Source organism: Streptomyces sp. NBC_01352 (assembly GCF_036237295.1).
Taxonomy (GTDB): domain Bacteria; phylum Actinomycetota; class Actinomycetes; order Streptomycetales; family Streptomycetaceae; genus Streptomyces; species Streptomyces plumbiresistens.
Genome location: NZ_CP108354.1, coordinates 11,078,478 through 11,274,169, shown reverse-complemented (window position 1 = coordinate 11,274,169; position 195,692 = coordinate 11,078,478). Strand labels below are relative to the sequence as shown.

The following is a 195,692-nucleotide window of genomic DNA, read 5'->3' as shown; positions in this document are numbered from 1 at the left end:
GAACCCGCAACACAGGTCAAGCCCGTAAACGCACCACTGGCTGCAGCATCCGTCCAAGAGGCCCATGAGGCGGCCGCAGCATCCGTCCAAGCGTCCCGTGAGGCGCTGTGGCGTGTGATCAACGGTCACGTGGACGCCCCGGACACTTCTTCCCCTGACGGCCTCAGCAGTCAGCCGGCGCCTGAGGCGGGGGCCCCCAGCCCGGATGTAGCCAGCACAGCAGCTGCGGTGCCTCAGGAGCCTTCCACGCCGAGGCCGACGTCGGGCGGGTCTTTTCTCTCAAAGCTGTCAGGTGCAGAACCGCGTCGTAGCGGCGGACATCGCCAGAAGCCACCAGGGCCTCCACAGAGCGGCCGCAAGGCCCCTCGACGTGAAGGGACGGGTCAGGGAAGCAGCGGCCCCGACCAGCAACACCACTCGCAGCCTCAAGGGGTCAGCCGGGCAGAAGCTCGACGTGCAGCTCAAGACTCTCGACGTGCTGAGCGAGGCGAAGGAAACCCTCAGCCCCGCCGACGACCTGCGCCCGACTCACGGCCTCTTCCGCCCTCCCTTGATCTACTAGCCCAGCTCACGGATACGCAGCCTCCACAGAAGAAGAGGAACTGGAAGTGGAAGCTCGGAAACGCCGCGCTCATCATGGCCTCGATTGCTCTTCTAACCTTCTTGTTCCTCCTGGCAAATGAACTCAGAACGGTTGAAGGATTCCCCTCATTCCGTGGCATCGCAGCCGTTGTTATCTTGATTTTTTCCACCGTGAGCGCGGCCCAGGTCGTGGACTTTTTCGTGCGGCGCGTCGACCACCCCCACCGGGCCTACAAGTGGGACTCTGAATCCCTGCTAGGCCTCACATTTTCTCTGAATGTCCTGACCGCAATCGCAGCCACTATTATCATTAATCAATTTGCACCGCCAGAGTCTCTTCGATTTATCGAATCCGTGGCTCGATTCATTGTCTAAGGTCGACAAGCAGTCTCCGAGTACTTACCGCTGCGCGGAGAGAACGCTCTTTCAGTCCCTTTCAGTTCAGTAGTCGATGTCGATGTAATCAATGTCGTTGATGGCTACATCAGACAGTCCCGTGGCGCGGACACCACCGTCCTGGAAATATATATCTTTGAAGCCTTCGGCGATGATCCCGCGCATCTCCTGGTCGCTGGCCCCGGCGTCGCGGGCGTCGAACAGGCGCTGCGCGTAGGTCGGGGGTAGGTGCACGGTCAGTCGCCTAAACCGTCCGTCGTCGGTCGTGCCGATCGGCGCGGTGTACCCGAAGCGGGCGCGGGTCTCCACGGTGATCCCGGTCGTGGTCGCGGCCTGGCGCTGCCGACGCCAGGTTCGAGGGCCTGGAGGCCGCTGTGGGCGAGCGCAGCAGGGCGGCGGGTGATCACGGAGCGACTGGAGACGGCGATCAGGGCGCGCTGGGACAGGCCGTAGTCGAGCGCAGCCGCGGCAGGTACGAGCCTCACAGCGGGACAAGCAGGGCAGCCGGGATGTCAGTGACGCGAAGTACCGTCGGTACGGGACCGTCGAAAGGGCCACCCATGAGCGTGAGTTTGTACCGAGGCCAGCTGGACCGGAAGAGGAAGGCGCGCACTGACGCTGAGAAGAAGGCGAGTGCGCTGCGGGTCAAGGAGGCCGGCAAGCGTTCGGAGGCGGCGAAGGCCCGGGCTGCTGCCGACAAGTCGAAGAACGCAACCACGATCAAGAGCAAGCTGAGCGCTGCCACCCGCTGCGAGGCTGCGGCCAACACGGCCGCGCGTGAGGCCAGTACCTGGGAGGGCAAAGCCGCCAAGTACGGCACCGAGGCGGCGGCCCTGGAGGCCAAGCTGGCCAAGGCGGAGAGGGCGGAGCGGGATGCCGCCGACAAGGCGCGCCAGCGTGAGCAACAGGCGACGGAGCGGCGTGCCGCGGCCGAGCAGGCGAGCATGGAGAACCGTTTGTCGACCGCCGAGGAGCAGGTGAGCACGGTGCTGAAAGAACTGCGTGCGCCAAAGCCCGAGAAGCTGCGGGTGCTGATGCTGGGCGCCGCTTCAGCCGGGGATTTGCGAGTCGGCCGCGAGCAGGAGCGGATCCGTGCGGCCGTGGAGAGGGCCACGCACCGGGACCTGGTGGAACTGGATGTCCATCCAGCGGCGACGGCAGACGTCCTCCTTGATGGGCTTACCCGGTTCCGGCCTCACGTCGTGCACTTCTCCGGCCACAGCGCGGAAGACTTGATCGTCTTCGAGAAGGACCTCGACCAGCGCCACGAGGGTGCCATCGTCACGGCCGCGGCCTTCGCCAGCGCCATTGCGGCCGTCGACGAGCCGCCGCTGTTGGTCCTTCTCAACTCCTGCAACTCCGCCGCGCAGACCAAGAACCTGGTCGACAATGTTCCCTTCGCCATCGGCATGTCGGACACGATCGGTGATCTTGACGCGATCGCGTACGCGGCCCGGTTCTATGCTGCCGTCGCTGACGGGCAGTCGATCCAAGGCGCGCATTTGACCGGCAAGGCTGCGGTCGCGCTCGCCGGCCTTCCCGATCACGACCTGCCCACTTTGGACTGCGCTGCGAACGTCGACCCGAAGGCGACGCGCCTGGTCACACCGCCCGAGTAGCAGCGCGCGTATGCCCTGTCTGCTTCTTGCGAGCAGATCTGAGAAGTCGTCACACGCGAAGCGCTCTGCCCCCGGCAGGTGTATGCCGGGGGCAGAGCGCTGTCACGTACGGCTACCCGAGCCAGACGATGTTCAGGACGGTCAGGCGGCGCAGCGGCCGGTTGATCCAGTAGGTGAGGGAGAGCTGGCCGACGGACGCGTAGCGCACGTCTTCGCCCTCGGGGTCCTCAGCGTTCCACTGCTGGAAGCCCCACGGGTCGCCGGCGGCGTCCAGGACGTCCCACACGGTGTCCTCGACGTCCTCGGGGAGGGCATCGAGGACCTTCGCGGCCGGCGGTGAGAAGCGGACCGCGTACGGCTGTGCGGTCACCGGCGCCTTCGCCTGCCCCGTAGCTCCGCCATGTCGATGGCGTCGCTGTCGTCGTGGCCGGAGGCGACGAACGCATCCACCGCCGGGGCGTGGGCGAGGCGGCCCTGCCAGTCCTGGACGACCTCGTACAGGGCGGCAAGGGAGAACGTCTGGCGCGACTCTTCCAGGGCCGCCGCCCACTCCCGCTCGAAGGCCGGCACCCACTGAGCGGCACGCCGGTCGGCACGCAACTGCGCGAGCAGTTCAGCCCGGAGCTGCCGGGGCGGGGGCGTACGGGGTGACGGGTGCGTGGTCGGGCTGCGCGCTCATCTGGTCCTCCCGGCAGTGGAGCCTGGAACGGATGGACGGGTCCTAGGCGAGAAGTGTGTCGCTCAGGATTTTTCCCCACTCGCCCATCCACGGCAGGACATCTGGATTGGCAGAGGCGATGGGCAAACTCACCAGCGTGAGGACTCCGGTGAGTCCGATCACGAGACAGGACGTTCCAGCCGGCTCGCGGATGGCCCCTTCTCGCGTGTGGGTGAAGTTGCTCATGGCGATGACCAGGCCGAAGATCACGGCGGAAGCCACAAGCATGAACGAGACCATTAGGTACGTGAGTACGCCGTCCCAGAAGAACTTGAGGTTGGCTTCCTGCCGGTATGTCAGTCCTGCTGCGAGGCTTCCGGTCCAGAGGAGCATGGTGAGGCACGCGACCGTGTCTTTCACCACCACCCAGCGCGGCGCGGACACCCTAGGCCGCCTTTTGCTGGCTACGTTGTCCGTGGACGCCGCGCGGACAGGGTTTTCCCTGGTAGTCGAGTTGTCCGCGTTGTCCGTGGACAACGTCGACTTGCGGCGCCCGCCGGTGGCGGGTACGGAAGGTTCGGCTGACTTGATCTTGTAGGTGAACGAGGATCGCCGGGGAGCTGGGTGTGAGGTTGGACGTTCCAGGACGTAGTGGCCCGCCTCCATCCGGCCGCTGGGGGCGATCACCGAGTCCTCGAGCACGGCGCGGAGCAAGCGGAACGTGCTTCGTTCCAGGGCTGACCCAATGAACTTCAGCGGCCTGAAACAGGTCAGCTGGAGGACCCAGCCGGGGCCATCGCAGCCTGTAACGATCACTTGATACTGCTGTTTGCTCCCTCTCACGGTGGAAGCAACGCTGTACTCCGTTGCGACTGCTGGCCCCCAGCCGGGCAGCAGTTGATCGCGGTCGATCCAGTTGGTCACCGGTCCACTCTCCGCGAGGTCATCGCGGGCGGTCGCAAAGTTGTGGCGGCTCCAGGTGCCCATGTTCCGCAAACCCAGGCGAAGCCGGATCTCGAACTGGTAGTCGTCGATCTCCGCGATCAGCCCGACAGGCTTCCCGTTCAGCAGGCCGAAGTGGAGACGGACTCCGCTGACCTCGGGGACGTACAGGGCGCCGAGGCACAGCCGTCCGGCTTCAGGATCATCAACCTCCGAGACGTCACGAGGAGCACCGGGGGGCCTGATGAAGGGATCCGCGGGCCATTTCCCCATGTGTAGCGCCGTTTCCTCAACGGCAGGGCTTGGCACGTTGTGGCTGACGCTGCCGTCTTCTGATGTGGCACGGTTGTCCGCGGCGTCCTCGTGGACAACGACTCCCTGCAGGATGTTCCCGCCCTCTTCGGCGGCGTCGATACCCATCTGGGAACGCAGGACGTCCAGGTCCGCCTGGTGGGCCTCCATTTGCTGGTCGGCCGCCTCCAGATCCGCGTCGTACTCCCACAGCGGACGAAGTCCATCCACCACCGAGCTTGCCTCCGCAGCGTCGGCGGGTGCCTCCTCGGCGGGATCCCCTGGCCCATCAGGAGCTTCCAGCGGGGCGGCTCGCACACACTCCAGTGCACGTTCGTGCCGTGCAGCGGTCACCTCCGCCGTGACGTTCAGTTCCTCCGCTTCCTCGCGTGTCTCGCGGGCACGCTTCAGCTTCTTCTTGGCCAGATCAACCTTCTGCTTGGTCGCGGCGAGCTCCTGCTGCACGCGATCCAGGGAGGCAGCCGGCGCGGTAGCGCGATCCCTTTCGGCTTCCAGCGCCTCACACCGGCCCTGCAACGACGTCACCAGCTGCAGCAGCATGTAGATGACCTGAGTCGTGCCCAGCAGCGTCTTCTGCGCCTCGATCGTCGCCTTCCGCGCCTCATCAAGGCGTACCTGCAGCTCCACCTCGGTGCCCATGGGGACGCTGCCGCTCTGCGCCTCCCGGGCCACCGCTGCCGCTTCGGCCGCCTTCTGCAAGCGGCGCCCAAGCTGTAACTGCACCTGCTGAGCCTGTGGTTTCACCAACGCCGGCACCAGGTCATCCACGAGCCAGCTCGGAAGGACCTTGCTCCCCTTGCGGAACTGCCCCCACTGCGTACGGCCGTACTTGAAGCGCTCCTCAAGCTCACGCAGTGAGAGAGCCTCCGTCACCGCGCAGACCCACTTCGCCAGCTCCGCCGCCTCCGGGGTATCCCCCGCCAGAGGCCCCGCCCGCCTCCCCGGCCTTCTTCTATCAGGCATCCCAGGGCCCCCTCGCTCCCACGCTGTCCGTACTTGTCCCGGCCTTTTCCCCCTCTGACCTGCCCCAAGCGGTATCGGCCAGACGGACAATCAGATCACCAACGCACCATGGCGGCCACCGCTTCGGACAGATGCCATACCCAGCCATATCGGCAGCAGGACGAGGTGGGGCCTCCGCACCCGCGAGAGGCCAAGCAGGGCCTGCCCGCGGTTGATGTGAGAGTCGAGGCGGGCAGGCCCCTGAGCCCGAAGGCCTAGAAATGAACGTACCCATCGACGTCGGAGCGGGCCTGATCTTCCTCGTCTCGACTGCCGTCGGATACGCCGTCCACCGGCACACGCGTGCCACCTCGACCACGGTCCCGCCGACCGGCGACATCGGCGTCGCCTTCACGGCCGGGTCGGTGACCCTGGTAGCCCTCGCCTTCCTGTTCGGAGTCTCCAGCCCGCCCACCGCACCGGAGCCCACGCCTACCCCGAGCCAGTCCCAGCCCCTCATGCCACCGGTTCACAGCGCGGTGCCCGAAGCGTCACCGACTCAGGATCCGAACGAACGGGCGAGCCAGACGACATCACCCGCAGCGGCCGGTTCAGGGCCGAAGTCACCGCAGGCTGTGGAGTAGCGCGACGACGGCCAGACCGACAAGGAGCGCGGCGCCTACAGCGGGGTGCAGCAAGGCGACATATTCTCCAAACCAACGCGAGCCCCGGACGGCAGACCGTCCGGGGCTCGCGAGGGCGGCTCCTCAGCGGTCGGTGACCGGTTCTGACAGCCTCACAGGGCGACACGTCTACCTGGGAAGACGGGTGTGAGGCTCACAATCTCCGCGTCGTCGGGGAGGTCCAGGTGCTGCTTGCGCGGTGCGGGGAACAGCGGGCGCGGGCCGCCGGGCATCAGTCCGCGGCGCCGGAGGACCTTGTCCCGGTCGCGGCACCAGGTGGTGCAGAACTTCCGGGGCCGGCGGGTGGACTCGGGCAGGGCCTGGGTGCACACCGGGCAGCAGCCGGGCCCGGCGACCGGCGCCAGGCGCTCCAGCAGCTGCCGGACACGCTCGGTCTCCTCCTCCGTGCCGGAATACCGGGCGTCGGCCTGGCCCCGGCATCCGGCGAGCAGTTCGCCGAACACGCCGCGCAGCTCGGTGAGGTCGCGGCGGCAGGCACCCAGCAGGGCGAGGAAGTCGTCGACGGGCCAGGAGGCGAGGACCCCGGAGCGGGACAGGTAGAGACCGACCGTGTCGACCCGGTACCGGTCGGCGGCATCGAGCAGCAGGTAGCCGGTCAGCTGCCAGGCAGTGCGCTGGGACATCTCCGCCAGCGGGCGGCGGGCGCTCTTGAAGTCGAGCAGCAGACCGTCGACAACGAGGTCGGCGTCGGCCGTGATCTGGGCGCCGGCGAACGTCGGCCCACCGACGCAGTCCTCGGGCCGGGTGCGGGCGCGCAAAGCCTCCAGGGGGCCGTGGGCGGCTGCGTGGAGCTGGGCGGTGATGTCGGCCACCAGGTCTCGGTCCGGGAGCTCCAGCAGCCGGGCGAAGGTGAAGGCGCCGGGGTCCTCAAGGGCGGCCTTGGCGAGCGGGGTGAAGGCGAAGCCGATCGGCGTACGGGCGAGGACCTGGTACCAGGCCGCGGCGATGAGCATGCGGGCCAGGTGCTCCTCTTCGTTCTGGCCGTGGTCGACCGGGAGGTCCCGGTTGTCGAGGTCCAGGCGGCGCACCGTCTCGGTCAGGCGCGCGGTGAGTTCGTTTCCGACCGAGCGCATCCGAAGGCCCGCGCCGCGGCCGCCGACCCCGCCCGACAACTCGATCCCGATCAGGGAGGCGTCGTCGACGGGCGCGGCCGCGGTGAAGGCCAGGCGCAGCCGCTGGTCGATCGCCGTGCCGACGGTGCCGGCCTCGGTGCCGACGCCGGGCGGCGGGAGCAGGACGTGCGCGGCACGGTGCTGGGCGCGGTAGGAGTCGCGCAACGGCTTGGCGCCGGCGGACAGTTCGCGGTCCAGGAACCGGAAGAGCCGCACGGCAGTGCTACGCACAACGCGACGGATTGAATTCGCCAACAGTGTCGGCAAAGTGCCGGGGGTCGCTTCGCGTTCCACGAAGGCCCGGGTCGATCGGCGGCGAGAGGACGTGACCTGGGAGAACGACTCTCGGAAAAAAATCTTGGTTCAGCGTGACGGGATCTGTCGGCTCTGCTCCGTCTCTTTGACAGGCCAGGGGTTTCCCGCCCCTGGTCCATCGGACTCGGTCCCCACTGGGCATCGGGGCCCGAGCCGGTCTTACCGGGAAGGGGGCCGTCGGTGCAGATCGACGACCGCTTTGAAGACTCGCAGGTAGGTGGGACGTTCACAGCGTCCCAAACCGCCGACGAGTCGACAGGCCTGGCAGCCACAACACCGGGTCTGACCTCCACTGAGTGTGAGAAAGCCACTCACGCAGCAGTGGAGATATCCCTGGATGACCTCGGCGCCGATTTCGGCAAGTACTGCGAAGAGAACTCGGCGCACCTTCTGCGGACCGCTTTCCGCATCACTGGCAACCCTTGGGATGCACAGGATGCACTCCAGAACGTTCTGGAGAAGTTTTGGAAGAAGTGGCCTGAGGAAAATTTCAGGAACATAGTATGGAGTAACCCTGCTTATTCGCGCAAGTGCGTTGTCTCTTCCGCGATAGATGCTATCCGAAGCGAGACAAGCCGGGCGCGGCGAGAAGAAAAAGATGCCAGGAAAGAAGTCGAGAACGGCGACGACTACTTGCGCGTCGATGACGAGGAGAGCTTTGGCAGGACGCTCGATGTCCTTCATAGCTTGAATCCGACTTGGCGTCTGGTCATCCACCTGCGCTATGCGCGGGAGTACAGCATCGTAGAGGTGGCTGCAATTCTCCGGATCTCGGAGGCAACTGCGCGCCGCTACGAGAAGAGAGCTCTCAAGGCTCTTGAGGAAGCCTACAAGGGGAACTAAGAAGGGAGGAAGCCATAGTGGATGTCGTTGATCGGCTCACCGTGGCGCACTACTCCCAACCTTCCTCAGGCGACCGACCCGACCCCGAGCAATTCCTTAATGAGTTTTTCTCAAAGATAGGGATTGCTCGGGGGCGGGCAGCCTGCGGTGTAGCCAGTTCGAGTGGCTACCCACAGTCGGCCGTAGCCGAGGAAGTCGTCCAGGAGGTCCTCCAGGATCTCTGGGACGAGCTGCGAGGAGTCCTCCTCGCGGTTACATCGGAGAAGGATCAGGAGAAGGGAGGCTTGTATAGGAGAATAGCGGAGATCGTAGAGCAGGTAGACGACGAAGAAGCAGCTTATGTGTGGTGGCTCCACGCGGCTCAAGCTGGCGACGAAGTGGCCGTCGCAATCGTCGATGACCTTGCGCTCGATCTCTCTGCGGAGCGGCCCAGCGTTCTGCGGAGCATCCACGAAATCCAGAGAATCGCTGAACAAAACTGTTCGGCGGGAACGAGATTAGAGCACGGATTGAGCGACACTCAGTAGTGCCGCATACCATCCCATCAACAACAACAATGGAATCAAAGACCGCTGCTAGTAGCAGCAAAAGCACCAAATCAACAGTCGCAACACCGTAGTTGAACAATAGAAGGTTCCCTTGTCGGTAAGCCGTCTGATTCGGGGGACCACACCCTTCGCTCGGTGTCGGAGAGCGGAGGGTGTGGTCAAGTCAGACACTCTTACCGACATAAGGAGGGCTCGGCCCCCGCGTGGCTCGACCACACAGGGGGGCCGGGCCCTTCGTCGTTTGTGGCCCACGTGAAAGTTTGGGGCTCGTGGCTCCGTCCTCATGTTGAGAGGCCAAGGAGGACCACATGGATTATTCGTTCATTAATTACCGTCGAGGACTGAGGTGGCATCGATGACGCTGCCCCTCATTGTTGCTCTGGCCCTTGGCGGGGTCGGCGTTTACATCGCTTACCGAAACCCGAGGCTGGGCGCGGCCATCCTGGTCGGCCTCGGCATCGTCACCGTCCTGTACCTCATCTGGGATAAGGACCCGTCGGTCTTCCAGACCACCGTGCCGTCGACGGTCTCCACGGCCCCGACGCAGTCCCCTCCCGCCGACCAGACCGGCGCTCCTTCGTCCGCGGCACCGTCGACTACGCCCCCGGCTTCTTCTCCGGTCGTCTCGCCGCCCGTCCGCCGGTGACGGAGCCGGGTAGTGCCCGACAGCTCCTTGGTGATGATCAAATAGAGGGGAAGGACAAAGGGGGTTCCCTCGCGGAGAACCCGGCAGGCCGGGTGAGAAGCACAAGCGCGCGGGGAGCGCAGTACGGGGAGGGGCGGCTGGTGGCCTGGGTCACGAAGATCACGGAGGACGCGCAGGTCGAGTACCGGCTCAAGGAGCAGGCCGGATGCGCCGTGGTCGCGTTCGACGGCGAACAGAGCGTCGTCCTGGACTGTGGCGAGGACCAAGCCGTTGACTACCGGTTGCGCTCCGAGGGCGGGACCGCCTTGCTCTGGATGGGCAGCGGTCTGGAGGCCGTTGGTATCGTCGAAGGCGCCGAGCTCGACGAGGAGGGCAAGCAGGTCGCCCGCTTCCTGATGGCCGGCTGCCACCCCGAGACCGGCGCCCGCCTGATCAAGTCCCGCACCTCCGCACCGATTCGGCGACATGCACCGCATGCAGGTGACCACCCTTCACAAACTCGCGCGTGCCGCCGGGATTTCGCTGGACGACGTCTATGGCGAAACGGAACTCGCCTCGCACCAAGGGGTTTCCTTGAATACGCTCCTCAACGTGACGCTCACGCCGGACCAGCGGAGCCTGCTCTCCGCCATCGCCCAGCCGTGGAACGAGACGGGCGAGTGGCCGCTGTGGGCCAACGTGCAGCACGTGTTCGACATGCGCGGCCAGGACGCCGACGCCGTCTTCCACTCGCTGCCGCGCGTAGGCAACGAGGCTCCGTTCGCCTCCGGCTACGGCTACACCGTCCCCATGCGCGCGCCCATCGACCCGGGCCACCGGGTACGGCTGACCGTCGCCGGCGCCTCCAGGCTGCCCAAGGGGCGGATGACAGTCGGTGAGCCGTTCATGCGCACCCTCCGCCACATGATCGACCGGTACATCAGCAGGCCGCTCGTCGCCGACGAGGTCCCCAGCGTCATCCTGCGCTCCGGCGAACTGACGACCACGCTCCCCGACCTGCGACCGTGGTTCGTCAAGGCGCTGCCCGACCTGCTCTCCTACGAGCCGGCCATCAGCACTGGGGGCGTCCATCTCGGCGACGGGTCCTGGGAGCGGGAGGTCACCCGCAGCGTCATGCAGTTCCGCGGCATGCACACCGTGGAGGAGTACATCGAGAAGACCTGCGAGATCGTCGCCGCGAACGCCGCCCAGTACGCCCCGACCGTCGTACAGGAGGAGGCCGTGGCTGCGGAGCCGAGCCGGGGCGCGTACGTCGACGTCGACCTCATGGCCGACCTGGAGACGGTGGCCGCGACGACCCGGTGGAAGGTGCACAAGCTCATCGCCCTGTGCCAGGGCCTGAACGACGCCTACGTCGCGGAGAACCCATATGCCTGCGCCGCCATGATTCGCTCGATCCTGGACCACATCCCGCCGGTCTTCGGGCACACCGACTTCAAGCGCGTGGCGGCCCAGCACGTGTTCAGCATGAAGCGCAACGACAAGAACCACGCGCAGAGGCTCGCGGCCTTCAAGGACATCGCCGACGACGTGATGCACCGGCCGATCAGCCACACCGTCCCTCGCATCAGCATGGACGACCTTCCCGAGCCCATCCGCCTCAACGCGGTCCTCAACGAGATGGTGGTCATGCTGCCGAAGACCGCGCCTGCGACGTGACATCGGCCCTCCCCAGCCGCTCGGGCGAGGGCCGCGGTGGGACACCGGCATCCACGCGCGCCCGCATTTGTTCGACCGGAGTACTCGAAACAACCCGTGGAACACAAAGGACCCAGCTCGGCCTGCGTCAGACGGGGTGTTTCGTGAGCGACCACCTTATGAAACGCCGCTCAGCTCGGACTTAGCTAACGGTGTTGTCCGGGGTGATCTCGGCGGCGGCCTCGCGGCCGGGTCCTCGGCCTCGGCAGCCGGCGGGTGGAAGCGTCGGGGCGAAGGGATGGACCTCGTCGGGATCCGACGTCTCAGACACGGCCGTCACCGCGCAGCTCATCCCAGACTTCTTCGGGATGGACGGTGACGCTGGGCCCCGGCAGGACACCGGCCCAGCGGGTCACCGCCTCCCATTCCTGCGTCTGGATGTCGATGATGCCGTCCGGCACGAGCTCCTGGCCGTTCCAGTACCAGCGGGGCAGGCCGTTTGCGGGTCGGGCAAAGCTCATGGTGGGGGCGTGCACGGGAATGCTCTGCCAGGGCAGGTCTCTGTTTTCCTCCATCGCCCGCCGCACGGCCTGCACCGAGATCTCCCACTGGGAGAGCATCTCCGAGGGGCTCAGACTGCGGGGCTGCGGCGTCCAGCCCTGGTTGCCCACGATGAGACCGACGACAAGTTGCGGCGTGACGGGCAGCACAGGGTCGTCCCCGCCCTCGAAGCAGAGCCGCCACTCCCGTTCGTGCAGCCAGTCGGAGCTGCCCGGGTCGTAGCGCACCCGGCGATTACGCAGGCGCGTGGGCAGCTGGCCCGTCTCGCCCATCTCCTCGGCGGAGAGGTAGAGGACGGGCCGGGCTCCTGCCTGGATGAGCTGCTGTCGGTCGAGCATGAGCCCCCACGGCTCGTACGGACCCCGCGGCCCGCAGCCGTCGCGGAGCATGACGCGGCGGGCGTCCTCCGTGAGCTCGCTGAAGCAGATCACCGGGGCGTCCGACCAGTAGTCCAGTGATCCGCGCAGCACGCCGCTGTGCAGGATGCGCAGCATGCGCTCCTCGGGAGTGCCCAGCGCGAATGCGGGCGGCAGGTCCTTCCGCCCGCGGGGCCGGCCGGTGAAGTGGACCAGCGTGTCAGGCAGGTCGGGGTGCTTGCTCACGTGGTCCCCTTCCCTTCGTCGCACCCGTTTCGACGCGTCCACTATGCCCGCTTCTGTCGCGACGGATAATGGAGGCGGAGTTATCCGACGTGATCACCTCCGCGGGCAGAGCGGTTGATCCCGCCCGGACGCCGTCTGATGCGTGACGCGGACCACACCTCGATTCGGTGAGAGTCACCTACCTCGGCGCCTTCGTCGTGGGAATCTGCCTTCAGCTCTCGTCGGGATCACGCCCGACAGGCGGCTCGTGACCGCCGGAGGGCACGCAACGTGCTGGCCCGCCCTAGCCAATCCGAGCGGGTGAACCGCCTGGTGATCGCAAGATCGCTGGAGCGGCCGATGCCCGTTGCGGAAAGCCGCCCCGTCAGTGCGGAAGTTCGCACACACTGATGGAGCGTCTTCGTGATCGGCCTGTTCTCCGCGGCTCTGCCCGAGTTCCTTGGCAGCCTCTGCGCCACTCTCGTTGTCACCATCGGCGCCTGGGCATTCCGCAAAGCCCGCAGCCGCGCTGCGACCAGGGACAACCAGACGACTCCTGGCGACGAGTAGCAGGTAAAGCTGTGGGCCCATCCCGTCACCGGCGTGGGCCCACAGTTCACGAACGCGGCTACTTGGGGCCGTACTCGGCTCGGAGCTGGTCGAGGAAAGCCCGAGTGTCCGCCGCGGAGAAGGCGGTCACCTGGTCCTCCTCCGTGGCCCCGGCGACAGCGATCTCCACCTCGCCGTTCCCTGTCGGCGACACCTGAATCGGCGGCTGCGCCATCCACATCACGTCGGTTCCTCGGCGGACCACCACCGCAACCAGACCGGGCAGCAGTACCGCTGCAATGCCGGGGACGGGGCGTTGTCGCACGTCAGTTACGTAGCCACCCGGACGAGATCACGTCTGGGGGGTGCTTTCCGTCAGCCCGAATTTACGCCGCCCGCTCCAGCTCCTTCTTCTCGCGGTACACAAGTAGCTCGTCGAGCTCTTCCTCGCGGGTGTCATCGAGCTCGGGGAGCAGGTTGTGGGCCCTGATCCACTGGTTGATGTTCGTCCGGCTGGGTGCGCTGTCGTGCTTGAGCGCTCGGCTCGCTGCAGCGAGCCAGGATTCGAGGTCGGCGCGCACGAGTACGTCGCACGCCTTCAGGAAGGCGATGGCCTGCTTGGGGTCGATGGGCAGGATGTCGCCCTTGATGATGCGGCGGGTGGTGCTGGCGGGCAGCTCGCCGGGCCCGGACATCCGCTCCATCTCGCCAGGAGTGGGGTAGCCGGCCCAGATGTGCTGGTGGCGAAGAGCCCGGCTGAGGTCCGCCGAGGTGGAGACGAGGCGGGGGTCGGGCGCCTTGTGGAGGTAGTACGGCGCCCGGGTGGCCCGGCGCGCGCAGATCCACAGTTTCCGGGCGCGGATCATGGGATCGCTGGTGCTCATGAGCCATCCATTGGCCGTCATGGTGGCCGTGACGAATACGACGACGGTGTCCCAGGTCGGGACGGAGGTGCCGGAGGCGGCACGCTCGAGCGTCGCCTTCGACGGCAGGCCGTTCGTCTTCTTGGCCATCTGCTCGTAGGTCATGCCGGCGTCGGCCTTGAGGCCGCGCAGGAAGTCCGCGAGCTTCGCGCGCGCCGGGACCGTACGGTCCACCGGCTTCTCAGGGCGTCCCATGACGGCCTCAGTTCCCCGAGGTGAAGTAGGCGCGCATGAAACGGCCGATCCGGCCGCCGGTGCCGCGGCCGCCGCTCACCACCGTCACGACGACCACGGCGCCGATGGCCCCGGCGCCCGACATGAGCAGCAGGATGTCGCTGACGCCCATGTCGGGCGGGGCGAGGATCGCCGCCGTGGCGATGCACACGATGATCACGAGCGCGTGCGGCATGCCGAAGCGCCCGCTCGTGGAGGTGGTCTCGCGCACGAAGGGCACCGTGTCGGTAGCCATCGCGGGCACGGATATGACGTCGAGGCCGGACGCCTTCGGCATGGCGGCCGCCGTCGCCGCGGTGGAGGGCTTGACGCCCATGAAGTCTCCCTAATCACCGTCCGGCGATCTTCTGGTCGCCGGACGGTGCTACTCGGCTCCAACCGTTGATCCCTCCGCACACACAGCGAGAGTTGGCGCTCCCACTCACACGAAAGGACTTGTTGCCCCAAAGCGTCTCAGCCCGTACGGCACAACCAACAGTCGGTCAAAGCGTTGATTCACGAGCGATCCAATGCGACGAAGTCGCCCTAGAACCACACCTTGTCGCGCATCGACCGGACTGCAGAGACCGAGAGCCCGATGAATCCGCAGGTCAACGCCCTGCACGAGGTCCTACCATGCCCCTCTGACAACCGTTCTGACGTGCACGAACGGGATGAAACCGCAGGTCAAAGCCGTGATCGTCGACCCGTACGAGGCGCGCAGAGCGTGTTCTAGGGTTGCTACTTCACTCCACTGTGTCGGTAGCGGGCCAAGCTCCTGAGCTGGGTTGATTCAATACCGCACCGCTTGATGCCGAATGATCTCGGATGGCCTGGGTCATGCTCTTAACCACGGAGCGCGATCTGCACTGCAGGTCCGGTCCGCCCTGATTGCTACTGGCTCCAACCGGCGCACACAGGGAAAAGATGCAGGTGTTGGCGCACCTGCCCAGGTGAAGCCGATCGCCCACGCCTTCAAGGCCTGGCATCGGCTTCACCTGCATTGCATGTGAGCGTCGTTCGAGGCTGGATCAGCCGAGCCAGACGATGTCGATGACGTACAGGCGTCCGGCGGGGCGGTTGATCCAGTACACGGCGGTGACCTGTCCGACCGAGGCGGAGCGCACGTCCTCGCCCTCGGGATCGCGGGCGTTGAAGGGCGGGAAGGACCACGGGTCGCGGCCGGCGATGTCCAGGACGTCGCGCACCATCTCCCGGGCATGCTCCGGCAGGTCGTCCAGGACGGCCAGGGCCTAGATCGACGACGCCGTACGGCAGCGGTGGCAGGTCCACAAGCGCCGGCAGCAGCAGGCCGCCGCCACGGGCGGCATCACCGTGGAGACCCGGGCCCGGTTCGTGTACACCGCGCCGATCGGCACGACCGACGACGGACGGTTCCCGCGACTCACTAACCTAGGAGCATCGTCGCATGCATCCCTTGGATTGCCCCCTTGGATTCCATCCTTGGACGCATTCCTTGACACTAACCCAAGGGTTGCTACCTTGGGTGCATGCCAGACAATGAGAAGCCCCGCCTCATCCCGACCGGCAAGTGTTGGTGCGGCTGCGGGAAGGATGTCGGCCTCGGCAAGTTCTTCGCCGCCGGCCACGACAAAATCGCCGAAGCAGCGCTCATGGCGCTCAAGTACGACGGGTCTGTAGCACAGTTGCTCCACGCCCATGGCTACGGATCGCACCACTCAGTCCGCCACGCCGCCGTCACCGACCCGAATTGCTCGTGGAAGAAGTGCACTGACTGCGATTACAGCGGCGCCCCCGCCAGCATCGCCAACCACCGTAAGAAGGACCACCCCGACAACCGGGCGGCCTAACCAGGCCTGCCACACAGCAGAAGGGGCTCACTCGGGCAGCCCCGCACCCTCGGCGGAAGGGCCAGCCAGGCGCCTGGCTGGCCTCGTCTGTCACGGGGGTTGGAACCCTCACATAGATGCTGCAGCGCTTCCCGACACCCCTAGAGGACTGGAAGCCCAAGGGAAGAGGCAAGGGCAATTGTGAAACTACGTGCCCATCAGGTCGAGGCCGTTGATGCCATCATGCGCGGCTTCGATGTTCCGACGGGCGGGATTCCCTTCCACGGCCTGCGCGGGCAGCTGCACGCGGCGTGTGGCACGGGGAAGACGATTATGGCGGCGGCTTCGGCGAAGCGGCTGGTGCCGAAGGGGCGCATTCTCGTGCTGGTGCCGACGTTGGATCTGCTGGCGCAGACGGTGAAGGCGTGGCACGAGGCCGGGCACAAGGGGCCGGCGGTGGCGGTGTGTTCGCTCCAGGACGACCCGGAGCTGTGGAGCATGAAGGTGCGCGCCACCACGAACCCGATCCAGCTGGCGCTGTGGCACGGCACGGGGCCCGTGACCATCTACGTCACCTACGCCTCCCTGGGCGTCCTCGCGGAGGCGTTCGAGGGCACCTACGGCCAGAAGTTGGCCCCGGTAGACCTCGCTGTAGTTGATGAGGCCCACCGAACAAGTGGCTCGATGGGTAAGGCGTGGGCGGACATCCATGACCAGACCGTCATCCCGGCGTACCGGCGGCTGTACCTGACGGCGACGCCGCGGATCTGGGAGGAGCGGCTGAACCGCGAGGTTGCCGAGGGGGTGCGGGACCCACTGCCGCGCGAGATGGCGGCGTCCATGGATGACGAGAAGGTCTTCGGGCCCGTCCTGTACAAGCTGTCGCTCGCATCTGCCGTCTCCCGGGGCTTGTTGGCGCGGTACCAGATCATCGTGCTGGAGCTGAAGGATCCGGTCGTCACCCCGAAGAAGCTGATGGGCGAGGAGCGGCACACCGAAGAGGTCCGCGGGCAGCGCCTCGGCGCCCTCCAGGCCGCGCTGCTGCACACCATGGCGCAGCACGACCTGCAGACGTGCATCGCCTTCCACCACCGGACCATCGAGGCACAGGCCTACGCGGAGGGCCTGGAGCGCGTCGCGGCGAAGCTGCACGCCGACCAGCCCGAGACCTACCCGAAGCGGATCTGGGCGGACTGGCTGTGCGGCGAGCACGTCCCCGAACGCCGGCGAGAGGTCCTGGGTTCGTTCGGGTCCACGGCGCAGCGCGCCGTGCTCTCCAACTGCCGGGTCCTGGGCGAGGGTGTCGATATTCGAAGCGTGGATTCAGTTGCCCTACTGGACCCGAAGGGAGCGCCGCACGACATCGTCCAGGCCATCGGCCGGGCACTTCGCCAAAAGCCTGGACAGGGCAAGCTCGCCTCTTTGATCGTGCCCGTCTTCCTCCAGCCCGGAGAGCAGCCCGAGGACATGTTCACTTCCGGCTCCTACCGGCCCCTGGTGAAAGTCCTGGAAGGGCTGCGGGCCCACGATGAAGAGGCCGTCGAATTGCTCGCCATCCCCCAGGAGCCTCAGAAGGACGTCGCGCAGCCGTCCGTGAACATCGGCGTCGCGCCAGAAGACGGCGAGGAAGAATCACGGCTGCTGCTCCGTTTCGCCGCCCCCAGGGATCCCGTGATGGTCGCGGACTGGGTCTCCTTCAACGTGATCGACACCGAACGCCAGGACTGGGCCCGTGGCTGGGCGAAGCTGAAGACGTACGTCGAACGGGTCGGGAACGCCCGCGTGCCCTACGGACACCGCGAGGGCGCCACACCACTTGGACAATGGGTCGCAGAACAACGACGCGCCTACGCAGCCGGGCAGATGACCGGCCAGCGCGCGCGGCGACTCGAACAGCTCGGCATGGTCTGGTCCCTGGCGGATGAACGGTTCCAGGAGAACCTGGAAGCCGCCAAGGCCTACTACGACCAGCACTGGACACTCTGCGCTCCCAGGTCCGCAGCGATGCTGGACAGGCCGTTGGGGATGTGGCTCGCGAATTTGCGGCGGCCCGGTGCGCTGGATGACCACCCCGAGTGGAAGACCGCGCTGGAAGCCGTCGACGCGGACTGGAACCCGTCCTGGCCGGCGGACTGGCAGCGGCACTACGCCGCACTGCGCGAGTTGGTGGCCGACGAAGAGGGCCAGGCCGACGTCCTTCCCGGCCTCACGGTCCACGGCATGGACATCGGGAAGTGGCTGGCCCGGCAGCGCAAGCCGGAGGTCTGGCAGGCCCTTCACGACGGGCAGCGCGAGCGCCTGGAGCAGCTCGGCATCACGCCTCCGGCCCCGGAGCTCCCGAAGCCGTCCACGACGCCCGTGGGGGCCTTTGAGCGGGGTGTTGCGGCCCTGGCGCAGTACAAGGCCCGCACGGGGTCGGTGGCCGTCCCCAGAGCTCACGTAGAGGCGGTCGAGGTCGACGGCCAAGAGCACCCCGTCAAGCTTGGAGTGTGGATCATGAATCAGAAGGGGCGCCGCGCCAAGCTCACCGCCGAGAAACTCGCCGCGCTCGCCGCGGTGGGATTGGAATGGGCACAGTAAGGCTAAGGAGTGGGATAAGTTTTTGGTTAAGTAAGTCCTGACGTGAAGGTGCAGGTAATGGCATCTGAGGAAGAGCTGTTCGCGTCCGTCGACGCTCTGTTGAACGAGGAGCCGCACCTCCCGCCTCCGGCGGAGCGGGCCCGGCTGCGTGAGGCTGCCGGCATCACCCAGGCCCGCCTCGCCACCGCGTTGAAGACGACGACCCAGTCGGTGAAGAACTGGGAGAACGGCCGAAGCGAGCCGAAGTCGCCGCGGCTGGATGCCTACCAGCGGCTGCTGAACGGGTGGGCGGCGAAGTATCCCGCCCCCGGTGCCGCCTCGGCAGCCGCGCCGGTGCCAGCGGCGTCCAGTGAGACGGCCGCGTCCGAGGTGGAGACGGCAGACGCCCCGCGGGCTCTCGCCGTTCCAGCCACGGGACCGGCACGTCCCGCCACCCCGCCGGCCGCGGCATCGCGCCGTCCGGCCGCGAAGAAAGCGGCTCAGCCCGCAGCCGATCCGCGCTTCCCGCACGGCCCCCTCGCGGTCCTGGACGGCGACGGCTGCGCGTACGGCACGGGCGGCATCCTGCTCGACTGCCCGGCGACCACCGTGGTGGAGCTGGTGGAGTGGACGCTGCGCGAGTCCGGCCTCGGTGCGCCGCGCCTGCACCGCAACGGCAAGGACAGCGACCCGCTGATCGTGCTCACGGCCGCGGCCGCCGTGAAGCTCGGGCTCCCCGAGCGCCTGGAAGGCCACGAGCAGCGCCGCTCCCTGCGCCTCCCGGAGGATCATCCGGTGGTCAAGCAGGTGGTGAAGGCGAAGTGGCGGCTCACCCAGCGCGGGTTCGGCCCCTGGGCAAGGATCTACCGCAAGGCGCAGGGGCGCGAGCGGCAATGCGTGCAGCTCGCTGTCCTGTCCTGGGACGCACTCGATGAGCGGTCCTGGCCCGGCGTGACTCAGATGGAGCCGGCCGACGTCGCCCGCGTCCTCGGTGTGTATGCGACTCGGGTCATCACCCCACGCGGCTCCACCGCCGTGTCCGGGCTGGAGCTGATGACCGCGCTGCGCCCGCCCACCCGCGCGGTGCGCGACGAAGCGAGCGGGAACTGGGTGCCTGGCCACAACCCGGGCTCGCTGGGGACGGAGCCGATGGACCCGGCGCCACCGGAGGCAACCCCCGAGCACCCCGTCGTCGTGAACTCCGGCTGGACCGGCGGTTTCCTCAACGAGGAGGCGTACCAGTGGGCGCGGCCGGTGGACCTGCTCACCGATGAGGAGTGCACGCTGCCCTTCGCGGTCGGCCTGGACCTCAACACCGCGTTCCTCGCCGCCGCGGCCCGCCTGGTCGTCGGGCTGTCCGCCCCGGACCACTTCCATGCCCCGGCCTTCAACCCGAAGATCCCCGGGAGCTGGCTGGTCGATCTGTCCCACGTCGAGGTGGACCCGCGCCTGCCCTCACCGTTCACGCCAGACGGCACCCGTCCGACAGGACCGGCCTGGTACCAGACGCACACCGTCGCCTACGCCCAGGAACTCGGCTACAACGTCCAGCCCCTGGAGGGGTACCTACGACGGGAGACCGGCGCCTACCTGGACCCGTGGCACGACCGGTTGAAGAACGCCTACGTCGACACCCTCGCCGACCTCGGCGTCACCAAAGACCTCGACGACCGCGCCTTCCTCACCGCGATGGAACAGCACAAGGACGCCGACCCCGCCATGGCCGCCGTCCTCGCCGCCATCAAGGCCACCGTCAAGGGCGGCATCGGCAAGCTCCGCGAACGCCCCCAGGGCAAGAAGTACAAGGAGGGCGAGCGGTGGCCGGCCCTCCAGCGGCCGACCTGGCGCCCCGACATCCGCGCCGCCGTCATCTCCAAGGCCCGCATCAACATGCACCGCAAGCTGCGCAACATGGCGGCGATGACGGGCCTGTACCCGCTCGCCGTACTCTCCGACTGCGTCGTCTACCCCTCGCCCGGGGAGAGCCCGCTGGACTTCCTGCCCTACGCCGCCTCCGGCAAGCCCCAGCCCGGCGGATTCCGCCTCGGACCCACACCCGGCCTGGCGAAGCTCGAGGGCGTCCAGTCGATGCTCTGGGCCGTCGACCTGATGGAACAGGGCTACAACCCCGCCCGCCACATCAAGGGCGGCGACGCCGTCCTGGACGAAGGCGAGTAGACGCTGTGGGAGAGATCGACGACGCCATCGAACGCGCCGACCGGGAAGCCTTCACCCGCCAGCCGCCCAAGACACTCCAGGCACGCATCAACTTCCTGATGAAGCAGCTCAAGACGACCAAAGCCGTTGCCCAGGAGATCGGGGTCAGCCAGCGGTCGGTGGAGCGCTACCGCAAGGGCGAACGCAAGCACCCGCCCCAAGCCATCGCCGAACGGATCGACGCCGCCGTACGGCAGCGGTGGCAGCCCCAGGTCCGCAAACGCCGACAGCAACAAGCCGCCACCACGACCGGGATCACCGTGGAGACCAGGGCCCGCTTCGGGTACACCGCACCCGTCGGCACCACCGACGACGGACGCTTCCGCCGCCTCACCGTCCACCTCCCCCCGGCCTACGCACAACGCCTGTTCAACGCTCGTGACGCCGGAGCCAGCGACCAGCAGATGCGCCAGATCATCGCCGAAGGACTCAAAGAGATCTATTTCCAGGACAGCGGAGCCCGCGCCATGGGACTCTCCGACGTCACCCTCAACGACATCGACTACCTCGACCTCGACTACTGACCCGACGCCTGCCGCAGGTCCGGCACCTGCTTGTTGAGCCGAAGCACGCCCGGACCGATCAACCCGTCCTGCGTTCCCTGACCGTCTTCGATCATTGGCCTTGGACTGCTGCGATCTAGTGGGGCTGGTAGGGGCCGGTGATGGTGTGGCGCCGGTGTGCGGTTTCCAGGACGTCGGGCGGGAAGGCGGGGCCGGCGATGTAGTAGCGGGCTTTGGTGTTGCCGACCGCGGTGAGCAGGCCGGTCCGGGTCAGGGCCTGGATGTCGCGGACGGCTTGCTGGTTGCTGAGAACTTCGGCCTTTTCGTAGCGGGAGCGGCGCACACGGCCCGTCATCGCGACTTCGTGCAGGGCGGTGATCTGGCGTTCGGCGAGGCTGAAGCGCTCGGTGTGCTCGGCCAGGGCGATCCAGCAGTCGGTGGAGCGCTTGACGCGGTGCTGCACGCGCTGGGACTGCTCGTGGTAGGCGCGCAGGTTGAAGCGCACCCAGGGCAGGGTGTCGCGTTCGGGGGAGTACATCGGCCCCCCTGCCTCCCGCAGCATCTTGTAGTACTCCCAGGTGTTGCCGGGCATGCCGAGCCATTCCTCGATCGAGGAGAACTCCGGGGCCAGCACGCCTTCCCGGGCGATCAGGAGGGTCTGCAGGCTGCGTGACATGCGGCCGTTGCCGTCGATCCACGGGTGGATCTTCACCAGATTCAGGTGGGCCATCGCGGCGCGCACCAGCGGATCGGCTTCGAGGTCGCCCTCGTTCAGCCAGGCCACCAGCTCGCCCATCAGATGTGGGACATACCGCTCGTGGGGGCCCTCGTACTCGGTCGCGTGCGGGTTGCCGGCCGCCGTGATGAAGATGGGTTTCTGCCGCCACCGGCCGGCGGGACGGTGCGGATGGTGATGGCCCTGGAGCATCCAGTGCAGGGCGTTGAGCAGCCCTTTGGAGTACGCGAAGTCCTCCACGTCCCACAGTGACTGGATGTACGTCAACGTCTGCTGGTAGGCGAGGGTTTCTGCCTTGTCTTCCTCGCTTGCATCCACCCCTTCCCGCTCACCGTCGAGGAGATCGGCCACGTCGACGGGGTCGACACGGTAGCCCTCGATGGTGTTGGACGCCGCGATCGCCGAGGCGGTCAGTGACCGCCGCAGATCAGCAGTCCACTTCGCGGGACTTTGCTGGACGACCTGGCGCAGGTCACGGCGCATGACAGTGACCTCGTGGAGCACGTGTCGGTCGACGGCGGCAAGCTGCGGAGTCCGATGCAACATGCCGCGCATGATGCCCTTACCTATCACTCAATCACTGCGGGTGTCCGATGAAGCCCAGCACCTGCGCGGGACATCGGCCGCCGCGCCCGGAATTCACCGCCCTCGAACACCTCGAGTTCCAGGGCCAGGGAACCGGGGTCGCGTCCTGGTCAGTGGCTGGCGGCGGGCAGAATCGTCGGTGACCATCGCCACGGACGCGGATGTGCGTCGGATCCATGCAGGCCGGTCACATCAGCGGCAGCCCCTGGACAGCCCGTCCTCACGACTCGTGCGGCATCTCGAAGTCGGCCTCGGTGCGCAGGGCGTGCTGGGCCTGTGTCGGTGTGGACCGTCCGGAAAGAGTCCGGCCTGTCCGATGTGGTCTGCGTGGAGCAGCGGCCAGTGCCCTGTGCCTGGAACAAGCGGTGGGACGTCATGGCAGCAGGGCAGCCTGGATCCCGACGAGAGCCGCGGCCTGCTGAGAGGGCTGCTGCAGCAGTTCTGGCTGTGCCGTCAGGGCCCCGGGCCGGGCAACTGCACCGGAAGGCGAGTGAGGGTGTGCGTGGAGTGTTGCGGGTGGTGCCGGTGTCCGGTGAGACGACGTGGTCGTTCCTGCACCGGGTCGCGGCCGCCTACGGGCTGCAGGCCGGCGACCTGACGGCGTGGTGGCGGTGGGCGAATCCCATGCATCCAGGGCGCGGTGTGCGCCCGGACGGCGAGGTGCTTCTCGACGAGGCGGCGCAGGAGCAGCTGGCCGGCTGGTGCCGGGTGCCGGGCGGGCATCTGGCGTGGGCGTTGCCGTCGTGGTCGGCGGGGCCTGCAGCGCTGGCCGGCCGTGGCGGTGGGGGGCAAGGGTGGGCGCGGTGGCGGGTGGGGTCCTCGGAGTGGGGGCCGGTGGTGTCCGGCTGCCGGCTGTGTGCGGCCAGACGCGGGGCGGGGGCGGGGGCGGGGCGGGTGTGGGTGTACCGGGCGCGGTGGCGGCGGTTGTGTGTGCGTCATGGGCGGTGGCTGCTGGATGCGGGTGAGGGGCATCCGTGGGAGTTCGCCGATGTCGGGGGCCTGGGGCGGGAGTTGGACGGTGCGCAGCGGCGTTTTGGCCGGCTGGTCCGGGCTCGGGCGGGCGCGGGTGTGGGTGTGGTGGGCGGGGAGGTGTTCGCGCTGGCGCGGGCGGTGGTGTGCGGGTGGTGGGAGCGGGAGGAGTTCTGGGCGCGGGAGAGGGTGTGGGGGCCGCGTCTGGAGCAGGTAGTGGCGGCCACCTGCCGGCGGGATCCGGGGCCGGCGGGCTGGGGCGAGCGGCAGTGGCGGCTGCTGGTGCGGGACGTGGTGGTCTTTCCCGAGGTGGTGACGGTGGCGGCGGCGTTGAGCGATCCGGCGGTGCGGGAGCTGGCTGCCCGGGGCGCGGCGCCGGCTCTGGTGCGCAGGCCGGGCGGTGAGGGGTTCGTGGCCGTGTTGGGTGCCCGGCTGGGGCGGGACTGGCTGGGGGATGTCGAACAGCCTGATCAGGCAGGGCCGTTGTCGATGTGGGTGCAGGCGGTGGCCCGCGAGCAGCGCCGGCCCGCGGGGATGCTGCCGCCGCCTGGGCGGGGGATGTGGTGGGTGCGCAGCGCGCACCGGCCCGTGGAGGTGGGCCCGGGCCTGCGTCTGCCGGCAGCCGCCTTCGATACCGGCGCGGGTGCAGGCGGTGCGGCAGTGCCGGACGCGGGGGCGGGGGCGGGAGGGTGGCGGGCGGAGCCGGCTGTGCCGCGGCGCAGCGGGCAGGGTCAGGGCCTTGCCCGGCAGCACGAGGAGCTGTTCGCCGAGGGGCTCGAGCACGCGCGGGCACACGCGGCACGCGTGGGACACCTGGCGCTCCCCCACACCGCGGCCGGTGCGGGCTTCGATCTGGGGCGGTGGCTGGCCAACCGGCGGGCCGACGCGGCGTCGCTGACCCGCCGGCAGGCGGCGCAGCTCGACGCGCTGGATGCGTGGTGGAATCCGCCGTGGCCGGTCGGCTGGCAGCGCGCCTGGTACCGCGCCCGCACCCACGTGGAAGAGCACGGGCCGGTGCACGGCGGGGACAACCTGCAGGGGCTGCCGCGCTGGCTGGAGCGGTGGCTGCGCCACCAGATCACCCACTACCCGCAGCTGCACGACGGCCAGCAGCAGCTGCTCGCCGAGCTCGGGCTGACCGCGGCCGAGGCCGAACGGTTCAACGCCTGGCCCGGCCGGCGGCGCCCGGCCGCCGACGGCCTGGCCCAGGCCCGCGCCTACGCCGCCCGCCACGGCCACCTCGCCGTCTCCAAGCCCACCCGCACCGACGACGGCTTCGCCCTGGGCAACTGGCTCAACTCCCAGCGCCACCGCCAGCACGCCACCGGCCGGCCCACCCGCCTGGGCCGGCAACTGACCGCTATCGACACCTGGTGGGATCCCCCGTGGCCGGTCGCCTGGCAGCGCATGTGGTGGGCCTGCCGCCACCACCTGGCCGGCCTCCCCGACGGCCTCGCCTGGTGGCCCGGCGCACCGGATACCGAGCAGGCCACCGCCTGGCTGGCCGAGCAGCAGGACCGGCAGCCACTGCCGCACCCACAACAGCAGGACCTGATCGGCCAACTGAACGCGCTGGCCGGCAAAGTACCGGTGTGGCAGCCGCGGATCAGCGACACCGCCTGGCACACCCTGTCCGCCCTACTGCCCCCGCCCCCACGAACCGGCAGCCGCCGCCGCAGCGAACGGCAGATCCTGGAAGCCATCATCCACATCACCTGCACCCGGCAGGCCTGGCCACGCCTCCCCCAGGCCCTGGGCCCCTTCCAGACCTGCCGGCTCCGCTACCTGAGCTGGCTGGCCGACGGCACCCTCACCCGTATCTGCCACGCTGCCCTCCCGGCCACCGACCAGGCATGGCAGCACACCCTCACCGGGCGGCTCGGCCGTCGCCAGAGGCCCCGATCCCATCCATGACGGGCCATCACGGCAGGAAGGGCGTGCCAGGCCTCTTCCGGCGCCATGTGAGTGATGCAGATCGTGTTGTGCTGCTGCGGGCCTACGGGCGGTACTCGGCGGTTGCCGGGCCGGGTGTGAAGCCCCCGTAGGCGAGCGCGCGAGAGGACAGCGGCTTCCCTGCAGCGGTGGAACAGCGGCCAACGGCGGGATTTTGGCGAACGGCGGTGGACGCGAGTAAGCCGGCGCCGTGTTGACGGGCGCCGGCTTGGTGCGGGCAGTTCACGCGCCAACGTAAGCCTGCCGGGTGTCCCTGTCAGCTTCGGTTGCAGCCAGTAGCAGTCAAGGACGTTCGCGGGCCGGAAGACCGGCCTCGTGGTGTTCTGCGGCCCACCATCACTGATAGAGGGGGGTTGCGGCAAGCCGAGCATGGACACGGATGAACCATCCCGGCACGGCACGCGACCGGCGAGCACGGCGTCGCGGCGGCAGCGCTGTTCAGGCGGTGCCACGGCGGTGAGGCGTGGTGAGGGAGTGAGAACCGCTCCCTTGGACACCAGGGAACCAAAAAACGGTCATTTCGCCAATACGGCGTATTGAGGTCGTCGATCTTCCTGCGGCAAACGGCCCGGGACTGGAATGATGGAGACATGCCCGGTGCAAGCGGTGACGCCAATCGCCCTTGCGCCAAAGGGATTTGCAGCCAGTAGCAGCTCACCCGCCCCGGAATCGCCGCGCCTTGGCCCCGGGGCTGCTGAAAGGACTTCGCATGTCGATCGACAGCACCCGTGCGCCTCGCACCGAGGCCAGCCAGACGGATCCCCTCCCCCGTTTCGGTGCGCCGCAAGCGTTCACCGCCGTCTCCTTCCCCGTCCTGGGAAGCATCCTGCACGTCACCGGGATGCCACTGCAGGACGTCTTCATCCTGCTGGGGGGCTGTGGCGCCCTGGGCGTCGCGGCGATCGCCGCCGGCGGCGGCCGCCGCCGCCTTGCCGGGCTGGCCAGCGCGGTCCTGCGCGCCACGGCCGGGAAGTAGGCGGCCGCCGTATGGGACGCAGAGACAAGCCCGTGGACCACAGCCGACCTGCCCGCGGACGGCTGGCCGAGCACCTGCGCCAGTGGCGGGAAACGGCCGGCATCACATACGAGACGCTGGCCCGCCGGACGGGGCTATCGCCGGCCACATTGAAGCGGGCTGCCTCCGGGACCGTGGTTCCCAAACGTGCGACGGCCGAGGCGTATGTGGAGGGCTGCGACGGCGGCCAGGAGGCGGTGCGGGCCGCGGGCGCCCTGTGGCGCGAGGCCCGCGTCGAAGAACGCGGCCGGCTGGCGCAACTGCGGGCTCCGAGGCCCGAACTCATCGCGGACGCTGCCGACTTGAGCCGGGCACTGGAGGTGGTGTGGGAGCAGGCGGGTGCCTTGAGTCTGCGTGAGATCAGGGAACGTTCGGGCAACCCGCTGGCTCTGCCAGTCAGCAGCGCCGCCCGCATCGTTAACCGCAACACCATCCCGGCCGACGTCCAGCAGCTGCAGGCCTTCCTGACCGGCTGCGGCGTCCCGCTCGAGCAGCACACCGCGTGGACGGCCGCCTTCACCAGGATCAGCAGCGCCTCCGCTGCGGCCACGGCCGCGCAGGAAGTGCCGGACGAGTGGAACGCCCTTCGCCGTCAGGCCGCCCTGCGCCGCCTGCAGCGCCTGACATCCGCCCGGCCGGCACCCGAGCAGAGTCCGGCTGTCCGCGAGCAGCAGTGGAAGCATTTCTTGTCGCTGCTGCCGTCCGCCACGGTCGAGGAGATCATCGCAGGCGGGGTGAAGGGCTACTTGGCATCCGAAGCGGCCCGCAACGGCAGGACACACCGGGAGCAGCCCCTGCTGCCGGCTCTGTCGCTCGCTCACGACGACATGCAGACCGTGTTCGCCGGGGAGTCCACGCCGATGAACACCGAAGGAGGCCGGTCGGGCGCCGGCGGGGCAGCGAAGACGAAGGGGCCGCGCCGACCGTCCGGCCGCGCAGGTCGCCCCGCAGCACGGGCGCAGGTCCCGACCGTCGTGCGGGTCGCGTCCTGACCGGCCGCAGCAGGCAGCCGGCCGCGGCCGCACCCTCATGTGCGTGGGCATGCCGATGCTCGCTCAGGGACGTCACGCGCCGAACGCATCAGCCCAGGAAGGGTGACGAAACGTGGGGAACGGCCCCGGCACAGCCCATGGCAGCGGCCATCGCTGCGGAGTGGTTCGCGTCGCCCCCTTGGCCACGGAGACGACCTCGTCGCTGATCTGCCGCATCGCGAGCCTCTACGGGATGGAAGCGAAGGCGTTGCGGTCGTGCTGGCACTGGCGCAACTACCCGCCGGGGCACGACGGCGGGGGCGCGCGGGCCGATGCCGAGGTGCTGCTGAACGCAGCCGGACGGCAGCTCCTGGCAGGCCTGTGCGGCGTCGAGGAAGACGTCCTGGCGCGGGCGCTGCCGTCCTGGGGGCAGGAGGACGCCAAACTGCCGGCCGGACAGGACGCCGGGCCCGCGGCTGCGTGGCGGATCGGCGGCGCACTCGCCGGGCCGGTGACGTTCGGCTGCCGCCTGTGCACCGCCCGGCGCACCGGGACGGCGGTGCGGGTGGTGCGGTATGCGCAGCGCTGGCAGCGGGTGTGTGTCCGGCACGGGTGGTGGCTCCTGGACGCGGACGCCGACCAGCCCCTGGAGCACCTCGATCTGCGCGGCGTGCCGGAAGTCGCCGCGGCGCAGCGGCGGTGGACCGGGGTGGCACGGCGGGCGCTGCGCGCCGGGGCCCAGCCGGAGCGGGTGTTCGCGCTGGCCCACGCGGTGGTGGCCCGGTGGTGGGAGCAGACCCTTGTCTGGCAACAGGAGACGATCTGGCCGCACCGGCTGCACCAGGTCGCCGGTGGCAACGCCGGGAAGGATCTGGAGCGGTGGCGGATCGTGGGGCGGGACGCGGCCATCTTCCCCGAGGTGATGGCCGTCGCTGACGCGCTGCTGGACCCGGCCATGGCTCAGCTCGCGTGGATCGACAGCGGCGCCCTCAAGCCGCGGCCGCTGCCCGCCGACGGGATGTTCTGCCGCCGGCTCGGCGAGCGCGTGGACCGCCCGTGGCTGGGACCGCTCGCCGCGACCGACTACGGCAGCCCGCTGACCAACTGGATGGGCGCCGTCATCCGCCTTCGCCGCGGCGAAGGCGGACCTCCCGGATACGACAACGACCCCTGGTGGCTGCGCCAGGAACACCAGCCCGCCACCATCGCCGGACAACTGCGCCTGCTGGGCAAGGAGAAGAAGACACCCGGCTCGGCACGAACGTGGCGGGCAGCGGTGCCCGCCGAACAGCGCGCCCTGATCACCCGAGCGATCGAGAGCGCCGAAGAACAGCTGATCCAGCTGCGCGGCGCTCAGTACGGCAAGACCGCCGACGCCGCACAGCAGTTGCTGCGCAACCTCGGCCACGCCGCCACACTGATCGACCAGGCCCTACGGGAGAGCGCAGCAGCAGCCCTCACGGCCGGGATGGCACTGGAGGATCTGGCGCAATGGGCCCGCCTGCCAGCCGACGTCCTGGCGGATGTGCTCGTGGCTGATCACAACGAATGGCCAGCCGTGGAGCGGTGGGTGTGATCAGGAGGCGACGGATGTGCGAACCGTCCTTGCACAGCAGCTCATTGCCCGTCGCTGCGTGATCAATATCCGTGAAGCAGCCCGCGCCCCAGGCAGGGCGGGCTTGGCTGGGGTACGTGGGCAGCAAGGACGCAGCGGCCGCAGCGGGCGGCCGCTCACAGCACGCGCAGACGGATACCGGGGCCGGGTGGGAGGCGGTCTTCGTCGACCCCATCGGGCAGGTGGTGCAGCAGCGGTGGGCGGACGCGGTCCTGGCGGTGGCCTTCGAGGAGCTGGAGCCGGTGTCGGCGTTCCCGGTGGTGCCGGGGCGGCGGTGGGGGCCCGGCCAGTGGTGGTCGGCCACGACCGGCCGGCATGTGTCCTGCGGGTCGGCCGCGATGCGGGCGCAGCTGACGGTGCTGGACCGCGACCCCGAGGTGGTCGGCCTGGCCGGGCGGCCGGTGCGTCTGCTGTGGCGGGACGGGAGCGGCCAGGTGCGTTCATGGGTGCCGCAGCTCTTCGCCCGCTACCGCGACGGCACCGCTGTGCTGGCCGACTGTCCCAGCCGCCCGGAGGCCGGCGGTGACCGGGCCCGGAAGGCCGCGAAGGTCCTTAAGGCCGCGTGCGCGCAGGCCGGCTGGAGCTACCAGCGCCTTGAGCCACTGGATGAGACGCGTTCGGCGAATCTGAAATGGCTGGCCGGCTACCGCCACCCCCGCAACGCCGGCCGTCCCCCTCTCGCGGCCGCCGTACGTGAGGCGTTCGCACAGCCGCGGCCGCTGCTCGAGGGCGCCGAAGCGGCCGGCGACCCGATCGAAGTCCTGCCCGCCGTCTTCCACGCCCTGTGGCACGGGCACCTCACCACGCCCCTGGACGTGCCGCTGCATGAGCGGGCCCTCGTCAGCCCCAGCCCCGGTGCCGGCACCGGCACCGGCAGTGAAGGATGTCCGCCCGGCACCGGGAGCCTCGCCTCCAGCAGCGCGTCGGCGGCAGGTGACCGCCACGCGGCAAACGGCGCCGGCGGCTCGGCGCCCAGAACCGGCGGCCGCCATCGCGGGGACGGGCGGTGAGCGGACGGCGCGGTGGCAGGCCGGTCCTCGAAGTCGGCGCGCACGTCCGCTTCCGTGACCGCGCCTGGCAGGTGGTCGCCCTGGCCGGGCAACAGGTCCACCTGGCCGGTGAGAGCGGAGACGAGGAGCGGGTGCTGGCCGGGCACCTGTTCGCCGATGCGTCCTTCTGCCTCGTGGGGGCCGAGATGCCCCAGGCGGTGACGCGGTGGGGGCTGTTCGAGACCGCGCCCGAGGACGCGCGCCGCAGGGCGCTGGCCTGGCAGCGGCACATCCGCGAGGTGGAGTCCGGTCTGCCCGGCGGGCCCGAGAGCGGTTCGGTGCCCCGGGCCGAGTACGACCCTGCCCGGTTCACGCTCGCCCAGCGCGAGAAGGCCAAAGCCGCGGAGCTGACCGCGATCGGCTTCGGGCCCGTTTCGCGCACCACGGTGCAGCGCATGCGCCTGGCCTACCGCAAACAGGGCCTGTGGGGTCTGGTCGACCACCGCACCACCCGCCGCCCCCTCCCCACCGGGCGCACCGACGAGAGGGTCATCGCCGCGATCGAGGAAGCACTGCGCCGCCAGCGCGGCCGCTCCAAGGGCACCGTCAAAGGCCTGAACCCCCTGGTCACGCAGATCCTGACCGACCGGCACGGCCGCGACACTGTGCCGATGCCCTCCCAGGCCACCTTCTACCGGCTCGTGAACCAGCTCGCCCATCCCGCCGAACACCCCCACCGCCCCGCCCGCGCCCTCAACACCCCGGCCGGCAGGCGGGCCTTCACCCCGACCGTGGCGCTGCGGCCGGGCGAGCAGGTACAGGCCGACACCACCCGCCTGGACGTGATGGCCGTCTTCGACGACGGCACCACCGGACGGCCCGAACTCACGATCGCCGTCGACGTCGCCACCCGAGCCATCCTCGCCGCCGTCCTGCGCCCGGCCGGCACCAAGGCCGTGGATGCCGCCCTGCTGCTCGCCGAGATGGCCGTCCCGCACCCGGCCCGCCCCACCTGGCCCGACGCCTTGCGCCTCGCCCACACTCCGCTCCCCCAGCTCCAGCGGCTGCTGAGCCTGGACGAACGCCTTCAGGGCGCGGCGGCCCGGCCGGTGGTGGTGCCCGAGACGATCGTCGTCGACCGGGGCAAGATCTACCTGTCCGCGGCGTTCACCGCCGCCTGCGAAACCCTCGGCATCAGCGTCCAGCCCACCCCGCCCCACGCCCCCGCCGCCAAAGGCATCGTCGAACGCACCTTCGGCACCATCAACGCCCTGCTGTGCCAGCACCTGCCCGGCTACACCGGCTACGACGTCACCCGCCGCGGACCCGACGCCGAAACCGAGGGATGCTTCAGCGTCCCCCAGCTGCAGGACCTGCTGGACGAATGGCTGATCCACTACCACCACCGCCCCCACGAAGGCCTGCGCCACCCCACCCTGCCCAAAAAAGCCCTGACCCCGAACCAGATGTGGGCCGCCCTCATCGCCGTCACCGGCCACGTGCCCCTCCCGTTGAGCGGCAGCGACTACCTCGAACTGCTGCCGGTGCGCTGGCAGGCCATCACCCAGCGCGGCATCCGCATCGACCACCGCACCTACGACGCGGACGTCCTGGCCCCCTACCGCGGCCAGCCCTCCCCCATCACCTCCCGCGGCGGCAAGTGGGAGATCCACACCAACCCCCACGACGCCCGCCAGGTCTTCATCCGCCTGCCCGACGGACACCTGACCGAGATCCCGTGGATCCACCGCGACCACATCCACCAGCCCTTCAACAGCGCCACCTGGCAGCACGTCAAAACCGTCACCGCCCGCCACGGCGACCGCGACACCCACGAAGCCGACCTCGCCGACGCCCTCGACCAGCTCATGCGCCGCGCCCACACCGGCACCGCCACCCCCGGCGAACAGCGCCTGATCACCCGCAGCGCACCGCTGAAAACACCCCCGACCGCAGCCACCCCCCACCCTCCCATCCCGCAGCAGGCCGACGGCCGGGACGACGACAGCCTCGACGAACTCGACGACCTGCCCGACGACGCAGAGCAAACCGACGGCGAGGACGAACCCGGCGATGCCCCCGTGCCGTACACCGGACTCGGCCTCTACGACGCAGCCCAGGAAGCCCTCAACTGGTGACCACCCGCCCGCACATCACCACCGCCGGCCCGGCAAACAAGCCTGCCCGCACACGCGCCGACGGCCCCTGGCCGGACGCCCATGACAACGAACCCGAGTGGCCGATCACCACCTGGCAGGGCTGGCAGGACTTCGCCACCACCCCTCCCCCCACCCCGCCCCAGCCCGGCGACACCCCGCGCAGCACGGAAGAACGCCTCGCCTACCACTCCGCGTTCGTCACCGTCCGCACCCCCGCCATCAACACCCTCGCCACCCAGGTCCGCACCCTGATGCTGCTCGGCCGCCACCAGCAGACCACCGCCCGGCCTTCACTGATCGTCACCGGCCCCGCCGCGGCCGGGAAAACAACCGCCCTCCTCGAAGTCGGGCGCACCTGCCACCTCGCCCACACCCGCAACCACCCCGCCCCGCCCGGACGCGCCCACCAGCAGGTGCCGGTCGCGTACCTGCTGGTGCCGCCCGGCGCCACCGCCAAGACCCTCGCCACCGAATTCGCCCGCTACCTCGGCATCCCCGTCACCACCCGCATGACCCAGACCCAGATCACCGAGGCCGTCTGCCACACCTACACCCAAGCCGGCGTCCGTCTGATCCTCATCGACGAGATCCACCGCCTCAACCCCCGCACCACCACCGGCGCCGAAGCCGCCGACCTCCTCAAAGACCTCACCGAACGCATCAGAGCGACCTTCGTCTACACCGGCATCGACGTCGCCTCAACCCCACTGTTCACCGGAGTCCGCGGCGCCCAACTCGCCGGCCGCGCCAGCCTCATCACCTGCGGCCCCCTCCCCGCCCGCCACGGAAACACCCGACCCTTCACCGACCTCATCACCGACATGGAGAACGCCCTCGACCTCCAGCAGCACACACCCGGCACACTCCCCCGCCACGCCACCTACCTCCACCAACGCACCGCCGGCCGCATCGGAAGCCTCGCCCGCCTCCTCCGCCAAGCAGCCATCACCGCCATCTGCGACGGCACCGAACGCATCACCAAAAAAACACTCGAAGCCATCCAGCTCGACCACCTCGCCGAAGAAGCAAGCCGCCCCCGCACCCGCACGCCAGCCACACCGGCATGATGCGGACGTGACGAAGAGCGCTGAGACGCCCCATGACGAAGACTTCACCGCCCTCTACGGCCGGGTGTGGGACGTCCTGATTCCCGCCCGCGCCGGCTACCTCGCCGCCGTCTCACCCCACTACGACGAGGTCTTCCACGAGGTCGCGCAGCGCACCGAACACAGCGGCAGCCTCGGCAAGACAGACATCGCAGCCCTCGTCGTCTGGAAACGGCTGACCGCACAGACCCGCTGGGCAACAGACCTCATGTCCCTGCCCGACACTCACGTACGAGCCGTCACCGAGCGGGCCGTCACCGCCGTCCGCGACACCGCCCTCACCCCTGGCGAAGCCGCCCGCACAGGACGCGGCATCATCTGGGAACTGCCCGGCTTCCGCACCGGCGACGCCCTCGCCTCAGCCATCCTCACCGCAGCAGCACCCCAGCGGATGGCCGTCTACGACCGCCGCGTCCAACACGCCCTGGACACCCTCGGCCTCACCCTCACCCCCACGCCGGGACGCTACGGCCGCTACCTCCAACTCCTCGACGACCTCCTCAAGCACGGCGCAGCACCCGCCGACGGCTGGAGTGCACGCGACATCGACACCGCCCTGTACCAGACGGGCGCCAACCCCCACCCACCAACAAGGGCATAGACCCGCCCAATCAGCAGCGACGCACACCCAACAACCCGATGACCAGCACAAACCCGCACCAGCCCTTTAAATGCCAGACACCATCACCAACACCACACCACCGTTATCAACAACGCCAACAACCCCAGACCAGACGCCCCCTCACCACCGCCAAAGCATCCCGAACAAAGTCCCTTCCCTTCTCATAAAACCCACAACACCCCAGCTCACAGCCCACACGCCACACCAACTGTGAACCTCTCAATCACAGCTCGACTACGCAACTTTCGGTCCCGGCAGACTCCTTGACCGCCGAGATCCGCACCGTGTAGACATCACGCCTACTGGATGTTTACGTAAACATACCGCCTCCCCGACCCCCACCACGCAGGCCCCGATCTCTGTGTCCCGCCGGGACGCGCGGCGCACAGAAGAGCTGGAGTACTCGAGATGGCACACCCCACCCGTAGGAGAAGGCTCCTGGGCATCGGCATCACAGCCCTCGCCACCGGGACCGTCCTGGCCGCCACCTCGGTGCCGGCCGCGCCCGCGGAGCCGACCGCCACCGCCTCGGTCACCGTCCGGCCCGACCCCTCCTACCAGCAGGAGAGGTTCGAGGGCTGGGGCACGAGCCTGGTCTGGTTCGCCAACGCCACCGGCGACTACCCGCCCGCGGTACGCGAGAAGCTGGCCCAGCTCCTCTTCGGGGACGACGGCCTGGCCCTCAACATCGCCCGCTACAACATCGGCGGCGGCAACGCCCCGGACGTCAAGGACTACCTGCGCGCCGGCGGCGCGGTCGAGGGCTGGTGGAAGGCTCCGGCCGGCACCACCCGCGAGGACGTCGACTGGTGGGACGCCGACGACCCCGCCGACTGGAACAACAAGGCCGACAAGACGCAGCGGTGGTGGATCGACCGCATCAAGAAGGACATCACCCACTGGGAGACGTTCAGCAACTCGCCGCCGTGGTTCATGACCGAGAGCGGGTACGTCTCCGGCAACTTCGACGCGGGCAAGGACCAGCTGAAGACCGAGTCCGTGGAGGACTTCGCCAAGTACCTGGTGGGGGCTACCGAGCGCCTGGAGAAGGCGCACGGCATCAAGGTCGACACGCTCGACCCGTTCAACGAGCCGAACACCAGCTACTGGGGCACCAAGCTCGGTGCGGACGGCGAGCCCGTCGGCGGCCGGCAGGAGGGCGCCCACATCGGCCCCGAGCTCCAGCAGAAGGTGATCCGCGCACTGGCCCCGACCCTGGAGGCGTCCAGGACGAACGCGGAGACCTCCGCGATGGACGAGACCAACCCGGGCCTGTTCGCCACCAACTGGAACTCCTACCCCCAGGAGGTCCGCGACCTCGTCGGCCAGATGAACGTTCACACCTACGGCACCGGCCAGCGCACCACCGTGCGTGACCTGGCCAAGGCCGCGGACAAGCCGCTGTGGATGAGCGAGGTCGAGGGCGACTGGGGCGACGGCCAGAGCTTCACGGACATGCGGCCCGGCCTGGGCCTGGCCCAGCGCATGGTCGACGACCTGCGTGAACTGGAGCCCAGCGCCTGGGTGTTCTGGCAGCCCGTCGAGGACTACGACAACATGAAGCCCGGCGGTGAGTCCGCGAAGGGCGGCAACTGGGGCGAGATCCAGCTCCCGTTCAGCTGCACGTCCGCGGACACCCTCAAGACCTGCCCGATCTACACGAACACGAAGTTCGACACGGCCCGCAACTTCACCCACTACATCAAGCCCGGCGACCGGCTGATCAAGACGGACGACACCTCCAGCACCGCGGCCATCTCCAAGAAGGGCAACGCGGCGACGGTCGTCCACGTCAACAGCACCACCGAGGCGCGCGATGTCACGCTCGACCTGTCGAAGTTCGGCCGGATCTCCTCCCACGCCACCGTCACCCCGGTGGTGACCAGCGCCGACGGCAAGCTGGAGAAGCAGAGGCCCGTCCGGGTCACCGGCCAGCAGGCGACCCTCACCGTGCCCGCCCAGTCGGTGACGTCCTTCCTCGTCAAGGGAGTCTCCGGCGTCGCCAAGGACGCGGCCGAGCTGCGCAAGGGCCACACCTACCGGCTGACCGGCGTCCAGAGCGGCAAGGACCTCACCATCGCCGACAACGGCACCGGCCTCGTCATCAAGAGCGCCGACTCCACCGACCCCAGCGGTCAGCAGTGGCGCCTGGAGCGGATCACCGGCACCGACAACCGCAAGCGGTACACCTTCAGCGAGGCCGCCGAGGACAAGCGGCTCGCCGTCCGGGACGGCGCCCTGGTGGCAGAGCCCTCCGAAGGCCGCCCCGACAGCGCCGCCCAGTGGATCATGTCCACCACCGGCGACGGCACCTGGACCCTCGTCAACGCCGCCACCGGCCGACTCGCGGACGTCAACGGCCAGTCCACGAACGAGGGAGCCGGCGTGGGCGTATGGCTGGCGAACTCCGGCACCAACCAGCGCTGGAAGGTGACGGACGTGACGACCGCCGCCGCGCAGACCGAGTAACACACCCGCCCACCGGCACCCACCCGCCACTCTCCACCCCTCACCTACGACGCCCCCGCCCCTCACCGCCGTGTCCCGGCGGCGAGGTCTCGGGGGCGTCGTCCCATCTGGGGGAGGCTGCCACGAGAGGTTCAGCCGTGCTGGAACTTAAGGGGCTGGGTGAGGGGTGCGAGCGTTCGATGTCCGTGGGCGCAGCTGAGCAGGTACAGCCCGGCCTGGAGGATGAGCGCGACGCGGTGCCTGAGTGGTGTGCCGATCAAGCCGTAGCAGATGTCGTTGCGCAGGTTCAGGCCGCGGTCGGGGTCGACGAGGAGAAGCTCCAGGGCCCGGCTCCAATCCGTGGGATACCTGGCGGCCGGCATGCTGCGGATGAGTCCGCCCAGCTGGTCGACGGTGCCGGGTGTCTACCCCTTGGCCACGGCGATGGCGCGCACTGCCTGGCCGTCGATGTGGTCGAGCACGGCCCGGGTCGCGGCGTCGTAGTCCCCGGGCCGGGCCGGCGGCGCCGGGGGGACGACCGGTACGACCGCTACCTGATCCTCTGTCATGACCCGTCCTGTTCGCCGGAGATGAGTCCGCTTCTGGACTCCGGATATGGGGAGCGTGAGCAGCAGCCGGAGAAGCGCCGGTATCCGGAGGTGGCGTGCACGCTGGAACGGGTCCACTACTACGACCAGGAGGCCGTGGAGGCGTTCTGGGCGGCCTGGCAGGAGGACGTCGGGACAGGTCGTCTGCAGGCGGCTGGACGGCGTAAAGGAGACGGCCGGGGCAACCAGGGAGGCGGACCCAGCCGCGCCCATCGCGACGAGGCCGTCGCCCATCGCCCTCGAGGAACTCCGGCAGGCCGGCGGAGACCGGCGCGGCATCGCCGCACAGCTGGCACGCCAGCACGGCGGCAGTGACCGCAGCTGGCAGCGGGCCGTGACTGAGGCCCGCGCCCTCTACGAGCCCGACACGCGTCAGGGGACCGGCGAGTCTGCCGCGCGCTGACCCCACGGCAGCCGCACTTGCCCCGCTCCCTTGCGGTGCGCCGGCCCCGCCGGTGCGAAGCCCGGAGGCCCCGCCGACGCGCAACAGGACGAGCAGACGCCCCGATCCCCCGGCCGCACGCCCCTTCCGCCGCCCGTCCCTCCCCTTCCCTTCTTTCTGTTCTGGGGTGACGCGGGGGTGTGCAGAGGGGGATGTCGGGCTCCCGACCACAGCCTGAAGGGTGTGGTGAGCTGCGGATACGTCGTCAGAAGCTGTTGCTCTATCGATCTTGGTGGGCGTGAGTTCGAGGTCGGCGCCTCGGTCGGGTGATCTCGTGGCCGGCCGGGCATGAAAGCGGGCCTCCCGCACAGCTCGTGGGTGTCGAATCCAACCGAGCAGCAGGAGGCCTCTGGTGCTGCAGTCTTCCGTGCCGGCGTCGATGTCGTCCAACTCGGCGTCCCTGTCGTGTGATTGTCTCGCTCACCGGTTCGGGAACGCCAGGGACCGGCCGTACAGGCGACCGAAGTATCCGTCCGACAGGAGCGACGCGGAGTGGGCCGTCATACGTGACGCGATGCCGGTTCCCGGCTGGCTCGAGGGCCGCGGCGGGCAACCGGGACCTTCACCCTCGACAGTTCGGCGTGGGACAGGTCGACCAACCCGGAGCCGGGCAGCTTCGCATCGAACACCGGCGCCTTGACGTGCCTCGGCGCACCGACGCCGACGATCAGGCCGTTGGCGCCGGCGGCGAAGGCCATGTTCACGTCGATGCCGACCAGATGCCGCAGCGTGCATTCGGCATCCGTCATCGGCCGCGCCCAGTCGTACGCCTCCTCGAACAGCTTCTCCCCGGGACCGCGGACATGGAAGCGCGGCAGATCCTTGAGGAGCGGGTGCCCGTCGGGGGCCTCGCACGGCGCGCAGTCGACCGGGTCCTTGCCCAGCGAGCCGGGGTTGTGCTCGGAGTGCCGCTTGCCGTCGGTGTCCGGCTCGGAGGCGCGGGTCGGCGGGTGCAGAGCGGTCATCAGCTCCAGACCGGTCACCGCGGTCGAACCACGCGGCGTCATCACCCGCGACGCGTACACGCCCAGCACGCGGGCGAGGTCCGCCGGCGGGAGCTTCCCGGCCTCGCCCCAGTGCCGGGCGTCCAGCGCGTTCCACGACGGGATGCACGCTGGCCTTCGTCACCGGTGCGGTGCATTCTTCCAATCTCTCCCTCGAAGCCGCTCACCTGCGTAAATGATCAAAGGACTGCGGTCGCTGGGTGTGGCCGAGTGACCCATCCGTCCGTATGCCGTGTTGCAGCCCTGACGGTCTGTCGGTTTTCTCATGAGCGGAGCACAACAACGGTGCCGCGCATTCCGGCCGGCCACTGCTTCCCCGGAGGAACTTCATGCGTATCAAGTGTGCAGGCGCCGGCATCGGTCTGGTTCTCGGTGCCGTCGGTCTGTCGAGCCCAGCCGCAGCAGCCGCGAGCGGCCCCACCAGTGATTCAGATGTCCACATCAGCACGAGACACGCCGCCCCAGGCTCCACCGTCCGCGTCAGCACCACAGCCTGTGGCTCGGAGACCTATGGGAAGGGCGAGGCCGAGGCAGGAGGCACGTTCCACCTCTTCCCAGGCGACCGCACGGGCGTACTGACCGGCGAATTCCAGGTGCCGAGTGGAACCGAGCCCGGTGCTTACACCGTCACTCTGAAGTGCCCGCCGCGAGTCAAAGTCACGGGCACGTACATGGTCGGCACCGGCAACCCCAGCGGTGCAGTCGATGCTGGTTTCGGGGCGGGCAACGACAAGGGCACACAGCTTGCCCTGGGGGCGGTGCTGCTCGCCGGAGCAGCCGCCGGAGGCGCGATCAAGATGCGCCGCCGCCCGGCCGGTGCCCGCACCTGACACTCTGCTCCATCGGCCCAGCCCCCGGGCCTGTGTCGGTCCGGGGGCTCGAGTCGCTCCCGTCACTCATTTCGGCCGCGAAGCAAAGGCGCTAGAGCAATGGCACCCGGCGACGAGCCCGTGGATCCTTCCTCCCCGTTCACCCCCTCCACCAAGTTCCTCGTCTGCACCCTGCTGACGGGCTTGATGCTGATGACCACGGCGCTCCGGGGCGGACAGCCTCCGCAACCTTCGACCGCGCAGTCCTTCTCCCCCTCCCTGCGGCCCGGTCCCAGCAGTACCGCACCGGCCCACCACCCCTCCGTGTCGGCGCTGCCTCCGTCTGATCCGGTGCGGCTGCGGGTCCCCGCCATCAGCGTGAATGCCCCCATGACGGAACTGACCCTCGACGAGACAGGAGCACTGCGCCCACCATCAGCAGATATGCCGGCCCTTGCCGGGTGGTACGGCGACGGCACGACTCCCGGCTCAGTGGGGACAGCCATCACGACGGGACATGTCGACACGCCGGAAGGACCCGGGGTTTTCTACCGGCTCGGAGCACTGGCCAAGGGCGACACCATCGAGATCACCCGGGCAGACCGGCGAACAGCGGTCTTCACGGTCGACGCCGTCGAGCTCTACGACAAGGAGGCGTTTCCGGACGAGAAGGTCTACGGCAGTTCCCCCTGGCCCGCATTACGCGTGATCACCTGTGGGGGTGAATACGCCGAAGAAACTGGCTACCAAGGCAATGTCGTCGTATTCGCAACGCTGACCGCGGTGACGTGACCACACCGAACCAGCCTGTTCGTCATGCCCCGCAGACGGAGGGCTGTAAGACGTTCGGCTCTGTTCCGTAGTCGGTGGTGACGGCTGGTGACGGGCGTCGTTGACGTTGTAAGCGATGGTCGGTCATCTGCCGCGAGATGAACGGTCCGAGCCGAGCTCGGGTGCACTGCGTGATGACCGGCTCTCCCGGCGGGCCGCGCCTGACCGGCGATGAAGGGCGCAGCGCCACGCGCACGGCTGCGGCGCGCCCGGCCGTCAAGGGGCCGGGCGCGCCGCCGTCTTGCAAGCGGGCCGGTGGCGTGTTCGGTCGTCACCGGCACGCGCGCGTGTGCGGGTCAGCCGTGGAAGCGGTCACCGTGGTGATGGCCGCGGTCACCGTGGTGCCCGCTGCGGTCACCGTGGTGCCCGCTGCGGTCGCCGTGGTGCCCGCTGCGGTCTCCGTGGTGCTCGCTGCGGTCGCCGTGTTCGCTGCGGTCGCTGCGGTCGCTGCGGCCGTGGTCGTGGTGGTCGCCGTGGTGGTGGCGGTCGCTGCCCCAGGAGGCGTCGTCGATGAAGCGGCCGCGGTGGTTGCGCAGGGTGGCGGTGTCGGAGTCGTTGTCCCACACGTAGTGGCGGCGGTCCTGGAAGAGGTCCGTGCGGGTGTCGCGGCCTTCGCCGGTGTGGATACGCACCGTGGCACGCCCGTCCAGGCGGTAGCCGTCGAAGGTGTAGGTGCGGCCGTCCTCGTCCGTGAGCGTCCACCCGTCCAGGTTCACGCTGTAGCGAGTGGTGTTGGACAGCTCCACCCACTCCTTGTTCAGAGAGCGGTTGGAGCGGTTGTCACGGCCCGGGGAGTCGTACTGCACGCTGCTGATCTCCACCCGCGTGCGGTCCGCACGCGGGTGGTCGGCGGCGGACGCCGGCAGCGCCACCGCCCCGATCACGGCAGCGGCCGCCAGCGGGACGGCAGCCAGACGACGGACAGTAACAGTCGAAACGGACACAAGGTCCTCCTGCAGGGTGCGGGCACCACCCCGCACGCGGCCCAGCAACGAGCCACGCGCGAGGACAGTGCGAGGGCGGGGAGCGGCCGGTCAGCCGCACACCCACACCCTGACCCCCGGCACACACCCGACCCACGACACACGAACCCTGTTACCAATTGCCCACATTCCTGTGACTCTCGACTGCAACATCCATCTACACACTGAATGCACCAATTTGACGGCCCGCCAGGCCGAGAAAGACGCACAGACCACGGCAGAGGCACCCGCCCCGCCACAGCCCGCCACCCCGCCAAAACCCCGCCCATCACCTGAAAGTGAGCAACAACCACACACATCCCACACCGACAGCCGCAGCATGACCGACCGTGTCGGCCTCACGCCGGGAGCCGTCCGGCAGCGAGCCTCATGACCGATGTCAGCGACTTTGATGTCACTCAAGTACTGCGGGGGCACCCGGCGGGACTTCTTCCTCAGGCCGAAGTCGAGGTAGACGCGCTCGGGGCGGGTCGGTGTCGGTGCCCCGGACCACCGGCGAGCCGCGGAGTGGAAGTCCTGCGGCACTGCCAGACAATCGATCTGGTCGCGGCCGGCAGCGATGAGCTGGGGCGCGGCGTCCGCCGCCCCGCCGGGGCTCGCCGACTGCTGGCCGCGGCGTCCGCCGTTGCTTGGTTCTCTGTCGCGCGATGCACGCCGTAGGCTCCCAGGGTGATTGAGACAGTGGTGCTGGATGTCGGAGAGACGATCACGCGGGACGACCGCTACTGGGCGTCGTGGGCTGACTGGTTGGGGGTCCCCCGTCACACTGTCTCGGCCCTCGTTGAAGCCGTCGTGGCGCAGGGCCGCGACAACGCCGATGCCCTCCGTCTCATCCGCCCCGGCATCGATGTCGCAGCCGAGTACCGCGCACGTGAAGTAGCCGGTCATGGCGAATATTTCGACGAGAGCGATCTGTACGACGACGTCCGACCGGCGCTGTCCGCGCTGCGCGGTCTGGGCGTGCGCGTGGTCATCGCCGGCAATCAGACCGCCCGGGCGGGTGAGCTGCTGCGTGGTCTGGATCTTCCGGCGGATGTGATCGCGACCTCCGGAGAGTGGGGGGTTGCCAAGCCGGAGCCGGAGTTCTTCCTCCGGGTGATGGAGGTGGCGCATGCTGGCCCCGGCGCGACGGTCTATGTCGGTGATCATCCGGTCAACGACATCTTCCCGGCAAAGGCTGCGGGGCTGCGTACGGCGCATCTGCGGCGTGGACCGTGGGGGTATTTGTCACCGAACGCCTCCCCGCCACGTTCGTCTACGCCGGCATCAACGTCACCGACACACCCCTGTTCACCGGCACCCGAGGCGCCCAACTCGCCGGCCGCGCCACCCTCATCAACTGCGGCCCCCTCCCCGCCCGCCACGGCCAACACCAACCCTTCCGCGACGTCATCACCGACATCGAAAACAACCTCGCCCTCCAACACCACAAACCCGGCACCCTCCCCCACCACGCCCCCTACCTCCACCAGCGCACCGCCGGCCGCATCGGATCCCTCACCCGACTCATCCGCCAAGCCGCCATCACCGCCATCCACGACGGAACCGAACGCATCACCAAGCAATCACTCGACGCCATCCGCCTCGACCACCTCGCCGAGCAACACAGCCGCCCCACCCAACGCCGCTAACCACACCCACCCAGCAAAACAGCCCTGACCAGCACAAACACCCGCCGGGCCTTTTCGCGCTACCGATACCTACAACGAGCCCAACCCCGCTCCACACAGAACACATAACCCCAGCTCACACACCCCGGCCTCCCCACCAAAGCCACCCACCTCGCCTCTCAGCGAACCAGCAACACACCAGGCCAGCCGCCGCTCCGTACACCAACAAGCCCCCCTCCAAGCGTCACCCGGATTGCTGTCCAGGCTGAGGGGTGGTCCGGTCTCTTGTTGTTGGCGTCCGCGCACGGGTGACGCGAGACGAGACGGGCCTTCGGGATCAGGTCAGGGCTTTGCCCACCTCATAGATGGTGGGCCGATCCTCCGGAGCATGGCTGAGCATCGCGTCGACCAGTTCGCCCAGCTCACCGGGCACCTTCACGGGGCGACGCAGACCGTTGGCCACTGCTTCTCGCTGCACGGGGCGGGGAGCGTCGTCCGGGTACTCGACCGCCCGCAAGCCGGTGGCGGAGATGAGCAGCGAGGCCCCGAGTGCGTAGATGTCGGCTTCCTGCGTCGGCTCCGCTTCCCCAGTGTCGAGCACGCTGCGCGCGATCTCCGGTGCTTCGTAGTGGACGAGGCAGCCGCGGAACGGGAAGTCGTACCCCTTGGGTACCTGTCCGCCCCGGGCCAGAGCGAGGTCGATGAGGTGCGTTCGTTCCGGCCCGATGATGAAGTGGGCGGGCTGCACATCACCATGGGCCCAGCCCCGTACGTGGAGATCAGCCAGGGCTTCGACACATCCCAGCGCCACGCTGGTGTGGGGTTCGATGGACGAGCCCTGTTTGCGGCATGGCTCCCACAGCCTGTAGAGGTCTGGCCCTTCGTGCCACGGCTGGAAGTTCCAAGTACCGCGCTCCCATTCGCCGTAGGCGATCTCATTGAGGCCGAGGCGATGCAGGACGGCGCCTTCGCGTGCGGGCGCGAAAGCAGTCCAAGGCTGAGCAGGCCACTGGGCCGTGGCCTCGATCGGATACCCGAGCTTCACGGCGTAGTGGCCCCGGTGGCTCTCCACCTCCCAGACCGTGGAGCCCCGGCGGTTGATGACCACACGCTGCGACGTGGGCATGAGCGCGTCGAGCACCACGATCGGCAGTTCAGGGGTTGGGCCGGACAAGGTCTCTTCTCCCTCCGGGCGGATGCGGCCGACCACGAGTCGAAGCCGGCCGCATCGCTGTTGTCGTGAGCTACGCCTGACCGTACGGTCGGCCGCAGTCCGAGTCGCACTGCGCGAGGTTCGTGCCGTCCACGGTCCACAGGTCGTCGAAGACCACGAACCCGGCCGCCTTCATTGCGCGAGCCGAGGCGGCGACCTTCTCCGGTTCGCGGCCTCCTCCACCGGGCATCGGGTTGTGGTGCAGGAAGCGGCCCGCGTACTGCTCGCACAGCAGGGCGTATTCCTTCGTGTGCAGGATGAGCGCGTGCAAGCCGAGGTCGACGTCGTCGGACGGAACCATGGGGACGGTGGCGGTGGCCGCCGTGGCCAGGAACGCGACCGCCTGGTCCGCGATCCGCTCAGCGCGCTCGGGGAACTTCCCGTGGTGGATGACCACGAAGCGGGCCAGGCTCTCGAACAGCTCTTCACCAGCCACCGCGCGACCGGTCTTGTGATCGTTCGCTGTTGCCGTCATGTGCAATCTCCTCAGGTGAGGTGGTGCGTGGCACGTACCACCCGTCCTGATCGCCGAGCTCGGCTCGTAGACGATCGGGAATCGGGCTTGGAGGCCGGCCCCGGACGGGAATGGGGAGACAGGCGATCGGCACCCGTCCGGGGCGGCCGGTCTACTGGCTGGTCCCGAGGGCCATCCCGATCACCAGACCGCACGAACCGCTGATGCAGATGATGAACAGGACCCCGGCATACCGGCCGATGGCGCGGATCACAGCGGGACCTGACTGTTGCCGTTCCGCACGGCCAGGCGTGCGCTCAGTTCCTCCCGCGCACTGGGTGCCACCACGTTGCCCGGCATGGCATCCCACTCCCTGCCGCCACGGACCGGCCGCATCTGCACGCGGCCACCGATCTCACCCATGACGACGCCGATACGTCCGGTGGCACTGTCCTTTGCCAGTTCACCGATGGCTGGTCTGGTCTGCTGATTGCTCGCCATGCACACGAGCATCGCGATTCGGGTACCCCCGCCAAAAGGTCCGGCTGATTACCCAACTTGGGTAACATCGCGGCAAGTAGAGAATCCGCGACGTTGCGTAGCCCTCGCAGTTTGGGAGCTTGCCCAATGCCCGACCCCGACCGGCCGCAGGAGCTGCCTGCCCGGCTGCTCACCGATCCCGAGATGATCAATGCGTGCCGGGTACGGGACTTCGGCAGAGTCTTCCGGCTGGTGAAGACCAGAGCGGGCATCTACCCGTCGATGATCGCAAGGCGCTGCGAGCTGACGCCGAGCCGCGTCGGCGAAGTGATCGCGGGACGCCGCCAGTTGCTGCACATGGACGTCGTCGAGCGCATCGCCGACGGCTTGCGCATTCCAGGGCACATGCTCGGGCTTGCCCGGCGCCCATGGGAGACGCCCCAGGCCCTCGTCGTCACCGAGCAGGAGGCTCCCCAAGTGGCGGAGCAGGAACAACTCGCCCCTGCGTCCCTACCGGGACCCGATGTGGACAGCATCCTTGCGCTGACCACGCGTACCAACCTCAGCGCAGCAACACTTGAGGCATTCCGGTCCTCCATCGAGGACTACTGGCGACGAGACGACCAGCACGGAGGCGAGGCACTCCGGCCAGCCGTCGTCGGTCAGCTTCGGTATGTGGTCGGACTCCTGAAGGAGAGCCGACCCCCAGCCATCCAGAACGGCCTGTACGGGATCGCTGCCGAACTCGCTCGCCTCACCGGCTGGACGTACTTCGACGCCCGCCAGTACAACCAGGCCCGCGCCTACTTCACCGAGGCCCTGCAACTCGCCAAGACCATCGACGACCGCCAGTTCATGGCCAACGTCCTCGCCTGCATGAGCTTGCAGGCCACCTACCAGGACAAGCCCGCGGACTCCCTCGCACTCGTAACCGCCGCCCAGGACCAGGCCCGCTCAGCCGCCGACACCACCCCACGGGTCCTGTCGATGCTGTCCATGCGGGAAGCCTTCGCCCATGCCACCCTCGGAAGCCAGGCCTCCACTCACCGGGCGATCACGGAAGCGCACAGCCAGTTCGAGCAGATCCAGGCGAGCGACCCGGACCCGTCGTGGGTGGCCTACTTCGACGAGCCGAAGCTCATCGTCGATACCGGCATTGCCCACGGCCGACTGGGCGAGGCAGCGACCGCTGAACCGTTGATCGCGGATGCTTTGCGCCGGGAAGCCCGCAACAATCAGCGAGGCCGCGCGTTTCACGCCTTCTGGCTGGCTCGCACGCAGCTGGACCAAGGCAAACTTGACCAGGCGTGCCACACCGCCACTCAAGCTCTGGAGCCCGCATCGGCGGTGGCTTCGGAGCGAGTGTCAGGCCACCTCAGGGAGTTCTACGACCAGTTGGCCCCACACAGGCAGAAGCCCGTAGCCCTGGCCTTCGAGGCCCGGCTACGGGAACTCCTCCCACCGGTCAGCGGATCGCTTCATCCATGAGCAGGTACAGGAGGCCGACAAGGGATCCGCTGCTCACGATCTCCCGACGGTCGATCATCCCTCGCACCTCGCTGAGGGGTATCCACTCGATGCGGTCGGACTCGTTCTTCTCCGTGGGCGGACCGTCGTAACTCGCGCCGTCCGCACGGAAGACGTGGTGCTGCGAGTCCGTGATCCCGTTGGCCGGCTCGGCGTAGATCAGGGGCTTGATGGGCCCAGGCCGCCAGCCGGTCTCCTCCAGGACTTCACGGGCCGCCGCCTCCTCAGGAGACTCGCCCTCCTCGACCAGGCCCATGGGCAACTCCCAGGCCCAGGAGTCCGTGATGAAGCGGTGCCGCCACATCATCAGCACCTCCTGGCGGTCGTTGACCACGGCGGCCACGGACAGGTGCCGCAGGCGAACGACGTGGTACTCCCACCTGCGCCCGTCAGGCTGCTGGACGTCGACCAGACACAGATTCACCCAAGGGTTGGTGTAGATCTGTCGCTCACCGTGGGTCTTCCACTCCATACCTGCGGCCCCTCTCGATCGGACTCCAGGATCTCAGACCGATCCGGAGGAGACCGCAAGTCCGACGCTTTTCGCGTCATCCTGACGAGATGGCCTGGATGACCCGCACTCATTCGGGCTGGAGCGGCCACGCCCCAGGCGGCGGCAAGGGTGATCTTCCTGGGCTGGGCGGCTCGTACACTGACGAAAATGGAGGACCACACGGCCACCGGGATCGGTGCACGTCCGGCGCCCGTCTTGCGGGAGTACGTCGACTCGTATGTCGGCTTCGACCTCCGCGGGCTCCCGACGGGGGTGCACTGCGGCCCGCCGAGCCGCGCGCTCACTGCGGTGATCAGCCTGTCAGATCCTTTGGAGGTGGCGGCGGGCGTTGACGACGGGTCACCGGTCACCCGATTCGGCAGCGTGGCCGGCGGTCTGATGTGCCGGTCCGTCGCGATTCACCACGACGGACGCCAGCAAGGTGTTACCAGCACGCCCAGGGCGTTCCGGAACTCCTCCAACTCACTGCCGCCTAGCAGGAAAAGGCGGATCAGGTGACCACCGATCCTGGGCTCCCCTCGGTCAGAGAGTCCCTGACCCGGCCCCGGCGCACGGATCCACCTGGGCACCGCCGTGTCGTACGCGACCCGGTGCGGTGATACGGCGCTGGCGGCCTCGGCGTACGCGGCGCAGAGCATGGTGGCTCGCCACACTGGCAACCTGACCGCCGCGTACATGTACGCCGAGCGCGGCGCGGCCGCGGCCCCCGCCGGCCTGGTCCGTGCGCAGATCCACGCCTGGGTGCTGCTGCTCACCCTCGCCCAGCAGGGCCGCGACCGGGATGCGGGCTCCCACCAGACAACGAGGACGACGGGTGCCGCCGCAACTGCCCCGAGGGCTAGTGCTTCTGCCCGATCCCCGGCGAAGTCCCGATCAACCCGGCCTGCGGCGACCTCCAGTCGTCGATGCGCGACTACGGGTGCGGCTCCTGCACCGTGTGCATCGGATGCCACTGCTGGGAGTAGCCCGCCCGCGGCCCGCCGCATCGTGTATGACGGACGGGCCATGCACGCGGCTGAAACAGGAAAGGGGCGGCACACCAGGTGACAATGCTGGATCTGGGGATCACCGGTCCCGCGCAGAGCGACTATCTGTACCACTTCACGGGGCGCGAGGGGCGGCGGCCCGATTTGGTACCGGACGTGATCCAGGGCATGAGCGCGCAGGAACGCCTGGACAGCATCCTCCGGGAGGGGCAGTTCCGTGCATTTCCGCCGTTCGGCGCGACCACCCCATGTGTTTGCTTCTCGGAGAGCCCGCCTGATCACCTCAAGTACCTCATCGGCACGCGCCGGTTCTCTCCCTGGGGCATCGTCACCCATCGATCCACACTTCTCACCTTCGGCGGAGGATCCGTCGCGTACGTCCCGGACTCCGTGTACGCCGAGTTCCAGCAGGCTGGGCTCGGGCACTGGAGCGTGCGTACGGCCGAGGGCTCGACCTGGATGCATGAACGCGAATGGCGACTGCCCCGGGCAAAGGGCTTCGCCGGGATCTCCAGCGTGCAGGCCATCCTCGTCGGCGACATCAGCTGGCGGCCCTCGCTCGTCGAGGTCGGCTGGGTGGACCGGTCGACAGGGGAGCCGGTGACCGGGGAAGAAACCAGTCCGTACGCCGAGCAGGTCTACGAGCTGCCCCGTCTGTGGCGTGAGTCGGCGATATGGGTCTGGGACGCCCGGGCGGAGGCTGTCGTACGGTACGGGCCCGGCACGCTGTCGCCAGCGGGCGAGTGTTCGGCGGCCTGCTCCCTTCTTCGGGTTCATGTACTGCCTTGCCAGCGCGGGCTTCGCGGCGGTCCCCCTACTGACATGGCACCGGAGAAACGGCCAGCACTCAGTCGGGCGCCGAAACCGGCCGCCCGGTCGAGGTGAACAGCAGGACCAGAGCCGGTCGTTCGACTTCGGATCCTTCCAGAGCGACAAGGCCCTGACCTGGCCAAGCCGGGGGTGGCACAGGAGCCGCTGCGTGTGCAGGCGCGCCACTGGATCACCAGCGTGGGCACGGCCGAGGCGCCTACTCGGTGTCGGGGGCGACCGTGCTGTCGTCGCCTGGCGTTTCGGAGCCGCTGGGCAGTGGGTCCGGTTCGGTGGATGCGTCGTTACGGGCGACAACCTGCTGCCACCGGGAGTCGGGGTCACCGACGATCTCGACACCGTCCACGGGCTTGGCCGAGGACAGGGTCTGACTGACCGTGGCGGCCGTGCCGCCCAGCGCCTTCACCGCGACGCTCCCCGCTTCCAGGTCCGAGGGGCTGAGCGTGCGGGATGCGGAACCCTCCCACTCGCCTGTGCCGACCGTGCCGTCGTCATAGGGCAGCACGGCCGTGCTGTTGATGATCTCCCAAGTGCCGCTCGAGGCGAATTTCCCGATGGGCATGATGTACGTGTGGTCAATTGCTAGGCGCGGGGACTCCTCGATCGCAGCCGGGGTTGCCTGCCCGTCTTCGACGAGGGCGCCGGACGCCTGCAGCGTCAGTGTCGGCGGGATGGGGGTCGTTGCGTTGGGGAGGAGCTCGTTCTTCCAGATGACGCTGACCACCGAGAGAGTGACCTCTCGCGGCTGATAACCGCCGTTCTCGTCTGACTCTGCTTCGGAGACGCTGATGGTGTCGCGTTCGGCCGTGACGCGGGCGACGACGACGGCGTCTGCGTAGGTGACCCATTCTGCGGGGGTGTCGGCAGGCACCCTGGGCTCGCCCTCCATCAGGGCTATGCCTGCCCCTTGGTCGGCCGAGGCTACGCCCCAGGCCACACCCCCCGCGATGGCCAGGGCCACGACTGCCGAAGCGGCCTTCATCCTGTTGGACAACCGCATGACTCCCCCTGGTCAGTAAGTAGCGTTGATGTTGCCGACGTTGGTCGGGCCCAGCGTGCTGAACTCAGACGGCCTAGTCATGCACCGCAACCTGTCGTCTCCGTTGCTGAGAGCGGGCGACGCTCGATTGCCGTGGGTGAGGCCAACAGCATGGCCGGTCTCGTGACACGCTGTCGACTGGGTCGGGCCGGCCGTCGACCACCGTGCGTAGTGCTGATCGCACCGGCGCGCGCTGACCGCGTCGTTGCACCAGGTCATGCCGATGTTCCCGGACGGAACCGGTTTATTCCCCTGATAGATGATGTCGGTTTCCGCGCTGCCGCTGGTGACGGCGCTGCTGGAAAAACTCACCGTCAGGTCGGTGCCGGCATAGCTGCCGTTCAGGGTTGCCGCAATGCTTGCTTTGCCGTAAGTGTTGAGGCTGCTTTCCCGGAACACGGTCAGTGTTGAGTTGTCGGTCTGGCAGAAGAACCCTTCGCTCACGGCGGAGTCGTGGCAGGCGACATCGTATGCGCCCGTCGGATACATGTTGTCCGTGACAATGACGGCAGACGCCGTTCCAGTCGTAGCTGCTAGCGCTCCTACGGCACATACAAACGCTGTACGCGACATGCGTCTAAGACGCGAAGAAGCCATCTCAACCCCCACATAGAATGGAACGCAATTACTGCACTGCTTTACGCAAACAGATGCGCGGAATCTTCAATCTTCGACTGAGCTCAGCCGTCCACTCGCGACGCCGTTCTGGGGCATGCTCAGCCAGGGCGGCTTCAGTAGGCACTCCTCAGTGGCTGATCACCCCGGTGCCTGGCGTGCATAGATCCCCTCCAATGCCCCCGTATGCACCAGCCACTGGCCACCCTTCCGCGGCACCGGCCGCTTCCACGCGGTGGAGATTCTAAGAGAATCAAAGGGAATTTAGATAGCCCCATAAGGCGCGCCAATCCGGACACACTAGTGCTTTACACGCCGCTTTTTCATTGCGTCAACTATTGCGGGCGACGAAAACGCGCCACCTCCGCGCAATTGGAATGGCCAGTTCCGTGCACTAGAGCTTATCGGCCAGCTGAATGGCCATTTCTCCCTCTCCTGCTTTGTTCCGGCTTGGCTGGCTGCGCGATCCGCCCGGGCCCTGCCCCATCCCGGCCCACGGACCGGCGTGATGGTGTGATTTAACCGCCCATCGGGTGAGCCGGCCACGGAACGCCGAGCGGCGCGGAGTCGGGCCGTCTACGAAGATCACAACCAGTTCGCGATCTTCGGAAGGAAGCCCTGTGCGCCCCACCCGCGCTGCCACCGCGGCCGCCGTGCTCTGTGCCCTCGCCGCGTTGTTCAACCCCACTACTGCGCACGCCGCCGACCCGGGCGACATGATCGCCCTGCCGGTCCGCGACGCCCTGGCGGCACTGCCCATCCAGGAGGAGAGCCGCGCCGGCTACAGCCGCGACAAGTACCGGCACTGGATCGACGCCGACCGCGACGGCTGCAGTACCAGGAACGAGGTCCTCCTCGAGGAAGCCGTCACCGCTCCTGAACAGGGCGCCAACTGCACCCTGCGCGGCGGCTCCTGGTACTCCCCCTACGATGACGCCACCTTCACCCAGGCCCGCGCCCTCGCCATCGACCACCTGGTCCCGCTCGCCGAGTCCTGGGACTCTGGCGCCTCCGCCTGGACCACGCAGGAACGCACCGCCTACGCCAACGACCTCGACGACGCCCGCGCACTGATCGCGGTCTCCGCCACCTCTAGTGGAGTGCGCGTGGGTTCCCACAGTTCTTCGTGAGGGTACGACGTCCGATTGCAGCACGTGGACGGCCTGGTTGTTGGCTTCACTCGTTGGTGTGAACTCTCAGCAATAACTCGCGGATTCTGCGAGTGGTTGCCGTAATTTGCGGTTCCGTGGCCGATTCCGAAAGTCGTGTGCTGACCCTGGTGGGTTCGCCTGCGGGCTCACCGGCGATGACGGACGAAGACGTGCTGCCGGTCGAGACCGGGCTGGCGGACGTCGTCACGCTCCAGCGCCGCGGCTCAGTCACCGTTCCGGTTGATCTCGATCCGCCGAAGCGAGACCACCACCAACGGCAGGAGCATCGCCACCGCCGCCACCCCGCCGCCGGTGACGGCGACCGTCGCCGTTCCGAACGCCGCAGCGAGGAAGGGGGTGGACAACTGGCCGACGGGAACGGGCACGAAGGACCAGAACTCGTCGTGGGCGCCGACCCGGGACAGCAGCCGTTCCGGGATGTGGGTGTTGTTGACGGTCTCCCACACGACGGTGAAGAACTCGGCGACCACGCCCGCCACGAAGGCCGCAGCCGCCAGCCAGAGGGTGTTCGCGCCGACGCCGAGCAGGATCAGCGGCAGCGCGCCCAGCGACATCGAGGCCAGCGCCGGCCCCATCGGCCGTCGCACCGTCACCTTCACCATCACCACGCCGGCCGTCAGCGCCCCGACACCGCGGGCGCTCAGCACGAGTCCCCAACCCTCGGCACCGATGGTGCCGTTGGCGATCACCGGGCCAAGGATCTGCCAGACACCCCTGTTGAGGGCGTTGAAGACAGCGAACGCCAGCGTCACCGACCAAATCCACGACTGTGAGCTGAAGTAGCTCCAGCCCTCCCGTAGTTCACCGAGCATCGTCGGGCCGCCCTCGGTACGCGGCAGCAGGTCCGGCAACGACACCCGGGCGAAGCACGCGGCCGCCAGGAGGAAGGAGACCGCGTCCGCCGCGATCGCCCAGCCTCCGCCCACGGAGGCGGTCAACAGGCCGGCCGCTGTCGGACCGAGGATCTGCGCAGCGTTCCTGACGGACGCCAGCAGCGAGCTGGCTCGCTGGATGCCGCGTCCTGCCGTCAGGTTCGCGACGATGCCGCGCAGCGCGGGCCTGGTCAGTCCCTGGAAGATGCCGTTGAGGCCCGACAGCGGCAGCAACAACGCCGGGTGCTGGTGCGTCAGGAGGACGAGCGCTACTCCGGCCTGGGTGAGGCCGGCGCCCAGGCTGGTGAGGCGCAGGACGGTGTCGCGCCGGTAGCGGTCGGCGATACCGCCGCCGAGGAGGAGCGTCGCGAGCATCGGGACCAGGGCCGCGGTGGTGACCGCGGACAGCCAGCCCGCACTGCCGGTGGCCTCCAGGACGCCGAAGGCCAGGGCGACCGGCGCCATGGCGCTGCCGGCCATGGAGATCGACTGACCGGCCAGGAACCATCGAAAGGCGGGTGAGCGGAGCGGCTGCCCGGGCGCGGGGCCAGTACGAGATGCCGGCAGTGCGTCCCCCGACGGTTCACGATCTGGGCTCTCTGACGCATCTGTTGCAGGCACAACGGGCCACCGTGCCAGCGCATGCTGGACGTCTCAAGTGGTTTTCGCACAGCGGTCGCGCCGCTCGGAGGAGCGGCTCCCAGAAACCGAACGGTTCTAGAGCCTGTCTGACGGATTCTGGGCTCGGCGCTCCTGGCATAGCTGCGTGACTGGGCGGCACCATGTTGGCCGGACAGTCACGCGAGCGATGGCCACCGGTCAGCGGCCCACTCCAGCCATCCTGACCATCCAGGAGGCGGACCTCCTACCTCGTGTCCGTCAAGTTCCGTGGCATCGGGCTCCTCGAACAGCGTCCTCCAGTGCGAGAGGTCCATCTCGCTCATCATGAAGGTCTGATCAGGGGTGGTCGACTGGCGATGGGTGATCCGAGCAAGTTGGGTCTCGTGGTCCACCGGCACGTATACGAGTTGGCAGGACGCGCCCGCAGACTTCACCAACCAGCGGATCGCGGACCTCTCGTCACGAGACCAGCATCCGAAATCCAGGATCACGTTCGTTCCCAGTTTCAGCGCCTCCAGCCCCAGCCAGAGCAGCCGTCCTTCCAGCACATCGCGCTTCCCGGCCGGCTGCGGATCGCCGAACAGCGGGAGCATCCACTCATCAGGTGTCAGCCGCAGCGCGCTGTGCTCCTTGGCCAGTTGTCGCGCTCTCGTGGTCTTTCCGGCCCCGGGCAGGCCGACCGTCAGGAACAACGTCGTCACGCCCGGATCTTGTCACGACGGCCAAGTGATCACGGCCTGAGGCAAAGGCGGATCGAGGCCGCGGTAGGCAGACCGAATTGGCCACAAGATCCGCCGGACAGGCTCTGGCTGGAACCCGCACGTCAGCCTCTCCAGATACGGAGCCAGCGTGCGGGTTCTTGGCGGCACAGCTCCGGGATTCTGCGAACTCACGCGCTTCCAACCGGTCCAAGTCCGATCAGGACCCCGCCACCTGGCAGTCCCCGGCCCACGGGTACCGCTGCACGTACGCCACCGACTGGATCACCGTCAAGACCCGCTGGGGCCTCACCATCGATCCTGCCGAACAGGCCGCCCTCACCGACACCCTGGACGGCTGCCCGAACACACCCATCGACGTCACCCTCGCCCGCTGAGACGACAGCGGCCGGGCCCGCCGCTACGGGGGGAAGCGACGGGCCCGACCAGCCCCCACACTCCCACACTCACCGACCCGGCAAGCACGCTGCCCTCGATGTAGGCGCAGCCACCTCGGGTGGAGGTCATCCGGATCTACATCGGCTGAGCGGGAAGGCTTCGCCAGCGCAGCCGTCGGCTGAGTCGGGAGACTCGGTGGGCAAGCTCCCGCCTTGCCTGGGCAAGCCCTGCTGCTTCGGGGTGGCAAGCCGGTCCCACCGGTCTCGGCCGTGGTGCCAGCCCGGGGTGGTCAGGTGCGGGTGACGGTGAAGCCGGTGTTGTTCAGGGCGCGGGTCCACACGTCGCGGTCGAACCACTTGGTGATGTCCGGCTGCATCTCGGTGAGGGTGCGCATGCGGGCCTGCCAGTCGTGGCCGGTGGGGCCGCGGTTGCCGTCGCATCCCTCGCAGCCGTCTTCTCCGTGGAGGTGGCTGGCCATCCATGCGCTGACGGCGACGTTGAGGATGACGGCGTACAGGTCTCCGCCGGTCCGGGCCAGGGCGTCTGGCACGCCGGCGAGGATCAGAGCCAGCTCGGGGTTGTCCCGCGGCGGCAGGGGCGCTTGTCCGACCGCTTCGTCGGGGCTGCTGTCTTCGAACTCCCGCATGCTCTGGGCGAGGCTGTCGGCGAGCGCGGAGGCGTCGAAGTACCGCCAGGCGGATCGCACCTGGATGCCGAGCTGGGGAACCGACGAAATGCGGGCTCCTGAGGTGACGGAATGCGCGGAGGGTTAACCTCGCGCTTTCATAGGCGTGCTCGTCCACGTCTTGATCAAATAAGCGGAGAGTGCTCCTGACCTGCAACGATGGGACTTGCCTAGCCCGCATTCCGCATCTCGAAGGCCAGACAACAACCAGATCAGCACCGGGCGGCGGCCCGGCGCTGTAGCGGCGCGTCTCAACTCGAACACGTGCGTCATCCGCAACAGGATCGCGAGCGGGTCGACTCGATCTCGGTAGCCGCGGGTGCGGCGACGGCCGTCAAAGTTTCGTGCGGTGCGCGGTTGTCCAGTGCTGGCGGCTATGCATCGCTGCCTGGAGACGCCGGTTCAGCGCCGGATCACCGTCGAACGGGTCCACCCCCGCACCCACCACCACGGCCCTGGCAGCCATGTGCTGTGCCACTGACGGCGTGGTCAGTCGCTGCTCCAGCTCGGTCAGTTCATCGCGGCTGAGGTAGACCCCCGGCGAGATTTCCAGCCTCATCCGGTCGTCGGGGGACTGGTGCGCCGCCATCCACCAGCGCAGGCCGTCCTCCTGGCCCAACCGGGCGTAGTTCGCTGGGCCGGCCACCATCTCCCAGTAAGTGGGCTGGAACTCGGGTGGCACCAGCGACGACATCGCGTCGTTCAGCTCCGGCTTGTGTTTCCAGACGAACAGCAACTCCGTGTACGGCCGGTAGCCCACGCCTATTCCAGCCAACACCGGATCCTCTCATCGCTGTCCACCGATAGAGACGCCAACGTAACGCGACGCGTCAAAAGGATCAATCCCGGTCGCCGGCGGTCCGCCGACTCCGTCGGCGGACCGTCAAGAAAGATCGAGGTTAACGGCTGCCCGTACGACCGCCGCATGTTCGTCGGCGCTCTTGCCTTGCTGGTTCCCAGATTGGGAACGCGGAACATACTCGGGCATCTTGGCCGTTCGTCGTTGCGGTGGATATGAGAGTCGACGAGCACCTGGGCCGGCAGGAAGTTCTCGGCCCCGCGTGCCCGGCAAGCATCCCAGTGCGCCCTACATTTTCTCCATGAACGCGCTCACCTGGATTTCGGCAGCCGTCGCGTTGGCCAGTGCCGCAACGACAGCGTTCTTGGGCTACTGGCTTCAGCGGCGCATTGTCGCCGTCGAGCGGCTCAACTACATGGACCAGTACGGGGCATCGCTTGCCTGGGCAGCGTTCGACCTGCAAAGCCGCCTCTTCAACATCCTCGGCCGCACATACTTCGCCTTGTTCCTCGCGGAGGGAACAAAGGACGATACAGAACTCGCCCGGCGAAGCACCGTCTTTGTGATCGCCGAGTACCTGGGGTGGGTCGAAATCCTCCGGCGCGACGTGCAGTTTCTGGACCTCGGGCGCAGCGGCCCCAACCGCCGGGTCATAACACAGCTGTCCCAGATCGGTCAGACTTTCCATAAATCCTTTGCTCAGCATGACGAGCTACGGCTGTTCCGCATTCAGCAGCGCGCCATCGGCAGTGTCATGATCCACCCGGACAGCGAGCCAGGCCGCCGACGCTGCTTGGACTATCCCGAGTTCTGCAGACGCCTCGACAGCGACGACCGCTTCGGGGTGTGGTTCTCTAAGTTGCTGCAGGATGTGGACGTGATCGCCGCAGATATCACCGCCTGCGAACCGCGCCTGCAATCATTGCAGCGGCAGCTGGTGGAGCTGATCGACCTGCTCGACCCGGACGCCGTACGGTTTCCGCAGTTCCACCGGAAGGTGTACGGCGATCGATGACCTAAGGGCAAACCCCCGGGCCCTAAGAACCCAGTTCGCTGGGAGACTCCACGCCCCTTCACGGGAGGCCCATCGTCTCGACTGCCGCGTTTCAGCAGGTCAGTGAATTCCGTCGATTGGCCGAGCTGGTTGGCCATCGCCTGGACGTTGCGCTCGATGGTGTCCTCCACCGTTGCGGGGGTGAAGGTGACGCCCCGGCGGGCCAGTTCGGCGAGGGTCTCGGCGACGGCTTCTTGGTTGATGGTCGTCAGCCGTACAGCCACTTTTCCCAGGCTTTGCGGCCGGTCAAGGCAGTGGCGGGGATGCCCAGTTCGGTCAGCGCGCCGGGGTACACGCGCTCGTAGGCCGTGTTGTAGGCGCTGGCGAGGGCGGCGTCGCCGAGCAGCCACGGCGCGGGGGCGTGGTCGAGGTCGAGCACGGCGAAGGCGCCTTCGTAGCGGATGTGGCCGTGGAGGAGGCCGCGCTCGAGGAGGGTGTGCCAGCCGCGCCCGACGTGCTCGATCTCGGTCATGCCCTTGGCGGTGTCGATGACGGAAGCGACGTCGAACCGGCGGGGCGGGATGCGGGAATAGAGCTTCGCGATCATCCAGGGCAGGCCCAAGATCCGAAAGAGGTGTGTGCGATGGGCGCCGCCCGTGGAGACGTTGTAGAGCGGTCCGGCCGGTCCGTTGATGACGCTGAGGGAGATTTCTGGTTCCTCGGCAAGGTGGTGGCGGAGGAACGCGGCGAGCTGCTCGGGCTTGGCGGTGAGCAGTTCGCGGGTGGCGCGGGGTATCCAGCTGGGGCCGCGCGACGCCTCGGACCGGTCGAAGTCGCCCCAGACCTTATCGACGGCGTGCACGATGGCGTCGGTACGCACCCAGGCGGCGCTCTCGCTGGCGGCCCAGTGGTGCTCTTGCTGGCGGTTGTAGAGGTTGAAATGCGGCGACTGCGGCGCACGGGCCTGGAGCTGGGTGGTGGCCGCGCGCACCCGATCGCTGATCTCGTGCTCGGGCCAGGCCCGCTGGAGTTGGGTGATGGCGGCGACGGTGGCGTCGAGCGCGGCGCGGTCGGCATCGAAGGCGCGCAGGACATCCACCCGATCGATGCCGGGTGCGTCACTGCCCGCTGCGGGGGCTTCTGGCCGTTCGCCGTGCAAGGTCAGGGTGATCTGTGGGCGGTGGCGGCTGGTGGCCTCGAACGGCTGCAGGGCTTGCTCGACGGCGTCGGGGGTGGCGCTCCAGCCGCGCGCACAAAGACCGTCGTCGCGGTGCGCGGTCAGGATGCCGTCGCTTTGCCACGTCGCTGCCCAGGTGCCGCCCGGCCGGTCGAGGTGGACGGGCCGGCGCGCGAGGTCGGCTTCAAGTCGCTGAAGGTCGCCGCGGCGCCGGGCCCGGGCGAGCAGGCTCGGCGCGGGGCGCAGCACACCCGCCAGGAGCTCTTCGTCGAGCGGATACTCTGCGCGCTCCCTGTGCCATTCGTGCAGGAGGTCTCGTGCCTGGGTGATGCGGTGTGCGGCCTGTTGGGCTGCGTCGCGAAGTTCGTCGCCGTCGAGGTGGTCCTCGACGGCGGCCGCCGCGTGCTGGCCGGCTGCGGCTACCACCTGGTCCCATTGGTACAGCTCCTCGGTGGCCTGGTGCCACAGGTAGCCCTCGCGGGCGGACGTGTCCGACTCCTGGGCGGTGGTGAGGGACCGTACGATCTGGGCGCGTTCGGCGGGCGGCTGGCCGCGGCCGCGGCGTACGGCGAACTGCAGCAGGATCGAGGTGAGGCGGCGGGCGAGGTGCGTGGGCCGGGGGCGGCCGTCCTTATTGCCGACATCCAGGTCGGCCATCCCGACCACCCAGCCCTGTTGATGGCGCTTCTTGAAATCGGCTCTGGCCGCAGTTTCGTGAGCGACCCGATCTTGGTGGGTTGCCTGCGAGGCCAGCACGAGCTGCCTGGATACTTGCCTGATGGAGGTTTCTAGGGGTTCCTGGGTCAACACCACGCACGGTTGGTCCAGCGTCGTCGATCTGGACCATCTGGCATCTATCCGACAAGCTCCAGAGAAGTTCGCACCAGGTGGCCCGTGGCATCTTCTCCTTGAGGTGCTTGCATACGCCGCTGACGAAGCATCAAGCAGGGGCGGCGGACGCTGTCTCGTCACCCTCTATCCGGATGGCTCCTTGTCCGTGGCGGATGACGGGCGGGGCACTGATACCCGTACAGACGAGCACGGCCAGATCGTCAAGAAGCCGGTCATGGCATCAAAGGATCTTCGGTTCTTCGACTTTCCGGAAGCGGAGCTGCTTCAGGACGGTCATCCGCGCCGGGGTATGTCTGTGGTTGCCGCGCTCAGCGAATGGCTCGTTCATACCAACCGCCGGCTCAATGGGGCCTGGACCCAGCGCTACGAGCACGGCATCCCGGCTACTGACCTGGAGCCTGTCGAGCCCGACGGCAGCACCGGAACACTCGTCCACTTCAGACCGAACGACCCCCTGCGTTCGCTGCGAGTGTCGGTAAAGGGCCAGTTGAAGCGTCTGGCCATGATGTGGCCGCATCTGGAGGTTCAGGTGGATGACCGAAGCAATACCGGAAGCTCATTGCTGGGTGAGGATGCGGGTCCGTAGGAGTTCGAACGAGGCCCAGCCATACATCGCTCGCTTGAGTGTTTTCACCCGGTTCACGTGTCCTTCGACGACGCCAGAACTCCACGGGAGGTGAGGCCGGCGGTGATGGCGTCGAGGTCCTGGCGGAGGAAGCCGGCGAAGCCCTGCATCGGCTTCCGTGCGTCCTCTTCGGCCTGGCGAATCCACTCCAGTAGCAGGTATCTGCGCCGGTGACGCAGAGATCGGCGAAGGCTCGGGCCAGGTCACAGGCGCAGGTGATGTCCGGGCAGGCGAGCCGGACCCCCAGCAGCCGCTTGCCTTGGCTCTCGGTGAGGATCTCACGGGGCCGCATGAATCCAGGAGGTGATCTTCCGCGGGCTGGGGATGTCGGCCCGGACCGGTTCGGCGGTGCCCGCCCGCAGTGCGGCGAGGTGTTTGCGGACGACCTGGCGGCTGCCCCGGTAGCCACGTACGGAGGCTGCATAAGTGGCTTGTTTTCGTTCGCCCTCGCCTTCACCACGCCGTCCGCGGCGCCCACGATCAGGCGGCCGCGACGATCGCCCGGCTGCGCGAGAACAGCCATAGCGGCGACTGCGCCTGCTACAGAGGCATCGTCAGGATCGGCCTGCCGGTTACGGCGGCATCAAGCGCGCCGTGGGTCGACGGCGAAACCCGCCACTCGCCAGCGATGGAACGCTCTCGTCACGGCCCGCAGGGGCAGGCACCTCGGGGTGAGGTCAGATCCGCCAGGAGCGGATGCGGTCGGCTGTGTCGTACCCGTCGGCGTGGCCGGCGTCGATGTCGCGGGCGAGGTCGATCAGCGCGCCGTACGGCGGGTCCAGGGCCTCGCCCGCTGCATTCATGTACGCCGTGACGATCGCGGCGCCGTACAGGGCGTTGCGGGCCGGGAGGGGGCGCAGCCGGATGACGGCGTGCATCAGGGCCGCCGCACGCCAGACGTTGTCGACGGCGACGCCGACCTGGGGGGTGTTGACGCGGTGGCGGGCGACTGCGGCCACCAGGTTGGAGAAGTCATGGACCGAGGGGTGCTTGGGCAGCACTTCCGCCTGGCGCTCCAGCAGCCAGCGGATGTCGATGTGGAGGTCCATGGTCAGGCAGCAGCCCGTCCGGGGGCATCCAGTCGGGCCGGGGCATCGTCGGGGAAGGCCTCGTCGAACGCGGCCGCGTTGTCGGCGACGAACGAGCGGAAGACGTCGGCGGCGCTGTCCAGGCGGGGGTCGCGGACCGCGTTATGCGCGGCCTCGGTGATGAGCGCGGTGACCGTGGTGCCCTCAGCTTCCGCACGTTCCTGCAGCTGCGCGTGGAGCTCTTCGGGGACCCGGATCGTCACTGACTTCGACATGATTCGACCGTACAGCAAGGCGTACAGCAGGTGGGTCGGTATGGCGGAACCGAACTCGGAGGAGGTGTCTTTCCACTCGGTCCCGGCGCCCTCACCAGACAGGAGCGGCGCTCGCTGCCCGAGCTGGCTCCTGTCGCTCTTTCCACGCGTCCGCGCTCGTGATCTGCCGAGTGCAGTGGATCAAGGGGGTCGGAGGCCGGTGGACAAGGCACGCCTGAACCAGAACGGCCCAAGCAGCGCTTCGGCGAGGTCCGGGCGCCCGGCCGACAGCGCCCGCACTGCGCGTAGGCAGGCCCGAGCATCACCACCAGGTCCTCGTCCGCGTACTCGTGCAGCACCGGCCCGGACACGACCGGCACCGAGGCCGCCGGCTTGGGCGTGCGCGACGGACACCAGACGGCAAGCCTCGCCCACCCGCCCGCGTTCTGCGCGAGCAGCGTGAATGCGCAGCGGCGCCTGCGCCACGTGCGCGCCGCCGCGCACCGGCGTCCGGGTCCGGGCACGCCGCGGCGTGGGCGGCTCAAGCGGAGCGACCCCGATGTCCACTCCGAAGCCGGGCCGTATCCCGGCGGCCGCGGCGGGATGGGCGAAACGGACCGTGTCGGCGACCGTGTCCCGGTCGGTCAGCGCCAGCGTCGTCATGCCCCGCTCGGCTGCGCGCTGTGCCAGGGCGCCGGGCAGGGATGCGCCGTGCCGGGCCGAGTAGCCGGACGCGGTGTGCAGATGCTGACGGGCTTTCCTCAGCAGACTCACTGGGCACCCTTGCCACTTACCCGGCCCCCGGCACGTGGGCGGGCTGGGGTGTCCGTAAGCCGAACCCATGCGCCGGCTAGGCCAGTCGGCCGGGGCGAGGCTACCGATCCAGATGCCCAAGCAACGCATGTCTCGAATCCCACAGTTGTCGCCGACGAGCTGCATGGCGGCCGCCGAGGCCCGCCAGCCCCCAGCCGCCCGGCGACGCCCGCCCCGCCAGCGCACCCTGCCCGCCCCCGTTCCCCGCGCGGACCGCCCCCGGCGCCGACCGCGCCTGGGGGGAGCCAATGTGACGCGCAACACTATTGACCAGCATGATCAACCAACACATGATCCTCACAGCTTCATGTAAAGAAAATCTAAGGGGAGGACCGGTGGGGGCGTGTTTACGCAAACACGGCACGGTTGGCGTCATGCGATGGGGAGTTGGGCGGTAGTCGTCACGCTCCTGGGGGGTGCGGTGGTGGGGGCTGGATCGACTCCAGCCCTCGCTGATGACGGGGTGGCCGCAGTAGCGGCTGACAGCACGCCGGAGTCGGAGTCGAGTGTTCTCGCATCGGAGACCGGTGAGCGAGTGGCCGTGGACGCTTCGACCACCGAGTCGTCCCAGGTGTTCGCCAACCCGGACGGCACCTTCACTCAGGAGATGAACGCGGCTCCGGTCCGTGCCCGGAAGGACGACGGCACTTGGGCCTCTATCGACACCACTCTCGTGCGCGAGGCCGACGGCTCAGTGCGGGCGAAGAATACGACGGCCGATCTCGTCTTCTCAGGTGGCGGCAGCGGGGACGGACTGGTCACGCTGGAGGACGAGGGGCGCGAGCTGCAGCTCGGCTGGCCGACCGCGCTTCCCGAGCCCCGGCTCGACGGCGACACCGCCACCTACCCTGGAGTTCTTCCGGACGTCGATCTGAAACTGACCGCGCTGAGCTCCGGTTACACCTCGGTGCTCGTGGTCAAGACCGCGGAGGCGGCCCAGAATCCGGCGCTCGCAACGATCAGGATGACCCTCTCCGCCGGCGGCCTGGATATCGCCCCGACGGCCGACGGCGGCTTCGTCGCGCGCGACGGCGACGGCACCCCGGTCTTCGACAGTCCCGCGGGACGGATGTGGGACTCGGCCGGTGACACACCGGACACTGGCACCTCCACGACCGGCGTCACCACGCAACTCGCCCGCACTGCCTCTTCGGCAGAGGCCGAGGATGTGCCGGAGGCGGACCCGCTTCCCGCTGCTGGGGGCGAGCTGGCCCCTTCGGAGGGTCCCGGCAGCGGTGACGCGGCGGCCGAGCTTCCGCTCAAGGTCACCGGCACCACCCTGGAGATCACGCCCGATCCGGCGCTGCTGCGCGGCGAGGACACCGTCTTCCCGCTCTACATCGACCCGCCGACCAAGGGCATCGCGCTGGGCGACTGGACGGCGCTGGCCTCCAACGGCACCAAGTACTGGGAGTTCGACGGCGACAAGGGCGTGGGGCGCTGCTCCAACTACGCCGGCTACCTCTGCGCCAACACCCCGTACACCCAGCGCATGTACTTCGAGTACCCGCTCTCGTCGATCCACGGCAAGAAGGTCCTGGACGCGACGATGGAGGTGTACCAGCTGTGGACGTTCACCTGCGATCCGCACTGGTATGACCTCAGCCACGTCAACAAGGGCATCTCCTCCAGCACCACCTGGTCGACCCGCCCCACCGCGGACGACCTGATGGGCGACCGGAACGTGGCCTACGGGCGGGGCACCCTGTGCAGCCCGTCGCAGCCGGCGAACTGGGTGCGCTTCAGTGACAACGTGGGCGAGGAGACGAACGAGAACCTGACCACGACCCTCGCCTCCCATGCCGCGAACAAGTCGGCGCAGATCACCTTCTCGCTGACCGCGCACGATGAGTCCGACGCAGCCGCCTGGGCGCGGTTCCGCAACGACGCGAAGCTGTCGGTGACCTACGTCTCCTACCCGGACAAGCCGACGTCGTACGGCGTACGGCAGGGCACCACCGGGCGGGCCTGCAACGCCTCCACGCTGCCCTTCGCCACCAGCGACACTTCGCCGAAGATGCTGGCCACGGTGCAGTCGGCCGACGGCTCCAACTCCCAGCTGCGCGCCATGTTCGAGGTGTGGAAGGCGGACGGCTCCAGCCGCGCCTGGTACGCGGCCTCTCCGGACGGTGCCTGGGTGGCCGACAACGCCAGCCGCGACGCGTCCACCAGCACGCTGCCGGCGCAGACGGACTACCGGATGCGGGTCAAAACGCAGGCGTACTACATGACGGACCGTGGCGCCAGTGGTGTCCTGGACTCGTCCTGGTCTTCCTGGTGCTACTTCCGGGTCGACACCGACTCGCCGCCGCCTCCTGTGGTGTCCAGCGCGGACGGCGTCTACGAGCCGGCCGAGACCGCCCCGGCCGCGGGCGGCGTGGGCACGCCGGGCAGGTTCACCTTCACCCCCGCAGACACCAACACCACCACGGCCGGCATCCAGTCCGACGTCGTCAGCTTCAGGTGGAAGCTGAACAGCGGAGCGCTCTCCCCTCCGATCACCGTCGCCAAGGGCACGGCCACCACCCAGACGATCACGCCCAACCAGGCCGGTGAGAACACCATCCAGGTCTTCGCCTACGACGCGGCCAGCCACAGCTCGCTCACCGGCTACTACAGCTTCCTGGTCAAGGGTGCCGAGCAGCCCTCGGGGATCTGGCACCTGGACAATGCCCTCACCGACTCCACCACCGCCACCCAGCACCCGCTGACCTCCTCCGGGGCCACCTGGGACACCCTGGCCCGCAACGGTTCCGGCGCGGCGAAGCTCAACGGCACGAGCGCCTACCTCTCCACCTCCGGTGCGGTCCTGGACACCACCAAGTCCTTCACCGTCTCGGCCTGGGCGCGTCTGGCCAAGAAAGACGTCAACTACACCGTCCTGTCCCAGGCGGGCACGAACGCCTCCGGGTTCCAGCTGTACTACTCCACGGCCTACAACGCCTGGATCTTCAACCGCCACGAGACGGACGTCACCAGTCCCGCGATCGTCCGCTCGATCGGCACCAAGCCGCCGGTCCTGAACGCCTGGACTCACCTGGCGGGCGTCTATGACGCAGCGGCGCAGACCCTTCAGCTCTACGTCAACGGCGTCCCGCAGGGTGCTCCGGTACCGTTCACCGTCACCCCGTGGAAGGCGTCCGGAGGGCTGCAGGTCGGACGGCTGTGGCACGCCGCGGCGGGCAAGGAGAACTTCGCCGGAACCATCGACGAGGTGCAGGTCTGGTCCCGAGCGCTCGCGGACACCGAAGTCGCCCACGAGGCCTGGCTGGAGGACGAGGACCTCAGCGACGGCACGGCCGGCGACCCGGTCCCGGCGCTCGTCGCCAAGTGGGACGCCACGGACATGGCCAACGCGACCGGCACCACGGTGAAGGACACCAGCGGCTTCGGCCGGAACCTCACCCTCAACGGGGCCGCTCTCACCCAGTTCACCACCGGCGACCCGGACATCGGCGAAGAGGTCACCACCACCCAGGCGATGACCCTGAACGGCACCAGCGCGTATGCCACCGCCACCGGTCCGGTAGTCGACGACTCCGGCTCGTTCACCGCGACCGCCTGGGTGACACTGGACCCCGCCAAGCTCGCCGACACCAGCAAGTCGTACGCGGTGCAGGTCTTCGGACAGTCCGGGGCCAGCCAGTCTGCCTGGGGTGTCTGGTATGAGCAGCCGGCCGGCAGCACCCAGGGGCGGTGGACGTTCGGCCGCCCCGACAAGGACGGGACCGGAGCGGCCTGGACCACGAGCGTGTCCGACGCCCTCACGACGGCCCAGCTGGGGGTCCCGGTCATGCTGACGGTTGTCTACGACGCCCAGGCGGAAGTCGATGACCAGGACACTTCCAAGCTCGGCGGCCTCAAGCTGTACGTCGACAGCGCCCGGATGGGCGACGAGTACGGCGTGCCCTACACCGCCCCCTGGCAGGGCAGCGGAGCGTTTGAGGTCGGCCGCGCGAAGATCAACGGCGCTCCCGCGCGCTACTTCCCCGGCAAGATCGACAGCGTCCGCGTCTGGGCCGGAGCCACCTCCACCGACACGATCGCCAACCGGCGCAACACCGAGCAGCAGTAGAAGCGGGGCGGGACAGGGCGGGCCCTGTTGCCCGTCCTGTCCCGCTCTTCCTCTCCTCTGCTCGAAACCACTCGTCGGCGTCTCCGCGGACCCGCCGATGACATCCAGCGTTCTCGGGCGCCGACGCCGCCCGAGCGCCTCCTGCCCACATCCGAGAACCGGGAAATCACCGTGTCTTCATCCCCCTTCCGCTCACGCCTGCCAGGGGCGGTCATACGCCGCTGGCTCGGCCGTGGCGCGCTCGTCGTCTCCCTCTCCGTCCTACCCCAAGTCGTGGTGCCCTCGGGCTACGACTTCGCCGCCGAGGCCCAGACCCCGGCAGCCCGCAAGCCGCTGGAGGACCGGCCCGACGCGAAGATCGACAAGGTAGGCGTGCTCAAGCCCGGCACGTCCAAGGCCCCGAAGGACAAGGCCGCCACCGCCGCCCGCAAGACCCGCGACCGGCTGAAGAAGGCCGCGTGGCCCACGTCCGGGAAAGCCACCACCGAAGTCCCGGCGACCGGCGGGGCCGCAGTCACCGTCGGCGGGCTCGGCGTGAAGCTGGCCCAGCAGCCCGCCGCCCCGGCGCCCAAGCCGGCGAGGAGCAAGAAAGCGGCCAAGGCCACCGGTCCGGCTGAAAAGGTGGCGATCAGCGTCCATCCCCAGTCGGCTGCGAAGAAGGCTGGCGTCAACGGCGTCCTGCTGACCGTCGACCCGGCGAAGTCCGCATCCAAAAACGCCGCGGGTGACACCGACAAGCTCCGCGTCTCCCTGGACTACTCCTCGTTCAACGACGTCTACGGCGGCAACTTCGGCCCCCGCCTGAGCCTGGTGACCCTCCCGGCGTGTGCGCTGACCACACCGCAGAAGAAGTCCTGCCGCACCCAGCGCCCCGTGGCGGGCGCGGACAACGACGCGGAGTCCCAGACCCTGACGGGCACCGTCTCCGCCCGCACCCTGACAGCCGGCACCCCGATGCTGCTCGCGGCGGCGGCCGACAGTTCGGGCGGCGGCAGCGACTACAGCGCCACCCCACTGTCCCCGACCGCCACCTGGGAGGCCGGCGGCAGCACGGGTGACTTCACCTGGAACTACCCGCTGCGGGTTCCCCCGGCGACGGCAGGCCCGTCCCCGAACCTGTCGATCTCCTACAACTCCGCCTCGGTCGACGGCCGCACGGCCGGGGAGAACAACCAGACCTCGGTGATCGGTGAAGGTTTCTCGATCACCGAGTCCTACGTCGAGCGCAAGTACGGCGCCTGCAAGGACGACGGCCAGTCCGGCAAGGGCGACCTGTGCTGGAAGTACGCCAACGCCACCCTGGTCCTCAATGGCAAGGCGGTGGAGCTGGTCAACACCTGCGCCGACAAGGCGGCCTGCGACACCGCCGCCCTGTCCGAGGCCTCCGGCGGTTCGTGGAAGGTGAAGAACGAGGACGGCTCCCGCGTCGAGCACCTGACCGGCGCCACCGGCAACGGGGACAACAATGGCGAGTACTGGAAGGTGACGGACGCGTCCGGTATCCAGTATGTCTTCGGCAAGCACCGGATGCCCGGCTGGAGTGACAAGGGAACGACCGACACCGCCGACGACGACCCGTCAACCAACTCCGGGTGGACCGTCCCGGTCTTCGGTGACGACTCCGGCGAACCCTGCTACAAGTCCACCGGCTTCGCCGACTCCTCCTGCTACCAGGCCTGGCGCTGGAACCTGGACTACGTCGTGGACCCCCACGGCAACGCCGCCACCTACTGGTACGGCCGGGAGACGAACTACTACTCCAAGAACGCCGACACCACGGTAAACGGCACCGCCTACACCCGCGGCGGCTACCTCAACCGCATCGACTACGGCCTGCGCAGCGACCTGATCTACTCCAAGCCGGCCGCCCAGCAGGTCCGCTTCACCTACGCCGAGCGCTGCGTCGTCTCCGGCGGCTGCTCCAGCCTGACCGCGGACACCAAGGCCAACTGGCCCGACGTGCCCTTCGACATGATCTGCGCGTCCGGCACCAAGTGCACCACCCAGATCGGCCCGGCCTTCTTCACCCGCAAGCGCCTCACCGACGTCACCACTTCGGTGTGGACCGGCACCGGCACCACCCAGCGGGATGTGGACGCCTGGCACCTGGAGCAGAACTTCCCCGACACCGGTGACGCCTCCTCGGCGAGCCTGTGGCTGAAGTCCATCCAGAACACCGGCAAGGCCAACACCACCGCGGCCGCCATGCCGCCGATCGTCTTCGGCGGCATCCAGCTGTCCAACCACGTCGAGGGCAGCGGCCCGGACACCCTGCGCTACATCAAGTGGCGCGTGCGCACCATCAAGTCCGAAACCGGCTCGACCCTCACCGTCAACTACTCCGACCCAGACTGCATCTGGGGCACCAGCATGCCGGCGGACATCGACAAGAACACCCGCCGCTGCTACCCGGTCAAGTGGTCCCAGTCCGGGGCGGCCCCCGTCACCGACTGGTTCCACAAGTACGTGGTCACCTCCGTCTTCCAGGACGACCCCTACGGCCACGGCGACACCGGCGAGAAGTACTACGACTACCAGGACGGCGGCGGCTGGGCCTACGCCGACGACGAGGGCATCACCAAAGCCTCCAACCGCACCTGGTCGCAGTGGCGCGGCTACGGCAAGGTCGTGGAAACCTCCGGCGACTCCGAGGGCCCGCGCTCCAAGAAGTCCACGCTCTACATGCGCGGCCTGAACGGCGAGAAGGAACTCGACGGCACCGCCCGCGTGGAGAAGGTCACCGACTCCACCGGCACTGCCATCGACGACTCCCGCCAGTACGCGGGCTTCGTCCGCGAGACCATCGTCTACAACGGCACCGCAGAAGTTAGCGGCACCATCAACACCCCCTGGTCCCACAAAACCGGCAGCCACACCTACAGCTGGGGCACCACCGACTCCTGGATCGTCCAGGCCGGCCAGACCGCCACCCGCACCAAGACGTCCACCGGTACCCGTACAGTCGCTCAGAAGATCACGTATGACACCACGTACGGCATGCCGATCACCGTGGAGGACAGCGGCGACGCCGCCAAGACCGGCGACGAGTCGTGCGTCAAAACCAGCTACGCCCGCAACACCTCAGCCTGGCTGGTCAACACAATCTCCCGCACCGAGACCTACGCGGTCCCCTGCGCGACTGCACCGGTGATCCCCGACGACGTCATTTCCGACGTTACCGCCGCCTACGACAACCAGGCGGTCGGCGCGGCACCCAGCAAGGGCGAGATCACTGCCTCCTACCGGGTCTCAAGCTACAGCCCGCTCGACAAGTCGCCCGTCTACCAGAAGGTACTCGGAGCCACGTTCGACAAGCTGGGCCGCCCGCTCTCCGAGACCGACGCCGTGGGCCGCACGAGCTCAACCACCTATGTCCCCGATGACACCGGCTACGGCCCGATGACGTCCAAGACCTCGACCGACGCCAAGCTGTACACGTCCACCACCGAGGTGGACCCGGCCTGGGGTGCGGCGACTAAGACCACCGATGCCAACGGCAATTTCACCGAGTGGTCCTTCGACGCGCTCGGCCGCCTGGTCTCGGTCTGGAAGCCGGACCGCGCCCGTGGTCTCGGTGACGCTGCCAGCATCGTCTACGCCTACAGCGTCAACAACGATAAGGAGACCTGGGTCCGCACCGACGCCCTCAAGGCCGACGGACAGACCTACAACAGCTCCTACGAGATCCTCGACAGCCTGCTGCGGTCCCGCCAGAAGCAGACTCCCGCCCCGGGCGGCGGCCGGGTGATCTCGGAGACCCTGTACGACGACCGCGGCCTGGCCTACATCTCCAACGCCCAGGTCCACGACAACAACGCGCCCTCGGGCACGCTTGCCAACACCTTCCCCGGCTCCGTCCCCGCCTCCACGGAGACGGTCTACGACGCCGCCGGCCGAGCCACCGACTCGATCTTCCGGGTCTACAACCAGGAGAAGTGGCGCACCAAAACTGATGATCAGGGCGACCGCACCGCCGTCACAGCCGCTGCTGGCGGCACCGGCACTCTGACGATCAAGGACGCACGCGGCCGGATCACCGAGCGCCGCGAGTACGGCGGTCCCGCCCCGACCGGCAGCGACTACACCCGCACTCAGTATGAGTACAGCGGTGACGGTCAACTCAAGAAGATGACCGGCCCGGACGGGGCGGTGTGGACGTACGACTACGACCTGCGCGGCCGCAAGATCGCGTCAACCGACCCCGACAAGGGCAGGGTCGACACCACCTACGATGACGCCGACCAGCCGCTGACCGTCACCTCAACTCTCAATGGCGCCTCTCGGACCTTGATCACCGAGTACGACGTGCTCGGCCGAAAGATCGGCACCTGGGACGGGACCAAGGACAACGCCCACCAACTGAGCAAGTTCACCTACGACTCCCTAGCCAAGGGACAGCCGACTGCGGCAATCCGCTACGTAGGCGGGACTACCGGGAAGATCTACTCCCAGGTCGTCACCGGCTACGACATGCTCGGCCGCCGCAAGGGCACCAAGACCGTCATAGCCGCCGCCGATCCCCTGGCCCAGGCCCTCACGGCCGTTGGCGCCCCTCTGACGTTCACCACGTCAACCACCTACAACATCGACGGCACCGTCCAGTCCACTTCGATGCCCGCGGTGGCCGGCTTGCCGGCCGAGACCGTCACGAACAGCTACAACGACCTCGGCATGCTCACCGGTACCGACGGCATGACCGACTACGTCCAGAACATCGGCTACTCCCCGTACGGCGAGATCGAGGAGACCCGCCTTGGCACTTCCACCGGCGCCAAGCAACTCCAGATCCTCAACCGATACGAGGACGGCACCCGCCGCCTGACCAACACTCACAGCGTTGACCAGACCAACACCGGCTACACCAGCGACGTCGACTACGTCTACGACGCCACCGGCAACGTCAAATCGGTCACCGACAAGGCCAACGGCACGGACACCCAGTGCTTCGCCTACGACGGCTACCGACGTCTGACCGAGGCATGGACGCCGTCCTCCAATGACTGTGGCACCGCCCGCTCGGCGACGGCGCTCGGCGGTCCGGCCCCGTACTGGACCAGCTGGACCTACAAGGTCGGCGGCCTGCGCGACACCCAGACCGAGCACAAGGCCACCGCTAACACCACCACCGCGTACGGCTACCCGGCTGTCAACGCCAACGGCGCCGGCCAGCCCCACGCTCTGACCTCGGTCACGGTCGACGGCGGCACGGCCAAGGACTACAAGTACGACGAGCAGGGCAACACCACCAAGCGCTACGGCACCACCGGCAGCGCGCAGAGCCTCGTCTGGGACATCGAAGGGGAACTGAGCAGCCTCACCGAAGGCACCAAGACCACCGACTACCTCTACGACGCCAGCGGCGAACTGCTGATCCGCCGCGGCCCCGTCAAGACCGTCCTCTACCTGGCCGGTCAGGAACTCCACTACGACACGGCCGCCAAGAAGTTCACCGCCCAGCGCTACTACCCGGCCGGCGACGCCACCGCAGTCCGCACCGAGACCGGTCTGTCCTGGATGGTCGACGACCACCACGGCACCGCCTCGATGACGGTGGATGCCACCACCCAGGCCATCACCCGCCGCTACACCAAGCCCTTCGGCGAGGCGCGAGGTGCGACACCGTCGATCTGGCCCGACGACAAGGGGTTCCTCGGCAAACCGGCCGACGCCGAGACCGGGCTCACCCACATCGGTGCCCGCGAGTACGACCCGGCCACCGGACGCTTCCTCTCCGTCGACCCCGCCCTCGCCCCCGAGGACCACGAGTCCCTCAACGGCTACGCCTATGCCAACAACACGCCCGTCACCAAGTCAGACCCCACCGGACTGCGGCCGATCACGGACTGCGACCGCGGGTGCAGCGACGGCAACGGCGGCACCTACCACGACTACATGACGATGGGCCCCAACGGGACCTGGGTGTACCACTCCACCCAGACCTACAGCGTCAACGTCCAGTACCAGAAGACGGGCGGCGGCACCGGAACCGGCACCATAACCGTCGCCGTCCGTACTGACGGAGGACATGTCTCCACTAGAGTCGCGTTCAAAAAGGGGCCAGACCCGGCCCCGAGAAAAAAGGGCAGCAACAACCGCGATAACCTCCTAGGTCATTTGGGTGGCATAGCCTACGGTCTTAACAAGGTAAGCGACCTTGCCAACCCATTCTGTTGGGTCGATTCCGGTTCCTGCAGTGCCACTGAGGACACATCGGAGACCTACGACGGATGGGCGAGTGCTGCTGGAGCGGATCCTGAGTCCCTCACCTACCAGGCGGCGTGGAATAACGGCTCACTGGCCCCCATGCTGGCCCTCGGTGGAAGGTTTGGCGAACAAAACCCCGAACTCCTTGTTCTGAACGCGAGCATCGCTGAGAGCCGAGGGACACTAACCGCGGCCCAACGGCTGCTCGTCACCCTCCAAAAGGACGGCAAAACAGCCGGGGTCCTTGAGATCGACGGCGCGCTGATACCCCTGATATCGAAGCAGGGAAAGCTGAAAAACTACATTTCGAGCTCACACGTTGAAGGGCAAGCAGCTCTACTCATGCGCGAAATGGACGCAACCAGCGGCAGACTCCTGATCGACAACCCGAACGGAATTTGCAACTGGTGCAAGACTCAGGTAAACACTCTGCTTCCAGAGAACGCCACCCTTCAGGTCGGCACCCCACTGGGGACCGTGCCCAAGACGGCAAAGTGGCATAATTCCACCACGTTCACTGGGAACGCTCAGGATCCCAAGACATGGCCTCGGCCATAAAAGCTTCGGAGGTAAAAGATGGATGTTGTATGGTCCATGACATCGGTGCAATCGGCACACTTCGATTCCACCGAGAGGCGCTCGGAACTGCGTGACCTTGCGAGCGCCTTTAGGGAACTGCGCGCTAGCGGTCGGGGCCATCTGGAAGTCAATTTGCCGGATAGCCTGTACCCCTATTTGACCCTCAGTTTCCTAGGTGACCATGCCGTCATTCATCTCTTCACCTCCGAGGACAGTGTGTCCCTTCTTGTTGGGGACGGCTCTGTTCCCCCGGAGGGAGAAGTCGACGTTCCGGTCATGGATGATCTAGGAACCTTTACAGGTGACTTCGTGATGGGAGTCGATCGCGCATGGGATGTCATGGAGAATTTCGTCCGAGCGGGAACGGTCGAAGGGCTCGGAGAGTGGTGTGAGCTGTAGCGAAAGCTAGGACGTGCCACCTCCGGCGATAGTCGGACAGTAAAATCGCCGGCAAAGCGTGATCCTGCTACACCGTCAGACGCACACTGCATTGCTCGCAACGCCCCGGCGCCCACCGTGTGTGGGCCCCGGGGCGTTTGCTTTATGGTCACCACGAGGCCACTGAAGTTGAACTCGCGTGCGTTGACGTTACTTTCGCCCCAGCCGCGGGCGATTAGACACCGTTTCTTTTGGCCTGGGGTGGTCGTTGGTCAGTGCATGGCAGACCTAGTCCAGCGGCTGGTACCGGACGAGTTGTGGGAGCTGTTTCGCCGGGTGGTACCTCCTACGGAGGTCATACGTCCCCAGGGCGGGGGCCGACGACGGGCGGGCGACCGCGAGACGTTGGCGGCGATCATCTTCGTGGCCACGTCGGGCTGCACCTGGCGGCAACTCCCGCCGGTCTTCGGCCCGGCGTGGCCCACGGTCTACCGGCGCTTCGCGCACTGGAGCCGTGCCCGCGTCTGGGCCAGACTGCACCGCGTCATCCTCGACGAACTCGGTGAGCTGGACTGGTCCCGATGTGCAATCGACTCGGTAAGCGTCAGGGCCGCAAAAGGGGGCTACTGACGGGACCGAATCCGACCGATCGCGGCAAGCCTGGATCGAAGATCCACCTGATCACCGACCGAAAAGGACTGCCCCTGTCCCTGGGCATCTCCGCAGCCAACCTGCACGACAGTCAGGGCCTGGTGCCGCTCGTACGAGGCATACCGCCGATCCGGTCCCGCCGGGGCCCGCGTCGCAGGCGACCTGGGAAACTCCATGGCGACAAGGGATACGACTACGACCACCTGCGCCGATGGCTCCGCAGCCGCGGCATACGCCACCGCATCGCCCGCAAAGGCATCGAATCCTCACAACGACTCGGCCGCCACCGATGGGTGGTCGAGCGAACGGTGTCCTGGCTGGCAGGCTGCCGCCGTCTCCACCGCCGCTACGAGCGCAAGCCCGAGCACTTCCTGGCCTTCGTGGGCATAGCTGCCCTCCTCATCGGCCATCGGCGCCTCACACGGATCCGATAACTCACTGGTCAGAGGTGTTCCCCTCGGTCAGGATTCGCTCATGGACGAGCCAGCCACCATCGCCTGGAAGTACGCGGCGAACCTCATCTGCGAGGAAGACCTGCCCATGTTGGCGGCCCACCTACTGGCTGCCGGCCACGACTCTCCTTCACTGCGCGACCTGGCCGGCCGTTCCCGGCGCGAGCACCCAGCAGAGATCCGCCAGCTCTTCGGACACACCATGGAGGAGTTCGGGATCCAGATCCCGGACTACGAGACCGCTGAACGCTGCCTCCTGCATCACATGGCGACAGAGCTGACCGCCGGTGCCCTGCCACCGAAGATGGTCGCAGATCGAGTCTGGCAGGGGATCGAGGCGTTGACAGATCCTGAGCGGGAGTTCGTGGCGGCCGTGGGCCTGGAGTACCACCTCGGCTTCATGTCCCCCGAAGAGGTCCGGGCCTGGGAGAACGCTGTACGCCTCGCCGCAAAGACTCTGGCTGGAACAGCCTTCCCACACACGCAGTGACACCAGCCACGGCCACGCCCACCACTCACCAGCAGCCAGCCCTCACGCACACCAAAAGAAACGACCTCTAATCGTCGACCGCCACGGCACCCCGCTCGCCGTCACGCTCACCGGCGGGAACCGACATGACGTCACCCAGTTGCTGCCGCTGCTGGACGCCGTCCCAGCGATTCGGGGCCTACGAGGACGCCCCCGCCGCAAGCCCCGACGCCTGTACGCCGACCGGGGCTACGACTTCGACAAGTACCGCCGTCTGCTGTGGAAGCGCGGCATCAAGCCGGTGATCGCCCGACGCGGCGTCGCGCACGGCTCCGGACTGGGCAAGGTGCGCTGGGTGGTCGAGCGCGCCTTCGCCTGGCTGCACCAGTTCAAGCGGCTCCGCATCCGCTACGAACGACGCGCAGATCTCCACCAGGGCCTGCTCGAACTGGCCTGCTGCCTCATATGTCTTCGCCGCCTCCGAACTTCATTCTGAAAGATCAGTAGTCGGGTTCCTGCCCTTCCGAGCTGAACTCAGGTGAGGTCGAAGGTGACGCTCACCGAGCCGTCCCAGTCCGGTGCCTCCATAAGCGTGAGGGTTCCATCCTCGGCCTCGACGACTCGCACCGTGATCCCGCCGCGGTCCTCACCGGGAAACACAATGGAGAAGTGGGGGTCCATCTCCATGAGGAAGTCCCAGCCCTCGCGTTGGGTCGTGTCAAGGGCGCCGGCATGCCGCCCGGTTGCCTGCCACTTGCCGACCGCGTCGACAGTGACGGTGATGTCGATGTCGTACATCTCAAGGCAAGTCGAGTGATTGGCCCACCATTCGAGGCGGCCCTGACCCACGAATCGATCCATGAGCACACTATGCACAGTGGCTAGGCCGACCGGGTGAGCCTGCACGGCTGCGGGCCGTCGTGGGTCAGGCCGTGAGACAGAACTGCATGGGGCAGACCGGACAGGCCCTCGCCTCATCCGGCGGCGCCCCATACGCTCGCGACCTCATTCCGAAACCATCAGTTAGAACCCCTAACGAAATGATCTTCCTGGTGGTTGGATCGCTCCAGAAGCGAGGATCTGGAGGTGTGGAGTGGCTCGGCGGAAGCCGTGGGCTGTCGACGACGGCTTGTGGGCGGTGATCGAGCCGCTACGCCCAAGGTCGAGCGGCGGGCCCGCCATCCCGGACGAAGGCGGCATCCGGACCGGCTGGTGTTCCAGGGCATTCTGTTCGTGCTGCATACCGGCATTGCGTGGGAGCACTTGCCGCAGGAACTCGGTTTCGGCTCGGGGATGACCTGCTGGCGTCGCCTGGCCGAGTGGACTGAGGCCGGCGTCTGGCCCCGGCTGCACGAGGTCCTCCTCGCGAAGCTGCGCGGCGCGAACGTCTTGGACTTCTCCCGGGCGGTGGTCGACGGCTCGCATGTCCGGGCATTAAAAGGGGATCCAAGACGGGACGAAGACCTGTCGACCGGGGCAAAACCGGCAGCAAGCATCACCTGCTCACGGACGCCTCTGGCATCCCTCTCGCCGCCACCGTGACCGGGGGCAACCGCAACGACGTCACTCAGTTCATCCCGCTGCTGGAGGCGGTTCCGCTGGTCCGCGGCAAGCGCGGCCGACCTCGACGCCGCCCGGACGCAGTGCTCGCCGACCGCGGCTACGACCACGACAAGTACCGCCGCCTCGCCTGGGACCTAGGCGTCAAGCCGGTCATCGCCCGACGCGGCACCGAGCACGGCTCCGGACTCGGGGCCGAACGCTGGGTGGTGGAGCGGGCCTTTGCCCACCTGCATTGGTTCCGCCGCCTGCGGATCCGCTGGGAGGTCCTCGACGACATCCACGAAGCCTTCCTCATTCTGGCCTGCGCACTCATCTGCTGGCGCCGGTTCTCGGCGGCTCAGCGCCGCCACTCGTAGGCGCCGGGAGAGGTCTCCACAACCTCCTGGGGCCAAGCAGCAAGGACACGCTGCAGCCGCTCGTGGTGCTCATCGGCCCATCCGTCGGCCAGGCGCACTGGGACACGGACGGATGTCCCCGATGCAGCCACGTCTTCCACCACGAACACGGCAACCCCGTCCTGACCGGACGGCTCGAACCGGATCTCGGGGTTGCGCCCGTCATCCATCCAGACAGCATCCCGCCCGGCTGCGAGCTCTCCCAGGACCTGCGACCAGCTGTCCAGGTCGTCCGGAGCCAGACACGCATCCATGCGTCCTTGGGCGAACCCGCTCGTGACGATGATCTCCGCATCGAGGTAATCGTGCAGGGTCAACACCCCGGGCATCGTCCGGCCCAGAACGCGAACCTCAAGACTGCTCTCCCCGTCGGCCAGACGGATGAGATCCACAGTGCTGCCCTCGGCCACGCCCGCTCCCCGCTCTCGCATCGACTCTCGTCATCATGCACGTGCGTCAGCACTCGGCCGTACGGGGGCATTGCGTCAGGAGTTCTTAGCAGGGCGGGCAGCCCGGCTCATTCCGACTGCTGGAGACGCTGGGACGTCTCTTGGGCCGGTCCGCAGACGGTTGGTCATCGACCGGGTGCGGCCTCCGCCCTGATGCCGGCCAGCAGCAGTCGCAGCCCGAATTGGAACTGTTCGGCTGACCCGACGACAAGTAGTTCCTCGCCCGGAGCGGCGGCTCCGGGCAGCTCGTTCACCATGTCGCGTACCTGCTCCCAGCGCCGGTCCCGCGCGCCCGCCTGGACCGCCATGGCCAGCGATGAGGCCAGGTAGGCCATAAGTGTCTGGAAGCTTCGTACCGCCGTGGCCTGCGGCAGCCCGGCCGCCCCGAGCGCCCCCAGCACGCCTGCGGCGATCCGCCGCCCGTTCTCTCCCATGGGCGGACGCGCGGCCAGATGCGCTGTAATCCCCGGATGCCTCAGCGCGGCCTCGCGGATTGCGTCTGCGGTCACTGAGATGCGCTCATCCCACGGCATCCGGAGGTCGGCGTCCCTCACCTCGGCGACGGCGAGGTCGGCAATGGCGTCGAGCAGGGCCTCACGGTTTGCGAAGTGCCGGTAGAGCGCCATGGGGTCGCATCCCAGCTCCGCTGCGATCCGGCGCATCGTCATCGCCTCTGCACCGCCGCGGTCGCCCACCTCCAGGGCTGTGCGGACGATCAGTTCGGGGGTGAGGAAGCGAGTCCTGGCCATGCCTCCAGTCTCGCACCTTGTCTACGTTGTAGACATCTCGCGCCCGCCCTGTCTACGCTGTAGACACCATGGTGGTCGCTGTGGCGATGAGCGCCGCCGAACCGAAGGAGGCGGAAAATGCCCACCACCCTTACTGTCGGCCGATGCGTAGCTGTCTTCATCGGCCTGGGAACGTTCGTCAATCTGCTCCTGAGCGATGTGGAGAGCGCCTTCGTCGCCCCCGACGCGCTGGTGAGTGCCGCACTGGCCGCCGGTGCGGGACTGCCGGCGGAACGCGCGGTGCCGATGCTCGCATCCGCATTCGGACTGGCGTCCGGCGTGTTCACGGTGGCCGCGTTCTCCAATTTCGTCCGGGACGAGGTTGGAGTCGGAGTCCTCGTACCCGCACTGATCAGCATGGTCATGACCGTGATCTTCTCCTGGCGCATCGGCCTGCCTGCTCAGAGCAAAGCCCTCGCCCAACGACCCGCCACCCACTCCCACCCCTGAGTGCTTCCCGGCGAACTGACGGGTGGTGGTGCACAGTGATCACCTTGGAAGCCGCCACGCTGGCCGCCCAAGAATTCGGGTCCCGCAATCTTCCCGAAAATCATGGATTGCAATGGGCGGCAACTCGGCTCCGCGCTGCCCCGCATGACACTCGCAGACCGCATCCAGGTTCTGACGCTGGTCGACCGGGCCACGCCGGCCGACCAGGCGCTGCTGTCCTGTCTGGTCGCTGCGGGAGACCCGGATATGACCACGTCGTACCGCGAGGTCGCCGGTGCGCTGGGCCTGAACCTGCCCGACAACGATCTGCGTGACGTGCTCAAGGCAGACGTGCAGCAGGTCCATGACCGCTGGCGCCACCAATAGCGGTGCTGAGCCGGGCATTTGGCCAAACCCGGGCCAGTGGGCAGCCGCCACGGCGTACGGTCACACCAGGGAAGCGGTGACCGTCTGGTCACGCCCCGTCAACGCGCCGGGGAGGGCCGAAGAGCATGGTGAACGCCGGGACGTACTGGCTGTGGCAGCAGCTCGCCGTGAGCGACGCACTGCCGGACGAGGCACTGCCCACGGTGATCGAGGCGCTCTGCTCGACCTCCCTTGCCCCCTACGGCGTCGACGGCCGCGGCGAGGAACGCCGCAGCAAGGCGGCACGGGGCCGGTGGTGGCGTGGCGACGGGCCCAGATGGTGCTGTCCGCGCAGGGCATGCCCGTGTCGAAGATCGCCGAAGTGACGTACCGGAGTCGTCTGCGACTCAGGAACCACGGTGGGGGTTCCGAGAGATTGCGGACCGCAGGCTGCTTGAGCGCTGCGGTAATGCGCCCACCAGACCCGCCTTTTTCAGGCACTATGGGGTCATTCCAGTGGTGTGTTGCAGAAGGCCGCGCTGACACTCGACGGGGGTTCCGTCGCGGTTACGGCTTGGTGTGAAGGGGGCGGGGGATGCTGGCAGAGTCCTTGGTGGCGTTGGCTGCGGCCGGTGGTGCGGCGGTGGTGCAAGCCGCGGGTACTGACGCGTGGGCGGAGCTGCGGCAGCGGGTGGCGCGGCTGCTGGGCCGTGGGAGCCCCGAGCGTGAGCGGGCGGAGCTGGAGCGCGTCGACCGGACCGCGGCGGCCTTGGACGCGGCTGGGGAAAATGAGGCCGAGCGGGTGTTGGTGAGTCAGGAGGCGTCCTGGCAAACGCGGTTTGAGACGCTGCTGGAGGATGCGGACGAAGCCGAGCGCCAGGAGATCGCCGCAGCGCTGCGCGAGCTGGTCGAACAAGCCCGGCCGGGGTACGGCGCGGGCAGCGCGGTATCGGGGAACACCTTCCACGGGCCGACTGCCTTCCAAGCGGGCGACCACAACCGCCAGGACAACCGCTTTGGATCGAGAGGTGAGTGAGCCCGCCGGCACCGAACGCGCGCCCGCCGAGGTCGCCGGGAACACCTTTCACGGACCCACCGCGTTCCAGCAGGGCGATGGCAACATCCAGTACAACTACTACGGGCCGGATCTGGGCGCCTTGCGTGCACGCTGGCTTCAGAGCTATCTGCCAGCTGCCCGACGGGCCGCGCGGGATTATCACTATCCCGGCGTGTCTGGTGCGACGCCGCCGCTGGCCGCCGTCTACGTGCGTCAGCAAGTAACGTCGGCCGAAGTGGACCGCCGTCCGGGTGCACAAGACCTCCCACTGTTGGCAACACTGAGGGGAGGTCTACCTGCGAATGAGGTTCTGGCGTCGGGTGATTCCTGTGTGGTCGTTGCCGGGCCGGGGGGTGGCAAGTCCATCCTGCTGCGCACCCGCCTCACGGACGGGGTGGAGCACTGGCTGGCAGACCGCGTGGACGGCGCGGTGCCGGTGCTTCTCCAGGCTGATGCCCTGGCCGTTGCCCCGCTGGCCAACGCTCTCGCAGGGTTCGTCAGCGATGAACTGACCGGGCTGGCGGAGGCGCTGCCCCCTGCCTTTTTCAGCGCTCCGCCCTCGCCCGGGACCCGGTGGCTGGTGCTGGTCGATGGCCTAGACGAGATCGCCGCTCCCGCCGTCCGACGCAAGGTCCTGAACCGTCTTAAGGCGGCCAGCGACGAGCACCCTGACCTATACCGCTTCGTCGTAGCCACCCGCCCCCTGCCTGAGCAGGAACTCAAAGCGCTGGGCTCCCGACTGCCTCGCTACGAGCTGCAGCCGTTCACGCCCGAGGACCTGCCGCGGGTCGCCCGCGGCTGGTTCGCCAACCTGCCCGACCCAGACCACGTCACGCAACGCTTTCTCCGGGAATTGGATCGCACCCGGCTGACCGAGTCGGCCCGTATCCCGCTGATGGCCTCCCTTCTCTGCCAGCTCCACGCCGCAGCTCCCAACCAGCCGCTGCCCGCCAGCCGCGGACAGGTCTACAGCGATTTCATCGCCGCGCAGTACAAGCGCCAGCATGCCCCTCACTCCCCGGGCAACCCCCAGCGGCTCAGCGCCGGCCTAGCAGGCTACGGATCCGACGCCCTCCGTGGCGCCAAGCGCTTCCTGAAGAATCTGCCCGACCTGATCGCCCGCCTCGCGGCCGAACGGCACACGGGAAACGATCAGCCCACACTCGACATCGTGGACTCGTTCGTCCAGCGACCCGAGCGTGTCCCGCCTGACGAATGGCGGGCCTTTCTCAGCACTGGTCTGAACCAAAGTGGACTGCTGACGGTGCGGGCGGGCGAGTACGTCTTTCTCCACCAGACATTCCTCGAGTATCTGGCCGCCCGGCACGCCAGCAGCAACCCGCACGCCCTGCGGAAAGCCTTTGATGACCGACCCCATTTCAGCGACATCCGCATCTCACCAGAGGGTCTCAGGTGGTGGCAGTGGCATCGGTCACCACCGCGTTCAGATCCCTCCTACATCGGCTTCCTCCTGGACATCACGCATCAACGCAACGCAAAGGTCGGCGTCCGGGGCCTGAAGCGCCTGGTCACACGCGGGGGTTTGGATGGCTGGCAGTTCATTGCCGACTTGGTCCGGCTCGGCACACCGCTGCCCGACAGCATCATCCGCACAACCGCTCAGGCGCTATACGGCCTTGCCCGCGGCACCACCCCTTACGAAACTAGCCGTCTGAAGGCGGCTCAGGCACTGGCCAGGCTGGGGGACCCCCGCGCCGCCGAGCTACTGCATGACATAGCCCGCAACACCATCCCGATGGGCCCCTACCAAACCCTGACCTACTCTTCCCGCGCGGAAGCTGCCAGGGCGCTGGCTGAGCTGGGTGGTGCGCCCCACACCACCGAGCTGCTGTACGGCCTTGCCCGCGACACCGCCCTGTTCGTCGACATCCGCATGGCGGCGGCCGTGTCTCTGGTCGAGCTGGGGGACGCCCGCGGCGCCGAACTGCTGCACGGCGTGGTTCTCGACACGACCCTCCCCGAAGGCCGCGAGGCGGCGGCCAAGTTCCTAGCCGACCGGGGCGACCCCCGCGCCGCCGAACTGCTGCACGGCCTCGCCCGCGACACCACCCTCAGCGACAGCGGTCGCACGTGCGCGGCCAAGTTCCTGGCCGAGTTTGGTGACCCCCGCGGCCTTGATCTGCTGCATGACTTCGCCCGCGACACCAACCTTGACTACAGCGATCGCGGATCCGCGGCCAAGAGCCTTGCCTTGCGGGGCGACCCGCGCAGCGCCGACGTGCTGTACCACCTCACATGTCACCCCAGCATCTCCGGTAACGACGATTTCACCATCGTGCATCCGGCCCGGGATCTGGCCCAGTTGGGCGACCCCCGCGGCACCGAGGTGCTCTACCACCTCGCGCGGTCTCTCACCCGCTACGGGTTCGACCACGACGGCGTCCATGCGGCCGAGAGCCTTGCCGAGGTGGGCGATCCCCGCGGCGCCGAAGTCCTGTACGACCTCGCCCGGTCCCTCACCCGCAACGACCCTTGCCTTTGGTGGGTGGCCGCTTCCCTTGTCGACGTAGGCGATCCCCGCGGCGCCGAAGTGCTGTACGACGTCGTACGTGACACCACCCTGAACGACTACGATCGCGTGGAAGCGATCAAGACCCTTGCCAGGGTGGGCGATCCCCGCGCCGCAGAGCTTCTTCACTGCCTCGCCCGCGACACCACCTTCATCGAATACAGCCGCTTGACGGCAGCCTGGGAACTCAGGGAGCTCATCGACTCCCACCCCCATATCCTTCCTTCCTCAGTCCATCGATTTCTCAAGATCCTCCGCCCAAGATCAAGGTGAACGGCCGTCACGCCGTACGACCGTGCCGGTGCGCCGCATCGCTTTTTCGTGGCGGGTGGCGCCGCTCTCCTTCGCCACCTCCCGATCGCGTACCAGGGCCTGGCGCGCGAGGTCGACCCCGCTCCGCTCGCCACTCACGCCATCAGCACCCCGGCCGCATCGCCGTCCCGCGAACGCGCGGCGAGCCCAGTGAGCCTGATGAGCCTGTCCGAGGCAGCGTCGGCGGCCTTCGTCGCGACGGCGACAGCGTCCACGCCACCCGGGTTCGCACGGAACCACCTGCGGTTCTGCTCGGTCTTGTACGCCCGCCGGGCCTCCGCCTCCGCTTCCTCGGTCCGCCCCAGCCGTCCGAGGGCGCTGCTGCGGTACTCCGGCAGGGCCTGCTCCACGGCCTGGAGAGCGGCGAAGGCGAGCACGGACGCCCGCCAGGGACGGGTCCCGCGTCCAGTTCGCCGGACTCCACCAGCTCAAGGAACTCACGCCGGGCCCACTCGATGTCGCCCTCCAGCGATGCCTGGTCGTCCGGCCCAATCCGCTGATCCCAGCTCCCGAGTCGGTCTATGCAGCCAAGGTCGAACGCTGGAGGGCTCAATGGCCGGAGGTCACCGTCGAGTCCTGAGCGGCCAGAGCGGCACGATCTTCCAGGACCTGGGCCGATCTGCCGGCTGGGCGTCGGCCTGGTCAGGCGTCGAGGAACTCCGCGGCTGATGTCCCGTAGGGCTTTCCGTGTGCGGCCGTTGACTCGTGACCTGTGCCGCATCAGGCAACGTTGATGGGGATTCTTGAAAATGGCTCTGGCCGCAGTTCCGTGAATACCCAGGTCAGCAGCAGGAACGCGGGATCGTTTCGGCAGCGTACTTCCTGCCGTGGCGAGCAAGACGGTTGAGGATGTGCTGTTTCCTGGGATCGATGTGCGGGTGGAGGGGGTGAGCGACACCTCCGGCATCCTGGTGGTGGAGGCGGTGTCGACGGCCCGCCCAGGCCGGTGCCCGAACTGCCGCAAGCAGGCCCGCCGCGTGCACAGCACGTATCAACGCACCCTGGATGAGCGGCCGTTGGGATCACGCCGGGTAATCGTCCGGCTGCGAGTGCGCCGGTACTTCTGCGACCGGAAGAGTTGTTCCCGCACGACGTTCGTCGAGCAGGTGCTGGGTCTGTCCACACGCTACCGCCGGTCCAGTACCGGGCTGGCGGGCTGGCTGCGGTCGATCGCGATCGAGCTCGGAGGCCGTCCCGCCGCACGGCTGTGCCGCCGATTGCGGCTGACCGCGGGCCGGACCCGGCTGCTCAGGCTGCTGACGGCGCCGACGGTGCCGGACCGTGCCCCGCGGGTGCTGGGGGTGGACGAGTTCGCCTTCCGCAAGGGCTGCACCTACGGCACCGTGCTGGTCGACGTCGAGGCCGGCCAGGTCGTGGACGTGCTGCCCGACCGCACCTCCGAAACGTTCGCGGCCTGGCTCACCGAGCATCCCGGAGCCGAGATCATCTGCCGGGACCGGGCCACGGCCTACACCAAGGCTGTCAAGGAAGCCGCCCCCAACGCCCTCGAAGTCGCAGATCGCTGGCACCTGCTGCAGAACCTGTCCGCCGCGTGGAGAAGACCTGCCACCAGCACCGCGACTGCCTGCGCAAACACGCCAAGGAGGTGACCGCGACCGAGGTGCCCGAGCCCCCCGATGCCGCTACCGCCCGCAGAACTGCCCCGTGGCTTCGAACGAGTCTGCTGGCCCCACGGGAACGAGTTCTCTGGCCCCAGACAGCGATCTTCGGGCCATGATCTGAACGAGTATTTTGGCCCCACCCTCGCAGCGGATCGTGGATCCGATCCACAAGGGCGATGCCACGGGGCGCCCGAACATCATCCGCACTGAGCGACCCGCGGCCTGGCATGCATGTGCCGGGCCGTCGGGTCCGGGAAGTCTTCGCTTGGACCCTGGTGGTTCCCCGGCGATCAGCAAGGCAATGGTCGCGCGTCCGTGTCGCTATCCGGAGCTACCGGATCGTCCGGGGTAAGGGAGTGGATGCGTGGTATCGGCGAGGGCAGCAGCCAGAGCAGGGACAGCGCTCCGCCGACGGCCCCGATGAGGAGGGTCGCCCGGAGGCCGATGAGGGTAGCGAGGAGGCCGCCGAAGACGGCGCCCACAGGGCGTAAGCCGTAATTGATCGTGCTGTACGCACCGGCGACTCGACTGCGCATGCCATCGGGGATCACGTCCGCCTGAAGGGAGTTGAGGTTGACGTCGAACAGCATGACGCCGACTCCGGAGAGGAACTCGGCCATGGCCAGGGCTCCGGCGCGAGCCCAGAGGGGGCCGCCCGCAGCAGCGGCGATGGCGATCGGTGCCGGGAACAACACAGCGCCCACGACGATGCTGCGGCCCACGCCGATTCTTCGCGAGATCTTCGGGGCGATCACCGCGCCAAGGAGCGAGCCGGTGGCGCCGATCCCGAACGCCATGCCGATGACTCCCGCGGTCAGTCCGAGGTTTCGGCTGGCAAACAGCATGATCAGCCCACTGCCCGCGACAAAGGTGAAGAAGTTGACGGTCGCCGCGCATCCGAGGCTCGCCCGCAGCACCGGGTGACGGACGACGAACACCAGTCCCTCCCTGGCACGCCGCAGCAGCGAGGATGCCGCTTGGCCATGGGCGGCTGGGGGTTCGTCGATCGAAACCCGACCGACCAGAACCGCCGACGCCAGGAACGTCAGGGCGTCGAGGACGAGGGCGACGGGAGCGGTCAACGCCTGGACCAGAACACCACCGATCGCCGGTCCGGCGACGTATGAGGCGGACCGGCTGGCACTGAGCTTGCTGTTCGCGTCGACGTAGGACGAGCGAGGCACCAGGTGGGCGAAGAACGGCGGATAGGCGGTGTTGAACAGCACCCCGGCCGCGCCTGTCAGCAAGGCCACGACATACAACTGGCCGAGCGTCACTGCTCCCAAGAGATAGGCAGCCGGGACAGAGAGCAGCACTGCCGCCCGCACCAGGTCGGCGAGCACCATCAGGCGCCGCTTGTGCACGCGGTGGTCGACCCAGGCACCGAGAACGATCGCGAGCAGGTTCGGGCTCCAGATGAGCGCGGTCAGCCATGCCACCTGATTGGCCGAAGCGTGCAGCGCCCCCACCGCGATCAGTGGCAGGGCCAGTTCGGTGATCCGGTCGCCGAACTGCGAGATCGACTGGCCGGCCCAGAAACGACGGAACCGCCGATCACGCCACAGCGATACGGGTAAGGAAGGGTCTGCCGCGCTCATGGCGTCCCGCCGGTCTGATCCTCGGCACTCTCCGGCAGGGCGTAACGCAGCAGCCTGACGCCACGGGCGTCGGCTGGCCGCGCGGCCTTCTCGCGCATCACGTAGGGGGCGAGAACGCGCTCGATCGCGTCCTCGATGGCGGCGAGTTCGTCTGCGGAGACGACGACGCGGGTGTTGGCCAGACCTGCAAGCCGTCGCCATACCGGTTCGAGATTGGGTTCGACCTCGGCAGCCCACCGGTTCGCAAGGTCCCCCGAGCGCAGGAACATCTCCCGGGACAGGACCCGTGCAGCCGACTGGCCCTCCTCATCGTCCGGATCCTCCGGCGCCTCGAACCGAAAGCCGCGTGCCACCGCCTCCCACCGCCGCTGGCGACGGTCCGGGCCGGGCTCGGCATCGCGGACCAGACCGAAGCCCGCCAGATGTCGCAGATGCCAGCTGGTTACTGTCGGAGTTGCTCCCACATCGGGGGCGAGTTGCGTCGCCGTGGCCGGCCCGTGCCGCTGCAGGCGTTCGAGGATCGCCAGCCGCACCGGATGTGCCAGAGCCCGCATGGCCTGCGGATCAGTGATCTCGATATCGCCCAGACGATTACCCGAATCCATAACGTGAGAGTTTCCTCTCACATATTGTGAGAGTCAAGTCTCACGTCTGTCGGCACCGGACAGCCACCTGATGCGCGTGCCAGCGGAGCAGGTGCGATCAAGCGCTGGCGGCGCCTTGCTGGCGGGCTCTGGTGTGGGCAAGGCGGTAGGAGTCGCTGCCGGTCTCGATGATGTTGCCGCCGAAGGTGAGGCGGTCCACGATGGCCGCGCAGAGCCGGGGGTCGGTGAACGTCTTCGTCCACGAGGAGAACGACTCGTTGGAAGCGATCGCCATACTGTTCTTCTCCTCGCGCTCGGTCAGAACCTTGAACAGCAGTTCGGCGCCGCGCCGGTCCAGCTCCATGTAGCCGAGTTCGTCAATGCAGAGGAGATCGACCCGTCCGTAGCGGGCGATGGTCTTCGTCAGCAGCTTCTCGTCGGCGGCTTCGACCAGTTCGTTGACCAGCTTGGTGGCCAGGACGTACTTGACCCGGAAGCCGGCCATCGCGGCCTCGGTGCCCAGCGAGATCAGCAGGTGGGACTTGCCGGTGCCGCTGTCGCCGATCAGACACAGCGGCAGGCCTTTGCGGACCCAGTCGCACGAGGCCAGGGTATGGATGGCCGCCGGGTCGATGGCGGGGTTCGCGTCGAAGTCGAACGTGCGCAGTGCCTTCTCGCGGGGGAAGCCCGCGGCCTTGATCCTGCGCTCGGAGCGGCGGCGGTTGCGGTCGTCGCACTCCGCCATCAGCAGTTCGGCCAGAAACCCACGGTAGGTCATCTGGTCGCGAGCCGCGGCGTCGGCGAGCTCGGAGAACTGGCCACGCATCGTGGGCAGTCGCAGATTGCGGCAGGCCGCGTCGATGGCCGCGTCAGCAGCCGGCTCGGTCAGACCGCGGGGTCGGGTAGCGCTCATGGCGGGACTCCCTTAACTGGTGGGGCGCTCGGCCGGAGGCCGGGTGTGACGCAGGAGCTGGTCGTAGGCGGCCACCGAGGGCAGCGGCCTGGGGTCTGGGGGCAGCGCCGCCAGCCTGCGCGCGGTGAGCGACGCGACAGGAGAGGCGATACGGCCCAGTGCTGTGTCCGAGTCCGGCTCGCCGGGGGTATCTCGTTCGGCGGTCAGGCGGGCTTCAAGGGCCACCGCGTCCGCGGTGAGGGCCCCGGCCCGCAGGGCGGCGGCGATCCCGGCGACGACGTGGTCGTGGCTCATGTGCCGGTGCAGCAGCAGGACTTCGATCAGCGCACGGGTGCCGGCCGCGTCGCCGTGTGCGCGACTGGCGGCCTCCCACCAGGCGTCGTGCACAGGGGTGAACTTCCCGGCCGCGCGGGCTTGGTCCAGCGCGGTCGCCCCGGGCAGTGCACCAGGTTTGCGCAGTAGTCCTTCCAGGTAGTGGTCCAGGTCCAGGCGGCTCCTGCCACGTGTGACAAGACGCTCGTGACGGGCGATTTCGGTGCGGCCTTCGTAGACCACTACCTCGGAGGCGTGCAGCAGGACCCGGACCTGGCGACCGATCAGCCGTACCGGTACCGAGTAGTGGTTCTGCCGCACGGTGATCTGCGCGTAGCGGTCCACTCGTGGTGTCAGGAGCCGCCCGGTCTCGAAGTGGTCCTCGGGCAGTGGCTGAAGCAGGGGTTTTTCGATGGCGAAGAACTCACCGACGGTGCGCGGTCGCTCGCCGATCCGGCGCTGGTCGTCCTGCCGGTCCCATTCATCGATCCGGGCGTTGAGCTCGGCCAAGGTGGTGACGTCCGGGACGGGCACCAGGTGGTTGCGGCGGAATCGGCCGACTTCGCCTTCGACGCCACCCTTCTCATGGGCGCCATCGATGCCCGGCCTGCAGTAGAAGGCGTCCAGGCCGGCCCAGGAGCGGAACGCGGTCCATCGGTCGGTCTCCACCCGGGCTCGGGTGAAGCCGAGCACCCGGGCCACCGCAGAGGTGAGGTTGTCGTAGCGGACCTTGCCCCTGGGGACTCCGCCCAGGACCTGGAATGCGTGGATATGGCCCTCGAAGAAGGCTTCCTGTCCTTGCGAAGCCGATATGTGATGCACGGCCTTTCCGGAGAAGGAGAGCCGGAAGACGAAGAGGTAACACAGGGTGCGCACGCCATCGAGGGTGATGTAGACGTCCCCGAAGTCGACCTCGGCCTCCTCGCCGGGGCGGTGCGTCTGGGGGATGAACACGGTGGGTGGTCCACGGCCCTCCTCGACCCAGATCTCGGGCTTGCGGCGCTTGATGTAGTCGCGGACCCGGCCATAGGAGACGTTGTCCATACCGTGTTCGTCCACCAGTCGGTCGAAGACCCGCTTGGCGGTGTGCCGCTGCTTGCGCGGAGCGTCCAGATCAGCACGCAGAATCGCGTCGATCAGATACTTGTAGGGGTCGATCACCGAAGGCCGCGGAGGCATCGTCTTGCGCGGGGTCGGCCACGGGGAGGTCAGGGCTTCGCGGACCAGCCGCCGGTGCACGCCGTAGCGGCGTGAGAGTTCATGGATCGACAGCTTCTCGGTACGGGAGTCGCGGCGGATCGCCGCGAAGAGCTCCACCTTGGTTCTCGGGCCATCCATGCGGGCCACCTGACTGTCGGAGGCACACCGATGCTCCCACCGCAAGACAGCCCCTGGGGCCACTTCTCACGAACACTCAATTCCCGATCAATCCCGTGGGGCCAGAGAACTCGTTCCCGTGGGGCCAAAGATGTCGTTCACAGCCACCCAGTGTTCCTGGGCGGTTTCTTCGTCTACCGGCGGATCCACAGTTTGATCCGTCGGCGTTGAAGGGACCGGCGTAGCCGTCTGAGGGCTCGCTCGGCGAAGGCCAGTCGCTGGGCATCGCCTACCTCACGGATGACCTCGACGGCTTCGGTGAGCGCTGTGTGTGCCGCCCGGAGTCTCCCGAGTTCCTTGAGCACGAGGCCACGACAGACGAGGACAGCTCCCAAGTAATCCTGGTGATGCTCGAACATGCGCGCCAGTTGTTCCGCGTTCCGGAGTTTCGTGAGGGCGGCCTGTGGTTGTCCGGCGCGGTGGAGTGCCAGGCCGAGGTCGTGCAGGCCGATGATGTTGCACGTTATGTTTTGTGTGTGGACTGCGTACTCGTTCGCGATGTCCAGGGACTCGATCGCCTCTTGGTGGTGTCCCAGCAGGGACTGTGCGTTGCCGAGCGAACCTAGCGCTTCTACCTCGCCGGGTACGTCGCCGGCCATGCGGTAGTAGGCCAGCGAGGCCTGGAAGGCAGCCTCGGCGTCCTCGTACTGGCCGCAGCGGGCCAAGGTGTCGCCGATCAGGCGCCGGGCAGCCGCCAGACCTGCCGGGTCGCCGGCCTGCTGGAAGAAGGCGGCCGACGTCTCGTGGGACCGCATCGCATCCTCGGGCCGGTCCGCCTCCGTCAGGACCACACCGCGCTGTTGGGCGACCAAGGCGCGGGCCCGGTCGTCGAGAAGCGCGGCAGCCTCGTCCGCATCGTCCAGCGCGGCCAGTGCCTCGTCGAAGCGGCCCAGTCCGGTCAGTGCCTCCGAGAGGTCGCCGAGAGCCCGGAACTCCTTGCGCCGGTCGCCGTGCCCCCGCTGGCACGCGTCGATCGCGGATGCTGCAAGGCGCGCCCACTCCGCGTAGTAGCGGCGTTTGCTGAAGAACTCCTCCAAGGCCAGGGCGAGATCCACCCGCCACGCGGAGGCGGGTGCGGAGATGGCCGCCTCGACCACGTTGACCCGCTCCGCCTCCAGCCAGACCATTTTCCGGCGATGGGCCCGGAGCACGAGCAACGTCTCCTCCATGCCCCTGCCGCGGGGGATGGCGGCGGCTGACCGGGCGGCGTCGCGGTAGTGGTGCAGCAGCCGGCCTACCGCGTCCTCGCGGCCGTCCTCCCACGCGTGGGCGCGCCCACGCTCCTCGGCGTACACGCGGATGAGGTCGTGCATCGACCAGTGCTCACGCTCGGCCTCCGACAGTTCGTGGCTTCCCCGCCAGGACCGTTCCAGCAGGTGCATGCGGGCGAGGCCGCGCAGGGCCAGACGGGCCTCGTCCGCCGGGGCGCCGAGCAGAACCGCGGCCGAGGTGGTGGAGACGTCCTGGCCGGGAGCCGACGCCAGCAGCCGGAACACCCGCGCGCGAGACGCCGGCAGATGCTCGTAGCAGAACGAGAAACACGCGCGGACTGTCAGAGGGCGCCCCTCGACGTCGGTCTCATCCTCGTCCTCCATGCCGTCCAGGAGGTTGCGCGCCAGCTCGTCCACCCGCTCGCGCAGGGAGCGGTCGGGTTCTGTCCGCAGCAGGGCGACAACAATGCCCAGCGCAAGCGGTAGCTGACCGCACAACTCGGCGATACGGCGCACCTGTTCGTCGGGGACGGACAGGGTTACGCCGTCCGGCGTGGTGACTGGGGTATCGCCAGGTTCCCGGAGTCGGAGGCTGACGAAGAGTTCGGCTTCCACTGGCGGGAACGGGGCCAGGGCAAGCCGGTGCCGGATCGCGGGGTGTGTATGCCGGGAGGTGAGCAGCGCACGGTGTGGAAGCACGGGCAACAGCTGGGTGATACGCCCGGCCTGCCGCACATTGTCCAGGATGATCAGTAACGGGCGCTGCTGCGCGGCCAGTTCGTCCAGCAGCTGTTGCCAGCGGCGGAGCTTGTCCGCCAGTACGGGCAGTGGCTCTTCCCTCGGCCGCAATGTCCGCAGGAACGCGTCGAGCGTCTCGTCCGGCGCGGCGTCGTGGCTCGGGCTGTGACCGCGCAGATCGGCGAAGAGGACGCCTCCGGGGTACCAGCCGTGCGCTGCCGCGAGTCGCGCCGCCTCGACCACCAGCGCCGTCTTCCCGACCCCGCCCATGCCGGTGACCTCCATAGCGGCCGCCGACGCCAGCGTGCGTATGACCGTCGTCGAGCCGTCCTGCGCTCCCAGCCCCAGCCCTCCCGGCGCCTCCGCCTGTTGCGTCCCCGGCTCCAGCCAGGCCAGGAGCGTGCGCAGTGGCTCCTCCCGACCCACGAACAGGTCGTCAGGGGTGGGGAGCTGCACCGGACCGGTGGGTCCAACGTCCTCGGGCGCCTGCGCCCGCCCGACGCGCGCCTGTTGCAGCAGCTGCTCCCACCAGCTTCGCTCCCGCTTCGTCCAGGAACCGCCCGCCTTCCGTGCCCGCTGCACGGCACGCGCCTCCAGACACCCCACCATGAACAGGAAGAACTCGGAGCTCTGCCTGCCCGGAACGGTCTTGCGCGACAACCAGTCACTGATCGTGGCATCCGACGAGCGCAACGGCGGCCGCCGACGCTCGCCAAGGGCGACCAACCGCGCCAGGACGGGCGACCCCGCCGCCTGGTAGGTCCGCGACAACTCATCCCAGAACCGTTCGGCATCCCCCACCACGCTGCCTCCCCCGCCGGCCTCCGAGCGCGCACTTCCGGCTTCCGACCGTAGACATCCCCGGAAAACCCGGCACAGACGCCTCCAGCAGGCATAAAGCCGTCCGGAACCATTCGGCGGTGCCCGCAAGAAGCCCCGGAAGTGCAGCGATGGAGGCACCCCGGCCCCACCGAGCGGCCGGCCACACCCACGGAGGTCCCCATGCCCCACCACCCGTCCACCACCGCGCGTCGTTCCAGCAGCGACCACCTCCTCCCGGCCCTCAGCCGCATCGCCGCCGCAGCTGTCGCAGGTGCCGTACGCGCCTGGGTGAGCTGGCTCCTCAACCACCACGTGTGATGACTCAGCAGGCCGGTTTCACGATGTCCTCCATCGGGCCGGCCGAGTGATCGCGGGCGCGGAACCAATCTCGTGCGGCACCACACACTGCTCCTCGTCTACAGCCCGGCCACTGGACCGCACACCCGCACGACGCCAATGCCGGTGCCGGCCGACACAAACTTGCGGCAGTCAGCAACTTTCCGGCGCGTAACATGCGGCTGCCCGCAAGTTTTGCCGTACAGTGCCGATCACCTGTATGCGAAAGGATCATCACCATGGGAGAAGCGGCACGGCCGCTGCGCGGGCGCCGCGCAGGACCACCCGGCCAACAGCCCAAGGCCTTCAGAGCTGTTGGGGCCGACGACGGCACAGACCTTGCCCGGCGGATCGCCGAACAGTTCGGCAAGGGCCCGGTCCACGAGGTCAAGACCGTCGTCTACCGCCGGCCCCCGCACGACATGCTCGGCTCCAACGGGTACTCCCTCGTCAGCAACTACTTCCTGCGCCGCGTCCTGCCCTACTGCCTGATGCACAACATCATCAGCAAGCTGCAGGCCGCCGTGCTGTCGAACATGATCGGCAGGCAGAAGAAGGGCAAGATCGAGGCCACCCACGCCGAACTCGCCGAAGAGATCGGCGTCAAGCGCACCAGCATCGGCCACGCCCTGGACGCGCTGTGCGAGAAGAACCTCGTCCGCAAGGTCAAGAGGTCCTCCTACCAGCTCAACCCCCGCGTCGCGTATAACGGGAACGGCCAGGAGCAGCACGACTTCCTGGCCGAGCTGCGGGCACTCGCACTGGACTCCAAGTTCCCCGACGAACTCGCACCCGAGCTCAGCCTGTTCCCCAGGTCTGAGGTCGGCTGACCGAAGGGATCCTCGCCATGCTGTTCAACACCACCGGACTGCTGGGCATGCTGCACCAGCTGCAGCTCACCCCCACGGCGATCGACGTCCTCTCGGTGATGGTCGAGCACCAGGACCCGGGCGGGAACGTCGGGATGAAGCAGTCCGAGATCGACGAGATCCTCGGCGTCGGCCAGGCCTCCATGAGCCGCGCCATGGGCCTCCTCGTCGAACGCGGCATCGTCCTGCGCTCCGGAGGCGGCCGCGGCCACCGCTACGCCCTCAACCCCGCCGTCGCCGGCTACGAGTCACAGACCGAGCTGGAGAAGTCCATGACCCAGCAGCTCGCCATCGGCGGCCCCCCACCGATCAAGGTCCCCGGCTACGCCAAACGCCCGCCCAAGCCCGGCAAGGGCGGCCTCCACGCAGTCGCCTGAACCAGCTCCGAACGCAGCGAGGCCCCGGCGGGATTGCCGGGGCCTTCCGCACCTGTACGCAAAAGCGTCCACCACCAGTATGCCCGCCCTCCTGGCCGCCAGCCACAGGAGCTCGGGCGCGGCAACGAGAGGGCGCGCAGGTCCGGCCGAGGAGAATAGCCAGAGTGACGTACAGTCCAAGAGTTGTCTGCGATTTTTCCTCAGTTGCCGCCCCAGGCGCCTGCGCTGGTACCGCTGTTCCCTCGTACAGCAGATGCCTTGCCCATCTGGAAAACAACCGGCGCGCTGAATACCTGGACAGTTTGTCTCCCGGCGCGGACATCGACTGCAGAGGCGTGAAATTCAGCGACCCACTCTTGCGTGAACTCCTTGATGCGCTGTCTGACTCAATGGGTCATGCCGTCCTGGGCGACGCAGTGTTCGAGGAGGCGCACTTTCAGGGAGCTGCACCTTTCGCCGAAGCATCATTCGCGGGAAAGGCATGGTTCAGCAAGGCGAAATTCAGTGGCGCGGCACAGTTCAAATTTGTGAAATTCGGCGGACCTACCCGATTCCGCGGAGCCCATTTCGCCGGAAAAGCCCATTTCGATCAAGTGAGCTTCGAGCACGGGGTGCACTTCGAGGACGCCCAGTTCGACGCAGAAGCCTCTTTCACGGATGCTCGCTTCGCCGGAGATGCGTGGTTCGACAAGGCGGACTTCGGCGCTGCCGTCTGGTTCGAGAGAGCGGAATTTAGCCAGCAAGTTCGCTTTCCAGACACCCAGTTCCACGAGCCTGCCCTGTTCGACGAGGCGAAGATCGACGGCGAGGCTCGTTTCGATCAGGGGCTTTTTCACCACAAGGCCAGTTTTGATCAGGTTCTCTTCGGTGGCGCAGCCAGCTTCAAGGGAGCCCGGTTCGACGGCATGGCCCGGTTCGACCAAACCCGATTCGCCGACCACGCCTCCTTCGCCGGCGCTCGGTTCAACGATGCCTCCCAGATCGGGGCCCTCGTGTGTGCGCGCACGCTCGATCTGTCCGGAGCGATCTTCACGCTCCCTATGACACTGCAGATCGCGTGTGGCGAGCTGAAGTGCGCGCGCACGCAGTGGGAATCCACGGCGACGCTCCAGGTGCGATACGCCCGCGTAGATCTCACGGGTGCGGTGCTGTCTGCCCCTCTCGACGTGACCGCTCACCCCGTGCCCTTCACGACGCACAGCGGACGCGCAGTGGACGAAAGCCTGCTGAGCAGCCGGGATGAGGCCGTCCAAGTGGTCTCGGTACGCGGCGTGGACGCCGCCCACCTGGTCCTCACCGACACGGATCTCAGCAACTGCCAGTTCAGGGGCGCCTTCCACCTCGACCAGATCCGGATCGAGGGCCGGATCACCTTCGCGAAGGTACCCAAAGGCGTCCGCCCACGCTTCCTTATCTGTCCGGTGCGCTGGTCACAGAGACGCACCGTGGCCGAGGAACATCATTGGCGCGCCCTGGACCCAAAACAGGCACCCAACCCTGACGGCGCCGCAAAAACCATGTGGCGCACCGGGCCCAACCACGACGATCCCGCACGCACACCGGGTCCTGACGACGTAACTGCGGTGTACCGGCAGTTGCGCAAGGCATTCGAGGACGGCAAGAACGAACCCGGAGCCGCGGACTTCTACTACGGCGAGATGGAGATGCGGCGACACGACCGTGACACCACATCCCGCTCCGAACGCGGCCTGCTGCACGTCTACTGGCTCCTTTCCGGCTATGGCCTGCGCGCCTCCCGTGCTGCGGGGTGGCTGACCGCCGCGATGATCACGACCGTTCTGCTGCTCATGGGACTCGGTCTTCCGCAGAACTCCCCCAGGCAAGAAGCGAGCGGTAACGTGCCGGCCGGTGGCGGCCATGTCACCTTCACCATCGACAAGGACGACCCGCAAAACCCCACGCACGACCGGTTCACCGGCAAGCGGTTCGAGAAGGCACTCAACGTCACCCTCAACTCCGTGATCTTCCGCTCCAGCGGCCAGGACCTCACCACCACCGGTACCTACATCGAGATGGGCTCCCGCCTCCTGGAGCCGGTCCTTCTCGCACTCGCTGTCCTCGCCGTCCGAGGACGAATCAAACGCTGACGATCATGTCTCGCGGCGACAGTGTTTCTGGCACGCCCACCGCCGCATCGTCCGCCAGTCACTTGCGGGAGTAGGCAGAGGGCGTCACCCGATTGCCTGCGACGATGCCGACGACCACCGCCCGGTCGGTGGTCGTTCCCTTGGGCCGGTGGAGGGTGGTCCACACAGCCTCGTCGACGCGCATGTTGCCTTGAGTGTCGCTCTTCGGCGTGAGATCGAGGACGAGGAGCTGCCCGAAAGGGGCGTTGGTGTTGCTGTACTCGGCGGCTTGGGCGAGGTAGCGGCCTTCGAGGTACATGCGGTCGTTGTCGGAGCCGTCCTGTTTGATCTCAGTCAGGTAGCGAAGGGCACCGAAATGCGCCATGACGTCTGCGCGGCCCATGCCAACATCGACAGGCTCGACGAGGACGACGTTGTGCAGAGGACCTGCATGGAGCCACTGGTGGAAGTCGCGTTGCAGGTCGGCCTCGACCGCTTTCCGCGCGCCCTTCCCCTCAGGTTTGCGCCGGTAGTCGAAGGGCGGCGGTTCGTCCTTCTTGGTTGTGCCGAGGAGGTTGCTGCGTGTGAGATCGGAGCGGCTCTTGAGGAAAAGGAGTGTCTGCTCGACCAGCGCTGAAAACGTTCTGCGCACCTCCCCCGTGAACGTGGAGTGAGCGGACAGTTCGGTCATGAGCTCATCCAGCTTGGGCACAATGAGGGGATCAGTGGCCTTGAGGCGGGAGACGTCGCTGTCGAAAGCGAGGCCTTCGAGGAGGAGCAGCTGCTGGTCGTCCAGTGCGATACCGATGCTGATGGCCCGATCTCCCAACAGAAGCAGCAGAGTCGGTGCCAGTCGCTGCAAGCGGGTCATCGCCGCTCCGCCAGGGTCGTCGTCATCGCTCCCACCACCGCCCGGCGAAGGGGCCGCGGCCTCAGGTTCGCGCTGGGCGGCGGCTTCGACAGCCTGAAGCAGGGCGCTGGCGGTGGCGGCGTCGAAGCCTCGTACGGCGTGCTGATCTGATTCTTGAGCGGCTCGGCGCAGCTGGGCCAGGAAGGCCTGCTGTCGCAGGAAGCGGTCTTCAATCGCCGGCTGGACCAGATGGACCATGCCCTGGCTGGTGTCGCCGGCCAAGGGGCAGACGGTGCGGGCAGCGCTGTAGGCGCTGAGTACGGTGTCCAGTGCTTGCCAGGCGTCCATCCAGGCGTCCTCCTGGAGAGCCGTTGCGGCGGCACGCAGCTGCAGGATGAGGCGTTGCCAGGCGATCTCTGCCGAGCGGCGTGGCTGCAGCCAGGAGGCCTGGTATGTGCGGTGGAGCCAGGCTTCGCGCTGGTCCAGGGCGTCGGCGATCTCATCGGCTGCACGCGTGATGGTCTCTGCGTCGTGCCGGCTGAAGGCCAGGATGGCGTCACAGACGGCGGCGTAGGTGCGGGCGTCGTCACGGGCCTCTTCAGCCTGCGCAGCGGTCTCGAACTGTTTGCGGGCCAGCACGAGGTGACTGGTGATGGCACCCAAGTCCTGGGAGGTCAGGGCACGTCGCAGCAGGTCGCAGCCGAGTTCGAACATGGCGTCCACGTCGGCGGCTTCGTCGTGGGTGAGCTGCTGCAGCAGATTGCGCACTGTGTCGGCGATCGTGTCCTCATCTGACCATCGGTCGAGGGTCAGGCCGAGTAGGCGCGGGAGACGTTCGAGGAAGTCTTCGGGTCCGTCGCTCGGCACGTCTTCGAGGGCTTGCCACACCTTGAAGGGGGTGACCGCATCGGCCACGGCCAGGCGGACGGCGCCCTCAAGACGGGCTGCGGCCAGAAGCGGGGCGCGTTCGATCTGTTCGAGCAGGTCGTTCAGCAGGGCAGTAGTCAGGGGCTTGCCCAGTGCCTTGGCGGCCGTGGGGCTGTGCAGCAGGGCGTCCATGGATGCAGAGAGGTGCAGGACACTGGGCTGCGAGGCCAGCCCTTTGGGGAATGCGGTGGCTGCGGGCTGCCACTGGGTGTCGCTGCGGTCGTATGCGTCGGCGACAGCCTCGGCGAGGTAGGGGGCGAAGGGGCCGGCGGCGACATCGCCGGCCTCGCTGGCGACCGTGTCGGGGCTGAGTCCGATGGCAAGGAAAGTTATGGCCTGGCCGTCTGCGGCCAGTTCGGTGAGCCGGTCGGCGAGTTGCGGCATGGCAGCCGTCCCTTCTTGCCTGGTATCGGGCGTGGCATCACCACAAGGAGGCACCGGCCTCGGCCTGCCGGATGGTGTCCGCAGGGAGCGTGGCGACGGCGAGATCGAAGTCTGCAGTGGTGATGACCACCTGCAGGTCGCTCTCGGCGGCAACGGTGGCCAGTTCCGTGAAGAGCTTACGGGCGTCGGCGGATTGCATCTCCTCGGACTTGGGGCTGTCAATCAACAGCAGTCCGGGATGCGTGGATACGCCGTAGCGGCGGCCGACGCGCAGCAGGGCGATGACGACCGCGATGCGTAGCCGCAGACGCGCGCCAGCCGTCTGGTCCTTGAACCACTCCTGCTTGCTGCCCAAGGGGTAGATCCTCAAGCGGGCGCCGCGGTCGATCGACACCGACTGCAGCGAGGGGACACCAAATGAGGTCGCCAGATCGGCGATTTCCTTGTTGACTTCGCGGAACAGCGCATCGGCAGCAGCCTTGCTGTCCTGCTCCAGCAGATCGGCGGCAGCTGCCAGAATGTTGATGGTCTTCGCCTCAGCCGCATCCGTGGCCGGCGTCTCCGGCTCACGGAATACGCTGAGCGCGCCTTCCAGCCGCAGCACGTTCTCCTGCGCGGCAAGACGCGCAGGCAAGTCGGCAGCGGACTGAGCGCGCCGAAGCTGTCCCTGAGCGGCCTCCAGTTGCTGGGTCAAGCGGTCGACGTCAGCCTCGGCTCGTTCCAGATTGTCTTTGGCTGCTGCCTCGACGGTGGCGCTCGTCTCCAGCCGATCCTGCGCCTCTGCGGTGATTTCCTGCGGCTCTTCATCGTCGCCGCTGACCTCCCGCGCACACACTGCGCAGGTGCCGGCGTGCTGTTCCTGGTTTCGGCGCGCGTCGTCGATGTCCTTGTCGCAGCGCGGGCAGTTGGCCGGGTTCAGCCCGTGGAAGAGCCGACGTGCGGTGGCGCTCTCGGTGACGTCGTTGAGGAGCTTGGCAGCCTGCTGACGCTCGGTGCGGGCCCGGCGGAAAACCCGGGAGGCCTCGTCCCACTCGTCTTGTGCGTCGGCCAAGGCACGGGCCAGTTGTACGGCGTCTTTGGCGAGGTCGACCAGCGACGCATCCTCACCGTCATCGGGCAGCAGGCGCGCCAGTTGCTCGTGGGCACGCGCGAGGTCCGCTTCGAGGCGTTCGCGCTCCGAGGTCCGTTCCGCCGCTTCGGCGGCCGCCGCCGTACGGCGTGCCTTGTCCTCGGCGGCCCGCACGTCGTGAACGGTCTTCACGCGGGTGAGCGCAGCCGCAGCGGGTAGGTCGAGGAACACCTGCATCAGACGTCCCGGCAGGCCGTTGGAGGTGACCTCTCCCAGCAAGGCCTTGTCCCCGCCGGCCGGAAGGTAGACGGCTCCGAAGTAGGCGGGCCAGCCATGGGTCTGGGTGCTGGTCTCCTTGAAGCTGTTGACCAGCGGCTGCAGGTCCATCCGGCGCAGCATCAGTCCGGCGATCTGCTCTGCGTAGCTGTCGGTGCTGGACGCCCGCAGCAGCGCCGTGATGCCTCGGCCCGGGTCGGGGGCGCGCACACCGGGCAGCGAGGCGATGTCGCTGCCCGTCAAGACCACGGCTGAGGTGATCTCTCCGTCGGTGAGATCGATCCGAAATCCCATGGGTTCGCCCGCGACGGTCGCGTCGAGATCCACGTGGTGCAGCCATCCGCGGACACGGTTTTGCATCTCGTTTCGCGGCGTGCCGCGAAGGCACCACGTCAGCAGTTCCAGCACGGACGTCTTACCCCGGAAGTTGGAGGCGACGAGAGCTGTCAAACCGGGACCGAACGACAGGGGGGTATCGAATGGGCCCGGTTGGACGTCGCCCGTGCGCTCCCCTGCCACTCGCAGCCGGTGCACGTGCAGCGACCGCGGCCGCGCCGGGGAGATGACCAACGGCAGCCCGTACTCGGTGAACACGTCGCGGATGTGGTCGACCTCCACGCCGGCCTTTTGCGCGATTCGCGCCTCGAGCAGAACCTCTGACTGCACCGTGCTCATGCTGCCCCCGGTCCCTGTTCTTGCAGTTCCTGCCGGAAGGCCGCCAGTCGTCGACGCGCCTGCTCACTGATTGCTCCGATCCGGCTCCCCCGCGGCGTCTCGGCATACTCACGCGTCAGGTACTGCTGCTTCTTCAGCTCAGTGCCGCTCTTCTCCCCTGCGAGCCGCATGACCTGCTCAACCCGCTGCACGTAATAGTCGAATGCTGGCTCCTGGCGGATGATCTCGCGGGCCACATGACGGCCGTGTTCCAGCAGGAAGTAATCGTGCTGCCGCACCCGGTTGACGGTTCCTCGCCGCTTGCGGATCAGCAGCCCGGCGCTACGCAGTACGGACAGCGCATCGTCCAGCCACTCGTAGGCGCCGAAGTGATGCCGCAGCATCGGATAGCGCCGCACCTCCGGCTCCTCGGAATCCAAGATGCGGCCGGCGATGTCCAGCAGTGCCTCTTCGTGGTCGCCCTCATACGCGGTCAGCAATTCGTTGGCCAGGTAGTCCGGGTTGCGTAGCCAGAAGTCCAGCTTCTGTAGCTTGACCTGCGTCCGCATGACACCCACGGATTGCTCCAGAGCTGGCATGGCCTTTTCCGCTGCCGTCAGCGGCTCGCACGCCCCGTCGATCAGCAGCAGCAGACGCACCGCGTCTTGCTCCCGGCTGGTCACCGAATCCCCCGGCCCCCGGGCCGCCCCCTCGTGATCCATTACGACAGCGTAACCATGCGCACACGAGCCTGACCATGGTGTGACTGCGGCGAACGTGCCCCAGGCAGGTGATCCGAGACTCTGGTGCACCGCCGCCGGGGCACGGACCCTCTGCGTACGGACGCAATTGGCAGCGGTCGGGCGAGCGTTTGCCGGTCAGGCCGCACCACTTCCTCGCTTGCCGCGGCCTATGACAATGCAGGTGGCCCTGCCCCTGCGCACCCTCCAGTGTCGAGCCGCAAGCACTGGGAGCGTCGGCACCACGGTGAGCGGCGAGAATGAGGCTATGGCGGACTACTCCTGGGTCATGGTGGGCGAACACAGGTTCCTGCCTGCGGGCTACGGCTACTTCCCCGACGTCGCGGCGCTGTTCGCCGAATCGGAGCGTCAGCCCTGCCTGGACGGTACCGACGGCGAGTCAGCCATTCGCTGCGGCTACCTCGCGAGCGCCCACGTCCTCCTTGAGCGACTCCATGCTCTGGGCATTACACCCGATCGCGTACGCGCCGACCTCGATACCGCGCTCGGCGCGCTCGCCGAGCAGCTCCCCCACCCCATCCCAAGCCGCGCCGCCTTCCTGGACGAGCTTCGCGCCCTACTCGCCTCCGACGGCGCCTCCTGGGACGACAAGGAGCTCTTCGACCGCTATCTCGACCTGAGCACCATCATCGATGGACTCCGTGGACACATGGAGATCCGCAACCTCGTGAGGGTGCTGCTGGAGTGCAGCCCCACGCAGGCGCTGGTTGGTCTGGACTTGTCCGAACTTGACCGCGAGGGCATCAGCGTGGACCCGCACCAGCCGCTCGCCAGCCAAGCCCGCAGCGAGCAACTGGCCGAGGTCGCCCAGAACGCCTCCCTGCTCGTCCTGACCGAAGGGAGCAGTGATGCGGACCTGCTTGAGCTGGGAATGCGCGTCACCCACCCGCATCTGGTCGGCTTCGTCAACTTCATGAACTTCCGTCTTGCCCCGGCCGAACGAAACGTCGCTGCCCTGGTGAAGACGGTGAACGCCTTCATCGTCGCTGGCGTCGCCAACCGCTTCGTCGCCATCGCCGACAACGACACAGCCGGTCACGACGGGCTTGCCAAACTAACGGCTCGTCAGCATCCCCCGTCCTGCCGCGTGCTGCACTACCCCCCACTGGGACTTCTAGCCGCCTACCCTGCCGTAGACGCTGACACCGGCCTGCTCACGAGGACCGACGTGAACGGGGCGGCTGGGGCGCTGGAGATGTACTTCGGCCGGGACGTGTTGACCCGCGGCGACGGCACACTGATGCCCGTCCACTGGGGCGGCCTGGTCTCCCAACTCGGGCGCCGCCAGGGTGCGCTGTCTCCCGCTGACAAGAAGGCCACACAGAAGCAGTTCCGCCGGAAAGCAGCGGCAGCACAGGCCGGCAACAGTGCCGGCGACGAAGACTGGGAAGGGATCCGCGCGATCATCGACGCCATCGTCCACGCGTTCGACTGACGTCCGACCGATCGTGACGCTCACCGGAAGCAGTCCTGGTTTTCGCCTCGGCTGACCGGGACGAACCGCTCGGAGGTCTCGCAGTCGCTGCGAGGCCACCACGCTTTCACCAAGGTCGCCGCCGACACGCCACGCTCACGACCGGGCAGGGGGCGCTGACGAAGCACGGAGCCGCTGCCTCACGTGGACGGCGGCTTCGGATCGCCGCGAGCCAGTCCTACGGCTCGCGGTGGCGGAACTCGTAGGAGCTGACCGAGAGCCGCCGCAGTCCGGTACCGGGGGCTCAGTGGAGGAACTCGTTGCGGCGTGGAGGGACTTGGCCCCGATTGCGGTTGGCGAAGGGGAGCGCCCCGTGAAGCGCGGTGAACTCCGCGATCAGCTCCGCCTCGGCCTGCCCGGCGGGCGGCTCGGCCACGGTGCGCCAGGCGACCATCAGCGTGTCGGAGTCGGCAAGCTGCCAGATGTACTCGCCGCCGCTGTGGCCGGCGTTGCGCCCCTGGCCCTGGCGGCGGTAGGCGTTAAGCCGTTCGCTCAGCCCTTTTCGGCCAGCAGCTTTGCCGACGTACACCACTGTGGCGCCGGGCACCCAGGCGCTGTTCAGGGTGGCGGTCGTCGTGGAGGGGTCGTGGCCCTTGCGGTGGCCGGCGGGACTGCGTGCGAGGAAGACCGGGGGTGAGGCGGCGGGGCGCAGCACGACGTAGATGCCCTCCCCGGCGGGGACGTTGCTGTGCGGGAGATCGGCGAACGGCACGAAGCCGACGAAGCCGCGCTCCGTCAGCGTCGCGCGTGTCAGGGGCACGGGGCGGCCCGTTGAGGCCGCGCCGGGGCGGTTCTCGGCTGTTTCGGGCCCGGTCGTCATCGTGTGTCTACCTCCAGGGTGGAGCGGCCGTCCCGCAGCTCGCGGAGGTCGGGGGATGTGGTTGTGGAGCGTGCCAGGGCTGACCCGGCCGCGTGCATCGGCTTGTGCGTGCCCTCAACTTGACCGCTCAGCTCGGGATAGTGTTCTTGAGCTGGGCGTGCGGCAAGTCTATGGAGGCCCCGTGTTCATCGACGTCGTCCAGGTCTCTAAAGAGCCGCCCGCTCCTGGATCAGCCGGGCTCGTGCTCGTGCCCGTCAACACCCACGATCAGGGCTACCGCACCACCTACCGGCTCTACATCCGTGCAGAGGACCACGGGCGGGCCCTGCTTCTCGGCACGGTCAAGATCGGCAGCACTGAGCAGCAGCCCGGCGGGCGCGCCCTGCGCGCCGGACGGTACTCCTCGCTGAACGCGAACGGCCGCCGTCTGTGGTTCTCCCTCGGTCAGGACGACGAGTACTACGTCAACATCGCCGCGCTGGGCAACGAGATCCGGATCTCTATCCTGACCGCTCTGGGTGACATCGCTTACGACCCCGACCCCTTCGCCGTGGCGATGGAGCATGCGGTAACCCACGTGTCCCTGCTCCGCACCGTCACCTCGGTCACCGTAGAGCAGCAGTTCAGACGCATCGCCAGAGGAGGCGCCCGTCTCGGGAGGGGCTACGACTACCAGTACGTCGGCCCCCGAAGCCCGGACGGACACAGCAGAACGACCCTCGACTTCGTCGTCGACCCGCTTTCCATACCCCCCAGCAACATCCACGTCCTGATCGGGCGCAACGGCGTGGGCAAGACGACCCTCCTCAGGGAGATCGCGCGGGCCGCTGTCCGGGTCGACCAGGCCGACGACGGCAGCGGTTTCTGGCCCAGGGGCGCCGCGCCGTCAATGCCGATGCTGGCCAACGTAGTGTCCATCAGCTTCAGCGCCTTCGACCCGTTCGCGAACCTCGTAGACCAACGACCGGACGGGCTCGTCTCCTTCGAGTATGTGGGCCTGCACATCCGAGCCGGCGCTCACGACGAACGCAAATCACACACGGACCTGGCCGCCGAGTTCTCCGGCAGCCTCGCCGCCATCCACTCCTCCGGCAGGACACAGCGCTGGGCCCGCGCCGTCAGCGGCCTCATGACGGACCCCGCCTTCGCGGCAAGCAGCGTTCCGGGCCTCGTTGACGACATGGCCGGCACCGGCCCCGACACCTTCACCCACGAGGGCCCGCAAAGGGTGTTCGCCGAGCTGAGCTCCGGCCACGCCTGCGTGATACTCATCCTCACCCGGCTTGTCGAGCTCGTGGCCGAACAGACCCTGGTGCTCCTCGACGAGCCCGAGAGCCACCTGCACCCGCCGCTGCTCTCCGCCTTCATCAGAACCCTCTCCCAGCTCCTGGCCGCCCGCAACGGCGTCGCCATCATCGCCACCCACTCTCCTGTCGTCCTCCAGGAAGTCCCACGGTCATCCGTGTGGAAGCTCATCCGGCACGGCCGCCTCCGGGCCGAGCGCCCCAGCATCGAAACGTTCGGCGAGAACGTGGGGGTCCTCACCCACGAGGTCTTCGGCCTGGAGGTTCGGCAATCCGGCTTCCTCGCGACCCTCCAGGCGGCTGTCGACCAGCTGGACACCTACGAGCAGGTGCTGCAGCATTTCGGCGGCCAGCTCGGCAGCGAGGCCAAAGGGATCGTCCGGATCCTGCTGGCGGACAAGTCCGCGGGTGAGGACAGCTGATGTGGCCCCTGCGCCCACCCCGTTACGACGCCCGCACCTCCTACGAGACCTGCATCTCCCGCACCAGGGAGATGGGCGAGCAGAAACGGCGCACCCGCCTGGCCGCAGCCGCGGACGCCGTCGAAGCATCCGGCGACCAACTCCGGGCCGCAGCCGTCGAGCAGACGCTGCACGCCCTCGAACCCGAGGACTTCCAGATCCCCGGGATCCGCACAGGCGAGAAAGCCGTCACCTGGATCTACCAGAACGGCATGGTCAGCGGTCCCGGCCGCGCCATCTACGACGAGCTGATGAGCGCCCCAGAGAACGAGCGATGCCCGCTGTGCGGGCACGGGACGGTCAGCCAACTCGACCACTTCATGCCCAAGAACAGCTACCCCGCCCTGTGCGTGGACCCCCTCAACCTCATACCGGCATGCTCCGACTGCAATTGGGCCAAGGGCGACACAAGAGCCGGCACCCCTGACGAACTACCCCTCCACCCGTACATCGACGACATCGACGGCGAACCGTGGCTCGACGCCAGGGTGATCCACGAGGACGGATTGGTACGGCTGGAGTTCTTCGTCGCTCCTCCCTCGGCCTGGGACCACACCCTGGCCGCTCGTTGCCGCAGCCACTTCCGGCTTTTCGGTCTTCGGAAGGCTTACGCCCTTAAGGCCAACGGCCATATCAGCGAGATTCGCGGCTACCTGAGATCACTGCTGGCCACAGGCGGAGCCGACGCTGTGCAGCGCCACCTACTGGACGTAGCCTCCAGCTCCCTCACCCAGCGCCCCAACAGCTGGATGGGCGTGACCTACCGGAGTCTGGCCCGCGACATGGACTTTTGCCAGGGAGCGTTCGGCGGTTTTTAGCTGTCGGCGGGCGCGTCCGGGGTGCCGGAGGCGACGAGGTGGAGGCACACAGCCGTCAAGAGCTCGCAGGATTTGGGGTGCGGTCGTCACGGCGGTGCGGGTCGGACATCGGCCAGCAGGCTGCGGGCCCACCGCGTGGCGCGGGCGCGTTCGTGGGGTCAGGTGGGCGGGTGCCGGAGGGTACGGACGGCGTCGGCGAATGAGGCGTGGCGCTCTCCCGGTGGCCTGGACGTGCCACCTCCTGGCGAGGCTGCGTGATAGGGCTGGTGACCGGTCGGCGGCAGCTGCGGCCTATCGCGAGGCGGCGGCCCTGGGCGTCGGCGCGGCCTGGCGCGACCTGGCCCTGCTCGCCGAGTCGGACGGCGACAGCATGGCCGCAGAGGAGGCCGCCGCCCAGGCGGCTCGCACCGGCGATCCGGAGGCGTGGACCGCGCTGGCCGAAGCGCGGGAGGAGATCGGTGACGACGCGGGCGCCGCGCACGCCGCTGCGGAGGCGGCACGCGCGGGTGACCTGGACGCCTGGATCATGCTGGCGCGAGCCCGGGAGAATGCCGGGGACAGGAGCGGCGCAGAGCTCGCCGCCAACCTGGCGGCCGAGCGCGGTGCAACGGACGCCTGGTCCGCGCTTGCCCGGATGCGGGAACGCGCCAGGGACCGGGAGGGATCTCGGCGCGCGGTGCTGCGGGCGGCCGACTTGGGCGCCTCCGACGCCTGGACGGCATTGGGTCGTGTGCGCGAGCAGCTTGGCGACATCGCCGCAGCTGAGCGCGCCTACGTCCGCGGCTGTGAAGCCGGTGACACGGAGGGGTACACCGCGCTCGGCGCCCTGTACCTGGGCCAGGGACGGACCCCCGAGGCATGCGCCGCGTACCGGTCGGCCGTGGACGCGGGACTCCCCGACGCCTGGGAAGGTCTGCTGGCGACGATGCCGGCCCAAGCGCCCCGCGCGACCTCGGCGCAGATGGTGGCTCGGCTGCGCACGACGGGCCTTCCGGCGCAAGGGTGAGCGGCGCTCCAGCTCGGTCGGTGTGGATCATCGTCAGCTGATACCCGTGCGATGCCTCGGGGGTGACCCCGGTGCTGACGACCAGCCGTGCTGACGACCCACGACTGGCCGGGCAGCCGCGCTGCTTCTGCGGGTCGACCGCGCGGGACATACCGTGAGCAGATGGACGACGTGGAGATCACTGTCTGACACTACTTTTCGCTCGACCAGGCGCTGACCGCATGCATCCTCTCGCAGCAATGCGGACGCTTCGAAGCCAAAGAGAAGACCGACGCCGCTGGTGAAGGAAGTCCTAGCGAGCACATGGCCTATGCCATCGGCTCGGTGATCGCCTCCTTCTCCTTCCTTAAAGCAACGATCAACGAGTTTTACGCCACCGTCAGCCGGGACAACCTGGAGATGGCTGGCGGACGCGGTGGGCTGGATCCCGTCGACCGACAGGGCATCGCCGCCATCGCCAAAGATGCGGAGAGACTGCCTACGCTCACGCAATTCCGGCTCGCGCTGGCCGTCCTCCGCAAGCCCCCGCTCGATCCCCGCACCCAGACGTACGCCGACGCGGACCTCCTGCGCAAGCTGCGCAACGAATTGGTCCACTACACGCCGCGAATGCGCCCTGCGGACAGGGGAGAACCGGACAGCAGCTCCGACTCCCACGCACTCGTGACAGGGCTGCTCCAGCGGCACTTCGAGCCGAATGCCTTCTTCGCCGACTCCGCCAACCCCTACTTCCCGCAGAAGTGCCTGGGCCACGGGTGCACCGCCTGGGCGTGGAATGCGGCGCTGGCCTTCGCCGACACCTTCCACCAGCGGATCGGAATCAGGCCGGTCTACGAGGACGCCCGCGCCCAGGGGCGGCTGAAGCCGTAGAGCGCGGATGGGCTACGGGGACTGCGCCGTGCGCCCGGCCAATGCACGGCGCTCCACACTTCGCGTCCCCTCTCACGCTGGGGTATGCCGACGCTGATTTTCTGCCATGCACGGACAGTGTGACTGGTCGTCTAATACTCCAGCCGTAGATCGTGATCTTCATGTCTGATTCGCGGCTTGTCGGCGGTAATGGCTGGCCTGGGCTCGGGCCTGGTGGCGGCGGCGCCAGGCGGACCAGCGGAGCCGGTGGGCTGCATCGTGCACGGGCCGGACGATCAGCGTCGTGAACAGTCGCTGGATCTCGTTGCAGGTGAGCGGGATCAGCTCGTCCGGGGCGGGATGGCGGGCGTGTTCGTCGGCGCGGACGACGGCGAGGAAGGCGTGAGCGAGCATGGCGAGGGTGACCCAGCGGGACCAGGAGGTATGGCGGCGAACCTGGTGCTCGTCGAGTGCGGCCAGGCCCTTTCCGGATTGGAAGAACTCCTCCACCCGCCATCTTGATCCAGCGACTCTGACCAGCACGGCCAACGGCACGGACGCGGGCGAGTAGCAGCGGTAGTAGGCGAGTTCACCGGTGCTGCGGTTACGGCGGATCAGCAGCTGACGACTCCCGGGGCGAGGGTCGGCGAGGTCGATGACTGCCCAGTTGTAGAAGCGGTGACCCTTGGCCCCGGCCCCCGCCGATAGCTTCTGCCAGGCCCACTTGGGCACCTTCTTGGACAAGATGTCCGCACGGAACTTCCCCGCACCGGTGGTGACTTCGTGCGAGCAGGCCACCGCGAGGACGTAGCCGGTGCCGCGTTCCTCCAGTGCGGTTCGCAGCTTCGGGTTGCCGCCGTAGACCTCGTCCCCCGCCACCCAGGCAGCCTGATGGCCGGCGTCCAGGAACCGGGCGACCATACGAGTGGCCAGCTCCGGTTTGGTCGCGAAGACGGTGTCCTCGTCCAGGCCCGCAGCCCGGCAGCGGTCGGGGTCCAAAGTCCAGGAGCGCGGAACGTAGAGTTCCCGGTCCACGGCGGTGTGGCCGCGCTGACCTGCGTAGACCAGATAGACAGCGACTTGGGAGTTCTCAATCCTGCCAGGGGCCTGTACTTCAATAAGTGCTCGGTAGAGGAGCGTTGGTGGGAGTCTGGGATATGGCCCCGTGTCCGTCAGACCGCGTCGCCGCCCGTGCCCTACGGGCCAAGTTCGATCAGATCCTGCCGCACTTCGACGAGCGCCGCCGTCGGCTGTACCTGGCCAGCGAGGCCACCTCCATCGGCCACGGCGGGATCGCCCGGGTCGCCACCGCCTCCGGCACCAGTACTGGCACTATCGCGCGTGGTATCGCCGAGTTGGCCGGCTGCTGCGTGCCGACCCTGCGGATCCGGGCTCCAGGTGCCGGCCGCAAGCGGCTGACAGATACCGATGCCGGTCTGCTGCCCACGCTGGAGTCGCTGATCGAACCGCACACCCGAGGCGACCCCGTCTCCCCTTTACGCTGGACCACCTTGTCGCTGCGAGCCCTGGCCACGACCCTCACCGCACAGGGCCATCCGGTCAGCGCTTCAACCGTCGGACACCTCCTGCACAGCCTGGGCTACAGCCTGCAGGGAACCGCGAAGACGACGGAAGGCATCAGCCACCCGGACCGCGATGCCCAGTTCGCCCACCTCAATGCCACCGCCACCGCCTTCCTCAACGACACCCAGCCGGTGATCAGCGTCGACACCAAGGCCAAAGAATGGCTCGGGAACCGTGACCGGCCCGGCCGCACCTGGAGGCCGGGCAAAGACGCGATCAAGGTGGACTGCCATACATTCACCACCAACGACCAGCCGATGGCGATCCCCTACGGGATCTACGACATCGCCAACAACACCGGATGGGTCAACGTCGGTACCGACCACGACACCGCCGAGTTCGCGGTGGAGTCCATCCGCCGCTGGTGGCAGCACCGCGGACAGGCGGACCACCCGCATGCCACCCGGCTCCTGATCACGGCCGACTCCGGCGGCTCCAACGACCCCCGCCGCTGGACCTGGAAGAACAACCTGGCCGTCTTCGCACGGGAAAGCGGGCTGGAGATATCGGTCTGCCACCTACCGCCCGGAACTTCGAAGTGGAACAAGATCGAGCATCGGATGTTCTGCCATATCACCGCGAACTGGCGAGGGCGGCCGCTGACCAGCTACCAGGTCGTCATCGAGACCATCGCCGCCACAACCACCAAGACGGGCCTGGCCATTGGGGCCGAGCTCGACACTGGGAGCTACGACCTGGGCATCAGCGTCACGCCCGCCGAGTTCCACGCCCTGCCGATCACACCGAACGTCTTCCACGGGGACTGGAACTACACACTGGCTCCCCTCCCACCTCGAACGCCAGACACGCCGGCAAACACTCGCCGGATCGACCCGGACCTGACCAAGATGCTCACCGATCCGGCCCTGACCGGCATGTCACGGACCGCCTTCGAGCATTTGGTGGCGGTCTCGGAACCCTACTGGGACGCCATGGCTGAGGCGGCATTCCAGCGCCGCTTCCACCGCCCTCGAAGCTACATCCACCCGCAGACCAGCAGCGTGGACCACCTCCACCGGCTCCTGGCAGCCATCTTGCGCCGCCGCAGAGCGGTGACCATTACGTTCCTGGCCCAATTACTGGGCGTCAACCGCACCAATCTATCCATCCAGTACCAGGACGGACACCGGCTCCTGGACCTGCACCGGATCCTCGTCACGCCTCTACCCGGATCGGCCGCCCGCACAATGGACCAGCTACACGCCCGAGCGACTCCCACGGAAGCCCATCACTGACAGTTATTCAAATACAGCTCCCAGCGGTGCCGGTGTACTGGCGCTGCACCCCGACCGTGCTGGTGCCCTTCTTCACGTCCCCGGTCTCGTCGACCACCAGTACCGCCCGGTCGTCGTGCAGATGCTCCACCACGTACTCCCGTACGTCATCGCGTACCGCATCGGCATCCCACTTGGCCCGGCCCAACAGGTGCTGCATACCGTCCGGAGTGGTCTCGCCGGCCCACTCCGCGATTGTCCAGCAGTTCTTGCGTGGCAGGTCGGCCAATAGACCGAGCACCAACCGCGCCGCCCTGCGCCGGGGTTCGACCCGCGCGAAGCGCCCCGCGATCCGGCCCATCAGACCCTCGAACGCGTCCCGCCAACGGGCGGGTTCTATGCTGTGACCTGCGGCCACCGTCTCTTCGTCAGTCCACACAACTCACGATGATCAACGGTGGCCGCAGCCGTCTTATCGTCGGCCCTGACCAGCCAACATTACGATCTGTGCCTGGAGTAGGCGGCGGTCGAAGGGGCGACGCAGGCGCACCGTCCCGTATCAGGAGGACATATGCGACGTGGCGAAGTCTGGTGGGCAGATTTCAACGAGCAGCGGGCAGTCGTACTACTGTCCGGAGAAGAGGCGTCCGGTTTCTTGGCGATGCAGGTCGTCGCTCCCGCGGGCACCGATCTCAGCGGCGTGGCCGTTGAGGTGGCAGTAGGTGCCCCCGAAGGACTGCCTCTCGAAGGCGTCCTGAGAGTCGCACTTCCACGTCCCGACCTCATCCCTTGCACTTGGCTGGTCACCCTGGCCAGGGAAGACCTGACCGGGCAGGCGGGCGTCCTGCCGTCCGCGAAGCTCAGCGAGATCGAGGATGCCCTTCGTCTCGGTGGACTCAAGTAGGCAGAGAGGGATGGACGCCGCCGATGGCGCGGCCGGTCTCGTCGAGATGGTCAATGGTGGCCGCGCCATATCAGCGGCGCCCCCACTGACAAGATCACGATCTACGGCTGGAGTACTAGACCCGTACGCGCAACAATCCAAGATTTAATTCCATCTCGATATGGGGCGACTTCAAGGATGCTGAAGTTTAATGGAGTGGCAAACGGTAGGGATGTGCGGCGAGTTCACAATTGGACAAACGCAGGCTCAAGGAGGCGGGCAATCTCAGCTACGTTGCAGAGAAAACACTGATCCCTTTCCAAGCTGGTGGTGCTGAACGCGAGTTGATCGAGATCTGCATCCGGCCTGCTCGGCGAGCCCTCCCCACGCAGTGAGCTCTTTCAGCGTTGCCGCTCCAGGGTGAGGACGGCTTTGGCGATTGACGACCTTCGATTCGGGCTGCACCGGGACCTGCGGAAGATGCGCCAGGACTTGAGCCGTGCGACGCCGCGCTCGACCGGTGCCCGGGCTGCGGACAGCGCCCGGTTGACGGTTTGCTGTGTTGGCGTGAGGTCGCGGCCCGGCGGGCGTCTGAAGGGCGTCGTCACCCACGGGCCGGCTCCCATGTAGGCGCGGTCGGCGAGGACGGGTACACCTTGCCGATCGCAGATCCGGATGATCCGGTGGGTGCGGGCTGCGGTGAGGTCGTGGGCACGGCCGGGCAGTGCGGGCGAGAGCCACAGCAGCTGGCCGCATGGGTCGGTCACCACCTGGACGTTCACGCCGTGCCGGCGGTGCTTGTGCGAGTAGTCGGCCCGGCTGTCGCCCACCCGGTCACACTCCGCCAGGGTGCCGTCGAGCAGGACGTAGTCCGGGTCGGCTTCGCGCAGAGCACGCAGCAGGCCAGGCGCTCGGTCGGCGAGCAGGTCAACGACGGCTGCCGCGTATGCGTGGGCGGTGCCCACCGAGATACCGAAGCCGACGGCGATCTGCGCGAGGGTGTCGTGTCTGCGCAGGTACACCAGACCGACGAGCGCACGCAGGTGCGGCGGGAGCTTGCAGCGGCGGTCACCCTCGCGGGTGACCATGAGCATCGTGACCCCTTAAGAATGGTGGTGGTCCGGGAGGGCTGGGTGTAGCTGATGGTGACCTGCCGTTTGTGGCTCCGAGTGAGTGGCTGCCCAGTTCTCTGGGAGGCTCCGGCCGCTGATTGAGAACTGCGGTCATCGCTGGTTAAGGGCTTGGCGGTGGAGTGTCCCCGGACGCTGAAGGTGCTGCTTGCTGGGGAACGGAGCGACGACGGTGACGGAACGTCATGAGCAGGTCTGGGTCGGCATCGACGCTGGTAAGGCGCATCACTGGGCTGTCGGAGTCAACGCCACCGGAGAAAGGGTGCTCTCGAGGAAGGTCGTCAACGGTGAGGACGAGATCCTGGACCTGATCGTCGCAGCGTGCGAGATGGCTGACGAGGTTCGATGGGCGGTCGACATCTCCGGCCGGGCCTCGACGCTGCTGCTTGCACTGTTAATCGCCAACGGTCAGAGCGTGGTGTATGTGCCTGGACGAACGGTCAACCGAATGTCCGGCGCCTACCGCGGCGAAGGGAAGACTGACGCCAAGGACGCCCTGGTCATCGCCGACACCGCGCGTATGCGCCGGGACTTCACACCCCTGAACTTGCCGAACGAGACCGTGGCTGATCTGCAGTTGCTCACCGCGCATCGAGCCGATCTGATCGCCGACCGGGTGCGACTGATCAACCGCCTGCGCGATGCCCTGGTCGGCATCTGCCCCGCTCTGGAGCGGGCCTTCGACTACTCAGCGGCCAAGGGACCGGTCGTCCTGCTGACCGAATACCAGACCCCGGCCGCCTTGCAGCGCGCCGGCGTCAAGCAGCTCGCGGACCGGCTGGCACGACGTGCGGTCCGCAGTGCAGATGAGGTCGCCGCCCGTGCGCTCGAAGCTGCCCGATCCCAGGTGACAGCTCTGCCGGGCGAAAAGCGAGCCGCCAGACTCGTGTGCGACCTCGCCCACCAGCTCCTCATGCTCGACGAATGGATCAAAGACACCGACCGGGAGATCCGCGAGGCGTTCCGCCTCGACGAGCGCGCCGAAGTCATCGAGTCCCTGCCGGGTATGGGGCCCGTCCTCGGGGCCGAGCTTCTCGCCATTGTCGGAGATCTGTCCAGCTACGCAGACACCGGCCGCCTGGCCGCCCACGCGGGACTGGCCCCGGTACCGCGCGACTCCGGCCGCCGAACCGGCAACCACCACCGGCCCAAGCGCTACCACCGCCGCCTGCGACACGTCTTCTACACGGCCGCCCAAACCGCCATGATGCGCCCCGGCCCGTCCCGGGACTACTACCTCAAGAAACGCGCCGAGGGACTGATCCATACCCAGGCACTGCTCGCCCTCGCACGCCGCCGTGTCGACGTCCTCTGGGCCATGCTCCGTGACAAGAGGCACTTCACGCCTACCCCACCAGCCACTCAATCGGCTTGACACCATCATTGAGACTCACTCCACGAGCGCATGCGGCAGGTCGAGTGCGGCAGGATGGATGACCAACGAGGCCCCCGAGCAGCGTGGTTGAGACGTCAGACATCTCGATCAACAGCCCGGGGGCCTCGCTCGTTGCGCTTCACGGCCCATCACCCGATCGGTAGCCAACTCGAAGAAGCTCAGTGACGCGCCCCCTTGACGACACAGCCTTGATCGTTAACTTCCCGGCATTGGCCCATAGGTAGAACTCGATCTGGTCGACGTCGAACCGCCCGGCCGCAACCGCTATGAGCACCACTTGATCAAGCTGGCGCCCGTGGCCGCCGCTGTCGTTCTCAACGACCGCGACGAGGTACTGCTCATGTGGCGCCATCGCTTCGCCACCGACACGTGGAACTGGGAGATCCCGTCCGGCATTGTCGAGGACGGCGAGAGCCTCACCGCCGCCGCCCGCGAGGTGCTGGAGGAGACCGGATACCAGGTCAAGGCGGCTGCCTTGCGTCCGCTGGCGTACAACCAGCTCATCGGAGGCATGTGCAACGCCGAGCACACCGTCTTCCTCGCCCGCGACGCCGTACGGATCGCTGAGCCGACCGACACTCACGAGGCCGACCGCATCGGGTGGTTCCCGCTCGACGGCGTCCAGCAGATGATCGACGACCGCCAGATCGTCGCGGGAGTGGCTGTCACCGGCCTGCTGCAACTGCTCGCCCGCCATTGACCTTGACGAGGAACCGAGCGCTCGTGCTGGTCACCCTAGCAGCAGGTCCACCACGCCCGACGTGTCGGTGAGGTCGGGCAGCGTCGCCTCAGCTCCGGTGTCCGTATTCTCCGAACCTCGAATCCCAGCGCAGTTTCAAGCTGGCCGAACGCGTCAGCGAAGGCCGTGGCCGCGTCTTCGTGACACCGGGTGAAACCCCCGCCGCCGACCGCCGACCGTTTCCTGAGAGGTCACGATGACGCCTCCCGCCTCGCCCTGGAACAGTGACTGCCACCAACCGGCGGGCCCGCCCTCCCATTGCACCTGCAGGATCCAACAAGGCAAGTGGCAAACAATGGTGGTGTAGGCAATTTCCCCCGAACTCCCACGCCTCGCCGCAGATGATTAATGTCGTGCAGCAGTCCGCGCTTGTACAGCCAGCGCAGAACCCATGGGGCATCACACCACCAGGTCCCACACACGCAGAACGTTCCGAATACACCTCCGACGCCACAGACATGACGCACATCCGGATACAGGCTCCATCACGGCAGCCTTCAACCCAACAAGGGGGGCGAATGATTTCACAGTACGACTCCGGTATCGAGGAAATATGCGAGTCTCTTTCTGCGAAAAGCTATGTCCAGGCATCCGGTGAAAAGGTGAGAGAGCTTCTCCGTCGACGCGACGAAAACGCGCTCAAGGATCTGGACACCTTCCGGAGCAGCTGGGACAGGATGCCGCTTGATCGTTACATGGCCGACGGCGGCCGCTACCGGCGCCGACGGCACGCCACCCTGAGCACGCCCCGCGCAAGCAACGATTACTGCGTCGAGGCCCACCAGCCGCACTACCAGGGACTGGATTACAACAGCCTCAACGGTGGGGTTGCGCGGCACTATGAACCGTTCGAGGACCACGTCCTGAGCGGCGACAGCATGAAGAGCCTGATCACACTCGGCTGCGACATCTTCGGCCGGCTGGCTCCCTACTCCGGCTGGCACATCGAGGCCCACCAGTTCCGCATAGAGGTCAACGGCGAGGAAGTGGGCAAGCCCACGCCCGAAGGCGTCCACCGCGACGGTGTCACCTTCGTCCTCATGGCCATGATGGGCCGCTCCAACGCCGTCGGCGGAGAGAGCACCGTCTTCAATCTGGAGAAGGAGGAGGTCGAGAAGTTCACCATGACCGATCCGCTGGATCTCGCACTCGTCAACGACGAGCGGGTCTACCACGGGGTCTCCCCCATCGGGCAACTGCACTCCGGGCAGCCGGCGTCGCGTGATGTACTGGTGATCACCTACCGCCACAAGCCGTGATGGTCCGTGTGGGGGCGCTCACGTCGGCGCCCCCACACGGACCATATCGCTGAAGCGAGAAAAGGAAACAATGGGTCAGGTAATCGCCGTCGCTATTATTACCGTTCTGGCGGTCGTAAGCCCTGGAGCAGATTTCGCGATGACGGTACGCAACAGCTATTTGTACGGCCGGACCGCAGGAACACTCGCGGCGGTCGGCATTTCGCTCGGCGTACTTGTCCATGTCACCTATACGATGTTGGGCGTGGGGCTGCTGGTCACCCGGACCCCGTCGCTCTTTACAGCAATGAAGCTGGTCGGCGCCGCTTACCTCGTATTCATCGGCTACAAAACGTTCATCGCCAAGGCCCGGGTGCAGATCGATCTGTCGGAGGGCAACGGCCTGTCGAAGGCAGGAGCGCTGCGCACCGGGTTCCTGACGAACGCGCTCAACCCAAAGACGATGCTTTTCGTCCTCAGCACCTACACCCAGGTGGTCCGTGCCGATACCCCGGTCGTCCAGCAGATCGGTTACGGCCTGTTCATGTCGTTCACTCACTTGGCCTGGTTCGCTCTCGCCGCCCTCTTCTTCTCCAACCGGAGCTTGCGCACTCGGCTGCTGCGCCGCCAGGCCGTTCTCAACAAGGTGATCGGCACTGTACTCGTCGGGCTTGGCGTGGCCCTGGCACTAACTCCGTCAGTCCAGTGACGCCGACTCGACACGGGGTTCGGCGACTCCGCTCGTCGAACGAGAAAGGCAGGATGCTTCCGCTCGCGGATCCCACACGGTAGGAGGCGCCGCGCGCTCGTTGAGCAGGGCAATCAGCATCCCGTAGGTGTCAGCCCGATCGATCAAGACCTCCATATCAACCGCTCGCGTCTCAGGAGGCTCTGCCTCGACCTCCCCTCGGCATGCGTGAGTCAGGGGTTGTCCGGCTGCGGCCGGGCGAGGTCCCAAGCGCCGGCACGTATGCGCGCGACGGCGGCGCTCAGCATGCGTATCCCGCGCACCGTCGCGGGGTCCACCCCCGTCAGAGACCGCACCCGTTGAAGGCGGTAGTCCAGCGTGCGGGGATGGATGTGGAGCGCTGCGGCGGTGCGCAGCCTGCTCATGTCCGCGCGGTAGAAGGCATCCAGTGTCGTGACCAGGTCGGGACCGCCCAGCAGTGTCCGGGTCAGTCCATACAGCCAAGTGTCAACAGGCGGCAGTTGCGCCAGCCCCAGTTCGACGAAGACGTCGGCCATCGTGTACACGTGATCCGGCTCGTGTTCCGCGGGCGCCACCTGGCTGATCCGCCGGGCAAGTGCGGCGGCGGCGGCCAGGTCCCCGACGCGTCCCGGAACCGTCCCGGCCGCACAGGGCCGCTCAGTGATCGCCGCCAGGTCCCGCACGAGGGGCAGCGCGCGCTCAGCCGCTCGGTCCTGATCGGTGCCGCTCGCCGGGACGAGGGCGGCGAACTCGTCCGGCTGCCGCCACAGAACCGGTACCCGGTGGCGTCGCAACAGGGGCTCGATCAGGGCTCCCGGGTTCGGCTTCGGCCGGGGAGGTAGCGGCGACTCGATTCTCACCACCGTGACCGCGTAGTCGTCGGACTGGGTCACTCCCAGGCTCCGGGCGAGCCCGGACGCGGCGGGCTCGTCGGCCAGCAGTTTGCGCGCGAGCGACTGAAGGACGTCGGCGACCGACAGCAGGCGGGCCCGTTCCTCCTGGTAGCCCAGGACGTAGGCACTGCGGGCCGCACCAGCCTGGGAGGACAACCAACCGACCATGCTTAGCAGGCCGTCCATGTCGCCCGCACCCGGCACCTCGGTGATCTCGCGCAGCATGAGACTGGTGTGCATCGTCAGGGCATTGCTCTGCGACGCCGCCGTGAACCCCGCGGTGCCACGCTGCCGTCCCGCAGCGGTGATGGCAGCCAGGTCGTCGGCCAAAAGCGGCTGCCCGGCCTCAGCGAGATCGACGCTGCGGCGCCGTATGAACACGGCGAAATCCATCACCGCCCCGTACAGGCGCCTGTCGTCCTTCACCCTGTGGTATTCGGAGAGTTCCCGGACGTAGCGATCAACAGCGCTGCGTGCGTTGGTTTCGACCTGATTTCTGAGTAACTCGAAGATCCCTTTCACTGCACTCCCCCAAGGCCGGTCGTGCCGAGGAACGGTCGTTGCGCCGACACGGCTACGTGCGCCTGGTCACACACGAGCCCAGCGCGCCTACGTGGTTGGCGGTGAAGTTGCGTGGGTAGTCGCGGAGGACCTTCTCGGCGTGACCGCAGTCGAGCATGAGCAGCCGGTCGGTGCGCTCCTCGCGGACTGAGCGTATGAAGCGTTCTGCGTGCAGGGTATCGTGGGGCCTGCGGTGGGGGGGATCTTGGTGAGGCAGATGCCCGCGCTGGAGAACCTGCCAGCGCGCCGGAGTTGCCCGGGACCACGGGGCGTGTCCGGAGCGGGCACGATGGCGGCGACCTTGTACCGGCCCAGCCAGGCCACGTTGTCGCCGGTCTCGGGGACCCGGGTGGATCGGCAGCCGTCGAACGCGACGTACGCAGACCTCGCACAACTGGCCCAGCACTACGGCGTGGGCACCAACGTGATGCAGAAGGCGCAGAAGAGACTGATCGTCGAGGGACTCCTCGAAGGCCGCGCGGGGTCCGGCACCTACGTGTCCCAGCCGCGCGAGCGGCGCCGGATGATCCGTTCCCGGCACCGTGAACGCCGCGGCGGCAGCCCATTCCAGGCCGACATGCACGAGAGCGGCCGCAGCGGCACCTGGGAGGCGTCCTCCGAGGCTCGCACTCCCGCCCCGGAGAACATCGCCCGGCGCCTAAGCATCGAGCCCGGCGACCCCACGGTGCGCACCACCTACAAGTTCCTCGCCGACGGCAAACCCGCCCAGCTCTCCGTCAGTTGGGAGCCCTTGGCCATCACCGGCGGTACACCGACCCTGCTGCCCGAGATAGGCCCGCTCCGCGGCAAGGGCGTGGTCGAGCGGATGCTCTCCATCGGCGTCGACATCGCAACCTGGTCGGAGATCCCGCGGCCGGCCCGCACCACCCAAGAACAGGCCGCCCTGCTCGGTATCGCCCTCGGCGACCTGGTCCTGGCCATCGAGCGCACGTACCACGACGGAGACGGCCGCGCGGTCGAGACCGCCGACATCGTCATCCCCGACCGCACCTGGGAAGTGGTCTACGAGTTCGCCCTCGACCCGCCTGATTTTCAGACGAGCCGCCGGACCGCCGGACCCATTCGTCGGCCTCGGCCTGCAGCCCTACGCTCTGGACAGAGCCAGCGCTATACCAAGAGCGGCGGACAGCGCCGCCAGATTTCCCCAGACCTGCTCAGGGTCCCTCGTGTCGTGCACCATGCCGTCCAGGAGCTACTGGCGACGCGGTGGGCGACCGCGACAGCGGACCGTACGACCCGGGTAGCGGGTGAGCCCGGCGTCAGGCTGCGCTGCTATCTGGACGTGCGCCAGGAGCTGCTCTCGTAGCCGGACCGAGCACGTGTCCCCGTGCGCTGACCTGCCGTGGTCGGGGCCATGGTCGGCGACGCCCAGCCCATGGTCGGGCTTGTGGTCGCGCCTGCACCAGGTGCTCTCGGATTGCGGACGGGCGGTCTGGGTGGAAGGCATGGAGGTGTGACGTGGACGCTGCCGGAACCGATGCTCGCTGCCTCTGTCCCCGATCCGGTGCTGCTGCCGGGGTGGGCGGGCGAGCCGAAGTTATGGGCAGGGTTCTGTAATGTCCGTTGTCCAGACCTGGGCCAGCACGCCCAGTGCGCAACTGAGTTACTGGGCACGCCTTGAGCGAGGCACGCGCCGCATACTCGCCCTCGGAACCGACGGCCTCGTCGAGGCGTCGTCCAAGCATGACACTGCCCGACCCGCCCCCACTGCTATCCGACGAGCAACGTTTCCCTCCTCAATGGCCGCACTGCGGCGTGGACTCCGACCAGCGCATGAATCGTGTCGGCTGTCGAGGTCGCGTTGTGGAACCACACGGGCGATGCCTAGCCCACCTTGAGACAGTGGACCAGGACACTTATATCTCCGGCTTGGCCCCAGGTGACGACGTCGACCTGAGGGGCACCACATTGACGGATGCGATGCTCAGTGCGCTGCTAGACGCTCTGCGGGATCCGGACACTGGATATCCCAGACTCGGTACTGCGCACTTCACGGAGGCCAAGTTCACCGGCCCGGCCCTGTTTGAAGCGGCAACGTTCACTGGTGACGCCGATTTCAGCAAATCCAGGTTCTCTCGTGGCTGCAATTTCGATGGAACATCTTTTAGCGGCTCGGTTCTGCTAGAAGGGGCGATCTTCTCCGCCAGCGCCTCCTTTAGAGGGGTATTTTTCGAAACGGCTGAGAAGTTGGGGCCGTTGGTCTGCGACCGTGTCCTTCACCTATCCGGCGCGGTCTTCAGTAGCCCTGTCGTCATAGAGGCCGCAGCGTATGGCGTTCAGTGTTCTCGGACCCGGTGGTCCGCAACAACCACCCTTCGGCTGCGCTATGCGCTCGTAGACCTGGAGGATGCAGTCACGGAATATCCATTGATCATCATTTCCCGATCTTCTCCTTTTGAAGTCGGACTGCTACAGCTCAACGAGGAAGGACTAGCAGGCGAGGATGAAAGCGTTAAATTGGGCCTGATCCGCGGCTTCGACGCTGCTCAGTTAGCTTTGATCAACGTCGGTATTCATGAGAGTCGATTCATAGGTGCGGCCAATCTGGATCAGCTCCAGTTGTCTGGTGACTTCACGTTTGCGTCCACTCCGCGTGGCCTTTACCGGCGTGGTTTGTTGCCCGTCCACTGGACGCGGCGTCACGCCATCGCCGAGGAACGACGGTGGCGCGCCGAAGTTGCGACGAACGAAAGAGCTCGTGACGCATGGGGGGCAGGGGGATATGGCCCACTTGGAGTGGCTAGCGCGAGCGCGCCCCGACCTGCCGCCCTTGCCTCTGTCTATCGACAACTTCGCAAGGCACTCGAAGATGGTAAGAACGAGCCGGACGCAGCCGATTTCTATTACGGCGAGATGGAGATGCGTCGTCATGACAAAGCACGTCCGCGCGCGGAGCGGGCGCTAATCACGGTGTACTGGGCCGTCTCCGGTTATGGCCTACGCGCTTCTCGAGCTATTTTGTGGCTGATGGGCGCTATGGCGGCAACTGTCTTGCTGATTATGTTGTGGGGTTTACCCATACACGACCCGAAGCCTGCCACGACAGGGCGATTGGAGGGACAGAGAATCACTCTTTCCACCGACATTCCTGCCCCGGTCAACCCTGAAGTCCCACTAACCGAGCGGCTCACCTCGGATCGGTGGGAGAAGTCTCTGCGAACAGTTCTGAATTCGGTCATATTTCGCTCTTCAGGCCAGGAGCTGACTACGGCTGGCACTTACATCGAAATGGGCTCTCGACTCACCGAACCGGTGCTGGTCGGTCTCGCCGCTCTTGCTATCCGCGGCCGGGTCAAGCGATAGCTAATAGTTTTCATGGCCTCCGCTATCGATCTTTGGACAGCCCGACAGCGCATAACTGAAATGGGACGGATGGCGGGCCCTGGTCTCGGTAGAGGCTGGGCGCACCGTCTTGCGCTCGCGTCAGGACACGGAGAGGTTCCTCCTCCCCGGGCAGATCCCTGGTCGGCCCCGCAATCCTGTGGGCCTCGGAGACACGATGAAGCGCCACAGCCTGCCGGCCCGGGCAGCGCGCAAATCCGCCATGATGGAAGCGCTCACCGACCTTCCACCCATCGTTATCTCAGATCTCGTCGGCATCAGCCCCGTCACTGCTGCCCGCTGGGCCAGGCTCGCGGGCGACAACTGGTCCGACTACCTCGCCACCCGACAGCCAGCCCAAAGAAGGTGAACTGCGCATCACGTCGCTCCGTGAAGCAACCGGCATGGCAGCGCTTCCTCGGTCACCTCGTGAACTTCATCTGCCTGCACCCAGTACAAGCGGGCCTCCGGAGTCCGGGTGACGGCTTCCTCAAGACGTCCGTCCGTGAAGAGGGCCCCCACTCCGTCCTCAAGCGCCCAGCCAGCGGACAGCATGCCGTTGGCTACAGTCTCGCGGAAGGAGGTGCGACGCCCTGGTTCACTGTCGTAGTGTGGACACACCGAACCCGGCAGGAGGCCCAGTCCGTCCTGCAGAAACGTCAGCGGACCGAAAGAGTCCGTATGCGAGCCCTCCGCCCAGCAGTTGGCGCCAGCACTGATTCCGCACAGCAGCGTCCCGCGGCTGCAAGCCTCGAGCAGTAGCCGGTCGACTCCATGTGCACGCCAGACCGCCAGCAGGTTCGCAGTATTGCCGCCGCCGACGTACACGACCTCCTGGCTGAGCAGGAACGTCCGCAGAGCCTCCTCGTCCAGCTCTCGCCGGAACAACGACAAGACAGACGGCTCACAGTTGCGTGACTTGAACGCGCTCAAGAACTGATCAATGTATGCAGGCGCGTCGCCACTGGCAGTTGGAACGAAGCACACTTTGGGTCGAGGGCTCCTTACCTGGTTAAGCAGCCAGTCGTCGAGCAGCCCGTCCTCATCTGTTGAGAAGCCTCCCCCGAGAAGTGCGACACGACGAGCCGAAACGGCCACCACAAGTGCCTCCTGAGCTGCGGAACCAAGCTTGCGCGCACACTGCCGTGCCGCGGGACCCATCTGCAACCAAATAGACGGCAGTCCACCATGGGTGCGGCTCGTTTCGAGTGAGGTGGTGATCAGGCTCTGACGGCGTATTCGCCCTGGCCGTCTTCAGTGAGCCGAAGGACGGCCGCTACCAGCAGGCCCCCCTCCTACCCCTGGGGCACGACTGTCGAGCTCCCTGCCCCTGTCAACATCACCCTCAAGACCAAGAAACTCAAGGACTACCCACGCCCCACGGTGCACCGTGGGGCGTGACTTCATAGCAACGGCTTCACTCTCAGTGGATCTTGATCCACTCGACTTTGTCCACGTTAATGTAGTCGACATCCGGGTCGTAGTGGTGCGGAGAGTAACTACTCCACCTACCGACGCCCACTTCCTTCACCGGAGTGTCCGGACGGGCCTTGTAGCGGAATCTCACGACGTTGTTGCCGGTGGAGATATGGGACACCTGGTAGATGGCCACGTTCATTTCACCGGCGTTCGCGAAGCAGATCACTCCGCCCGGAGCCTGCGCACTGTGAACTTCGAAGAAGTCGGTACTGTGTCCGCAGTCCGTCCTGTTGAGGGCATGCGCGGGAAGAGCGGTCGCGACCGTGGTCAGCAATGCCACGGCCGCTACACCGGCCCCGCGTACCACGCCTCGACTCATCGAACGTGTCATCTCAAGGTCCTCACGATGGGGGTGACTCGGTCGGCTAGAGAGACGCGCCAGCAACCAACGGGTTGTAAAGAAACGGCAAAGTAAAACGCTACTTCTTCAGCTCACTTGAACGGAACGTTCACGCAGGCCAGCCGCGCCCCGGCCATCCCCGCATGCTCCTCGTGCGTGGACGTGACCGCCTCGTGCAGCACCCCGGAACGGGCCCCTCCGGCACGGAACCGCCAGTCGACAATCGTGTGGCTCTCCTGAAGTGACTTGTTGACCTGCGTAGTTGTGGGTTGCTCTGCCGTGATGGCTCGGTGGCTTCTACCGTTTCGGGTGGGAGCGAGGTGGCTGTCGGATGAGTTCGCTGATCGAAGAGCTGCATCGCCGAGAAGCGGCCGCGCGCGAGGAGGCGGACGGGCTCCGGCGTGAGATCGACGCGTTGAACGAGCGTCTGGCGGAGGCCGAGGAGCGTCTGGCCCGGTTGGAGATCACCCGGGAGACGGTCGCGGAGATCCTCGGCGAGGCGGGCGGGGATCGCGTGGAGGCCGGTGCGGCCACGGTCCCGGTGAGGGTCAAGGTCGCGGGGCCGGTGGCTGTGGAGTCCGCTCCCGCCGCGCCGGTCGGGGTGCTGACGGTGCCACCGTGGCGCCCGGGTATCGCGGTGGCGGTGCTGCCGAAGACGTATCAGGACCTTGTCGAGGTCCTGGTCGATGCCGGGCATCCGCTGCGGGCCGGGCAGGTGGCTGCCGCGGCCGGGTTGAGCACCGACAAGTCGAAGGTCGAGGGGCTGCGTGCGAAGTTGAAACGGCTCGTGGACCGCGGCTGGCTGGCCGAGGACGGGCCGGGCCGCTTCACGACGGCCGACCGGCAGGACGGAGCACAATCGTCAAGACAGTAACGGGAACAGGGCTCTCCTCCCTAGATTCGAAGGTGCCAACCAATCGTCCCCGGAGAGAAGAGCCCCGTGGAACGGTACGACACACCCTCGACAGCTGACCCCTTTGACCGTTCAACTCATCTGTTCACCACGCTCGTTGCCGACCTCACCGGCCCGGCGGGTGCCGGCCTGCACCACGACGAGCTGGAAGAACTCCTTGACCTGCGGGGCCGCGAGATCCTGCGGCAACTCCTGTCGGACCACCTGGAACTGCGGGCCCGGCGGGAGGAGGACGCCGCCCGAACCCGCCCTCACCCGCCGAGGAGCCCGGACGGTGTGGTGCGCACACGCATCGAGTACGGACACCGGCGGCTGCTGGCCACGCTGTTCGGCACGGTCATCGTCCGCCGGTGCGCGTGGCGGGCACCCGGTGCGGGCAACCTTCACCCCGCCGATGTGGCGTTGTCGCTGCCCCGGCTGCGGCACAGCCACCAACTCATGCGGCTGGCCGCGATCGAGGCAACCCGCGGCTCGTTCGACGCCGCCACCGCGGCGATCGGCCGCCGGTGCGGACCGGTGATCGGAAAACGGCAGGTCGAGCAGGCACAAGGTGACTTCACCGGTGCGGCAGCCGGCCAGCTCCGCATCCAGGACCAGGTGGGTGCCCACCTCGATCAGACAGGCCATCCGCACCTGAGGAAAGGAGGACTTGTCGTGGCCGCGGCTGTTCCCGGGACGGCCGAAGGCGGCCTCATTCGCCACACTGTCGGCCACGTCCCAGCAGGTGCCGTCCACTGCCAGCAGCCGCAGCCCGTGCCAGAAGCAACCCGGCGTGGCCTCGGTGCCCATCGGCTTCGCGGTCGTGGCAAACAGCACCCGCAGCGGCTCCGATCCCAGCCGCTGGCGGGCCCGGAACAGCGACGACTTCGCAGGGATGTGCCACTCGCCCAGCAGCCCCTGGCCCCGCAAACCCCCGATCAGATGCCGCATCACCTCCAGATACGGCGCCGGCGAGAACAGGGCAAGGGCGAGAACGAAATACACCACCAGCCGGGCCGGCAGCAGACGTCTACGCTGCTCGCCACGACCACAAGCAGCCACCACACGATCCACCAACCCAGGCCGATACACCCAGGTCAGCAGCCCCAACCCCGATAACTCGCCGACATCCGCAGACACCCGCACCACCCCCGGGAAGCACTACGAAGCAGCGTACGCCCGCGACTAAAACAACGGCATTGTGCCTAGGGCGCGTATCGAGTTGTGATCGTCGGTGGTCCGGTGTGAGGTCTTCGATCCAGATCATCGAGGAACACAGCGATGCCAGCCAGGCATTGAGCTTGTTGATCAGGCGCTCGACGGTGTTCCTCTCTTTGCAGAGGTCGGTGTCGTGATTCGGCGCTCGCCACGCACATGCGGCCGGTCGATCGACACGTAGGTTCGGATCAGTTGCGTGTGGCGGCCGGTGGGCCGGCGATGGCGGTGAGCCGAAGCTTGGTCTCGTCCTCGCTGCCGGGTACGGCGGTCATGATGACGATCTTGAGCTCGGAGTCGCCGTCGGTCAGGACGTCGCAGTCCACCGTGACCGGGCCCACCGACGGGTGGTCGATGGTCTTGTGGTCCTCACGGTGCGCGGCCACTTCTCCGGTCGTCCACAGCTCGGCGAAACTCCTGTTGTCCGCGTTCAGATCGCGGATCAGCGCGGCCAGGCGGCTGTCCTGGGGGAAGCGGCCGGTGGCGCGGCGCAGGTCGGAGACGACGGCGGCATCTGTGGCATCGGGGTCCGTCTCGGCCACTGGCCACAGCGCGAGGCGGGCGGGCCCGGCGTCCACAGGGAACCTGTCGCGGGCGAAGTTGCGCAGCCGTGGCGGCGAGGCGGATGGGTCGCCCAGCAGGGCGGCCCATCCACGGTTCCACCACACCAGTTGCCAGTCCGCCGCAAACACAGCAACCGCCACGTCCCCGAGGCGGGCGAGCACTCGTTGCACGCCGGGCGGGAGATGGTCAGTGATCGTGCCGTCCACCGGCGGTACGAGCTGGGCCAGTCGGTAAAGGTGGTCCCGCTCGACGGTGGACAGCTGCAGGGCGCGGGCCAGGGACGCCACCACCGACGCTGAGGGTGTGGTGGCCCGCCCCTGTTCCAGGCGCACGACGTAGTCGACCGATATCCCGGCCAGGTCAGCCAGTTCCTCGCGGCGCAGCCCGGCCACCCTGCGCCCGCGGGCCACCGGCAGCCCGGCGGCCGACGGGGGCAGCCGCTCCCGCCACGTGCGGATCATCACGCCCAGTCCGGTTCCGGGTATCGCCGACATGACCTCCATCCTCCTGCATCCCCGGTCGTGCATGTGGGCGCGAGGGTGGTACTGGTCTTCCTACCGTCGAAGCGTCCCTGGTCCGCCTCCCTCGTCGGGATCAGTATCGAGCGCATGACGATTACCTTCATCACTGGAGCCAACAAGGGGCTCGGCCGCGAGACCGCCCGTCGCCTGATCGAGTGTGGCCACACCGTGCTCGTCGGAGCGCGCAACCGCGAGCAGGGCGAGGAGGCCGCCGCTGCGCTCGGCGCACGCTACGTCCCCATCGACGTGACCGACGACGCGTCCGTGGCCGCCGCGGCCGCGAACGTCGCCGAACACGAGGGCAGCATCGACGTCCTGATCAACAACGCCGGTGTCCACGGCCCCGTCGGCGATCCCAGCGACCTCACCGCCGCCGACGCCCGCGACGTCCTCGACGTCAACGTCATCGGCGTCGTCCGCACCACCACTGCATTCTTGCCGCTGCTGCGCCGCTCGGACGACCCTGTGATCGTCAACGTCAGCAGCGGCATGGGCTCCCTCGCCCTCACCCACGACCCCGGCCGACCCGAGTCGCACGTCGTCGCGCCGCTGTACACCTCCTCCAAGGCAGCGCTGACGATGTTGACCACGCAGTACGCCAAGGGACTCAAGGGCATCCGCGTCAACGCCGCCGACCCCGGCTACACCGCGACCGACCTCAACGGTCACGGCGGCCCCCAAACCGTCACCGAAGGCACGGACGCGATCGTCCACCTCGCCACCGAGGCGCCCGGCGCCGGCAGCGGACGCTTCGTCTCCCGCCATGGCGAAATCGCCTGGTCCTGACACCGGCTGTGCCGGATCAGCTAGGGCCTGTCCGGCCGATCATGCGGCTGACCGGAGGACCGGTCCGATCCGGGAGGTCAGGAAACGAGGGAGCGCCGGGTGTGGCTGGCGACGTGCGCGGTCCGGCCGCAGATGACGCACGGGTTCGCAGCCGCAGACTGTTTCATTTGGCAGTAGGCGCAGATCCGCTGGTCGCCGTCGAGGTTGGGCAGGCGGTGCTGTTTGCCGCAGTGGGCGCATCGGGGCAGCACGACACGTGTGGCACTGACTGTCTGCAGGGCCCGTACGAGTTTCTGCATGGTGACGGGTCCCTCGGGGCGGCCGGACGTGAGCAGTTCGGGGTCCCGTCCCGGCTGAGGGCTTCGGCGAGCTTGCGGTGACGGGACTTCATCTTGGCCGTCGAGGCGATGGCCTCGGCGACCACGGCCGGGGAGAGCTCGGGTTCGATAGCCAGGACGATCTCGGCGATCAACGCGGTCGGCTCGGTGAGGAACCGGGGAGGCTGGTCGTGCTGCTGGGGCACGCGGGGCCTGCTCCTTCACGATGCGGGCCCGCCTCGGCCTGAGGCCGCCGAGTCCGCCGTGGGTCTCGGAGGCGCCGCCGGCCGCCTTGCGGCGGTGGGCGGCGACGGCGACCGGCTCGATCAGCTCTTCCATCGAGCAGCCGAGGATGTCGAGCAGGGCCATGAGTGCCTTCAGGCTCAGCCGCTCGGGCCTCTCCACCACGGGCCGGTAAGTCTGACTGGGCGACAGGTCGATGCCCCGCTCGGCCAGCAGTGGCCGTAGGTCGGTGGTGGAGAACATGCCGCGGGTCGCCATGACCGCGCAGGTGCCAGCGGTAGTCCAGCTTTGCCGTCATGTCATATCCCGACTGGTCAGCGGTGAGCGCACGGTCCAGGCGTTTCACGGTCTCAAGGGAGCGTCCGCACTCCACCGGCGTGGAATCCACGATTCACACGTCGTCGCCCCACACGGAGGTGTCTGTGGCCAGTAGCCGGTTGACTTGACGCAGCGGCTCGGCGGCCTTGCGCAGCCGCCTGTTGCAGCCGCGCTGTTTGGGAGGGTACGGAAAGAGATGCCGCAGGTGGGAGCGGGCGTGGCGGAGCCACCTGGCCCTGGAAGGTGACACCGAACATGGCCTGCATCATCGCGAGCGTGACCAGCTCGGCGTCGCTCAGCAGCGGGGTGATCCCCACCGTCGGCCGCCACGGAGCGAGATGCGGCGAGTCCTTCAGCAGGCGTCGGTCTTCACATGGAGTGCGGTCGTGCGGGACTCCAACTCTGTCTTCCCACACTGACGTTGGACTCCCTCACCTCATGCGTGCAGCCGATCCCTGCGCGCCGAGGTGTTCGGCGAGCTTGAACGACGTGTATGAGGTAACGGCGCCGCGAGGGCGAGGGCCGCGAAGGCGAGAACCGCAACCACCGTCCGAACGGCGTGGGCGATCTGCCAACGGTCCCGTACCTCGGTCCAGTTGGAGGGCGGGGACTGGGCGTCCCAGTGGAGCTGGTCGGAGTTGATGGGCAGGTTGACGATGAGCGTGAGGCCGAAAACCAAGACCAGGAGGGCGAGTGCGGCCACGGTCAACCATCGGGTGCCTGTTCGGTAGGTCTGGTAGACCAGTACCGCTGTGGCGATCAGCGCCGGCAGGAGTGTGGCGACGGCGAGTTTGTCGAGGGAGTCGAGTTCGACCAGCCGGACCTGGGTGTAGACGGTGCTGTCGAAGCTGCGCAGCGAGAGTTCCAGGACGAGGACTGCCGTGAGGAATCCGGCGAACAGCCCCGCGCATACGAGGCTGGCGAAACGGGCGTACTTCGTCATGATCACGTTCTTTCGTGATGGGTGACCCGGGCGGCGAAGGGGCGGGCGGGACGGCCGAGGCGTCTTCTTGACCTTGTTGGTGACCGTCGCGGGTCGTCGCCCGCTTTTTCTCCCGCAGCCCGGGTCGTGCGCGTGGCTGGTATTGGTCAGTGCGCGATTCCGACGACCTGCTCGATGGTGTCCGGCTGGTTCACCATGGCGAGCATGTGGTGGGCGACGTCGGCGCGTGGCACGGAGAACCCGCCCCGGATGTTGCGGTTCCACGCGGTCCGGTACGTGCCGGTCAGTGGCTTGTCGGTGAGTTTGGGCGGGCGCGACACCGTCCATTGCAGTCCGCTGTCGCGCAGGGTCTGCTCGGTGTCGGCGAGGTCGGCGTAGTGCCGGCCGAACATCGCACGGGTCAACGGGACTCCCAGGTGGCGCATGAAGAAGCCGTCGCCGGGATCGTGCCTGGGCGGCGTCGGCCGGCCAGGCAGCGGCACCGGTCCGACGGGTGCGGCGCTGACGATGATGATCCGCCGGACGTGCTCGGCATGCATCGCCTCGACGATCGCGCGGGTGCCACGGGAGGTGATGCCCGCGTCCGCGCGCGGGTTTCGCGGGCCGAGCGCGGACAGTACGGCGTCGGCGTCCCGTACCGCCGCGGCGAGCGTGCGCATGTCGGGGCGGGTGAGGTCGACGGCGACCGTCCGGACACCGCCCGGCAGTTCACGTGGGCGGCGGGCCACGGCCGTGACGTCATGCCCGCCGGATACCGCCTGCTCGACCAGGTGCCGTCCGATACCGCCTGTGGCGGCGACGATCGTGAGTTTCATCGGGGTCCTCCTGCGGTGAAGGCGGCACGGTGGTCTTGCGCCCAGGTGGCGTACGTGCGTGCCGGGCGGCCCAGCAGCCGCCGCACGGTGTCGGTGGTGGGCCCGGCCTCGCGGGCGTAGTCGGCCAGCGAGCCGAGCAGCCGGTCGGGTACCTCGCCAGGCAGGCCGGCGGCGAGCATGCCGCGGCGGATCTCGTCCGGTGCGGCCTCGCTGAAGGACAGCGTCCGGTCGAGCGCCGCACCGAGCGCGGCGACCTTCTCCGGCTGACTCAGCGACCGTTCCCCGGTGAGCAGGTACGTCTGACCGTGGTGCCGCGGGTGGGTCAGGGCGAGGGCGGCCACCGCAGCGAGGTCACGCTCGTCGACGGTCGAGGTCCTCGCGTGCGGGTATGCCCCCCGCACGGTCCCGGTCGCCTGGATCTGCCCAGCCCAGGCCAGGGTGTTGGCGGCGAAATCGGCGCAGCGCAGGATCGTCCAGTCCAGGCCGCTCCCCCGGGCGATGTCCTCGACCGCGTGGAACTGCTGCCGGAAGCGTGCGTGCCCGGCCGGGTACTGGACGGTCACGGCGGACAGCACGACCACCCTTGCCGCGCCCGTCTCGCGGGCGCGGGCCAACAGGTCGACAGCGGTGGATCCGGCGGCACGCGGGCTGAGCAGGATGGCCTCCACGCCGTCGAGGGTGGGAACCTTCGCAGGGTGGACGAGCTGTGTCCCCGCGGGGAATTCGGCGTGCGGGTCGCGGGTGACAGCGGCGACTTTCGCTCCCCCCTCGACCAGGAGGCGGACGGTTTCCCGGCCGACGACGCCGGTGGCCCCGGTAATCAGGATCATGACTGAACCCCCAGTGGGTGTGTCGATAATCGATCTTGCGCGGTGGATGAGCGCGGTTGGTAGCGCGGTTCAAATCGTGGGAGAACGTCACGGACGAGCCGTGCGCCAGGACCATCGGCATGCGGCACTGAAACCTCCGGTTCTGCCCTGTCAGGCTGGTCGGGAGATCACTGGGTTCTACGGGCCTGCTTCACTTCCTGGTCCACGGCCCAGGCGTCGGCGACCGGGCCGAGGTGGCCGAGCTTGTCGGGGTTGATGACCGCGCGGATCGTCTGGATCTGCCCGTCGAGTGTGTCGAGGGCGAGGATGTGGAGGATCTTGCCGTCGCGGTCGCGGAAGAGCGCGCCCGGCTGGCCGTTGACCTCGTGCGGTTCGCACGTGATGTCGATCCGGGCCATGAGCGGGTAGACGGCGGCGAGCAGCCTGGCCACGTTCTCGGCGCCGGTGACGGCCCTGGCCAGCTGCGGTGCCTTGCCACCACCGTCCCCGACGAGCTGGACATCGGCCGACAGCAGACTCTGCAGTCCGTCCACGTCACCCTGCGTCAGTGCCTCGAAGAACCGCCTCGCCAGCTCCTGCCGATCCTGGCGGTCCGCTTCGAACCGGGGCCGTCCCTCGTGCATGTGACGGCGTGCCCGAACGAGCAGCTGCCGGCACGCCGCCTCCGAGCGCCCCACCGCGGCGGCGATCTCGTCGAAACCGAAGGCGAAGACCTCCCGCAGCACGAACACCGACCGCTCCAGCGGACTGAGCCGCTCCAGGAGCAGCAGCGCCGCCATCGACACCGAGTCGGCCAGCTCCGCCGCGCGGGCCGGGTCCTCGTACGGATCGTCCAGCAGCGGCTCGGGGAGCCACGGTCCGACGTACTCCTCCCGCCGCACCCGGGCGGAGCGCAGCACGTCGATCGCGATCCGGGTCACCGTGGCTGACAAGAACGCCTTGGCCGACACGGGCCGGGTGGTCGAGGCGTCGTAGCGGAGCCAGGTCTCCTGCACCGCGTCCTCCGCCTCGCCCACACTGCCCAGGATCCGGTACGCGATCGAGAACAGCAGCGGCCGCAGCTCCTCGAACTCCTCGACCTTGCCCACGCCGACTCCCCCTTTGCGGTCTGAGTGCCCGGCCGGACCCGTGCCGACGAGACACATTTCGAAGATCATCCGACGTGTGAGCGGAGCAGACAACGCTCGTGCCGCGACCGCCCTGCCCGCCTTGACCACAGCGTCCTGGCCCCGGCGGGCCTGACCTGGGCCAGGGTGCGATGGCGGTTCAGTGGAACTGGCCGACCTGGTAGTCGCCGGCAGGCTGCTGGGTGATGATGTTCAGCCGGTTCACCGTGTTCATGAACGAGACCAGCAGCACGAGAGCCGTGAGCTGCTCCTCGTCATAGTGCTGGGCGGCACGCGCCCACACCTCGTCGCTGACCCCGGTGGCCGCGTCCGCGACCCTGGTCCCCTGCTCCGCCAGCTCCAGCGCGACGCGCTCGGCCGCGGTGAAGACCGTCGCTTCCCGCCAGGCCGCGATCAGGTTCAGCCGCACCGGGCTCTCGCCGGCCGCGGCGGCTTCCTTGGTGTGCATGTCGATGCAGACCGCGCAGCCGTTGATCTGGCTCACCCGCAGCGCCACCAACTCCTGCGTCGTGGCCGGCAGCGGCGATTCCTTCAACTCCCGGCCGACCGACATGAAGTATTTGAGCGCCTTGCCGGCGGTCGGGTTGGCGAAGTAGTTCAATCGCGCGTCCATCGTGTGCTCCTCCACGTTCGTCGATGCCTTCACCCCCTGAGACGAGGCGGCCCTCACTCCTGTGACACGGCACGGTGTGACCCACATCTCTCCACTGTCTGGGTTCGGGCATGTCACAGGCCGAGTCGCTGCCTCGTCTCGGGTGCGGAAGTCCTCGATCAGGGAGTTGATGATGAACGTCGCACTGTGGATCATCGCTGGAGTGCTCGCCACTGTCTGCCTGGTGGGCAGCTCCAAGATGTTCGTGCCGCAGGAGAAGCTGGCCGCGATGGGCTCCTCTGCGCAGTGGGTCCTGGAGTTCAGCCCCGGCGCTCTCAAGGCCATCGGCGCCGTCGAGCTGCTGGCTGCGGTCGGCCTGATTCTGCCCGCGGTGCTCGACATCGCGCCGGTGCTGGTGCCGCTGGCCGCCACCGGACTTGTTCTGCTGTTTGCCTGCGCGCTCACCATGCGTCTGCGCCGTGGCGAGAAGGCCACGATCGCCGGCGACCTGATCTACCTCGCCCTGGCTGCCTTCGTCGCATGGGGCCGTTTCGGCCCCGAGTCCTTCACCGGCTGACCCCCGGCGCATATCAGTCGAGCGCCGAAGTGCCAGGCACACTCCAGGGCGTACCGATACACCTACCAGCCAACGGAGTTGGCTACGACGTCACTCTCTTCAGCAATGAACACCCGCCTACTACAACAGCTTCGTCGCTATTGAACCTGCGCCGCGCCGCACAAAGAACACAGCCGGGTACCGGGACCCACGTCGGCTGCCGGTGCGCGGTTCAGACAGACTGTTCGGCGGTGGCTGCCGTCTCGCGGCGCTGGGCCCGCAGCAGTCGGCGGCCCTGCTCGCCCTTGGCCCAGGTGTGGGAGCCGGGCTTGCGTGCCTCGTTCACCAGTTGCTTGACGGTGAGCTTGCACACGAGTTCCTTCACCTTCGCGCCTGTTCGGCCGCCGAGATGGAGCCACTTGGCGGTGTCGTCCTTGTGGGCGAACTGGAACATGCCCGCGCGGCGCCCCAGGCTGAGGCACTGGCCGGCGAACCCCAGGTCGATCGGTGCGGGCCGCTTGCTCGTGATGCGGCTGAGCACCGTGTCGGCGGCATGTGCGCCCAGCGGGCCCGCGGCTTGGCAGCTCATCCGGAACGGCATGTCCGACGGTGCCGCCGAGTCCCCGGCGGCGACGATCCGTTCGTCGTCGATGCTCGTCAGGGTCTCGTCGGTGAGCAGGCGGCCCAGGGCGTCGGTGCTGAGCCCGCTGCGGGCGGCCAGGTCCGGCACGCCGAACCCGGCGGTCCAGATGGTGACCTCGCTCGGCAGCTCACGGCCGTCGCCGAGCCGCACGGTGTCGCCGGTCACCTCCGTGACCTTCGTGTCGGGGCCCTGCAGCACGGTCACACCGAGGCCGGCCAGCCGATTGGCGACCGAGCGGCGGCCGTTCGGGTGCAGGTAGGGCCCGAGCGGCCCGCCGCAGACCAGGGTCACGGTGCGGCCCGCCTCCGCCAGTTCGGCGGCGGTCTCGATGCCGGTCGGACCGGCTCCGACCACCGTCACAGAGGCCGTGGCGGGGGCGGCGTCGAGGACCGACCGCAGCCGCTGTGCTTCCTCGAACGTGGCGATCGGGTGGGCGAACTCGGCAGCTCCGGGCACGCCCGGGTCGGCGCTGCCGCTGCCCACCGCGTAGATCAGGTAGTCGTAGCCGACCGTGTCGCCGCTCGCCAGCTCCACCCGGCGCCCCGTCGCGTCGATCCGGGTCACAGTGTCGACCACCAGCCGGATGCGCTCGCCCAGGACCTTCCGGTAGTCGTTGACGGCCTCGTGCGTTCCGCCCGCCAGTTGGTGCAGCCGGATCCGCTCGACGAAGTCCGGGCGGGCGTTGATCAGCGTCACGGTCACATCGTCGCGCTGTGTCAGCCGGTTGGCCGCCATGACCCCGGCGTAACCGCCGCCGATCACGACGACTTCGGTGTTCTCAGCCATGGTTTCTTTCCTCCGTTTTCAGGGATTCGCATGCAAGATGTCGACTTGGCACGCCGTGGCGGCGTGCGGGACGGATCAGTCGAGGCGCTGCGGCGCCGAGCCTTGGAGCGGGGTGGAGTCCAGGTACCGGACCTCGTAGACGCGTTCGCTGAACTTCCAGCCGTCGGCGGTTCGCTCGTAACGGTCGTGGTACAAGGCGTAGTTCAGGTGCGAGCTGCCGTCGCGCATCCGTCCGAACTCCTGGATGTGCGCCCGTCCGGCCGCGGTGTCGCCGTCCAGCCGGATGACGCCCGGGTGGACGTTCTGCACGAAGAACTCCCAGAGCGACTGGCCCCACTCGATCCCCGCGCGGAGCTCCTCGCGGCCGACGAACTCCTTGTCGATGTGCGGCCAGCGCATGACGCCCTCGGGCGTGAACAGCGAGACGGCGCGGTCGAAGTCACGCATCATCACCGCGTCCGTTAGCTCGGCTCGCAGCGCCTCTATCTCGACGCGATCGGCGATGGCCCGCATGTCGCCCATCGCTTTCCCTCCCCATCCATGTGTGCGTCAGGCGAGTGCCGCCTGTCCGGTGGTGATGGATCCAGCATCGGTGCGGACGGGACAGCGGAACAATGTAAGGTTCCTCGGGCTATTCATAATGTGGCGGTTATGCATGGGTGGCGGTTATGCATGGGTGGGGGTAGTGCATGGGTGGGGGTTGTGCATGGAGCTGCGTGACATCGAGATCTTCCTGACCTTGGCCGAGGAGCTGCACTTCGGCCGCACCGCGGAGCGGCTTCATGTGTCCCAGGCCCGTGTCAGTCAGGCCATCGCCAAGCAGGAACGGCGCCTCGGCGTCGTCCTGTTCGACCGCACCAACCGACGCGTCGCCCTGACCCCGGTCGGCCGGCGTCTGCGCGAGGACCTCCAGCAAGCCGTCGACCTCTTGCGGGAGGGGCTCGCCCGCGCCGAAGCGGCCGGAGCGGGGACGGGGCAGACCCTGCGCCTGGGTGTGTTCGGCCATGCCGGCCATGAACTGCGCCCGCTCATCGAGGCCTTCCGCTCCCGCCACCCCGGCAGCGATGTCCAGTTCGGCGAGATCAACGGCAGCGACCCGTTCACCGCGCTGCGCACCGGGGAGCACGACGCGCACGTGCTCTGGCTTCCGGTGGCCGAACCGGACCTCACGGTCGGCCCGACCGTGCTGACCGGAGGCCGCGTGCTCGCCGTGGCCGCAGACCATCCACTGGCCGAGCGCGGCACCGCGTCGCTGGAAGACCTCGGCGACAACCATGTCGTCGACTTCGGCCCCGCCGCCCCCGAGTATTGGATCGCGGCCATGGTCCCCACGCGTACGCCGCTCGGCCGCCGTATCCCGCGCGGGCCCGCCGCGCGGACTTTCCACGAGGTTCTCTCTCTGGTCGCCTCCGGACAGTGTGTCCACCCGCTGGGCGAGATCGCCGCCCGCTACAACCGTCCCCCCGGCATCGTCTTCCTCCCCGTTCACGACGCCCCCACCATGCACTGGGCCCTCACGTGGCGATCCACCGCCGACGGCCCCACCCTCCGCGCGCTGGCCCAGACCGCCGCCGACTTCGGTCCCATCTCCCTTTGAATCCTCCCCTCCCTGACGGGAGGGGATTCCTGGCTCAGGCTGCCTCCTGGAGCAGCGCACCAGGAGGTCTTGTGCCATCGGCACCAGCCGGGTTGAGACCAGCCCGGACGAGCATCACACGAGCGGAGTTCTTGTCCCGTGGGGACGCGGTTCCGCATGCGGTGCAGGTGTAGGTGCGCTCACCCAGCGGCAGGCGGTGCTTGGCTCTCGCTCCGCACTGCGCGCAGTCCATCGTGGTGTGCGCGGGGTGGACCAGGCGGATGTCCCGCCCGTGCTTGCGGCCCATCTCGATCAGGGCCTGCTTGGTGGCGCCGATGGCGGCGTCCGCGGCCTTCTTGGCCATGGTGGTCCTGGCCAGGAACTTCGGCTTGAAGTCCTCCACCGCGATGGCGTCGTGGTCGCGGACCACCTTCTTGGCCCACTTGCGGCCGGTGTCCTCACGCTGCCCGGCGACCTTCTTGTGCGCCTTCGCCCGCAGTGTCTTCGCCTCGCGGTACCCCTTCGACCCACTCTTGCCCTGCTGCGGTTTGCGGCGGGCCATCATCCGGTCGTACCGGGTCAGCTTCGTCTGGGCCTTCCTGCCGTGCCCGGCGTGCGGCAGGTCGTACGCGTCGGAGGTGGTGGTCGCGGTCTCCTTCACACCCCAGTCGACACCGATCACACGGCCGGTCCTAGACAGCGGCTGCACCTCGGCGGGGACGACGAACGAGCCGTACCAGTGCCCCAGGCTGTCCTGGTAGACGCGGACACTGGAAGGGGCGGCGGGCAGTTCCCGCGACCACACCACCGTCACGACGATGCCGCCCGCCAAGTGCAGCCTGCCCTCCGACAGCCGGAACCCGCGCCGGGTGTAGTTGAGGGTGGGCAGTGCCTCGCGTTTGGTCTTCCATGTCGGCATCCCCGCCCGACGGCGCTGCGCAACCCCTTCGCGGATGTCCTTGTGCGCCTTGGCCCGGGACTTGCCGAAGTCGCGGATGATCTGCTGCTGGGGAACCGACGAGCCCTCCCGCAGCCACGGCGTGCGCGCCCGGGCGTCGGTCAGCATCTTGTCGAGCTGCGCCGGGCCGCAGGTTTGCTTGTCGGTGTCCTTGGGACGGTTCTGGTTCCAGGCATGGACCTGCTTCGACTTGGCGACACATTCGTTCCACACCCAGCGGCACCGGTCCCACTCGGCCGTCAGCAGCGTGCGGGCGGTGGAGGACACGCGCAGCCGGTAGGTGTAGCGGGCCTGCCCGGCCTCGGCAGCCGCCGTCACCTGCGCCATCTCGCCCCCTTCCGGCCCCTGGCCGGGACACGATGCTGTCCCGGACCCCGCGAAGGACCATATGTACGACAGCCGCACAAACGCACCCCGATCCCCGGCCACCACCCCGACCAGCGATCACAGGCACGCGTGTTCGTATCACTCTCGGCAAGGCAGGCAGCAGTACGGGCGCTCCGCGCCCTGAACCGGATGCGGCGACGCTCCGCGTCGTGACACCCGGGCGCGATTCCTCCCCGGCGTGAACGCCGGGGCCTCCTCGCAAGAAACAGGTGACAGCGGATGACGGGCAGTTGATCGGGCGCCGGCCGGGCCCCGGCGATGGAGTGGAGTCCGCGCCACGTCAGCGCCTACCTGACGGTGTTCACCCGAGGCACCCCCGGGCCGCGCAACGGGAGCGTCCGGCTGAGGACGAGGTTGGTGGTGGTGCTCCCGAACTCGGCCAGCTCGTCGACGATCTCCTCCAGGTGGGCCATCGACGTCGCCGCCACCTTCATGACGTAGCAGTCGTCTCCGGTGGTGCGCAGGCACTCCAGGATCTCCGGGCGCTCCTCCAGCAGCCGGCGCAGCGGGTGGTGCCGGGTTCCCGGCCCCGGGTACTTGAGCCGGACCACCGCCATCACCGGGTAACCGGTCCGCTCCGGGTTCACCTCCGCACGGTACCCCGTGATCACCTCGGCCTCCTCGAGCCGGCGCACCCGCTCCTTGGTCGCCGACGCGCTCAGGTTCACCCGCCGTGCCAGCTCGGTGAACGGGATCCGGCCGTCCCGTTGGACTTCTGCCAGGATCGCCCAGTCCGTCACGTCGAGACTCTCGGTCATACGCCCATTCTACCGGCGGATCCACGGCTGAACCGCCTCTGAACAGGCGGGAATCCCTTCTGGCGATCTATACGTCCTGCCTAGGGTTGGGCCCTATGAAGATCGGAGTGAACGTCCCCAATTTCGGCCCGGGCACTGACCCCGGAGTGTTGCGAAGCTGGGCCCAGACCGTGGAGGGCCTGGGCTTCGACCTACTGATGATCTCGGACCACATCGCCATTACGCCGGATGTCGCCGAGCGCTATCCGGCACCCTTCTACGAGCCGTTCACCACCTTGTCCTGGCTGGCCGGCCTCACCACCCGTATCCAGCTCGGCACGACGGTCCTCATCGCTCCCTACCGGCACCCGCTGCTCACCGCCCGCATGGCGGCCAATCTGAATGAGCTGAGCGGCGGCCGGCTGGTCCTCGGCGTGGGAGTGGGCTGGGCGCGGCAGGAGTTCACCGCCCTCGACATCCCGTTCTCACAGCGCGGACAGCTGACCGACGGCCACCTGCGGGACATCCGGGCCGCCTGGAAGGACACCGCCTCATACGGAGACCGCCGGATCCCGGTGTGGGTCGGCGGCAGCAGCGACGCGGGCCTGCGCCGGGCCGTACGACTCGCAGACGCATGGCACCCGCTGCACCCCACCGTGCCGTGGCTGCGCGAAGCCGCAGGCAGGCTGCACACGTACGCGGACGAGCAAGACTTGCCCGTGCCCGCCCTGGCTCCCCGCATCGCCCTGCGACTCGCCAAGGAACCCGTCGACGGAGCGGGACGGCTCGCCGGTGAGGGCACCATCGACCAGATCATGGACGACCTCGACCAACTGCGGCTGCTGGGCGCCAAGTCCGTCGTCCTCGACACCTACCCGGGCGACCCCCACGCGACATGTCACCCGCAGGCGGCCTGGCAGGCCCTCGCCACCGTGGCCGCGCACCTGCTCCCGCCCAGCACCCCACCCCGCACCACGATGGAGCAGTCATGACCACACCCGACGACCACACCCTCCTCCGACAGGCCATCTCTCTCGCGGCCAAGGCACGCACGAGCGGCAACCCGCCCTTTGGATCTCTGTTGGCAGGACCGGACGGGACGATCCTGGCCGAGGAGCACAACACCACCCTCACCGACAACGACGTCACTGCACACCCGGAACTCAAATTGGCGAGGTGGGCCGCAAGAGAACTCGACGCGCAGACCGCGGCAGGCACCACGATGTACACCAGCTGCCAGCCGTGCGGGATGTGCGAGGCCGTCATCCAATGGGCAGGGCTGCGGCGAGTGGTGTTCGCCCTGTCCAACGAACAGCTCCTGGACATCAGGCCGGGCGGCAGCCGACCGCCCGTGCCGCAGGACGGCCCCGCGCTGCTCGACGAGGTACGGGCCGCGGTCGAGCCCTACTACCGCTGACCGCCGGGCCCAGGCAGAGCCCGCCACCAGCGGAACGCACCCGGGTACGCTCCCCCCTCCAAAGGAGCCACACCCATTTGACTTAGGGGTGCTTTCAGAGGGCGGTTCGTAAATATTTGAGTGGTTCTGTCATCGCCTGATGGTGTGGGCGGGGGCGGATTCTGCTGTTCCACGGCCGGTGGTCTGTTGGGGTGGCGGGGTGAGTGAACGCAAGCCGTATCCGAGTGACTTGTCGGACGGGCAGTGGTCGTTGATCGAGCCGGTGATCACGGCGTGGAAGGACCGGCACCGCTCGGTGAGCGGCCACCAGGGGGCCTACGAGATGCGGGAGATCGTGAACTCGATCCTTTACCAGGGCCGGACCGGCTGCCAGTGGGCATACCTCCCGCACGACCTGCCGCCGAAGAGCGCGACGTACTACTACTTTGCCGCTTGGCGGGACGACGGAACCGACCAGGTCATCCACGAGCTCCTGCGCTGCCAGGTCCGTGAGAAGGCCCGCCGATTAGAGGACCCGACCCTGGTGGTGCTGGACACGCAGAGTGTCCATCTGGCCGCCGGGGTCCCCGCCTCCACGACCGGCCGGGATCCGGCGAAACGGGTGCCGGGCCGCAAGCGGGGCCTGGCGGTCGACGTGCTGGGCCTGGTCATCGCCGTCGCCGTCCTCGCCGCGAACACGCATGACAACGCCGCGGGCATCGCCCTGCTGGACCAGGTCAGCGAGCACGCCGGCGGAACCGTCGAGAAGGCCCTGGTCGACCAGGGCTTCAAGAACCAGGTCGTCGTCCACGGCACCCGCCTGGACATCGACGTCGAGATCGTACAACGCAACCCGCAGGACAAGGAGTTCGTCCCGCAGCCGAAGCGGTGGAGGGTCGAGCAGACCTACGGGATCCTGATACTGCACCGGCGCCTGGTCCGTGATTACGAGCACCGCCCGTCATCCTCCGCCTCCCGCGTCTACTGGGCGATGACTCATGTGATGGTCCGTCGCCTCACCGGCGCGAATACCCTCAGCTGGCGCGACCCGCAGGCGGTGCCCGGGTGAACGTCCAGCCCCTGCTCGACGCGCTCGACATCCAGGAGGATGCCGCCCGGTCCCTGGCCGACGACCTCCGCACCCAGATCGACGAGCTTCAAGCCCGGCTGGGGGAGGCCGAGACCCACCTCGAACACCTGGCGATCACCAGGAAGACCGTCACGGCCCTCGCCGACCGGATCCCCGCCCGGGCCGACTCGCCGGACCTGCCCGAGCACCCGGACTACCCCCGCATCCTCGCCGTCTTCAACGAGGCCACCAGCCCTCTCCGGGCCCGCGACGTCTGCGAAGCCCTCGACCACGAACCGCTGCCGAAGAAGATCGAAGGCACCCGCGCCAAGCTGAAACGCCTGGTCAAGCTCGGCATCATCACCGAAGACGAGGCCGGCAGCTTCGCCAGGAAGCAGTAACCGACGAGCGCCGCGACCAGCGGCCCTGCCTTTGTCTCACCCACGAACGAGACACTCCACGAACGGCCTCCTGACAGGTCGGACAAGGCGGGTGTCGAGCGTTACTGCGCACCGCTTGACGGCGATCGAAAGCGGGCCACGATCTGGTGTGCGTACTGATCCTCCGGGCCGAGGTCCTGGACCGCTCGATGGGCCTCCTGGGCCCGTTCTGTCTCGCACAGCAGCCGAACAAAAACGTACAGAGCGTCGCGGTCACCACCTTGCGCGCGGCCGCGAAGCGCCGCCTCCATCCCCTGCTCGCGAAGCGATCTGTTGAGCCTCCGACGCGCATGGACATCCGTGAGAGCGAGTTCCGTGAGCTCCGAGAACCGCCCCGCACGGACGAGCAAATCCATGTGCCACAAGTGGTTGTCGTGCATGTAGTGATCGGTGGAGTAGCACGCGGCGCGGGCGCTTACCAGCGCGATGGCCGCATCCCAATCCCGGAGATTTTCCGCTGCCCAGGCCCGCTCGAACCACTCCACAGGACGAGTATCGCGTAACGCTCTCTCGTGCAACGTGGCGGGAGTTATAGCCGATGAAGGTCCGCGAGACTCAAGCGCCTACCGCCTCCCCGTCAAATGCTCTCAAAACGACCTCTCAGAGGTCCGTCCCGTGCCGCGGGCGCCAACACCGTCTGAACGGTGATAGGTGCATGGGTGCCGGTGCCGCCGATCTATCCTTGGGCGTTGAGGCCGGGGAACCAATAGGCGGAGCAATGCTCAGGACTTGTGGATCGGCTCTCGGAGAGTGCGCGAAGGGCGTACCTTCCCGAATGGTTTACAAATCACCGAGTAGAGGCCCGCGTTCCCAGCGCGGGTCGGGAAGGCACGCCCGTGCTCAGCGTAGTGACTGCCGACGGCACCACCGAGACTGGTTCCCTGATTGACGAGATCGTCCGCGAGGGCGCCTGGCGGATGCTTGCCGCCGCGCCGGAGGCCGAAGTCGATCAGTGCATAGCCGAGTTGGCCGGCGAGACAGATGAGGCCGGGCGCCGCCTGGTCGTCCGCAACGGCCACCACCGGCCCCGCACCGTGACCACCACCGCCGGACCGGTCGAGGTCACGGCCCCGCGCGTGAACGACAAGCGGTTGGACGCGGCCACCGGCGAGCGGATGCGGTTCTCCTCGAAGATCCTTCCGCCGTGGTGCCGCAAGTCGCCCACGGTCAGCGAGGTGCTGCCGCTGCTCTACCTGCACGGACTACCCTCGGGGCACTTCGTGCCCGCGCTGGAGCAGTTCCTCGGCTCGGCGGCCGGGCTGTCGAAGCAGTGGCAGGACGACCACGCCGCCTTCCAGCAGCGCGACCTCGCCGACAGCGACTACGTCTACGTGTGGGCGGACGGCGTGCACCCCAAGGTCCGGCTCGGACAGGCGCACTCCTGCGTCCTGGTGCTGATGGGAGTGCGCCTGGACGGCACCAAGGAGCTGATCGCGCCGGCCGAGGAGCTGCGTGAGTCCACCGAGTCGTGGGCCGACCTGCTGCCGCCGCCGGGGCATGCGCGATCCCGAGCTGGTCGTCGGCGATGGCGCGATGGGGCTGTGGAAGGGCCTGGCCGAAGTGTTCCCGGCCGCCCGCCACCAACGGTGCTGGATGCACAAGGCCCGCAATGTCACGAACGCCCTGCCTAAGTCCGCACAGCCGGGCGCGACGAAGGCGATGTAGGAGGTCTACAACGCCGAGGACCGCACCCACGCCGAGATGGCGATCGAGGTGTTCGCGAAGACCTACGGCGCCAAGTTCCCCAAGGCCGTCGCGAAGATCACCGACGACGCCGAGGAACTGCTGGCGTTCTACGACTTCCCGGCCGAGCACTGGATCCACCTGCGGAGCACGAACCCCATCGAATCGATGTTCTCCACCGTCAAGCTCCGCACCAAGGTCACCCGCGGCGCCGGCAGCCCGGGCGCGGCCCTCGCGATGGTGTTCAAGCTTGTCGAGTCCGCCCAGGCCCGGTGGCGCGCGGTCACCGGTGCCCACCTCGTCGCCCTGGTCCGCGCGGGCGCCACGTTCGAAAACGGCGTCCTCGTCGAGCGAGAGCAGGCCACGGCTGCCTCACAGCCCCTGTCACGTGTCGCGCCCCGCAAGGGAGAAGAGGACTTGCCGATGCCCGAACCCACCGCCCCGCTCACCGAGTTCATCCGCGCCTACGAGCAGGCCACCAACAGCCACGACATCACCCAGCTCGTCCCGCTGATCGCTCCCGAGGCCGTCTACTGGTTCTCCGACGGATCGCACCGCGGCCGCGAAGCCATCCTCACCGCCATCGCCGAGACCTTCGCCACCATCCGCGACGAGGTCTATCAGATCAACGACGTGGAGTGGATCGCCCGAAGCGATGACCACGCGGTATGCCGCTACCGGTTCGCCTGGACCGGAACCATCGACGGCCAGCCGCGATCAGGAAGCGGCCGCGGCACCAACGTGCTCGTCAACAACGCCGGAACCTGGCAGATGCTTCACGAACACCTCAGCGCATAACCATGCGACAGCACCGATCCACAGGAATTGACAATTGCTCTACGAGGCGGGCGAGCGGTTCGCCCGCGGCGAGAGGACCGCGGTGATCGCGAGGGATCTGCGGGTGAGCGAGCGGTCGGTGGAACCCTGGCGGCGTGCCTGCCTGGCGGGAGGGCGGGATGGACGCCCTCGCCACCACGGGGCCGCCGAAACTGCCTGCGAACAAGGGCGATGAGGTGGGGAGCGTCCACGGCTCGTCTGCTCAGCGTGGCACAGGCGCTTGATCGGACAGTCCCCGGAGCAGTTGGAGGACGGGGTCAAGGGACGTCACGGTCAGTTCTGCGCCCGCTGCGTTCAGCGCCTGCAGGCGGCTCTCGTTGCGTACGTATCCGAGGAATGGGACTCCCGCCTGTCGGCTGGCCATCACGTCGGACGGAGTGTCCCCGATCATCAGGGCCCTGTCCGGAGGCATGCCCAGGGCGTTGAGGGCTCGGTTCACGACATGTGGGTGGGGCTTGAGCAGACTGAGATCGACGGTGCGTCCGTAGATGTGAGGGTCAAAGACCTCGCTGAGTCCACGGCTGTTCAGGTAGGCCTGCACGGTGCGCGGCGAGTTGTTCGTGGCGATGGCGAGCCGCGCTCCCATCGCCGCCCAGGTTCGGATCAGGGGCTCCGCGTAGGGAGTGGGGAAGGCGGTCTGTACGGCGCGCAGCTCCTGCTGCGTCATCCGCTCCTCCAGCTCCGCAACCAGGTCAGAATGTGGATGCCGTCGGTCCACCGCCCGGAGGATGACAAGAGGGTCGGGGAACTGGCGCTCTTCCTCCGTCAGCAGGCCGTGCAAGCCGCGCGACTCGAGCCAGTTGACGAGATCAGCAGCCATTGTCGGCACGCTGTGCCCTGAGAAGAGCCTGCAGATGGGGCCGTCAAAATCGAACAGAACCCCCTGAGCTCCGGCGATCACGGCCCGCAGGTCGTTGAGCAGCGGCTGGGACGCAGCTCCGCCGGCCTCGACGGAACGTGGTGGGGATTCCTCCCGCACCGATGGCGCCGTCGCCTCCGGAACCAGCGTCGACTCGGCCGAGCGAGCCGTTTCGCCCACACCGAGGGCCATGAGGACGTAGGCCGCCGCCTCGGCGAGCGGGCGATGGCCGCTCGGAGCGTCGGGATGGTCCGGCGGATCCGCGACGAGAGCACAGGGCCGGTGCGGCTCGTCCTCGTCATACTCCTGGGAGGAGGCGATCGCGTCGTGAAGGCGCCAGGCGTCCCTGACTCCCAGCATGTCCGCGAGCTCGGCACGCGCGTCAGGGCGGAACCTGATCCACACGGTGGAGCCCCAGACATCGTCCGCGCGCGAGAGCCTGACCGGCCCGGCGCCGACGAATTCGGCGATGTCGGCGGTCGTGGCCTCCGGTACCAGCATCTCCGCGACGAACTGGATCAGTTCGACCGTGAAGGCCGGGAAGGGTGAGCAGAGTACCGCGAGCCGTACCGCGATCGGTGAAGCGAGGTAGCGGAAGCCCTCCACCGCCGATACCTCGTGCGCATGGCCGCCAGGCAGGGCCGCCTCCTCGCGCGGCTCGTTGCGCGGGGCTACGAGCAAGGCGTCGCACCGCTCCGGGCTGCCACGCATGAGAACGCGGGCCCACTGGCCCAGCGACCGGGGAGAGAGAGACAGCGCCGGTATCGCGACCGGCTCGGCGGAAGGGCCCGCGAGGGTTGCGGGGACACGGAGTTCGACGTTGGCCGCTCCGGGAGCGGCGGGTGCTCCGGCCCGTACCGCCGGGAGGTCGATGCCCAGGTGGCGCCAGAGCTTGGTGGGCAGCGGATTGACCAGGACTGTCGGTGCGGTGCGGGCACATAGGCGCAGATGTTCCCACATTTGGCCGTCGCGCCACGCGTCTCCGGTGCAGTCCGACACCACGACCGTGAGGTTGCGGGGCCGGGACGAGCGCAGTGCCGAGACCGGGAGCCGTTCCGCGGCAAGGCTGCCCTGCCGGCGTACGAGGGGCTCGGGCAGATCCGCGTCCAGATCCCACACCTTGCGCACGCGGAACGCGCCGAGGTTGCCGAGGACACGGGTGAACTCGTCAATCACGCTCCGCCAGACGGCCATGGACGCCGAGCGGTCGACCACCAGTGTCAGGTCGAACCATCGCTCAGCGCCGGCGCTGAAGACCGGAACGAGGTCAGCGGTACGCCCGTACTCCGCGACGGTGCCGCTGACATCGAGTTCACTCTCGTTCCCGCACGGCCAGGACCGCTTCAAAGGCTGGAGTGCGCGCGCGAGTTCACGCGCACGAGGAAGGGCCCGGCCGCCGGGAAGGCTGAGGGCACGGGTGAGCGAGCCCTCGCCGTCGTCCACGTGAGCTGGCGCCGCAGCGCGCCTCCGTCTGGCGCGGGCGTCGACATCGCGGACCGGTACTGGTGGGTTCGCTGCCCGGACAAAATCCCCGGCCGGCCGGCCTTCGTCGGCACGACGCCCCGGGTGCAGGGCCGCCAGCCACAGCGCCTCGGCGATGGCCACCTGGTCCAGAGCGGGGTCCACGCGTGTCAGCGCCCGGACGACGGCGGTGAGCCCGTCGTCGGAGACATCCCCAGACGCGCTGTCAGGCACTGCCGAGGGCCTTCATCAGCAGTTTCTCCAACCGCTTCCGCTCGCCCACATTCGCTTCCGGGACGCCGCGGAGAATGTGCAGGGTGCCCAGCAGTTGGTCGACGGCGACCCTCTCACCCGCGCCCACCCGGGTAACGAAACTGTCGATGAGGGTCTTTGCCGGCTCCGACTCCCCGTCCATGCCCAAGTGCGCGCGGACGACCTCACCGAGAAGCTCCACCGTGGGCGGCGGCATCTCATAGCGGACACAGCGGCGCAGGAACGGGGAGGGCAGCTCCTGTTCCTCGTTGCTGGTCATCACGATGAAGGGGAACTCGGTGCACTGCACCCTGCCCTTCTCGACGCGATACCCGCCCTCGCCGTCCCAGCCGCTGATCTCGGCAATGTCCCGCCCCTCCCTCTGGAGTTCGGCGATGCGGTACTCGCCCCGTTCCAGCACGTCCAGGAGGTCACCCGGCAGATCGAGGTCGGCTTTGTCAATCTCGTCGATAAGCAGAGCCCGGGGGCGTGAGGACGGCAGGAGCGCCGTCCCCAGCGGGCCGAGGCGCAGGAACTCGGCGACGTCGTCGACAACCTGCACGGCCTCCGGGCGCGCCCTCGCCAACTCATGCTGGAGGCGCTGAGCGTGGATGCGGCCGAGCGCATCGTACCGGTACAGCGCGTCCGCGAGCGTGCTGCGGGACGTGATGTGCCAGCGCAGCACCTGGCCGAGGCCGAGTTCTGCTGCGACCTGCTCGATCACAGTCGACTTCCCCGAACCGGGCGGACCGGTGATCAGCAGGGGACGACGCAGGCACAGCGCGGCGTTGACCGCGTCGACGAGGCCCTCAGGCGGGTGGAACACCTCCGCCGCCGAGGCTCTGGGGAACGTGCGCCAGGGCGGCGGCGGGGGAAGCCGGACGTCGCCCGCCGCCGTCCCAGTGCCGCGGTAATAGGTGTTCCAGTTCATGCGGTCTCCTCCGGACGGTTCCGGGCGCTCGGTTCCGGCAGTGCGAGGCGTCGGCAGAAGTCAAGCCAGTCCACGCTGTCCCATACGACCCGCAACTCCGTGACCACGTCGGGATCACCTCCGCTGCGGACGTGTCGATAGGCCTGCAACATCCCGCCCGGCATCGACTTCCAGTGGCGGTCCAGGGCCTGCTGCCACTCTGTCGCACGGCCGGTGTCGTCGTGCGGCCAGACGAACACGGGCGTGTAGCTGAGGAGCAGCTCCATCAGTTGCGCCCCGTCGGCAGGGTGATGGGTCAGCCCGATACCTCGTGCGTAGCGGCCGTCGCGCAGTGCGCTCCGCAGCGTCTGCGTCTTGAGTACGTCCTGCGCCTCGAGCCAGTCCACGGGTGCCCCGGGCATACGGTCGGAGAGCACTTCCCAGCGGTCGCGTACGGCGCCTTGCAGGCGTTTCTGCATGCGTGTGGGAGCGAGTCTGCCGCTCCAGTGCAGGACCACGTCGTGTCGGACGACGAGCGCCTCGAACACTCCCGCGTCCTCTGGCCGCCACCTCTTCAACATCAGTCCCACGGGGAGCGCGATGTCCACCCGGCGCAGCCGGAGTTCGGGCTCCTCGTCTACCGGACGCGGCCGGTGTTCGGGGTCGCTCCGCGCTCCATCCGCGGAGATCAGCTCGTTCGCCCAGATGATGGCGTCGTCGAGTGCCTCCTCCACGGCGGGCTCTCCAGGCGAGGGGCAGTGGAACTCCGTATGGTGGATCATGCTCCCGTCCTGGAGGAGCCAGCACTCGACCGTGGGAGGCCAGTCGCCGGCCACCGAGGAGTGAAGGCTGACTACCAGGCTCAGCCGGTGCTCACCCCGAGTGCGCCGGGCGAAGGCCACGGCGTCGTTCAGATGCAGCCGCGCGTCGATGCTGTCAGCCCACCGGCCGAGGGACGCCGCGTCCAGGTCCCTGCCGGCCTCCTGACCCAGCAGAAGCACGAACCGCGTCACCCATCTGCGGCAGTCCCGGTCCGCGGCCGGGTGGTCAAAGGCCAGGTAGTCGAGGACGTCGACGTCGGTGAGCACCGGGGTCGTCAGCGGCATATGGGGCTCTGTACCAAGAAACAGGTTGAGGACCCGCCGCAGGAGGGCGGTCGTCAGATCCTCACCGATCCAGGAGCGGATGAACTCCACCGTCCGTACGGCCGTGACCAACGCGTCGACCGCCGCGAGGGAGCGGCTCTTCGGCACACCGTCCGGCACGCTCGCCGACAGATCACGCCTCAGAGCCAGCGCCTGTGACAGGTGCGTCGGCACGACCCAGCCGTGCCCCTGATTGTCCTCGCGGGACAGCGCGGCCAGTGCCGCCTCCACCGCCTCCCGAGCCCGGGGACCGACCAGGACGGGCATGTCCGGTCTCACCGATAGGCGTGCCGCGGCCCGCGCGAACGCATTTCCGGAGCGCGTCTGGCTGGAGGGCAGGAGCAGTGCCTGGAGCAGTGCTGCCTTGAGCTCGTACGGGTCATGCACCGGCCGCACCGTGACCCCACAGGCACCCAGACGCTGCCGGAAGGCTTCCTGACGCTCCGCGAACACATCCTGGACCGCCACCGGCGGCAACTCCCGCACCGCCACCTTGTCCAGGAGGAACACCAGCCGCTCCAGACCCGCCGCGGTAGCCTCCTCGAACTCCAGCTCCGTGTAGGAGAGGCCGGGTAGATCACGGACCGGCGAACCGTAACGGAACCCGATGATGCCGACATAGAGGTCAGCACCCCGTACGCGCTCACGACAGTAGTCGGCAGGCGGGGTGTCCCGGGCGGTGAAGTACGTCATGTCCACAGGCAGGTGGTCGGCGGCCAGAACGGCCTCTTCCGCCGCTACCACGAACGGCAGCCGTTCCGGGTAGCGCCGCAACTCGGAGGTATGACTGAGGAACACCCGCCGCGGAACAGTCACGCACCACCCCGTATGCAATACGCCATCTGAGCAACCTGGATGACCAGCGTAGGCATTCACCGTACCTAGTGACTGCCGGATGACCGCACTCCGGAGCGAATGGTCGAGGGGTGCACTGAGATGCGAGAACCTAGACCGCTCGCTCGCAGCGCCTCGGAGAATAGTTGGCGACTACGACGCGAGTGGTGAATCGATACGGGTGTAGCTCTCCTGCAGTGAGTTCGTTCAGGCTGTCAAGCGGTAATCGGCCTGGTCGGGGCGGGGATACAGACGTGTGTGTTCCTGACGCACGTGATAGCGCCAGTAGGCGGCGAAGTCGCCGTTACTGATGATCGCGCGGAGTGGGAGGAGGGCTTCGGCTCCCGGGGACGCTCCAGCGGCTGCCGGTGATCGCGAGGCGGTCGGCGACGAGATGCCTGGCCGCGCCTTCGATCGCGCCGCTGCCGATCGGCCAGCCTCAGCGCGGCCTGGTGCAGGGCTTCGAAGACTCCTGCGGCGATCCACTCGTCCCGCCGGGACCGCAGCGTGGTCGCGGAGACCTGGTAGTCGGCGTGCTGCTGGTAGGTGCCGCCCAGCAGGAGCCGGGCCAGAAGCTTGTCGAACACCACCCTGTCCGGGACGCGGGGCCGATGACAGCCCAGCGGATGAACGACCTGGCGGCGCGGGATCAGCGCATGGAACTGCTCCCATAGAGGGCCGGTGATGGAAGAAGGCAGGACGGGCATGTGGCCTTCTGCTTGGCCGGTGGTGATCGTGGACCTGTTGTTTCCGGGGCTGCGCCCGTCCGGACCACCGGACGGGCGCAGCCCTGCCCAAGATCACCCGAGCGTTTCCTCCGTCACCGTGGCTGGCATGGAGATCCGCCAGGTGACGAACCCGGCGAGCCAACGCCCTGTGGCCCACCCCGCCGGGCGCACTGAGCGTGAGGCCGCTGCCCCGCGAGGCCACCGCCTCCTACCTCACCCGCCTCGCAGCCGCCTACCACCTGAGTGCCGCCCAGCTCCTCGACGGCCTGCACATCACCGCCACTGGCACCCCAATGGGCCCGCCCGCCGCCGAAATCCACCTCAGCAACGAAGCCGCCCGCCGCCTGTCCGGCTTCACCCGCATCCCGCCCGCACACCTCTCCCGCGCACTGGCCCGCCGGCCCCCGCCCGCCGCCATCGGCACAGCCGACACGGCAATCGCCCGCTGGCAGCCCGTCCAGCCCGCAATGCAGCCGCTGCCTGCGTGCACCGCCTGCACCGCTCACCGCTGCCGGCACAAAACCGTCCCCGCATGGATCCACCCGGCACCCAACCTGCCCCGGGCCCTCATCTGCACCCGCCACCAGCAAGCCTCAAGCGACCCCAGACAGCGCACCCCCCCTCGACATCCGCTCCCTGCCCGAACTCACTCATGCCCGCCTCATCACCCGCCGTCCACCCACGGCGGCCTCCCTGAGCTGGGCATCGACGATCACCACGCGCTGGTACGACCACCACCAGCACCTCCACCAGCGCTGGCACACCCGCCTGCGCCGGCTCACCACCGCCAACCCCCACCTCCCAGAAGGCCCGGCCTCCCCCGCCCTGACCTGCCGGAACCTGATCACCTACCCCGAGACCCTCACCCTCGCCACAGCCCTCGACCGCCTGCCGCCGTACCCCCTGACCCGCACCCAGCAGACCGCCTTCCTCCACGACCTGGCCGACCTCCTCCACCTGCCCCGCCTCGCACCCGCCGACCACGACCTGCTCTGGCAACGCCTTACCACCCGCTGAACCACGTGCCCTTGCCGCCCTGACCTCAGCAGACCGGCCGACAAGTCCCCCTACCTAGAGGCGCGTCAACCACACTGAGCAAAAAACACTGCCCCACCCAGCTCACTGCGCAACACCAAACAACCAGCTCAACCCACGAATCCCCCGGCGCCGGACACTCGGTTTCACGTAAACCCCACCCACGGAACAGACCCACCGCTCAGCACAACTGAACAACACCAGGCCACAACCAAGATCATTAAGCAACCACGTCAGCTACGCCACACCTCATTTCTACATCGCCTACTGCCCGGCCGACACCACGCTCCTGATGCTCACCGTCACCGAACCCGTGGAGGCGGGCCGAGCGGGGCCGGGCCTTCGGCGTGTACGGCGCCGTCTCCGGCGTTGGCCTCGTCCTCACTCAGTACACGTCCTGGCGCTGGTGCATGTTCATCACCCCGCCCCTCGCCCTGACCTCGATGGCCGGACCAGTGGTCCGGAGGAGCTGCAGAGACTGCTGGACTGCTCACGCCGCACACGGACGGAGGTAGCCGTCCAATGCAGCAGGATGTTCTCTCAGCGAAGCTCCGCGGCGAGCGTCGCGATCAGTTCGCGGGTCCGGTACTTGGAGGCAATCAGTTCCTCGCGGTTGTCCCCGATCGGAAGCAGGCGCACCGAGAGGTCGGTGGCGCCCGCGTCGGCGAAGCGGCGCAGACGGGACAGGATCGCCTTCTCGTCGCCCACCGCGCACAGGTCGCCGATGTCGCGGGCTTCGCCCTGCTCGAGAAGGCGCTGGTAGTTGGGTGAAATTTCGGCCTCGCCGAGAATGCGGTTGGCGCGCTCGCGGGCTTCGTCGACCCGCGAGGGCTCGCACAGACAGACGGGGACACCGGCCACGATACGCGGGGCGGGGCGGCCGGCGGCTTCGGCGGCCTTTGTGATGCGGGGAACCACGTGGTCGGCGATGGCGCGCTCGTCGGCCATCCAGAGGACTGTGCCGTCCGCGCGTTCGCCGGCGAGACGCAGCATGACCGGCCCCAGTGCGGCGACGAGGACGGGCAGCGCGGTCATCGGCCCGATGTCGAGCGGGTTGTGGACGTTGAAGGTGGGGTTCTCGACGTCGACCGGACCGGGGGCTGCGCGTGCCGCGTCGAGGACGTCGAGATAGTCGCGGGTAAGGCCGGCAGGCTTCTCGTACGGCAGGCCGAGCATGTCGCGGATCACCCAGTGGTGTGAGGGGCCGACACCGAGGGCGAGCCGGCCGCCGGTGGCCGCGTGGGCGGAAAGAGCCTGGCGGGCGAGGGCGATCGGGTGCTGTGCCTGCAACGGAACCACGGCGGTGCCCAATTCGATACGGGTGGTGCGCGTTCCCATGAGGGTCACGGCGGTCAGCGCGTCAAAGTCGGTGGGGATCTGCGGGACCCACACCGTGTCGAGTCCCGCCGCTTCGGCCCACGCGACATCGTCGAGCATCCGGGCGGCTTTGCGGGCGCTGTCACCGCGCTCGGGGCCGATCATCACGCCTGTGCGCACGGTATGTCCTCCTGCTGGCTCGGGGCTGTCGCCGCGGACCTGTGCGGCGCGCAGGGGGCGGCTCACACGGCCCGGTCGGATGGGGCGGGTGACGCGGCGCCCCCGAGGCCCAGGGCCGCCGCGTCCGCCTGGGCTGCCAACTTGCGCATCTTGTGGACGAGTTCGTCCAGTGGCACGCCCGTCGGGAAGACCGCGGCCGCCCCCGCGTCGAGGAGCCGGGGTACGTCGCCCGCCGGGACGGTGCCGCCCACGACGACCGCGATGTCCTCGGCGCCCGCGGCACGTAGTGCTTCCACCGTGCGGCGGGTCAGCGCCAGATGGGCGCCGGACAGGATACTCAGTCCGACCACCGCGACGTCCTCCTGGACCGCGGTGGCGACGATGTCGTCGATGCGCTGGCGGATGCCGGTGAAGATGACCTCGAAGCCTGCGTCGCGCAGCGCACGCGCGACGATCTTCGCTCCTCGGTCGTGTCCGTCGAGTCCGGGTTTGGCGACGAGGATGCGTGCGCCGGCCATCAGTACACCACCGGCTGCCGGAACTCGCCCCACACGTCCTTCAGCGCGGTCACCATCTCTCCGACCGTGCAGTACGCGAGGGCGCAGTCGACGAGCAGGGGCATGAGGTTGTCCGTCCCTTCGGCAGCGCGGGCCAGTGCGGTGAGCGAGGTCCGTACGGCCGAGGGGTCGCGTTCCGCCTTGACCCGGGCGAGCCGGTCGAGCTGCAACTGGCGCCCCTTGGCATCGAGTTCGTAGGTGGCGATTTCCGGCGCGGGTTCGTCGGAGACGAAACGGTTGACGCCCACGACCGGCCGTTCGCCCGACTCGGTCGCCTGATGGATGCGGTACGCCTCGTCGGCGATGAGGCCTTGCAAATAGCCGTCCTCGATGGCGCGGACCATGCCGCCGTGGGCGTCGAGGTCGTCCATGATCTCGACGATGCGGGCCTCGGTGGCGTCGGTGAGGGCTTCGACGAAGTATGAGCCGCCGAGCGGGTCAGCGACGCGCGTGACTCCGGTCTCGTGGGCGAGGATCTGCTGGGTGCGCAGGGCGAGGGTGGCCGACTCCTCGCTGGGCAGCGCGAATGGCTCGTCCCAGGCTGCGGTGAACATCGACTGCACGCCGCCAAGCACGGAAGCGAGCGCCTCGTAGGCGACGCGCACGGTGTTGTTGCGGGCCTGCGGGGCGTACAGGGAGGCTCCGCCCGCCACGCAGCCGAAGCGGAACATCGCGGCCTTGTCGCTGCCCGCTCCGTAACGCTCGCGCACGATCGTGGCCCACCGCCTGCGTCCGGCACGGTACTTGGCGATCTCCTCGAAGAAGTCGCCGTGCGTGTAGAAGAAGAAGGAGACCTGCGGCGCGAACTGGTCGATGGTCATCCGGCCGCGCGCGAGGACCGTGTCGCAGTACGTGACTCCGTCGGCCAGCGTGAACGCCATCTCCTGCACAGCGTTGGCTCCCGCGTCGCGGAAGTGCGCTCCGGCGACCGAGATCGCGTTGAATCTCGGCACCTCGGCGGCGCAGAACTCGATGGTGTCCGCGATCAGGCGCAGGGACGGATCTGCGGGCCAGATCCAGGTGCCGCGCGAGGCGTACTCCTTGAGAATGTCGTTCTGGATGGTGCCGGTGAGCTTCTCCCGCAACACACCCTTGCGTTCTGCCGCCGCCACGTAGAAGGCGAGGAGGATCGCGGCGGTGCCGTTGATCGTGAAGCTGGTGCTGATCCGGTCGAGCGGTATCCCGTCGAAGAGCACCTCGGCGTCCGCGAGGGTGTCGACGGCGACACCGACCCGGCCCACTTCCTCGGCCACCTCGGGGTCGTCGGAGTCGTATCCGCACTGGGTGGGCAGGTCCAGGGCCACGGACAGACCAGTGCCTCCCTGGTCGAGGAGGTAGCGATAACGCCGGTTGGATTCTTCGGCGGTGCCGAAGCCCGAGTACTGGCGCAGGGTCCACAGGCGGCCCCGGTAACCGGTCGCGTAATTGCCGCGGGTGAAGGGATAGCTGCCCGGCGGGGGCGGCTCGGCACCACGGTCCTGCGGTCCGTAGACCGGCTTGAGCGGGATGCCCGACAAGGTGTGCGAGGAGGCGTCCATCGATGGATACGTTACTTGCGAGATGCGAGAATGCCAATACCGTTATCGAGAATACGGGCATGGATCCGTGACTGGGTGCTTCACACAGAGGGCTGTCGGCGGCCTCAACTCTCGCTCTACCCTTGCAGGATGAACTGGGAGAACGCGGGTTTCCCGGAGTGGGAGGGCACGACCGTGTCAGCGGCACGGGTCGCCGCCGCCGACACCGGCCTGCTGCCGGGCCCGGAGGGAGTGCCGGGCCGGGTGCTGCACTTTCTGGATCTCGATCGGGCACGCCGCCGGCGACTCGGAGGTCGTCCGGTGCGCCACGGCTGTACGGGGGATGCTGCCGATGGTTGTCGGCATGGCCCGGCACACGCCGCCGCAGCGCCTCGCCCCGCTGCTCGACGCCCTGACCCTGACCCTGGCCTGGCCCGATGTCGCCGCCGAACGACCGGAGCTGATGCCGGTGCCGCACGTCGGGGAGGCGCACGACCAGCTCGAGGAGGCTGTCGCGCACCGGCTCGGGGCGGGCCTGGCCCTCGGGCAGCTGCTGCGCCAGACGGCCTGCCTCGACACGGTGCGGGGTCTCGCGGCGAAGGCCGCCGTGTACTCCATGCTGCTCGGCGGACCTGAGTTCGCGCGATGGCTCGCCGAGCGCCCGGCTCCGCGCCCCGCTGCTCCGGTGGGGCCGCTCGTACGGGCGACGCGCGACGGCGGAGTGCTCACGATCGAGCTGGACCATGCGGAGCGGCGCAACGCGCTGTCGGCCCTGATGGGCGAGGAGTTGTACGCGGCGTTGGAAGCGGCGGTGTGGGATGCCGGCATCGAGCGGGTCGAACTCCAGGGCGCGGGGTTGGCGTTCTGCAGCGGCGGCGATCTGGCCGAGTTCGGCTCCGCTCGCGATCCCGTGGCGTCGTACGTCGTCCGGCTCGATCGTGCGCCGTGGCGCCTCCTGGACGCGGTCCGCGACCGGGTCCAGGTGCGGGTGCACGGGCCCGTGATCGGTGCGGGCCTCGAACTCGCCGCGTTCGCGGGCCTGGTGACCGCGGCGGCCGATACGCGCTTCCGCCTCCCCGAGCTGTCGATGGGGCTGATTCCGGGAGCCGAAGGCAGGTCAGCGTCACCCGCCGGGTGGGCCGGTGGCGGGCGGCGTGGCTGATGCTGACCGGGGAGGAAATCGGCGCGGGGACGGCATTGCGGTGGGGGTTGGTGGACGAGGCAGAGGGGCTCGACGCGGCCACGGTACAAGGGAGCCGGATGGTCGACGGCGTGCCGCATGGCTGAACTCCCGGGCGGCTCCGTCTTGTTCAGATCCGTGGAAGTGGCGCCCGGTCACGAGGGCGACTGCCGCGTACGGGGCGGGCGCATCGTCGCCCTCGCGCCCCGCCTGCGGGCCGCACCGGGTGAAAACGTGGTGGACGGCGGCGGTGGCGCCCTGCTCCCGGGCCTTGCCGATCACCATCTGCATCTGACCGCGATGGCCGCGCGGGCCGCGTCCGTCGATCTGTCGGGCCGCACGGCCCCCACACTCGGCCGGACCATCCGCGGCGCGGCCCCCGGTCCGGACGGCTGGATCCGAGCGACTGGCTACGACGACGGCGCGCACGGCCCACTGGACAGGGAGATTCTCGACACCTGGGCCGGCGGGCGGCCAGTGTGCGGCCAGTGCGGGCGCACCGTTCGGGTGCCCTGTGGGTGGTCAACTCCGCAGCCCTGCAACGCCTCGGCGCCGACTCGACCGCCGCGCCACCCGGGGTGAAGCGGGACGGCTCCGGCCGTGCGACGGCACGGCTCTGGCGTGTGGACGGCTGGCTGCGCGAGCGCATCGGCGCCCGTCCGCCCTCCCTCACCGCCATCGGCGCCCGGCTGGCCGCCTTCGGGATCACTCACGTCACGGACGCGACCCCCGATTCAGCCGCCGTGCCCGTACTGGCCGGTGCACTGCACCGGGGCGAGCTGCCCCAGTACGTCACCTCTTTGGCCACGCACCGACCTGCACCTGTCAGCCACCCACGGCTGCGACTCGGCGCCCGCAAGCTGGTGGTCGCCGACCATGAGCTGCCGGAACTCGCCGCCCTCGTAAGGAAGATATCCGCATCCCATGCCGCGCGCCGCCCCGTCGCCGTGCACTGCGTGACGCCCGCCGCGCTCGCCCTCACACTCGCCGCACTCGACGAAGCCGGACATCACGCCGGCGACCGCATCGAGCACTGCGCCCTCGCGGATACCGCGGCCGTCCGCGAACTCGCCGCACACCGGCTGCGCGTGATCACCCAACCGACGTTCATCACCCGGCGGGGCGACGCCTACCTGGAACGCACCCCGCCCGCGGAACACGCCGACCTTTGGCGATACGGAAGCCTGCTGCGCGCCGGCGTCACCACGGCCCCGGCAGCGACGCCCCGTACGGCGATCCGGATCCGTGGGCCTGTCTGCGAGCGGCCAGGGACCGGACGACACCCTCGGGACGAGTCCTGGCACCGGGCGAACGCACTTCGACGGCACGGGTGCTGCGCGGCATGCTGTCCCGTCCGTGCGACCCCGGCGGCCCGCCTCGCCGTCTCACCACCGGGGCGCGCGCCGATCTCGTCCTGCTGCACGTACCCCTCGATGAGGCCCTGTGTCACCTGGACTCGGCTCTGGTGCGGGCCACATATGTCGGAGGTCGGGCGGTGTACGGCCCCGTGCCCCCGCGTTGACGTGGTCCTACGCTCACCGTTCACCGGCGTGACGCCGCCACCTCGCCGAGGACTCTCACGGTGTCCACCCCCAACTCCGGTGCGGTACCCCGTGGTTGAGGTGGCCGGGGTGACAGTACGGCGTGTGTCTGCCGCAGCCGTGGGCAGTGGACGCTCCAGGCACCGTTGTCGCCGTGCAGTGTGTGAGCCGCCGGCGGTGGGCCGCCGATGAAGGCCGCGACGACGTCCCTCATCGCCACGTCGATCAGATGACCGCCACCGGTCGCGAGGGAGGCGAGTGCTCCGAGCCCGGCCACAAGACCGGTGAGCGGGTCGGCGACGGCGTCGGCGCAGAAGACCGGCTCGCCGCCCGTCCAGCCGACGAGGCCGCCCGCGACTGCGGCGTCGTCCCCGAAAGCCACCCGGTCGGGGTGTGCACGGCCGTATCCGGTGATGGCAAGCCAGACCTTGCCCGGGCGGTGTGTCCGTTGTTCCGGGGCCACCCCCAGTTGCTGCAGTGCGCGTGGCCGGGAGGCCTCGATGACCACGTCGGCGGCGTCGATCAGGGCCGCCAGGCCGGTGCGGCCCTCGCGGGTGGTGAAGTCGACAGCGACGCTTTCGTGGCCGGCGTGCAGCCAGTCGTAGAAGAGGCGCTTGCCGTTTCGCGTGCCCCCGGGGCGACGGGTGCTCTCCACCTTGATCACGCGCGCGCCCGCCTGGTGCAGCAGGTCGGCACACAAGGGTCCGGCCCAGAGCAAGGAGAGGTCGACGACCAGTGGGCGGCGGCCGGGCACCGGGCGTGCCGGGGGCGCAATACGTTTGACCCGCCAGGGAGTTGGAGGGACCGATGTTGCGGGCGGGAGCCCCGCGGCCGGGATACCGAGCATCTGGGCGCGCTCCGCGAGGTCCCCCGCCGGCATGCGACGCACGGCCCGGGTGAGTACTCGCCAGGGGTCGTCCACGTCGGTGCGCCCCAGAAGTACCGGGAGCAGTTCGAGGTCGTCGGCGCGGCTGAGGGAGACAGCGCACCATCCGTCCGCCGCCCGCAGCAGCCGGGTCGCCCCACCCGCGGAAAGGCGACCGTGCCGGGTCAGCCCCAGTGCGCCCGCGCGCCCGGTGAGCAGGGCCAGGGGGTCCACACGGACCGGGTGGGCGAGGGCAGCTCCAAGAGGCTGGAGTGCGCAGGCGGCGGCCCGCAGCAACGGGACGGCGCTCGCCGGGGAGAGCACGGGCGGGCCGGAGGCGTGACCGGTCAGGGACATGGCGCCGGAGGTGGCCCAGTCCCGGCACGGGCAGTCGGCCGTCCCGGTCGGGGTCGGCGGACCGGCCAGGGTCGACGGACGGGGCGAGATCGTCGGCCCGGTCGGGGCCGACGGCCCGGGTGCGTCGTCGATCGTGTTCAGCCAGCGCCGTACGGTCGACGGCCCGTCGCCGCCGGCCCGCGTGTGGTCGTTCACAGCCCCAGCGACTTCGCGACGATCACCTTCATGACCTCGCTGGTGCCGCCGTAGATCCGCGTGATCCGGGCGTCGGTGTACAGCCGGGCGATCGCGTGCTCCTGCATGTAGCCGTATCCGCCGAAGAGTTGGAGGCACCGGTCGACCGCCCGCGCCTGCACCTCGGTGCAGAACAGCTTCGTCTTCGCCGCGTCCGGGCCGGACAGGTCACCCGCGACCAGGGCGAGGACGGCCCGGTCGAGCATCGCCTGGGCGGCCTCGATCTCCGTTGCCACGGCGGCGAGTTCGAACTTCGTGTTCTGGAAGGACGCGACCGGCTTCCCGAAGGCCTTGCGTTCCTTGACGTAGGCGATGGTCGCCTCCAGGGCGGCGGCGGCTTGTGCGACGGAACCGACGGCGACGGTGAGGCGCTCCTGAGGCAGGTTGTGGCCGAGGTAGCCGAATGCGGCGCCTTCTTCGCCGAGCCGGTTCGCCACGGGCACGCGGACGTCGTCGAAGGCCAGCTCGACGGTGTCCTGCGCTTTGATGCCGATCTTCTCCAGGGTGCGGCCGCGGGCGAAGCCGGGCATGCCGTCCTCGACGACGAGCAGGGTGAGGCCGGCCCGCCGGTCGTCCGGGTCGGTCGACGTACGTGCCACGACGATCACCAGGTCGGCGAGGAGACCGCCCGTGATGAAGGTCTTCGCGCCGTTGACGAGGTAATGGTCTCCGTCGCGTACGGCGGTGGTGCGGATGCCGGCGAGGTCGGAGCCGGTGCCGGGTTCGGTCATGGCGATGGCGGTGAGGAGACTTCCGGTGGCCAGGCCCGGGAACCAGCGCTCGCGCTGTTCGTGGTTCGCGTACGCGAGGAAGTACGGGAGGATCACGTCGAGTTGGGTGCGTACGGTGCCCAGCGTCACCAGGGCGCGGGCGGCCTCCTCCTGGAGGACCACGTTGTAGCGGTAGTCGGCGACGCCCCCTCCCCCGTATTCCTCGGGGATCGCGAAGCCGAGCAGCCCCAGTGAGCCGAGCTTGTGGAACACCTCGCGCGGCAGCTGCCCGGCCTTCTCCCAGTCGGAGTAGTGCGGGACGACCTCCTTGGCGATGAAGTCGCGGGCGAGTTCGCGGAACGCTTCGTGGTCGGGGGTGAAGAGGTCGCGGCGCATGGTTCCGGTCCCCTTCAGTGGGCGGCGAGTTCGACGACGGTGGCATTGGCGGTGCCGCCGCCTTCGCACATGGTCTGCAGGCCGTAGCGGATGCCGTTCTCGCGCATGTGGTGGATCATCCGGGTCATCAACACGGCGCCGGATGCGCCGAGCGGATGGCCAAGGGCGATGGCGCCGCCGAGCGGGTTGAGCAGGCGGGGGTCGGCGCCGGTCTCGGCGAGCCAGGCGAGAGGTACGGGCGCGAAGGCCTCGTTCACCTCGTACACCCCGATGTCGGCGAGGGCGAGGCCCGCCTTGCGGAGCACCTTCTCCGTGGCGGGGATCGGACCGGTGAGCATCAGTACGGGGTCGGCGCCGACGACCGCGCCCGCCCAGTACCGGACCAACGGGGTCAGGCCCAGCTCACGGGCCTTGTCCGGTGTCGTCACCAGGAGTGCGGCCGCGCCGTCCGAGATCTGGGAGGCGTTGCCCGCGTGGATCAGGCCGTCCTCGCTGAAGGACGGCCTGAGAGAGGCGAGCTTTTCGACGCTGGTGGTGCGGCGTACGCCTTCGTCTGCGCTCACCGTCGCGCCCTGCGCGGTCACCGGGACGATCTGGCGGTCGAACGCGCCGGCGTCCTGCGCGGCCGCGGCACGCGCATGCGACAGGGCGGCGAACTCATCGGCCTGGGCACGCGTGATGCCCCACTTCTGCGCGATCTTCTCCGCGGATATGCCTTGGTTGAAGTCGAATCCGTCGTAGCGGGCCAGGACTTGAGGACCGTACGGCTGCCCACCCGCCCTCGCGGCGCCCAGCGGCACCCGGCTCATGACCTCCACGCCGCCGGCGACGACCACGTCCATCTGCCCGGACAGGACGGCCTGCACGGCGAAGTCCAGAGCCTGCTGACTGGAGCCGCACGCGCGGTTGACCGTGGTGCCGGGCACGGACTCGGGCCAACCCGCCGCAAGGACCGAATAGCGGGCGATGTTGGCGGACTGGTCGCCGATCTGTCCCACGCAGCCCCACACCACGTCGTCCACCACGGCCGGATCGATTCCGGTGCGGTCGACGAGTGCGCCCAGGACCACGGCGGAGAGGTCGGCGGCGTGGACGGCGGACAGGCCTCCGCCCCGTTTGCCCGCGGGGGTGCGGACCGCCTCGACGATCACTGCTTCAGGCATCGCGGGGTTCCTCCGTTGACTTGGTGACGGGCGCGACGGCGGACGCGGGTACGGCCCAGGTCCCCGTGAAGACAGGTGCGCGTTGCTCGGCGAAGGCCGCGTAGGCCTCGGGGGCGTCCGCCGTCGCGAAGTTGACCGCCTGCGCGCGTGCCTCCGCGGAGAGGGCCTCGCGCAAGGTGTGGCCCATGCCCTCGTTGAGCAAGGCCTTGCTCTGGGCGAGTGCGATCGCGGGTCCCTGGGCGAGGCGGACGGCGAGCTCCTCGACGTAGCCGTCGATCTCCTCCTCGGGCACCACCCACGTCACGAGCCCCAGGGCGTGGGCCTCTTCCGCGTCGATCGTCTCCGCGAGCAGCGACAGCCGCTTGGCCTGCTGCAATCCGACGTGCCGGGGCAGCAGCCAGGAGCCGCCGAGGTCGAGGGAGAGGCCGCGGCGCGCGAAGATCTGCGAGAACCGGGCGCCTGGAGAGGCCGCGACGAGGTCGCAGCCGAGAGCGAGGTTCCAGCCCGCTCCGACGGCGACCCCGGTGACCTTGGCGATGGTGGGCACGGGCAACTCGTGCAGCAGCAGCGCCACATCGGTCAGGGTCCGCATCCGGTGCAGGGGGTGGGTGTCGGGACGGGGGCTGCTGAGATCGGCGCCCGAACAGAACGCTCCCCCGGCACCCGTGAGCACCAGGGCCCGTACGGACCGGTCCTCGCCGACCGCCACGAGCGCGTCGTGCAGCGCGGACCACAGGACGGTGTCCAGGGCGTTCTTGCGGTGCGGGCGGTTGAGGGTGAGGGTGCGGATGCCCTCGGGGGTGTCGTGGGTCAACAGAACGGGGGTCGTTCCGTTCCGGGCCTCGTACGCCGTCACGCCGGCCCCCTGGCCTCGGGAGCTTCTCCGATCATCCCGCCCTCCCGCAGCGCGGCGATCTCCCCCGCACTCAGGCCGAGTTCGCCGAGCACCGACTCCGTGTGCTCGCCGAGCCCCGGTACCGCGCCCATCCGCGCCTCGTAACCGGAGATCACCGGTGGTGGCAGCAACGCGGGGATCTCGCCCGCCGGGGTGGCCACGCCGCGCCAGCGGTCGCGGGCGGTGAGATGCGGGTGGGTGTTGACGTCACTCGGGGTGTTGTACCGGGAGTTGCCTATGCCGGCCCGGTCGGCGCGGTCCTGGACCGTGCTCAGGTCGTGGCGGGCGCACCAGACGGCGATCTCCTTGTCGAGGAGTTCACGGTGGGCGCACCGGCCGGTGTTGGTGCGGAAGCGGTCGTCGGCGGCGAGGTCGGGCCGCTGGATCAGCTCCGTGGCCAGACGCTGCCACTCGCGGTCGTTGGTCGTGCCGAGGACGACGGTCTGGCCGTCGGCGGTGCGGTACGCCCCGTAGGGCGCGACGGCCGGGGAGCTCATGCCGAGCGGGTCGGGTTCCAGGCCCGAATGTCGGGTGTACGTGAGCGCGTAGCCCATGAGCTCGGTCATCGTGTCGAAGAGGCTGACGGCCACCGAAGGCGCGGGGTCACAGCCGGATCCGCGTGCCCCGTCGAGCCTGGACCCACGTGCCCCGTCGAGCCCGGATCCGCGCCCCTCGTACAGCAGCGCCACGATGCTCAGCGCCGCGTACAGACCGGTCGTGGTGTCGGCGACCGGCGGTCCCGGTTTCGCGGGGGCGCCGGGATGCCCGGTGATCGAGCAGGCGCCTGACTCGGCCTGGACGAGCAGGTCATAAGCGCGTTTGTGGGAAAGCGGGCCGCCGGGGCCGTAGCCGTCGATCTCCACACCGATGACGCCGGGATGGCGGGCGGCGAGGTCGCCGGGCGCCACACCGAGACGGTCCGTGGTGCCCGGCGTGAGGTTGGAGACCAGGACGTCGGCCCGGTCGAGCAGCCGGTGCAACAGACCCAGGCCCGGTTCGGTCTTCAGGTCGAGGGTGACCGACTCCTTGCCTCGGTTGGCCCACACGAAATGCGCGCCGAGTCCACCCACCACGTCGTCGTAGTGACGGGCGAAGTCACCCCCGCGCGGGTTCTCGACCTTGATGACGCGGGCCCCGAGGTCGGCGAGCGTGCGGGTGCACATGGGGGCGGAGACCGCCTGTTCCAGAGCGACGACGGTGACGTCGGCAAGCGGTCCCCGCACTCGATGTCCCCGCCCTCCTTGTCCCCGCCCCCCGGTTCCGGGCATCAGATCACCAGGCCGCCGTCGACGGGCAGGACCTGCCCGGTGACGAACGACGCGGCGTCGGAGGCGAGGAAGACGAAGGCCGGGGCGACTTCCTCCGGCTCGGCCCACCGGCCCATGGGGATACGGGCGAGCATGGGCCCGGCGAACTTCTCGTGCGTACGGATGGTTTCCGTCATCGGCGTGGCGGCCAGCGGTGCCACGGCGTTGACCGTGATCTGCTTCCGCGCCAGCTCGCGGGCGAGCGACTTGGTCATCCCGATGATCCCGGCCTTCGCGGCCGAGTAGTTGACCTGGCCGAGCGTGCCGGTGAGCCCGGCCGACGAGGTCACGTTGATGACGCGTCCCCTACCGCCCACGGGCAGGAACGGCAGCGCGGCCTGCGCGCACCGGAACGCGCCCATCACATGGATGTCGACAAGCCGCGTGACGCTCTCCTCGGTGAGGTCCGCGAACATGGCCGGCGCGGTGACACCGGCGTTGTTCACGAGGATGTGGAGGCGACCGTCCGCGAGTTGGGCGGCCCGCGCACAGGCGGCGTCGGCGGCGGCCCGGTCCCGTACGTCGAGAACCGCGCTCTCCGCCTTGCCGCCTTCGGCGCGGATCCTCTCGGCCCGTGCCTCGGCCGCCACGCCGTCGAGGTCCGTGACCAGCACGGTGGCGCCGGCCCGGGCGAGCGCCTGCGCCACGGCCGCACCGATGCCCGCCGCGGCGCCGGTGACGAGGGCCGAACGGCCGGTGAGCGCAAAGGGGTTGGCGGCGTCCGCCACGGTGCGACCTCCTGGGTCCGGCGATGAAAGGGCTACGACGGGCTGCCTCGACGGTCCGGGGACCGGGCCGATCGGGCCGGTCGACGGCGCGTGAGCCGATCGGGCTACTTCGACGCGGCGGCCACCGCCCGCTGCGCCCGCTCCCGGTACCCGGCGAGCTTCTCGGCGGGCGCGACGAGCTGGTGGCTGCGCGACTGGACGCTCACGTCGTGCCCGGCCGCCGCCGCCCGCAGCGCACCCACCGTCGCCTGCTCACGCGGCACATGCGAGAAGGGGTCGAAGGAGAACCAGCGCATGGCGTTCGCGTACGTCATCTTGTTGATCTCGTCGTCCGGCACCTGGCAGGCGTCCATGACCCCGCCCAGCTCCTCGGGCGCACCGGGCCACATGGAGTCGCTGTGCGGGTAGTCGGCCTCCCAGCAAATGTTGTCGATGCCGATGTCGTGCCGCAGCCGCACGCCCAGCGGGTCGCTGATGAAGCAGGTCAGGAAGTGCTCGCGGAAGACCTCGCTCGGCAGCTTTCCGCCGAAGTCCTGCAACGTCCAGGTGGAGTGCATCTCGAAGGTCCGGTCGACACGCTCGAGGAAGTACGGGATCCATCCGGTGCCGCCCTCGGACAGCGCGATCTTCAGGTCCGGGTAGTCCTTGACGGGCTTGGACCAGAGCAGGTCGGCCGCGGCGGCGACGATGTTCATCGGCTGCAGCGTGATCATCACGTCCGGCGGCGAGTCGGCGGCCGGGATGGTGAGCCGACCCGAGGAGCCGATGTGCACGGACATCACGGTGTCGGTGTCGACGAGGGCCTTCCACAATGGGTTCCAGTACGGGTCGTGGAAACTGGGATAGCCGAGGGCGGCCGGGTTCTCGGTGAAGGTGAGCGAATGGCAGCCCTTGGCGGCGACCCGCCGCACCTCGGCCGCGCACAGCTCCGCGTCCCAGATCGCCGGCAGCGCCATCGGGATGAATCGGCCAGGGTAGGCGCCGCACCACTCGTCGATGTGCCAGTCGTTGTACGCGCGCACCAGGGCGACTGAGAAATCGGGGTCCTCGGTGGCGAACAGGCGGGCTGCGAAGCCGGGGAACGAGGGGAAGTTCATCGAGGCGAGCATGCCGCCCGCGTTCATGTCCTTGATGCGTTCGTGCACGTCGTAACAGCCGGGCCGGATCTCGTCGAGACCCTGCGGATCCATGCCGTACTCCTCCTTCGGCCGCCCGGCCACCGCGTTGAGCGCGACGTTCGGGATGACCGTGTCGCGGAAGGTCCACACGTCGGTGCCGTCGTCCCGGTGCACCAGGCGCGGGGCGTCGTCGCGGTACTTCTTCGGCAGGTGGTTCACGAACATGTCGGGCGGCTCGATGATGTGGTCGTCGACGCTGATCAGGATCATGTCGTTCCGGTGCATGACGGGCCTCCAAGCGCGTACATACGCATGAGTACGAAGGTGTGCGGGGCGGGCTCAGTCGGACGCGGGCAGCGGCTTGGCCGCCTTGATCTCCATCACCGTGCCGTCGCAGGCGAGCGGCCCCCTGCCCGCGGCGGTGCACAACAGCTCCAGGGAGCCGGAGGCGTCGACATAGCGCTTGCCGATGAGAGTGCCGGCGTTCTGGGTTGCGGGCGCAGCTGTGGCCGCGGGCGCCGCTTCGGCCGCCGGCACCATCGGCTCACCTCCGCAGGTGAGCCGCGGACGGGCGTCGGCCTGCGCCTTCACCACGACCACACGGGTACCGCAGACGGTGCTGGCCAGTTGCGCTCCGGGGCGCAGCCCCAGGGCCGGTGACGTCATGCCGACTTCCCTTCCCCTGCCGGACAGGATTCCCCTCTCAACAAACGGAAACTATCTTCTCCTCATCCGCGAATCAACCATTCGGACGCAACGTTGCGCGATAGGCGGGGCATTTCCGCCGAGCACACCCGACCCCCGCCCCCGGTTTGCACGTTGACGCCACACCACCCCCGTGGAACTCTGAAGAGAACCGCCGAGAACATCATTCTCGCGTTCGAGAACGGAGTGACCAGGTGACCTCCCCCCGCCCGACCGACGACCTCATGGAGATCCACCAGCTCCTGGCCCGCTACGCGGTGACGATCACCCAAGGTGATACCGACGGCCTGCTCGAGGTGTTCACCGAGGACGGGACGTACAGCGCCTTCGGCGAAACCTACCCGCTCTCCGACTTCCCCGCGCTGGTCGCCGCCGCCCCCAAGGGGCTGTTCCTCACCGGCACCGCGCTGGTGGAGCCGGCCGGGGACAGCGCCACGGGTACCCAGCCGCTCTGCTTCGTCGATCACGCCACCCACGAGTTGCGCATCGGCTACTACAACGACACCTACCGGCGCACGGAACGCGGCTGGCGGCTGCGCACCCGCGCCATGACCTTCATCCGCCGCAACGGCGCCCACGACTCCGGACGTCCGCACGCCTTCGACCCGGCGGGCGCGTGAACGCCCAGGAGAGCTACAAGATCGCGCAGTTCCGCGCGGATCTGACCGCCTGGCTCGACGCACACGACCTCACACCGGATCCCGCCGATCGTTCCCTGGACGCCCAAGTGGCGCAACTGGCCCGGGTACGCGGGGCGTTGTACGAGGCCGACTGGATGCGCCACGGCTGGCCCGCGTCCGTCGGCGGGCTCGGCGGACCCGCCGTCCTGCGAGCCGTGCTCGGCGAGGAGGTGGCCACCCGAGGCCTCGCGGAGCCCGGCATCTACTCCATGGTCGAAGTGCTCGCCCCGACGATGATCTCGTACGCCTCACCGCAACTGGCTGCCGAAATGGTCCCGTTGCTGCTCGGCGGCCGCGAGCACTGGTGCCAGGGTTTCTCCGAACCGGGCTCCGGCAGCGATCTCGCCTCGCTCGCCACCCGCGCCCGGCCGTTCGGCGACGACTGGGTGGTCTCCGGCCAGAAAGTCTGGACCAGCCTCGCCCAGTACGCCGCCCGCTGCGTGCTGCTCACGCGGACGGGAGAGCCCGGACACAGCGGCATCACCGCCTTCTTCGTCGACATGGACTCCCCGGGCATCACGGTCCGTCCCCTGCGCACGGTGCACGGCGTCGACGAGTTCGCCGAGGTCTTCTTCGACGACGTGGTGGTGCCCGGCACACGGATGCTCGGCCGACCGGGCGACGGCTGGCGCCTGGCGATGGACCTGCTGCCGCACGAGCGCTCCACCTGCTTCTGGCACCGCATCGCCCACCTGCACACGCGCCTGGACCGTCTCATCGAGGAGTGCCGCAACCCGGACGACACGGCCATCGGCGAGGCTTATCTAGCCCTGCACACCGCGCGCTGCCGGTCCCGCGCGACGCAGCGGCGGCTCGCGGGAGGTGCGGCGCTCGGTCCGGAGACCTCGGTCGACAAGGTCCTTCTTGCCACCGCCGAGCAGCAACTGTTCGACACCGCACGTGACTTGCTCCCGGGTGCGATCGAGCTCACGGACGCGGACGACACCTGGCGCACCGAGTTCCTGTACTCGCGCGCGGCGACCATCTACGGCGGCACCGCCGAGGTGCAGCGCAACATCGTCGCCCGGCGGCTGCTCGGCCTCGGCAAGGAGTGAACCCGGATGAGCGCTGACACAACCGAATTGGACCTGCTCGCCGAGGCCCTGCGCAAGACGATGACCGACCACACGGGCGCGGCCCTGGATGCCGCACTCGACGGCATGGGCTGGCGGGACATGCTCACCGAACTGCCGTATGAGACGGTTCCGCTGGTCTTCCGTCTGCTCGGCGAGACGGGCGCGCACGCCTCCGTCCTCAACGACGTGGTGCTCCACGAGGCGGGCCGCCCGCTGGGCGGCAGCGTGCCCCTTCCCTACGCCGGCGGTTCCCAGGTCGTCTGGGAGCGCGGCACCGATCTCACGCCCGCCGACGCACTGGACCAGGAACTGCCCTGGCGTCTCACCCCCACCGGGACCGACGCGCCGCCTCTCGCCGCGGGCCGCCGGGCCCTGGCCTGGTGGCTCACCGGGACGGCCCGCGCCATGCTCGCCCTGGCCCGTCAACACGCCGTGGACCGAACGCAGTTCGGTCGCCCGATCGCCTCCTTCCAGGCCGTACGCCACCGCCTGGCGGAAACCCTGATCGCGATCGAGGGCGCCGAAGCGGCTCTGACCGTGGCGGACGACGACCGCGGCGACCTGAGCTCCCTGCTCGCCAAGGCCGCCGCGGGCCGCGCGGCCCTGACCGCCGCCCGCCACTGCCAGCAGGTCCTCGGCGGCATCGGCTTCACCGCCGAGCACCCCCTGCACCGGCACATACGGCGGGCGTACGCACTGGACGGACTGCTCGGCAGCGCACGGGAGCTGACCCGCGAGGCGGGCGCCCGGCTCCGAAGCGAAGGCAGGGCCACGCGGATCGCGCAGCTGTGAGAATCTCGCGGATCGCCCCCTTGCTGGGAGCCGCGCGGACCGCCCGTTTGCAAGGACGACCCGCGCAGCCCGCCCCGCTCAGGCGTTGAAGCGTAGGACCCCGCCTTCGCCCGGTACACCTTGTACGCCGCACCGCCCGAGGAGTCGTCCCGTACATATCGCACGCCGTCCGGGGCGCTCACCGGCTTGCCCTGTGTCGGCACCCAGATCTCGGCGTCGGGCTGGTACGGCACGGTCACCGCCAGTTCGATCCTGCCGTCCGCACGCCGGTGCCACTGCGAGGACACCTCACCGCGCACCGTTTTGATCGAGGCGCTCACCCGGTCCAGGGGGGCGGGTGAAAGGTCGAGATCCGACGTGTCCACCGGGACACGGCTGTTGACGGCCACCGCCTGGATGTACGGGCCCGCCTGCAGCACAACGCTCACGACGACCACATTTCCGCACGCTTTAAGGCGGTTGACTTCCCCCACCCACCATGCTTCGATTCCCGTCGTACGGAAACGCCATTCTCACAGCACGCAACAACCCTCTCGTACGGGTGGTGTCGTGGTGCAACTTTCCGTGAAGGAGCGGATCCTGCTGGCCGCGGAGCGTCTTTTCGCCGAGCGCGGCCTCGACGGGGCCTCCCTGCGACAGATCAGCGCGGCCGCCCACAACGGCAACAACACGGCGGTGCAGTACCACTTCGGATCGAAGGAGCGCCTGATCCAGGCGATCTTCGAATACCGCCTACGGGATCTCAACGAACGCCGCGCCGCCCTGATCGCCGGCCGGCGTCCGCAGGAGCTGCGCGTCTGGGTGGAGTGCCACATCGTCCCGGTGCTCGAACAGGGCGAACGGGAGGGCAGCCACTACCTCAGCTTCGTGGCGAAACTCCAGCAGCACGGCCGGCGGGACGTCCTCGACCGGCTCGCACCCGAGCTGCTCGCGCCGACGCACGTCTTCCGCGAGCGGGCCGGGGCGCTGCTGCCGCACCTGCCGGAGCCGCTGCGCGGCCACCGCATCGCCCACGCGATGGCGTTCAGCGTGTACGCCGGGGCCGAGCGCGAGCAGAGCCGGGCCCGTGACGAGGAGGTACTGCCGTATGCCGTCCACGTCGGGGATCTCCTCGACGGCCTGGTCGGATTCCTGCAGGCGCCGGTGTCGTCGGCCACCGCGTCGGCCCTGGCGGGGGCCGGGGCGCGTGAGATCGCGCTACCCGTCCACCCCTAGGCCCTCGCACCACTTCACCTTCACCAACCGCCTGTACATCAGAGGGAGTTCGATGACGATGGATCTACGGGACGCCGTGACGGTCGTGACCGGTGCCGGCAGCGGGATCGGGCGAGCCGCCGCGCATGCCTTCGCCCGCCGGGGCGCGCGGGTGGTGGTCACCGACCTGGACGCCGAACGGGCAAAGACGGTCGCCGCCGAGCTGGGGCCGGACGGTGCGCGTGCTGTCGCCGCCGCGTGCGATGTCACCAGCCTCGACGACCTGCGTGCCGTACGGGACCTCGCGCTGGAGCGGTTCGGGCAGGTCGACCTGGTGATGAACAACGTCGGCATCCTGGCCGTCGGCCCCGTCGAGGACATCCCGCTCGAAGCGTGGCAGCGCGTCATCGACGTGAACCTGCTGAGCGTCGTACGCAGCAACCTCGTGTTCCTGCCGCTGCTCCTGGAGCAGGGGTTCGGACACGTGGTCAACACCGCCTCCACAGCAGGCCTGTTGCCCTACGGACACGACCGTCTTCCGTACACGGCGACGAAGCACGCCGTCGTCGGACTCTCCCAGGCCCTCGCCCTCTCCCTGCGGCCGCGCGGCATCGGCGTCTCCTGCCTGTGCCCGGCCGGAGTGGCCACCAACATCGTCGAGCAGATCACCTTCTACGGGGAGCCGGCACCGCCCAAGGGACCCCAATTCCCTGTCCTGGACGCCGAGTCGGTCGGCGAGCTCGTCGCCGACGGCGTCAGCGAGAACCGGTTCCTCATCCTCACCGCTCCCGAAGCCGCCGACGAACTGCGCGAACTCGGAGCCGACGTCGACCTCTACCTGTCCCGACTGATCAAGGACGCCTCATGAACGCACCGAGCAGCACCCTCGACCGGATGAGCCTGGGCGGCAAGGTCGCCGTGATCACCGGCGGAGCCGGCGCCATCGGCCAGGTCTACGCCCGCGCACTTGCCGAGGCCGGGGCGCGGGTCGTCCTCGCGGACCTCGACGCCGACGGCGCCGAACGGGCCGCCAAGTCCCTGTCCGCCGACGGGCTGCACGCGCTCGGAGTACGGGTGGACATCACCGACCAGGACTCCGCGGCCGAGATGGCACAGCAGGCCGTCGACGCCTTCGGCGGGATCGACATCCTCGTCAACAACGCCGCACTGATGGCCGACATCCCTCAGGTCGACCTCCTCGACCTGCCCGGCGAGTGGTTCGAGCGTGTCATGCGGGTCAACGTGTTCGGCGCCATCGTGTGCGCGAAGGCGGTCAAGGCCTCGATGGTCGAGCGCGGCGGCGGGCGGATCATCAACCAGGTGTCGGCCGGTGCGTTCATGGGCGGCGGGATCTACGGGGTGAGCAAGCTCGCGCTCGTCAACGTCACGGTCGGGCTTGCCCGTTCACTCGGTCCGCACGGCATCAACGTCAACGCCATCGCACCGGGACTCGTGGAGAACGAGCCCGGCTTCAAGAGCCTGCCCGCCGACCACCCGGCGCGCGCCGCGCTCGCCTCGGCCATCCCGGGCAAGAAATCCGCGCCGGCCGACGACCTGCTCGGCACACTCCTGCTGCTCGCCTCGGACGCCGGCGTGTGGATCAACGGGCAGACCATCAGCGTCGACGGCGGCTGGGTCACCCGGCTGTGAGTCGGGTTCACGACGGTTCCACAGACGGTGCCGTACGCGGTTCCGCAGAAGGAGAGGGGCACACCTTGAGCGACGAACTCGGCGTCACCGGACCGCTGGTGAACGGCATCTGGCTCGAGAAGACATCCATCGGCACGATCGACCACGTCAATCCGGCGACTGCCCGCGTCAACGGCTCCGTACTGTTGTGCGGCCCGCAGGAGGTCGACGCGGCCGTGGCCGCCGCGAAGGACGCATATCCCCAGTGGCGGACCATGTCACCGGACAAGCGCCGCCGCATCCTGCAGCGCATCGAAGAGCTGATGCTCGCCCGCGTGGCCGAACTCGGTCGCCTCACCACGCTCGAACTCGGCGCGCCCATCGCCGTCTCGTCGGCGCTCGCGTATCTGTGCTCCGGCTGGTTCGGGTACTACGCCGGCTGGGCGGACAAGATCGAGGGGGCGACGATCCCGCCGAGCCCGGTCATGGCCCCGGGCCTCGACTACACCGTCCCGGAGCCGTACGGCATCGTGGGAATCATCCTCACCTGGAACGGCCCGATCATGTCGGTCGGGATGAAGATCGCCCCGGCGCTCGCCGCCGGGAACTGCGTGGTCGTCAAGTCGCCCGATTTCGCGCCGTTCACGGTGGCGAAGTTCGCGGAGATCGCGCTGGAGGCCGGGCTGCCGCCCGGCGTGCTGCACATCCTGCCCGGTGGTCCCGAGGCCGGTGAGCACCTCGTGCGTCATCCGGACGTCGGCATGATCTCCTTCACCGGCGGCATACCGACCGCCAAGAAGATCCTCGACTCCGCCCGTCACACCCTCAAGCCGGTGCTGCTCGAACTCGGCGGCAAAACGGCGAGTGTGGTGTTCCCCGACGCCGACATCGACGCGGCCGTGACCGAGACCGTCCGCTCCTGCTTCAACCTGTCAGGTCAGGGCTGCAACCTCACCACCCGGATGCTGGTCCACCGCGAGGTGTACGAGCGGGTCGTCGAGGCCGCAGGGGTTGCCGCGAAGGCCCTGACCGTCGGGGATCCGTTCGCACCGACGACGGCGCTGGGTCCGGTGGTCGGTGCTCAGGCGCGGGACAGGATCCTCGGTGTGATCGACAAGGCGGCGGCCGACAGCCGGCTCGTGGCGGGCGGTCACGCCGTCGACAAGGCGTCGCTCCCGCCGCAGGTGCAGGGCGGTTTCTTCGTCGAGCCGACCGTGCTCGCCGATGTGGACCCGGGCAGCGAGGTCGCCCGGCACGAGGTGTTCGGCCCGGTGCTGTCGATCATCCCGTTCGACACGGAGGAGCAGGCCGTCGAGCTGGCCAACTCCACCCCGTACGGCCTCGGCGCGGTCCTGTTCACCCACGACGTGGCGCGGGTGCAGCGCATCGTGCCGCAGCTGCAAGCGGGCACGGTGCATGTCAACGGGCCGTCAGGGCAGCCGCCGGGGGCTCCGTTCGGCGGGTACAAGCACAGCGGTCACGGCCGTGAGGGCGGCAAGGAAGGGCTGTACGAGTTCCTGCAGACCAAGAACGTCTTCATTCGCGCCTAGGGAGTCAGGGAGTCCTGATGGACGTATCGTCGGAGATGTCAGTGGATGCATCGGCACAAGAGGGCCGTGGGGACCAGACCGCGGCCGAGGTTCTGGGATCGGCTGAACTTCCCTCCTCGCAAACGCCGTTCGGCCGTGCGTCCCGTGACTTCCTGTACGGGCAGGTGTGGTCGCGTCCGGGTCTGAGCCGGCGGGACCGGCGCTTTGTCACGCTCACCTGTGTGGCGGCCGCCGACGCGCCGGAGCCGATCGAGGAGCAGGTGCACGCGGCGCTCGTGAGCGGGGACATCTCGCTCGACGAGATGCTCGAACTCGTCCTGCACTTCGCGGTGTACTGCGGCTGGCCCAAGGCCTCCCATCTGGAGGGCGCCATCGCCCGCCAATGGGACCGCATCCACCGCGAACGCGGTGAACCCACTCCTTCCTGGCCCGAGCTGGACAACCTCACGCTCGGCCCCGGCGACATAGAGAAGCGCATCGCGCGCGGCGTGGAGGAGTTCATCGACGTGAACCTCACGCCCGCGCCGCCGGTCAACTCGCCCTACCGGCACGCCGGCATCCTGAACTTCGTGTTCGGCCATGTCTGGCAGCGCCCCGGTCTCACCCGCAGGGAGCGCCGGATCATCACGGTCGCCAGCGTCGCGCTCGACGACTCGCCCGTTCCCCTGCGCACGCATGTCGCGGCGGCCCTGCACTCCGGCGACATCACCAAGGAGGAGATGGACGAGATCGTCCTGCAGTTCGCGGCCTACTACGGCTTCGCGAAAGGCGATGCGCTCGCGGACTCGGTGGAGGCGGCGTGGGCCGGGCGGCCCGCGTGACGCGTCACGGCCATGCGTGAGATCGCCGCGCGGCTCACGGCCTGGGACCGGGCGGGCACCCGCTTCGCCCTGGCGACCGTCGTCTCGATGAGCGGCAGCGCGCCCCGCGCACCGCGCCACCATGGCGGTGTCCGAGACCGGGGAGGTGCTCGGGAGCGTGTCCGGCGGGTGCGTCGAGGGCACCGTCTACGAGCTGTGCCAGGAGGTGCTCTCGACGGGCGCGGCCATGCGGGAGAGCTTTGGTTACTCGGACGACACGGCGTTCGCGGTGGGCCTGAGCTGCGGCGGCACGATCGAGGTGTGCGTGCAGCCGCAGCCGCCGTCCGCCGTGCTCGATGCCGTGGCCGACTGGACACCCGTCGCCGTGGCGCAACTCCTCGACGGCAGCGGCGCGATCCTGGCCGTCGGCCCCGAGCAGGTCCGCGGATCCACGGGGGCGGCGGAGGTGGACGCCGTGATCGCCGCCGAGGCGCGCGCCATGCTGGACGTCGCGGCGAGCGGCATCCGCGCGGTGCGCTGCCGCCCGGGTACGGAGGTGTTCATCGCCTCGTACGCACCGCGTCCACGGCTCCTCGTGTTCGGTGCGACGGACCACGCCGGGGCGGTCGCGTCGTTGGGCGCTTTCCTCGGATACGAGGTCACGGTCTGCGACGCCCGCTCGGTGTTCGCCACGCCGGCGCGCTTCCCGGATGCGGATCAGGTGGTGGTCGACTGGCCGCACCGCTTCCTCGCCCGCACACCGGTCGATGGCCGCACGGTCGTCGTGGTCCTCACCCACGACGCCAAGTTCGACGTGCCGCTGCTCGAAGTGGCGCTGCGGCTGCCGGTCGCGTACGTGGGGGCGATGGGCTCCCGGCGCACGCATCACGAGCGGCTCGGCCGGCTGCGCGAGGCGGGCCTCACCGAGCGGGAACTCGCCCGGCTGCGTTCGCCGATCGGCCTGGACCTGGGGGCACGTACGCCCGAGGAGACCGCGGTGGCCATCGGGGCGGAGATCGTCGCGGTGCGGCGGGGCGGTGGCGGGCTGCCGCTCCGGGACGCGGACGGGCCCTTGCACCACGATCCGTACACGCCCTGGGGGACGCACCAGCCCGCTGGATCCAAGCGCGTTGTAAATCACGGGAGTTAAACGGTGGCGTCATCCACTGCGTCGAACAGTCGACCGCTGTCCCCGCCCGGTCTGCCGATCGCACTCGACCGCGCCGCGTCTTTCTACGGCGGCGGCCGGCTGGTGACCGGCGGCTCACCCTGGGGCGTCGCGCGCATCAAAGCGGCCGCGCTGCCCCAGCTGGCCGCCCTCCGGCGGGCGGGCCGGCACGGCCTGACACCGGACACGACGGTGGGGCGCGCCCTGGCCCGGCAGCTGCTCGACCGCGGCCTCGCCCACCCCGTGCCCCCGACGCGCGGCGGACCCCATCCGGTCACCGTGGTCGTCCCCGCGTACGGACGCGCAGCCGAACTGGCCCGCTGCCTGGACGCGTTGCGCGGTCTGGAGGTGATCGTCGTCGACGACTGCTCACCGGATCCCGAGGCCGTGCGGGCGATCGTCGAGGCGCACGGGGCCCGTCTGGTCCGGCACGCGGTCAACCGAGGGCCCGCGGCGGCGCGTACCACCGGCGCCGCACTCGCGACCACGCCGCTCGTCGCGTTCGTCGACTCGGACTGCCGCCCCGAGGAGGGCTGGCTCGACCTGCTCGTCCCGGCCTTCGACGATCCTCAGGTCGCGGCCGTCGCACCGCGGATCCTGCCGGATGTTCCGTATCCCCCGAAGGGCCTGCTCGCCCGCTACGAGGCCGCGCGTTCCGCACTCGACCTGGGCCGTGAGCAGGCCGTGGTGCGCCCCGGCGCACGGGTCGGCTTCGTGCCCACGGCCACACTGGTCGTGCGCACGGACGTCCTGTCCAAGGTCACGTTCGACGAGGGGCTGCGGCTCGGCGAGGACGTCGACTTCGTCTGGCGGCTGCACGACCACGGGTTGCACGTGCGCTACCAGCCGCGCGCCCGCGTCCTGCACACGCCCCGGCTCGCGTGGCGAGAGGCACTCAAACGCCGTCACGAGTACGGGACTTCGGCGGCCGCACTGGCCGAACGCCACCCCGGCCGGGTCGCACCGGCCCGCCCGTCCACGTGGAATCTGCTGACGCTCGGCCTCCTGACCCATGGCCGCCCGGGCGCCGCGGCGCTCAGCACGCTCACGTCCGCGGCGCTCCTTCGTCGCCATCTGTCGGACACCCCCGCCGCGACGGAACTGAGCGCATCCGTGGTGGCGCAGGGCCTGGTCGCCGACTCCATGGCGCTCGGACTCGCCCTGCGCCGCGAGTGGTGGCCCCTGGGCCTGCTGTGCCTGGGCGCGGCGCCCAGCAGCTGCACCGCCCGGGCGGCCACGGCGGCCATGCTCGCCCCGGTCCTCGCGGAGTGGGTGGCGCGCCGGCCGCCCCTGGACCCCGTGCGCTGGACGGCCCTGCGCTGCCTGGACGACCTGGCGTACGGCACGGGCGTGACGGCCTCGGCCTGGCGCCATCGCGCCCTCGCGCCGTTGCTGCCGAAGGTGGGCCTGCCTTTTGTGCGCCGGTCCGCCGCGGGGCGCTCCAAGGGCTCACGCGCCGTGTAGAGCCGCCTCCCCACTCGGGGCCGTGGACGCCGCGGGGCCGCCAGGGCCCTGATCGCACCAGGGCGGCACGAAGCACCACACCTCACAGCCGCCCCGGTCCCCTCACTCGTCAGGTGGAAAGACCGCCCTCCCGGACTGCGCGTCCGCGATCGAGATCGCCTCGATGGGGCAGGACTCGGCGACCTCGAGGACCTCCTCCGAGGCCGGCAGGACCTCGGCGGTGGCGCGGCCCTGCCCAGTCGTCTCGTCGAGCTGGAACTCCTGCGGCGCGGAGGCCGCGCACAGCCCCGTACGGACGCACATGCGCGGGTCGACCTTGACTCTCCAGTGCTCGGTCACGAGCGGGCTCCCTTTCTCAACTCATCCCTCGCCATCAGGACTTGGAGATGACGAGCGGCAGCGTCTTCCAGCCCCGTACGGTCGAGGTCTGGGCGAGCTCCGCGCCGTCCCAGTCGACCTCCCAGGCGGGGAAGCGCCGCAGGATCTCCTCAGCCGCCACCTTTCCCTCCAGGCGGGCGAGTGCCGCGCCCAGGCAGTAGTGCGCGCCGACGCCGAACGACATGTGCTGCGACACCCGGTGGATGTCGAAGACATCCGGATCGGGAAAGCGGTCCGGGTCGCGGTTGGCGGCGGCCTGGATGAAGAGGATGGCGCTGCCGGCGGGCACGGTGGAGCCGTGCAGCTCCACGTCCCGGGTCACGTACCGGGCCGTGAACGGTCCTGTCGGCTCGAAGCGCAGGATCTCCTCGATGGCGTTGGGGATGAGGGCGGGCTCTGCCACCAACTCCCGTCGCGTCTCGGGGTAGCGGGCCATCAGCGCGCCGAACCAGCCGATCAGCCGGCCGGTCGTCTCATTGCCCGCGCCTGCGACCACGGTGCAGTACGTGAGGACTTCCTCGTCGGTGAGGGTGCGCCGGGTGCCGTTCTCGTCCTCGAACTCGGCGGTCATCAGCTCGGTCATGAGGTCGTCGGAGGGGTGCTTCTTGCGCCAGTCGATGTAGTCCTGGAACCCCTCGGCGTTGAGGATCTCGCCGGAGTCGATCCGACCGCCGTCCCCGGTCTCCAGGGTCGCGTCGGTACGGTCCCGATAGCGCACCTGGTCGGCCTCGGGGATGCCGAGGAGCATCCCGATCACGCGCATCGGCATCTCGGCGCCGACGGCCGCCACGAGGTCGAAGCGGTCGGCTCCGGTGACCGGTTCGAGGACGCGCTCGCAGTACGCCCGGATCCTCGGCTCGAGTTGGGCGATACGGCGTGGAGTGAAGACGCGGGCGAGCAGGCGCCGGTGGATGTCGTGGACGGGCGGGTCTTCGAAGATCAGGGTGCCCGGCGGCAGTTCGATGTTCGCCTGGATGATCTCCAGGATGTCGCCGCGCGCCGAGGAGTACGTCTGCCAGTCGGCGAGGCCGCGCTGGCAGTCGGCGTACCGGCTGACCGCGTAGAAGTCGTGCCGCTCGTTGTAGTAGAGCGGGGCCTCTTCGCGCAGGCGCGCGTAGACGGGATACGGGTCGCGGGCCAGGGCCGCATCGAAGGGGTCCCAGTAGACGGGCTCGGTGGTGGTGTCGGCGACGGTCATTTCAGCATGGCTCCCGCGTCGATGACGGTGGTGGTCCCGGTGACGAAGCGCCCGTCGTCGGAGGCGAGGTAGAGCACGGCGCCGCTGATGTCGCGGGGCTCGACCCAGGGGGTGGGCAGCAGGTGCATGCTCTGCGAGACGGCGGCGAAGTCGTCGACCGTGGGGTTCTCCAGGTCCGGGCGGAACATCCGGTACGTGTCCTCGTGCATGACCATCGGTGTGTTGACCTGGGAGGGGTGAATCGAGTTGACCCGGATGCTGTGCTCGCCGAGCTCCCAGGCAAGGGTGCGCATCAGGCCCACGACGCCGTGCTTGGCGGCGATGTAGTGACCGATGTTGGCGTGCCCGCGAAGGCCGCCGACGGAGCTGGTCAGGATGATCGAGCCGCCGCGTCCGCCGGCGATGATGTGCGGGATGGAGACCTTGGCGGTCAGCCAGACGCCGGTGAGATTGACGTCGATCATGTCGCGCCAGGTCTTCTCGTCCATGGCGTCCAGGCGGGCGCCGTCGCTGCCGAGGCCCGCGTTGGCGCAGACGATGTCGAGCCTGCCGAACTGGGCGACACCCTCGTCCACGGCGGCCCTGAGCGCATCGTGGTCGCGCACGTCCGCCTGCACGGCGTGGATGCGCCGCCCCAGCTTCTGCACCTGATTGACCGTCTCGTCCAGGTCCTCGGGCGTCGACATGGGGAACTTGACGCCGTCGAGCTGTTTGCAGACGTCGATCGCGATGATGTCGGCGCCTTCTTCGGCGAGACGGATCGCATGGCTGCGGCCCTGTCCTCGCGCCGCGCCGGTGATGAAGGCGACCTTTCCTTCTACGCGTCCGGGCATGGGGAACCTCGTTTCTGGGTGGACGTGCTCGGGTGAAGGGCGTGCGGGTGGTGTGCCTGTGGCTTTACGAGGCCGGCGGCTTACGAAGCACGGCGGCGCCGGGCGCGCAGGCGGCCGAGCGTGAGGATCAGCAGGGCCGCGACCATCAGCGGCGCCATGCGCTTGAGAGCCGTGGCGCCGGTTGCGTCGATCAGGTCCAGTGGCGCCGCGGCGGGCGCCGGATCGTGTGAAATCGTAGGCGATTGCGGTGAGTTGTCCTCGATTTCGGCGGCAAGGTTCTCGGCGAACCGTTCCATGAGGGCGCCGGACACCTCGGCGAGGGTGCCCCGGCCGAACTGGGCGGGCTTGCCGGTGATGCTGAGGTCGGTCTCCACGTGCACGGCGGTACGGCCGCCACCGGCGTCGCCGAGGCGGCAGGTGACGAGCGCCTTCGCAGTGCCGTTGCCGCGCGCCTCGCGACCGCCTGCCTCCAGGACCACGACCTTCGCCTGCTCGTCACGCTCGAGGAAGGTGACCGTGCCGCTGTAGGTGAGCACGATGGGGCCCAGCTTCACCTTGATCCGGCCGCGGTGCTCGTCGCCGTCGCTCGCGGTGAGCGTCGCACCGGGCACACAGGGCGCGACGCGCTCGACGTCGAGCAGGACGGGCCAAGCCTCCTCGACAGGCACCGGGATGGTGAGAGTGTTCTCCAACTTCACGCCGACTCCCCCGTCATGCCGTGTCCTGCGCCGCGGCTCGGACGGCGTTGACGATCCCCTGGTAACCGGTGCAGCGGCACAGATTGCCGGTGAGCGCCTCGCGGATCTCCTCGTCGGTGGGTTTGGGGTTCTCTGCCAGGAACGCGGTCACCGAGACGACGAACCCGGGGGTGCAGAAACCACACTGCAGTCCGTGATGCTCCCTGAACGCCGCCTGCACCTTGGACAGTTCACCGTCCGGCCCTGCGAGACCCTCGACGGTGGTCACCTCCCCGCCGTCGGCCTGCACGGCGAACACCAGGCAGGCGCGGACGGGTTCGCCGTCGAGCAGCACGGTGCACGCGCCGCACACACCGTGCTCGCAGCCGAGGTGGGTTCCGGTCAGGGAGCAGGTGACACGCAGGAAGTCGGCGAGGGTGAGCCGGGGCGCCACGGCCGCCCTGCGGCCGGCGCCGTTGACCCGTACGTCGATCTCGATCGTCTCCACCTCAGTCATGGAGTGCCTCCTGTACGGCGCTGCGCCAGGCGCGGGCGACCATCGCGGCGCCCACGCGGATGCGGTAAGGGCCCGATCCGTGCAGATCGGAGGGGACTGAGTCGAGGCCTTCGGTCGCGAGCCGGCCGACGTCCTCGGCGACGGTCCCCAGCGGGTCCGTGCCGAGCAGAGCGGTCTCGGCCGCTGTGGCCCGCCGCGCGGTCGGGCCGAGTCCGAACAGGCCGACGGCGCACCGGTCGAGACGGCCCGCAGCGTCCACGCGGAGGGCGACCGTGGCGCCGGCGATGGCGAAGTCCCCGCTTCTGCGGGCGAATTCCTCGACGGCGTACCCGCACCGCCCGCTCCACACCGGGAACCTGACTCCGGTGAGCAGTTCGTCCTCATCCAGTGCCGTGGTCCAGACCCCGTTGAGGAAGTTCGCTGCCGGGATGGTGCGCCGGCCGCGCGGCGACAGCGCTTCCAGCTCGGCGTCCAAGGTCAGGGCCACCGCCGGATACTCGGCCGCTGCGTCGGCGTGCGCGAGCGATCCGCCGACGGTGCCCCGGCTGCGTATCTGGAAATGACCGATCAACGGGGTGGCACGGGCTAGGAGCGGAACCGAGGCTCGTACCTCCTCGGACCGCTGCACGGCGGCCTGAGTGGTGGCCGCCCCGACCCACACGGTGTCGTCGTCCCTGCGCTCGATCCCGCGCAGTTCATCGAGGCGCCGCAGGTCGACGAGGTGGCCGAAGGACGCCAGGCGCAGGGCCAGCATGGGGACGAGGCTCTGCCCTCCCGCGATGACCTTCGCCTCGTCCCCCCACTCCCCCAGCAGACCGACCACTTCGACGGGCGTATCGGGGGCGTGGTACCTGAAGGGCGCGGGCTTCATGAGCGCGCCCCCTGACTCTGCTCCTGCTCCTGCTCCTGCCGCTCCTTCTCGATGAGGCCGACGATCGATGCGGGGGTCAGCGGCAGTCGCTCGATCCGTACACCGAGGGGCGCGAGGGCGTCGGCGACGGCGTTGACGACGGCGGGCGCGGAGCCGATCGCGCCGCCCTCCCCGACTCCCTTGTAGCCGCCGGGCCCGGGGCTCGGCGTCTCGACGTGGCCCACCTCGATGACCGGCACCTCGGTGGCCGTGGGCAGCAGATAGTCCATGAACGTGGTCGACACCGGGTTGCCGTCCGTGTCGTAGGCGAGTTCCTCGTAGAGCGCGCCGCCGATGCCCTGGACGGTGCCGCCGTAGATCTGGCCCTCCACCACACTCGGGTTGATCATCGGGCCGCAGTCCTCGCTGACGATGTACCGCAGGAGTTTCACCTCTCCGGTGACCACGTCGACTTCACAGGTGCAGACGTGCGTGGCGTTGGCCCAGATCATCAGGTGCGGGGTGTGGTAACGGCCGCTCGCTTCGAGTCCGGCGGGCACTCCGGGTGGCAGGGCGTGCACTTGGTAGTACGCGATGTCGGCTATCTCCCCGAGGGACAGCGACCCGTCCGCACCCTGGGCCGTCGCCTGTCCGCGCTCGAACTCGACGTCCTCCAGCGGCACTTGCAGCCGGTGGGCCGCGATGGCCCGGATGCGCTCCCGCAGCACCCCGGCCGTCTCCTGGATCGCCCCCGCCGTCATGGGCCCCGAGCGACTGCCGCCGGTTCCGGCTCCGTACGGTGTGACGGCCGTGTCGCCCTGCACGGTGCCGACGTCCTCGATGGCGACGCCGAGCGCGTCGGCGGTGAGCTGGACGACCGTGGTCTCCAGGCTGTTGCCGCAGGATCCGCCGGCGACGTAGACGTTGACCTTGCCTGAGGGCTCCACGCGGATCGTCGCGCCCTCGGTGGCGTGGAACGGCGTGGCGCCGGCGGTCGGTTCGACGTATGTACACGTTCCGACGCCGAGGTAGCGGCCCTGCTGCCGGGCCTGTTCCTGCTCCTTGCGGAAGGCCTCGTAGTCGAGCATCCGCAGGGCCTGCTCGAAGGTCTCGCGCGGGGAGATGTGGTCGTACGGCATCCCGTTGAAGTTCGCCGTCGGCAGCTCGTCGCGGGTGAGCATGTTCCGGCGGCGTAATTCCACCGGGTCGAGGCCGAGGTGGCGGGCCGCGGTGTCCAGGAGGGTCTCGCGGGCCATGGACTCGTACTGCCAGGGGCCGCGGTAGGCGACGCGTCCGCTGGTGTTGGAGTAGACGAAACGCGAGGAGAACGTGCCTTCCGGGATGCGGTACGGGCCGGGGAAGAGCATCCCGACCGCGATGCCACTCTGTACGGGTGACGGCGTCGGGTACGCGCCGGCATCCTGGACGTGGTCGAGCGTCGCGGCCAGGATGCGGCCGTCCTCGTCGAGGGCGATGCGCGCCTCGCCGTGCTCGTGGCGCGCCTGGCCTGCCGCGAGGAGGTGCTCCTGGCGGTCCTCGATCCACTTGAGCGCGGCAGGCAGCTTGCGGGCCGCGAGCATCACGCACATGTCCTCGCGCTGCGGCAGGACCTTCTGCCCGAAGCCGCCGCCGGTGTCCCGCATCACGACGCGCACCCGGTGCTCGGCGATGCCGAGCAGTCGCGCGCAGAAGGAACGGACCTCGTGCGGTGACTGGGTCGAGGCCCAGATGCTCATCTCCCCGCCCGCCGGGGTCCATTCGGCGACGATCCCGCGGGTCTCCATCGGGACCGGGCCGTGCGACTGCTGGAACAGGGTCTGGCAGACGACGTGCGGCGCGCTCCCAAAAACGGAATCGAGGTCGGCCATAGGGCGACCGCCGAGCTGACCGACGAGGTTGCCGGGATGCTCCGCGTGCACCGACTCCGGAGAGTCGAGAGCCGTCGCGTAGTCGACGACCGGCACGAGCGGGTCGTAGTCGACGATCACCAACTCCGCCGCGTCCTCCGCGAGGTAGCGGTCGTCGGCCACGATCATCGCGACCGGGTCGCCGACGAAGCGCACCTCCCCCTCGGCGAGCGGCGGACGCGGAGTGTCCGGATCGTCGCGTCCGTTCAGCGTGTACCACTGCTCGTGGACGCCGGGGTTGAGGTCGGCGGCGACGAACACGGCGTGCACGCCGGGGAGTTCGCGGGCCTCGGACACGTCGATGTCGAGGATCCGGGCCCGTGCCATCGGGCTGCGCACGAAGCACACATGGAGCATGCCGGGGCGTACGACGTCATCGACGTAGGTACCCGTGCCGGTCAGGAGTCGCGCGTCCTCGACGCGCGGGATGCGGGTGCCGGCGTATGCGGCTGCGCGCCCGGTTGGTGCCATCGGTCCGTTCCTCCGTTCACGTGCGGAACTCAGGGGCTGGACTCATGTGCCGTGCTCACGTGCTGAACGAGTGTTTAACCAAGGTGCTGAACGACTGTTTAACACCCGCCGTTCGAGGGCGTCAAGCACAATGACGGGCATGACTGCCACGCCTCGCCGGATGGGTGCCGAGAACTCCAAGACGCGCCTGCTGCTGCTCGACACCGCACAGCGCCTGATGCTGGAGGAGGGGTATGCGGCCGTCGGCGTACGGCGCGTGGCGCGCGAGGCCGAGGTGGCGCCGGCCCTGGTCCTCTACTACTTCCGCACGCTCGACGACCTGTTCCTCGCCATGCTGAGGCGGCGTGCGGACAAGGAACTGGAGCGCACCGAGCGGCTGCTGAGCGGACCGCAGCCGCTGCGGGCGCTGTGGCGGCTCAGCAGCCATCCGGGCAACGCGCTGACCACGGAGTTCGCGGCCCTCGCCAACCACCGCAAGGAGATCCGCGCCGAACTGGCCGCGATATCGGAGCGCTATCGCGAAGTCCAGCTCGAAGCCCTCACGCGCGGCCTCGAACAAGCGGGCACCCGGCTGCCGGCCGGGATGTCCCCGGCCGTACTGCTCGTGCTCACCAACGCCGTCGGCCGCAACCTGATGATGGAGCGGGCCCTGGGCATGACGACCCGGCACGAGGAGGCCCTCGCCTTCGTGGAGCAGGTGCTCCAGGAGTACGAGGGTGACCCCGAGCGGGCCGCCGGACAGTGAGGCTCCGTCAGCTCTCCTCATCCGAGGGCTTGCGGCCGCCGAGCCCCCGCCACCGCCGCCGCAGTTCGTGCGCGGCCGCCTTGGGCTTGCGGTCGCGGGTGAAGACGCCCTTGCGGTTGCCGTCGACGCGGTGGATGCCGTGGGAGGTCTGGAAGTCGGCGAAGTTCCACACGTGTTCGCCCACCACCGCCTCGATCCGGTCGAACGCCCGGTGGTTCGCGGCCAGATAGGCGGCCTGGTACTCCTCCGTCCAGGGCTGGTCCCACACCGAGTGCAGACCGGGCATGGTGTCCGCGCCGTACTCGCTGAGGATAAGCGGCTTGCCGAACTTGTCGGCCCAGCCGCGCAGATCGCCTTCCATGTACTGCTCGGCCGCCGCGAGGTCGCCCGTCGCGACGTACCAGCCGTAGTAGCGATTGATGCACAGCACGTCGAAGAGGTCGGCGATGCGGTCGTTGTCCGAGGTCGCGAACATCACGGCGGCGTAGGTGACCGGACGCGTGGCGTCGAGCTTGCGGGTCAGCTCCACAAGCGGTTCGAAGTACTCACGCGCGCCTTCCTCGTTGGACGCCGGCTCGTTGGCGATGCACCACATGACCACGCTGGGGTGGTTCTTGTCCCGGGCGATCAGTTCGCGGATCGCCTGCGCGTGGGCGGCACGGGTGTCGTCGTTGAAGGTGTCGGGCGAGAAGGTCGGCCGCGGCGGGGTGCCGAGCAGTCCGGCCTCCACCATCAGATTGAGGCCGACGGCCGCCGTCTCGTCGATGACGACGATGCCGTGCCGGTCGGCGAAGTCCATCACCTCTTCCGCATACGGATAGTGGGAGGTGCGGAAGGAGTTGGCGCCGGTCCACTCCATGAGCTGGAAATCGTGCACGAGGTAGGCGTCGTCGTGCCCCTTGCCCCGTACGGCGGTGTCCTCGTGCTTGCCGAAGCCGGCGAGGTAGAACGGCTCGCCGTTGATCAGGAACTTGGTGCCGCGGACCTCGACGGTGCGTACACCGAAGGACTCGGTGTACGTGTCGAGGACCGCGCCCGAACCGTTGACCACCTCCGCGACGAGCTCGTAGAGGTAGGCCGCACCGGGACGCCAGGGCGTCACGTTCTCGATCCGTACGCTGCCGCTCGCCCCTTCGGACGCGGCGACCTCCGTGCCCGCCGCGTCCAGGATCCGTACGCGCACGGTGGTGGGCGCGCTGGTCTCCACCTCGTACTCCACCGTGCCGGTGGTGTCGTCGAGGCCGGTCACGACGGTGATGTCCGCGATGTGCAGGGGCGGCAGGCTGTGCAGCCAGACCGAGCGGGCCAGGCCCGCGTAGTTGTAGAAGTCGTGCAGGTACGTCTGCTTGCGGCGGCCGTCCTGGGCGACGGTGATGGAGCCCGGCGGGATGGTCGTGTTGGTGAGCTCGTTGCTGACTCCGACGGTCAGCCGGAACTCGCCGCCCGCGCTGACGTGCTCGGTGATGTCGGCCTCGAACGGTGTGTATCCGCCGACGTGTTCGGCCACCAGGACGTCGTCGACGTACACCTTCCCCTCGTGGGTGGCGGCGTCGAGGCGCAGCAGCACGCGCTCGCCCGACCAGCCGCGCGGGACGCGGACATGGCGCTGGTACCAGACCCAGCCGACATGGTCGCGGATGGCGCTGTCGGTGAACTGGTCGTTGTAGCTGGCGGGCACGGCGGCTTCGAGCGGGGTGTCGAGCGGTCCGGTCCAGGGCTGGTCGCCGACGGCGGCAGAGGTGGCGAACCGCCACAGGCCGTCCAGGTTGACCTGCTCACGGGTGGCGGTGGGGCGGGGCTTCAGCATGGGATCTCTTTCTGTGCAGCGGTGGCGATGGGGTTGGCCGTCGACATGGCCAACCGCCCTTTCAAGTGATATGAGATAGATTGCGTAGTTAATGGGGATAGGGAGGTCAGTGATGGGTCATGCCACGCAGTCGGAGACCCGCGCGCGGATCCTCGAGGCCTGTGCTGCGGCATTCGCCGGGTCCGGTGTTCAGGGCGCCTCGACGAGGGAGGTCGCGCGTCGCGCCGGCGTGAGCCAGGCTGCTCTGATGCGTCATTTCCCGCGCAAAGAGGACCTGTTGCTCGGGGTACTCGAGCTGCGCGATCGACGCTGCACCTCGTTCCTCGAGTCCGCCGAAGCGCTCGACGCGGCGGCGCGTCCGCTGCAGGCGCTGCGCGGCATGCTCGCCGTACTCGCGGACAACGAACGGCAGCCCGGGCTCGTCGAGTTGCACTGCGTCCTGTCGGCCGAGGCGGCGCAGACCGGCCACCCGGCGCACGCCTTCTACGCCGAGCGCTACCGCGGGCTCCACCAGTTCTACGCGACGGTCTTCCGCGCGCTGGCCGAGCGTCACGAACTGTCCTCGTCCTTGCCGCTGGGGACCCTCGCCACGATGACCGTCTCGCTGGTCAACGGTGTTCAGCAGCAGTGGCTCTTCGACCGGGAGGCGGTGGAGGTGGAGCGCACGATCCGCACCTTCCTGATGTCGGTGGTCCCTGCCCTGGCGGAGTGAGCCGGTCGGGCGGTCGCGGCTCACGCCACCTCCGCCCGACCCGCGGCCGCGAGGCGTTGGCGTTCCACGCGGCGCCGGCGCTGTTCGACCGGATCGGCGACGGGCGCGGCGAGCAACAGCTGTCGCGTGTAAGGGTGTTCCGGCGTCGAGGTGACCCGACCGGCCGGCCCGGTCTCGACGATCTCGCCGCTGCGGATCACGCCCACGCGGTGGCTGACGTGCCGGATGACGGCCAGGTCGTGCGAGATGAACAGATAGGCGACCGACGTCCGGCGCTGGATGTCGACGAGCAGGTCGAGGATCCGGGCCTGGGTGGACAGGTCGAGCGCGGAGACCGGTTCGTCGCAGACGATGAGCCGCGGCGCGGGCGCCAGCGCACGGGCGATCGCGACGCGCTGGCGCTGCCCGCCGCTGAACTCGCGCGGCAGCCGCTCGGCGGCGTCCTTCGGCAACCCCACCTGATCGAGCAGACCACCGACCTGGGCCCTCGCCTCACCTGCGGTCACGCCCTGCATCACCAGCGGTTCGCTGAGGATGTCGCCGATGGTGAGGGACGGATTGAGCGAGCTGTACGGGTCCTGGAAGACGACCTGCAAGTCACTCGCAAGCGCACGGCGCTCCTTGCCCGCGGCGTGGGTGATGTCCTTGCCCTGGAAGCGCACTGTGCCGCCGCTCGGCGCGGCGAGGCCGAGCACGGCGCGGCCGATGGTCGTCTTGCCCGATCCGGACTCGCCGACGAGCCCGACGGTCTCGCCCTCCCCCACGGTCAGCGACACCCCGTGCAGCACCTCGTGGGCCCGCGCGCGAAAGCCCCGTCCGGGAAAGGAGACGCGCAACTCACGTATGTCCAAAAGGTTTTCCGCGGTCATCGCAGCTCCGTTCCGAGCGCATCCGCGGTGGCGGCCGGCGGATCGCTGCGCAGTGTGTCCTCGTCGAGAATGGAATCGAGGAGCATCCGGGTGTACGGATGCCGGGGCTCGCGGAAGAGGTCCTCGGTGGCGCCGGTCTCGACGACGGTGCCGTTCTGCATCACGGCCACCCGGTCGCAGATGTCGGCGACCACACCGAAGTTGTGGGTGACCAGGAGCACCGCCATGTTCAGTTCCTTCTGCAGATCGCGCAGCAGGTCGAGGATCTCCGCCTGCACGGTCACATCGAGCGCGGTGGTGGGTTCGTCGGCGATCAGGAGCAGTGGCCGGCTCGCGACGGCGCCCGCGATCAGGACGCGTTGCGCCATTCCGCCGGATATCTGGTGCGGATACGAGCGGAAGGTGCGCTCGGGGTCGGGGATGCCGACCTTGCGCAGCAGCGCGAGCACCGTGTCCCGGGCTTCCTTGCGCGACATGGGTGACGCCGCGGCGGCGCGCACTCCCTCGACGAGCTGGGCGCCGACGGTGCAGGACGGGTCGAGGTTGGACATGGGTTCCTGCGGTACGTACGCGATGGAGGTGCCGCGTACGGCGCGCAGTTCGGCCTCGCGCAGGCCGAGCAGTTCACGGCCGTCGAGCCGGATCGAGCCCCGCGTCACGACCGCTTCCGCGGGGAGGACGCCGAGGACGGCGAAGGCTGTCTGGGTCTTGCCGGAGCCCGATTCGCCGACCAGGCCGACGGTCTCGCCCGCCTCCACGGCCAGGGTGACGCCGCTGACCACCTCCTTCAGGTCGCCGGAGGGCGTCGGATAGGCGAGGGCGAGGTCCTCGACGGTGAGCAGGCCCGTGACCGTATGCCCTGCCGGGCCGGCGTCGGGGCGTTTCTCCGGTGTGGTGATCTTCACCGGCTTGGGGCGGCCGCCCTCCAGCGCGTCGCGCAGCGAGTTGCCGAGCAGGACGAGCGCCGCGGTGATCACGCCCAGCGAGAGGCTGGGCCACAGGAACTGCAACGGCTCCTGGTAGAGATTGCCGAAGCCTTCGGAGATCATCGCGCCGAAGCTGGGCACCGTGCTCTCGCCGACGCCGAGGAACGCGAGTCCCGACTGCACGGCGATGGACGATCCGGCGAGGAACGCGGTGGCGATGACGACCGGTCCGCGGACCACCGTGAACACATGGCGGCGCAGGATGCGCCGGTCGGGCAGGCCGGAGACGCGAGCGGCGTCCACGTACAGCTCGTTCTTGACGCCGACGACGAGGTTGCGCACCAGGCGGTAGATCCCGGGTGAGAGCAGCACGCCGAAGACGACCATCGTGGCCCGGAAGTCGCCCTTGGTCACCGGCATCAGGACGATGAGCAGGAGCAGTCCGGGGAACGTCATGATCAGGCTGAACACCCACTCAGTGACGCCCCGCACCCGCCGCCCGAAGTACCCGCCGACGAGTCCGAAGGTGACGCCGATGGCGAGGGCGATGCTCGCACCGATCAGGGCGGAGACCACGCTGGTGTTGATGGAGTGCAGGAGCCGCGTGAAGATGTCGCGGCCGCTCTTGTCGCCGCCGAGCAGATAGCCGTGCTCACCCACGCCGGCGTTGACCGCGTCGAGGTCGACCGCGTTGGCACCGTGATCGGTGAGAAGCGGGGTGAGCAGACCGAGCAGGACGACGACGAGCAGCAGGCTCGCGCTGATGACGGCCTGTGGATCCTTGAAGAGTCTGCGCAGGGCCGATCGGCGGTGCGCGGTGGGGGCCGAGGCCGCTTGAGACGAGTCCGTACTCAACTGACCATCCTCGCCTTCGGGTTGAGCCAGCCGTTGACCAGGTCGACGACGAGGTTGACGCACACCACGAGCAGCACACCGAAGAGGCTGATGCCCATGATGATCGGGACGTCGCCCTGCAAGGAGGCGTTGAACGCGTACTGGCCGAAGCCCGGCAGCGCGAAGACCTGCTCGATGATCAGCGCGCCGCCCAGCATCTGGATGAACTCCAGGGACAGCACGGTCAGCGCGGGACCCGCCGCGTTGCGCAGCGCGTGCCGCAGCACGATCGACCGGGTCGAAATGCCGCGGGTGCGCAGGGTGCGTACGTAGTCCATGCGCAGTTCGCCGATCATCGCGCCGCGGATCTGGGCGGTCAGGCTCGCGATGCCGCCCATCATGAGGGCGGCCACGGGGATGGCGATGCTGCTCGCCCAGCGTCCGGGGTCCTCGGAGAAGGGGGTGTAGCCGGTGGCCGGGAAGACGTGCAACTTGATGGCGAGTACGTAGACCAGGGCGATGGCGATCAGCAGGTTCGGGATGAGATAGCCGGCCATCGAGGCGCCTTGGGCGATCCGGTCGACGGCGCCGCCGCGCGAGGCGGCGAGCACCCCGAGCACCACGCTGATCACGCAGGTGATGAGGAGCGCGACGACGACGATGGACAAGGTGACGCCGAGCCGTGCGGTGATGGCCGAGCGAACGGGTTCGCTGGTGAAGTAGGAGAGCCCGAAGTCTCCGGTGACGGCCTGGCCGAGCCAGTCGGCGTACTGGGTGAAAAGGGGCCGGTCGAGGCCCATCTGGGCCTTCTGCGCGGCGATGGCCTCCGGTGTGGCGCCGGTGCCGACGAGGCTGCTCGCCACGTCGTCGAAGGAGAGGCTCAGAAGCAGGAACGTGATCATGGTCACCAGGACCGCGAGCACCAGGCCCGCGGTCAGGCGACGCACTACGTAGAGGATCATCTCGGCGGCTCGTTTCGGTGGACTAGTCGGCCACGCCGAACTGCCGGACGGTCGAGAACGTCGAGGAACCGTCGCCGAGGTAGGTGATGCCCTTCTTGGTGGCCCAGTCGCTGCCGATGTAGAAGAGGGGCGCCTGCCAGGCGTTCTCGACCCCGAACTTGTTGATCTCCTTGTAGATACCGGCGGCCTTGGCCGGGTCGAGCTCCTTGTCGGCCTGTTGCAGGAGCTTGGTCAACTCCGGGTCGGTGGAGCCGAACACGTTGCGGAAGCCGGTCGGACCGTAGAAGTTGCGGGTCTCGATGGGAGTGGTGTTGAGCCCGTCCACGACCAGGAACATCGCGTACTTCCGCGACAGCAGGGCCGAGACGCTCTGCTGTGCGGGGATCGGCTCCCACTTCACCTTGATGCCGATGTCACCGAGCGCCTGGGTGATCGCGGGCTCGTTCTGCTTCGTGTAGAAGAGGCTGGGCATCGTGACCGAGAAGCCGTTCGCGTAACCGGCCTCGGCGAGCAGCTTCTTCGCTCCGGCCGGATCGTAGGCGTACGTCTCCTCGAGCGCGGCGTCGTAGGCCTGGCCCTGCGGGTTGTACAGCTGCCGGGTCGCCCTGCCCGAACCCTGGAGCAGCTGCTTGACCATCTTCTCCCGGTCGAAGGCCATGTTGATGGCCTTGCGGACCCGTACGTCACCGAGCGCCTTGAGCTTGCTTCCGCCGCGGTCGGCGAGGATCAGACTGGCGCCCGCGGTCGCCTGCACGTGCTTGACGTCGAAGCCCGCCGCCTTGATGGTGCCGATCTGCGAGACGTCGACCGTGCCCACGTTGGTCTCGCCGGCCTTGAGGGCGTTGGCCACCGCGGTCGGGTCGGCGATCACCCGGATCTTGACGGTCCTGAAGGGGTAGAGCTCCTTGTTCCAGTAGTCCTCGCGCCGGTTGAGCACGTAGACGGAGCCGTTCACCGTCGCCTTCTTGTCGAGGGTGTACGGACCGGACCCCACGGGATTCAGGGCGGCGGCTTTGGTCGTCATGGTCTTCGGGTCGCCGATGACACCGGCCTGCGAGGACAGCGACCACAGCAGGGAGCCGTCGGGCTGCCGGAGCTTGACCACCACCGTGGAGGCGTCGGGCGCCTCGACCGAGGAGACCGCGGCGAGGGCCGCCTGCCCCTGGCCCGGGGTCTTGCGGATGTGCTCCATGGTGGCCTTCACCGCGGCGGAGTCGACCACGGCGCCCGAACTGAACTTCATGCCCGTACGCAGCTTGAGCGTGAGCGTCCGCGCGTCCTTGGAGTACTCCCAGCTCTGCGCGGCCCCGGGCTGCAGCTCTCCCTTGTTGTCCTGGATCAGGAGCGTGTCGAAGACCGAGTTCCAGACGTAGGTCTGCTGCCCCTCGACGAGCTGAGCGGGGTCGAACGAGTTGGGCGTACCGAAGATCGACAGCGCGAGCGTCTTGTCGGCGGCGGAGGGCGACGACGCGTCGGTGGGCTGGCTGTCGCACGCCGTGACGGCAAGGAGCGCGGCTGCGGCTCCGAGTGCGGCGGCGGTCCGCGTGTGCGGTCGGGTCCGGTTGTTCGGCCGGGTCCAGGAGTGCAGGGGGTGAATGCGCATGGGTGGATTCCTTCGTCCGGGAACCGAGAAGCAGAGAGACCTGGTGAGTACGTCAGTGCCATGCGTGAAGTCGGGAACGTAGCTGTGAGTGGGGGCGCTTCGGGAAGCTGCAGAACCGCCGAAGCCACGACCAAGCCAACTGTTACCACGTGGTTGGTTTTCACTGGGAAGGTAAGGCGCGGTGACCAGCGCAGGAAGTACGCGGTTCAGCTTCGTAATCAGACCGTAACCTGACTGAATGTCAGAAATAGGAGGCTCTTGCCTTCCTGACTCCCACTGGAGACACTCCGATCAGCCGCCCAATGCCGACCACGTGGTAACCACCGGGCGGGAAAGGACATGCACTGTGACCGAGGCCAAATCCCGTGGGCCGTACGCCAAGACGGCGGCCCGGCGGGCCGAGATCATCCGGGCGGCGCGCGACAGTTTCGCGGAGCACGGCTACAGCCAGGCCTCCCTGCGCGATATCGCCGAACGGGCCGGCATCACCCACGCCGGACTCCTGCACCACTTCCGCAACAAGGACGAGCTGCTCGCCGAGGTGCTTGCCGACCGGGACTCCGAGGAGTGGCAGCACGGCCTGGCGCAGGTCAGCGAGATGGACCAACTGGCGCCGTATCTCGGCGATCTGCTGCGGCAGCACCAGAAGTCGCCGGAGCTGATGCGACTGTGGATCGAACTGGCCGCGGCCGCCTCGCGCCCGGACCATCCGGCGCACGACTACTTCGCCGAACGCTACGACCGGGTGCGCACCCAACTCGGGGCGGGCATGCGGGAGCGGGCGGAGCTCGGCAAGCTGCACGAAGGCCTGCCGCCCGAGCACACGACGGTGCTCCTGCAGGCCGTGCTCAACGGCCTCCAACTCCAGTGGCTGCTCGACCAGAACCTCGACATCGTCGGACCGCTCGGGTCGTTTCTGCGCCTGGCGTTCGACAGTGACCCGACATCCAGCACTGACCCGACAGGAGACACCGACACGTGAACCCGGCCGTCACCGGCACCTTGGCAGTACAGCTCTACAGTGTTCACGAAGCCCTGGTGGCCGACCGGCCTGCCACCCTCAAACGCCTGGCCGACCTCGGCTACCGCTACGTCGAGCCCTTCGCGCTCGGCTTCTGGAACACCCCGGCCGACGAACTCACCTCCGCCGCCCGCGCGTTGCGCGACGACCTGGATGCCGTCGGGCTGGCGGTCACCTCCGTGCACACCTCGGTCTCCGCGCACGAACAGCGCGGCCTGGTCGAGATGTGCCGCATCCTCGGCACCGACACCGCGTTCGTGCCCATCCCGTTCCTCGTCGAGGGGTTCGAGGGTCAGCGCTTCGAGGACCGCGACGCCGTGGCACTGTTCGCGGACCGGCTCAACGCGGCGGCGCGCGAGGTGGCCGCGTCCGGGGTCCGGCTCGGTTACCACAACCACCACCTCGAATGGGAGCAACTCCCGGACGGGGCGCGGGCCTTCGACGTGCTGTGGGAACGGCTCGACCCCGACGTGCTCGCCGAGGTGGACCTCTACTGGGCCGCCGTCGCCGGCCAGGACCCCGCCGAGGTGGTCGAGCGGCTCGGCGAACGCGCGGTGGCCGCCCACGTCAAGGACGGTCCGGCCCGCCCGGACACTCCGCAGACACCGCTCGGCACCGGCGACGTCGACTACGCGGCAGCGCTGCGCGCGGGCCGGCACCTGCGCTGGCACATCACGGAGATCGACGACACCGCAGGCGACCGGTTCGAGCTGCTCGCCACCAATCGCCGGACCCTCCTCGACGGCGGCCTCACCGCAGCCTGAACACCCCCTGGCGGATTACTCGCCCTCCCCAGGGCCGATCACCGTCCGCATGAAGATCTCCAGCAGCCGCAGCATGTCGCGAGACGGATCGAGCAGCGCCTGCATCCGCAGACCGTCCATCATCGCGAGCACCATGACTACCTTGTCGTCCGCGGTCAGGTCCGGGCTGTCGTGCGCGGTGTTCAGTGGGCCGCTGCGAAACCGCGTCCGCATCCGCTCGCGGCGCCCGGCGAAGAACTCGTGCGCGGGGTGGGCCGGGTTGGTCGCCGCGATCGCCAGGGCAAGCCAGTTGCGCTGATACTCCGGGTCCTCGAACTCGTCGGCGAGCACCGCACCCAGTACGGCCGATCCCGCCATGCCCGCCGCGAGGATCCGCGCCGCTTGTTCCTCCTCGTCAGCCTCCCGCTGCGCGAGCGCGGCCAGGAGCAGTTCCTCCTTGCCGGAGAAGTGACGCAGGAGCGCCGCGTGCGTCACTCCGGCCCGCGCCGCGATGTCCCGTAGCGAGGCGCGCTCATAGCCGTGTTCGGCGAAACCCGCGAGCGCCGCGCGCGCGATCTGCGAGCGCCGCGCGGGCGTCGTCGCGTACGGACCGCGACGACGGGTGCTCGGGGTCGAACTCATGCTGTCTCCTGCGTCTTGGAGGTGACTTGCGGTCGGGGTCTTGCCATCCGCAGACCCGGGAGTTTAATCTCCACGAAATGTAGCCACGATGGTGACATTCTAGTGAAACACCCGCCTGCGCAGCAGCCCGCGAATGGCCCGCGACGGCTCCTCCCACGCGCCCCGCCGCAGCTCGACCCCTACGCCTCCTGCGCCGATCTCCTCGCGCACCCTCTCTGCCCATGGCACCCGAGCACCCGAAGGACCCGATATGCCCGATGAGACCCGCTTCCTCTGGGGAGCCGCCACCGCCCCGCACCAGATCGAGGGCAACAACATCAACAGCGACTGGTGGATACGCGAAGGCCAGGTGCCGGGCCTTGAACGCAGCGGCGACGCCTGCGACAGCTATCACCGGTACGAGGAGGACATGCGCCTGCTCGCCGACGCCGGCCTCAACGCGTACCGCTTCGGTGTGGAGTGGGCGCGGATCGAGCCGGTCCCGGGTGAGTTCTCGCGGGCCGAGCTCGCGCACTATCGCCGGATGATCGACACCGCGCTGGGGCTCGGCCTCGCGCCGGTGATCACCCTGCATCACTTCACCAACCCGCGCTGGTTCGCCGAGGAGGGCGGCTGGCTCGGCGAGCGCGCGGTCGACCGCTTCACCGCCTACGTCGAGCGCGTGACCGAGATCCTCGGCGACGTCCCGTACGTCGCGACCATGAACGAGCCCAACATGCTCGCGATGATGATGACCATGGAGCAGCAGATGCTCCAGCGGCAACAGCAGCAGTCCGACGTGTGGCAGAGCCCTACTGTCGACAACGACTTCCGCCCGCAGCTGCCGGCCCCGGACACGGCCATCGGCGAGGCCCTGGTCAAGGCGCACCACGCGGTCCGCGACATCGTGCGCACCAACACCGACGCGGCCGTGGGCTGGACGGTGGCCAACCGGGCCTTCGCCGCCCGCCCGGGCGCGCAGGAGAAGCTCGCCGAGCTGCAGTACGTCTGGGAGGACCTGTACCTGGAGGCCTCGCGCGGCGACGACTTCGTCGGCGTCCAGTCGTACTCGAGCCAGTGGGTCGGCAAGGACGGCATCGAGCCGCATCCGCAACTACCCGACAACACTCAGGTCGGCACGGCGTACCGACCCGACGCCCTCGGCACGGCGGTGCGGCACACCTGGGACGTCACGGGCGGAATCCCGATCGTGGTGACCGAGAACGGCATTGCCACCGACGACGACACCCGCCGCATCGCCTACACACAGGAGGCCCTGCAGCACCTGTTCGCGGCGGTGGACGACGGCATCGACGTGCGCGGCTACACACACTGGACCGCCCTGGACAACTTCGAGTGGGGGCACTGGGGTCCGACGTTCGGCCTGATCGCCGTGGACCGGGAAACCTTCGAGCGGCGCCCGAAGCCGAGCCTCGCCTGGCTCGGTGAGGTGGCCCGCCGCGGCCGGCCCTGAGCACCGCCGGCCGCCCGCACGGGCGCGGGGCGAACACCTCACCCTCGCCCGTCCTCCCCTACCCTCACCCACCCCCTCCCCCTCGTTCCCCTCACGCACTCTGAGCTGCTGCCGCACTGACATACTGACGACGGAGTCACCGTGCCCGAAGCATCCCTGTCTGCGGAGGCGGAGGCAGCGCCGAGATCACAGCCGCCCGCCGCCCCGGCCGAGCCGGCCCATGAGCGTTCCGGGCCGCCGCTGAAGCGGGTGAGCAGGGGTTATCTCTTCTGGATGATGGCCGCCAACTTCGGCGTGGGCATGGCCTACATCCTCCCGCTCTCGTACACCCTCACCTTGCGGATCGACGACCTCGCCCCCGGCCGGGAAGAGGTCCTCGGCTACATCACCGGCATCGCCCAGGCCGTCTTCCTCGTCGCCAGCCCGCTCATCGGCGTCTGGAGCGACCGCACCCGCAGCCGGGTCGGACGCCGGCGTCCCTTCCTGGTCGGCGGCAGTGTGCTCGGCTTCATTGCCCTGGCCGGTATCGCCGTGGCGCCGAACCTTCTCCTGATCGGGGTCGGCTGGGTGCTCGCGATGCTGGGGTGGGCGACGGCCTCCCAGGCGATCCTCACCGTCCAGGCCGACCGCATCCCCGAGGAACAGCGCGGCAAGGTCTCCGGCCTGACGGGCCTCACCGGTCAGATCGGCCCGGTCGTCGGCATCGGCATCGCCTCGGCGCTCAGCAACACCTTCCTGATCTTCGTCCTGCCCGGACTGCTCGGCATCGTCTGCGCGGTGGCGTTCGCCGTACGCGGCTCGGAGCCGGACTCGCGCCCCATGGGACCGGCCGCGCCGGTGGCCATGAAGGAGATCCTGGGCAGCTACGTCTTCAACCCGCGCAAGTACCCCGACTTCGCCTGGAACTGGCTCGGCCGGTTCGTCTTCTTCATGGGGCTGTACTTCAACACGACGTTCGCCACCTTCTTCTACGCGCAGCGGCTCGACCTCCCGGTCAAGGAGGTGGCCGGGGCCGTCGCGGTCGTCGGTCTGGTCGGCATGGCGGCGGCGATGGCGGGCGCGATCGGCGGCGGGTTCCTGTCGGACAAGCTCGGGCGCAGAAGGCTGTTCGCGCTCATCGGGGCACTGCTGTTCATCGCCGGAGCCGTCGTGGAGGCGTCCGCGTACTCACTGCCCACCCTCATGGTCGGCTCGGTCCTGATGCAGCTCGCCATCGCGCTGTTCAGCTCGGTGGACCAGGCGATCGTCATGGCCGTGCTGCCCGATCGGGCCGAGGCAGGACGGTATATCGCGGTGGTGGCGTTCTCACAGAAGATCCCGAGCGCGCTCGCCCCACTGATCGCCCCGCTGATCATCAGCGTCGGCGCCGCGGACGGCGTCAAGAACTACACCGCGCTGTATCTGACAGGCGCCGTGTTCGCCCTGATCGGCGGTTTGCTGATCTACACCCGGGTGCGGTTCGTCCGCTGAACCGCGGGCGGTTCGTCCGCTGAGTCCGGCGCTGTCGGCAGCACCACCCCCCTTCCTGCACCAACCGTTACGGAGAACCATGTCCGAGCCTGGCCACGCCCCGACGCATCTCAGGATCGACAGCACGGGCAGCGCCTTCGTCGTCTGCGGGGCCGCTCCCCATCTGTCCTGGCAGCTGCCGGACGGCTGGACGGCGCAGGACGGCTACGTACTCGAGGCCACCGTCAACGGCCGCGACCTGCCGCCGGCCAGGGTCGGCTCCCGTCGGCACCTGTTCGTCGCCTGGCCCTGGGAGCCGCTGAGCAGCCGGGACGAGGTGAGTTGGCGCGTACGAGCTCAGCGCGGCGGGGAGCTGTCGGCGTGGTCGGCATCGGCGCGATTCGACGTCGGTCTGTTGGCGCCGGACTGGACGGCCGACTGGATCTCTCCGCAGGAGTCCGACGCCGCGCTCGGCGTGTACGAGGTGTTCCTCAACGGGCAGCGCGTGGGCGATACCGAGCTGGCGCGTACGGGCGCGC

The 195,692-nt window shown here is 68.5% G+C and carries 168 protein-coding genes and 22 pseudogenes (1 of these 190 only partly in view); 94 read left to right on the top strand and 96 right to left on the bottom strand.

Annotated features, from left to right (window positions below; translation table 11 throughout):
* Nucleotides 1–1,023: 1,023 nt before the first annotated feature.
* Nucleotides 1,024–1,326, bottom strand: a pseudogene (gene tpg, locus OG252_RS51980) (telomere-protecting terminal protein Tpg); the annotation flags it as partial.
* Nucleotides 1,327–1,538: 212 nt separating this feature from the next.
* Here tpg (OG252_RS51980) and OG252_RS51975 point away from each other — a divergent pair.
* Nucleotides 1,539–2,597, top strand: coding sequence for a hypothetical protein (locus OG252_RS51975; RefSeq protein WP_329332669.1), 1,059 nt, complete (start codon nt 1,539–1,541; stop codon nt 2,595–2,597).
* Nucleotides 2,598–2,709: 112 nt separating this feature from the next.
* Here the strand turns inward: OG252_RS51975 and OG252_RS51970 are convergent, their stop codons facing one another.
* From OG252_RS51970 to OG252_RS51960, 3 genes and pseudogenes are all read right to left on the bottom strand, one after another.
* Nucleotides 2,710–2,967, bottom strand: coding sequence for a hypothetical protein (locus tag OG252_RS51970; protein WP_329332671.1), 258 nt, complete (start codon nt 2,965–2,967; stop codon nt 2,710–2,712).
* A pseudogene (locus OG252_RS51965) lies at nt 2,964–3,276 on the bottom strand (DUF6247 family protein). Before OG252_RS51965 ends, OG252_RS51970 begins: the two are co-directional and overlap by 4 nt.
* Before the next feature lie 42 nt (nt 3,277–3,318).
* On the bottom strand, nt 3,319–5,382 hold the full coding sequence (locus OG252_RS51960; protein WP_329332673.1) for a DUF3710 domain-containing protein: 2,064 nt from the start codon (nt 5,380–5,382) through the stop codon (nt 3,319–3,321).
* Nucleotides 5,383–5,732: 350 nt separating this feature from the next.
* Here OG252_RS51960 and OG252_RS51955 point away from each other — a divergent pair, with 350 nt between their 5' ends.
* Nucleotides 5,733–6,095 carry a hypothetical protein gene (locus tag OG252_RS51955; RefSeq protein ID WP_329332675.1) on the top strand — a complete coding sequence of 121 codons (363 nt, stop codon included), beginning with the start codon at nt 5,733–5,735 and terminating at the stop codon, nt 6,093–6,095.
* A 152-nt stretch (nt 6,096–6,247) separates the two neighbouring features.
* On the opposite strand, the gene OG252_RS51950 is transcribed toward OG252_RS51955, so the two are convergent.
* Nucleotides 6,248–7,498: a hypothetical protein gene (locus OG252_RS51950; RefSeq protein WP_329332677.1), complete on the bottom strand. Its 1,251-nt coding sequence runs from the start codon at nt 7,496–7,498 to the stop codon at nt 6,248–6,250.
* Between the two features lie 264 nt (nt 7,499–7,762).
* On the opposite strand from OG252_RS51950, the gene OG252_RS51945 reads away from it, so the two are divergent.
* From OG252_RS51945 to OG252_RS51930, 4 genes are all read left to right on the top strand, one after another.
* Entirely contained in the window at nt 7,763–8,425 is a 663-nt protein-coding gene (locus OG252_RS51945; protein WP_329332679.1) for an RNA polymerase sigma factor, read from the top strand.
* Between the two features lie 17 nt (nt 8,426–8,442).
* Entirely contained in the window at nt 8,443–8,952 is a 510-nt protein-coding gene (locus OG252_RS51940) for a hypothetical protein (RefSeq protein WP_329332681.1), read from the top strand.
* A gap of 376 nt (nt 8,953–9,328) precedes the next feature.
* Nucleotides 9,329–9,619 (top strand): hypothetical protein, encoded by a 291-nt coding sequence (locus tag OG252_RS51935; RefSeq protein WP_329332683.1) that lies wholly within the window; start codon nt 9,329–9,331, stop codon nt 9,617–9,619.
* 591 nt (nt 9,620–10,210) lie between these two features.
* Entirely contained in the window at nt 10,211–11,278 is a 1,068-nt protein-coding gene (locus OG252_RS51930; protein WP_329332685.1) for a hypothetical protein, read from the top strand.
* 302 nt (nt 11,279–11,580) lie between these two features.
* Here OG252_RS51930 and OG252_RS51925 read toward each other — a convergent pair whose 3' ends face one another.
* From OG252_RS51925 to OG252_RS51905, 5 genes are all read right to left on the bottom strand, one after another.
* Nucleotides 11,581–12,420: a hypothetical protein gene (locus OG252_RS51925; protein ID WP_329332687.1), complete on the bottom strand. Its 840-nt coding sequence runs from the start codon at nt 12,418–12,420 to the stop codon at nt 11,581–11,583.
* Nucleotides 12,421–13,027: 607 nt separating this feature from the next.
* Entirely contained in the window at nt 13,028–13,273 is a 246-nt protein-coding gene (locus OG252_RS51920; protein WP_329332689.1) for a hypothetical protein, read from the bottom strand.
* A 61-nt stretch (nt 13,274–13,334) separates the two neighbouring features.
* Nucleotides 13,335–14,066, bottom strand: coding sequence for a hypothetical protein (locus OG252_RS51915; RefSeq protein WP_329332691.1), 732 nt, complete (start codon nt 14,064–14,066; stop codon nt 13,335–13,337).
* 7 nt (nt 14,067–14,073) lie between these two features.
* Complete coding sequence (locus tag OG252_RS51910; RefSeq protein WP_329332692.1) at nt 14,074–14,421, bottom strand: hypothetical protein; 348 nt, start codon at nt 14,419–14,421, stop codon at nt 14,074–14,076.
* A 694-nt stretch (nt 14,422–15,115) separates the two neighbouring features.
* The gene (locus tag OG252_RS51905; protein WP_329332694.1) at nt 15,116–15,295 is read right to left on the bottom strand and encodes a hypothetical protein; all 180 of its coding nucleotides are present in this window, start codon (nt 15,293–15,295) and stop codon (nt 15,116–15,118) included.
* Between the two features lie 46 nt (nt 15,296–15,341).
* On the opposite strand from OG252_RS51905, the pseudogene OG252_RS51900 reads away from it, so the two are divergent.
* The 5 genes and pseudogenes from OG252_RS51900 to tpg (OG252_RS51880) all read left to right on the top strand — a co-directional run.
* Nucleotides 15,342–15,494, top strand: a pseudogene (locus tag OG252_RS51900) (telomere-protecting terminal protein Tpg); the annotation flags it as partial.
* A 101-nt stretch (nt 15,495–15,595) separates the two neighbouring features.
* Complete coding sequence (locus tag OG252_RS51895) at nt 15,596–15,916, top strand: hypothetical protein (protein ID WP_329332696.1); 321 nt, start codon at nt 15,596–15,598, stop codon at nt 15,914–15,916.
* 180 nt (nt 15,917–16,096) lie between these two features.
* Nucleotides 16,097–18,475, top strand: a complete 2,379-nt coding sequence (locus tag OG252_RS51890) for a DEAD/DEAH box helicase (RefSeq protein WP_329332698.1) — start codon at nt 16,097–16,099, stop codon at nt 18,473–18,475.
* A 57-nt stretch (nt 18,476–18,532) separates the two neighbouring features.
* Complete coding sequence (tap, locus tag OG252_RS51885; protein WP_329332700.1) at nt 18,533–20,632, top strand: telomere-associated protein Tap; 2,100 nt, start codon at nt 18,533–18,535, stop codon at nt 20,630–20,632.
* Nucleotides 20,633–20,637: 5 nt separating this feature from the next.
* Nucleotides 20,638–21,195 carry a telomere-protecting terminal protein Tpg gene (gene tpg, locus OG252_RS51880; protein ID WP_329332701.1) on the top strand — a complete coding sequence of 186 codons (558 nt, stop codon included), beginning with the start codon at nt 20,638–20,640 and terminating at the stop codon, nt 21,193–21,195.
* 115 nt (nt 21,196–21,310) lie between these two features.
* Here tpg (OG252_RS51880) and OG252_RS51875 read toward each other — a convergent pair whose 3' ends face one another.
* Nucleotides 21,311–22,456, bottom strand: coding sequence for a Fic family protein (locus tag OG252_RS51875; RefSeq protein WP_329332703.1), 1,146 nt, complete (start codon nt 22,454–22,456; stop codon nt 21,311–21,313).
* A gap of 537 nt (nt 22,457–22,993) precedes the next feature.
* On the opposite strand from OG252_RS51875, the gene OG252_RS51870 reads away from it, so the two are divergent.
* From OG252_RS51870 to OG252_RS51830, 9 genes are all read left to right on the top strand, one after another.
* Nucleotides 22,994–25,378 (top strand): Helicase associated domain protein, encoded by a 2,385-nt coding sequence (locus OG252_RS51870; protein ID WP_329332705.1) that lies wholly within the window; start codon nt 22,994–22,996, stop codon nt 25,376–25,378.
* Between the two features lie 748 nt (nt 25,379–26,126).
* A complete protein-coding gene (locus tag OG252_RS51865; protein WP_329332707.1) occupies nt 26,127–26,393 on the top strand; it encodes a hypothetical protein in 267 nt (88 codons plus the stop codon).
* Nucleotides 26,394–26,404: 11 nt separating this feature from the next.
* Nucleotides 26,405–27,424, top strand: a complete 1,020-nt coding sequence (locus OG252_RS51860; protein WP_329332709.1) for a helix-turn-helix domain-containing protein — start codon at nt 26,405–26,407, stop codon at nt 27,422–27,424.
* Nucleotides 27,425–27,602: 178 nt separating this feature from the next.
* Entirely contained in the window at nt 27,603–28,979 is a 1,377-nt protein-coding gene (locus OG252_RS51855) for a DNA-binding protein (protein ID WP_329332710.1), read from the top strand.
* A 116-nt stretch (nt 28,980–29,095) separates the two neighbouring features.
* Complete coding sequence (locus OG252_RS51850; RefSeq protein ID WP_443068372.1) at nt 29,096–30,028, top strand: TnsA-like heteromeric transposase endonuclease subunit; 933 nt, start codon at nt 29,096–29,098, stop codon at nt 30,026–30,028.
* Nucleotides 30,025–32,145: a transposase gene (locus OG252_RS51845; protein ID WP_329332712.1), complete on the top strand. Its 2,121-nt coding sequence runs from the start codon at nt 30,025–30,027 to the stop codon at nt 32,143–32,145. The genes OG252_RS51850 and OG252_RS51845 overlap by 4 nt, the downstream gene beginning before the upstream one ends.
* A gap of 104 nt (nt 32,146–32,249) precedes the next feature.
* Complete coding sequence (locus OG252_RS51840) at nt 32,250–33,233, top strand: TniB family NTP-binding protein (protein ID WP_329345046.1); 984 nt, start codon at nt 32,250–32,252, stop codon at nt 33,231–33,233.
* Nucleotides 33,234–33,240: 7 nt separating this feature from the next.
* Complete coding sequence (locus OG252_RS51835; RefSeq protein ID WP_329332714.1) at nt 33,241–33,873, top strand: hypothetical protein; 633 nt, start codon at nt 33,241–33,243, stop codon at nt 33,871–33,873.
* Nucleotides 33,874–34,302: 429 nt separating this feature from the next.
* Nucleotides 34,303–36,363, top strand: coding sequence for a glycoside hydrolase (locus OG252_RS51830; protein ID WP_329332717.1), 2,061 nt, complete (start codon nt 34,303–34,305; stop codon nt 36,361–36,363).
* A 131-nt stretch (nt 36,364–36,494) separates the two neighbouring features.
* On the opposite strand, the gene OG252_RS51825 is transcribed toward OG252_RS51830, so the two are convergent.
* The 3 genes and pseudogenes from OG252_RS51825 to OG252_RS51815 form a co-directional block, all read right to left on the bottom strand.
* Entirely contained in the window at nt 36,495–36,725 is a 231-nt protein-coding gene (locus OG252_RS51825) for a hypothetical protein (RefSeq protein ID WP_329332719.1), read from the bottom strand.
* A gap of 42 nt (nt 36,726–36,767) precedes the next feature.
* Complete coding sequence (locus OG252_RS51820; protein ID WP_329332721.1) at nt 36,768–36,911, bottom strand: hypothetical protein; 144 nt, start codon at nt 36,909–36,911, stop codon at nt 36,768–36,770.
* 1,038 nt (nt 36,912–37,949) lie between these two features.
* Nucleotides 37,950–38,504, bottom strand: a pseudogene (locus OG252_RS51815) (telomere-associated protein Tap); the annotation flags it as partial.
* Between the two features lie 563 nt (nt 38,505–39,067).
* Here OG252_RS51815 and OG252_RS51810 point away from each other — a divergent pair.
* Both OG252_RS51810 and OG252_RS51805 read left to right on the top strand, forming a co-directional pair.
* The gene (locus tag OG252_RS51810; RefSeq protein ID WP_329332723.1) at nt 39,068–39,226 is read left to right on the top strand and encodes a hypothetical protein; all 159 of its coding nucleotides are present in this window, start codon (nt 39,068–39,070) and stop codon (nt 39,224–39,226) included.
* A 99-nt stretch (nt 39,227–39,325) separates the two neighbouring features.
* Complete coding sequence (locus tag OG252_RS51805; RefSeq protein ID WP_406498733.1) at nt 39,326–39,997, top strand: class F sortase; 672 nt, start codon at nt 39,326–39,328, stop codon at nt 39,995–39,997.
* A 335-nt stretch (nt 39,998–40,332) separates the two neighbouring features.
* Here the strand turns inward: OG252_RS51805 and OG252_RS51800 are convergent, their stop codons facing one another.
* Nucleotides 40,333–40,980 (bottom strand): lamin tail domain-containing protein, encoded by a 648-nt coding sequence (locus OG252_RS51800; protein WP_329332725.1) that lies wholly within the window; start codon nt 40,978–40,980, stop codon nt 40,333–40,335.
* A gap of 711 nt (nt 40,981–41,691) precedes the next feature.
* Between OG252_RS51800 and OG252_RS51795 the strand changes: the two are divergent.
* Nucleotides 41,692–42,246: pseudogene (locus tag OG252_RS51795) on the top strand (HAD family hydrolase); the annotation flags it as partial.
* Nucleotides 42,246–42,650: pseudogene (locus OG252_RS51790) on the top strand (ATP/GTP-binding protein); the annotation flags it as partial. The pseudogenes OG252_RS51795 and OG252_RS51790, both read left to right, overlap by 1 nt.
* A 316-nt stretch (nt 42,651–42,966) precedes the next feature.
* On the opposite strand, the gene OG252_RS51785 reads toward OG252_RS51790, so the two are convergent.
* From OG252_RS51785 to OG252_RS51775, 3 genes are all read right to left on the bottom strand, one after another.
* On the bottom strand, nt 42,967–43,803 hold the full coding sequence (locus OG252_RS51785; protein ID WP_329345436.1) for a protein kinase domain-containing protein: 837 nt from the start codon (nt 43,801–43,803) through the stop codon (nt 42,967–42,969).
* 70 nt (nt 43,804–43,873) lie between these two features.
* The gene (locus OG252_RS51780) at nt 43,874–44,317 is read right to left on the bottom strand and encodes a hypothetical protein (protein WP_329345044.1); all 444 of its coding nucleotides are present in this window, start codon (nt 44,315–44,317) and stop codon (nt 43,874–43,876) included.
* Nucleotides 44,318–44,566: 249 nt separating this feature from the next.
* Nucleotides 44,567–44,809 (bottom strand): hypothetical protein, encoded by a 243-nt coding sequence (locus tag OG252_RS51775; RefSeq protein WP_266447931.1) that lies wholly within the window; start codon nt 44,807–44,809, stop codon nt 44,567–44,569.
* Between the two features lie 114 nt (nt 44,810–44,923).
* Between OG252_RS51775 and OG252_RS51770 the strand changes: the two genes are divergently transcribed.
* A complete protein-coding gene (locus tag OG252_RS51770; RefSeq protein WP_329345043.1) occupies nt 44,924–46,264 on the top strand; it encodes a helix-turn-helix domain-containing protein in 1,341 nt (446 codons plus the stop codon).
* Here OG252_RS51770 and OG252_RS51765 read toward each other — a convergent pair.
* On the bottom strand, nt 46,242–46,775 hold the full coding sequence (locus OG252_RS51765) for an NUDIX hydrolase (RefSeq protein ID WP_329345042.1): 534 nt from the start codon (nt 46,773–46,775) through the stop codon (nt 46,242–46,244). The genes OG252_RS51770 and OG252_RS51765 overlap by 23 nt on opposite strands.
* 189 nt (nt 46,776–46,964) lie before the next feature.
* Between OG252_RS51765 and OG252_RS51760 the strand changes: the two are divergent.
* Both OG252_RS51760 and OG252_RS51755 read left to right on the top strand, forming a co-directional pair.
* A pseudogene (locus OG252_RS51760) lies at nt 46,965–47,243 on the top strand (AraC family transcriptional regulator); the annotation flags it as partial.
* 617 nt (nt 47,244–47,860) lie between these two features.
* Nucleotides 47,861–48,688 (top strand): hypothetical protein, encoded by an 828-nt coding sequence (locus OG252_RS51755; RefSeq protein WP_329345041.1) that lies wholly within the window; start codon nt 47,861–47,863, stop codon nt 48,686–48,688.
* Between the two features lie 142 nt (nt 48,689–48,830).
* Here OG252_RS51755 and OG252_RS51750 read toward each other — a convergent pair whose 3' ends face one another.
* Together OG252_RS51750 and OG252_RS51745 are read right to left on the bottom strand one after the other, a co-directional pair.
* Nucleotides 48,831–49,625 (bottom strand): hypothetical protein, encoded by a 795-nt coding sequence (locus OG252_RS51750; RefSeq protein WP_329345040.1) that lies wholly within the window; start codon nt 49,623–49,625, stop codon nt 48,831–48,833.
* 18 nt (nt 49,626–49,643) lie between these two features.
* The gene (locus OG252_RS51745; protein ID WP_329345039.1) at nt 49,644–50,114 is read right to left on the bottom strand and encodes a hypothetical protein; all 471 of its coding nucleotides are present in this window, start codon (nt 50,112–50,114) and stop codon (nt 49,644–49,646) included.
* A 791-nt stretch (nt 50,115–50,905) separates the two neighbouring features.
* Between OG252_RS51745 and OG252_RS51740 the strand changes: the two genes are divergently transcribed.
* Nucleotides 50,906–51,415, top strand: coding sequence for an HNH endonuclease (locus OG252_RS51740; RefSeq protein ID WP_443068475.1), 510 nt, complete (start codon nt 50,906–50,908; stop codon nt 51,413–51,415).
* A gap of 245 nt (nt 51,416–51,660) precedes the next feature.
* On the opposite strand, the gene OG252_RS51735 is transcribed toward OG252_RS51740, so the two are convergent.
* Together OG252_RS51735 and OG252_RS51730 are read right to left on the bottom strand one after the other, a co-directional pair.
* The gene (locus OG252_RS51735) at nt 51,661–52,950 is read right to left on the bottom strand and encodes an MFS transporter (RefSeq protein WP_329345038.1); all 1,290 of its coding nucleotides are present in this window, start codon (nt 52,948–52,950) and stop codon (nt 51,661–51,663) included.
* A 176-nt stretch (nt 52,951–53,126) separates the two neighbouring features.
* Nucleotides 53,127–53,651 carry an AAA family ATPase gene (locus OG252_RS51730; RefSeq protein ID WP_329345037.1) on the bottom strand — a complete coding sequence of 175 codons (525 nt, stop codon included), beginning with the start codon at nt 53,649–53,651 and terminating at the stop codon, nt 53,127–53,129.
* A gap of 158 nt (nt 53,652–53,809) precedes the next feature.
* Here OG252_RS51730 and OG252_RS51725 point away from each other — a divergent pair, with 158 nt between their 5' ends.
* A complete protein-coding gene (locus tag OG252_RS51725; protein ID WP_329345036.1) occupies nt 53,810–54,046 on the top strand; it encodes a hypothetical protein in 237 nt (78 codons plus the stop codon).
* A 290-nt stretch (nt 54,047–54,336) separates the two neighbouring features.
* Here the strand turns inward: OG252_RS51725 and OG252_RS51720 are convergent, their stop codons facing one another.
* Nucleotides 54,337–54,753, bottom strand: a complete 417-nt coding sequence (locus OG252_RS51720) for a hypothetical protein (RefSeq protein ID WP_329345035.1) — start codon at nt 54,751–54,753, stop codon at nt 54,337–54,339.
* Between the two features lie 313 nt (nt 54,754–55,066).
* A complete protein-coding gene (locus OG252_RS51715; RefSeq protein WP_266447566.1) occupies nt 55,067–55,492 on the bottom strand; it encodes a hypothetical protein in 426 nt (141 codons plus the stop codon).
* A 340-nt stretch (nt 55,493–55,832) separates the two neighbouring features.
* Here OG252_RS51715 and OG252_RS51710 point away from each other — a divergent pair, with 340 nt between their 5' ends.
* Nucleotides 55,833–56,546 carry a hypothetical protein gene (locus OG252_RS51710; RefSeq protein ID WP_329345034.1) on the top strand — a complete coding sequence of 238 codons (714 nt, stop codon included), beginning with the start codon at nt 55,833–55,835 and terminating at the stop codon, nt 56,544–56,546.
* 247 nt (nt 56,547–56,793) lie between these two features.
* Here the strand turns inward: OG252_RS51710 and OG252_RS51705 are convergent, their stop codons facing one another.
* Nucleotides 56,794–58,458, bottom strand: coding sequence for a hypothetical protein (locus tag OG252_RS51705; RefSeq protein ID WP_329345033.1), 1,665 nt, complete (start codon nt 58,456–58,458; stop codon nt 56,794–56,796).
* Between the two features lie 22 nt (nt 58,459–58,480).
* Here OG252_RS51705 and OG252_RS51700 point away from each other — a divergent pair, with 22 nt between their 5' ends.
* The gene (locus OG252_RS51700; RefSeq protein WP_329345032.1) at nt 58,481–59,140 is read left to right on the top strand and encodes an ATP-binding protein; all 660 of its coding nucleotides are present in this window, start codon (nt 58,481–58,483) and stop codon (nt 59,138–59,140) included.
* 716 nt (nt 59,141–59,856) lie between these two features.
* Here the strand turns inward: OG252_RS51700 and OG252_RS51690 are convergent.
* The 3 genes from OG252_RS51690 to OG252_RS51680 all read right to left on the bottom strand — a co-directional run bounded on the left by OG252_RS51690 (nt 59,857) and on the right by OG252_RS51680 (nt 61,304).
* The gene (locus tag OG252_RS51690) at nt 59,857–60,228 is read right to left on the bottom strand and encodes a toxin Doc (protein WP_443068474.1); all 372 of its coding nucleotides are present in this window, start codon (nt 60,226–60,228) and stop codon (nt 59,857–59,859) included.
* 2 nt (nt 60,229–60,230) lie between these two features.
* On the bottom strand, nt 60,231–60,482 hold the full coding sequence (locus tag OG252_RS51685; RefSeq protein ID WP_329345031.1) for a YlcI/YnfO family protein: 252 nt from the start codon (nt 60,480–60,482) through the stop codon (nt 60,231–60,233).
* A gap of 180 nt (nt 60,483–60,662) precedes the next feature.
* On the bottom strand, nt 60,663–61,304 hold the full coding sequence (locus tag OG252_RS51680; protein ID WP_329345434.1) for a PHP domain-containing protein: 642 nt from the start codon (nt 61,302–61,304) through the stop codon (nt 60,663–60,665).
* 505 nt (nt 61,305–61,809) lie between these two features.
* On the opposite strand from OG252_RS51680, the gene OG252_RS51675 reads away from it, so the two are divergent.
* From OG252_RS51675 to OG252_RS51650, 6 genes and pseudogenes are all read left to right on the top strand, one after another.
* Nucleotides 61,810–65,349 (top strand): LamG domain-containing protein, encoded by a 3,540-nt coding sequence (locus OG252_RS51675; protein WP_329345030.1) that lies wholly within the window; start codon nt 61,810–61,812, stop codon nt 65,347–65,349.
* Between the two features lie 171 nt (nt 65,350–65,520).
* A complete protein-coding gene (locus OG252_RS51670; RefSeq protein ID WP_329345029.1) occupies nt 65,521–72,111 on the top strand; it encodes an RHS repeat-associated core domain-containing protein in 6,591 nt (2,196 codons plus the stop codon).
* Between the two features lie 36 nt (nt 72,112–72,147).
* Entirely contained in the window at nt 72,148–72,531 is a 384-nt protein-coding gene (locus OG252_RS51665) for a hypothetical protein (RefSeq protein WP_329345028.1), read from the top strand.
* A 258-nt stretch (nt 72,532–72,789) separates the two neighbouring features.
* Nucleotides 72,790–73,595, top strand: a protein-coding gene (locus OG252_RS51660) for an IS5 family transposase (protein WP_329345027.1) whose coding sequence is annotated in 2 segments (ribosomal slippage) — nt 72,790–73,128 and nt 73,131–73,595 — 804 coding nt in all. Because the reading frame shifts where the segments join, the coding sequence is not laid out codon by codon here.
* A gap of 40 nt (nt 73,596–73,635) precedes the next feature.
* Entirely contained in the window at nt 73,636–74,103 is a 468-nt protein-coding gene (locus OG252_RS51655) for a hypothetical protein (RefSeq protein ID WP_329345026.1), read from the top strand.
* 58 nt (nt 74,104–74,161) lie between these two features.
* Nucleotides 74,162–74,578: pseudogene (locus OG252_RS51650) on the top strand (IS5 family transposase); the annotation flags it as partial.
* Between the two features lie 38 nt (nt 74,579–74,616).
* Here OG252_RS51650 and OG252_RS51645 read toward each other — a convergent pair.
* A complete protein-coding gene (locus OG252_RS51645; RefSeq protein ID WP_329345025.1) occupies nt 74,617–74,943 on the bottom strand; it encodes a hypothetical protein in 327 nt (108 codons plus the stop codon).
* Between the two features lie 232 nt (nt 74,944–75,175).
* Here OG252_RS51645 and OG252_RS51640 point away from each other — a divergent pair.
* Nucleotides 75,176–76,001: pseudogene (locus OG252_RS51640) on the top strand (IS5 family transposase).
* On the opposite strand, the gene OG252_RS51635 reads toward OG252_RS51640, so the two are convergent.
* Both OG252_RS51635 and OG252_RS51630 read right to left on the bottom strand, forming a co-directional pair.
* Nucleotides 75,983–76,450, bottom strand: coding sequence for a DUF5959 family protein (locus OG252_RS51635; protein WP_329345024.1), 468 nt, complete (start codon nt 76,448–76,450; stop codon nt 75,983–75,985). The pseudogene OG252_RS51640 and the gene OG252_RS51635 overlap by 19 nt on opposite strands.
* 164 nt (nt 76,451–76,614) lie before the next feature.
* Nucleotides 76,615–77,238 (bottom strand): TetR/AcrR family transcriptional regulator C-terminal domain-containing protein, encoded by a 624-nt coding sequence (locus tag OG252_RS51630; protein WP_329345023.1) that lies wholly within the window; start codon nt 77,236–77,238, stop codon nt 76,615–76,617.
* Between the two features lie 117 nt (nt 77,239–77,355).
* Between OG252_RS51630 and OG252_RS51625 the strand changes: the two genes are divergently transcribed.
* The 5 genes and pseudogenes from OG252_RS51625 to OG252_RS51605 all read left to right on the top strand — a co-directional run bounded on the left by OG252_RS51625 (nt 77,356) and on the right by OG252_RS51605 (nt 81,932).
* A complete protein-coding gene (locus tag OG252_RS51625) occupies nt 77,356–77,727 on the top strand; it encodes a hypothetical protein (protein ID WP_329345022.1) in 372 nt (123 codons plus the stop codon).
* A gap of 144 nt (nt 77,728–77,871) precedes the next feature.
* Nucleotides 77,872–78,093, top strand: coding sequence for a hypothetical protein (locus OG252_RS51620; protein WP_329345021.1), 222 nt, complete (start codon nt 77,872–77,874; stop codon nt 78,091–78,093).
* Nucleotides 78,094–78,373: 280 nt separating this feature from the next.
* Nucleotides 78,374–78,487, top strand: a pseudogene (locus OG252_RS51615) (IS630 family transposase); the annotation flags it as partial.
* A gap of 180 nt (nt 78,488–78,667) precedes the next feature.
* Nucleotides 78,668–79,108, top strand: coding sequence for a hypothetical protein (locus OG252_RS51610; protein ID WP_329345020.1), 441 nt, complete (start codon nt 78,668–78,670; stop codon nt 79,106–79,108).
* A complete protein-coding gene (locus OG252_RS51605; protein WP_329345019.1) occupies nt 79,101–81,932 on the top strand; it encodes a HEAT repeat domain-containing protein in 2,832 nt (943 codons plus the stop codon). The genes OG252_RS51610 and OG252_RS51605 overlap by 8 nt, the downstream gene beginning before the upstream one ends.
* Here the strand turns inward: OG252_RS51605 and OG252_RS51600 are convergent.
* Both OG252_RS51600 and OG252_RS51595 read right to left on the bottom strand, forming a co-directional pair.
* On the bottom strand, nt 81,924–82,070 hold the full coding sequence (locus tag OG252_RS51600; RefSeq protein ID WP_329345018.1) for a hypothetical protein: 147 nt from the start codon (nt 82,068–82,070) through the stop codon (nt 81,924–81,926). The genes OG252_RS51605 and OG252_RS51600 overlap by 9 nt on opposite strands.
* Nucleotides 82,067–82,348 carry a hypothetical protein gene (locus OG252_RS51595; RefSeq protein WP_329345017.1) on the bottom strand — a complete coding sequence of 94 codons (282 nt, stop codon included), beginning with the start codon at nt 82,346–82,348 and terminating at the stop codon, nt 82,067–82,069. The genes OG252_RS51600 and OG252_RS51595 overlap by 4 nt, the downstream gene beginning before the upstream one ends.
* Nucleotides 82,349–82,858: 510 nt before the next feature.
* Between OG252_RS51595 and OG252_RS51590 the strand changes: the two genes are divergently transcribed.
* Nucleotides 82,859–83,581, top strand: coding sequence for an ISL3 family transposase (locus tag OG252_RS51590; RefSeq protein WP_329345016.1), 723 nt, complete (start codon nt 82,859–82,861; stop codon nt 83,579–83,581).
* A gap of 302 nt (nt 83,582–83,883) precedes the next feature.
* Here the strand turns inward: OG252_RS51590 and OG252_RS51585 are convergent, their stop codons facing one another.
* The 5 genes from OG252_RS51585 to OG252_RS51565 all read right to left on the bottom strand — a co-directional run bounded on the left by OG252_RS51585 (nt 83,884) and on the right by OG252_RS51565 (nt 91,127).
* On the bottom strand, nt 83,884–85,191 hold the full coding sequence (locus OG252_RS51585) for an MFS transporter (RefSeq protein ID WP_329345015.1): 1,308 nt from the start codon (nt 85,189–85,191) through the stop codon (nt 83,884–83,886).
* A complete protein-coding gene (locus OG252_RS51580) occupies nt 85,188–85,796 on the bottom strand; it encodes an ArsR/SmtB family transcription factor (protein ID WP_329345014.1) in 609 nt (202 codons plus the stop codon). The genes OG252_RS51585 and OG252_RS51580 overlap by 4 nt, the downstream gene beginning before the upstream one ends.
* A gap of 97 nt (nt 85,797–85,893) precedes the next feature.
* On the bottom strand, nt 85,894–86,688 hold the full coding sequence (gene istB, locus OG252_RS51575; protein ID WP_329345013.1) for an IS21-like element helper ATPase IstB: 795 nt from the start codon (nt 86,686–86,688) through the stop codon (nt 85,894–85,896).
* 12 nt (nt 86,689–86,700) lie between these two features.
* On the bottom strand, nt 86,701–88,338 hold the full coding sequence (gene istA, locus OG252_RS51570) for an IS21 family transposase (protein ID WP_329345012.1): 1,638 nt from the start codon (nt 88,336–88,338) through the stop codon (nt 86,701–86,703).
* Nucleotides 88,339–88,511: 173 nt separating this feature from the next.
* The gene (locus OG252_RS51565) at nt 88,512–91,127 is read right to left on the bottom strand and encodes a tetratricopeptide repeat protein (RefSeq protein ID WP_329345011.1); all 2,616 of its coding nucleotides are present in this window, start codon (nt 91,125–91,127) and stop codon (nt 88,512–88,514) included.
* Nucleotides 91,128–91,328: 201 nt separating this feature from the next.
* Between OG252_RS51565 and OG252_RS51560 the strand changes: the two genes are divergently transcribed.
* The 4 genes from OG252_RS51560 (at nt 91,329) to OG252_RS51545 (ending at nt 94,838) form a co-directional block, all read left to right on the top strand.
* Nucleotides 91,329–91,466, top strand: a complete 138-nt coding sequence (locus tag OG252_RS51560; protein WP_329345010.1) for a hypothetical protein — start codon at nt 91,329–91,331, stop codon at nt 91,464–91,466.
* 257 nt (nt 91,467–91,723) lie between these two features.
* Complete coding sequence (locus OG252_RS51555) at nt 91,724–92,314, top strand: replication/maintenance protein RepL (RefSeq protein WP_329345009.1); 591 nt, start codon at nt 91,724–91,726, stop codon at nt 92,312–92,314.
* Nucleotides 92,315–92,331: 17 nt separating this feature from the next.
* On the top strand, nt 92,332–92,730 hold the full coding sequence (locus OG252_RS51550) for a winged helix-turn-helix domain-containing protein (protein ID WP_329345008.1): 399 nt from the start codon (nt 92,332–92,334) through the stop codon (nt 92,728–92,730).
* 335 nt (nt 92,731–93,065) lie between these two features.
* Nucleotides 93,066–94,838, top strand: coding sequence for a pentapeptide repeat-containing protein (locus OG252_RS51545; RefSeq protein WP_329345007.1), 1,773 nt, complete (start codon nt 93,066–93,068; stop codon nt 94,836–94,838).
* 58 nt (nt 94,839–94,896) lie between these two features.
* Here OG252_RS51545 and OG252_RS51540 read toward each other — a convergent pair whose 3' ends face one another.
* The 3 genes from OG252_RS51540 to OG252_RS51530 are packed head-to-tail and all read right to left on the bottom strand — an operon-like array spanning nt 94,897 to nt 99,699.
* Nucleotides 94,897–96,978, bottom strand: a complete 2,082-nt coding sequence (locus OG252_RS51540; protein WP_329345006.1) for a hypothetical protein — start codon at nt 96,976–96,978, stop codon at nt 94,897–94,899.
* A 37-nt stretch (nt 96,979–97,015) separates the two neighbouring features.
* Nucleotides 97,016–98,998 carry a hypothetical protein gene (locus OG252_RS51535; protein ID WP_329345005.1) on the bottom strand — a complete coding sequence of 661 codons (1,983 nt, stop codon included), beginning with the start codon at nt 98,996–98,998 and terminating at the stop codon, nt 97,016–97,018.
* Nucleotides 98,995–99,699 carry a hypothetical protein gene (locus tag OG252_RS51530; protein WP_329345004.1) on the bottom strand — a complete coding sequence of 235 codons (705 nt, stop codon included), beginning with the start codon at nt 99,697–99,699 and terminating at the stop codon, nt 98,995–98,997. Before OG252_RS51530 ends, OG252_RS51535 begins: the two co-directional genes overlap by 4 nt.
* Before the next feature lie 286 nt (nt 99,700–99,985).
* Between OG252_RS51530 and OG252_RS51525 the strand changes: the two genes are divergently transcribed.
* Nucleotides 99,986–101,173, top strand: a complete 1,188-nt coding sequence (locus tag OG252_RS51525; protein ID WP_329345003.1) for a hypothetical protein — start codon at nt 99,986–99,988, stop codon at nt 101,171–101,173.
* Nucleotides 101,174–101,456: 283 nt separating this feature from the next.
* On the opposite strand, the gene OG252_RS51520 is transcribed toward OG252_RS51525, so the two are convergent.
* Nucleotides 101,457–102,032 (bottom strand): hypothetical protein, encoded by a 576-nt coding sequence (locus tag OG252_RS51520; protein ID WP_329345002.1) that lies wholly within the window; start codon nt 102,030–102,032, stop codon nt 101,457–101,459.
* A 181-nt stretch (nt 102,033–102,213) separates the two neighbouring features.
* Between OG252_RS51520 and OG252_RS51515 the strand changes: the two genes are divergently transcribed.
* From OG252_RS51515 to OG252_RS51500, 4 genes are all read left to right on the top strand, one after another.
* Nucleotides 102,214–103,758 (top strand): AAA family ATPase, encoded by a 1,545-nt coding sequence (locus tag OG252_RS51515; RefSeq protein ID WP_329345001.1) that lies wholly within the window; start codon nt 102,214–102,216, stop codon nt 103,756–103,758.
* Complete coding sequence (locus OG252_RS51510) at nt 103,758–104,615, top strand: hypothetical protein (RefSeq protein WP_329345000.1); 858 nt, start codon at nt 103,758–103,760, stop codon at nt 104,613–104,615. Before OG252_RS51515 ends, OG252_RS51510 begins: the two co-directional genes overlap by 1 nt.
* Before the next feature lie 220 nt (nt 104,616–104,835).
* Nucleotides 104,836–105,621: a hypothetical protein gene (locus OG252_RS51505; protein WP_329344999.1), complete on the top strand. Its 786-nt coding sequence runs from the start codon at nt 104,836–104,838 to the stop codon at nt 105,619–105,621.
* 303 nt (nt 105,622–105,924) lie between these two features.
* A complete protein-coding gene (locus OG252_RS51500; protein WP_329344998.1) occupies nt 105,925–106,491 on the top strand; it encodes a hypothetical protein in 567 nt (188 codons plus the stop codon).
* A 159-nt stretch (nt 106,492–106,650) separates the two neighbouring features.
* Here the strand turns inward: OG252_RS51500 and OG252_RS51495 are convergent.
* Nucleotides 106,651–107,571, bottom strand: a pseudogene (locus tag OG252_RS51495) (IS701 family transposase); the annotation flags it as partial.
* 56 nt (nt 107,572–107,627) lie between these two features.
* Here OG252_RS51495 and OG252_RS51490 point away from each other — a divergent pair.
* Nucleotides 107,628–109,306 (top strand): annotated as a pseudogene (locus OG252_RS51490) (ISAzo13 family transposase); the annotation flags it as partial.
* Nucleotides 109,307–109,308: 2 nt separating this feature from the next.
* Here OG252_RS51490 and OG252_RS51485 read toward each other — a convergent pair.
* Nucleotides 109,309–109,629: pseudogene (locus tag OG252_RS51485) on the bottom strand (transposase); the annotation flags it as partial.
* Nucleotides 109,630–109,839: 210 nt separating this feature from the next.
* Here OG252_RS51485 and OG252_RS51480 point away from each other — a divergent pair.
* Nucleotides 109,840–110,172, top strand: coding sequence for a type II toxin-antitoxin system PemK/MazF family toxin (locus OG252_RS51480; protein ID WP_144314455.1), 333 nt, complete (start codon nt 109,840–109,842; stop codon nt 110,170–110,172).
* Nucleotides 110,173–110,552: 380 nt separating this feature from the next.
* Here OG252_RS51480 and OG252_RS51475 read toward each other — a convergent pair whose 3' ends face one another.
* Complete coding sequence (locus OG252_RS51475; protein WP_329344997.1) at nt 110,553–111,245, bottom strand: transposase family protein; 693 nt, start codon at nt 111,243–111,245, stop codon at nt 110,553–110,555.
* 208 nt (nt 111,246–111,453) lie between these two features.
* Here OG252_RS51475 and OG252_RS51470 point away from each other — a divergent pair, with 208 nt between their 5' ends.
* From OG252_RS51470 to OG252_RS51455, 4 genes are all read left to right on the top strand, one after another.
* Nucleotides 111,454–112,656, top strand: a complete 1,203-nt coding sequence (locus OG252_RS51470) for an IS110 family transposase (RefSeq protein ID WP_329344996.1) — start codon at nt 111,454–111,456, stop codon at nt 112,654–112,656.
* Between the two features lie 316 nt (nt 112,657–112,972).
* Nucleotides 112,973–113,377, top strand: coding sequence for an NUDIX hydrolase (locus tag OG252_RS51465; RefSeq protein WP_329344995.1), 405 nt, complete (start codon nt 112,973–112,975; stop codon nt 113,375–113,377).
* Nucleotides 113,378–113,934: 557 nt separating this feature from the next.
* Nucleotides 113,935–114,675 carry a 2OG-Fe dioxygenase family protein gene (locus OG252_RS51460; RefSeq protein WP_266447508.1) on the top strand — a complete coding sequence of 247 codons (741 nt, stop codon included), beginning with the start codon at nt 113,935–113,937 and terminating at the stop codon, nt 114,673–114,675.
* A gap of 70 nt (nt 114,676–114,745) precedes the next feature.
* Complete coding sequence (locus OG252_RS51455) at nt 114,746–115,363, top strand: LysE family translocator (protein WP_266447506.1); 618 nt, start codon at nt 114,746–114,748, stop codon at nt 115,361–115,363.
* 212 nt (nt 115,364–115,575) lie between these two features.
* Here OG252_RS51455 and OG252_RS51450 read toward each other — a convergent pair whose 3' ends face one another.
* Nucleotides 115,576–116,778: a PucR family transcriptional regulator gene (locus tag OG252_RS51450; RefSeq protein WP_329344994.1), complete on the bottom strand. Its 1,203-nt coding sequence runs from the start codon at nt 116,776–116,778 to the stop codon at nt 115,576–115,578.
* A 328-nt stretch (nt 116,779–117,106) separates the two neighbouring features.
* Between OG252_RS51450 and OG252_RS51445 the strand changes: the two are divergent.
* The 4 genes and pseudogenes from OG252_RS51445 to OG252_RS51430 form a co-directional block, all read left to right on the top strand.
* Nucleotides 117,107–117,868: pseudogene (locus OG252_RS51445) on the top strand (GntR family transcriptional regulator); the annotation flags it as partial.
* Nucleotides 117,869–118,009: 141 nt separating this feature from the next.
* Nucleotides 118,010–118,144: a DUF6207 family protein gene (locus OG252_RS51440; protein ID WP_266449035.1), complete on the top strand. Its 135-nt coding sequence runs from the start codon at nt 118,010–118,012 to the stop codon at nt 118,142–118,144.
* Nucleotides 118,145–118,680: 536 nt separating this feature from the next.
* Nucleotides 118,681–120,141, top strand: a complete 1,461-nt coding sequence (locus tag OG252_RS51435) for a pentapeptide repeat-containing protein (protein ID WP_329344993.1) — start codon at nt 118,681–118,683, stop codon at nt 120,139–120,141.
* A 196-nt stretch (nt 120,142–120,337) separates the two neighbouring features.
* Nucleotides 120,338–120,529 (top strand): hypothetical protein, encoded by a 192-nt coding sequence (locus OG252_RS51430; protein WP_266447500.1) that lies wholly within the window; start codon nt 120,338–120,340, stop codon nt 120,527–120,529.
* 8 nt (nt 120,530–120,537) lie between these two features.
* Here OG252_RS51430 and OG252_RS51425 read toward each other — a convergent pair whose 3' ends face one another.
* Both OG252_RS51425 and OG252_RS51420 read right to left on the bottom strand, forming a co-directional pair.
* Nucleotides 120,538–121,260: a peptidase E gene (locus OG252_RS51425; protein ID WP_329344992.1), complete on the bottom strand. Its 723-nt coding sequence runs from the start codon at nt 121,258–121,260 to the stop codon at nt 120,538–120,540.
* Between the two features lie 322 nt (nt 121,261–121,582).
* Nucleotides 121,583–121,918 carry a beta/gamma crystallin domain-containing protein gene (locus OG252_RS51420; RefSeq protein ID WP_266447494.1) on the bottom strand — a complete coding sequence of 112 codons (336 nt, stop codon included), beginning with the start codon at nt 121,916–121,918 and terminating at the stop codon, nt 121,583–121,585.
* 391 nt (nt 121,919–122,309) lie between these two features.
* Here OG252_RS51420 and OG252_RS51410 point away from each other — a divergent pair, with 391 nt between their 5' ends.
* Nucleotides 122,310–122,852 carry a hypothetical protein gene (locus tag OG252_RS51410; protein WP_266447491.1) on the top strand — a complete coding sequence of 181 codons (543 nt, stop codon included), beginning with the start codon at nt 122,310–122,312 and terminating at the stop codon, nt 122,850–122,852.
* A gap of 111 nt (nt 122,853–122,963) precedes the next feature.
* Here the strand turns inward: OG252_RS51410 and OG252_RS51405 are convergent, their stop codons facing one another.
* Both OG252_RS51405 and OG252_RS51400 read right to left on the bottom strand, forming a co-directional pair.
* On the bottom strand, nt 122,964–124,010 hold the full coding sequence (locus OG252_RS51405) for a transposase domain-containing protein (RefSeq protein WP_266447489.1): 1,047 nt from the start codon (nt 124,008–124,010) through the stop codon (nt 122,964–122,966).
* A 266-nt stretch (nt 124,011–124,276) separates the two neighbouring features.
* Nucleotides 124,277–125,143, bottom strand: a complete 867-nt coding sequence (locus tag OG252_RS51400; RefSeq protein WP_411152316.1) for a helix-turn-helix transcriptional regulator — start codon at nt 125,141–125,143, stop codon at nt 124,277–124,279.
* A gap of 114 nt (nt 125,144–125,257) precedes the next feature.
* Here OG252_RS51400 and OG252_RS51395 point away from each other — a divergent pair, with 114 nt between their 5' ends.
* Nucleotides 125,258–125,956, top strand: coding sequence for an SDR family NAD(P)-dependent oxidoreductase (locus tag OG252_RS51395; protein ID WP_266447484.1), 699 nt, complete (start codon nt 125,258–125,260; stop codon nt 125,954–125,956).
* A gap of 77 nt (nt 125,957–126,033) precedes the next feature.
* On the opposite strand, the gene OG252_RS52580 is transcribed toward OG252_RS51395, so the two are convergent.
* From OG252_RS52580 to OG252_RS51365, 7 genes and pseudogenes are all read right to left on the bottom strand, one after another.
* Nucleotides 126,034–126,759 (bottom strand): helix-turn-helix domain-containing protein, encoded by a 726-nt coding sequence (locus OG252_RS52580; protein WP_443068520.1) that lies wholly within the window; start codon nt 126,757–126,759, stop codon nt 126,034–126,036.
* A 13-nt stretch (nt 126,760–126,772) separates the two neighbouring features.
* Nucleotides 126,773–127,234: pseudogene (locus OG252_RS52575) on the bottom strand (IS982 family transposase); the annotation flags it as partial.
* A gap of 36 nt (nt 127,235–127,270) precedes the next feature.
* Nucleotides 127,271–127,777 carry an anthrone oxygenase family protein gene (locus OG252_RS51385; RefSeq protein WP_329344991.1) on the bottom strand — a complete coding sequence of 169 codons (507 nt, stop codon included), beginning with the start codon at nt 127,775–127,777 and terminating at the stop codon, nt 127,271–127,273.
* Nucleotides 127,778–127,923: 146 nt separating this feature from the next.
* Entirely contained in the window at nt 127,924–128,592 is a 669-nt protein-coding gene (locus tag OG252_RS51380; protein WP_266447474.1) for an NAD(P)-dependent oxidoreductase, read from the bottom strand.
* Nucleotides 128,589–129,422 (bottom strand): NAD(P)H-binding protein, encoded by an 834-nt coding sequence (locus OG252_RS51375; protein WP_329344990.1) that lies wholly within the window; start codon nt 129,420–129,422, stop codon nt 128,589–128,591. The genes OG252_RS51380 and OG252_RS51375 overlap by 4 nt, the downstream gene beginning before the upstream one ends.
* A gap of 167 nt (nt 129,423–129,589) precedes the next feature.
* Nucleotides 129,590–130,510 (bottom strand): RNA polymerase sigma-70 factor, encoded by a 921-nt coding sequence (locus OG252_RS51370; RefSeq protein WP_329344989.1) that lies wholly within the window; start codon nt 130,508–130,510, stop codon nt 129,590–129,592.
* A gap of 178 nt (nt 130,511–130,688) precedes the next feature.
* Nucleotides 130,689–131,162: a carboxymuconolactone decarboxylase family protein gene (locus OG252_RS51365; protein ID WP_329344988.1), complete on the bottom strand. Its 474-nt coding sequence runs from the start codon at nt 131,160–131,162 to the stop codon at nt 130,689–130,691.
* Between the two features lie 172 nt (nt 131,163–131,334).
* Between OG252_RS51365 and OG252_RS51360 the strand changes: the two genes are divergently transcribed.
* Nucleotides 131,335–131,718: a DoxX family protein gene (locus OG252_RS51360; protein WP_329344987.1), complete on the top strand. Its 384-nt coding sequence runs from the start codon at nt 131,335–131,337 to the stop codon at nt 131,716–131,718.
* Between the two features lie 211 nt (nt 131,719–131,929).
* Here OG252_RS51360 and OG252_RS51355 read toward each other — a convergent pair whose 3' ends face one another.
* Together OG252_RS51355 and OG252_RS51350 are read right to left on the bottom strand one after the other, a co-directional pair.
* Nucleotides 131,930–133,126, bottom strand: coding sequence for an NAD(P)/FAD-dependent oxidoreductase (locus tag OG252_RS51355; RefSeq protein ID WP_329344986.1), 1,197 nt, complete (start codon nt 133,124–133,126; stop codon nt 131,930–131,932).
* Between the two features lie 75 nt (nt 133,127–133,201).
* Complete coding sequence (locus OG252_RS51350) at nt 133,202–133,648, bottom strand: nuclear transport factor 2 family protein (RefSeq protein ID WP_329344985.1); 447 nt, start codon at nt 133,646–133,648, stop codon at nt 133,202–133,204.
* A 184-nt stretch (nt 133,649–133,832) separates the two neighbouring features.
* Here OG252_RS51350 and OG252_RS51345 point away from each other — a divergent pair, with 184 nt between their 5' ends.
* Nucleotides 133,833–134,723: a LysR family transcriptional regulator gene (locus OG252_RS51345; RefSeq protein WP_266447453.1), complete on the top strand. Its 891-nt coding sequence runs from the start codon at nt 133,833–133,835 to the stop codon at nt 134,721–134,723.
* A 34-nt stretch (nt 134,724–134,757) separates the two neighbouring features.
* Here the strand turns inward: OG252_RS51345 and OG252_RS51340 are convergent, their stop codons facing one another.
* Nucleotides 134,758–135,987 carry an RNA-guided endonuclease InsQ/TnpB family protein gene (locus OG252_RS51340; protein WP_266447451.1) on the bottom strand — a complete coding sequence of 410 codons (1,230 nt, stop codon included), beginning with the start codon at nt 135,985–135,987 and terminating at the stop codon, nt 134,758–134,760.
* A 347-nt stretch (nt 135,988–136,334) separates the two neighbouring features.
* Nucleotides 136,335–136,805 (bottom strand): Lrp/AsnC family transcriptional regulator, encoded by a 471-nt coding sequence (locus tag OG252_RS51335; RefSeq protein WP_266447448.1) that lies wholly within the window; start codon nt 136,803–136,805, stop codon nt 136,335–136,337.
* A gap of 95 nt (nt 136,806–136,900) precedes the next feature.
* On the opposite strand from OG252_RS51335, the gene OG252_RS51330 reads away from it, so the two are divergent.
* The 4 genes from OG252_RS51330 to OG252_RS51315 all read left to right on the top strand — a co-directional run bounded on the left by OG252_RS51330 (nt 136,901) and on the right by OG252_RS51315 (nt 139,650).
* Nucleotides 136,901–137,776 (top strand): TIGR03619 family F420-dependent LLM class oxidoreductase, encoded by an 876-nt coding sequence (locus OG252_RS51330; protein WP_329344984.1) that lies wholly within the window; start codon nt 136,901–136,903, stop codon nt 137,774–137,776.
* A complete protein-coding gene (locus OG252_RS51325; protein ID WP_329344983.1) occupies nt 137,773–138,201 on the top strand; it encodes a nucleoside deaminase in 429 nt (142 codons plus the stop codon). Before OG252_RS51330 ends, OG252_RS51325 begins: the two co-directional genes overlap by 4 nt.
* A 199-nt stretch (nt 138,202–138,400) precedes the next feature.
* On the top strand, nt 138,401–139,249 hold the full coding sequence (locus tag OG252_RS51320; RefSeq protein WP_329344982.1) for an IS5 family transposase: 849 nt from the start codon (nt 138,401–138,403) through the stop codon (nt 139,247–139,249).
* Complete coding sequence (locus tag OG252_RS51315) at nt 139,246–139,650, top strand: hypothetical protein (RefSeq protein WP_329344981.1); 405 nt, start codon at nt 139,246–139,248, stop codon at nt 139,648–139,650. The genes OG252_RS51320 and OG252_RS51315 overlap by 4 nt, the downstream gene beginning before the upstream one ends.
* 101 nt (nt 139,651–139,751) lie before the next feature.
* On the opposite strand, the gene OG252_RS51310 is transcribed toward OG252_RS51315, so the two are convergent.
* Nucleotides 139,752–140,174 carry a hypothetical protein gene (locus OG252_RS51310; protein WP_329344980.1) on the bottom strand — a complete coding sequence of 141 codons (423 nt, stop codon included), beginning with the start codon at nt 140,172–140,174 and terminating at the stop codon, nt 139,752–139,754.
* A 351-nt stretch (nt 140,175–140,525) separates the two neighbouring features.
* On the opposite strand from OG252_RS51310, the pseudogene OG252_RS51305 reads away from it, so the two are divergent.
* From OG252_RS51305 to OG252_RS52570, 3 genes and pseudogenes are all read left to right on the top strand, one after another.
* Nucleotides 140,526–141,741, top strand: a pseudogene (locus OG252_RS51305) (IS256 family transposase); the annotation flags it as partial.
* A gap of 54 nt (nt 141,742–141,795) precedes the next feature.
* Nucleotides 141,796–142,170 (top strand): YybH family protein, encoded by a 375-nt coding sequence (locus tag OG252_RS51300; RefSeq protein ID WP_266449060.1) that lies wholly within the window; start codon nt 141,796–141,798, stop codon nt 142,168–142,170.
* A gap of 34 nt (nt 142,171–142,204) precedes the next feature.
* Nucleotides 142,205–142,424: pseudogene (locus OG252_RS52570) on the top strand (IS630 family transposase); the annotation flags it as partial.
* On the opposite strand, the gene OG252_RS51295 reads toward OG252_RS52570, so the two are convergent.
* From OG252_RS51295 to OG252_RS51270, 6 genes and pseudogenes are all read right to left on the bottom strand, one after another.
* Nucleotides 142,412–143,215 (bottom strand): HAD family hydrolase, encoded by an 804-nt coding sequence (locus OG252_RS51295; protein ID WP_443068519.1) that lies wholly within the window; start codon nt 143,213–143,215, stop codon nt 142,412–142,414. The pseudogene OG252_RS52570 and the gene OG252_RS51295 sit on opposite strands and share 13 nt — an antisense overlap.
* Before the next feature lie 180 nt (nt 143,216–143,395).
* Nucleotides 143,396–144,673: pseudogene (locus tag OG252_RS51290) on the bottom strand (SAV_2336 N-terminal domain-related protein); the annotation flags it as partial.
* An 82-nt stretch (nt 144,674–144,755) separates the two neighbouring features.
* Nucleotides 144,756–145,712: an AAA family ATPase gene (locus tag OG252_RS51285; RefSeq protein WP_329344979.1), complete on the bottom strand. Its 957-nt coding sequence runs from the start codon at nt 145,710–145,712 to the stop codon at nt 144,756–144,758.
* Complete coding sequence (locus tag OG252_RS51280; protein WP_266447907.1) at nt 145,709–147,652, bottom strand: DUF4062 domain-containing protein; 1,944 nt, start codon at nt 147,650–147,652, stop codon at nt 145,709–145,711. Before OG252_RS51280 ends, OG252_RS51285 begins: the two co-directional genes overlap by 4 nt.
* 225 nt (nt 147,653–147,877) lie before the next feature.
* Nucleotides 147,878–148,109, bottom strand: a pseudogene (locus OG252_RS51275) (ISKra4 family transposase); the annotation flags it as partial.
* Nucleotides 148,096–148,377: pseudogene (locus OG252_RS51270) on the bottom strand (transposase); the annotation flags it as partial. The pseudogenes OG252_RS51275 and OG252_RS51270, both read right to left, overlap by 14 nt.
* 197 nt (nt 148,378–148,574) lie before the next feature.
* On the opposite strand from OG252_RS51270, the gene OG252_RS51265 reads away from it, so the two are divergent.
* The gene (locus OG252_RS51265; RefSeq protein WP_329344978.1) at nt 148,575–149,438 is read left to right on the top strand and encodes a TniQ family protein; all 864 of its coding nucleotides are present in this window, start codon (nt 148,575–148,577) and stop codon (nt 149,436–149,438) included.
* A gap of 535 nt (nt 149,439–149,973) precedes the next feature.
* On the opposite strand, the gene OG252_RS51260 is transcribed toward OG252_RS51265, so the two are convergent.
* The 4 genes from OG252_RS51260 to OG252_RS51245 form a co-directional block, all read right to left on the bottom strand.
* Complete coding sequence (locus tag OG252_RS51260; RefSeq protein WP_266447903.1) at nt 149,974–150,930, bottom strand: LLM class F420-dependent oxidoreductase; 957 nt, start codon at nt 150,928–150,930, stop codon at nt 149,974–149,976.
* Between the two features lie 62 nt (nt 150,931–150,992).
* The gene (locus OG252_RS51255; protein ID WP_266447902.1) at nt 150,993–151,448 is read right to left on the bottom strand and encodes a cobalamin B12-binding domain-containing protein; all 456 of its coding nucleotides are present in this window, start codon (nt 151,446–151,448) and stop codon (nt 150,993–150,995) included.
* The gene (locus OG252_RS51250; RefSeq protein WP_266447901.1) at nt 151,448–153,025 is read right to left on the bottom strand and encodes a methylmalonyl-CoA mutase family protein; all 1,578 of its coding nucleotides are present in this window, start codon (nt 153,023–153,025) and stop codon (nt 151,448–151,450) included. Before OG252_RS51250 ends, OG252_RS51255 begins: the two co-directional genes overlap by 1 nt.
* A 177-nt stretch (nt 153,026–153,202) precedes the next feature.
* Entirely contained in the window at nt 153,203–153,370 is a 168-nt protein-coding gene (locus OG252_RS51245; protein WP_266447899.1) for a hypothetical protein, read from the bottom strand.
* Here OG252_RS51245 and OG252_RS51240 point away from each other — a divergent pair.
* Both OG252_RS51240 and OG252_RS51235 read left to right on the top strand, forming a co-directional pair.
* Entirely contained in the window at nt 153,369–154,166 is a 798-nt protein-coding gene (locus tag OG252_RS51240) for an enoyl-CoA hydratase/isomerase family protein (protein ID WP_266447897.1), read from the top strand. The genes OG252_RS51245 and OG252_RS51240 overlap by 2 nt on opposite strands.
* A gap of 117 nt (nt 154,167–154,283) precedes the next feature.
* A complete protein-coding gene (locus OG252_RS51235) occupies nt 154,284–154,766 on the top strand; it encodes a hypothetical protein (RefSeq protein ID WP_329344977.1) in 483 nt (160 codons plus the stop codon).
* A gap of 152 nt (nt 154,767–154,918) precedes the next feature.
* On the opposite strand, the gene OG252_RS51230 is transcribed toward OG252_RS51235, so the two are convergent.
* From OG252_RS51230 to OG252_RS51190, 9 genes are all read right to left on the bottom strand, one after another.
* Nucleotides 154,919–155,284 (bottom strand): hypothetical protein, encoded by a 366-nt coding sequence (locus tag OG252_RS51230; RefSeq protein ID WP_329344976.1) that lies wholly within the window; start codon nt 155,282–155,284, stop codon nt 154,919–154,921.
* Between the two features lie 442 nt (nt 155,285–155,726).
* Nucleotides 155,727–157,142, bottom strand: coding sequence for a CoA transferase (locus OG252_RS51225; RefSeq protein WP_329344975.1), 1,416 nt, complete (start codon nt 157,140–157,142; stop codon nt 155,727–155,729).
* Nucleotides 157,139–158,287 carry an acyl-CoA dehydrogenase family protein gene (locus OG252_RS51220; RefSeq protein ID WP_329344974.1) on the bottom strand — a complete coding sequence of 383 codons (1,149 nt, stop codon included), beginning with the start codon at nt 158,285–158,287 and terminating at the stop codon, nt 157,139–157,141. The genes OG252_RS51225 and OG252_RS51220 overlap by 4 nt, the downstream gene beginning before the upstream one ends.
* A 14-nt stretch (nt 158,288–158,301) precedes the next feature.
* A complete protein-coding gene (locus OG252_RS51215; protein WP_266447877.1) occupies nt 158,302–159,450 on the bottom strand; it encodes a thiolase family protein in 1,149 nt (382 codons plus the stop codon).
* Nucleotides 159,443–160,306: an enoyl-CoA hydratase/isomerase family protein gene (locus tag OG252_RS51210; protein WP_266447874.1), complete on the bottom strand. Its 864-nt coding sequence runs from the start codon at nt 160,304–160,306 to the stop codon at nt 159,443–159,445. Before OG252_RS51210 ends, OG252_RS51215 begins: the two co-directional genes overlap by 8 nt.
* Entirely contained in the window at nt 160,303–161,568 is a 1,266-nt protein-coding gene (locus OG252_RS51205; RefSeq protein ID WP_329344973.1) for a CaiB/BaiF CoA transferase family protein, read from the bottom strand. Before OG252_RS51205 ends, OG252_RS51210 begins: the two co-directional genes overlap by 4 nt.
* A 44-nt stretch (nt 161,569–161,612) precedes the next feature.
* Nucleotides 161,613–162,380, bottom strand: coding sequence for an SDR family NAD(P)-dependent oxidoreductase (locus tag OG252_RS51200; RefSeq protein ID WP_266447869.1), 768 nt, complete (start codon nt 162,378–162,380; stop codon nt 161,613–161,615).
* Nucleotides 162,381–162,484: 104 nt separating this feature from the next.
* The gene (locus OG252_RS51195) at nt 162,485–163,783 is read right to left on the bottom strand and encodes an amidohydrolase family protein (protein WP_266447866.1); all 1,299 of its coding nucleotides are present in this window, start codon (nt 163,781–163,783) and stop codon (nt 162,485–162,487) included.
* A 54-nt stretch (nt 163,784–163,837) separates the two neighbouring features.
* Nucleotides 163,838–164,164 (bottom strand): hypothetical protein, encoded by a 327-nt coding sequence (locus OG252_RS51190; protein WP_266447863.1) that lies wholly within the window; start codon nt 164,162–164,164, stop codon nt 163,838–163,840.
* Between the two features lie 233 nt (nt 164,165–164,397).
* On the opposite strand from OG252_RS51190, the gene OG252_RS51185 reads away from it, so the two are divergent.
* From OG252_RS51185 to OG252_RS51175, 3 genes are read left to right on the top strand one after another with little or no spacing between them, the layout of a single operon-like run.
* On the top strand, nt 164,398–164,823 hold the full coding sequence (locus tag OG252_RS51185; protein ID WP_266447860.1) for a nuclear transport factor 2 family protein: 426 nt from the start codon (nt 164,398–164,400) through the stop codon (nt 164,821–164,823).
* Nucleotides 164,820–165,938, top strand: a complete 1,119-nt coding sequence (locus OG252_RS51180) for an acyl-CoA dehydrogenase family protein (RefSeq protein WP_266447857.1) — start codon at nt 164,820–164,822, stop codon at nt 165,936–165,938. The genes OG252_RS51185 and OG252_RS51180 overlap by 4 nt, the downstream gene beginning before the upstream one ends.
* Nucleotides 165,939–165,944: 6 nt before the next feature.
* Nucleotides 165,945–166,751: an acyl-CoA dehydrogenase family protein gene (locus OG252_RS51175; RefSeq protein WP_266447854.1), complete on the top strand. Its 807-nt coding sequence runs from the start codon at nt 165,945–165,947 to the stop codon at nt 166,749–166,751.
* 191 nt (nt 166,752–166,942) lie between these two features.
* Here the strand turns inward: OG252_RS51175 and OG252_RS52565 are convergent.
* Nucleotides 166,943–167,071: pseudogene (locus tag OG252_RS52565) on the bottom strand (alpha-L-rhamnosidase C-terminal domain-containing protein); the annotation flags it as partial.
* A gap of 229 nt (nt 167,072–167,300) precedes the next feature.
* On the opposite strand from OG252_RS52565, the gene OG252_RS51170 reads away from it, so the two are divergent.
* The 7 genes and pseudogenes from OG252_RS51170 to mftF all read left to right on the top strand — a co-directional run bounded on the left by OG252_RS51170 (nt 167,301) and on the right by mftF (nt 174,556).
* Complete coding sequence (locus tag OG252_RS51170) at nt 167,301–167,966, top strand: TetR/AcrR family transcriptional regulator (protein WP_323186199.1); 666 nt, start codon at nt 167,301–167,303, stop codon at nt 167,964–167,966.
* Nucleotides 167,967–168,024: 58 nt separating this feature from the next.
* Nucleotides 168,025–168,813: an SDR family oxidoreductase gene (locus OG252_RS51165; RefSeq protein ID WP_329344972.1), complete on the top strand. Its 789-nt coding sequence runs from the start codon at nt 168,025–168,027 to the stop codon at nt 168,811–168,813.
* Nucleotides 168,810–169,595, top strand: a complete 786-nt coding sequence (locus OG252_RS51160) for an SDR family oxidoreductase (protein ID WP_266447848.1) — start codon at nt 168,810–168,812, stop codon at nt 169,593–169,595. Before OG252_RS51165 ends, OG252_RS51160 begins: the two co-directional genes overlap by 4 nt.
* A gap of 65 nt (nt 169,596–169,660) precedes the next feature.
* Nucleotides 169,661–171,124 (top strand): aldehyde dehydrogenase family protein, encoded by a 1,464-nt coding sequence (locus OG252_RS51155; protein ID WP_329344971.1) that lies wholly within the window; start codon nt 169,661–169,663, stop codon nt 171,122–171,124.
* A 17-nt stretch (nt 171,125–171,141) separates the two neighbouring features.
* On the top strand, nt 171,142–171,945 hold the full coding sequence (locus tag OG252_RS51150) for a carboxymuconolactone decarboxylase family protein (RefSeq protein ID WP_329344970.1): 804 nt from the start codon (nt 171,142–171,144) through the stop codon (nt 171,943–171,945).
* A 12-nt stretch (nt 171,946–171,957) separates the two neighbouring features.
* Nucleotides 171,958–173,074, top strand: a pseudogene (locus OG252_RS51145) (XdhC family protein).
* Nucleotides 173,075–173,077: 3 nt separating this feature from the next.
* Nucleotides 173,078–174,556, top strand: a complete 1,479-nt coding sequence (gene mftF / locus OG252_RS51140; protein ID WP_329344969.1) for a mycofactocin biosynthesis glycosyltransferase MftF — start codon at nt 173,078–173,080, stop codon at nt 174,554–174,556.
* A gap of 102 nt (nt 174,557–174,658) precedes the next feature.
* Here the strand turns inward: mftF and OG252_RS51135 are convergent, their stop codons facing one another.
* The 7 genes from OG252_RS51135 to OG252_RS51105 all read right to left on the bottom strand — a co-directional run bounded on the left by OG252_RS51135 (nt 174,659) and on the right by OG252_RS51105 (nt 181,387).
* The gene (locus tag OG252_RS51135; protein WP_266447838.1) at nt 174,659–174,895 is read right to left on the bottom strand and encodes a ferredoxin; all 237 of its coding nucleotides are present in this window, start codon (nt 174,893–174,895) and stop codon (nt 174,659–174,661) included.
* A 34-nt stretch (nt 174,896–174,929) separates the two neighbouring features.
* A complete protein-coding gene (locus OG252_RS51130; protein ID WP_266447836.1) occupies nt 174,930–176,132 on the bottom strand; it encodes a cytochrome P450 in 1,203 nt (400 codons plus the stop codon).
* Nucleotides 176,129–176,965: a mycofactocin-coupled SDR family oxidoreductase gene (locus OG252_RS51125; protein WP_266447833.1), complete on the bottom strand. Its 837-nt coding sequence runs from the start codon at nt 176,963–176,965 to the stop codon at nt 176,129–176,131. The genes OG252_RS51130 and OG252_RS51125 overlap by 4 nt, the downstream gene beginning before the upstream one ends.
* Before the next feature lie 80 nt (nt 176,966–177,045).
* On the bottom strand, nt 177,046–177,663 hold the full coding sequence (locus tag OG252_RS51120; RefSeq protein ID WP_266447830.1) for an SRPBCC family protein: 618 nt from the start codon (nt 177,661–177,663) through the stop codon (nt 177,046–177,048).
* Between the two features lie 13 nt (nt 177,664–177,676).
* Nucleotides 177,677–178,159 carry a (2Fe-2S)-binding protein gene (locus OG252_RS51115; protein ID WP_329344968.1) on the bottom strand — a complete coding sequence of 161 codons (483 nt, stop codon included), beginning with the start codon at nt 178,157–178,159 and terminating at the stop codon, nt 177,677–177,679.
* Nucleotides 178,152–179,030 carry an FAD binding domain-containing protein gene (locus OG252_RS51110; protein WP_266447824.1) on the bottom strand — a complete coding sequence of 293 codons (879 nt, stop codon included), beginning with the start codon at nt 179,028–179,030 and terminating at the stop codon, nt 178,152–178,154. The genes OG252_RS51115 and OG252_RS51110 overlap by 8 nt, the downstream gene beginning before the upstream one ends.
* Nucleotides 179,027–181,387, bottom strand: a complete 2,361-nt coding sequence (locus tag OG252_RS51105) for a xanthine dehydrogenase family protein molybdopterin-binding subunit (RefSeq protein WP_329344967.1) — start codon at nt 181,385–181,387, stop codon at nt 179,027–179,029. The genes OG252_RS51110 and OG252_RS51105 overlap by 4 nt, the downstream gene beginning before the upstream one ends.
* Before the next feature lie 139 nt (nt 181,388–181,526).
* Here OG252_RS51105 and OG252_RS51100 point away from each other — a divergent pair, with 139 nt between their 5' ends.
* Nucleotides 181,527–182,132 carry a TetR/AcrR family transcriptional regulator gene (locus OG252_RS51100; protein WP_266447820.1) on the top strand — a complete coding sequence of 202 codons (606 nt, stop codon included), beginning with the start codon at nt 181,527–181,529 and terminating at the stop codon, nt 182,130–182,132.
* 7 nt (nt 182,133–182,139) lie between these two features.
* On the opposite strand, the gene uidA is transcribed toward OG252_RS51100, so the two are convergent.
* Nucleotides 182,140–183,939, bottom strand: coding sequence for a beta-glucuronidase (gene uidA, locus OG252_RS51095; RefSeq protein ID WP_266447816.1), 1,800 nt, complete (start codon nt 183,937–183,939; stop codon nt 182,140–182,142).
* Between the two features lie 91 nt (nt 183,940–184,030).
* Here uidA and OG252_RS51090 point away from each other — a divergent pair, with 91 nt between their 5' ends.
* Nucleotides 184,031–184,651, top strand: coding sequence for a TetR/AcrR family transcriptional regulator (locus OG252_RS51090; RefSeq protein ID WP_323186196.1), 621 nt, complete (start codon nt 184,031–184,033; stop codon nt 184,649–184,651).
* A gap of 20 nt (nt 184,652–184,671) precedes the next feature.
* Here the strand turns inward: OG252_RS51090 and OG252_RS51085 are convergent, their stop codons facing one another.
* Genes OG252_RS51085 through OG252_RS51070 form a run of 4 tightly spaced genes read right to left on the bottom strand, consistent with a single transcriptional unit; the run spans nt 184,672 to nt 189,845 of the window.
* A complete protein-coding gene (locus OG252_RS51085) occupies nt 184,672–185,520 on the bottom strand; it encodes an ATP-binding cassette domain-containing protein (protein ID WP_266447810.1) in 849 nt (282 codons plus the stop codon).
* On the bottom strand, nt 185,517–187,301 hold the full coding sequence (locus tag OG252_RS51080; RefSeq protein ID WP_329344966.1) for a dipeptide/oligopeptide/nickel ABC transporter permease/ATP-binding protein: 1,785 nt from the start codon (nt 187,299–187,301) through the stop codon (nt 185,517–185,519). Before OG252_RS51080 ends, OG252_RS51085 begins: the two co-directional genes overlap by 4 nt.
* Nucleotides 187,298–188,242 (bottom strand): ABC transporter permease, encoded by a 945-nt coding sequence (locus OG252_RS51075; protein WP_329344965.1) that lies wholly within the window; start codon nt 188,240–188,242, stop codon nt 187,298–187,300. The genes OG252_RS51080 and OG252_RS51075 overlap by 4 nt, the downstream gene beginning before the upstream one ends.
* A gap of 22 nt (nt 188,243–188,264) precedes the next feature.
* Nucleotides 188,265–189,845: an ABC transporter substrate-binding protein gene (locus OG252_RS51070; RefSeq protein ID WP_329344964.1), complete on the bottom strand. Its 1,581-nt coding sequence runs from the start codon at nt 189,843–189,845 to the stop codon at nt 188,265–188,267.
* 346 nt (nt 189,846–190,191) lie between these two features.
* Here OG252_RS51070 and OG252_RS51065 point away from each other — a divergent pair, with 346 nt between their 5' ends.
* Entirely contained in the window at nt 190,192–190,827 is a 636-nt protein-coding gene (locus OG252_RS51065; protein ID WP_329344963.1) for a TetR/AcrR family transcriptional regulator, read from the top strand.
* On the top strand, nt 190,824–191,630 hold the full coding sequence (locus OG252_RS51060; RefSeq protein WP_266447796.1) for a sugar phosphate isomerase/epimerase family protein: 807 nt from the start codon (nt 190,824–190,826) through the stop codon (nt 191,628–191,630). The genes OG252_RS51065 and OG252_RS51060 overlap by 4 nt, the downstream gene beginning before the upstream one ends.
* Nucleotides 191,631–191,645: 15 nt before the next feature.
* On the opposite strand, the gene OG252_RS51055 is transcribed toward OG252_RS51060, so the two are convergent.
* Nucleotides 191,646–192,251 (bottom strand): TetR/AcrR family transcriptional regulator, encoded by a 606-nt coding sequence (locus OG252_RS51055; protein ID WP_329344962.1) that lies wholly within the window; start codon nt 192,249–192,251, stop codon nt 191,646–191,648.
* Nucleotides 192,252–192,501: 250 nt separating this feature from the next.
* Here OG252_RS51055 and OG252_RS51050 point away from each other — a divergent pair, with 250 nt between their 5' ends.
* The 3 genes from OG252_RS51050 to OG252_RS51040 form a co-directional block, all read left to right on the top strand.
* Nucleotides 192,502–193,704: a glycoside hydrolase family 1 protein gene (locus OG252_RS51050; protein WP_266447791.1), complete on the top strand. Its 1,203-nt coding sequence runs from the start codon at nt 192,502–192,504 to the stop codon at nt 193,702–193,704.
* 141 nt (nt 193,705–193,845) lie between these two features.
* Nucleotides 193,846–195,174: an MFS transporter gene (locus OG252_RS51045; protein WP_329344961.1), complete on the top strand. Its 1,329-nt coding sequence runs from the start codon at nt 193,846–193,848 to the stop codon at nt 195,172–195,174.
* 79 nt (nt 195,175–195,253) lie between these two features.
* Nucleotides 195,254–195,692, top strand: partial view of a glucose 1-dehydrogenase gene (locus OG252_RS51040; protein WP_266447786.1) — the 5' portion only. Its footprint extends 1,400 nt past the window's final position; only the first 439 of its 1,839 coding nucleotides appear in the window; the start codon lies at nt 195,254–195,256; its stop codon lies off the right edge, out of view.

Coding starts and splice junctions, on each gene's coding strand:
- OG252_RS51905 (WP_329332694.1), bottom strand. CDS start 15,295: ATGGTGCGCGACGTCCTGGACATCGCCGGCCGCGACCCGTGGTCCTTC.
- OG252_RS51825 (WP_329332719.1), bottom strand. CDS start 36,725: ATGCCGGCCGCCAGGTATCCCACGGATTGGAGCCGGGCCCTGGAGCTT.
- OG252_RS51630 (WP_329345023.1), bottom strand. CDS start 77,238: ATGGCCAGGACTCGCTTCCTCACCCCCGAACTGATCGTCCGCACAGCC.
- OG252_RS51105 (WP_329344967.1), bottom strand. CDS start 181,387: ATGGCACCAACCGGGCGCGCAGCCGCATACGCCGGCACCCGCATCCCG.
- OG252_RS51130 (WP_266447836.1), bottom strand. CDS start 176,132: ATGACCGTCGCCGACACCACCACCGAGCCCGTCTACTGGGACCCCTTC.
- uidA (WP_266447816.1), bottom strand. CDS start 183,939: ATGCTGAAGCCCCGCCCCACCGCCACCCGTGAGCAGGTCAACCTGGAC.
- OG252_RS51955 (WP_329332675.1), top strand. CDS start 5,733: ATGAACGTACCCATCGACGTCGGAGCGGGCCTGATCTTCCTCGTCTCG.
- OG252_RS51895 (WP_329332696.1), top strand. CDS start 15,596: ATGCCAGACAATGAGAAGCCCCGCCTCATCCCGACCGGCAAGTGTTGG.
- OG252_RS51525 (WP_329345003.1), top strand. CDS start 99,986: ATGGCGGACTACTCCTGGGTCATGGTGGGCGAACACAGGTTCCTGCCT.
- OG252_RS51475 (WP_329344997.1), bottom strand. CDS start 111,245: ATGCTCATGGTCACCCGCGAGGGTGACCGCCGCTGCAAGCTCCCGCCG.
- OG252_RS51700 (WP_329345032.1), top strand. CDS start 58,481: ATGGAGGTTTCTAGGGGTTCCTGGGTCAACACCACGCACGGTTGGTCC.
- OG252_RS51365 (WP_329344988.1), bottom strand. CDS start 131,162: ATGGACGCGCGATTGAACTACTTCGCCAACCCGACCGCCGGCAAGGCG.
- OG252_RS51410 (WP_266447491.1), top strand. CDS start 122,310: ATGAGTTCGCTGATCGAAGAGCTGCATCGCCGAGAAGCGGCCGCGCGC.
- OG252_RS51865 (WP_329332707.1), top strand. CDS start 26,127: ATGTCGATCGACAGCACCCGTGCGCCTCGCACCGAGGCCAGCCAGACG.
- OG252_RS51255 (WP_266447902.1), bottom strand. CDS start 151,448: ATGGCCGGCGCACGCATCCTCGTCGCCAAACCCGGACTCGACGGACAC.
- OG252_RS51380 (WP_266447474.1), bottom strand. CDS start 128,592: ATGAAACTCACGATCGTCGCCGCCACAGGCGGTATCGGACGGCACCTG.
- tap (WP_329332700.1), top strand. CDS start 18,533: ATGGCATCTGAGGAAGAGCTGTTCGCGTCCGTCGACGCTCTGTTGAAC.
- OG252_RS51075 (WP_329344965.1), bottom strand. CDS start 188,242: ATGATCCTCTACGTAGTGCGTCGCCTGACCGCGGGCCTGGTGCTCGCG.
- OG252_RS51830 (WP_329332717.1), top strand. CDS start 34,303: ATGGCACACCCCACCCGTAGGAGAAGGCTCCTGGGCATCGGCATCACA.
- OG252_RS52580 (WP_443068520.1), bottom strand. CDS start 126,759: ATGTTCTCCACCACCGACCTACGGCCACTGCTGGCCGAGCGGGGCATC.
- OG252_RS51050 (WP_266447791.1), top strand. CDS start 192,502: ATGCCCGATGAGACCCGCTTCCTCTGGGGAGCCGCCACCGCCCCGCAC.
- OG252_RS51220 (WP_329344974.1), bottom strand. CDS start 158,287: ATGCGCCGCGACCTCTTCACCCCCGACCACGAAGCGTTCCGCGAACTC.
- OG252_RS51340 (WP_266447451.1), bottom strand. CDS start 135,987: ATGGCGCAGGTGACGGCGGCTGCCGAGGCCGGGCAGGCCCGCTACACC.
- OG252_RS51125 (WP_266447833.1), bottom strand. CDS start 176,965: ATGCCCGGACGCGTAGAAGGAAAGGTCGCCTTCATCACCGGCGCGGCG.
- OG252_RS51345 (WP_266447453.1), top strand. CDS start 133,833: ATGGAGCTGCGTGACATCGAGATCTTCCTGACCTTGGCCGAGGAGCTG.
- istB (WP_329345013.1), bottom strand. CDS start 86,688: ATGAGCGCTACCCGACCCCGCGGTCTGACCGAGCCGGCTGCTGACGCG.
- OG252_RS51085 (WP_266447810.1), bottom strand. CDS start 185,520: ATGACCGCGGAAAACCTTTTGGACATACGTGAGTTGCGCGTCTCCTTT.
- OG252_RS51500 (WP_329344998.1), top strand. CDS start 105,925: ATGGCCTATGCCATCGGCTCGGTGATCGCCTCCTTCTCCTTCCTTAAA.
- OG252_RS51770 (WP_329345043.1), top strand. CDS start 44,924: ATGCCCGACCCCGACCGGCCGCAGGAGCTGCCTGCCCGGCTGCTCACC.
- OG252_RS51090 (WP_323186196.1), top strand. CDS start 184,031: ATGGGGATAGGGAGGTCAGTGATGGGTCATGCCACGCAGTCGGAGACC.
- OG252_RS51805 (WP_406498733.1), top strand. CDS start 39,326: ATGGCACCCGGCGACGAGCCCGTGGATCCTTCCTCCCCGTTCACCCCC.
- OG252_RS51975 (WP_329332669.1), top strand. CDS start 1,539: ATGAGCGTGAGTTTGTACCGAGGCCAGCTGGACCGGAAGAGGAAGGCG.
- OG252_RS51330 (WP_329344984.1), top strand. CDS start 136,901: ATGAAGATCGGAGTGAACGTCCCCAATTTCGGCCCGGGCACTGACCCC.
- OG252_RS51780 (WP_329345044.1), bottom strand. CDS start 44,317: ATGACGGCAACAGCGAACGATCACAAGACCGGTCGCGCGGTGGCTGGT.
- OG252_RS51625 (WP_329345022.1), top strand. CDS start 77,356: ATGCCCACCACCCTTACTGTCGGCCGATGCGTAGCTGTCTTCATCGGC.
- OG252_RS51355 (WP_329344986.1), bottom strand. CDS start 133,126: ATGGCTGAGAACACCGAAGTCGTCGTGATCGGCGGCGGTTACGCCGGG.
- OG252_RS51610 (WP_329345020.1), top strand. CDS start 78,668: ATGCTGGCAGAGTCCTTGGTGGCGTTGGCTGCGGCCGGTGGTGCGGCG.
- OG252_RS51245 (WP_266447899.1), bottom strand. CDS start 153,370: ATGCCGACAACCATCGGCAGCATCCCCCGTACAGCCGTGGCGCACCGG.
- OG252_RS51215 (WP_266447877.1), bottom strand. CDS start 159,450: ATGCCTGAAGCAGTGATCGTCGAGGCGGTCCGCACCCCCGCGGGCAAA.
- OG252_RS51160 (WP_266447848.1), top strand. CDS start 168,810: ATGAACGCACCGAGCAGCACCCTCGACCGGATGAGCCTGGGCGGCAAG.
- OG252_RS51350 (WP_329344985.1), bottom strand. CDS start 133,648: ATGGGCGACATGCGGGCCATCGCCGATCGCGTCGAGATAGAGGCGCTG.
- OG252_RS51510 (WP_329345000.1), top strand. CDS start 103,758: ATGTGGCCCCTGCGCCCACCCCGTTACGACGCCCGCACCTCCTACGAG.
- OG252_RS51710 (WP_329345034.1), top strand. CDS start 55,833: ATGAACGCGCTCACCTGGATTTCGGCAGCCGTCGCGTTGGCCAGTGCC.
- OG252_RS51690 (WP_443068474.1), bottom strand. CDS start 60,228: ATGGACCTCCACATCGACATCCGCTGGCTGCTGGAGCGCCAGGCGGAA.
- OG252_RS51100 (WP_266447820.1), top strand. CDS start 181,527: ATGACTGCCACGCCTCGCCGGATGGGTGCCGAGAACTCCAAGACGCGC.
- OG252_RS51460 (WP_266447508.1), top strand. CDS start 113,935: ATGATTTCACAGTACGACTCCGGTATCGAGGAAATATGCGAGTCTCTT.
- OG252_RS51285 (WP_329344979.1), bottom strand. CDS start 145,712: ATGAACTGGAACACCTATTACCGCGGCACTGGGACGGCGGCGGGCGAC.
- istA (WP_329345012.1), bottom strand. CDS start 88,338: ATGGATGGCCCGAGAACCAAGGTGGAGCTCTTCGCGGCGATCCGCCGC.
- OG252_RS51325 (WP_329344983.1), top strand. CDS start 137,773: ATGACCACACCCGACGACCACACCCTCCTCCGACAGGCCATCTCTCTC.
- OG252_RS51165 (WP_329344972.1), top strand. CDS start 168,025: ATGGATCTACGGGACGCCGTGACGGTCGTGACCGGTGCCGGCAGCGGG.
- OG252_RS51665 (WP_329345028.1), top strand. CDS start 72,148: ATGACATCGGTGCAATCGGCACACTTCGATTCCACCGAGAGGCGCTCG.
- OG252_RS51585 (WP_329345015.1), bottom strand. CDS start 85,191: ATGAGCGCGGCAGACCCTTCCTTACCCGTATCGCTGTGGCGTGATCGG.
- OG252_RS51875 (WP_329332703.1), bottom strand. CDS start 22,456: ATGTTGCATCGGACTCCGCAGCTTGCCGCCGTCGACCGACACGTGCTC.
- OG252_RS51620 (WP_329345021.1), top strand. CDS start 77,872: ATGACACTCGCAGACCGCATCCAGGTTCTGACGCTGGTCGACCGGGCC.
- OG252_RS51935 (WP_329332683.1), top strand. CDS start 9,329: ATGACGCTGCCCCTCATTGTTGCTCTGGCCCTTGGCGGGGTCGGCGTT.
- OG252_RS51810 (WP_329332723.1), top strand. CDS start 39,068: ATGGTCGGCACCGGCAACCCCAGCGGTGCAGTCGATGCTGGTTTCGGG.
- OG252_RS51685 (WP_329345031.1), bottom strand. CDS start 60,482: ATGTCGAAGTCAGTGACGATCCGGGTCCCCGAAGAGCTCCACGCGCAG.
- OG252_RS51375 (WP_329344990.1), bottom strand. CDS start 129,422: ATGATCCTGATTACCGGGGCCACCGGCGTCGTCGGCCGGGAAACCGTC.
- OG252_RS51560 (WP_329345010.1), top strand. CDS start 91,329: ATGCCCCACCACCCGTCCACCACCGCGCGTCGTTCCAGCAGCGACCAC.
- OG252_RS51520 (WP_329345002.1), bottom strand. CDS start 102,032: ATGACGACCGGGCCCGAAACAGCCGAGAACCGCCCCGGCGCGGCCTCA.
- OG252_RS51360 (WP_329344987.1), top strand. CDS start 131,335: ATGAACGTCGCACTGTGGATCATCGCTGGAGTGCTCGCCACTGTCTGC.
- OG252_RS51150 (WP_329344970.1), top strand. CDS start 171,142: ATGGACGTATCGTCGGAGATGTCAGTGGATGCATCGGCACAAGAGGGC.
- OG252_RS51680 (WP_329345434.1), bottom strand. CDS start 61,304: ATGGGTTCGGCTTACGGACACCCCAGCCCGCCCACGTGCCGGGGGCCG.
- OG252_RS51535 (WP_329345005.1), bottom strand. CDS start 98,998: ATGAGCACGGTGCAGTCAGAGGTTCTGCTCGAGGCGCGAATCGCGCAA.
- OG252_RS51175 (WP_266447854.1), top strand. CDS start 165,945: ATGAGCGCTGACACAACCGAATTGGACCTGCTCGCCGAGGCCCTGCGC.
- OG252_RS51250 (WP_266447901.1), bottom strand. CDS start 153,025: ATGGACGCCTCCTCGCACACCTTGTCGGGCATCCCGCTCAAGCCGGTC.
- OG252_RS51195 (WP_266447866.1), bottom strand. CDS start 163,783: ATGCACCGGAACGACATGATCCTGATCAGCGTCGACGACCACATCATC.
- OG252_RS51645 (WP_329345025.1), bottom strand. CDS start 74,943: ATGGATCGATTCGTGGGTCAGGGCCGCCTCGAATGGTGGGCCAATCAC.
- OG252_RS51550 (WP_329345008.1), top strand. CDS start 92,332: ATGCTGTTCAACACCACCGGACTGCTGGGCATGCTGCACCAGCTGCAG.
- OG252_RS51395 (WP_266447484.1), top strand. CDS start 125,258: ATGACGATTACCTTCATCACTGGAGCCAACAAGGGGCTCGGCCGCGAG.
- OG252_RS51115 (WP_329344968.1), bottom strand. CDS start 178,159: ATGACTGAGGTGGAGACGATCGAGATCGACGTACGGGTCAACGGCGCC.
- OG252_RS51070 (WP_329344964.1), bottom strand. CDS start 189,845: ATGCGCATTCACCCCCTGCACTCCTGGACCCGGCCGAACAACCGGACC.
- OG252_RS51300 (WP_266449060.1), top strand. CDS start 141,796: ATGCCCGAACCCACCGCCCCGCTCACCGAGTTCATCCGCGCCTACGAG.
- OG252_RS51580 (WP_329345014.1), bottom strand. CDS start 85,796: ATGGATTCGGGTAATCGTCTGGGCGATATCGAGATCACTGATCCGCAG.
- OG252_RS51915 (WP_329332691.1), bottom strand. CDS start 14,066: ATGGGACGCCCTGAGAAGCCGGTGGACCGTACGGTCCCGGCGCGCGCG.
- OG252_RS51235 (WP_329344977.1), top strand. CDS start 154,284: ATGGCTGAACTCCCGGGCGGCTCCGTCTTGTTCAGATCCGTGGAAGTG.
- OG252_RS51385 (WP_329344991.1), bottom strand. CDS start 127,777: ATGACGAAGTACGCCCGTTTCGCCAGCCTCGTATGCGCGGGGCTGTTC.
- OG252_RS51820 (WP_329332721.1), bottom strand. CDS start 36,911: ATGACAGAGGATCAGGTAGCGGTCGTACCGGTCGTCCCCCCGGCGCCG.
- OG252_RS51240 (WP_266447897.1), top strand. CDS start 153,369: ATGGCCCGGCACACGCCGCCGCAGCGCCTCGCCCCGCTGCTCGACGCC.
- OG252_RS51765 (WP_329345042.1), bottom strand. CDS start 46,775: ATGGAGTGGAAGACCCACGGTGAGCGACAGATCTACACCAACCCTTGG.
- OG252_RS51540 (WP_329345006.1), bottom strand. CDS start 96,978: ATGCCGCAACTCGCCGACCGGCTCACCGAACTGGCCGCAGACGGCCAG.
- OG252_RS51110 (WP_266447824.1), bottom strand. CDS start 179,030: ATGAAGCCCGCGCCCTTCAGGTACCACGCCCCCGATACGCCCGTCGAA.
- OG252_RS51530 (WP_329345004.1), bottom strand. CDS start 99,699: ATGGATCACGAGGGGGCGGCCCGGGGGCCGGGGGATTCGGTGACCAGC.
- OG252_RS51775 (WP_266447931.1), bottom strand. CDS start 44,809: ATGCTCGTGTGCATGGCGAGCAATCAGCAGACCAGACCAGCCATCGGT.
- OG252_RS51190 (WP_266447863.1), bottom strand. CDS start 164,164: ATGACGTCACCGGCCCTGGGGCTGCGCCCCGGAGCGCAACTGGCCAGC.
- OG252_RS51335 (WP_266447448.1), bottom strand. CDS start 136,805: ATGACCGAGAGTCTCGACGTGACGGACTGGGCGATCCTGGCAGAAGTC.
- OG252_RS51055 (WP_329344962.1), bottom strand. CDS start 192,251: ATGAGTTCGACCCCGAGCACCCGTCGTCGCGGTCCGTACGCGACGACG.
- OG252_RS51860 (WP_329332709.1), top strand. CDS start 26,405: ATGGGACGCAGAGACAAGCCCGTGGACCACAGCCGACCTGCCCGCGGA.
- OG252_RS51480 (WP_144314455.1), top strand. CDS start 109,840: ATGCGACGTGGCGAAGTCTGGTGGGCAGATTTCAACGAGCAGCGGGCA.
- OG252_RS51400 (WP_411152316.1), bottom strand. CDS start 125,143: ATGTCGGCGATACCCGGAACCGGACTGGGCGTGATGATCCGCACGTGG.
- OG252_RS51430 (WP_266447500.1), top strand. CDS start 120,338: ATGAAGCGCCACAGCCTGCCGGCCCGGGCAGCGCGCAAATCCGCCATG.
- OG252_RS51655 (WP_329345026.1), top strand. CDS start 73,636: ATGGACGAGCCAGCCACCATCGCCTGGAAGTACGCGGCGAACCTCATC.
- OG252_RS51555 (WP_329345009.1), top strand. CDS start 91,724: ATGGGAGAAGCGGCACGGCCGCTGCGCGGGCGCCGCGCAGGACCACCC.
- OG252_RS51455 (WP_266447506.1), top strand. CDS start 114,746: ATGGGTCAGGTAATCGCCGTCGCTATTATTACCGTTCTGGCGGTCGTA.
- OG252_RS51910 (WP_329332692.1), bottom strand. CDS start 14,421: ATGGGCGTCAAGCCCTCCACCGCGGCGACGGCGGCCGCCATGCCGAAG.